This window comes from Mesorhizobium sp. B4-1-4 (assembly GCF_006439395.2).
Lineage (GTDB): Bacteria > Pseudomonadota > Alphaproteobacteria > Rhizobiales > Rhizobiaceae > Mesorhizobium.
In genome coordinates this window covers 5,499,112-5,729,797 of the sequence record NZ_CP083950.1, presented here as the reverse complement: position 1 = coordinate 5,729,797, position 230,686 = coordinate 5,499,112, and the positions used below count along the sequence as shown (strand labels likewise).

Annotated in this window: 201 protein-coding genes, 1 tRNA gene and 3 pseudogenes (2 of these 205 running past the window's edge); 119 read left to right on the top strand and 86 right to left on the bottom strand. The window is 63.6% G+C overall.

Annotated elements, in window-relative coordinates:
• From FJW03_RS27510 to FJW03_RS27470, 9 genes and pseudogenes are all read left to right on the top strand, one after another.
• Positions 1-437, top strand: the 3' portion of a protein-coding gene (locus FJW03_RS27510; protein ID WP_140766478.1) for an ABC transporter permease. It extends 412 nt beyond the left edge of the window; the window shows 437 of its 849 coding nt (coding positions 413-849); its start codon lies off the left edge, out of view; the stop codon is at positions 435-437.
• Complete coding sequence (locus tag FJW03_RS27505; RefSeq protein ID WP_140766479.1) at positions 434-1,312, top strand: ABC transporter ATP-binding protein; 879 nt, start codon at positions 434-436, stop codon at positions 1,310-1,312. The genes FJW03_RS27510 and FJW03_RS27505 overlap by 4 nt, the downstream gene beginning before the upstream one ends.
• Positions 1,305-2,138 carry an ATP-binding cassette domain-containing protein gene (locus FJW03_RS27500; protein ID WP_140766480.1) on the top strand — a complete coding sequence of 278 codons (834 nt, stop codon included), beginning with the start codon at positions 1,305-1,307 and terminating at the stop codon, positions 2,136-2,138. Before FJW03_RS27505 ends, FJW03_RS27500 begins: the two co-directional genes overlap by 8 nt.
• Before the next feature lie 115 nt (positions 2,139-2,253).
• On the top strand, positions 2,254-4,548 hold the full coding sequence (locus tag FJW03_RS27495; RefSeq protein WP_140691186.1) for a bifunctional salicylyl-CoA 5-hydroxylase/oxidoreductase: 2,295 nt from the start codon (positions 2,254-2,256) through the stop codon (positions 4,546-4,548).
• 169 nt (positions 4,549-4,717) lie between these two features.
• A complete protein-coding gene (locus FJW03_RS27490) occupies positions 4,718-5,476 on the top strand; it encodes an SDR family NAD(P)-dependent oxidoreductase (protein WP_140691183.1) in 759 nt (252 codons plus the stop codon).
• Positions 5,470-5,940, top strand: a complete 471-nt coding sequence (locus tag FJW03_RS27485) for a MarR family winged helix-turn-helix transcriptional regulator (RefSeq protein ID WP_140766481.1) — start codon at positions 5,470-5,472, stop codon at positions 5,938-5,940. The genes FJW03_RS27490 and FJW03_RS27485 overlap by 7 nt, the downstream gene beginning before the upstream one ends.
• Positions 5,937-6,749, top strand: coding sequence for an enoyl-CoA hydratase family protein (locus tag FJW03_RS27480; protein ID WP_140766482.1), 813 nt, complete (start codon positions 5,937-5,939; stop codon positions 6,747-6,749). The genes FJW03_RS27485 and FJW03_RS27480 overlap by 4 nt, the downstream gene beginning before the upstream one ends.
• A 231-nt stretch (positions 6,750-6,980) precedes the next feature.
• Positions 6,981-8,128: pseudogene (locus FJW03_RS27475) on the top strand (acyl-CoA dehydrogenase family protein).
• Between the two features lie 77 nt (positions 8,129-8,205).
• Positions 8,206-8,601 carry a RidA family protein gene (locus tag FJW03_RS27470; RefSeq protein ID WP_140691172.1) on the top strand — a complete coding sequence of 132 codons (396 nt, stop codon included), beginning with the start codon at positions 8,206-8,208 and terminating at the stop codon, positions 8,599-8,601.
• A 215-nt stretch (positions 8,602-8,816) separates the two neighbouring features.
• Here FJW03_RS27470 and FJW03_RS27465 read toward each other — a convergent pair whose 3' ends face one another.
• The gene (locus FJW03_RS27465; RefSeq protein WP_140766484.1) at positions 8,817-9,908 is read right to left on the bottom strand and encodes an LLM class flavin-dependent oxidoreductase; all 1,092 of its coding nucleotides are present in this window, start codon (positions 9,906-9,908) and stop codon (positions 8,817-8,819) included.
• A gap of 122 nt (positions 9,909-10,030) precedes the next feature.
• On the opposite strand from FJW03_RS27465, the gene FJW03_RS27460 reads away from it, so the two are divergent.
• From FJW03_RS27460 to FJW03_RS27440, 5 genes are all read left to right on the top strand, one after another.
• The gene (locus FJW03_RS27460) at positions 10,031-10,807 is read left to right on the top strand and encodes an HpcH/HpaI aldolase family protein (RefSeq protein WP_140691166.1); all 777 of its coding nucleotides are present in this window, start codon (positions 10,031-10,033) and stop codon (positions 10,805-10,807) included.
• A gap of 170 nt (positions 10,808-10,977) precedes the next feature.
• The gene (locus FJW03_RS27455; protein WP_140691163.1) at positions 10,978-12,177 is read left to right on the top strand and encodes a pyridoxal phosphate-dependent aminotransferase; all 1,200 of its coding nucleotides are present in this window, start codon (positions 10,978-10,980) and stop codon (positions 12,175-12,177) included.
• A gap of 90 nt (positions 12,178-12,267) precedes the next feature.
• The gene (locus tag FJW03_RS27450) at positions 12,268-13,065 is read left to right on the top strand and encodes an ABC transporter substrate-binding protein (protein ID WP_140691160.1); all 798 of its coding nucleotides are present in this window, start codon (positions 12,268-12,270) and stop codon (positions 13,063-13,065) included.
• A gap of 206 nt (positions 13,066-13,271) precedes the next feature.
• Positions 13,272-13,946: an amino acid ABC transporter permease gene (locus FJW03_RS27445; RefSeq protein WP_140766485.1), complete on the top strand. Its 675-nt coding sequence runs from the start codon at positions 13,272-13,274 to the stop codon at positions 13,944-13,946.
• Between the two features lie 44 nt (positions 13,947-13,990).
• The gene (locus FJW03_RS27440) at positions 13,991-15,256 is read left to right on the top strand and encodes a cysteine desulfurase-like protein (protein ID WP_140766486.1); all 1,266 of its coding nucleotides are present in this window, start codon (positions 13,991-13,993) and stop codon (positions 15,254-15,256) included.
• A 215-nt stretch (positions 15,257-15,471) separates the two neighbouring features.
• Here FJW03_RS27440 and FJW03_RS27435 read toward each other — a convergent pair whose 3' ends face one another.
• The 5 genes from FJW03_RS27435 to FJW03_RS27415 form a co-directional block, all read right to left on the bottom strand.
• Positions 15,472-16,299, bottom strand: coding sequence for a dipeptide ABC transporter ATP-binding protein (locus FJW03_RS27435; RefSeq protein ID WP_140612750.1), 828 nt, complete (start codon positions 16,297-16,299; stop codon positions 15,472-15,474).
• On the bottom strand, positions 16,296-17,147 hold the full coding sequence (locus FJW03_RS27430) for an ABC transporter ATP-binding protein (RefSeq protein WP_140612760.1): 852 nt from the start codon (positions 17,145-17,147) through the stop codon (positions 16,296-16,298). The genes FJW03_RS27435 and FJW03_RS27430 overlap by 4 nt, the downstream gene beginning before the upstream one ends.
• A 2-nt stretch (positions 17,148-17,149) precedes the next feature.
• Positions 17,150-18,004 carry an ABC transporter permease subunit gene (locus FJW03_RS27425; RefSeq protein ID WP_210240615.1) on the bottom strand — a complete coding sequence of 285 codons (855 nt, stop codon included), beginning with the start codon at positions 18,002-18,004 and terminating at the stop codon, positions 17,150-17,152.
• 70 nt (positions 18,005-18,074) lie between these two features.
• On the bottom strand, positions 18,075-19,082 hold the full coding sequence (locus FJW03_RS27420) for an ABC transporter permease subunit (RefSeq protein ID WP_140612748.1): 1,008 nt from the start codon (positions 19,080-19,082) through the stop codon (positions 18,075-18,077).
• 50 nt (positions 19,083-19,132) lie between these two features.
• Positions 19,133-20,725, bottom strand: coding sequence for an ABC transporter substrate-binding protein (locus tag FJW03_RS27415; RefSeq protein ID WP_140744574.1), 1,593 nt, complete (start codon positions 20,723-20,725; stop codon positions 19,133-19,135).
• Positions 20,726-21,196: 471 nt separating this feature from the next.
• Here FJW03_RS27415 and FJW03_RS27410 point away from each other — a divergent pair, with 471 nt between their 5' ends.
• From FJW03_RS27410 to FJW03_RS27400, 3 genes are all read left to right on the top strand, one after another.
• Entirely contained in the window at positions 21,197-23,215 is a 2,019-nt protein-coding gene (locus FJW03_RS27410; RefSeq protein ID WP_140766487.1) for a long-chain fatty acid--CoA ligase, read from the top strand.
• Positions 23,215-23,922, top strand: coding sequence for a class I SAM-dependent methyltransferase (locus FJW03_RS27405; protein ID WP_140766488.1), 708 nt, complete (start codon positions 23,215-23,217; stop codon positions 23,920-23,922). Before FJW03_RS27410 ends, FJW03_RS27405 begins: the two co-directional genes overlap by 1 nt.
• Positions 23,923-24,129: 207 nt before the next feature.
• Positions 24,130-25,137 carry a hypothetical protein gene (locus tag FJW03_RS27400; RefSeq protein WP_140766489.1) on the top strand — a complete coding sequence of 336 codons (1,008 nt, stop codon included), beginning with the start codon at positions 24,130-24,132 and terminating at the stop codon, positions 25,135-25,137.
• Between the two features lie 79 nt (positions 25,138-25,216).
• Here the strand turns inward: FJW03_RS27400 and FJW03_RS27395 are convergent, their stop codons facing one another.
• Together FJW03_RS27395 and pgi are read right to left on the bottom strand one after the other, a co-directional pair.
• Complete coding sequence (locus tag FJW03_RS27395; RefSeq protein WP_140766490.1) at positions 25,217-25,939, bottom strand: HAD family hydrolase; 723 nt, start codon at positions 25,937-25,939, stop codon at positions 25,217-25,219.
• A gap of 5 nt (positions 25,940-25,944) precedes the next feature.
• Positions 25,945-27,588 carry a glucose-6-phosphate isomerase gene (pgi, locus tag FJW03_RS27390; RefSeq protein WP_140766491.1) on the bottom strand — a complete coding sequence of 548 codons (1,644 nt, stop codon included), beginning with the start codon at positions 27,586-27,588 and terminating at the stop codon, positions 25,945-25,947.
• Between the two features lie 300 nt (positions 27,589-27,888).
• On the opposite strand from pgi, the gene FJW03_RS27385 reads away from it, so the two are divergent.
• Both FJW03_RS27385 and FJW03_RS27380 read left to right on the top strand, forming a co-directional pair.
• The gene (locus FJW03_RS27385) at positions 27,889-29,382 is read left to right on the top strand and encodes a PLP-dependent aminotransferase family protein (RefSeq protein WP_140612743.1); all 1,494 of its coding nucleotides are present in this window, start codon (positions 27,889-27,891) and stop codon (positions 29,380-29,382) included.
• A gap of 179 nt (positions 29,383-29,561) precedes the next feature.
• Positions 29,562-31,148 (top strand): trimethylamine methyltransferase family protein, encoded by a 1,587-nt coding sequence (locus FJW03_RS27380; RefSeq protein ID WP_140612742.1) that lies wholly within the window; start codon positions 29,562-29,564, stop codon positions 31,146-31,148.
• A 26-nt stretch (positions 31,149-31,174) separates the two neighbouring features.
• Here the strand turns inward: FJW03_RS27380 and FJW03_RS27375 are convergent, their stop codons facing one another.
• The 4 genes from FJW03_RS27375 to FJW03_RS27360 form a co-directional block, all read right to left on the bottom strand.
• Positions 31,175-31,573: a hypothetical protein gene (locus FJW03_RS27375; protein ID WP_140691137.1), complete on the bottom strand. Its 399-nt coding sequence runs from the start codon at positions 31,571-31,573 to the stop codon at positions 31,175-31,177.
• Between the two features lie 102 nt (positions 31,574-31,675).
• On the bottom strand, positions 31,676-33,091 hold the full coding sequence (chrA, locus tag FJW03_RS27370; protein WP_140766492.1) for a chromate efflux transporter: 1,416 nt from the start codon (positions 33,089-33,091) through the stop codon (positions 31,676-31,678).
• Positions 33,088-33,924: a chromate resistance protein ChrB domain-containing protein gene (locus tag FJW03_RS27365; protein WP_140766493.1), complete on the bottom strand. Its 837-nt coding sequence runs from the start codon at positions 33,922-33,924 to the stop codon at positions 33,088-33,090. Before FJW03_RS27365 ends, chrA begins: the two co-directional genes overlap by 4 nt.
• Positions 33,925-34,094: 170 nt before the next feature.
• Positions 34,095-35,900 (bottom strand): IlvD/Edd family dehydratase, encoded by a 1,806-nt coding sequence (locus FJW03_RS27360; protein WP_140766494.1) that lies wholly within the window; start codon positions 35,898-35,900, stop codon positions 34,095-34,097.
• A gap of 151 nt (positions 35,901-36,051) precedes the next feature.
• Here FJW03_RS27360 and FJW03_RS27355 point away from each other — a divergent pair, with 151 nt between their 5' ends.
• Entirely contained in the window at positions 36,052-36,504 is a 453-nt protein-coding gene (locus tag FJW03_RS27355) for an SRPBCC family protein (protein ID WP_140612737.1), read from the top strand.
• Between the two features lie 232 nt (positions 36,505-36,736).
• Here the strand turns inward: FJW03_RS27355 and FJW03_RS27350 are convergent, their stop codons facing one another.
• Positions 36,737-37,906: an Mrp/NBP35 family ATP-binding protein gene (locus tag FJW03_RS27350; protein WP_140766495.1), complete on the bottom strand. Its 1,170-nt coding sequence runs from the start codon at positions 37,904-37,906 to the stop codon at positions 36,737-36,739.
• A 220-nt stretch (positions 37,907-38,126) separates the two neighbouring features.
• Between FJW03_RS27350 and FJW03_RS27345 the strand changes: the two genes are divergently transcribed.
• The 12 genes from FJW03_RS27345 to FJW03_RS27290 all read left to right on the top strand — a co-directional run bounded on the left by FJW03_RS27345 (position 38,127) and on the right by FJW03_RS27290 (position 50,585).
• Positions 38,127-38,504, top strand: a complete 378-nt coding sequence (locus FJW03_RS27345) for a VOC family protein (RefSeq protein WP_140766496.1) — start codon at positions 38,127-38,129, stop codon at positions 38,502-38,504.
• A 105-nt stretch (positions 38,505-38,609) separates the two neighbouring features.
• Positions 38,610-39,509 (top strand): LysR family transcriptional regulator, encoded by a 900-nt coding sequence (locus FJW03_RS27340; protein WP_140766497.1) that lies wholly within the window; start codon positions 38,610-38,612, stop codon positions 39,507-39,509.
• 135 nt (positions 39,510-39,644) lie between these two features.
• On the top strand, positions 39,645-40,124 hold the full coding sequence (locus tag FJW03_RS27335; protein WP_140766498.1) for a formate dehydrogenase subunit gamma: 480 nt from the start codon (positions 39,645-39,647) through the stop codon (positions 40,122-40,124).
• Positions 40,121-41,677 carry a formate dehydrogenase beta subunit gene (locus FJW03_RS27330; protein WP_140766499.1) on the top strand — a complete coding sequence of 519 codons (1,557 nt, stop codon included), beginning with the start codon at positions 40,121-40,123 and terminating at the stop codon, positions 41,675-41,677. The genes FJW03_RS27335 and FJW03_RS27330 overlap by 4 nt, the downstream gene beginning before the upstream one ends.
• Positions 41,678-41,687: 10 nt before the next feature.
• A complete protein-coding gene (gene fdhF, locus FJW03_RS27325; protein ID WP_140766500.1) occupies positions 41,688-44,600 on the top strand; it encodes a formate dehydrogenase subunit alpha in 2,913 nt (970 codons plus the stop codon).
• Between the two features lie 2 nt (positions 44,601-44,602).
• Positions 44,603-45,433, top strand: a complete 831-nt coding sequence (fdhD, locus tag FJW03_RS27320) for a formate dehydrogenase accessory sulfurtransferase FdhD (protein ID WP_140612730.1) — start codon at positions 44,603-44,605, stop codon at positions 45,431-45,433.
• Entirely contained in the window at positions 45,423-45,734 is a 312-nt protein-coding gene (locus FJW03_RS27315) for a formate dehydrogenase subunit delta (protein ID WP_140766501.1), read from the top strand. The genes fdhD and FJW03_RS27315 overlap by 11 nt, the downstream gene beginning before the upstream one ends.
• A gap of 110 nt (positions 45,735-45,844) precedes the next feature.
• Positions 45,845-47,398, top strand: a complete 1,554-nt coding sequence (locus FJW03_RS27310) for an alpha/beta fold hydrolase (protein WP_140766502.1) — start codon at positions 45,845-45,847, stop codon at positions 47,396-47,398.
• A gap of 108 nt (positions 47,399-47,506) precedes the next feature.
• Entirely contained in the window at positions 47,507-47,986 is a 480-nt protein-coding gene (locus FJW03_RS27305; RefSeq protein ID WP_140691116.1) for a carboxymuconolactone decarboxylase family protein, read from the top strand.
• 80 nt (positions 47,987-48,066) lie between these two features.
• Positions 48,067-48,429, top strand: a complete 363-nt coding sequence (locus tag FJW03_RS27300) for a nuclear transport factor 2 family protein (protein WP_140691113.1) — start codon at positions 48,067-48,069, stop codon at positions 48,427-48,429.
• A gap of 124 nt (positions 48,430-48,553) precedes the next feature.
• Positions 48,554-48,868, top strand: a complete 315-nt coding sequence (locus FJW03_RS27295) for a hypothetical protein (RefSeq protein ID WP_140612725.1) — start codon at positions 48,554-48,556, stop codon at positions 48,866-48,868.
• Positions 48,869-49,175: 307 nt separating this feature from the next.
• On the top strand, positions 49,176-50,585 hold the full coding sequence (locus FJW03_RS27290) for an FAD-binding oxidoreductase (RefSeq protein ID WP_140612724.1): 1,410 nt from the start codon (positions 49,176-49,178) through the stop codon (positions 50,583-50,585).
• A gap of 82 nt (positions 50,586-50,667) precedes the next feature.
• Here the strand turns inward: FJW03_RS27290 and FJW03_RS27285 are convergent, their stop codons facing one another.
• From FJW03_RS27285 to FJW03_RS27240, 9 genes are all read right to left on the bottom strand, one after another.
• Complete coding sequence (locus FJW03_RS27285; protein WP_140612723.1) at positions 50,668-51,153, bottom strand: ester cyclase; 486 nt, start codon at positions 51,151-51,153, stop codon at positions 50,668-50,670.
• A 44-nt stretch (positions 51,154-51,197) separates the two neighbouring features.
• Entirely contained in the window at positions 51,198-52,625 is a 1,428-nt protein-coding gene (locus FJW03_RS27280; RefSeq protein WP_140766503.1) for a gamma-aminobutyraldehyde dehydrogenase, read from the bottom strand.
• Positions 52,626-52,650: 25 nt separating this feature from the next.
• Complete coding sequence (locus tag FJW03_RS27275; RefSeq protein WP_140612721.1) at positions 52,651-53,466, bottom strand: ABC transporter permease; 816 nt, start codon at positions 53,464-53,466, stop codon at positions 52,651-52,653.
• Complete coding sequence (locus FJW03_RS27270) at positions 53,456-54,361, bottom strand: ABC transporter permease (protein WP_210240616.1); 906 nt, start codon at positions 54,359-54,361, stop codon at positions 53,456-53,458. Before FJW03_RS27270 ends, FJW03_RS27275 begins: the two co-directional genes overlap by 11 nt.
• A gap of 283 nt (positions 54,362-54,644) precedes the next feature.
• Positions 54,645-55,643 (bottom strand): ABC transporter ATP-binding protein, encoded by a 999-nt coding sequence (locus FJW03_RS27265; RefSeq protein WP_140766505.1) that lies wholly within the window; start codon positions 55,641-55,643, stop codon positions 54,645-54,647.
• A 222-nt stretch (positions 55,644-55,865) separates the two neighbouring features.
• Positions 55,866-57,089 (bottom strand): IS481 family transposase, encoded by a 1,224-nt coding sequence (locus FJW03_RS27260; protein ID WP_226890446.1) that lies wholly within the window; start codon positions 57,087-57,089, stop codon positions 55,866-55,868.
• 95 nt (positions 57,090-57,184) lie between these two features.
• Entirely contained in the window at positions 57,185-58,339 is a 1,155-nt protein-coding gene (locus FJW03_RS27255; RefSeq protein ID WP_140691572.1) for an ABC transporter substrate-binding protein, read from the bottom strand.
• A gap of 217 nt (positions 58,340-58,556) precedes the next feature.
• The gene (locus FJW03_RS27250; RefSeq protein ID WP_140766763.1) at positions 58,557-59,468 is read right to left on the bottom strand and encodes a LysR substrate-binding domain-containing protein; all 912 of its coding nucleotides are present in this window, start codon (positions 59,466-59,468) and stop codon (positions 58,557-58,559) included.
• Positions 59,469-59,699: 231 nt separating this feature from the next.
• On the bottom strand, positions 59,700-60,476 hold the full coding sequence (locus FJW03_RS27240) for a DeoR/GlpR family DNA-binding transcription regulator (RefSeq protein ID WP_140613422.1): 777 nt from the start codon (positions 60,474-60,476) through the stop codon (positions 59,700-59,702).
• 382 nt (positions 60,477-60,858) lie between these two features.
• Between FJW03_RS27240 and FJW03_RS27235 the strand changes: the two genes are divergently transcribed.
• A complete protein-coding gene (locus FJW03_RS27235; RefSeq protein WP_140766762.1) occupies positions 60,859-61,746 on the top strand; it encodes a phosphotransferase family protein in 888 nt (295 codons plus the stop codon).
• Complete coding sequence (locus FJW03_RS27230; RefSeq protein ID WP_140766761.1) at positions 61,743-64,196, top strand: GcvT family protein; 2,454 nt, start codon at positions 61,743-61,745, stop codon at positions 64,194-64,196. Before FJW03_RS27235 ends, FJW03_RS27230 begins: the two co-directional genes overlap by 4 nt.
• Here the strand turns inward: FJW03_RS27230 and FJW03_RS27225 are convergent.
• Positions 64,193-64,825 carry a class I SAM-dependent DNA methyltransferase gene (locus FJW03_RS27225; RefSeq protein WP_140691086.1) on the bottom strand — a complete coding sequence of 211 codons (633 nt, stop codon included), beginning with the start codon at positions 64,823-64,825 and terminating at the stop codon, positions 64,193-64,195. The genes FJW03_RS27230 and FJW03_RS27225 overlap by 4 nt on opposite strands.
• 88 nt (positions 64,826-64,913) lie before the next feature.
• Between FJW03_RS27225 and FJW03_RS27220 the strand changes: the two genes are divergently transcribed.
• Positions 64,914-65,816: a phosphotransferase family protein gene (locus FJW03_RS27220; protein ID WP_140766760.1), complete on the top strand. Its 903-nt coding sequence runs from the start codon at positions 64,914-64,916 to the stop codon at positions 65,814-65,816.
• A gap of 17 nt (positions 65,817-65,833) precedes the next feature.
• On the opposite strand, the gene FJW03_RS27215 is transcribed toward FJW03_RS27220, so the two are convergent.
• Both FJW03_RS27215 and FJW03_RS27210 read right to left on the bottom strand, forming a co-directional pair.
• Positions 65,834-66,757 carry a DMT family transporter gene (locus FJW03_RS27215; protein ID WP_140766759.1) on the bottom strand — a complete coding sequence of 308 codons (924 nt, stop codon included), beginning with the start codon at positions 66,755-66,757 and terminating at the stop codon, positions 65,834-65,836.
• Between the two features lie 106 nt (positions 66,758-66,863).
• Positions 66,864-68,144, bottom strand: coding sequence for an amidohydrolase family protein (locus FJW03_RS27210; RefSeq protein WP_140766758.1), 1,281 nt, complete (start codon positions 68,142-68,144; stop codon positions 66,864-66,866).
• Between the two features lie 152 nt (positions 68,145-68,296).
• Here FJW03_RS27210 and FJW03_RS27205 point away from each other — a divergent pair, with 152 nt between their 5' ends.
• Positions 68,297-70,051: an ABC transporter ATP-binding protein gene (locus FJW03_RS27205; protein WP_140766757.1), complete on the top strand. Its 1,755-nt coding sequence runs from the start codon at positions 68,297-68,299 to the stop codon at positions 70,049-70,051.
• Positions 70,052-70,353: 302 nt separating this feature from the next.
• Here the strand turns inward: FJW03_RS27205 and ilvD are convergent, their stop codons facing one another.
• Positions 70,354-72,198 carry a dihydroxy-acid dehydratase gene (gene ilvD / locus FJW03_RS27200; protein WP_140766756.1) on the bottom strand — a complete coding sequence of 615 codons (1,845 nt, stop codon included), beginning with the start codon at positions 72,196-72,198 and terminating at the stop codon, positions 70,354-70,356.
• A 267-nt stretch (positions 72,199-72,465) separates the two neighbouring features.
• Here ilvD and FJW03_RS27195 point away from each other — a divergent pair, with 267 nt between their 5' ends.
• A complete protein-coding gene (locus tag FJW03_RS27195) occupies positions 72,466-72,936 on the top strand; it encodes a VOC family protein (protein WP_140766755.1) in 471 nt (156 codons plus the stop codon).
• A gap of 123 nt (positions 72,937-73,059) precedes the next feature.
• On the opposite strand, the gene FJW03_RS27190 is transcribed toward FJW03_RS27195, so the two are convergent.
• Positions 73,060-74,652 carry a peptide chain release factor 3 gene (locus tag FJW03_RS27190; protein WP_140766754.1) on the bottom strand — a complete coding sequence of 531 codons (1,593 nt, stop codon included), beginning with the start codon at positions 74,650-74,652 and terminating at the stop codon, positions 73,060-73,062.
• 235 nt (positions 74,653-74,887) lie between these two features.
• Here FJW03_RS27190 and FJW03_RS27185 point away from each other — a divergent pair, with 235 nt between their 5' ends.
• Complete coding sequence (locus FJW03_RS27185; RefSeq protein ID WP_140766753.1) at positions 74,888-75,961, top strand: NAD(P)/FAD-dependent oxidoreductase; 1,074 nt, start codon at positions 74,888-74,890, stop codon at positions 75,959-75,961.
• Here FJW03_RS27185 and FJW03_RS27180 read toward each other — a convergent pair.
• From FJW03_RS27180 to FJW03_RS27170, 3 genes are all read right to left on the bottom strand, one after another.
• Positions 75,955-77,328, bottom strand: coding sequence for an amidase (locus tag FJW03_RS27180; RefSeq protein ID WP_140766752.1), 1,374 nt, complete (start codon positions 77,326-77,328; stop codon positions 75,955-75,957). The two genes, FJW03_RS27185 and FJW03_RS27180, sit on opposite strands and share 7 nt — an antisense overlap.
• Before the next feature lie 172 nt (positions 77,329-77,500).
• Positions 77,501-78,301: a class II glutamine amidotransferase gene (locus tag FJW03_RS27175; protein ID WP_140766751.1), complete on the bottom strand. Its 801-nt coding sequence runs from the start codon at positions 78,299-78,301 to the stop codon at positions 77,501-77,503.
• Between the two features lie 15 nt (positions 78,302-78,316).
• Positions 78,317-78,565: a DUF6356 family protein gene (locus FJW03_RS27170; protein ID WP_140766750.1), complete on the bottom strand. Its 249-nt coding sequence runs from the start codon at positions 78,563-78,565 to the stop codon at positions 78,317-78,319.
• Between the two features lie 113 nt (positions 78,566-78,678).
• Between FJW03_RS27170 and FJW03_RS27165 the strand changes: the two genes are divergently transcribed.
• The 5 genes from FJW03_RS27165 (at position 78,679) to FJW03_RS27145 (ending at position 82,506) form a co-directional block, all read left to right on the top strand.
• Entirely contained in the window at positions 78,679-79,149 is a 471-nt protein-coding gene (locus FJW03_RS27165; RefSeq protein WP_140766749.1) for an Lrp/AsnC family transcriptional regulator, read from the top strand.
• A gap of 96 nt (positions 79,150-79,245) precedes the next feature.
• Entirely contained in the window at positions 79,246-79,731 is a 486-nt protein-coding gene (gene dut / locus FJW03_RS27160; protein WP_140766748.1) for a dUTP diphosphatase, read from the top strand.
• Positions 79,731-80,390, top strand: coding sequence for an HAD family hydrolase (locus FJW03_RS27155; protein ID WP_140766747.1), 660 nt, complete (start codon positions 79,731-79,733; stop codon positions 80,388-80,390). The genes dut and FJW03_RS27155 overlap by 1 nt, the downstream gene beginning before the upstream one ends.
• Before the next feature lie 300 nt (positions 80,391-80,690).
• On the top strand, positions 80,691-81,494 hold the full coding sequence (locus FJW03_RS27150) for an isocitrate lyase/PEP mutase family protein (protein WP_140766746.1): 804 nt from the start codon (positions 80,691-80,693) through the stop codon (positions 81,492-81,494).
• A 13-nt stretch (positions 81,495-81,507) separates the two neighbouring features.
• Positions 81,508-82,506: a proline racemase family protein gene (locus FJW03_RS27145; RefSeq protein WP_140766745.1), complete on the top strand. Its 999-nt coding sequence runs from the start codon at positions 81,508-81,510 to the stop codon at positions 82,504-82,506.
• Positions 82,507-82,515: 9 nt separating this feature from the next.
• On the opposite strand, the gene FJW03_RS27140 is transcribed toward FJW03_RS27145, so the two are convergent.
• Together FJW03_RS27140 and FJW03_RS27135 are read right to left on the bottom strand one after the other, a co-directional pair.
• The gene (locus FJW03_RS27140) at positions 82,516-83,223 is read right to left on the bottom strand and encodes a sulfate transporter family protein (protein ID WP_140766744.1); all 708 of its coding nucleotides are present in this window, start codon (positions 83,221-83,223) and stop codon (positions 82,516-82,518) included.
• A 146-nt stretch (positions 83,224-83,369) separates the two neighbouring features.
• Positions 83,370-84,272: a DMT family transporter gene (locus FJW03_RS27135; RefSeq protein WP_140766743.1), complete on the bottom strand. Its 903-nt coding sequence runs from the start codon at positions 84,270-84,272 to the stop codon at positions 83,370-83,372.
• 273 nt (positions 84,273-84,545) lie between these two features.
• Between FJW03_RS27135 and FJW03_RS27130 the strand changes: the two genes are divergently transcribed.
• Together FJW03_RS27130 and FJW03_RS27125 are read left to right on the top strand one after the other, a co-directional pair.
• The gene (locus tag FJW03_RS27130) at positions 84,546-85,538 is read left to right on the top strand and encodes an adenosine kinase (protein WP_140766742.1); all 993 of its coding nucleotides are present in this window, start codon (positions 84,546-84,548) and stop codon (positions 85,536-85,538) included.
• Between the two features lie 257 nt (positions 85,539-85,795).
• A complete protein-coding gene (locus FJW03_RS27125) occupies positions 85,796-86,491 on the top strand; it encodes an antitoxin Xre/MbcA/ParS toxin-binding domain-containing protein (RefSeq protein ID WP_140766741.1) in 696 nt (231 codons plus the stop codon).
• A gap of 7 nt (positions 86,492-86,498) precedes the next feature.
• On the opposite strand, the gene FJW03_RS27120 is transcribed toward FJW03_RS27125, so the two are convergent.
• The gene (locus FJW03_RS27120; RefSeq protein ID WP_140766740.1) at positions 86,499-88,778 is read right to left on the bottom strand and encodes an NADP-dependent malic enzyme; all 2,280 of its coding nucleotides are present in this window, start codon (positions 88,776-88,778) and stop codon (positions 86,499-86,501) included.
• A 359-nt stretch (positions 88,779-89,137) separates the two neighbouring features.
• Here FJW03_RS27120 and mutS point away from each other — a divergent pair, with 359 nt between their 5' ends.
• Positions 89,138-91,903 carry a DNA mismatch repair protein MutS gene (gene mutS, locus FJW03_RS27115; RefSeq protein WP_140766739.1) on the top strand — a complete coding sequence of 922 codons (2,766 nt, stop codon included), beginning with the start codon at positions 89,138-89,140 and terminating at the stop codon, positions 91,901-91,903.
• Here the strand turns inward: mutS and FJW03_RS27110 are convergent, their stop codons facing one another.
• From FJW03_RS27110 to FJW03_RS27100, 3 genes are all read right to left on the bottom strand, one after another.
• Positions 91,904-92,749, bottom strand: coding sequence for an aldo/keto reductase (locus tag FJW03_RS27110; RefSeq protein ID WP_140766738.1), 846 nt, complete (start codon positions 92,747-92,749; stop codon positions 91,904-91,906).
• Between the two features lie 89 nt (positions 92,750-92,838).
• A complete protein-coding gene (locus FJW03_RS27105) occupies positions 92,839-93,231 on the bottom strand; it encodes a DUF305 domain-containing protein (protein ID WP_140766737.1) in 393 nt (130 codons plus the stop codon).
• 43 nt (positions 93,232-93,274) lie between these two features.
• Positions 93,275-95,800, bottom strand: coding sequence for a heavy metal translocating P-type ATPase (locus tag FJW03_RS27100; RefSeq protein ID WP_140766736.1), 2,526 nt, complete (start codon positions 95,798-95,800; stop codon positions 93,275-93,277).
• Between the two features lie 188 nt (positions 95,801-95,988).
• Here FJW03_RS27100 and FJW03_RS27095 point away from each other — a divergent pair.
• From FJW03_RS27095 to murJ, 3 genes and pseudogenes are all read left to right on the top strand, one after another.
• Positions 95,989-96,126, top strand: a pseudogene (locus FJW03_RS27095) (glycosyltransferase family 25 protein); the annotation flags it as partial.
• Between the two features lie 165 nt (positions 96,127-96,291).
• The gene (locus FJW03_RS27090) at positions 96,292-99,093 is read left to right on the top strand and encodes a [protein-PII] uridylyltransferase (RefSeq protein ID WP_140766735.1); all 2,802 of its coding nucleotides are present in this window, start codon (positions 96,292-96,294) and stop codon (positions 99,091-99,093) included.
• A 46-nt stretch (positions 99,094-99,139) separates the two neighbouring features.
• Entirely contained in the window at positions 99,140-100,738 is a 1,599-nt protein-coding gene (gene murJ / locus FJW03_RS27085; RefSeq protein WP_140766734.1) for a murein biosynthesis integral membrane protein MurJ, read from the top strand.
• 29 nt (positions 100,739-100,767) lie between these two features.
• On the opposite strand, the gene FJW03_RS27080 is transcribed toward murJ, so the two are convergent.
• Positions 100,768-100,935 (bottom strand): hypothetical protein, encoded by a 168-nt coding sequence (locus tag FJW03_RS27080; protein WP_181173343.1) that lies wholly within the window; start codon positions 100,933-100,935, stop codon positions 100,768-100,770.
• A gap of 256 nt (positions 100,936-101,191) precedes the next feature.
• On the opposite strand from FJW03_RS27080, the gene trpS reads away from it, so the two are divergent.
• From trpS to FJW03_RS27065, 3 genes are all read left to right on the top strand, one after another.
• The gene (gene trpS, locus FJW03_RS27075) at positions 101,192-102,259 is read left to right on the top strand and encodes a tryptophan--tRNA ligase (RefSeq protein WP_140766733.1); all 1,068 of its coding nucleotides are present in this window, start codon (positions 101,192-101,194) and stop codon (positions 102,257-102,259) included.
• 169 nt (positions 102,260-102,428) lie between these two features.
• Entirely contained in the window at positions 102,429-102,920 is a 492-nt protein-coding gene (locus tag FJW03_RS27070; RefSeq protein WP_140766732.1) for a universal stress protein, read from the top strand.
• 153 nt (positions 102,921-103,073) lie between these two features.
• Complete coding sequence (locus FJW03_RS27065; protein WP_140612980.1) at positions 103,074-103,643, top strand: NifU family protein; 570 nt, start codon at positions 103,074-103,076, stop codon at positions 103,641-103,643.
• A 169-nt stretch (positions 103,644-103,812) separates the two neighbouring features.
• Here FJW03_RS27065 and FJW03_RS27060 read toward each other — a convergent pair whose 3' ends face one another.
• Positions 103,813-104,430 carry a L,D-transpeptidase gene (locus tag FJW03_RS27060; RefSeq protein WP_140612981.1) on the bottom strand — a complete coding sequence of 206 codons (618 nt, stop codon included), beginning with the start codon at positions 104,428-104,430 and terminating at the stop codon, positions 103,813-103,815.
• A 226-nt stretch (positions 104,431-104,656) separates the two neighbouring features.
• Here FJW03_RS27060 and cueR point away from each other — a divergent pair, with 226 nt between their 5' ends.
• Entirely contained in the window at positions 104,657-105,076 is a 420-nt protein-coding gene (gene cueR / locus FJW03_RS27055) for a Cu(I)-responsive transcriptional regulator (RefSeq protein WP_140766731.1), read from the top strand.
• A gap of 30 nt (positions 105,077-105,106) precedes the next feature.
• Here cueR and FJW03_RS27050 read toward each other — a convergent pair whose 3' ends face one another.
• Complete coding sequence (locus tag FJW03_RS27050; protein WP_140766730.1) at positions 105,107-105,403, bottom strand: immunity 53 family protein; 297 nt, start codon at positions 105,401-105,403, stop codon at positions 105,107-105,109.
• A 513-nt stretch (positions 105,404-105,916) separates the two neighbouring features.
• Between FJW03_RS27050 and FJW03_RS27045 the strand changes: the two genes are divergently transcribed.
• Both FJW03_RS27045 and FJW03_RS27040 read left to right on the top strand, forming a co-directional pair.
• A complete protein-coding gene (locus FJW03_RS27045; protein ID WP_181173342.1) occupies positions 105,917-106,417 on the top strand; it encodes an MmcB family DNA repair protein in 501 nt (166 codons plus the stop codon).
• 554 nt (positions 106,418-106,971) lie between these two features.
• Positions 106,972-108,120, top strand: a pseudogene (locus FJW03_RS27040) (IS4 family transposase); the annotation flags it as partial.
• A gap of 103 nt (positions 108,121-108,223) precedes the next feature.
• Here the strand turns inward: FJW03_RS27040 and nhaA are convergent.
• The 5 genes from nhaA to FJW03_RS27015 all read right to left on the bottom strand — a co-directional run bounded on the left by nhaA (position 108,224) and on the right by FJW03_RS27015 (position 115,196).
• Positions 108,224-109,414 carry a Na+/H+ antiporter NhaA gene (gene nhaA / locus FJW03_RS27035; protein WP_140764747.1) on the bottom strand — a complete coding sequence of 397 codons (1,191 nt, stop codon included), beginning with the start codon at positions 109,412-109,414 and terminating at the stop codon, positions 108,224-108,226.
• Positions 109,415-109,565: 151 nt separating this feature from the next.
• Positions 109,566-110,129 (bottom strand): ActR/PrrA/RegA family redox response regulator transcription factor, encoded by a 564-nt coding sequence (locus FJW03_RS27030; protein WP_027032803.1) that lies wholly within the window; start codon positions 110,127-110,129, stop codon positions 109,566-109,568.
• A 64-nt stretch (positions 110,130-110,193) separates the two neighbouring features.
• Positions 110,194-111,525: an ActS/PrrB/RegB family redox-sensitive histidine kinase gene (locus tag FJW03_RS27025; protein WP_140764750.1), complete on the bottom strand. Its 1,332-nt coding sequence runs from the start codon at positions 111,523-111,525 to the stop codon at positions 110,194-110,196.
• Between the two features lie 117 nt (positions 111,526-111,642).
• Positions 111,643-114,258, bottom strand: coding sequence for an ATP-dependent helicase HrpB (gene hrpB / locus FJW03_RS27020; protein WP_140764752.1), 2,616 nt, complete (start codon positions 114,256-114,258; stop codon positions 111,643-111,645).
• Positions 114,259-114,305: 47 nt separating this feature from the next.
• Complete coding sequence (locus FJW03_RS27015) at positions 114,306-115,196, bottom strand: DMT family transporter (RefSeq protein ID WP_140764755.1); 891 nt, start codon at positions 115,194-115,196, stop codon at positions 114,306-114,308.
• A gap of 25 nt (positions 115,197-115,221) precedes the next feature.
• Between FJW03_RS27015 and FJW03_RS27010 the strand changes: the two genes are divergently transcribed.
• From FJW03_RS27010 to FJW03_RS26940, 15 genes are all read left to right on the top strand, one after another.
• Positions 115,222-115,920 (top strand): PIG-L deacetylase family protein, encoded by a 699-nt coding sequence (locus FJW03_RS27010; RefSeq protein WP_140764757.1) that lies wholly within the window; start codon positions 115,222-115,224, stop codon positions 115,918-115,920.
• A 230-nt stretch (positions 115,921-116,150) separates the two neighbouring features.
• The gene (locus FJW03_RS27005; protein ID WP_140764760.1) at positions 116,151-117,482 is read left to right on the top strand and encodes an ABC transporter substrate-binding protein; all 1,332 of its coding nucleotides are present in this window, start codon (positions 116,151-116,153) and stop codon (positions 117,480-117,482) included.
• A 214-nt stretch (positions 117,483-117,696) separates the two neighbouring features.
• Positions 117,697-118,644, top strand: coding sequence for a carbohydrate ABC transporter permease (locus FJW03_RS27000; protein ID WP_140764972.1), 948 nt, complete (start codon positions 117,697-117,699; stop codon positions 118,642-118,644).
• A complete protein-coding gene (locus FJW03_RS26995; protein WP_140764763.1) occupies positions 118,641-119,591 on the top strand; it encodes a carbohydrate ABC transporter permease in 951 nt (316 codons plus the stop codon). Before FJW03_RS27000 ends, FJW03_RS26995 begins: the two co-directional genes overlap by 4 nt.
• Entirely contained in the window at positions 119,588-119,794 is a 207-nt protein-coding gene (locus FJW03_RS26990) for a hypothetical protein (protein WP_140606840.1), read from the top strand. The genes FJW03_RS26995 and FJW03_RS26990 overlap by 4 nt, the downstream gene beginning before the upstream one ends.
• A gap of 2 nt (positions 119,795-119,796) precedes the next feature.
• Positions 119,797-120,909: an ABC transporter ATP-binding protein gene (locus tag FJW03_RS26985; protein ID WP_140764766.1), complete on the top strand. Its 1,113-nt coding sequence runs from the start codon at positions 119,797-119,799 to the stop codon at positions 120,907-120,909.
• Entirely contained in the window at positions 120,902-121,915 is a 1,014-nt protein-coding gene (locus FJW03_RS26980; protein ID WP_140764769.1) for an ABC transporter ATP-binding protein, read from the top strand. The genes FJW03_RS26985 and FJW03_RS26980 overlap by 8 nt, the downstream gene beginning before the upstream one ends.
• A 72-nt stretch (positions 121,916-121,987) precedes the next feature.
• A complete protein-coding gene (locus FJW03_RS26975) occupies positions 121,988-123,631 on the top strand; it encodes a dihydroxyacetone kinase subunit DhaK (RefSeq protein WP_140764772.1) in 1,644 nt (547 codons plus the stop codon).
• Positions 123,632-123,703: 72 nt separating this feature from the next.
• Positions 123,704-124,306 carry a dihydroxyacetone kinase subunit DhaL gene (dhaL, locus tag FJW03_RS26970; RefSeq protein ID WP_140764775.1) on the top strand — a complete coding sequence of 201 codons (603 nt, stop codon included), beginning with the start codon at positions 123,704-123,706 and terminating at the stop codon, positions 124,304-124,306.
• On the top strand, positions 124,306-124,695 hold the full coding sequence (gene dhaM / locus FJW03_RS26965) for a dihydroxyacetone kinase phosphoryl donor subunit DhaM (protein ID WP_140606835.1): 390 nt from the start codon (positions 124,306-124,308) through the stop codon (positions 124,693-124,695). The genes dhaL and dhaM overlap by 1 nt, the downstream gene beginning before the upstream one ends.
• A 21-nt stretch (positions 124,696-124,716) precedes the next feature.
• Positions 124,717-125,019, top strand: a complete 303-nt coding sequence (locus tag FJW03_RS26960; RefSeq protein ID WP_140764778.1) for an HPr family phosphocarrier protein — start codon at positions 124,717-124,719, stop codon at positions 125,017-125,019.
• Positions 125,003-126,589 carry a phosphoenolpyruvate--protein phosphotransferase gene (ptsP, locus tag FJW03_RS26955; protein WP_140764781.1) on the top strand — a complete coding sequence of 529 codons (1,587 nt, stop codon included), beginning with the start codon at positions 125,003-125,005 and terminating at the stop codon, positions 126,587-126,589. The genes FJW03_RS26960 and ptsP overlap by 17 nt, the downstream gene beginning before the upstream one ends.
• An 11-nt stretch (positions 126,590-126,600) precedes the next feature.
• The gene (locus FJW03_RS26950) at positions 126,601-127,026 is read left to right on the top strand and encodes a hypothetical protein (protein ID WP_140764784.1); all 426 of its coding nucleotides are present in this window, start codon (positions 126,601-126,603) and stop codon (positions 127,024-127,026) included.
• Between the two features lie 32 nt (positions 127,027-127,058).
• Positions 127,059-128,045, top strand: coding sequence for a dihydroxyacetone kinase subunit DhaK (dhaK, locus tag FJW03_RS26945; RefSeq protein ID WP_140764787.1), 987 nt, complete (start codon positions 127,059-127,061; stop codon positions 128,043-128,045).
• Positions 128,046-128,115: 70 nt separating this feature from the next.
• Positions 128,116-129,144: a nucleotidyltransferase family protein gene (locus FJW03_RS26940; RefSeq protein ID WP_181173266.1), complete on the top strand. Its 1,029-nt coding sequence runs from the start codon at positions 128,116-128,118 to the stop codon at positions 129,142-129,144.
• A 50-nt stretch (positions 129,145-129,194) separates the two neighbouring features.
• Here the strand turns inward: FJW03_RS26940 and FJW03_RS26935 are convergent, their stop codons facing one another.
• Genes FJW03_RS26935 through FJW03_RS26925 form a run of 3 tightly spaced genes read right to left on the bottom strand, consistent with a single transcriptional unit; the run spans position 129,195 to position 130,913 of the window.
• Positions 129,195-130,181: a serine kinase gene (locus tag FJW03_RS26935; RefSeq protein ID WP_140764793.1), complete on the bottom strand. Its 987-nt coding sequence runs from the start codon at positions 130,179-130,181 to the stop codon at positions 129,195-129,197.
• Positions 130,178-130,612, bottom strand: a complete 435-nt coding sequence (locus FJW03_RS26930) for a lasso peptide biosynthesis B2 protein (RefSeq protein ID WP_140764796.1) — start codon at positions 130,610-130,612, stop codon at positions 130,178-130,180. Before FJW03_RS26930 ends, FJW03_RS26935 begins: the two co-directional genes overlap by 4 nt.
• Positions 130,613-130,628: 16 nt before the next feature.
• Complete coding sequence (locus FJW03_RS26925; protein ID WP_140606827.1) at positions 130,629-130,913, bottom strand: PqqD family protein; 285 nt, start codon at positions 130,911-130,913, stop codon at positions 130,629-130,631.
• Positions 130,914-131,181: 268 nt separating this feature from the next.
• Between FJW03_RS26925 and FJW03_RS26920 the strand changes: the two genes are divergently transcribed.
• Entirely contained in the window at positions 131,182-133,089 is a 1,908-nt protein-coding gene (locus tag FJW03_RS26920; RefSeq protein ID WP_140764799.1) for a propionyl-CoA synthetase, read from the top strand.
• Positions 133,090-133,411: 322 nt separating this feature from the next.
• Here the strand turns inward: FJW03_RS26920 and FJW03_RS30255 are convergent, their stop codons facing one another.
• The 3 genes from FJW03_RS30255 to FJW03_RS26905 all read right to left on the bottom strand — a co-directional run bounded on the left by FJW03_RS30255 (position 133,412) and on the right by FJW03_RS26905 (position 136,212).
• Positions 133,412-133,969, bottom strand: a complete 558-nt coding sequence (locus tag FJW03_RS30255) for an acyltransferase (protein WP_140764802.1) — start codon at positions 133,967-133,969, stop codon at positions 133,412-133,414.
• Between the two features lie 227 nt (positions 133,970-134,196).
• Positions 134,197-135,450: a polysaccharide biosynthesis/export family protein gene (locus FJW03_RS26910; RefSeq protein ID WP_181173268.1), complete on the bottom strand. Its 1,254-nt coding sequence runs from the start codon at positions 135,448-135,450 to the stop codon at positions 134,197-134,199.
• Positions 135,451-135,534: 84 nt separating this feature from the next.
• Complete coding sequence (locus tag FJW03_RS26905; RefSeq protein WP_140695201.1) at positions 135,535-136,212, bottom strand: sugar transferase; 678 nt, start codon at positions 136,210-136,212, stop codon at positions 135,535-135,537.
• Between the two features lie 599 nt (positions 136,213-136,811).
• Between FJW03_RS26905 and FJW03_RS26900 the strand changes: the two genes are divergently transcribed.
• The gene (locus FJW03_RS26900) at positions 136,812-137,087 is read left to right on the top strand and encodes an exopolysaccharide production repressor exox (protein WP_140606822.1); all 276 of its coding nucleotides are present in this window, start codon (positions 136,812-136,814) and stop codon (positions 137,085-137,087) included.
• A 38-nt stretch (positions 137,088-137,125) separates the two neighbouring features.
• Here the strand turns inward: FJW03_RS26900 and FJW03_RS26895 are convergent, their stop codons facing one another.
• From FJW03_RS26895 to FJW03_RS26870, 6 genes are all read right to left on the bottom strand, one after another.
• Positions 137,126-138,970, bottom strand: coding sequence for an ABC transporter ATP-binding protein (locus FJW03_RS26895; protein ID WP_140764808.1), 1,845 nt, complete (start codon positions 138,968-138,970; stop codon positions 137,126-137,128).
• An 8-nt stretch (positions 138,971-138,978) separates the two neighbouring features.
• Positions 138,979-139,980 (bottom strand): serine kinase, encoded by a 1,002-nt coding sequence (locus tag FJW03_RS26890; protein WP_140764811.1) that lies wholly within the window; start codon positions 139,978-139,980, stop codon positions 138,979-138,981.
• Positions 139,977-141,899, bottom strand: a complete 1,923-nt coding sequence (locus tag FJW03_RS26885) for a lasso peptide isopeptide bond-forming cyclase (RefSeq protein WP_140764814.1) — start codon at positions 141,897-141,899, stop codon at positions 139,977-139,979. Before FJW03_RS26885 ends, FJW03_RS26890 begins: the two co-directional genes overlap by 4 nt.
• Positions 141,896-142,288, bottom strand: a complete 393-nt coding sequence (locus tag FJW03_RS26880) for a lasso peptide biosynthesis B2 protein (protein WP_226890474.1) — start codon at positions 142,286-142,288, stop codon at positions 141,896-141,898. The genes FJW03_RS26885 and FJW03_RS26880 overlap by 4 nt, the downstream gene beginning before the upstream one ends.
• Before the next feature lie 109 nt (positions 142,289-142,397).
• Entirely contained in the window at positions 142,398-142,697 is a 300-nt protein-coding gene (locus tag FJW03_RS26875; protein ID WP_140764817.1) for a PqqD family protein, read from the bottom strand.
• A gap of 141 nt (positions 142,698-142,838) precedes the next feature.
• Positions 142,839-142,991: a lasso peptide gene (locus tag FJW03_RS26870; RefSeq protein ID WP_140606816.1), complete on the bottom strand. Its 153-nt coding sequence runs from the start codon at positions 142,989-142,991 to the stop codon at positions 142,839-142,841.
• A gap of 516 nt (positions 142,992-143,507) precedes the next feature.
• Here FJW03_RS26870 and FJW03_RS26865 point away from each other — a divergent pair.
• The 6 genes from FJW03_RS26865 (at position 143,508) to FJW03_RS26840 (ending at position 150,116) form a co-directional block, all read left to right on the top strand.
• Positions 143,508-144,656: a nucleotidyltransferase family protein gene (locus tag FJW03_RS26865; protein ID WP_140764820.1), complete on the top strand. Its 1,149-nt coding sequence runs from the start codon at positions 143,508-143,510 to the stop codon at positions 144,654-144,656.
• A gap of 46 nt (positions 144,657-144,702) precedes the next feature.
• Complete coding sequence (locus FJW03_RS26860) at positions 144,703-145,725, top strand: glycosyltransferase family 2 protein (RefSeq protein ID WP_140764823.1); 1,023 nt, start codon at positions 144,703-144,705, stop codon at positions 145,723-145,725.
• 286 nt (positions 145,726-146,011) lie between these two features.
• Positions 146,012-146,413 (top strand): hypothetical protein, encoded by a 402-nt coding sequence (locus FJW03_RS26855; RefSeq protein ID WP_140764826.1) that lies wholly within the window; start codon positions 146,012-146,014, stop codon positions 146,411-146,413.
• Between the two features lie 146 nt (positions 146,414-146,559).
• Positions 146,560-147,441 (top strand): family 16 glycosylhydrolase, encoded by an 882-nt coding sequence (locus tag FJW03_RS26850; RefSeq protein WP_140764829.1) that lies wholly within the window; start codon positions 146,560-146,562, stop codon positions 147,439-147,441.
• Between the two features lie 49 nt (positions 147,442-147,490).
• Complete coding sequence (locus FJW03_RS26845; RefSeq protein WP_140695219.1) at positions 147,491-148,822, top strand: UDP-glucose dehydrogenase family protein; 1,332 nt, start codon at positions 147,491-147,493, stop codon at positions 148,820-148,822.
• Positions 148,823-149,036: 214 nt separating this feature from the next.
• A complete protein-coding gene (locus tag FJW03_RS26840) occupies positions 149,037-150,116 on the top strand; it encodes a glycosyltransferase (protein ID WP_140764834.1) in 1,080 nt (359 codons plus the stop codon).
• A 6-nt stretch (positions 150,117-150,122) separates the two neighbouring features.
• On the opposite strand, the gene FJW03_RS26835 is transcribed toward FJW03_RS26840, so the two are convergent.
• From FJW03_RS26835 to FJW03_RS26820, 5 genes are all read right to left on the bottom strand, one after another.
• Complete coding sequence (locus tag FJW03_RS26835) at positions 150,123-151,145, bottom strand: phosphoribosyltransferase family protein (RefSeq protein ID WP_140764838.1); 1,023 nt, start codon at positions 151,143-151,145, stop codon at positions 150,123-150,125.
• Positions 151,146-151,196: 51 nt separating this feature from the next.
• Positions 151,197-152,693: a lipopolysaccharide biosynthesis protein gene (locus tag FJW03_RS26830; protein ID WP_140764840.1), complete on the bottom strand. Its 1,497-nt coding sequence runs from the start codon at positions 152,691-152,693 to the stop codon at positions 151,197-151,199.
• 192 nt (positions 152,694-152,885) lie between these two features.
• Positions 152,886-153,680, bottom strand: coding sequence for a family 16 glycosylhydrolase (locus tag FJW03_RS26825; RefSeq protein ID WP_140764843.1), 795 nt, complete (start codon positions 153,678-153,680; stop codon positions 152,886-152,888).
• Positions 153,681-153,759: 79 nt separating this feature from the next.
• The gene (locus FJW03_RS30135) at positions 153,760-153,894 is read right to left on the bottom strand and encodes a hypothetical protein (RefSeq protein ID WP_264296499.1); all 135 of its coding nucleotides are present in this window, start codon (positions 153,892-153,894) and stop codon (positions 153,760-153,762) included.
• Between the two features lie 21 nt (positions 153,895-153,915).
• The gene (locus FJW03_RS26820) at positions 153,916-155,232 is read right to left on the bottom strand and encodes a glycosyltransferase family 4 protein (protein WP_140695234.1); all 1,317 of its coding nucleotides are present in this window, start codon (positions 155,230-155,232) and stop codon (positions 153,916-153,918) included.
• Positions 155,233-155,671: 439 nt separating this feature from the next.
• Between FJW03_RS26820 and FJW03_RS26815 the strand changes: the two genes are divergently transcribed.
• From FJW03_RS26815 to FJW03_RS26790, 6 genes are all read left to right on the top strand, one after another.
• Positions 155,672-156,844, top strand: a complete 1,173-nt coding sequence (locus FJW03_RS26815) for a glycosyltransferase family 4 protein (protein WP_140764846.1) — start codon at positions 155,672-155,674, stop codon at positions 156,842-156,844.
• Between the two features lie 15 nt (positions 156,845-156,859).
• Complete coding sequence (locus FJW03_RS26810; RefSeq protein WP_140606803.1) at positions 156,860-157,849, top strand: glycosyltransferase family 2 protein; 990 nt, start codon at positions 156,860-156,862, stop codon at positions 157,847-157,849.
• On the top strand, positions 157,849-158,799 hold the full coding sequence (locus tag FJW03_RS26805) for a glycosyltransferase (protein ID WP_140764849.1): 951 nt from the start codon (positions 157,849-157,851) through the stop codon (positions 158,797-158,799). The genes FJW03_RS26810 and FJW03_RS26805 overlap by 1 nt, the downstream gene beginning before the upstream one ends.
• On the top strand, positions 158,789-159,757 hold the full coding sequence (locus FJW03_RS26800; protein ID WP_140764852.1) for a glycosyltransferase family 2 protein: 969 nt from the start codon (positions 158,789-158,791) through the stop codon (positions 159,755-159,757). The genes FJW03_RS26805 and FJW03_RS26800 overlap by 11 nt, the downstream gene beginning before the upstream one ends.
• 73 nt (positions 159,758-159,830) lie before the next feature.
• A complete protein-coding gene (locus tag FJW03_RS26795; RefSeq protein ID WP_140606800.1) occupies positions 159,831-160,727 on the top strand; it encodes a UTP--glucose-1-phosphate uridylyltransferase in 897 nt (298 codons plus the stop codon).
• Positions 160,728-160,875: 148 nt separating this feature from the next.
• Positions 160,876-163,263, top strand: a complete 2,388-nt coding sequence (locus tag FJW03_RS26790; protein ID WP_140764855.1) for a polysaccharide biosynthesis tyrosine autokinase — start codon at positions 160,876-160,878, stop codon at positions 163,261-163,263.
• Positions 163,264-163,341: 78 nt separating this feature from the next.
• On the opposite strand, the gene FJW03_RS26785 is transcribed toward FJW03_RS26790, so the two are convergent.
• Both FJW03_RS26785 and FJW03_RS26780 read right to left on the bottom strand, forming a co-directional pair.
• Complete coding sequence (locus FJW03_RS26785; protein ID WP_181173262.1) at positions 163,342-163,965, bottom strand: transposase; 624 nt, start codon at positions 163,963-163,965, stop codon at positions 163,342-163,344.
• Between the two features lie 256 nt (positions 163,966-164,221).
• Positions 164,222-165,487 (bottom strand): O-antigen ligase family protein, encoded by a 1,266-nt coding sequence (locus FJW03_RS26780; protein WP_140764861.1) that lies wholly within the window; start codon positions 165,485-165,487, stop codon positions 164,222-164,224.
• A 346-nt stretch (positions 165,488-165,833) separates the two neighbouring features.
• Here FJW03_RS26780 and FJW03_RS26775 point away from each other — a divergent pair, with 346 nt between their 5' ends.
• The 7 genes from FJW03_RS26775 to FJW03_RS26745 all read left to right on the top strand — a co-directional run bounded on the left by FJW03_RS26775 (position 165,834) and on the right by FJW03_RS26745 (position 174,811).
• The gene (locus tag FJW03_RS26775; RefSeq protein ID WP_140764864.1) at positions 165,834-166,586 is read left to right on the top strand and encodes an SDR family NAD(P)-dependent oxidoreductase; all 753 of its coding nucleotides are present in this window, start codon (positions 165,834-165,836) and stop codon (positions 166,584-166,586) included.
• A 101-nt stretch (positions 166,587-166,687) separates the two neighbouring features.
• Positions 166,688-168,133 (top strand): GH39 family glycosyl hydrolase, encoded by a 1,446-nt coding sequence (locus FJW03_RS26770; protein ID WP_140764975.1) that lies wholly within the window; start codon positions 166,688-166,690, stop codon positions 168,131-168,133.
• Complete coding sequence (locus FJW03_RS26765) at positions 168,126-169,475, top strand: glucoamylase family protein (RefSeq protein ID WP_140764867.1); 1,350 nt, start codon at positions 168,126-168,128, stop codon at positions 169,473-169,475. The genes FJW03_RS26770 and FJW03_RS26765 overlap by 8 nt, the downstream gene beginning before the upstream one ends.
• Positions 169,465-170,994 carry a mercuric reductase gene (locus tag FJW03_RS26760; RefSeq protein WP_140764870.1) on the top strand — a complete coding sequence of 510 codons (1,530 nt, stop codon included), beginning with the start codon at positions 169,465-169,467 and terminating at the stop codon, positions 170,992-170,994. Before FJW03_RS26765 ends, FJW03_RS26760 begins: the two co-directional genes overlap by 11 nt.
• A 458-nt stretch (positions 170,995-171,452) precedes the next feature.
• Positions 171,453-171,614 carry a hypothetical protein gene (locus FJW03_RS26755; protein ID WP_181168764.1) on the top strand — a complete coding sequence of 54 codons (162 nt, stop codon included), beginning with the start codon at positions 171,453-171,455 and terminating at the stop codon, positions 171,612-171,614.
• Positions 171,615-171,980: 366 nt separating this feature from the next.
• On the top strand, positions 171,981-173,198 hold the full coding sequence (locus FJW03_RS26750) for a glycosyltransferase family 4 protein (protein WP_140764873.1): 1,218 nt from the start codon (positions 171,981-171,983) through the stop codon (positions 173,196-173,198).
• A 38-nt stretch (positions 173,199-173,236) separates the two neighbouring features.
• On the top strand, positions 173,237-174,811 hold the full coding sequence (locus tag FJW03_RS26745) for a glycosyltransferase (RefSeq protein WP_140764876.1): 1,575 nt from the start codon (positions 173,237-173,239) through the stop codon (positions 174,809-174,811).
• A gap of 42 nt (positions 174,812-174,853) precedes the next feature.
• Here the strand turns inward: FJW03_RS26745 and FJW03_RS26740 are convergent, their stop codons facing one another.
• The gene (locus FJW03_RS26740) at positions 174,854-175,429 is read right to left on the bottom strand and encodes a DUF1349 domain-containing protein (RefSeq protein ID WP_140764879.1); all 576 of its coding nucleotides are present in this window, start codon (positions 175,427-175,429) and stop codon (positions 174,854-174,856) included.
• A 53-nt stretch (positions 175,430-175,482) separates the two neighbouring features.
• Positions 175,483-176,922: an aldehyde dehydrogenase family protein gene (locus tag FJW03_RS26735; protein WP_140764881.1), complete on the bottom strand. Its 1,440-nt coding sequence runs from the start codon at positions 176,920-176,922 to the stop codon at positions 175,483-175,485.
• 275 nt (positions 176,923-177,197) lie between these two features.
• Here FJW03_RS26735 and FJW03_RS26730 point away from each other — a divergent pair, with 275 nt between their 5' ends.
• The 6 genes from FJW03_RS26730 (at position 177,198) to FJW03_RS26705 (ending at position 183,364) form a co-directional block, all read left to right on the top strand.
• Positions 177,198-177,857, top strand: coding sequence for a TetR/AcrR family transcriptional regulator (locus tag FJW03_RS26730; RefSeq protein ID WP_181173263.1), 660 nt, complete (start codon positions 177,198-177,200; stop codon positions 177,855-177,857).
• A gap of 156 nt (positions 177,858-178,013) precedes the next feature.
• The gene (locus FJW03_RS26725; protein ID WP_226890473.1) at positions 178,014-178,355 is read left to right on the top strand and encodes a glycine cleavage T C-terminal barrel domain-containing protein; all 342 of its coding nucleotides are present in this window, start codon (positions 178,014-178,016) and stop codon (positions 178,353-178,355) included.
• Positions 178,356-178,395: 40 nt separating this feature from the next.
• Positions 178,396-179,649, top strand: a complete 1,254-nt coding sequence (locus FJW03_RS26720) for a sarcosine oxidase subunit beta (protein WP_140764886.1) — start codon at positions 178,396-178,398, stop codon at positions 179,647-179,649.
• Positions 179,650-179,668: 19 nt separating this feature from the next.
• Entirely contained in the window at positions 179,669-179,935 is a 267-nt protein-coding gene (locus FJW03_RS26715; protein ID WP_140764889.1) for a sarcosine oxidase subunit delta, read from the top strand.
• Positions 179,932-182,811 (top strand): sarcosine oxidase subunit alpha family protein, encoded by a 2,880-nt coding sequence (locus FJW03_RS26710; RefSeq protein WP_140764892.1) that lies wholly within the window; start codon positions 179,932-179,934, stop codon positions 182,809-182,811. Before FJW03_RS26715 ends, FJW03_RS26710 begins: the two co-directional genes overlap by 4 nt.
• On the top strand, positions 182,804-183,364 hold the full coding sequence (locus FJW03_RS26705; RefSeq protein ID WP_140764895.1) for a hypothetical protein: 561 nt from the start codon (positions 182,804-182,806) through the stop codon (positions 183,362-183,364). Before FJW03_RS26710 ends, FJW03_RS26705 begins: the two co-directional genes overlap by 8 nt.
• Here the strand turns inward: FJW03_RS26705 and FJW03_RS26700 are convergent.
• Positions 183,354-183,839: a hypothetical protein gene (locus FJW03_RS26700; protein ID WP_140764897.1), complete on the bottom strand. Its 486-nt coding sequence runs from the start codon at positions 183,837-183,839 to the stop codon at positions 183,354-183,356. The two genes, FJW03_RS26705 and FJW03_RS26700, sit on opposite strands and share 11 nt — an antisense overlap.
• Positions 183,840-184,068: 229 nt before the next feature.
• Here FJW03_RS26700 and FJW03_RS26695 point away from each other — a divergent pair, with 229 nt between their 5' ends.
• The 3 genes from FJW03_RS26695 (at position 184,069) to FJW03_RS26685 (ending at position 186,252) form a co-directional block, all read left to right on the top strand.
• Complete coding sequence (locus tag FJW03_RS26695; protein ID WP_140606783.1) at positions 184,069-184,743, top strand: GntR family transcriptional regulator; 675 nt, start codon at positions 184,069-184,071, stop codon at positions 184,741-184,743.
• Positions 184,744-185,221: 478 nt separating this feature from the next.
• Positions 185,222-185,959: a Crp/Fnr family transcriptional regulator gene (locus tag FJW03_RS26690; protein ID WP_140764900.1), complete on the top strand. Its 738-nt coding sequence runs from the start codon at positions 185,222-185,224 to the stop codon at positions 185,957-185,959.
• 47 nt (positions 185,960-186,006) lie between these two features.
• A complete protein-coding gene (locus tag FJW03_RS26685; protein WP_140606781.1) occupies positions 186,007-186,252 on the top strand; it encodes a hypothetical protein in 246 nt (81 codons plus the stop codon).
• A 438-nt stretch (positions 186,253-186,690) separates the two neighbouring features.
• Here the strand turns inward: FJW03_RS26685 and FJW03_RS26680 are convergent.
• A tRNA-Ala gene (locus tag FJW03_RS26680) sits at positions 186,691-186,766 on the bottom strand.
• Between the two features lie 173 nt (positions 186,767-186,939).
• On the bottom strand, positions 186,940-187,326 hold the full coding sequence (locus FJW03_RS26675) for a TIGR02300 family protein (protein WP_140745134.1): 387 nt from the start codon (positions 187,324-187,326) through the stop codon (positions 186,940-186,942).
• Between the two features lie 206 nt (positions 187,327-187,532).
• On the opposite strand from FJW03_RS26675, the gene aroA reads away from it, so the two are divergent.
• The 3 genes from aroA (at position 187,533) to rpsA (ending at position 191,716) form a co-directional block, all read left to right on the top strand.
• Entirely contained in the window at positions 187,533-188,891 is a 1,359-nt protein-coding gene (aroA, locus tag FJW03_RS26670; RefSeq protein WP_140764905.1) for a 3-phosphoshikimate 1-carboxyvinyltransferase, read from the top strand.
• 271 nt (positions 188,892-189,162) lie between these two features.
• Complete coding sequence (cmk, locus tag FJW03_RS26665; protein ID WP_140764978.1) at positions 189,163-189,813, top strand: (d)CMP kinase; 651 nt, start codon at positions 189,163-189,165, stop codon at positions 189,811-189,813.
• Positions 189,814-190,018: 205 nt separating this feature from the next.
• Positions 190,019-191,716, top strand: coding sequence for a 30S ribosomal protein S1 (rpsA, locus tag FJW03_RS26660; RefSeq protein ID WP_140606777.1), 1,698 nt, complete (start codon positions 190,019-190,021; stop codon positions 191,714-191,716).
• Between the two features lie 106 nt (positions 191,717-191,822).
• Here the strand turns inward: rpsA and FJW03_RS26655 are convergent, their stop codons facing one another.
• From FJW03_RS26655 to FJW03_RS26635, 5 genes are all read right to left on the bottom strand, one after another.
• Positions 191,823-192,530 (bottom strand): SDR family NAD(P)-dependent oxidoreductase, encoded by a 708-nt coding sequence (locus FJW03_RS26655; protein WP_140606776.1) that lies wholly within the window; start codon positions 192,528-192,530, stop codon positions 191,823-191,825.
• Positions 192,531-192,659: 129 nt separating this feature from the next.
• Positions 192,660-193,457 carry a capsular polysaccharide synthesis protein gene (locus FJW03_RS26650; RefSeq protein WP_181173264.1) on the bottom strand — a complete coding sequence of 266 codons (798 nt, stop codon included), beginning with the start codon at positions 193,455-193,457 and terminating at the stop codon, positions 192,660-192,662.
• A 229-nt stretch (positions 193,458-193,686) separates the two neighbouring features.
• The gene (locus FJW03_RS26645) at positions 193,687-195,267 is read right to left on the bottom strand and encodes a 5-guanidino-2-oxopentanoate decarboxylase (protein WP_140764911.1); all 1,581 of its coding nucleotides are present in this window, start codon (positions 195,265-195,267) and stop codon (positions 193,687-193,689) included.
• On the bottom strand, positions 195,264-195,911 hold the full coding sequence (locus FJW03_RS26640; RefSeq protein WP_181169120.1) for a TetR family transcriptional regulator C-terminal domain-containing protein: 648 nt from the start codon (positions 195,909-195,911) through the stop codon (positions 195,264-195,266). The genes FJW03_RS26645 and FJW03_RS26640 overlap by 4 nt, the downstream gene beginning before the upstream one ends.
• Positions 195,908-196,780: a dimethylarginine dimethylaminohydrolase family protein gene (locus FJW03_RS26635; RefSeq protein ID WP_140764917.1), complete on the bottom strand. Its 873-nt coding sequence runs from the start codon at positions 196,778-196,780 to the stop codon at positions 195,908-195,910. Before FJW03_RS26635 ends, FJW03_RS26640 begins: the two co-directional genes overlap by 4 nt.
• A gap of 210 nt (positions 196,781-196,990) precedes the next feature.
• On the opposite strand from FJW03_RS26635, the gene FJW03_RS26630 reads away from it, so the two are divergent.
• The 6 genes from FJW03_RS26630 to FJW03_RS26605 all read left to right on the top strand — a co-directional run bounded on the left by FJW03_RS26630 (position 196,991) and on the right by FJW03_RS26605 (position 202,758).
• Complete coding sequence (locus FJW03_RS26630; RefSeq protein ID WP_140764920.1) at positions 196,991-197,806, top strand: ABC transporter ATP-binding protein; 816 nt, start codon at positions 196,991-196,993, stop codon at positions 197,804-197,806.
• Positions 197,807-197,861: 55 nt separating this feature from the next.
• The gene (locus tag FJW03_RS26625) at positions 197,862-198,659 is read left to right on the top strand and encodes a transporter substrate-binding domain-containing protein (protein WP_140764923.1); all 798 of its coding nucleotides are present in this window, start codon (positions 197,862-197,864) and stop codon (positions 198,657-198,659) included.
• A 201-nt stretch (positions 198,660-198,860) separates the two neighbouring features.
• On the top strand, positions 198,861-199,526 hold the full coding sequence (locus tag FJW03_RS26620; protein ID WP_140764981.1) for an ABC transporter permease: 666 nt from the start codon (positions 198,861-198,863) through the stop codon (positions 199,524-199,526).
• Positions 199,526-200,335, top strand: a complete 810-nt coding sequence (locus FJW03_RS26615) for an ABC transporter permease (RefSeq protein ID WP_140764925.1) — start codon at positions 199,526-199,528, stop codon at positions 200,333-200,335. Before FJW03_RS26620 ends, FJW03_RS26615 begins: the two co-directional genes overlap by 1 nt.
• 92 nt (positions 200,336-200,427) lie before the next feature.
• Positions 200,428-201,429, top strand: a complete 1,002-nt coding sequence (locus FJW03_RS26610; protein WP_140764927.1) for an Ldh family oxidoreductase — start codon at positions 200,428-200,430, stop codon at positions 201,427-201,429.
• Between the two features lie 351 nt (positions 201,430-201,780).
• Positions 201,781-202,758, top strand: a complete 978-nt coding sequence (locus tag FJW03_RS26605) for a complex I NDUFA9 subunit family protein (RefSeq protein ID WP_140764930.1) — start codon at positions 201,781-201,783, stop codon at positions 202,756-202,758.
• Between the two features lie 34 nt (positions 202,759-202,792).
• Here FJW03_RS26605 and FJW03_RS26600 read toward each other — a convergent pair whose 3' ends face one another.
• Entirely contained in the window at positions 202,793-204,166 is a 1,374-nt protein-coding gene (locus FJW03_RS26600; protein ID WP_140764932.1) for a cytochrome P450, read from the bottom strand.
• 213 nt (positions 204,167-204,379) lie between these two features.
• Here FJW03_RS26600 and FJW03_RS26595 point away from each other — a divergent pair, with 213 nt between their 5' ends.
• The 3 genes from FJW03_RS26595 (at position 204,380) to FJW03_RS26585 (ending at position 208,808) form a co-directional block, all read left to right on the top strand.
• A complete protein-coding gene (locus tag FJW03_RS26595; protein WP_140764947.1) occupies positions 204,380-204,949 on the top strand; it encodes an NADPH-dependent FMN reductase in 570 nt (189 codons plus the stop codon).
• A gap of 253 nt (positions 204,950-205,202) precedes the next feature.
• The gene (gene gyrB, locus FJW03_RS26590; protein ID WP_140695308.1) at positions 205,203-207,674 is read left to right on the top strand and encodes a DNA topoisomerase (ATP-hydrolyzing) subunit B; all 2,472 of its coding nucleotides are present in this window, start codon (positions 205,203-205,205) and stop codon (positions 207,672-207,674) included.
• A 225-nt stretch (positions 207,675-207,899) separates the two neighbouring features.
• A complete protein-coding gene (locus FJW03_RS26585; protein WP_140764949.1) occupies positions 207,900-208,808 on the top strand; it encodes a hypothetical protein in 909 nt (302 codons plus the stop codon).
• A gap of 91 nt (positions 208,809-208,899) precedes the next feature.
• Here FJW03_RS26585 and FJW03_RS26580 read toward each other — a convergent pair whose 3' ends face one another.
• From FJW03_RS26580 to FJW03_RS26565, 4 genes are all read right to left on the bottom strand, one after another.
• Positions 208,900-210,297, bottom strand: a complete 1,398-nt coding sequence (locus FJW03_RS26580; RefSeq protein ID WP_140695314.1) for an NAD(P)(+) transhydrogenase (Re/Si-specific) subunit beta — start codon at positions 210,295-210,297, stop codon at positions 208,900-208,902.
• Between the two features lies 1 nt (position 210,298).
• A complete protein-coding gene (locus FJW03_RS26575; protein ID WP_140764952.1) occupies positions 210,299-210,724 on the bottom strand; it encodes a proton-translocating transhydrogenase family protein in 426 nt (141 codons plus the stop codon).
• Entirely contained in the window at positions 210,724-212,007 is a 1,284-nt protein-coding gene (locus FJW03_RS26570) for a Re/Si-specific NAD(P)(+) transhydrogenase subunit alpha (protein WP_140695317.1), read from the bottom strand. The genes FJW03_RS26575 and FJW03_RS26570 overlap by 1 nt, the downstream gene beginning before the upstream one ends.
• Before the next feature lie 86 nt (positions 212,008-212,093).
• On the bottom strand, positions 212,094-212,318 hold the full coding sequence (locus FJW03_RS26565) for an aa3-type cytochrome c oxidase subunit IV (RefSeq protein ID WP_140606760.1): 225 nt from the start codon (positions 212,316-212,318) through the stop codon (positions 212,094-212,096).
• A 263-nt stretch (positions 212,319-212,581) separates the two neighbouring features.
• Between FJW03_RS26565 and FJW03_RS26560 the strand changes: the two genes are divergently transcribed.
• Positions 212,582-213,397: an alpha/beta fold hydrolase gene (locus FJW03_RS26560; RefSeq protein WP_140764955.1), complete on the top strand. Its 816-nt coding sequence runs from the start codon at positions 212,582-212,584 to the stop codon at positions 213,395-213,397.
• A gap of 9 nt (positions 213,398-213,406) precedes the next feature.
• Here the strand turns inward: FJW03_RS26560 and FJW03_RS26555 are convergent, their stop codons facing one another.
• The 6 genes from FJW03_RS26555 to FJW03_RS26530 form a co-directional block, all read right to left on the bottom strand.
• Complete coding sequence (locus FJW03_RS26555; RefSeq protein WP_140606758.1) at positions 213,407-213,556, bottom strand: DUF3096 domain-containing protein; 150 nt, start codon at positions 213,554-213,556, stop codon at positions 213,407-213,409.
• A 157-nt stretch (positions 213,557-213,713) separates the two neighbouring features.
• Positions 213,714-214,484 carry an N-acyl amino acid synthase FeeM domain-containing protein gene (locus FJW03_RS26550; protein WP_140695319.1) on the bottom strand — a complete coding sequence of 257 codons (771 nt, stop codon included), beginning with the start codon at positions 214,482-214,484 and terminating at the stop codon, positions 213,714-213,716.
• A gap of 146 nt (positions 214,485-214,630) precedes the next feature.
• Entirely contained in the window at positions 214,631-216,946 is a 2,316-nt protein-coding gene (locus FJW03_RS26545) for a putative bifunctional diguanylate cyclase/phosphodiesterase (RefSeq protein WP_140606756.1), read from the bottom strand.
• A 91-nt stretch (positions 216,947-217,037) separates the two neighbouring features.
• Positions 217,038-220,517, bottom strand: coding sequence for an indolepyruvate ferredoxin oxidoreductase family protein (locus FJW03_RS26540; RefSeq protein WP_140764958.1), 3,480 nt, complete (start codon positions 220,515-220,517; stop codon positions 217,038-217,040).
• 217 nt (positions 220,518-220,734) lie between these two features.
• Positions 220,735-221,268, bottom strand: coding sequence for a hypothetical protein (locus FJW03_RS26535; protein ID WP_140764961.1), 534 nt, complete (start codon positions 221,266-221,268; stop codon positions 220,735-220,737).
• Positions 221,261-221,872 (bottom strand): CGNR zinc finger domain-containing protein, encoded by a 612-nt coding sequence (locus tag FJW03_RS26530; protein ID WP_140764963.1) that lies wholly within the window; start codon positions 221,870-221,872, stop codon positions 221,261-221,263. Before FJW03_RS26530 ends, FJW03_RS26535 begins: the two co-directional genes overlap by 8 nt.
• A 207-nt stretch (positions 221,873-222,079) precedes the next feature.
• Here FJW03_RS26530 and FJW03_RS26525 point away from each other — a divergent pair, with 207 nt between their 5' ends.
• The 5 genes from FJW03_RS26525 to FJW03_RS26505 all read left to right on the top strand — a co-directional run bounded on the left by FJW03_RS26525 (position 222,080) and on the right by FJW03_RS26505 (position 228,188).
• Positions 222,080-222,985, top strand: coding sequence for a branched-chain amino acid ABC transporter permease (locus tag FJW03_RS26525; protein WP_140764966.1), 906 nt, complete (start codon positions 222,080-222,082; stop codon positions 222,983-222,985).
• A gap of 179 nt (positions 222,986-223,164) precedes the next feature.
• The gene (locus FJW03_RS26520) at positions 223,165-223,767 is read left to right on the top strand and encodes a TRAP transporter small permease subunit (protein WP_140606751.1); all 603 of its coding nucleotides are present in this window, start codon (positions 223,165-223,167) and stop codon (positions 223,765-223,767) included.
• The gene (locus FJW03_RS26515) at positions 223,764-225,557 is read left to right on the top strand and encodes a TRAP transporter large permease (protein ID WP_181165461.1); all 1,794 of its coding nucleotides are present in this window, start codon (positions 223,764-223,766) and stop codon (positions 225,555-225,557) included. The genes FJW03_RS26520 and FJW03_RS26515 overlap by 4 nt, the downstream gene beginning before the upstream one ends.
• 13 nt (positions 225,558-225,570) lie before the next feature.
• A complete protein-coding gene (locus tag FJW03_RS26510; RefSeq protein ID WP_140764969.1) occupies positions 225,571-226,599 on the top strand; it encodes a zinc-dependent alcohol dehydrogenase family protein in 1,029 nt (342 codons plus the stop codon).
• Positions 226,600-226,904: 305 nt separating this feature from the next.
• A complete protein-coding gene (locus FJW03_RS26505; RefSeq protein ID WP_181168954.1) occupies positions 226,905-228,188 on the top strand; it encodes an IS4 family transposase in 1,284 nt (427 codons plus the stop codon).
• A gap of 69 nt (positions 228,189-228,257) precedes the next feature.
• Here FJW03_RS26505 and FJW03_RS26500 read toward each other — a convergent pair whose 3' ends face one another.
• Positions 228,258-229,367: a TRAP transporter substrate-binding protein gene (locus FJW03_RS26500; protein WP_140767150.1), complete on the bottom strand. Its 1,110-nt coding sequence runs from the start codon at positions 229,365-229,367 to the stop codon at positions 228,258-228,260.
• A 263-nt stretch (positions 229,368-229,630) separates the two neighbouring features.
• On the opposite strand from FJW03_RS26500, the gene FJW03_RS26495 reads away from it, so the two are divergent.
• Positions 229,631-230,404: a gamma-glutamyl-gamma-aminobutyrate hydrolase family protein gene (locus tag FJW03_RS26495; RefSeq protein ID WP_140767151.1), complete on the top strand. Its 774-nt coding sequence runs from the start codon at positions 229,631-229,633 to the stop codon at positions 230,402-230,404.
• A 147-nt stretch (positions 230,405-230,551) separates the two neighbouring features.
• Here FJW03_RS26495 and FJW03_RS26490 read toward each other — a convergent pair whose 3' ends face one another.
• Positions 230,552-230,686 carry the end of a 2-hydroxyacid dehydrogenase gene (locus tag FJW03_RS26490; protein ID WP_140767152.1) on the bottom strand. Its footprint extends 849 nt past the window's final position, so 135 of the gene's 984 nt are visible here — the last part of the coding sequence; its start codon lies off the right edge, out of view — the gene reads right to left on this strand; the stop codon is at positions 230,552-230,554.

Below are 230,686 nucleotides of genomic sequence, written 5' to 3'. Positions count from 1 at the left end.
CGGTGCTGGGCACAGGCCTCGGTTCCGTCATCCTCGCCATCGCCATCATCGACTGGACGCGCTTCTGCCGGGTGATCCGCGCCGAGGCGATGGGCCAGTCGCGCATGGATTATGTCGAGAACGCCCGCATCGCCGGCTATGGCCGCATCGGCATCATGCTGCGCGAGGTGCTGCCCAATGTGGTGCCATCGATCGTCGCGCTGCTGTCGCTGGAAATGGGCATTGCCGTGATCGTCGAAGCGATCCTGTCCTTTGTCAATTTGTCGATCTCGACCGACGATCCGACCTGGGGCGGCATCATCGCCGAGGGGCGGCTGTCGATCCATCAGGCCTGGTGGGTGCTGGTGTTCCCGCTGATCACGCTGATCCTCACCGTCTTGTCGTTCAGCCAGTTCGGCGAAGCGCTGAAGACGCGCTTCGATCCGGTGCTGCGATGAGCGCCTGCCTCGACATCGCCGATCTCAGCGCGGTGCTGCCGAACGGCCAGCGCGTGCTGCGCTCGGTGTCGCTTGCCGTGCAGCCCGGCGAGGTGCGTGCATTGGTCGGCGAGAGCGGCGCCGGCAAGACCATGATCGGCAAGGCGGTGCTCGGCGTCTTGCCGTCGAGCGTGCGCATTGTCGAAGGCGATATGAGGCTCGAGGGCGAAGACCTCGGCAAACTCCGGCCCAAGGCACGGCGCACGCTGATCGGCGCGCGCACGGCGCTGATCCCGCAGGACCCGCTGACCGCGCTCAATCCATCGCGCCGCATCGGCCCACAGATGACCGACCGGCTGGTGCGCATTCTGGGCTGGAGCGGCGAGAGGGCCGACAGCCGCACCCGCCAATTGCTTGACCAGGTGCAGATCCGCGACCCGGAGCGCGTGCTGAGAAGCTATCCGCACGAGCTTTCCGGCGGCATGCGCCAGCGCGTTTTGATCGCCGCCGCCTTCGCCGCCGAGCCACGGCTGATCGTCGCCGACGAGCCGACCACGGCGCTCGACGTCACCGTGCAGAAGCAGATCCTGCGGCTGATCGCTGAGTTGCAGCGCGAGCATGGCACGGCGATCCTGTTCGTCACCCACGATCTCGGGGTCGTCGCCAAGATCAGCCAGAAGGTCTCGGTTCTTTACGCCGGCAAAGTGGTCGAGGAAGCCGAGACGGCTGCGCTCTTCGCGGCACCGCGGCACCCCTATACGCGCGCGCTGATGGCGGCGACGCCGCGCTACACCGACCCGCTCGCTTCGTTGAAGCCGGTGGACGAGACGGTGCTGGCAGGACTTGCCACCGAGATCGCGGCGGCGGACCAGACCTGGAGCTGTCCGCATGGCTGAGCCGCTGTTTTCCGTGCGCGGGCTGAAGGTGGCGCTGCCCGACATGACCCGCAAGCCGCTGATCGGCCGCGCGCCTTTGGCCGAGATCCTGAAAGGCCTGGACTTCGACCTGCCCAGGGGATCGGTGACCGGCATCGTCGGCGAGTCCGGTTCCGGCAAGTCGACGCTCGGCCGAGCGCTGGTCAGGCTGCTGGAACCCAGCGCCGGCAGCATCAGCTTCGATGGCCGCGATATCACTCATCTCTCTGAGGCTGAGCTAAGACCGTTGCGGCGCAACCTGCAGATGATCTTCCAGGATCCGATGTCGTCGCTCAACCCACGCCGCACCATTGCCAGCATTATCGCCGCGCCGCTCAAGCAGAATGGGCTTGGCGATAATCTGAAGAGCCGCGTCGCCCAGGCGCTCCAGCGGGTCGGCCTGCCGCAGAGTTTCGCCAGCCGCTACCGCCACGAATTGTCGGGCGGCCAGCGCCAGCGCGTCGGCATTGCGCGCGCGCTGGCGCTGTCGCCGAAATTCGTGCTGGCAGACGAGATCGTCTCCGGTCTCGACGTATCGACGCAGGCGCAGATCCTCACTTTGCTGGAGAAATTGGCAGTGGAGATGGGCCTGACGATCGCCTTCATCAGCCACGATCTTTCCGTCATCCGGCGGCTGTGCCGGCAAGTGATCGTCATGCGCGAAGGCAGGATCGTCGAAGCCAGCGCCACCGATGCCTTGTTCGACAATCCCCAGCAGGCCTACACGCGCGACCTCATCGCAGCCATTCCGCTGCCGGAAATCGATCTGGATTGGCTGAACATCCCGTCGGTCACGGCTCCGACATGAAAGGCATCGAGGCGCACAAAGGTCCGGTCGTTTCGATATGAAATTTTAAGCTTGAAATATCTAGCTTCAAGCGCGATATTCAGGCTAGCAAAAAAGCGAAGAGGAGATCGCACGGATGAAGGTTGCGGTTCTCGGCGGCGGACCAGCCGGCCTCTACTTTGCCATTTCGATGAAGCTCAGGGACGCCGGGCACGATGTGACCGTGTTCGAGCGCAACCGGCCGGACGATACGTTCGGCTGGGGCGTGGTGCTATCGGCCGAAACGCTCGACAACCTGGCCAAGAACGATCCGGTCAGCGCCGTGTGGATCAAGAAGCATTTTGCCTATTGGGACGACATTGCCGTCATCCATGACGGCGTGCGCACGGTCTCGTCAGGCCACGGTTTCTGCGGCATCGGCCGCAAGCGGCTGCTCATCCTGCTGCAACGCCGCGCGCGGGAACTCGGCGTCAAGCTGATGTTCGAGACCGATATCGGCGATCCCCGTCCCTATATGGAGACGCATGATCTGGTCGTCGCCGCCGACGGGCTGAATTCCAAGGCACGCAACACTTTCGTCGATGTCTTCAAGCCCGACATCGACACCCGCAAATGCAAGTTCGTCTGGCTGGGCACCAACCAGAAATTCGACGACGCCTTCACCTTCATCTTCGAGAAGACCGAGCATGGCTGGGTGTGGGCGCATGCCTACCAGTTCGACAGCGACACGGCGACTTTCATCGTCGAGTGCAGCGAACAGACCTGGGCTGCCTTCGGCTTCGGCGCGATGACGCAGCAGGAGTCCATCGCCGTCTGCGAGCGCATCTTCGAAAAGCATCTCGGCGGCCATGCGCTGATGACCAACGCCAACCACATCAGGGGTTCGGCCTGGATCAATTTCCCGCGTGTGTTGTGCGAGCGCTGGTCCTACAAGAACCTGGCGCTGATGGGCGACGCGGCCGCCTCGGCCCATTTCTCGATAGGCTCCGGCACCAAGCTGGCGCTGGAAAGCGCGGTGGCGCTGGCCGAGTATGTCGAAACCGAGCCGGACCTCGATGCCGCGTTCCGCAAATATGAGGATGCCCGCCGCACCGAGGTGCTGAAGCTGCAATCGGCGGCGCGCAATTCGCTCGAATGGTTCGAGGAGGTCGAGCGCTATCTCGGCCTCGATCCGGTGCAGTTCAACTATTCGCTGCTGACCCGTTCGCAACGCATCAGCCACGAGAATTTGCGGCTGCGCGATGCCGAATGGCTGGGCGGCGCCGAAGAATGGTTCCAGCGCCAGGCAGGCGCCGGCGGCAACAGGCTGCGCCGCGCGCCGATGTTCGCGCCATTCAAGCTGCGCGACATGCGGCTTAACAACCGCGTCGTCGTCTCGCCGATGGCGCAGTACAGGGCCGTCGACGGCTGCCCGACAGACTGGCACTTCACCCACTATGCCGAGCGGGCCAAGGGCGGCGCTGGCCTCGTCTATATTGAGATGACCTGCGTCAGTCCGGAAGGGCGCATCACGCCCGGCTGTCCCGGCTTCTACACGCCCGAGCACGAGGTAGCCTGGAAGCGGCTGGTCGATTTCGTCCATACCGAGACGGAGGCGAAGATCTGCGCGCAGATCGGCCATTCCGGCGCCAAGGGTTCGACCCGTGTCGGCTGGGAAGGCACTGACGTGCCGCTGACCTCCGGCAACTGGCCTGTGATGGCGGCCTCGGCAGTGGCGTGGTCGCCTGGGAATCAGGTGCCGAAGGCGATGGACCGTTCCGACATGGACAGGGTGCGCGAGCAGTTCGTGGGCTCCGCCGAGATGGCGCATCGTTGCGGCTTCGACATGCTGGAGATCCATGCCGCGCATGGCTATCTCCTATCATCCTTCATCACTCCGGTCACCAACCGGCGCACGGATGAATATGGCGGTTCGCTGGAGAATCGCATGCGCTATCCCCTCGAAATCTTCCACGCGGTGCGCGCCGCCTGGCCAGCGGAAAAGCCGATCTCGATGCGCATTTCGGCCAATGACTGGGTCGGCATCGAAGGCGTGACGCCCGCCGACGCGGTCGAGATCGCGCGGCTGCTGCATGAGGCCGGCGTCGACATCTGCGACGTCTCGGCCGGCCAGACCTCGGTGTTGGCGAAGCCGGTGTACGGCCGCATGTTCCAGACGCCGTTTTCCGACCGCATCCGCAACGAGGTCGGCATGGCGACGATGGCGGTCGGTAACATCTATGAACCGGATCATGTCAACTCGATCCTGATGGCCGGCCGCGCCGACCTGGTGGCGCTGGCCCGGCCGCATCTTGCCGATCCCTATTGGACGCTGCATGCGGCGGTGACGCTCGGCGACCGTGGCGTGAAATGGCCGGATCCCTATCTGCCCGGGCGCGACCAGCTCTACCGGCTGGCCGAGCGCGATGCCGCCGCGGGGCTCAAAGTATGAGTGCTTCACGTTTTCCAAGTTGGCGCCGCCCCTCATCCGCCTGCCGGCACCTTCTCCCCGTGGAAAACGGGGAGAAGGGTCAAGTTCCGGCGCTGGCGACCCCCTCTCCCCGTTCTTCACGGGGAGAGGGTAAGGGTGAGTGGCAGCGCGATGTTTCGAGGACGGGCGCATGATCGCCGGCAAGCATGCGCTGGTCACCGGTGGCGGCTCCGGCGTTGGCCGGGCCATCGCGCTGGCGCTTGCGGGTGCGGGCATCGACGTGACCATCTGCGGCCGGCGCGAAGCCGAACTTGCCAGGGTGGCCAGCGAAAGCGATCGCATTTTCGGCATCGCCGCCGACGTCACCGATGCGGCGGCGATGGCATCGCTTTACCAGACAGCGGAAGCCGCGCGCGGGCCCTTCGACATCGTCGTTGCCAATGCCGGCATGGCCGGCAGCACGCCGGCGCACAAGACCACGCTTGCCGACTGGCAGCGGACGCTCGACGTCAACCTGACCGGCGCCTTCCTGACGGTGAAACCGGCGCTGGCCGGCATGGCCGCGCGCAAGGCGGGCCGGATCGTCTTCATCGCTTCGACGGCAGGGCTGAAAGGCTACGCCTATGTCGCGCCTTATGTCGCCGCCAAGCATGGCGTCGTCGGTTTGATGCGGGCGCTCGCCGCCGAGGCGGCGAAGTCCGGCGTCACCGTGAACGCGGTTTGCCCAGGCTTTGTCGAAACGGAGATGTTGGAGGAGTCCATCCAGCGCATTGTCGAAAAGACCGGCCGCTCGGCCGGCGAGGCACGATCGAGCCTCGTCTCGACCAACCCGCAAGGCCGCTTCATCCAGCCGCAGGAGATTGCCGCCTCGGTGTTGTGGTTGTGCGACGATGCGGCGGCATCGATCACCGGACAGACCATTTCCATCTCAGGAGGCGAAACATGGTAGCCGGCCCCCTGCCCGCGCCATCGGGACCCGGCAAGGACCGGCTGCGGCTGTGGATCAGGCTGCTGCGCGCCTCGCGCACGATCGAGGCCGAACTGCGCGAGCGGCTGAAGAAGGAGTTCGATACGACGCTGCCCCGCTTCGACGTGATGGCGGCACTCTATCGCGCGCCCGAAGGCATGCTGATGAGCGATCTTTCGCGTTTCCTGCTGGTGTCCAACGGCAATGTCACCGGCATCGTCGATCGGCTCGTGTCGGAGGGACTTGTTACCCGCGCCCGCCGCAATGGCGACCGGCGAACCTCGATGGTGCGGCTGACCGAGGAGGGCTCCAAGGCCTTCGCCACCATCGCCGCGGCGCATGAGGGTTGGATCGGTGAATTGCTGGGCAAGGTCAGTGAAGAGGATGCACGCCGGCTGACAGGCATTCTGACCTCGTTCCGCAGCAACTGGGAGGGACGCGAATGACCAAAATGGCAGGCCTCAAGCCGCAGCATTTCCTATGGCAGGTCGAAGGCAGGATCGCGAAGGTCAGGCTTGACCGTCCCGAGCGCAAGAATCCGCTGACCTTCGACAGCTATGCCGAACTTCGCGACACGTTCCGCGACCTCGTCTACGCCGACGACGTCGACGCCGTGGTGTTCCTGCCCAATGGCGGCAATTTCTGCTCGGGCGGCGACGTCCACGACATTATCGGCCCGCTGGTCAGGATGGACATGAAGGAACTGCTCGCCTTCACCCGCATGACCGGCGATTTCGTCAAGGCGATGCTGAATTGCGGCAAGCCGATCATCGCGGCGGTCGATGGCGTGGCGGTCGGCGCCGGCGCCATCATCGCCATGAGCTCCGACATCCGCATCGCCACGCCGGAAGCCAAGACCGCGTTCCTGTTCACCCGTGTCGGCCTTGCCGGTTGCGATATGGGCGCCTGCGCGATCCTGCCGCGCATCATCGGCCAAGGCCGTGCCGCCGAACTGCTCTACACCGGCCGCACCATGACGGCCGCCGAAGGCGAGCGCTGGGGGTTCTACAACAGGCTCGTCGATGCCGCGGCGCTGGAAACCGACGCGCTCGACATGGCGGCACGCATCGTCTCCGGCCCGACCTTCGCCCACGGCATCACCAAAACGCAATTGAACCAGGAATGGTCGATGGGTCTCGACCAGGCGATCGAGGCGGAAGCGCAGGCGCAGGCGATCTGCATGCAGACGCACGATTTCGAGCGGGCGTATCGGGCTTTCGTCGACAAGCGAAAGCCAGTGTTCGAGGGGAATTGAGGATGCTCGTTTCAAAGGAGACGTTGGCGGGACAGCGCCCCCCTCTGTCCTGCCGGACATCTCCCCCACTTGGGGGGAGATTGGCAGCTTCGGCTGCGGCGCCTTCTTTGCAACGCTGGAGATTGGCGAAAGCAGAGATGACGTCCAATCTCCCCCCTAGTGGGGGAGATGTCCGGCAGGACAGAGGGGGGCACCGTAGGGCGCAAGGCCCGCAACATCGCGGAGGCCGAAATGCCTGACCGTTCCTTCCTCAACTGGCCCTTCTTCGAAGACCGCCATCGCGAACTCGCCGAACGCCTCGAACTCTGGTGCGCAAAAACCTCCCCGTCGATCATCACGATGTCGATGCGGCCTGTCGCGAGTTGGTGGCCAGGCTCGGCAAGGACGGCTGGCTGCAGCCGACGGCGCTCGACACCGACAATCCCGGCCCTCTCGACGTGCGTGCGCTGTGCATCACCCGCGATACGCTGGCGCGCCATGACGGACTCGCCGATTTCGCCTTCGCCATGCAGGGGCTCGGCACTGGGGCGCTCAGCCTGTTCGGCACCCCGGAACAGCAGCGATGGCTGGCAAAGACACGCGCCGGCAAGGCGATATCCGCCTTCGCCCTGTCGGAGCCGCGCTCGGGATCCGATGTCGCCAATACCGAGATGACGGCGACCCGCGATGACGATGATTATGTTCTCACCGGCGAGAAGACCTGGATCTCCAATGGCGGCATAGCCGATCTCTACGTCGTCTTCGCCCGCACCGGCGAGGCGCCGGGCGCCAAGGGGCTTTCCGCCTTCCTCGTGCCGGGCGACGCCAAGGGGCTTGGCATTGCCGAGCGGCTGGAAGTGATCGCGCCGCATCCGCTGGCGCGGCTTTCCTTCGACCAGGTACGGTTGCCTGCTTCGTCGCTGATCGGCAAGCCTGGCGATGGGTTCCGCATCGCCATGTCGGTGCTGGACGTGTTCCGCTCGACGGTCGGCGCGGCAGCACTCGGCTTCGCCCGCCGCGCGCTGGACGAGAGCATCAAACGGGTAGCCGAGCGCAAGCTGTTCGGTGCGCCGATGGCCGAGCTGCAGATGGTGCAAGGTCATGTCGCCGACATGGCGCTCGACGTCGATGCCGCGGCGCTTCTGGTCTACCGCGCTGCCTGGACCAAGGACATGGGCGCCGCGCGGGTAACGCGCGAGGCGGCGATGGCCAAGCTGTTCGCCACCGACAAGGCGCAGGAGGTGATCGACAAGGCGGTGCAGTTGCATGGCGGCGACGGCGTGCGCAAGGGCCATATCGTCGAGAGCCTGTATCGCGAGATCCGCGCGCTGCGCATCTACGAGGGTGCATCCGACGTACAGAAAGTAGTGATCGCGCGGCAAGTGATGGGCGCGGCCTGAGACAGGTCGCGTCGACGGACTGGATTGTTTGCGAACGCTGATATTGCGGACCGATATTGGATAGACGGAGAGTTGAAATGCACGAGATCCTGCAGCCGGAAGGCTGGGCAAAACCGGTCGGCTACGCCAATGGCGTGGCCGCGCGCGGGCGTCTCGTCTTCGTCGGTGGACAGGTCGGTTGGAACAGGCAATGCCAGTTCGAGACGGACGACTTCGTCGGCCAGGTGCGGCAGACGCTGGAAAACGTCGTGGCGGTACTGGCCGAGGCTGGCGCTGGCCCACAACACATCACCTCGATGACTTGGTATTTCACCGACAAGGCCGAGTATCTGGCCAACCTCAAAGGGCTAGGCGAAGCCTATCGCGCGGTGATCGGCCGGCATTTTCCGGCAATGGCCGCCATGCAGGTGATGGCTCTGGTCGAGGATCGCGCCAAGATAGAAATCCAGGCAACCGCCGTTATCCCGGAGTAACCGCCTATCGCTTCGTCATCCTGGGGCGAAGCAAGGAGCGCAGCGACGCAGCACAGACCCCGGGATCCATTCCGTGAAATCAAAGCGTTGCAGCGGCCCAGAATTCTCCTCCGCTGCACTCCATGGCCAAGATCGCGGCATGGATCCCAGGGTCTCCGCGACGGAGCTTCGCTCCTGCTCCGCGCAGGGATGACGAAGTTGGGGAAGCATCGCTGCTATTCGCGAAGTCCGGCCCGCCTCAGCAGCGGCAGCACGTGATCGCAGAAATAGGGCAGCTCCTGCGTGTAGTTGACGAAGGACAGCGCGATGCCCTGGTACCCATGCCCGGCAATGGCGGCCATCTCGGAAGCGATTGAATCCGGGGTTCCGACCAGCGGATAGGTGCCGGCGCCGCCGGCGAAGCGCTGTCGGTAGCGGTCATAGGCATGCGCGTCATGTGACCGCGAGAATTCCTTCTTGCCAGCCATGTGAGCATCGACCGCGTCATGGTCGGCCATCGTCACCGCATATCTGTTATAGTAGGCCTGCGCCTCCTCCATGGTCGGGCGGCAGACGACATGCGCCACGGTGTAGACGCCGACATCACGGCCGACCTTGCCGGCCCGTTCACGAATGTCGGCGACATGCTTGCCGGCATCGCCCATCTCGGAAAAGGTCGTGAACAAATAGTCGCAATGGGCGGCGGCGAAATCGCGGCCCGGGCCGCCGAAAGCGGCATTCATGGTCACCGGGCGCGGAACCTGCAGGCTGGCCGGTCGGCTGACCGCTTCCTTCAGGCGATAGTAGACGCCTTCATAGTCGAGCGGCTCGCTCGATGCATAAAGCCGCTTCAGGATCTCAATCCATTCCGCTGCCTGCTCGTAACCCTTTTCCACGAGCGGCGTGCCGAACATGCCGAATTCCTTCGGGTTCCAGCCGCAGACGATATTGAGGCCGGCTCGGCCCCCACTGATATGGTCGACCGTCGCCAGCGCCTTGGCGGCATAAAGCGGATGCACCAGCGGCACGTGCACGGTCATGAACAGGCCGATCTGCTCGGTGGCCGCGGCAAGAGCCGCCGCCCAGGTGAAGGTTTCGAATGACCATTCGCGCACCTTGTTGCGGCCGCCAAAACCGCGCCAGCGCGCGATCGGCAGCAGGAACTCGAGCCCGGCGCGGTCGGCGATCTGGGCCGCGGTCAGATTGTCCTGCCAGCTTGCCGTCCAACGCTCCGGCACATCGGTGATGGCAAGGCCGCCATCGGCGTTGGTCGAGAAGACGCCGAGCTTCAGTTTGTTTTGGCCGTGCAAGGGATGGGCTTTGGTCATCTCGGGAAACTCGCGGCGGGAGACCACACGCTAGGCCCGCGCGAAAATATTTCAAGCCTGAAATAGCTTCGCCTTGCCATCGTTTGCGGATATGGATTGGGCAGCACAAAAAAGGGATCGGCATGAGCGAATTCCGCCAGAAATGCATCGGCAAGACGAGGCTGGTCGGCTCCTTCGCCGCCATTCCGCATCCCGTCGTGGTCGAGGTGATGGCGCTCGCCGGCCTCGACTTCGTCTGCATCGACTGGGAGCACGCCCAGATTTCGCGCGACATGATCGAGACCATGGTTCGCGCGGCCGACGTGCATCGCGTGCCGGCGATGGTGCGCGTTCCCGGCCATGCGCCGGAAGCCATCCAGGCAGCGCTCGACAGCGGCGCACAGGGCGTGCTGATCCCGCGTGTCTCGACATCAGCCCAGGCCGCGATGGCGGTGAAAGCCTCGCGTTATCCGCCGCTGGGCGAACGCGGCGTCGGACCCGGCCGGGCCGCCGGCTATGGCTATCGCATTCCCGAATATCTTGCCGGCGCCAATGAACGGATCGTCGTCGCGGTCCAGGTCGAGACATCGGAGGGGCTCACCAACATCGAAGCGATCGCGGCCGTCGACGGCGTCGACATGATCTTCGTCGGTCCCGGCGATCTTTCGGTGTCGATCGATGCGATGGGATCGAAAGGCACGGACAAGCTCAACGAGGCGATCGGCACAATCATCGGCGCGACGATCGCACACGGCAGGACCGCAGGCATATTTTGCGCCAGCCCACAGAATATCAGCCGATGGGCAGCCATCGGCGCGAGTTTCTTCGTGCTGGCCAGCGACACGATGTTTCTTGGTGCTGGCGCCGCGGCCAACTGTGCTGCCGCGCGCGCCGAACTGGCGCAAAACGGGCGCAGCTAGGCAAACAGGGGTCTCGGCGAGGCAACAGGCCGGTCAAACTTTTTAAGCTTAAAACTTTCGCCTTGAAAAGCGCCCCACTTTGGATAAGCATTCGAAGTCGATGGTGGCTGCCGTGCCGAGGAGGTTGCCGGCCGGTCCATCATGGCGTTTAGGGTGGAGGGGTTCAGTCCTTGTCGTTCGTGCTGCCCCAGTCATCGTCCAGCGCGCGCTATGCTTTCGATGGCGTGCGCGCCCAGATCCGCGACCTTCATACTGAAAACATCGCCAACCTCGCCGTGCGCGCGCGGGAACTGGGTGATGTGATCGCGCTCTGGTACGGCGAAGGCGACATGGTGACGCCGTCCTTCATCCGCGACGCCGCCAAGGCGGCTTTCGACGAAGGCCTGACCTTCTACGTTCCCAACATGCGCGGCCATGGCCCGTTGAATGAAGCGCTGTCCGAGTACCAGACGCGCATCCATGGCCGGCCGATCCCGATCCCACGCACCACGGTCACACCGGGCGGCATGCAGGCGCTGTATCTTGCGCTGGAACTGCTGGTCGATACCGGCACCAACGTCATCTATGTCGCGCCGCAATGGCCCAACATCCATAACGCCATCCACCTGATCGGCGGCGAGCCGCGTCCATTTTCGCTCGATTTCAAGGGCGACTGGCACCTCGATCTCGACCGGCTGTTCGCCACCTGCGATGCGCGCACCCGCGCGATTTTCCTGTCGACGCCCTCCAACCCGACCGGCTGGACCGCATCGCGCGCGGAAATGCAGGCGCTGCTCGACTTCAGCCGGCGCACCGGCATCTGGATCATATCAGACGAGGTCTATGGCCGGCTCTATTTCGACGGCGACGTCGCGCCCTCCATCCTGCAGATCGCCGAGGACGGCGACCGCGTGCTGTCGGTCAACAGCTTTTCGAAAGCCTGGGCAATGACCGGCTGGCGCATTGGCTGGCTGACCCATCCATCGGGTGTCGCCGACCAGCTTGGCGCCATGACCCAGTACATCAACAGCGGCACCGCCGCGCCGATCCAGGCCGGCGCGGTTGCCGCCATCCGCCAGGGCGAGCCGCTGGTCGAGGAGATCCGGCAGCGGATCAGGACCGGCCTCGATCTTGCTTATGACCGGCTGGCACGGATTCCGGGCATCATCCTGCCCGCGAAACCGCGCGGCGGCATGTATGCCTTCTTTGCCCTTGTGGGCGAAAACGATGCCCGGCAGGCCTGCGCCAGGATCCTCGAAACAGCGCGGGTCGGGCTGGCGCCCGGCCAGTTGTTCGGAAGCTCCTCGGCGGCATTCCTGCGCATGTGCGTCTGTCGCGATCGCGATCAGATAGAAACCGCGCTCGACCGCATGGTCGTCGCCATGAATTGACGCCCCGCTGGGAGGTGGGACGGCAAGAAACCGTGCGGGGCCAGCCCCGCCCGATCAACAACCAGAGGGGACACCCCGGAGGGAACACCAATGAAGCTCACCCGTCGCAATTTCATCCTGCTCGCCGCCGCCATCGGCATCGCCGCCGGACCGGCCACCGCCTATGCCGCAGATGTGCTCAATGTCGGCGCCTACCCCACCAACCCGCCTTTCGAGTACAAGAACGAGAGCGGCACCTTCGAGGGCTTTGAAGTCGACATCGTCAACGAAGCAGCCAAGCGCGTCGGCATGACCACCGACATCGCCGACCTCGGCTTCCAGGCGCTGTTCGCCGCCACCACCTCGAAGCGCATCGACGTCGCCATTTCGTCGATCACCATCACGCCGGAGCGGTTGAAGTCGCAGTCCTTCACGCAGCCCTATTATGATTCAGACATGGGCATCGCGACCAAGACCGACAGCGCGATCAATGCCGAGGCCGACCTCAAGGGCAAGATCGTCGGCGTGCTGTCCGGCTCGACCGGCGAGACCTGGGTCAAGGCACATCAGGAGGCCGACGGCTTCAGCGACGTGAAGGGCTATGACACGCAGCAGAACCTTCTGCTCGACCTCAGCGCCGGCCGCGTCGATGCGGCCGTCAGCGACATTCCGGGCATGCAGTACTCCTTCACCAAGATGAAGGATCTGACGGTCAAGCAGCGCATCAAGACCGGCGAGCAGTACGGCCTGATGATGACCAAGGACCACCCGCTGCTCGGCAAGCTGAACGATGCGCTGAGCGCGATGAAGAAGGACGGCACGCTGGCGGCGATCCACAAGAAGTGGTTCGGCAGCGACGCGCCGGCGGACTCTTCGACGGTCAAGGAAATGCCGCTGCCGAAGGCCTGATTGGCGATTGACAAAAAGGGACCGTGCCGGCCGCAGGCGGCACGGCTCCTGCATTCGATCCTCCCCCGGGATCGCGTTCGGTGCAGTAACCGATTTGATGTTCCGGGCCATCTCCCTTTGATGCAATTCCAGGCGGAAAACCGTCTCATCCCTTTCCTGGAATTGCGCTGGCGTCACGGGACGCAAAACAGTTCGGAAACGCTCCCATGTCGCTGATCGACACCTTCTTCAACGCCGATGTCATTGCGTCCAGCCTGCCGGCGCTGCTGCGCGGCTTCCTGAACACGCTGCTGCTCGGCCTGCTCAGCATCGGCATCGGCATCCCGATCGGCCTGGTGATCAGCCTGCTGCGGCTCTATGCGCCAAAGCCGCTGCAGTGGCTGGCGGTCGGCTATACCGATATCTTCCGCGCCTTGCCGGTGCTGGTCGTGCTGATCCTGATCTACTACGCGCTGCCTTTCCTCGGCATCCGGCTTTCGTCCTGGGCATCCGCCGTGACGGCGTTCGCCATCATCATGTCGGCCTATTCGGCGGAAGTGTTCCGGTCCGGCATAGAGAGCATTCCGCGCGGCCAGTTCGAGGCGTCGCAGGCGCTCGGCCTGCCGTTCCTTTTGACCTTGCGCAAGGTGGTGCTGCCGCAGGCGGTGCGCGTAGTCATCCCGCCGATGACCAGCAACTGCGTCTCGATGTTCAAGGACACTTCGCTCGCCTCGACCGTGGCACTGCCGGAGCTCTTGAAGGAAGCGACCAACGCGCAATCGCTCTACGCCAACCCCTCGCCGCTGATCGGCGCGGCGCTCGTCTATCTTATTTTCCTCTGGCCGATGGTGCGCCTCGTCAGCCTGCTCGAGCGCCGCTTCAAGACCGAAAAGTCGCGCTAATCGCCCCAATCCCATCTGCAAAAAACATTTCGCAGGAGACAACCTTGAGCAATTCCCAATCCGCCAGCGGCGGCTTTCCCGTCGACACCATCCGCGCGATGTTCCCGGCATTGCAAAGAGCTGGCGACTTCATCTTCCTGGACAACGCCGCCGGCGCGCAGATCCCGCAAAGCGTGCTCGACGCGGTGACCAACCACCTGGTTTCGCACAATGTACAGCGCGGCGGCCGCTATGGCCGCAGCGTCACGGTCGACCAGTCGGTCGCCGATGCACGGACAAGCGTTGCGCTGCTGATCAACGCCTACAGCCCGGCGGAAATCTGCTTCGGCATGAACGCCACCTCGTTCATCCGCCTCGTCAGCCTCGGCATCGGCCAGATGCTGCAGGAGCGCGACGAGATCGTCGTCACCGATATGGACCATGACGCCAACATCGCCACCTGGCTGGCGCTGGAATCCGCCGGCGCAAAGTTCAAGTGGTGGCGCATGCGCGAGGATGGCAATCTGCATGTCGACGACCTCAAGCCGCTGGTTTCCGATCGCACCCGCCTTGTCGCCTGCACGGTGACGGCGCATTCGATCGGTTCGATTGTCGATGTCGCCTCGGTGGCCAAGATCGCCCACGCTGCCGGCGCCGAGGTGTTCCTCGACAGCGTGCATTACGGGCCGCATGGGCTGATCGACGTTCAGGCCTGGGACTGCGATTATCTCGTCTGCTCGGGCTACAAGAATTTCTCGCCGCATATGGGCTTCCTGTGGGGTCGCTTCGAGACGCTGAAGCGGTTGCCGACCTTCCGGGAGGACTTCATTCCGGACGAACCGCCCTACAAGGTCGAGGCCGGCACCTTCATATACGAGAACGTCTCCGGCATGGACGCGGCCGTGCAGTATCTGGAACTGATCGGACGCAACCTTGAGCCCTCGAACAACCGCTCGCGGCGCGAAAACATCGTTGCTGGCATGGGCGCCATCCGCGACTACGAATTGGTGTTGGCGCGCGAAATGCTCGCCGTGCTCAAGGGCTGCGGCGCAACCATCTATGGCGTTGCCGACGAGGCCCGCATCAACGAACGCGTGCCGACCTTCTGCTTCAATATCGGCAGGCTGTCACCGCAGAAAATCGTCGAGGAAATGGCCGACATGCAGATCGGCATCCGCGACGGCCACATGTACGCGCCACGGCTGATGAAGCGCCTCAACCTGTCGATGGACAGCGGCGCGATCCGCGCCTCGCTGGTCCATTACAACACGGTCGAGGAAATCCACCGTTTCGGCGAGGCGCTGCGCGCCATTATCGCCAAGCTGTCGTAATCCCGGGAAATCGGGCTCTCCTTGAGGTCGTCATCCACGGGCGAAGCAAGGAGCGAAGCGACGCGGCGCAGACCCGAGGATCCATGCCGTAACATGCGAGCGCCGCTCAAGGTGCAGAACTCTTCTCCGCTGCACGTTTCGGCTGAGGTAACGGAATGGATCCCAGGGTCTGCGCGGCGCTTCGCGTCGCTCCGCCCTGGGATGACGAAGAGACGTTAAGCCGCCTTCTTCTTCGCCAACCTCGCCTTGATACTGGCCACGTCGGCGCGCGGGGTCGCGGCGAACAGGGTCTTGGTGTAGCTGTGCTTGGGGTCGGCGAAGACTTCGTCGCGCGAGCCGTATTCGACCGCCTCGCCCAGATACATCACCATGACATCGTCGGCGATGTAGCGCACGACGGACAGGTCGTGGCTGATGAAGACATAGGTCAGCTGGAATTCGTCCTGCAGGTCGGCGAGCAGATTGAGCACCTGCGCCTGCACTGAAAGATCGAGCGCCGAAACCGGCTCATCCAGCACCAGCAGGCTCGGATTGAGCATCAGCGCGCGGGCAATGGCGATGCGCTGGCGCTGGCCACCCGAGAACATGTGCGGATAGCGGTTGTAGTGCTCGTGACCGAGACCGACCTTCTTCAGCATCTTCATGGCGAGGTCGCGCCGGTCCGCCGCCGACTTGTCGGTGTTGATCAGCAGCGGTTCGCCCAGCACGTCGCCGATCTTCTGGCGCGGATTGAGAGAGCCGTAAGGATTCTGGAAGACGATCTGCACCTTGCGGCGCATCTCCCTGGTCAGACCGCCCCTGGCGATGTCGACCTTCTTGCCGTCGATGAACAACTCGCCCGCTGTTGCCGGATCGATCAAGGTGATGATACGGGCAAGCGTCGACTTGCCGCTGCCGCTTTCGCCGACGATGGCCAGCGTCTTGCCCTTGTCCACGTTGAAGGAGACGCCCTTGACCGCATGCACGGTGCGTGGTCCGGTGAACAGGCCGCCGCCGACATGGTAGTCGCGCACGATGTTGTTGCCTTCGACGACCCTGGTCATGCTCTGGCTCCCGACGGGGCCGGCTCGAACATCACCTCGGAGACGGTCGGCAGCCGGTCGCCGACGGCGTTCTCCGGCAGCGCCGACAGCAGCGCGCGCGTGTAATTGCTCTTCGGCGATTCAAACAGCGACAGCACGTCGGCCTCTTCCATCTTGCGGCCCTTGTACTGGACGATGACGCGGTCGGCTGTCTCGGCCACCACGCCCATATTGTGGGTGATCATGATCAGGCCCATGCCGTATTTGGCCTGCAGCGAGACCAGCAGGTCCAGTATCTGCTTCTGGATGGTGACATCGAGCGCGGTGGTCGGCTCGTCCGCAATCAAAAGCTTCGGATTGCAGGCAATGGCGATCGCGATCATGATGCGCTGGCATTGGCCGCCCGACATCTGATGCGGGAAGGAACTCAACCGCAATTCCGGATCGGCGATGCCGACCAGCTTCATCAGTTCGATGGCGCGTGCGCGGCGCTGGGCGCGGTCCATGCCCATATGGAAGCGCAGCACCTCCTCGATCTGGAAACCGGCGGTGAAGCACGGGTTGAGGCTGGCGATCGGCTCCTGGAAGATCATCGAGATGTCCTTGCCGATGATTTTGCGCCGTTCGGACGGGCTGAGCTTCAAGAGGTCGACACCGTCGAAGGCCATGCGGTCTGCCTTGACCGTTGCCGTGTTGGGAAGAAGCCCCATCACGGCCAGCATCGACACCGACTTGCCCGAACCGGATTCGCCGACGATAGCCAGCACCTCGCGCGGCTCGATCGAAAGGTCGATGCCTTGCACGGCCATGAACGGGCCGGCAGCGGTGTCGAAGGAAACGGTGAGGTTCTTGATCTCGAGCAAAGGCATGCTCACGACCTCTTCAGCTTGGGGTCGAGCGCGTCGCGCAGGCCGTCGCCGATCAGGTTGATGGCGAAGACGGTGATGAGGATGGCGAGGCCCGGGAAGGTCACCACCCACCAGGCGCGCAGGATGAACTCGCGCGCTTCGGCAAGCATGGTGCCCCATTCCGGAGTCGGCGGCTGCGCGCCCATGCCGAGGAAGCCAAGCGCGGCCGCCTCGAGGATGGCATTTGAGAAGGACAAAGTCGCCTGCACGATCAGCGGCGCGATGCAGTTGGGCAGGATGGTGACCAGCATCAGCCTGAGATGGCTGGCGCCGGCGACCTTGGCCGAGATCACATACTCACGGTTCTTCTCCGCCATCACGGCGGCGCGGGTGAGTCGGGCGAAATGCGGCTGCAGCACGAAGGCGATGGCGATCATGGCATTGACGAGGCCGGGGCCAAGCACCGCGACCAGCACCAGTGCCAGAAGCAGTGACGGGAAGGCCAGGATGATGTCCATGACGCGCATGATCAACGTATCGACCCAGCCGCGGCAATAGCCGGCAAGCAGACCGAGGATGACGCCGGAGATCAGCGCCGTGGTGACGACGACGAAGCCGATGGCAAGCGAGAAGCGCGAACCGTAGACCAGGCGCGAGAGGATGTCGCGGCCGACGGCATCGGTGCCAAGCAGGAACTGGGCGTTGCCGCCCGCCTGCCAGGCCGGCGGCGTCAGGAAGAAATCGCGGAACTGGTCGTCCGGTGAATGCGGCGCGAGCAGCGGCGCGAAGATGGCGATCAGGATCAGCAGCGCGAAGACGACGAGACCTATCACCGCGCCCTTGTTGATGGAGAAGTAATGCCAGAACTCGGCGAACATCTGCAGTCGCGCGTCCTGCGGTTTGACGACGGTCGCGGCTTCGATGGTGGCTGGGCCTTCATTGGTCATGTCAATTCGCCCGTATGCGCGGGTTGATGACGGCGTAGAGCACGTCGACGATGAGATTCACCGACATGACGATCAGCGCGATCAAAAGCAACCCGCCCTGCACGGTGAAATAGTCGCGCTTGGAAATGGCGTCGATCATCCATTTGCCGATGCCGGGCCAGGAGAAGATGCTCTCGGTCAGGATGGCACCGGTGAGCAGCGTGCCGACCTGGAGGCCGATGGTGGTGACGACCGGGATCAGCGCGTTGCGGAAGGCATGCAGGCCGATGACGCGGCGTGGCGCCAGGCCCTTGGCGCGCGCGGTGCGCACATAGTCTTCACCCAGCACTTCGAGCATCGCCGAGCGCGTCTGCCGGGCGATGACGGCGAGCGGTATGGTGCCGAGCACGATGGTCGGCAGGACGAGGTGCGACAGCGCCGAGCGGAAGGCGCCCTTCTGTCCGGAAATCAGGGAATCGATGGTCATGAAGCCGGTCACCGGCTTGAAGAAGTAGAGCAGGTCGATGCGGCCGGAGACCGGCGTCCAGTGCAGCATGCCGGAGAAGACGATGATCAGCAGCAGCCCCCACCAGAAGATCGGCATGGAATAGCCCGCAAGGGCAGTGCCCATGGTCAGCTGATCGAACCAGGAGCCACGGCGGATCGCGGCGAAGATGCCGAAGGCGACACCGAAGACGACGGCAAAGATCATGGCGAAGATAGCGAGTTCGACCGTTGCCGGAAACCGCACCAGGAAATCCTTGAGCACCGGCGTCTTGGTGGAGAACGAAGTACCGAAATCACCGCCGAGGATGTTGGTCAGATAGGTCAGATATTGTTGCCAGATCGGCTGGTCGAAACCGAACTGGTGCATCAGCGCCGTGTGACGTTCGGGCGACAGGCCACGTTCGCCCGCAAGCACCAGCACCGGATCACCGGGCAGGATGCGCACGAAGCCGAAGGCGAGGATGGTTATCCCGATGAAGGTCGGGATGATGAGGGCGAGCTTGCCGAGGATATAACGCAGCATGGCGGGCGAGGTGGGGCGGCACCCTGTGGCGCCGCCCCGTTTCGCGAACCTTATTCGGCGATATCGACGCCGTCAAAGCGATGGATGCCGAGCGGATCCATCGCAAAGCCGGTGACGGTCTTCTGCATCGGCATGAACACCTTCGAGTGGGCGAGCGTCGCCCACGGTGCCTGCTCCTTGAAGATAACCTGTGCCTTTTCGTAGAGCTTGGTGCGCTCGGCCTGATCGGAAACCGTCTTGGCTTTGTTGATGAGCGCGTCGAAGTCCTTGTTGCACCATTCCGCGCGGTTGTTCGAACCAACGGAAGCGCAGCTCAGCAGCACGCCGAGGAAGTTGTCCGGATCGCCATTGTCGCCGGTCCAGCCAACGATGACGGCGCCGTCGTGATCGACGGCGGAAGCGCGCTTGAGGTATTCGCCCCAGTCATAGCTGACGATGTTGACGGTGACGCCGACCTTGGCGAAGTCGGCCTGGATCAGCTCGGCGGTGCGGCGCGCGTTCGGCATATATGGGCGCGACACGGGCATCGCCCAGACGTTCATCTTGAGGTCCTTGACGCCGGCTTCCGCGAGCAGCTTCTTGGCCGCATCCGGATCGTACGGATCGTCCTTCACTTCCTTGTTGTAGGACCACATGGTCGGCGGAATCGGGTTGATCGCCACCTGGCCCGCGCCCTGGAACACGGCGTCGATAATGGCCTTCTTGTTGATGGCCATGTTGAGCGCCTTGCGGACGCGCACATCATCGAACGGCTTCTGCTGGGTGTTGTACATCAACGCGCCAACGTTGAGGCCTTCCTGCTCCGCGACGGTCAGGTTCGGATCAGCCTGCAGACCTTTGATATCGGCCGGTGCCGGGTAGGACATGATGTTGCATTCGCCGGCTTTGAGCTTCTGCGCGCGCACCGCCGGATCGGTGGTGATGGCGAAGACCAGATCGTCGATCTTCTGCTTGCCGCCCCAGTAATCCGGATTGGCCTTGTAGCGGATGGCCGCATCGGTCTGATAGTCGACGAAGATGAACGGACCGGTGCCGACGGGCTTCTGGTTGAACAATTCAGGCGTCTTGTCCGCCTGCAGCTTGTCGGCATATTCCTTCGAGACGATGGAGGCGAAATCCATGCCCAGCGTTGGGATGAAGGTGATCGCCGGCTCCTTCAGGCTGAACTTCACCGTCAGGTCGTCGACCTTCTCCACCTTGGTGATGTTATCGCCGAACTGGTCGTTGTAGTACTGGTAGGCGATGCCCGGAATGTACTGGAACCAGGGACCGTTCTTGTCGACCTGACGCTGGAAGGAGAACACCACATCGTCGGCGTTCAGGTCGCGCGTCGGCGTGAAATAGTCGGTGGGGGCGAACTTGACGCCCTTGCGCAGCTTGAAAGTGTATTCCTTGCCGTCGTCGGAGATCGTCCAGCTCTCGGCCAGGCCGGGCGAGATCGTGGTCTTGCCATGATCGAATTCGACGAGACGGTTGAAAACGGTACGCGAGGACGCATCGAACGTCTGTCCAGCGGTGTACGGCGCCGGGTCAAAACCTTCCGGCGAAGCTTCAGCGCAATAGACCAAGGTTTTCGCGTTGGCCACGCCCCCCAGGACGCTTGCAGCCAGCAACGCGGCTGCAAAAGTCAATTTCTTCTTCATTGAGCACTCCCTAGATGTTCTTCCAAGCCCCTCTATCAGGCTCGCGAAGCGCGCATATAAGCACCGTTTTTCCGGCTTTGGAACACCCCGCTTGCTTACCCGGCGGGAAGCAGGAAAAAAATCCGCGATTTCGCTAAACGGCAGAAAAAATTAGCAGTTCTTTCCATTCACGATATTATTAACGACCGCATTTTTTTATTGATCGGCGGTCTCCCGTGATATCGGCGCCGTGTGCGCCTTCGCCCGACCCGGATGTGGAAAGATAGCGGGTCCGAGTGTCGCCCGCGGGAAAGATTTTCGGCGGCAAATCTTTCGGGCGCCCTGCCGCAAGGGCAAGACTTGCACCGCCGCCGATAGAGGCAATACATAGATGGATATGCTGGCGGCAGCGGAGGATGTCTCTGTCAATTCGGAGGCGAGCGCGGCCAGCTGGCAAGAGACGGGCGAACAAGAACTGTCGAGGAGGAACGGGTGGCAAAAGCATCGAAGGCGCCGGTGAAAGCGTCGGCCAAGGCAGCCGCGAAACCAACCGGCGCCGAGGGGCAAGGTAAAGCCGCCGCCAAAGCCGCGCCCGCCGAGACGGTAGCAAAGCCTGCCAAGAAGGCACCAGCGGCGAAAACGGCGGCGACGGCCAAGCGCGCCACCAAACCGGCGGTGAAACCCGCTCCGGCGAAGACCTCTTCGGCAAAGGCTTCTCTCGCAAAGACCGCGGCGAACAAATCCGGAGCGTCGAAGGCTGCACCGCCGGCAGACGCATCGATCCCGGCGCCGGCAGCCGGCCAGCGGCTGCCAAAGGCACTCACCGAGCTCGCCGCCGGCCTGCCCGACAAACCGTGGCTGAAAAGCTATCCGAAGAACATGCCGGCCGAGATCGGCCCCCTTCCCTACAGCTCCATCGGCGACTTCCTTGTCGCCGCCTGCAAGCAGTTTGCCGGCCAGCCGGCTTTCACCTGCATGGGCAAGTCCATCACCTATGCGGAACTCGAGCGGCTTTCGGCGGCTTTCGGCGCCTATCTGCAGTCGACGGGACTGCAGAAGGGCGCGCGCGTCGCGCTGATGATGCCGAACGTGCTGCAGTATCCGGTGGCGATGATGGCCGTGGCCCGCGCCGGTTACACGGTGGTGAACATCAATCCGCTCTACACGCCGCGTGAACTGGAACATCAGCTCAAGGATTCCGGGGCGCAGGCCATGGTCATCCTCGAAAACTTCGCCGGCACCTTGCAGGCCGTGGTCGCGCGGACGGCGGTCAAGCACGTCGTCGTCGCCGCCATGGGCGACATGCTCGGCGGGCTGAAAGGCACGATCGTCAATCTGGTCGTACGCCGCGTCAAGAAAATGGTGCCGGCCTGGTCGCTGCCTGGCCATGTCAAGTTCAACGCCGCCCTCAAGGCTGGCAGCGGCATGAATTTCAAACCGGCCACGGTGGCCGCCAATGATATTGCCTTCCTGCAATATACCGGCGGCACCACGGGAATCTCGAAAGGCGCGATCCTGCTGCACAGCAATGTGCTGGCTAATGTCGCGCAGAATTCGCTGTGGGTGGAGGACGCCTACACGATCAAGCCGAAGCCCGCGCATCTCAACTTCGTCTGCGCCCTGCCGCTCTACCATATCTTCGCGCTGACGGTGAACGCGCTGATGGGCATGCAGCAAGGCGCCCAGAACATCCTCATTCCCAACCCGCGCGACATACCGGGTTTCGTCAAGGAACTCCGGAAATATCCGGTGCATATCTTTCCCGGCCTCAACACGCTGTTCAACGCGCTGCTCAACAATGAGGATTTCCGCAAGCTCGACTTCAAGCCGCTGATCCTGACGCTGGGCGGCGGCATGGCGGTCCAGAAGGGCGTCGCCGAACGCTGGAAGGCGCTGACCGGCTGTCCGGTCAGCGAAGGCTATGGTCTCTCGGAGACCTCCCCCGTGGCCACGGCCAACAAGTTCAGTTCCGGCGACTTCACCGGCACCATCGGCCTGCCGCTGCCCTCGACCGAGATCGCCATCCGCGACGATGACGGCAACAACGTGCCGCTGGGCGAGGTCGGCGAAATCTGCATACGGGGACCGCAAGTGATGGCCGGCTACTGGATCCGGCCGGACGAGACCGCCAGAGTGATGACCAAGGACGGTTTCTTCAAGTCGGGCGACATGGGCTTCATGGATGAGCGCGGCTATACCAAGATCGTCGACCGCAAGAAGGATATGATCCTCGTCTCCGGCTTCAACGTCTATCCGACGGAACTCGAGGAGGTCGTTGCGCTGCATCCAGGCGTGCTCGAGGTGGCGGCGATCGGCGTGCCGGACGAGCATTCCGGCGAAGTGCCGAAGCTGTTCATCGTCAAGAAGGATCCTGCCCTGACCGTCGAAGCCATCACCGCTTATTGCCGCGAGAACCTGACCGGCTACAAGCGGCCCAAATATATCGAGTTCAGGACCGAATTGCCGAAGACGCCGGTCGGCAAGATCCTGCGGCGGGCGCTGCGCGGCTAGTGGGGGACGAACCCTCCGAAGAGACAACGCCGGCCTCAACCCTCGATCCGGCAGAGTTCATCAAGGCCAATTTGCGCCTCGCCCCTGTCCGCGCTCTTCCCGAAATCCGGCTTTACACGCCCCATCCAGGCAGCGGGCTTAGGCGGCTCGTAGGGCCGCACGACGATCTGGATGAGGACGCGCCGGAATCACAGGCGCCCTATTGGGCCTATGCCTGGGCCGGCGGCACGGTGCTGGCGCGCCATATACTCAATCATCCGCAGAGCGTGGCCGGACACCGTGTGCTCGACCTCGGTGCCGGCTCGGGCCTTGTCGGCATCGCCGCCGCGAAGGCCGGTGCCAGCGCGGTGATCGCCACCGAGATCGACCGCAACGGCGTTGCCGCGATCGGCCTCAATGCCGCGGCGAACGGTGTCGAGATCACCATCGTCGACAACGATATCACCAGGGGTCCGCCACCGACCGTCGACCTCGTGCTCGCAGGCGACGTGTTTTACGGCCGTGAGGTCGCCCTGCGGGTGACGCCTTTTCTCGACCGCTGTCTGGAAGCCGGCATCAATGTGCTGGTCGGCGACCCCCGCCGCATCGACCTGCCGCGGCACCGGCTGCGATTGCTCGCCGAATATCAAGTGCCGGATTTCGGTGACACGAGGGCCACTGCCGCCAAGCCGAGTGGGGTGTTTTCCTTCGAGGCGGAATGTCGCTGAAACCCCAACTCGAATACAATCGCCCGAGTGAATAAGTTCCACCCCCTTGCAGACGATTCTATACAAGCTATAGTCCAATCATGGGGTATCGGCTCGATGTTGAAGCCTTGCTAGCCCCGTTTGAGCTTGATAAAAACACCCCCGATCGACCGCAATCTGTTTTCGAAGTTTCGCTCGCCCAGTCGAGGTTCCGGCAATCCGGAGCTTATGACCAACCCTGTCTGGGTACGGGCCGTTGAGCACCGTCTAACCGGTTACGGTCTGAACAAAGCGTTCCTCGGCCCACGCTCAGAAGATGTAGGGCCATGCTGGAGCTTCAGCCGGTACGGACGCACTGAAACACGGCTGCCAGACGGCCGCCTTGTCAGGATCGGCGGCGAATATGAAGATTCTTACGACCCAGATTTCTACATTTACAATGATGTGATCGTGAGTGATGCCGACGGACGCATCGAGATTTTCGGCTATTCGGATAAGATCTTTCCGCCCACCGATTTTCACACGGCAAATCTCATCGACGCCCGAATAATTGTAATCGGCAACCTGTCCTATCCGTATATTCGGGCTGACAAGGCGCAAGTGCTCGTGTTGGACACAACAAGCTATGGCATCAGCCGCCTCGAAACCACGGGCGAGGCTCCGCCATGGATACACAAGCACTTTTCACAGCTTGTTGAAAATGGTGGTGCGATCCTGGTTCGCGGCGGCCTCCTCATCGGGCCAAGGTGGCCTGCTGTGATCGAGAACATCGACGACTGGCGCCTGGATATCACTGCGGGCCGCTGGGAACGCCTCACCAAGCGGCGCTGGCCGCGATTTTCATTCGTTCGGGCTGATGGCTTGCCTAACCATCTCCATTGGCTTCGCCGCCTTCTTTCGGATCAAAAATGGGGGAAAAGCGAAAACAGAAGCAGCTTTCTAGCCGAGCGCCTTAGCGAACTTGGCCCTAACCCTCGGATAGACCTGGTTGAAACATTGTACGCGCCCGAGCTTCCACACTTGAATATCCCTGAAATCGCGGACCAGCATGGCGTCCATCGTCTGTGTGTCGAGGGCGTCGCAGTGCGCTATGTCGAGGGCTGGCACGATATCCGGTTGACGGTCGAAGGTGTTCTTCCAGACCAGACCGTCGAAATAATCCGCCTCGATCTATTGACCAAACTGGCCGCGATCGAGAATGCGACCATCGATTGCGTCCGCCTGATAGTCGACTAGTGCCTAGGAGAAACTACTTATACCCGTTCGGCCATTGGTGACAAATCCCAGATTGATTGCGCTTTGCCCCGCCTACCGATCAAACAGTCTCCCTGACCCGCGCCGAAAGGAAGTCCGGCAGATCGGCAACCGAATCCAGGATGATGTCGGCAATCTCGGCGAGCGACTCGCGTGTGCCGGTGCCGGAGAGCACGCCGACCGCCAGACCACAGGCACCGGCGCGTGCCATTTCGAGATCGTGCCTGTTGTCGCCGACCATGGCGATTTCCGCCGGCTTCAGGCCGGTGAGGTCGCAAAAAGCCTGGATGGTGTCGGGCGCGGGCTTGGGACTGGCCACAGCGTCATAGCCATAGGCGGCGTCGAAAAGCTGGGCGACACCGAGCGTGACCAGAGTCTTTTCCGCGCCGCTGGTCGAATCATTGGTGGCGACCCCAAGCTTGTAGGACCTCCCGTGCAGAACGCCGAGCGTCTCGACGATGCCCGGCAGCGCCACTGCCATCGCCGAACCCTGTACCGATGTGATCTCGTTGAAGCGGGCAACGGCCAGCATCTGGTCCTCGTTGGACAGGCGCGGGAACCAGAGTTCGACGACGTCGAGATTGGTGCCGGAGGCAAAGATCGAGTCGGGCTTGAAGCGCCGGTTGGCGAAATCGAAGCCGGCCGCCGCGAGCAACCTGTCGGCCTTCCAGCGATCGCCGTCTGATGCATCCATGGCCATGAAATCGGCGACGCCGAGCCACGTCGCATTGAAGTCGACAAGTGTCCCGTCCTTGTCGAACAATATCCCCTTGATGTCTGCCAAATCAGTCACTCCGAACCACGCAATTGGTGGATGCGTTCCACAAGGCCCCTGGTAGAGCCGTCCCGGTTTGCGGCGCTTTCCTTGCCTTCCACGACAGGCAGCAGGCCGGTGGCCAGTTCCTTGCCGAGTTCGACGCCCCACTGGTCGAAGGAGTTGATGTTGAAGAGCGTGCCCTCGACGAAGACCCGGTGCTCGTAGAGCGCGATCAGCCGGCCGAAAGTGCGCGGGTCGAGCTTGCGATAGAGAATGGTCACCGAAGGCCGGTTGCCGGAGAAGACGCGATGCGGCGCTATTCTGTCGACATCGGCCGGTTTCATGCCCTTGGCCAGCATCTGCGCGCGCGCCTCCTCCAGGGTGCGGCCCTTCATCAGAGCCTCCGACTGCGCCAAGCAATTGGCGAGCAGCAGGTCATGCTGATGCTTGAGGTCAGGCTCGTGACCGACGGCCGCGGCGAGGAACTCGACCGGGATGAAGTCGGTGCCCTGATGCAGGAGTTGGAAGAAAGCGTGCTGGCCATTGGTGCCGGGCTCGCCCCAGACCAGCGGCCCGGTCGGCGTCGGCACTGGAGTGCCGTCAAGGGTGACGCCCTTGCCGTTCGATTCCATATCGAGTTGCTGCAGATAGGCTGGCAGCCTGGACAGGCGCTGGTCGTAGGGGATGACCGCGCGGGCCGGATAGCCGCAGATCACGCGATGCCACCAGCCGACCAGCCCCAGAAGCGCCGGCAGGTTGCTGGCCAGCGGCGCGGTGCGGAAGTGCTCGTCCATCTCGTGCGCGCCGTCGAGGAAGGCGCGAAAATTTGTCGGACCGATGGCGATCATGACCGGCAGGCCGATGGCGCCCCAGACCGAATAGCGGCCGCCGACCCAATCCCAGAAGCCGAAGACGCGATCCGATTCGATACCGAACTTGGCCACCAGGTCGAGCGCCGTCGAAACGGCGGCGAAATGCTTGCCGACCGCTTCCTTGCCAAGTGCCTTCTGCACCCAGTCGCGCGCCGTCTGCGCATTGGTCATCGTCTCGACGGTGGTGAAGGTCTTGGAGGCGATGATGAACAGCGTGGTTTCGGCTGACAGACCCTTCAGCGTGTCATGAATGTGGGCGCCGTCGATGTTGGAGACATAATGCGCGCGCGGACCGTCATGATAGGGGGCGAGCGCCAGCGTCGCCATGGCCGGGCCGAGGTCGGAGCCGCCGATGCCGATGTTGACGATGTCGGTGATCTTCTTGCCGGTGGCGCCGGTCGCCTTGCCGGAGCGGACGGCATCGGCGAAGGCTCCCATCGCATCGAGCAAGGAAATAACATCCGCCTTGACGTCCTGGCCATCCACCGTAACGCCCTTGCCGCTGAGGTTGCGTAGCGCCGTATGCAGCACGGCGCGGTCCTCGGTGATGTTGATCTTCTTGCCGGCGAACATGGCTGCGCGGCGGCCTTCGAGATCGGCGGCGCCGGCGAGTTTTTCCAGCAGATCCATGGTGGTGGCGTCGACGGCGCATTTCGACCAGTCGAGCAGCAGGTCGCCGTCGGTGGCGGAAAATGTCGCGAATCGCTGGGGATCGGAGGCGAAGGCCTGGCGCATCGAGGAAGGCGCCGCGGCGCGATGATCGCGCAAGGCGGCGAGCTGTTTCTGGAAGGCTGACTGATCCACTGGCGGAGGCTCCTGGCGTTTTTTCGACGCACCATATCAGACCGGATGTTTCCGGCGCGTGTCGTCGCGGCAAAACTATTGAGCCGAATTCAATCCGGTCAATACGCGGCGACGACACTTTCTGTCACGCGGTGAGGACATAATGTGTCACCAGCCACGTGACAGCACCTCCTTCGGCCGAAGGATCACTGGCATAAATCCCAAAGATCAGAAAAATTGATTGGCGCAACCCCTTGTGCCACCGTTACATTCGACTGGTCCAGCCAAGTGAAAAAAGCTGGCCATCGAGGAACATCTCCCATGCCACAGAGAAACGACACGGCGATATGGTCCGGCTTGTTCCGGATTTCGGCTGAATCCGGCCAGACCCTGCAGGCGCAGATCCGCCAAGCCATCGTGGCCGCCATTCTCGACCGTCAGATCGCCGCTTCGATGCCGCTTCCTTCCTGCCGGATCCTGGCCGAGAAACTCGGCGTGGCGCGCGGAACCGTGGTGCTGGCCTTCCAGCAGCTCGTCGACCAGGGTTTCCTGGTGGCGCGCGAGCGGCGCGGCCATTTCGTCAATCCCGACGTGCTGGCGACCCCCGCCAAGCCGCACCAGAAGGTGCCCGACCAGGCCAACGAGATCGACTGGAAGGCACGCCGGCAAATCGCGGCCAGCGACATGCCGCCGCCGGCCAAGCACGAGAACTGGATCAAGTCGTCCTACCCCTTCGTCTACGGCCAGTTCGACCCGGCGCTGTTCCCGACCGCCGAATGGCGCGAATGCAACCGCATGGCGCTGGCCGTGCTCGAGATCCGCAACTGGGCGTCCGACATGGTCGATCGCGACGATCCGCTGCTGATCGAGCAGATCCAGGCGCGGCTGCTGCCCAGGCGCGGCATCTTCGCCAATCCCGACGAGATCATCGTCACGCTCGGCGCCCAGAACGCGCTCTACATGCTGGCGTCGCTTTTGATGACCAAGGGATCGAAAGTGGCGATGGAAGATCCTGGCTACCCCGACGCGCGCTCGATCTTCAGGCTTGCCGGGGCCGATATCCAGCCGGTGCCGGTCGACCAGTCCGGTATCGTAACCTCTTCTATTCCCAATGATTCCGGGTTCGTGTTCGTCACGCCCAGCCATCACTGCCCGACCATGGTGCCGTTGTCGGCGGAGCGCCGGCAGGACCTTCTGGCGCGCGCCAACCGGCACAACCAGATCATCATCGAGGACGGCTATGACAGCCAGCTTCTCGATGAGGCGCCGCAGCAGGCGCTGAAGAGCCTCGATCGTTCCGGCCGCGTCGTCTATGTCGGCTCGATGTCGAAGACACTGGCTCCGGGCCTGCGGCTTGGCTACATCGTGGCCTCGGCTGGACTGATCGCGGAACTCAGGGCGTTGCGCCGCTTCATGCTGCGCCATCCGCCGGCCAACAACCAGCGCGCCGTGGCACTGTTCCTGTCGCTCGGCCATCACGAAGCGCTGGTGCGGCGGCTGTCCTCCGCCTTCGACGAACGGCGCAAGCGTCTGGTCCATGCGATTTCCGCTTTCCTGCCGGAATGGCGTTCGACCGACTCGGCCGGCGGCACGTCGCTTTGGCTGGAGGGGCCGCGGGGTACCGATTCCCGCGGCCTGGCCGAGGCCGCCGCCTCGCGCAGCGTCATCATCGAGCCGGGCGACCGCTTCTTCGACCGCACCGAAAAGCCTTCGCGCTTCATGCGGTTGGGCATCTCCTCAATCGCACTGCAGCACATCGAGCCCGGCATCCGTGAACTCGCCACGGCCGCCGGACGCAGGCCCGCCGCCGCCTGATCCCCTCCTACGGGAACCGCTAGCGGCGGCTTCGGCTCCCTTTAGCCCTGGCATACTCAACCGGATTGGCTGGCTCATAGGCTGTGCCAATACCGGCGGCATAGTCGTGGCACAAAGGGGAAGAAGCAGCCGATGGTGGACCAACCGCTGCCCTGCTTCCAGGAAAGGTGGAGTGCTCCATGTCAGTGGTTCTTGAAAAGCAGGACGCGGCGGATCAACGGTCGCGCCGTTCCGGCGGACGCGAAGCGCGCCGCGCCATGCGGGCGGCGCCCTTGGCCGACGACATCAGGCCGGTGCGCGCCGGCCTCGAGGGCGGCAGCTACGGCCCCCTGCGCGGCAATGACCGCGAGCGCATCCACGAGGCTGTGCTGACGCTGCTGGAGACGGTCGGCTTCGCCAATGCCATTCCCTCCTGCATCGAGGCGCTGACCACGGCAGGCGCCACCTATGGCGACGATGGCCGCATCCGTTTCCCCCGCGCGCTGGTGCTCGATACGATCAAGAAGGCGGCACGGAATTTCACCTTGCACGGCCAGGACCCAAAACACGACATGGTGATCCAGGGCAAGCGCGTGCACTACGGCACGGCGGGTGCCGCCGTCCATCTGGTCGATGTCGAGAAGCGCGAATATCGCGAGTCGCTGCTGCAGGACATCTATGACGCAGCCCGCATCGTCGAGGGGCTCGACAACATCCATTTCTTCCAGCGGCCGATGGTGCCGCGCGACATTCCCGATCCGCTCGAGATGGATTTCAACACGCTCTATGCCTGCGTGATGGGCACATCCAAGCATGTCGGCACCTCGTTCACCGTGCGCGAGAACGTCCAGCCGGCACTGGAAATGCTTTATGCCATCGCCGGCGGCGAGGAGAATTTCCGCGCCAGGCCGTTCGTGTCGAACTCCAACTGCTTCGTCGTGCCGCCGATGAAGTTCGCCGAGGACGCCTGCGGCGTGCTCGAAGCCTGTGTCGAGGGCGGCATCCCGATCCTGCTGCTGTCGGCCGGACAGGCAGGCGCCACCGCGCCGGCGGCGATCGCGGGCGCCGTGGTGCAGGCGGTGGCCGAAGTGCTGGCAGGCCTTGTCTATGTCAACGCCATCAAGCCGGGGCATCCGGCGATCTTCGGCACCTGGCCGTTCGTATCGGATCTGAGGACAGGCGCCATGTCGGGCGGCTCTGCCGAACAGGCGGTCTTGACCGCTGCTTGCGCGCAGATGGCGCAGTTCTATGACCTGCCGGGCGGTTCGGCGGCCGGCATGACGGATTCGAAACTGCCCGATATCCAGTCCGGCTATGAAAAGGGCATCACCGATGTGATGGCCGGCCTTGCCGGGCTCAACCTCGTCTATGAATCGGCCGGCATGCACGCCTCGCTGCTCGGCTTCTGCCTGGAAAGCCTGATCATCGACAATGACATGCTCGGCCATTGCCTGCGCTGCGTGCGCGGCATCGAGGTGACCGACGAGGCGCTGTCGATCGACACCATCGCTGATGTCTGCCTCAGGGGTCCAGGCCACTATCTCGGCAACGAACAGACGCTGCGGCTGATGCAGACCGAATATTTCTATCCGGCCGTCGGCGACCGGTTTTCGCCGAAGGAATGGAACGAGAAGGGCCGGCCCGATATCCTGCAGCGGGCGATCATCGAGAAGAAGCGCGTCCTTGCCGAGCGTTTCCCGCGCCATGTGCCGAAGATGCTCGACGACAGACTACGCGCCCGCTTCGGCGACATGATCAAGCTGCCGCGCGCCAATATGGGCGGGTAGCGCCTCCGCTCGCCCAATAGTCCAAATCAATCCGCACCCAGCCCATAGCGCTCGATTACCTCGGCGTTGATCAGCTTGGCGTGCAGCGTCATCAGCACGATCTGGGCATCGAAACTGTCGCCGGCCTCGACCGCCGCCTCGATCCGGCGCTCTACCTCGTCCCGCAGTTGAGGGCCATGGGAGCGCTCGAATGCTTCCGGCCCGGCAATGCAATAGCTGAACAGCCGCGCCACTTCTGGGTAGGCCTGTGGCGGCGGTTCGTCGGACCAGCGATCCTTCATCAGATTGACGAGGGTGAGTTTCACACCCTCCGGCACGAGGGCGGGGTGGAGGTCGGCGCCGCGCAAGGCCGCATCGAGCTGCCTCAGGTCTCCCGAGCGTCCGAACATTCCGAGGAAGCCGAGGGAAGAGCGTCGTTGCGCCATGATTGTCCAATCCGCTCCCAACCATTTAGGTGGTTGGCCAAAGGAATACAAAGTCAGCGCACGGCACGGACCAAGCCTGCGGCGCGGCTGAGATCGCTCCGCCTATATCGCGCCGCTGGCGAAGCCGTAGAGCACTCCAAGCACCGAGCAGACAGCCAATGCCGGCAGCATGCCAACCTTGAAGCGGAAGACGGCCAGCAATGCCCCCAGCGTCAGGACCAGCGAGGGGATGTTGATTGAACTCAGCACCGGCACGTCGACGTTCATGCCGAAACCTTGCCTTTCATGCAGCTCGCGAAACAGCACGTGGAGCCCAAACCACACCGCCAGGTTCAGGATCACGCCGACGACGGCGGCGGTGATCGTCGCGAGCGAGGCGGACAACGCCTTGTTGCTTCGCAATTTCTCGATGTAGGGGGCACCGAGAAAGATCCAGAGAAAGCACGGCGTAAAGGTGACCCACGTCGTCAAAAGGCCACCCAGGGTTCCGGCAACGAGCGGATGAAGCGTGCCGGGCGCGCGAAACGCACCCATGAAACCGACGAACTGCGTAACCATGATCAAAGGCCCAGGCGTAGTCTCGGCCATGCCGAGGCCATCGAGCATCTCGCCAGGCTTGAGCCAGCCATAGGTCGTGACGGCCTGCTGCGCGACATAGGCGAGCACCGCATAGGCGCCGCCGAAGGTCACCACGGCCATCTTGGAGAAGAAGATGGCGATGTCGGTAAAGACATTCCCGGGCCCGAACAACGCCAACAGGCCGAGGACGGGCGTGAACCATAGCACCAGAAACACGGCGGCGATTTTGAGCGACCAGCCAAGGGTCGGCCTCGCATGGACTGGTGTGTCTTCGCCCAGCGCCGTGTCGGCATCGGCAACCTGCTGGCTGCCGACCTTGCCATGCCCGTTGCCGGCCATGAACGGCGCCAGTTCCGACCGCCCGCCGATGAAGCCAATCACCGCGGCCGTCAGTATGATCAGCGGAAACGGCATGCGGAAGAAGAAGATCGCGATAAAGGCGGCGGCGGCGAGCGCCACCATGACGTTGTTCCTGAGCGCCCGCTTGCCGACCCGGACCACAGCTTGAAGTACGATGGCCAGCACAGCGGCCTTCAATCCAAAGAACAGAGCCTGGACCATGCCGACATTGCCGAAGATTGCGTAAATCCAGCTCAGCGCCATGATGGCAAGGACGCCAGGCAACACGAACAGGATACCAGCGACGAGCCCGCCCTTGGTCTTGTGCAGCAGCCAGCCGATATAGATCGCGAGTTGCTGAGCCTCGGGACCTGGCAGCAGCATGCAGTAGTTCAGCGCATGCAGGAACCGCGTCTCGCCGATCCAGCGTTTCTCCTCGACGAGGATACGGTGCATCACTGCGATCTGCCCCGCCGGGCCGCCAAAACTCAGTGCCGCGACCCGCGCCCAAACGCGGACGGCTTCGCTGAACGGAATGCCATGAGCCGGCGTGCCGGAAAGTCTCGCCGGCGTCGCCTTGATGCTCTCGGCCTTGTTCATCGGCTCGTCCCCGTTTGTTTGTCCGCGCCTGCACCGGGCCAGTTGTGCGTTTCCTCGGTGGCGTCGCGACACCAACGAAAGAACGCGTCGTAGAGCAGCATGCCTGCTTCCAGCTGTTCCAGGTCGTCGCGAAACATGCGCGACAGGCCAAGCGAGGCGGCCAGAAAGCCGGCAGCCTGGGGCACCAGATCGAGTCTCGCGGTGTCGGCGGCGCGCACGATCAAGGCAAGGCGATCGAGCGCCTCGGATCCCAGCCCGAATTCCTCGATCATCGTGTCGAAAGTGCAGCACTCGCCGCGATGGCTCCAGAACACATTGTCGATGTCGAACGGCACGGCCTGAAAACGGTCGGCCACATCGGGCACTTCGGCGGCTTCGACAAACAGGAAGACCGCGTTAGGATCGACGAAACGCCGGATCAGCCAGGGGCAGGCGACACGGTCGATCTTCGGGCGTGCCCGCGTCACCCAGATGGTTCGGCCGCTGGGGTCGCGGGACGGTATCTTGCCTGAATGCACCAGAAGCCCCTTGGCATCGCGCCAGGCTTCGAAGCCGCCTTCGAGGGTTTCGGCGGAAATCCCGTCATGCCGCAGCCATGCGGCCACACCTTGCGACAGTTTCCGGCCTTTCTGGCAGACCACCACCACCGGCTTGCCGGCGAAGTCGGATGTCCAGGTCGAAACGTTTTTGAAATCGCGCCGGCTCGAAGCCGGCAGCAGGCGCGGATCGGCGTCGAAATCTTCATCGGTGCGAACGTCGACGATTGCGGGCGCGCCCGGCAGACCGACGAGACGGGACAGTTGCGGAACGGTGATAGCGGTTGTTGACGGCATGGCGTCCACCTCCTGATAGAGAAGCCTGGACGCGAACGTTGGGCTGACGCCTCACGGGGTCGTCGCGATACACCCCTTACCCCGATGGTGGATTTGTTGGGCGCGCTTGTCAAGGATGGCAAGCGGCGGCGTGATCAGGATCAAGCCGCCGCTGTCGCGGATGCAAACAATCAGTGATTGTCGCGGGGAATGCCCATGGTGTGCGCGACATCCTGGTATTTCACGGCGGGCTTCAACACCATGCCACCTGAGAACTGGTCGACCATGCCGCGCTGGATCTCCTGCCATGGCGTCTGGTGCTTCGGATAGTGGTAGCCGCCATTGTTCTGCAGTTCGGCGCGGCGCCGCGCGATCTCGTCATCGGTGACGAGAATGTCGGCGGTGCCCTTCCTGAGATCGATGCGGACCCGGTCGCCGGTCTTGAGCAGGGCCAGCCCACCGCCGACCGCGGCCTCGGGCGAGGCGTTCAGGATCGATGGCGAGCCCGACGTGCCGGACTGGCGGCCGTCGCCGATGCAGGCCAGCGAATGGATGCCCTTCTTGATCAGATAGGCCGGCGGCTGCATGTTGACGACTTCGGCGCCGCCGGGATAGCCGACCGGACCGGCGCCGCGCATGAACAGGATCGTGTGCTCATCGATGCCTTGCGCCGGATCGTCGATGCGGGCGTGATAGTCCTCCGGCCCGTCGAAAACCATGGCGTTGCCCTCGAAGGCTTCCGGATCGTTCGGATTGGACAGGTAGCGCTCGCGGAACTCCGGCGAGATGCCGCTCATCTTCATGATCGCCGAATCGAACAGATTGCCCTTGAAGTTGATGAAGCCGGCATTGGCCTTGAGCGGCTTGTCGACGCTGCGGATGACATCAGGATTCTCGTTGACGGCGCCCTGGCAATTGTCGCCGATGGTCTTGCCGTTGGCGGTCATGGCGTCGGGATGCGGCAGACGCCCAGCTTTCATGAGTTCGGCCACCACCGCCGGCACGCCGCCGGCATGATGATAGTCCTCGCCAAGATATTCCCCCGACGGCTGCAGGTTGACGATGAGCGGCACGTTGAGGCCGATTTTCTGCCAGTCATCATTGTCGAGCGGCACGCCGAGATGGCGGGCAATGGCGTTGAGATGGATCGGCGCGTTGGTGGAGCCGCCGATCGCCGAATTGACGACGATGGCGTTCTCGAAGGCCTTGCGCGTCATGATGTCGGAGGGCTTCAGATCCTCGTGCACCATGTCGACGATGCGTTTGCCCGTCTCGTAGGCGATCTGGCCACGCTCACGGTAGGGCGCCGGGATGGCGGCCGAGCCCGGCAGTTGCATGCCGAGCGCCTCGGCCAGCGAATTCATCGTGGTCGCCGTGCCCATGGTGTTGCAGTAGCCGGTGGAGGGCGCCGAGGAGGCGACGATGTCCATGAACTCGTCGTAGTCGATCTCGCCGGCCGACAGGCGCTGGCGCGACTCCCAGACGATGGTGCCGGAACCGGTGCGCTTGCCCTTGTGCCAGCCATTGAGCATCGGGCCAACCGACAGCGCGATGGCCGGGATGTTGACGGTGGCCGCCGCCATAAGGAGCGCTGGAGTCGTCTTGTCACAGCCGATGGTCAGCACGACGCCGTCGAGCGGATAGCCGTAGAGCACCTCGACGAGGCTGAGATAGGCGAGGTTGCGGTCAAGCGCCGCGGTCGGGCGCTTGCCGGTCTCCTGGATCGGATGGCAGGGGAATTCGAAGGGAATGCCGCCCATCGAGACGATACCTTCGCGCACGCGCTTGGCAAGCTCGATATGGTGGCGGTTGCAAGGTGAAAGATCCGAGCCGGTCTGGGCGATGCCGATCAGCGGCTTGCCCGACATCAGTTCGGCGCGCGTCAGTCCGTAATTCAGGTAACGCTCCAGATAGAGCGCCGTCATTCCCGGGTTATCGGGGTTGTCGAACCACTCCTGCGAGCGAAATTTTTTCTTGTGTGTGGGGGCGCCAGCCATCATGGTCTCCGTATTTGTATGACAAATCGATATGACAACGCGCGGATGCAGGCAAGGGGCACGCGTGATCTGAATCCGGACTTTGGTGCGATAGACATGTATCTGGCCGCGCGCTAGGACCAATCCGACATCGGTGGTCCGGGAGGTTTTGATGGCTTTGGTGATCGAAGGCGAGGAACGCATCGCCGCACCCGTCCAGAAAGTTTGGGAGGCTCTGAACGATCCGGCGGTGCTGAAGGAGAGCATTCCCGGCTGCCAGAGCCTGGAGAAGAAATCGGACACCGAGTTGACGGCGACGGTCGTGTTGAAGATCGGGCCGATCAAGGCGACCTTCAACGGCGAAGTGACGCTGAAAAACCTGAAGCCGCCACATGCCTACACCATTCAGGGCGAAGGCAAGGGCGGCGTTGCCGGCTTCGCCAAGGGCGGCGCCGACGTGACGCTGACCGAGGATGGGCCGGACGCCACCGTCCTGAAATACGCGGCCAAGGCCGATGTCGGCGGCAAGATCGCCCAGCTCGGCAGCCGGCTGATCGCGTCGACATCGAAGAAACTGGCTGGGCAATTCTTTTCCAACTTTGGGGAGAAAGTGGGCGCGCCTTAGTTGCGGCTCGCTTGAAGGCCCTAGCAATTTAGGGCCGGCGCCGCCCATCATTGCCCTGCCGGGCATTTCTGCCCGTATAGTGACGGGGGGAAAGAAGCCCGCGCCGACGGTTCCGCCAATCACCGGCATGGCAGGTTAGGCGCCGAGGTTGAGGCCAGTCTCTTCTCCCCGTCACTATACGGGGAGAAGGTGCCGGCAGGCGGATGAGGGGCGGCGCCAACCAAGCAGAAAACTACTCAAACACGATGCTTGGCACCGCCGCTTCCGCAGCACCCCGTTCCTCGTTGACCCGGTCCCAGACCTTGGCGGCGATATCGCGGTAGATTTTCGCCTCGGCGCCATCGGACTTCGAGACAACCACCGGCGCACCGGCATCCGAGCTTTCGCGGATGCCCATTTCCAGCGGCACCTCGCCGAGGAAGGTGACGCCGAGCCGCTCGGCCTCGCGGCGCGCGCCGCCATGGCCGAAGATATCGTAGCGTTTGCCGGTATCCGGGGCGATGAAGTAGCTCATATTCTCGACGATGCCGAGCAGCGGCACGTCGACTTTCCTGAACATGTTCAGTCCTTTGCGGGCATCGATCAGCGCCAGGTCCTGCGGCGTGGAAACGATGACGGCGCCGGCCAGTGGCACCTGCTGCGCCATGGTCAATTGGGCGTCGCCGGTGCCGGGCGGCATGTCGACGACGAGCACGTCGAGTCGTCCCCATTCGACCTCGCGCAGCATCTGCGTCAGCGCCGACATCACCATCGGGCCGCGCCAGATCATCGGCGTCTCCTCGTCGACGAGGAAGCCCATCGACATCACCTTGAGGCCGTAATTCTCCATCGGTTTCAGGACCTTGCCGTCAACCGTCTGCGGCCGGCCGTGGATGTTGAGGAGCCTCGGCATGGACGGGCCATAAATGTCGGCATCGAGCACGCCGACCCGCAGGCCGTTGGCGGCGAGGCCAAGCGCCAGGTTGACGGCGGTGGTCGACTTGCCGACGCCGCCCTTGCCCGAGGCAACCGCGATGATCGCCTCGATGCCGGGCACGCCGCGCTTGCCCTGGCTGTGCGAGGCGGGGGCCTGCGGAACAGGACGTTGAGGCGCTGCCGGTGGCGTTGGCCTTGGCGCCTGGCGCTGCGGGACCGGCGCTTCCATGCCGCCGCCCTTCTTCTCGGCGGTCAGCGCTACGACCGCGCCGGCGACCCCCGGAATGGCTTTCACGACCCGCTCGGCAGCGGCGCGCAACGGCTCCATTTCCTGCGCACGGGCGGCCGGAACCGTGATCGAGAAGAACACTTTCGAATCGGCGATGAATATCTCGGACACCATGCCGAGGTCGACGATGTTGCCGGTGAAATCCGGCCCGTTGACCGTCTTCAGGCGCTCGACGACGATTTCCTTGGTTACGGCCATGATCTTTCCCTTGGCGTTTGCCGGTTCAGATAATGCAGTTTCCGGACAGAACCAAGCTGCATCGGCCTGCCCTGAAAAAGATAGAGGCACATCGCCGCATCTATCCGGCCGCGTTCTCCGCCGGGCGGCCGGACAAATCGGCATGTGACCGTCGTCAACAGGCCATGCAGCGCTATTTCGATGATCGGCATGAGAACGACAATCAGGAAAGGAGACGGTCATGCTCGAAAACAGCAACGCGACGGCCAATCTCGCGGTGAAGGATTTGGCAAAAGCGAAGGCCTTTTATGAGGGAACGCTTGGCCTCAAACAGGTCGACGACATGGAAGGCGAACTGGTCGTGTACAAGAGCGGCGGCACCCTCATCAACGTCTATCATTCGCAATTCGCCGGCACCAACAAGGCGACGGCGGTCACCTGGACTGTCGGCGACCAGATCGAGCCGATCGTCAAGTCGCTGAAATCGAAGGGCGTCGCCTTCGAACACTACGAGATGCCCGGCCTGTCGCTCGAAGGCGACATCCATGTCGGCCAAGGCATGAAGGTTGCCTGGTTCAAGGATCCTGACGGCAACATCCTGAACCTCGTGGACAAATAGCGATGGCCACGCAGCAACGGCCACCCCCTGCCTGACGGCGGGATTGTGTCGTTGTGACGCCGGCACCATCTGGCGCAGCCGTCCTGCGCCCGATAGCTTGCGTCGATGATCGACAAGCTGGAATTCTTCATCGCGTTGGCCAAGGAGGAGCATTTCGGCCGGGCGGCTGAAGTGTGCGGCGTCACCCAGCCGACCTTGTCGGCCGGCATCAAGCAGTTGGAAGGCCAGCTTGGCGTGATGCTGGTGCTGCGCGGCTCGCGCTTCCAGGGCCTGACGCCGGAAGGCAAGCAGGTGCTGGTGTGGGCCCGCCGCATCGTCGGCGACTCAAGAACCATGCGCGAGGAGATGCGGGCGGCGCGCCACGGCCTTTCCGGACGCATCCGCATCGCCGCCATCCCCACGGCCCTTGCCATGGTGGCACGGCTGACGACACCGTTTCGGGCCAAGCACCCCGGCGTCACCTTTTCGGTGCTGTCGCGCACATCGATAGAGGTGCTGTCGCTACTCGGCAATTTTGACATCGACGCCGGTATCACCTATCTCGACAACGAGCCGCTTGGGCGGGTGACCAGCGTGCCGCTCTACGACGAGCGCTATCAGCTGATCACGGCGGTCGGGAACCCCTATTTCGACCGCGACAAAGTGACATGGGCGGAGCTCAGCAGCCTGCCGCTCTGCCTCTTGACGCCGGATATGCAGAACCGCCGCATCATCGACCAGCATCTGGCCGAGGCCGGGGTGCAGGTGCGGCCGACGCTCGAATCCAACTCGATGATCGTGCTGTTCTCGCATATCCGCACCGGCAAATGGTCGTCAATCATGCCGCTCAACTTGGCGGAAACATTCGGCTTCTCCGAGCCGATCCGGGCCATTCCGATCGTCGAGCCCGATGCCAGCCACACGGTCGGCCTGGTGGCGGCGCCGCGTGAGCCGCACACGCCGCTGGTGCAGGCGCTGCTGGACGAGGCGATGGCGCTGGCGGACGATTTCCGCGCACATCGCTAGGGTAGAGAATGGCGGCTGGATGTGGTTGATAGAAAATTTCTATCGAGCAACGGATCAGCTTTATTGATTTCGCGGGTTTTTCCTGTTTTTGAAAAGACTTAGCGTTAGAGCACTATCGACCAGGGAGGGCGCTGCATGACGATGCAGCCTGCAAGTACCGAGATCGCATCGCGCACGGCGGCGATCGTTCAGGAGTTGAAGGGCCTCGAAGGTCCGCTGCTGCCTATCCTCCATGAGATACAGGAAGAGTTCGGCCATGTGCCGCAAGACGCCCTGCCCGTCATTGCCGACGGGCTGAATCTCTCCAGGGCGGAGGTGCACGGCGTCGTGACCTTCTATCATGATTTCCGTGCCCGGCCGGCCGGCCGCCACGTACTCAAGCTCTGCCAGGCGGAAGCCTGCCAGTCGATGGGTTCCGATGCGGTCGCCGCCAAGGTCAAACAGTTGCTCGGCATCGATTTCCACGAGACCACCCGCGACGGATCAGTTACACTCGAACCGGTCTATTGTCTCGGGCTTTGCGCCTGTTCGCCATCGGCGATGCTCGACGGCGAGGTGATCGGGCGGCTCGATGACGACAAGATCGACGAGATCGTTGCCGAGGTGCGCTCATGATCCCCCGCATCTACATTCCCGGCGATTCCGGCGCGCTGGCTCTCGGCGCCGAAAAGGTCGCCAAGGCTGTTCGCGCGGAACTCGCCGAGCGTGGCATCGAGGCCAAGATCGTACGCAACGGCTCGCGCGGCGCCTATTTCCTCGAACCGATGGTCGAGGTGGCAACCGCCAATGGCCGCGTCGCCTACGGGCCGGTGAAACCCTCCGAGGTCAAGAGCCTGTTCGACAGCGGTTTCCTCACCGGTGGCCATCACAAGCGCTGGCTTGGCTCGCCCGACAAGATCCCTTTCCTGGCCAAGCAGACACGTCTGACCTTTGCCCGCTGCGGCATCAACGACCCGCTGTCGCTCGACGCCTACAAATCGCTCGGCGGGCTGAAAGGCCTGCAAAACGCGGTCGCAATGGCGCCAGCCGATATCGTCAAGCAGGTGACGGAGTCCGGCCTGCGCGGACGCGGCGGGGCCGGTTTCCCGACCGGCATCAAATGGAAGACGGTGCTCGATACGGCGGGCGATCGCAAATACATCGTCTGCAACGCCGACGAGGGCGACAGCGCCACCTTCGCCGACCGCATGATCATGGAAGGCGATCCCTTCGTGCTGATCGAGGGCGTGACGATCGCCGGCATCGCCACCGGGGCCACCAAGGGTTTCGTCTATATCCGCTCGGAATATCCGCATGCGGTGACCATCATGAACAAGGCCGTCGAAATCGCCCGCGAGGCGGGCGTGCTCGGCGTCAACGTGCTGGGTTCCCCTAACGCGTTCGATATGGAAATCCGCGTCGGCGCCGGCGCCTATGTCTGCGGCGAGGAGACCTCGCTCTTGAACAGCCTGGAAGGCAAGCGCGGCGTGGTGCGCGCCAAGCCACCGCTGCCGGCGATCCAGGGCTTGTTCGGCAAACCGACGGTGATCAACAATGTCATCTCGCTGGCCTCCGTGCCGATCATCATGGACAGGGGCGCCGCCTTCTACAAGGATTTCGGCATGGGCCGCTCGCGCGGCACGATCCCGATCCAGATCGCCGGCAATATCAAACATGGCGGCCTGTTCGAAACGGCCTTCGGCCTGACGCTCGGCGAGATCGTCGATGATATCGGCGGCGGCACGGCGACCGGGCGTCCGGTGAAGGCGGTGCAGGTCGGCGGGCCGCTCGGCGCCTATTTCCCGCGCGCGCTGTTCGACACGCCGTTCGACTACGAGGCTTTCGCCGCGAAGGACGGTCTGATCGGCCATGCCGGCATCACCGTCTTCGACGACACCGCCGACATGCTGAAGCAGGCGCGCTTCGCCATGGAGTTCTGCGCCATCGAAAGCTGCGGCAAGTGCACGCCCTGCCGCATCGGTTCGACACGTGGGGTGGAGACCATCGACAGGCTCGCCGCCGGCATCGAACCGGAAAAGAACCTGGCTCTGGTTACCGACCTCTGCAACACCATGAAGTTCGGATCGCTGTGCGCGCTGGGCGGCTTCACGCCCTACCCGGTGATGAGCTCGATCACGCATTTCCCCGAGGATTTCAAGCCCGCGCCGGCGCGCGTGGCTGCTGAATAGGAGCTGGCAGATGAACATCAAGGCCGACTTCCCGACGCTCATCGAAGAGCTCGACTACGGAACCCCGGAATCGAAAGCGACGAAGCAAATCACGCTGACCGTCGACGGCCGCAGCATCAGCGTGCCGGAAGGCACCTCGATCATGCGCGCGGCGATGGAGGGCGGGGTCGAAATCCCGAAACTCTGCGCCACCGACATGCTGGACTCCTTCGGCTCCTGCCGCGTCTGCCTGGTCGAGATCGAAGGGCGCGGCGGCACGCCGGCCTCCTGCACGACGCCGGTCGGCGAAGGTATGATTGTACACACGCAGTCGGATCGCCTTGACGCCATCCGCCGTGGCGTCATGGAGCTCTATGTTTCCGACCATCCGACCGGCTGGAACGAAAAGGCCGGCACCGGCGCCAGCGAGTTCGACGCGGTGGCGAAATCGGTCGGCCTGACCGAGAACCGCTACGGCATCGACGGGCGCAACCACGTCAAGCAGGAAGACGGCGTCGCGCCCGGCCATGGCTCGCTGGCGGTGGACTACATCGCCCGCGACGAATCCAACCCCTATTTCACCTATGATCCGGCCCAATGCATCGTCTGCTCGCGCTGCGTGCGCGCCTGCGAAGAGGTGCAGGGCACGTTCGCGCTGACCATCGAGGGCCGCGGCTTCGAATCGCGCATGGTGGCCGGCATGCACGAGGATTTCATCGCCTCGGAATGCGTCTCCTGCGGCGCCTGCGTGCAGGCCTGTCCGACCGATGCTCTGCGCGAGAAGACCGTGCTCGAGAAGGGGCTGCCGGAGCGTTCTGCTGTTACCACCTGCGCCTATTGCGGCGTCGGCTGCTCGTTCAAGGCCGAGGTAAAGGGCGACGAGGTCATCCGCATGATGCCCTACAAGGAGGGCAAGGCAAACCACGGCCACTCCTGTGTGAAGGGCCGTTTCGCCTACGGCTACGCCACCCACAAGGACCGTATCCTGTCGCCGATGATCCGCGAGAAGGTGAGCGATCCCTGGCGTGAAGTGAGCTGGGAAGAGGCGATCGCCCATACGGCGAAGGAATTCCGCCGCATCCAGTATCAGTATGGACGCGCTTCCATCGGCGGCATCACCTCCTCGCGCTGCACGAACGAAGAGACCTACCTCGTCCAGAAGCTGGTTCGGCAGGGCTTCCGCAACAACAATGTCGACACCTGCGCGCGCGTCTGCCATTCGCCGACCGGCTACGGCCTCGGCCAGACCTACGGCACCTCGGCCGGCACGCAGGATTTCGATTCCGTCGAATTCACCGACGTCGCCGTCGTCATCGGCGCCAATCCGGCTACCGCCCATCCGGTGTTCGCCTCGCGATTGAAGAAGCGGTTGCGCGAGGGCGCCAAGCTGATCGTGCTCGATCCGCGGCGCACCGAGATGGTCAAGTCGGCGCATGTCGAGGCGGAGTACCACCTGCCATTGAAGCCCGGCACCAATGTGGCGGTGCTGACGGCGCTGGCGCATGTCATCGTCACCGAAGGCCTTTTCGACGAGGCCTTCATCCGCGAACGCTGCGACTGGGCGGAGTTCCAGGATTGGGCTTCTTTTGTCGCCCTGCCGGAAAACAGCCCCGAAACCGTCGGCAAGCTGTCCGGCGTCGATCCTGAACTGATCCGCGGTGCAGCGCGTCTCTACGCCACCGGCGGCAACGGCGCGATCTACTACGGCCTGGGCGTGACGGAACACAGCCAGGGCTCGACCACCGTGATGGCGATCGCCAACCTTGCCATGGCCACCGGCAATATCGGCCGGCCGGGCGTCGGCGTGAACCCGCTGCGCGGCCAGAACAATGTGCAGGGTTCCTGCGACATGGGCTCCTTCCCGCACGAATTGCCCGGCTATCGCCATATCTCCGGTGAAGCCGTGCGCGACATCTATGAGAGCCTGTGGGGCGTGAAGCTCGACGACGAGCCGGGCCTACGCATCCCCAACATGCTGGATGCCGCCGTCGACGGCAGCTTCAAGGGCATCTACATCCAGGGCGAGGACATCCTGCAGTCGGACCCCGACACCAAGCATGTCGCCGCCGGCCTCGCCGCGATGGAATGCGTGGTTGTGCACGATCTCTTCCTCAACGAGACAGCGAACTACGCGCACGTCTTCCTGCCGGGCTCGACCTTCCTCGAAAAGGACGGCACCTTTACCAACGCCGAGCGCCGCATCAACATGGTGCGCAAGGTTCTGGAGCCCAAGGCGCGCTACGCCGACTGGGAGGCGACGCAGGTGCTTGCCCGCGCCATGGGGCTGGACTGGAACTATCAGCATCCCTCCGAGATCATGGACGAGATCGCCAAGACGACACCGAGCTTCGCCAACGTCTCCTTCGAACTGCTCGACCGTGTCGGATCCGTGCAATGGCCCTGCAACGACAAGGCGCCGCTCGGCACCCCGATCATGCATGTCGACGGGTTCGTGCGCGGCAAGGGCAAGTTCATCCGCACCGAATATGTCGCGACGGATGAGAGGACCGGGCCGCGTTTCCCGCTGCTGCTCACCACCGGGCGCATCCTCAGCCAGTACAATGTCGGCGCGCAGACGCGGCGTACCGACAATGTCCTGTGGCACTCGGAGGACAGGCTGGAAATCCATCCCCACGATGCCGAAAACCGCGGCCTGCGCGATGGTGACTGGGTGCGGCTGACCAGCCGTTCGGGCGAGACGACGCTGCGGGCGCTGATCACCGACCGGGTGTCGCCCGGCGTGGTCTATACGACCTTCCACCATCCCGACACGCAGGCCAACGTCATCACCACCGACTTCTCCGACTGGGCGACCAACTGTCCGGAGTACAAGGTGACGGCGGTCCAGGTCGGTGCCTCCAACGGGCCGTCGGACTGGCAGCGTGACTATGAGGAGCAGGCGCGCAACAGCCGGCGCATCGCTCCGCTGCAGGCGGCGGAGTAGTCTTGAGCGCGCGCCGCAAAGCCACGACACAGATCTCGCGGCTGGCGCACCGCGCCAGCGGCACCGCTGCCGCCAACCGCATGGTGCCGGAGGAGACGCCGGTGGCATTCTCCTTTGCCGGCACCACGCACGCGGTGATGATGGCAAGCCCGGCCGACTTCGAGGATTTCGCGCTCGGCTTCTCGCTCACTGAAGGCATCATCGCCGCTCCGGACGAGATCGAGGCGATCGAGGTCGAGGATCTCGGCGCTGGCATCGACATCCAGATCCGGCTGAAGGACCAGGCCAACACGCGCTTCGAAGCGCGGCGGCGGCGGCTTGCCGGGCCGGTCGGCTGCGGGCTCTGCGGCATCGAGTCCATCGAGGAAGCGATGCGTTCGGTCGACGCCGTCGGTGCGTCGAGGCTTACGCTTGAGGCGAATGATATTACCCGCTCGGTCAGGCTCTTGTCCAAGATGCAGCCGCTGCACAGCGAGACCGGTGCGGTACATGCCGCCGGCTTCTACATACCGGGCAAGGGCGTCGTCATGGCGCGCGAGGATGTCGGCCGCCACAATGCGCTGGACAAGCTGGCCGGCGCATTGGCGAAAGCCGGCATCGATGGCGCTTCGGGTGCCGTGATCGTCACGTCACGCGTCTCGGTAGAGATGGTGCAGAAGACGGCGGCGATCGGCTCTGCCTTCATCATCGCCGTCTCGGCCCCGACCGCGCTGGCCATCCGCACCGCGCAAGAGGCCGGCATGACGTTGGTGGCGTTGGTGCGCGGCGACGATTTCGATGTTTTCACCCAGCCCGACCGCGTGGTTTTCGGAGTTACCCAGCATGTCGCATGACGAAGATCACATCATGAGCACCAGCGAAAAGCTGATACGCATGGCCAACCAGATCGCTGCCTTTTTCCATTCCAGGCCGCGCGAGGAAGGCATTGTCGGCGTTGCCGAGCACATCAACAAGTTCTGGGAGCCGAGGATGCGACGGCAGTTCTTCGAGATGCTGGACAACGGCGCCGCAGGCTTCGACGAACTCGTCGTGGTAGCCGCCGCCAGGATCAAGCGCCCAATCACGCCGGCCGAGGCGGATTTGAAACTCGGGCTCAAAGTTCCTCCGGGCGACGCTGTCGCGTCGCAGAACTAGCCGGGGGCCCGGCAGCTTATATTCCTTTTCGCCAAAGTTTAAGCTGCCGCAATCGACGCGGCTCTGCTATGATCGGCGATCAGAAATCGTCAGGCCAGGCGGAACAACTCGTGAGGCCGATCGAGACTCGATATGCCGTCAGTGGCGAGGTGCGGATCGCTTATCAGGTGGTCGGTCAGGGGTCGCTTGATCTCGTCTTCATCCCTGGTTTCATTTCCAATCTCGACCTGCATTGGGAAGACGAGGGCTATACCAGGCTCCTGAAACGGCTTTCGGCATTCTCGCGGCTGATCCTGTTCGACAAGCGCGGCACGGGTCTTTCCGACCGTGTCGATGTCCATCACCTGCCCAGCCTCGAAACCCGCATGGACGATGTGCGCGCGGTGATGGACGCGACCGGCAGCGGCCGGGCCGCGTTGCTCGGGGCCTCCGAGGGCGCGCCGATGGCAATGCTGTTTGCCGCCACCTATCCGGAGCGGACGCGAGCACTGGCGCTCTATGGCGGCTATGCGCATTTCCACAAATGGGTGATGCCGCCCGAACGGCTCGAAGCCTTCATCGAAACGGCCGAAACGGGCTGGGGTACCGGCGCCACCTTGCCCAATTTCGCACCCGGTCGGGTGGATGACCCGCATTTCTCGACCTGGTGGGCGCGCTTCGAGCGGCAGTCGGCGAGCCCGACGGCGGCAGCGGCACTGGCACGGATGAACGCGGAAATCGATGTGCGCGGCGTGCTGGCGGCGATCAGCGCGCCAACGCTGCTGATCCATCGCCGTAACGATGCGCGGGTCGATCCCGATGCCAGCCGCTTCCTGGCCAGGAATATCCCGAATGCGCGGCTGGCCGAGATCCCCGGACGCGACCATCCAATCTGGACCGGCGATGTTGACCGGGTGGCCGACCTGATCGAGGAATTCCTCACCGGCGAATGCGCCGTGACAGAAGCCGAACGCGTCCTGGCAGCGCTGCTGGTGACACGCATCTACGACACGGCAAGGCTTGGCGACCGGATGTGGAGCGAACGCAGCCAGCGCTTCCAGGAAACATGGCGAACGCTTGTCGGGCGCCATGGCGGGCGCTGCGTGGATATGCATGGCGAAATGATGATTTCTCGTTTCGACGGGCCAGGGCGTGCCTTGCGTTGCGCGGCGGCGTTGCGCGAAGCAGCGCAGCAAATCGGCGTGGCGAGTGCCCAGGGCGCGCATGTCGGCGAGATCGAGGCGCGCGGGCCACCGGCCGGATTGACAGGCCGCGTTACAATGCACCTCGGCACCCATGCCGGGCGCGGCGACATACTGGCGTCGCGGCTGGTCGCTGACCTGGCGGCCGGCTCCGGGCTACATTTCGCCGACGCCGGCCGCATCAGCATCGACGAGTTGGACGAGCCCATGGCACTTGTCCGGGCGATGTCCGAACAGCATCTGGAACCGGCCTGCCGCCCAAAGGCCAAGGCGACCGAGCCGGCTTGCCTGACGGCGCGCGAGAGCGAGGTCGTGAATCTGATCGCCGACGGCAAGAGCAATGCAGCGATCGCCGCCGAACTCAGGCTGAGCGAACATACGGTCAAGCGCCATGTCGCCAACATACTGCTCAAACTCGACCTGCCATCGCGGGCGGCGGCGGCGGCATTTTCCGTCAGGCACACTGGCCTGGATGGGCCATGAGAGCCATGGCGCTTTCGGGCGAAGCGGCCATACCGATGCAGGCGCTATCAATTCCCCCATGCAGGCCAGGCGGATGTAGCCAGCAAAGCACTGCGAACGGAGGATGAAATGCTCAAGTCGAAACTGAATGTCAGATCACTTTTGATCGCGGCAGGCATTGGCGCACTGTCGGCGATCTCTCCCGCAAAAGCCGAGGACGCATCGGCGACAGCCGCCTACAAGGACATCCAGGCGACGCTCGGCTCGGTGCCGGACATGTTCAAGACACTGCCTGACGTCGCCATCGCCGGTGCCTGGGCCGAGATCAAGGGCGTGCAGCTCAATCCCAAAACCGCACTTGACGGCAAGACCAAGGAGTTGATGGGCCTCGCGGTCGCCTCGCAGATCCCATGCCAGTATTGCATCTATTTCCACACCGAGGCGGCCAAGCTAAACGGCGCAAGCGACGAGGAGATCAAGGAGACGATCGCGATGGCGGCAATCGTGCGCCATTGGTCGACGATACTCAACGGCAGCCAGGTCGATCTGGCGACCTTCAAGAAGCAGACCGACGACGTGTTCGCGGCGGTCAAGGCAAAGTCGCAATGAACGACACTGCCCGTCGATGAACGTCGGGCACTTCCCGACATCAACCGCCCGACCGCGAAGATGGGGCCATGGAGGATAAAATGTTGACCAAGACTCCCGCAGTGGACGGCACAGCGATCAAGAAGGCGATCGAAGGCCGTGACGGCAAGATGCTGTCGGGCTTCTATGCCGACGATGCGACGGTGCGGGTGATCGACCGCAACAATCCGCCGAGCAAGCCGCGCGAGATCCGCGGCCGCGCGGCGATCAGCATCTTCTGGGACGACATCTGCAGCCGGGCCATGACCCACAAGGTCGATGCCACCGTCGCGCAGGGCGACAGCCTCGCCTTCACCCAGGCCTGTGCCTATCCTGACGGCACGAAAGTGTTCTGCGCGTCGATGCTCGAGCTGAAGGACGGGCGCATCGCCCGGCAGACTGTCGTGCAAGCCTGGGACGAGTAGTCAACCGCGGAGCCTGTCCACCCCGATCGAATGGGATGGAGCTGTCTCAGTGCCGGAGCATGCCCTCAAAATAGGATGCCACTTTTCGGGATCATGCTCGGGCCGTAACCGGAGGAGAAGAAAAATGTTCAGCGCCAGATGGCAGATCGATGCCAAGTTCGGACACAAGCAGACCGTGCTCGAATTGATGAAGAAATGGGAGCGCGAAATCGGCTCACAAGTCGGTCTCGCCGACCTCGAGTTTCGGATCATGACCGGCTCGATCGGCGCCCGGGAGGCGACGGTCGAATCCCATCACCAGGTCGAGAGCCTGGCCCAGTTGGAGGCGTTCTTCGCCAAGATCGGCAAGATCGACGCGCACGCCAAATGGGGCAAGGAGATGGAGCCCTATGTCGTGTCGGGCACCAGCCTGTGGCAGATTTTCCGCATCGTCGAGTAGAAGCGGTCGAGCGCCGGAAGAGGCCGACTGGCACGATGGACAAGAGCGGCCGACGAGCTGCCGCGTTCGTGGTGCAAGCAACCCAAGGACGAGGCTCGGCATCCCGCAGCTTGCGGAAGCCAGCCTATGGCTCTCATGGGCCATCATACCATTGGCCCTTTCGGGCGAAGCAGCGGAGAACCAGATCGGTGCAATGTGCCGCTCCTGCGCTATCCCTATGCACCCGCCGGATGGCGGCACAAACAAGTAACAAGATCAGTCCTCGCGGCGAAGCCGCATGGCGCGGGCGCAACCAGGGAGAAAACCGATGACCGACGGAACCCATGCAAAACTGCGTGAAGGCCTGCGCGGGGAGCTGATCCTGCGCGAGGATGGTGGATATGACGAAGCGCGCAGGGTCTATAACGGCATGATCGACAAGCGCCCGCTGCTGATTGCGCGCTGTGCCGATGTCGCCGACGTGATCACCGCCGTGGCGTATGCGCGCGACAACGACCTGCTGGTCGCCGTGCGCAGCGGAGGACATAACGGTGCCGGATTGGGAATTTGCGACAATGGCCTTGTCATCGACCTGTCGATGATGAAGGGGGTCCATGTCGATCCGAAAACCCGGACTGTGAGGGTCGCGCCCGGTTGCACCTCGGGTGACGTGGACCACGCCACCCATCCATTCGGGCTCGCCGTTCCGTTCGGCATCGTCTCGACCACGGGCGTCGCCGGCCTTACGCTCGGCGGTGGAACGGGCTATCTCACGCGCAAATACGGCCTCACGATCGACAATCTGATCGAGGCGGATCTGGTGCTCGCCGATGGCAGCCTGGTGACGGCCAGCAAAAGCGACAATCCCGACCTGTTCTGGGCGCTGCGGGGCGGCGGCGGCAATTTCGGCGTGGTGACCAGCTTCCTGTTCCAGGCACATCCTGTGGACATGATCTTCGGCGGCCCGGTATTCTGGGAGGCCAAGGACGCGCCAGCGGTCATGCGTACCTATCGCGATTATCTGCCGGAGGCACCAGAAGAGCTCGGCGCCTTTGTCGGGTTGAAGTCGGTCCCCTCGACCGACCCCTTCCCGCGCGAGTATTGGGGCAAGCGCGTTTGCGCCATTATCTCGTGCTACGACGGTACGGAGGAGGAGGGCCGCAAGGCCATGGCGCCGCTGCTGGATACCTTGCCGCCGCCGATCTTCAACTGGATGGGCGTAATGCCGTTCCCGGCGCTGCAGTCGCTGTTCGACCCGCTCCTTCCGAAAGGTCTGCAATGGTACTGGAAGGGCGATTTCGTCAAATCGCTTCCGGACGAAGCCATCGCGACCCATATCGCACAGGCCGCCCAGGCGCCCAGCGAATTGTCGCTCATGCATCTTTACCCGATCGACGGCGCGGTCCGCCGCGTCGGCAAGGACGAGACCGCCTGGAACGCGCGCGATGCAAACTGGTCGATGGTCATAGCGGCGATCGATCCCGATCCGGGTAAGGCCGCCGAACTGATCGAATGGGCCCGAAACTACTGGGCGAGCATCCATCCCCATAACGGCGAAGGCGGCTACGTGAATTTCATGATGGATGACGAAGGGGAACAGCGCCTGCGGGCGAGCTATGGCGCGAATTACGAGCGGCTGAGCCAGGTGAAGCGGACCTATGACCCATCCAACGTCTTCCGGGTCAACCAGAACATCAAACCCGCGACATCGGCCGAGCAGGGTAGGACGGCCGCATAGCTGCCGGGCCGCTGGTGCTTGTCGGTCCTTTGGTTCACATTCTCCCCGTGAACGGCGTTTACGGGGAGAATGGAAGCCGCGACTACATCAGGCCAAGCTGCTTGTAGAAGCCGAGCGCGTCGTAGTAGTCGCTCTGGGTCGCGATCTTGCCGTCCTTGATGGAAAACATCGAGGCGCCGGTGAAGGAGAACTTCTTGCCGGTCGCGGCCGTGCCATCGCCCCAGGCCCCGGTGTTGGTGCCGGAAAATTCCCATTCGAACGCAACGCGATCACCGTCGATGACGGGCTTGCCCTTCATCGTCCACACCGCGTCTGGGACGGCTTTGAGGAAATTGTCGATGACGCCGGTCTTGGCGGCTTCCTTGCCCGTGACCGGCTTGCCTACAGAAGCGTCGTAATAGGTGACCTCGTCGGCGAAATATCCGGCAGCCTTGGCCGAGTCATGTGCATTCCAGGCGGCGACATAGGCTTCGACCACCGCTTGCGCGGTATCGGCAGCAAGGGCTGGCGTTACGGCCAATAGTGTGGCGGCTACGGCCGCGGATGTCAGAAACTGGCGGCGATGCATGGTTCGTTCCTCCCTGGTTGAATGCTTGCGTTTTCTCGAAAATGTTACGTGTGCGCCACCATGACATGGCGCACGGCGGTATAGTCCTCGAGCGCGTAGAGCGACATGTCCTTGCCGTAGCCGGACTGCTTCAGTCCGCCATGCGGCATCTCGTTGGTCAGCATGAAATGGGTATTGATCCAGGTGCAGCCATATTGCAGGCGGGCGGCCGTCGCCATGGCGCGCGAGACGTCCTTGGTCCACACCGATGACGCCAGGCCATAGTCGCTGTCATTGGCCCATTTCACCGCCTCGTCGACTTCCGAGAAGCGGGTGACCGAGACGACCGGGCCGAACACTTCACGGCGCACGATCTCGTCCTCCTGCAGCGCGCCGGCAACGACGGTCGGCTGGTAGTAGAAGCCGGTGCCCTCGCCCGGCTTGCCGCCGGTGGTGATCTCGATGTGCTTCAATTCGGACGCGCGCTCGACGAAGCTCGACACGCGGTCGCGCTGGCGACGCGAGATCAGCGGGCCGATCTCGTTCTCGGTATCGTCAGCGCGATCATACTTTATGGTCGAGACGGCGGAGGAGAGATCGGCGACGAGCTTGTCGTAGATCTTCTTGCCGGCATAGATGCGGCAGGCGGCGGTGCAGTCCTGGCCGGCATTGTAGTAGCCGAAGGCGCGCAGGCCGTTGACCACCGCACCGAGATCGGCGTCGTCGAAGACGATGACCGGCGCCTTACCGCCAAGTTCCAGATGCGTGCGCTTGACCGACTTGGCGGCGGCCTGCAGCACCTTCTTGCCGGTGGCGACGTCACCGGTGATCGAGATCATGTTGATTTTGGAATGGTTGATCAGTGTGTTGCCGACGCTGTCGCCACGGCCGAGCACGACATTGACGAGGCCTTCCGGCAGCACCTCGGCCAGAATCCTCGCCAGGTTCAGCGCCGTCAGCGGGGTCTGCTCCGACGGCTTGAAGACCACGGTGTTGCCGCCGGCGATGGCTGGCGCCAGCTTCCAGGCCATCATCATCAGCGGATAGTTCCACGGCGCTATCGAGGCGACGATGCCGATCGGATCGCGCCGCACCATCGAGGTGTGGCCCGGCAGATATTCGTCGGCGACGACCCCCGGCATCGAGCGGACCGCGCCGGCAAAAAAGCGATAGCAGTCGACGATCGCCGGGATCTCGTCATTGAGCACGGCATTGATCGGCTTGCCGCAATTCAGCGCCTCGAGCGTCGCGAACTCCTGCGCGGCGGCCTCGATACGGTCGGCGATCTTCAGCAGATAGCCGGAGCGCTGCGCCGGCGTGGTGCGCGACCAACTGACGAACGCTTGTTCGGCGGCACTGACGGCCGCCTCGATCTGCGCTGGGTTGGCTTCGGGCAGGTTGAGAATGTTGGCCCCGGTCTTCGGATTGAGGATCGGCTCCTCGGTTTCGGTGCCCTTCTCGAATTTCGAGCCGATCAGCATCTGGGTGTCCATGGACGTTTCTCCCTATGAACTGGCGTTATTTGCCCGAACCGGCGATCTGGTCGCCGTCGCGGGTCAGGTAATAGGCGAACAGGATCGGAAGCAGCGTCACCAGCACGACGACCATGGCCACGACGTTGGTGACCGGGCGCTGGCGCGGGCGGATCAGTTCCTCAAGCATCCAGATCGGCACGGTCTGCTGCTGGCCGGCGGTGAAGGTGGTGACGATGACCTCATCGAACGACAAAGCGAAGGCCAGCATGCCGCCGGCAAGAAGCGCAGTTGCGATGTTGGGCAGTACGACGTGCCGGAAGGTCTGGAAGCCGTCGGCGCCGAGATCCATCGAGGCCTCGATCATCGAGCCCGAGGTGCGGCGGAAGCGGGCGACCGCGTTGTTGTAGACGACGACCACGCAGAAAGTGGCGTGGCCGAGCACGATCGTCCAGAACGAGAAGGGGATGTCGGCCAGCGCAAAGGCCGAGCGCAGCGCGATGCCGGTGATGATGCCGGGCAGAGCGATCGGCAGGATGACCAGCAGCGAGATCGTCTCGCGGCCGAAGAATTTCGTCCGCGAGACCGCGGCGGCGCAAAGCGTGCCCAGCACCAGCGCAATCGTGGTCGAGATGGCGGCGACGCGCACCGACAGCGACAGCGCCTGCCAGACGTCGGGCCGGTTCCAGGTGACGGCGAACCATTGGGTGGTGAGCCCCGGCGGCGGCCAGACGAAACTCTTCTCCTCCGTGGTGAAGGCATAGACGAAGATCAGCAGGATCGGCAGGTGCAGGAAGAGCAGGCCGCAGGCGGCTGATATCTTCAGGCCGAGGGGGGCGGATTGGCCACGGTCAGAGCGCATCGAAGGCCCCCATGCGTTTGGCGCCCCAGAGGTAGAACCCCATGATGACGATGGGCACCACGGTGAAGGCGGCGGCGAGCGGAATGTTGCCGGCCGTGCCCTGCTGGGAATAGACCGCCTGGCCGATGAACAGGCGCGAGGTACCGATGATCTGGGGTATGATGTAGTCGCCCAATGTCAGCGAGAAGGTGAAGATCGAGCCGGCGACGATGCCAGGCAGCGCCAGCGGGAACAGCACGTTGCGAAAGGTCTGGCCGGGCGAAGCGCCGAGATCGGACGAGGCTTCCACCAGGTTGCCGGGCACGCGTTCGAGTGCCGCCTGCACCGGCAGGATCATGAACGGCAGCCAGACATAGACGAAGACGATGAAGGTGCCGGTGAACGACACCGACAGCGAGTTGCCGCCGACGACCGGCAACGACAGCCATGCATCGAGCAGCCACAACAGATTGAGCTTGGCGAGCAGCCAGGTCAGGATGCCTTCCTTGGCGAGGATCAGCTTCCAGGCATAGATCTTGACCAGGTAGCTCGACCACAGCGGCAGCATGACGCCGAGATAGAACAGCGCCTTCCAGCGGCCGCGCGCATAACGCGCGGCATAGTAGGCAATCGGGAAGGCGACGACGGCCGAGGCCAGCGTGACCAGCGCCGCCATCGTCACCGTGCGCAGGATGATGTCGAGATTGGCGGCCTGGAACAGGTCGCCATAGGTCTTCAGCGTGAACTGGCGGTTGATGAGGCCGGAGTACTCGTCGATGGAAAAGAAGCTCTGTGCCAGCAGAGCGAACAGCGAGCCGATATAGACGATGCCGAGCCACAGCACCGGCGGCAGCAGCATCAGCAGGAGCAGGAATTGCGGCCTGCGCCACAACAGGTCCGACAGCGCGCCACGCATGCCGCCGCTGCCGGGCAGGATGGCGGGGGCGGGATTGGAGTTGAGCGCCGCGACTGTCATGACGACACACCGCCTCGGGCGGAGGAATGGGAGAAGCCGCGATCCTTCGCGCCCCCCTCTGTCCTGCCGGACATCTCCCCCTCTAGGGGGGAGATCGGCTGTCCCTCCGGGCTCCGCCAATCTCCCACGCAGCAGAATTGGCGAGGCCGAGAAACTGCTAATCTCCCCCCTTGGGGGGGAGATGTCCGGCAGGACAGAGGGGGGTGCCTCTCGCAAACCGTCATCATGCCGGCTCGTCCATCAGATGCAGGCTCTCGCGGTTGAAGGTGAGCACCAACGCCTCGCCCTCAGCCGGCAAAGCGGTGCCGGCCGGCACCATGGCGTGAAGCCTCAGCCCGTCTGCGTCGAGCGCCAGCCTTGTAGTGGCGCCGAGATAGTTGGTTCCGACCAGACGCGCAGAAACGCCCTCGCCGCTCGCGGCGCTGGAGACGCGAATGGATTCGGGACGCAGGCTTCCCCAGCGATGCTGGCCGGAATAGCGCTGGACGAAGTCCGGCGGCAGCACGTTGGATGAGCCGACGAAGTCGGCGACGAAGCGGGTGCTCGGCCTCTGGTAGATATCCTCCGGCGTGCCGATCTGCATGATCCTGCCGTCATTGAAGACGGCGACGCGGTCGGCCATCGACAGCGCCTCGCCCTGGTCGTGGGTGACGAAGACGAAGGTGATGCCGAGCGCCTTCTGCAGCGATTTCAGCTCCTCCTGCATGTTTTCGCGCAGCTTCAGGTCGAGCGCACCGAGCGGCTCGTCGAGCAGCAGCACCTTGGGCTGGTTGACCAGCGCACGGGCGAGCGCAACACGCTGGCGTTGGCCGCCGGAAAGCTGGCCGGGCCGGCGGGCGCCATAGCCGGGCAGCCGCACCAGCGACAATGCCTCTTCCGCCGCCTTGTGCCGCCCGGCCTTGCCGACGCCCTTGACCATCAGCCCGTAGGCGACGTTGTCGAGCACATTGAGATGCGGGAACAGCGCGTAATCCTGGAACACGGTGTTGACGTTGCGGCGGTAGGGCGGCACGCCCTCGGCACGTTCACCGAAGATCGAGATCGACCCCGCCGTCGGCTGCTCGAAGCCGGCGATCAGCCGCAGGCACGTCGTCTTGCCGGATCCGGACGGCCCGAGCATGGCAAAGAACTCGCCCGGTGCGATGTCGAGGTCGACCGCATCGACGGCGCGAACGCTGCCGAAATGGCGCGAGACTTTCTGGAAGGAGACGGCTGAGGTCATGGGCCTGTCAGTTCGGTTGCCGGTTAAACGGGTTCGCACGACGCCTTACCTCCCTCTCGATGGGGGAGGTCGCGGCGAAGCCGCGGGTGGGGGTGGTTAGCGCCGAACGTCCGCGCTGCCCCCCACCCCGACGCTTTGCGTCGACCCTCCCCACAAGGGGGAGTGTTTGTGCCGGAGACAAGGTGGACAGGTGTTCGGGGACATCGTGGACACATTTTTTCATCATGATGAGACGGGTTGTTTTTGTTGTTGTTTGGGGTGTGGACCCTGTGGGCAAGGCTTAGCGTTGTCCACAAGTCCACAGGCCTCCCTGTCGGTGGAGCGCAGGTCAAGGGTGGCAATCCGATGCGAGCAGTAGTGCACGCTGAAGAGGCCATCCTGGTCAGTGGAGCGAAGTGCCACCAGCTCGCCGCGGAAGGCCTTGCCGATCCGCCAAGGTCGGTTCCTGAAGCTGATGAAGCCATCGCTGTCGACCTTGCGGACCTTGTCACCTGGTCCGTATTCGATCGCGGGCAACACCTCAGGGAAGCAGCGTGGGCTCGGCCGGTACCGCTCGGCCGGCGTCGCCATGTCGAGTGCCTCGTGCGGCCGTTCGTGGTTATAACGCGGACGCCATTGGTCGAAGGCCCGCTGACAATCGGCGAGATCGCCGAAGCTTCGCCCGCTGATCACTTCGGCTTTCAGCGTGCGATGGAAGCGCTCTTCCTTGCCTTGCGTCTGGGGGTGGCGCGGTCGACCGTGCAGGACGCGGATGCCAAGCCGCAACAACCAAACGCTGAACACGGTGTAGGGCTCGCCGCCGGGATCGCTCCACGGCGGGCCGCCATCCATCAGCATCGCCAGCGGCAAACCATAGTGGCGAAAGGCAATCTCCAGCTCCCCGCGCACCGTTCGGCCCTGCTCATTGCCGCAGGCAGAAAGCACCAGGTTGAAGCGCGAATGGTCGTCGAGCGTGGTGAGCGGATGGCAGCGGCCGCTATGGATGGCAAAGTGACCCTTGAAGTCCATTTGCCACAGCTCGTTGGGGGTCTCCCGCTCGAAGCGCTGCCATGGTCCCGGATGTTGCGCCGCTCCAGCCTCCGTCAGCCGCTCGTGACGGCGCAGGATCGCGGTGATCGTGCTTGCCGCCGGGATTTCGAGCTCACTATCCTTCTCCAGCGCCCCCTTGATCTTGCGGCCGCCCCAGACGTTGTTGCTCTTGTCGCGTACCTCCAACACCTTCGCCTCAACCTGCCAAGCGGTGCGCTGCGGACTCGAGTGCGGGCGGCGCGATCGCTCGGTCAGCCCGGCCAGCCCTTCCGCCTGATACCGCTCGATCCATTTGTAGCCGGTCGTCGGACTGATCCCGAACCGTCGACAAAGCTCTCGAACGTTCGCCCCCTCATTCAAGGCAAACATCACGAACTCTCGCTTCTGAGCCATCGCGGACACCTCGCAAAACGGCATTCCGTCCCTCCCGATTCGATGCTCGGGAAGTGTCCACGATGTCTCCGAACGCCTGTCCACCATCTCCCCGGTCTCTACAGGGGAGGGTAAGGGGATCACCGACCGCCGATGACGCCGATATAGTCCGACACCCAGCGGTAGTAGGGCACGCACTGGTCGTTCTGGCTGGCGCATTTCGAGACCGGCGTCTTCCAGAACCTGATCTTGTCGAAGTTCTCGTAGCCGTTGGTCTTGCAGCCTTCCTCGCCGAGAAGCTCGTTGCCCTTGCAGGCGGCGGGCACGACAGGGAGCGAACCGAACCAGGCGGAAACGTCACCCTGCACTTTCGGCGCCAGCGAATGTTCAAGCCACTTATAGGCGCAGTTCGGATTGGCCGCATCGGCTTCCATCATGGTGGTGTCGGCCCAGCCAGTGACGCCTTCCTCGGGAACGGTCGAGGCAATCGGCTTCTTGGCGGCGACCAGCGTGTTGACCTGGAACGGCCACGAACCCGAAGCGACAACGCCTTCGTTCTGGAAGTCGTCGACCTGGATCGCCGCGTCATGCCAATAGCGGCCGACCAGCGTGCGCTGGACGCGCAGCAGCGCCAGTGCTGCCTTGTACTGGTCTTCGTTCAGTTCGTAGGGGTCCTTGATACCCAGCTCCGGCTTGTGGAACATCAGGTAGTTGGCGGCGTCGGCAATGTGGATCGGCCCATCATAGGCCTGGACACGGCCCTTGTTGGACTTGCCGTCCGGCAGGTTCATCTCCTCGAACACGACATTCCAGCTCTTCGGCGCTTCCTTGAACACGTCGGTGTTGTACATCAGGATGTTCGGGCCCCACTGATAGGGCACGCCGTAGTGGACGCCACCGACGGTGAACCATGGCGCATCCTTCAGGCGGTCGTCGACCGTCTTCCAGCTGGGGATGAGATCGGTGTTGATGGGCTGCACGCGCTTGCCAGCGACGAGGCGCAGCGAGGCATCGCCCGAAGCCGTGACGAGGTCGAAACCGCCTTCGTTCATCAGCGAGACCATCTCGTCGGAGGTGTTGGCCGTCTTGACGTTGACCTTGCAGCCCGTCTCCTTCTCGAAGGACGTGACCCAGTCATAACCCTTGTCGGTTTCGCCGCGCTCGATATAGCCCGGCCAGGCAACGATGTTGACCTGGCCTTCGCCCTTGCCAAGCTCCTTAACCTGGGCAATGGCCTGACCTGAGAAGGTCAACGCGACCGTCAGCGCAGTGCATGACTTCAGGAATGAATTCATCATCAATCTCCCATTTTGGCGCCTGGCCCGAAAACCGGTTCCGGTTTTCGCCAAAGGTCATGCGCGGACCGAAAAATGTCAGTTCGTCGACGGACTTGATGCCGCTCTGGTGGCGGCTTTGGTTCCTGAAGCGCAAGGTGCTTGGAAAATTCCGGTTTCGCAAATTCATTTATCAGAAATGCGGTATCGGTTTTTCCGATAGATTGACGCTGATGGATCAAGGGCGCTGCCGGACCGTCCGCTGCGATTGGGCAAGCCCGACGAAGTCGCGCGCCGCCTGCGGCAGGCCGGAGCCGCGCCGCCAAACCATGCCAACCTGAACCACCGGCAAAGCGCCGGAAACATCGCGCGATTCGATGCGGTCGCCTTCCAGCGACCATGGCCGGTAGACAAGGTCGGGCAGCAGCGCCACGCCGGCCCCGGTGGCGACAAGGCTGCGAACGGCTTCCACGGAGCGGGTGCGGAAGGCGACATGCGGCTTGGCGCCGATCGCCGTCAGCAGCTTGCCGGTGTTCTCCTCGATTTCGTCGACGGTGAGCATGATCAGCGGCTCGGAGGCGATGTCGCCGATGCCGATGATGTCGGCACCGGCGAGCGGATGGCCGAGCGGCAGCCAGAGGCGATAGGCCGAAACTTCGAGGATTTCCGACTGCAATGCCATGCGATCGCGCAGATTCGACGTGACCATGACGGCAATGTCGAGCTTGCCGCCGATCAACAGATGTTCGAGATAGTCGCCATTGTCCTCGATGGCCGAGACCTCGACGCCGGGATAGGCGCGGCGGTAGCGGGCAAGCAGGTCCGACAGCACATAGCCGGCCACCAGTGAAGTGACGCCGAGTTGCAGCCGGCCGCCGAAAGCAGCCTTCTCGCCGGAAAAAGAGCGGCGGGCGTCGGACACGTCGGCGAGTATCTTCGTGGCGTGGCGCAGGAACTGGTGGCCCTTGTGGGTGATGTTGAGGCCGCGCGGATGGCGGTCGAACAGTTCGACGCCGAGATCGCTTTCGAGCTCCTTGATCGCCTCGGTGACCGACGATTGCGAGATGGAGAGATTTTGTGCCGCGCGCGACACCGTGCCTTGCTCGGCGACGGCGACGAAGAATTGCAACTGGCGGATGGTGAAGGCCATGGCCGGACTAAACACCGCCGCAGCCACGAAGAAAAGCCAGTGGCAGTGCTTATCCCGTGGCTGGAGAGCCGGCGCTCAGCCGAGCGTCAGCCTGATGCGCCGCCGCCATGCGGGACCGTAGCGCAATGCCTATGCCGCCGGAGACGCGGCACGCGCGATGCACAACATCGCCTTTGCCGTGTCGGGCGGGACGTTCGCGGGCGTATGCGCCCACCAGTCGCTGGTGTTCGGTTAGAACCCGGCTGCGTCGCGCGCGATGCTGAGCCGCGCTCCGGCTTGCGCCAGCGCCGCGGCTATGTCGCGCGGCGGTGCCAAGTCGGTGGCAAGCTCGGAAAAGCCGTCGAAGCCGCAGACCTGAACAAGACCCTGACGGCCGAATTTGCTGTGGTCGGTGATGACGAGCGAACGCTGGCCGCGCGACAGCACCATGCGTGCGAATTCGGCCTCTTCCAGATCGTAGTCCATGACACCTGTCACCGCATCGACGGCACCGATGGAGATGATGGCATGGCTGACGGAAAAACGGCTGACGAACTCGATGGCCGGAGTCCCGAACGCAGCGCCTGAATCGCTGCGCAGTTCGCCGCCGGCCATGTAGACCTTGTTGCCGTTGACGGTGGCCAGCGTGCGGGCGATGTCCGACGAGTTGGTGACGACCGTCAGGCGCCGGTGGCCGAGCAGCTCCCGCGCCAGGAACGAGGTCGTTGTGCCGGTGTCGAGCATGATCGACTCGCCGTCGCGAATGGTGGCGGCGACCATGCGTGCAATGACGCGCTTGGCATCGGCATTCTCGCGCATGCGGCGTTCGAACGGCGCTTCGCCGATCATCGACGGCAGGCCGATGGCGCCATGCATCTTCAGCACCGAGCCGTCACTGGTGAGCGGCTTGACGTCGCGGCGCACGGTCTCGAGCGAGACGCCCAGCCGGTCGGCCAGGCTGTTGATGGTGATGGTTCCCTCTTCCTGCAGCAGCCGCAGGATTTCGCCATGCCGTTTCGAGTGGATCATCTGAGCGTCCCAAAATTGACCGATTCTAGGGCATTCCTAACGCTTTTAAAGGAATGCCTTCTGCTTTCGGGCAAAACACCCAAAAAAAGTCACAGCTTTTTATTGACAGCGACGCGACGCTGGCGTGAGATTGACTTCGTGACAGGCTCGGAACTGCCACGGGAGGGTGATGGCAGAGCCGCAACCGACTGGCCAGTTCGTCTGGAACATGCCTGGCGCCAGATTTTTCAGATCCGCGGGGGGCGGATGCCGGGGTCAAAAACCGGCCAAGGGGCTCGTCGATGCGGTGCGGGATACAGTTCCCGGTATCCCGCACCGACGAGGTTTTGCGTTCCTTCTCACCATCGCTATGCCGAAGACTGGCTGAACCCGGGGCAAGCTCGTGACCGCCGAAGATCGCATCCGCGCCCTGCCCTGCTGGACTGGCAGCATCGAGATCGCTCCGCTGCCGGGTGGCCTGAGCAACGCCAACTTTGTCGTCACGGACACGACCGGCAAACATGTCGTGCGCTTCGGCCAGGACTATCCATTCCACCACGTCTTCCGCGAGCGCGAGGTGATGACCGCGCGGGCAGCGCATGCCGCCGGTTTCGCGCCGGCGGTCCGCTATGCGGAACCGGGGATCATGGTGACGGCGTTTCTCGGCGCCAAGACCTATCTGGCCGAGGACGTGCGTGCCAATCTTGGCCGGGTCGCGGCCCTGATGCGCGGCTTCCACCGTGAGATGCCAAACCATATCTCCGGCGCCGGCTTCATGTTCTGGGTGTTCCACGTCATCCGCGACTACGCCCGCACGCTTGAGGAAGGCGGCAGCCGCAAGCGTGGCGACCTGCCGCGGTTCCTGGCGCTGGCCGACGAGCTGGAGCGGGCACAGAAGTTGTTGCCGATCGTCTTTGGCCATAATGATCTTTTGCCGGCTAATATTCTTGACGACGGCAGCCGGCTGTGGCTGATCGATTTCGAATATGCCGGCTTCAACACGGCGATGTTCGACCTTGCCGGCGTCGCCTCGAACGCGGGCATGAGCGACGAGGAATCTTTTGCTTTCCTGACCGCCTATTTCATGAAGGAACCGGACGAGGCGATCCGCCGCTCGCACGCTGCCATGCAATGCGCCTCGCTGCTGCGCGAGGCGATGTGGAGCATGGTGTCGGAACTCTATCTCGACGCACCGGGTATCGACTACGTCGCCTACACCGAGGAAAACCTGGTGCGGCTCGACGCGGCGCTGGAAAACTACCGGACAAAATACGGGATTCTGAAATCATGACCTTGCCTAGCCAGGCCGCGATCGTCGTCATCGGCGGCGGCATCATCGGCTGTTCGACGGCCTATCATCTGGCGCGCGACCACAAGGCCGACGTGGTGCTGCTCGAACAGGGCAAGCTGACCTCGGGCTCGACCTGGCATGCCGCCGGTCTGGTCGGGCAATTGCGCTCGTCGGCATCGATCACCCGAGTGCTCAAATACTCGGTCGACCTCTACAAGGGGCTGGAGGCCGAAACCGGGCTTGCCACCGGCTGGAAGATGACCGGCTGCCTGCGGCTCGCCACCAATGCCGACCGCTGGACCGAGTACAAAAGGCTGGCGACGACGGCGAAAAGTTTCGGCATGGATATGCAGTTGCTGTCGCCGGCGGAGGTCAAGGCGATGTGGCCGCTGATGGAGACCGGCGACCTTGTCGGCGCCTCCTGGCTGCCGACCGACGGCCAGGCGAGCCCCTCCGACATCACGCAGTCGCTGGCCAAGGGCGCGCGCATGCATGGCGCCAAACTCTACGAGGATGTGCGCGTCACCGGCTTCGAGATGAAGGACGGCCGCATCACGGCGGTGAAGACCAATCAGGGCGACATCGCCTGCGACAAGGTGGTGAACTGCGCCGGGCAATGGGCTCGGCAGGTCGGCGCCATGGCGGGCATCAACGTGCCGCTGCAGCCGGTGAAGCACCAGTACATCATCACCGAGAAGATCGAGGGGCTGGCGACCGACGCGCCGACGCTGCGCGACCCAGACCGGCGCACCTATTTCAAGGAAGAGGTCGGCGGGCTGGTGATGGGCGGCTATGAGCCGAACCCGCAGGCATGGACGACCGATTTCGCCGGGGGCGACGTGCCCAATGACTGGCAATTCCGGCTGTTCGACGATGATTACGATCATTTCGAGCAGCACATGACGCAGGCGATCGCGCGCGTGCCGGCGCTGGAAACCGTCGGCGTCAAGCAGATGATCAACGGGCCGGAAAGCTTCACGCCGGACGGCAATTTCATCCTCGGCGTGGCGCCCGAATGCGCCAACATGTTCGTCGGCGCCGGCTTCAATGCCTTCGGCATCGCTTCGGGCGGTGGCGCCGGCTGGGTGCTGGCGCAGTGGGTGGTCGACGGCGAGGCGCCGCTCGACCTGTGGGTGGTCGACATCAGGCGTTTTTCCAGCCTGCACCGGGACCGGCAGTGGGTGTGCGAGCGCACGCTGGAAGCCTATGGCAAGCACTACACGATCGGCTTTCCACACGAGGAGTATGCCAGCGGCCGGCCGCGCATCGTCTCGCCGCTTTACGACAGGCTGAAGGAGCAGCGCGCCGTGTTCGGCTCGAAGCTCGGCTGGGAACGGCCGAACTGGTTCGCGCCGAATGGCGTCGAGCCCAAGGACATCTATTCGATGGGGCGCCAGAACTGGTTCGCGGCGGTTGGCGACGAACACCGGCATGTGCGCGAGCAAGTCGGCATTTTCGACCAGTCCTCCTTCGCCAAATACGAGTTGAGCGGGCCCGATGCGGCCAAGGCGCTGGACTGGATCTGCGCCAACGATGTCAGCAAGCCCACCGGAAGGCTGATCTATACGCAACTTCTCAACACGCGCGGCGGCATCGAGGCTGACCTGACGGTGGCGCGGTTGGCCGAGGAAAAATTCTACATCGTCACGGGCACCGGTTTTCGCACCCATGATGCCTCATGGATCAGCGACCATATCGGCGAGGGCCTCAATGCCAGGCTGACCGATGTCACCGAGGATTTCGGCACGCTGTCGCTGATGGGGCCGCGCGCACGCGACGTGCTTGCGGCCGTCACCGTGGCCGATGTATCGAATGCCGGCTTCCCGTTCGGCCATGTGCGCGAGATCGCAATCGCCGGCCAAATCGTGCGGGCGCTGCGCGTCACCTATGTCGGCGAGCTCGGCTGGGAACTGCACGTGCCGATCGCGGCGACAGGCGAAGTCTTCGACGCGCTGATGGCGGCGGGCAAGAAACACGGCATCCGCCCAGTCGGCTATCGGGCGCTGGAATCGCTGCGGCTGGAAAAGGGCTACCGCGCCTGGGGCTCCGACATCACCCCCAACGACACGCCGCAGGAAGCCGGCCTCGGCTGGGCGGTCAAGCTGCGCAAGAACACCGATTTCGTCGGACGGCGCGCGCTCGAGAAAGTTGGCGGCGCACCCTTGAAGAAGCGTTTTGCCGGCTTCACGGTTGATGATCCGGAGATCGTGCTGCTCGGGCGCGAGACCATCCTGCGCAATGGCGAGCCGGTCGGCTATCTCACCAGCGGCGGCTATGGCTACACGATCGGCAGGAATATCGGCTACGGCTATGTGCGCAACGCCGATGGCGTCAGCGACGACTTCCTCATCTCGGGCGGCTATGAGCTGGTGGTCGCGATGGAGCGGACGCCGGCCAAAATCCATCTCGAGCCGATGTACGATCCGACAGCGGAGAGGGTGAAAGCTTAGTTCACCCGCAGGGCGAGACCACGGCTCGGCACGGTATCCGCCTCGCCAGGCATCGAGACGTAGGGGCGCGTTTCTTCAACGCGGGTGACGAGGCCTTGCGCCTCGAGTTCGGCGATGCGTGCGGCAAAACCCTGGTCCCAAAGCGTGTTCTTGACCGTCAGCACGATCACCCCGTCGGGCCGGCAGATGCGGATCAGTTCGTCCAGCCCCTCGGCGCCGACATGGCCCGAGGTGAACACGCCGGCCGAGATGATCCCCGCATAGGCATGATCGGCGAAAGGCAGCCGACCGCCGAGCGCCAGGCAATGCAGGGCCGAATAGACGCCCTTGCGCGCGGCCTGGTCCAGCATGCCTTGCGAGATGTCGAGCGCCTCGACCTGGGGATAGCCTGTTATGTCAAGCCATTCGCCGATCAGCCCGGTGCCTGCCCCGGCATCGAGCAGCGGGGCTGAGCCGCGTGGCAGATGACGGGCGAGCAACGCAAGGCAGATGGTCGGATGGCGGTAGCCGGCAGCCGACATGTCGGCGTCGTAGGTTTGTGACCAGCGATCATAGAGTGCCGCCACCTCTTCCGGGCGCTTGGCCGCGTAGACCGCGCCGAGCGCGCCCTGATGTTTGCTGTCCGCCACGTACTCACCAATCCCTTGAGGGATGATAGCCAAACGGCGAAAATTGTGGAACCGTTGCCGCGAAGAAATAACGGCGTGGGGCGCAGCCATGGCGACAGACGAGGCGCGGGCAACACTTGACGCCATTCCGGTGCTGGCCGGCTATACCGGGTCGCTGGACCGGCTTGGCGGCCTCACCAACCTCGTCTTCAGGGCCGGTGACTACTGCCTGCGCATCCCCGGCAAAGGCACCCAGGAATACATCAACCGCGCCAATGAAGCGGTAGCGGCGCGCGCCGCGGCAAAGGCCGGCGTCAGCCCGGAAGTGCTCTATGTCGACGCCGACACCGGCGTGATGGTGACGCGCTTCATCGCCGGGGCCGAGACGATGTCGCCGGAGAAATTCAGGGAACGGCCGGGCAGTCCGGCCCGCGCCGGCGAAGCCTTCCGCAAGCTGCACACATCGGGCGCCGTGTTCCCCTTCCGCTTCGAACTGTTCGCGATGATCGACGACTATCTCAAGGTGCTTTCGACCAAGGACGTCGCCCTGCCCGCGGGCTATCACGACGTGGTGCGGGAGGCGGAGAGCGTGCGCTCCGCCCTCGCCGCCCATCCGTTGCCGCTCGTCGCCTGCCATTGCGATCCGCTGTGCGAGAATTTTCTCGATACGGGCGACAGGATGTGGATCGTCGACTGGGAATATTCGGGAATGAATGATCCGCTGTGGGATCTCGGCGATCTCAGCGTGGAAGGCAAATTCGATGCCTTCCAGGATGAAGAGATGATGCGCGCCTATTTCGGTGGCGAGGCGAGACCTGCGGAACACGGCCGTATCATCATCTACAAGGCGATGTGCGACTTGCTGTGGACACTGTGGGGGCTGATCCAGCTTGCCAACAACAACCCGGTCGACGATTTCCGCGCCTATGCCGACAGCCGCTTCGCGCGCTGCAGGGCGCTGATGGAGACGCCGGAGTTTTCACGGCACCTGGCCGTGATACGCTTGGGTTAGGCACCAGAATCCGGGCTTTAATTGACGCCCTTCGGCACATTTTCGGGTGGCACCGTGGTGTCGACCACCTTCTGGCGGTGGAAGATGAACAGGCCGGCCAGCACGATGATGCCGGAGCCGATCAGGATGCGCGGGCCGGGAATATCGCCGAAGAACACCAGTCCAAACACCACTGCCCAAAGGAGCAGCGTGTAGTGCAGCGGCGCCAGCGTCGAGGCCGGCGCCAGTTTCAGCGCCCGCGTGATCATCAGATGCGCGCCGCAGGAAACGATGCCGAGCAGCAGCATGGCGCCGACGTCGAGCGCCGAAGGTGTGCGCCAAGCGCCGATGGTCAGGACGCTGCCGACCAGCAGCGTACCGATCGTCTGCCATGTCACCAGATTGGTGTCGCTGGTGCCGCGCAGCCGCCGGTTGAGGATGATGGCGAAGGCGAAGGCGATGCTGCCGGCAAGCGCGAAGCCCGACGACAAGGAGAACGCGGCAGAGGATGGCTTCAGCATGATCACCACGCCGCAGAAGCCAAGCAGGATCGCCAGCCAGCGGCGCCAGCCGACCTTTTCGCCAAGCAGCAGGTGCGAGAGTGCCGCGACATAGATCGGCCCGGCCATATAGAAACTCATGACATCAGCCAGCGGCAGATAGACGACAGCGGCATAGAAGAGCGCGGTGTCGAGCGTGGTCATGACGACACGCAATATCTGCAGTTCGGGCCGCTCCATGCGAAACAGCTTGGCGGTGCCCTGATGGGCGATCATCGGACCCAGCACGAAGAAGGCGCCGATCGAACGGATCAGCACCACCTGGCCAACGGAGAAGCTGGCGACCAGCCACTTGCCCATCGCATCGTTCAGCGCGAACAGGAAGTCGCCGGCCAGCATCAACAAAATGCCGGCCAGAAGCACGTTCCTGATTGTGGAATTCTGCGCCACGGGCTGCGTCATGCCGATCCCGATTCCTCTCATGCGAAGCTGCGTCGTAGACGGAAGCAGGGGCTTTGACGAGGAGAATCCGGGAAATCGCGGGACCAGAACCGGGAATCGGCTGGGCCTAGGTGGCTTTGTGCCTGCGGTTGACCGCCGCTGGCCTCCCCTCGATCGAAAGCCTGGTATCCTGCCTCGTGCGCTCCGCCACCACCTTGCCCCTGGCGATGACGCAAATGCGCTCGGCACGCAGACGCAGGGCCTCGATCGGATTGCCGGCGTCAAGGATGACGAGGCTGGCGCGCTTGCCGACCGCGAGGCCGAGATGGTCGAGCCCCATGATGGCGGCGTTGACGTTGGTGACCATGTCGAAGCAGCGCGCCATGTCGGCCGGGCTCGACATCTGGGCGACATGCAGGCCCATGAAGGCGACGTCGAGCATGTCGGCGGTGCCCAGCGAATACCAGGGGTCGAGCACGCAATCCTGGCCCCAGCCGACGCGGATGCCGAGCGCCTGCATCTCCTTGACCCGGGTCAGGCCACGGCGTTTCGGGAAGGTGTCGTGGCGGCCCTGCAGCATGATGTTGATCAGCGGATTGGGGATGGCAGAGACGCCGGCTTCCGCGATCAGCGGCAAAAGCTTCGAAACGTAATAATTGTCCATCGAATGCATCGAGGTGAGGTGCGAGCCGGCCACCCTGCCCTGCAGCCTCAACCGCTGCGTCTCATAGGCCAATTGCTCGATTTGGCGCGAGAGCGGGTCGTCGGTCTCGTCGCAATGCAGGTCGACCATCAGGCCGCGCTTGGCCGCGATCTCGCAGAGCTCCGTCACCGAGCGCGTGCCGTCGGCCATGGTGCGCTCGAAATGCGGAATGCCGCCAACGACGTCGACGCCCATGTCGAGCGCACGGATGGTGTTCTGGCGTGCCGTCGGCGAGCGATAGAAGCCATCCTGAGGAAACGCCACCAATTGCAGGTCGATGTAAGGAGCGACCGTTTTCTTGACGTCGAGCAGAGCCTCGACCGCCAGCAGCCGGTCGTCGCAGACATCGACATGGGTGCGGATGGCGAGCAGCCCCATCGACACCGCCCAGTCGCAATAGGCGAGCGCGCGGTCGCGCACCGCCTCATGCGTCAAAAGCGGCTTCAGTTCGCCCCACAGCGAAATGCCTTCGAGCAGCGTGCCCGACGCGTTGATGCGCGGAATGCCATAGGAGAGCGTCGCGTCCATATGGAAGTGCGGATCGACGAAGGGCGGCGACACCAGATTGCCACGGGCGTCGATTTCGGCCCGGGCGGAACCCTCCAGCCTGGGCTCGATCGCCGCGATCGTCTCGCCGCTGATGCCGAGATCGGCAATCCTGCCATCCGGCAGCGTGCCGCCACGAACGATAAGGTCGAAGTCCATCTGTCGTCATCCCGCTTCAAGAATCACTTTTCCATCGTGTCCCAAAAGACAACATGCCGCAGCGGTTTCTTTCCAGAAGCCGCCAATGGTTCCATCCGGCCGCAACTCCCTCTATAAGCCGCCTTCGACATCCCGGCATCAAGGATCAGCCGTTGTTTCGTTTCTTCCGTTCGACGGAGAACCAGCGCCTCGTGGCGAGGCTGCTCAGGGAATCGTTCCGGCAGCACAGGGCCGGCTACGGCGCAGCTATTCTTTCGATGCTGCTGGTGGCCGGCATGACGGCTGCCAGCGCTTGGATCCTGCGCGAAATCACCAATGAATTCGTGATCGACAAAAGAATCGAGCGCGTCAACATGATCGCCATGGCGGTCGCCGCGATCTTCATCGTCAAGGGCATCGCCAATTTCGTCCAGGCCTATTTCATGAGCCGGGTCGGCAACGCCATCATCGCCGAGCGGCAGCGCAATATTTACGACCGCATCCTGGCGCAAGGCATCGAATTCTACCATTCGACCTCGTCGTCGGACCTGATCACCCGCATGACCAACAATGCCCAGGCGGCGCGCAACGTGCTCGACCTCATCGTCACCTCCTATGTGCGCGATCTGGTGACTCTGGCTGCCTTGATCGGGGTCATGGTCTGGCAGCAGCCGGCGCTGTCGCTGATCTGCTTCGTCGTCGGTCCGCTGGCCATCTACGGCGTCAACGGCATCCTGAAACGCGTGCGCAAGTTCGCGGCCATGGAATTCCGCTCGGTCGGCCAGATCGTGCAGGTGATGCAGGAAACCGCGATCGGCGTGCGCGTGGTGAAATCGTTCAATCTCGAAGGCCTGATGCGCAAGCGCATGTACAGGGCGGTCTCGGACGTCGAGGACCGTGCCAACAACGTCGCCACGCTGGAGGCGATCACCAGTCCCGTGATGGAAACACTGGCCGGCCTGGCCATCGCCGGCGCCGTGCTGGTCAGCGGCTTGCTGGTGCTGCAGGGCGGCCAGACGCCGGGCGGCATCATGGCCTTCATCGCGGCACTGCTGCTGGCCTATGAGCCGGCAAAGCGCCTGGCGCGCGTGCGCATCGCATTGGAAAGCGGCATTGTCGGCGTGCGCATGATGTTCCAGCTGGCCGACGAGCCGCTGACGCTGGCCGAAAAGCCGGATGCAACGCCGCTTAGGGCCGGACCGGGCGAAATCCGGTTCGACGCCGTCAGCTTCGCCTATCAGAGTGGCCCGCCGGTGCTCGACCGGTTCGACCTGACCTTCGCGCCCGGCAAGATGACGGCGTTGGTCGGGCCTTCCGGCGGCGGCAAGTCGACGATCCTGAACCTGATCATGCGCATGTACGACCCGAAGAGCGGCAAGGTGCTGTTCGACGGGCAGGATATTTCCCATGCAACGCTCGCATCGCTCAGGGAAAAGATCGCCTATGTCAGCCAGGACACGTTCCTGTTTGCCGGAACGATCATGCACAACATTCGGCTCGGGCGGCAGGGCGCGACCGACGACGAGGTGATTGCCGCGGCCAAGGCGGCCAATGCCCACGACTTCATCATCACGCAGGCGAAGGGTTACGAGACCGATGTCGGCGAGAATGGCGGTCTGCTGTCGGGCGGCCAGCGCCAGCGCATCTCGATCGCACGCGCCATGCTGCGCAACGCCGAAATCCTGCTGCTGGACGAGGCGACCAGCGCGCTCGACGCCGAATCGGAAGCCCTGTTCCGCGACGCGCTGCAGCAATTGACGGAAGGGCGCACGACCATCGTCATCGCGCACCGCCTGTCGACCGTGCACCAGGCCGACACGATCGTGGTGCTGGAAGCCGGCAAGGTGGTGGAGAACGGCCCACACAAGACACTGCTCAGCCAGGGCGGGCTCTACCAAAAGCTTTATGAGTATCAGTTGATGCCGTGAATGTGGAGCAGCGCAAGCCGAGGACAGTCCTGCAGAGTTTGTGCTGCCCCTCATTGTCCTGCCGGACATTTCTCCCCGTATAGGGACGGGGAGAAAGAGGTCGGCACCAACGGCTTCGCCCAATTTGTCGTTGTTGCAAGAATGCTAAGAGGTTGCCGCCAGCCCCTTCTCCCCGTCGCTATACGGGGAGAAGATGCCGGCAGGCAGATGAGGGGCAGCGCCGACGTGACCGGCAACGAGCATAGTTGAAGCCGCTCACGGAGCGCAGCTGTCGCCGCGTCGTCAAACTCCCCTCCCGGATCTTACTCCGGGACGACCCGCACCGCGCCCTTGTCGGCGCTGGTGGCGAAGGCGGCGTAGGCGCGTAGCGCGGTGGTCACCTTGCGCTTGCGCTTTTCCTCGGGCTTCCAGGCGTCCGCGCCCTTGGCCGCCATCGCCGCGCGGCGCGTTTCCAGTTCGGCGTCGCTGATGGCGAGGCGGATGGTGCGGTTGGGAATGTCGATCTCGATCGTGTCGCCCTCCCTCACCAGCCCGATCGTGCCGCCCTCGGCGGCTTCCGGCGAGACATGGCCGATCGACAGGCCCGACGTGCCGCCGGAGAAGCGGCCGTCGGTGACCAGCGCGCAGGCCTTGCCGAGGCCCTTCGACTTCAGATAGCTGGTCGGGTAGAGCATTTCCTGCATGCCGGGGCCGCCACGCGGTCCCTCGTAGCGGATGACGACAACGTCGCCAGCCTTGATCTCGTTGGAGAGGATGGCCTTGACCGAGGCGTCCTGGCTCTCGAACACCCGCGCCGGACCGGTGAACTTCAGGATCGACTCGTCGACGCCGGCCGTCTTCACGATACAGCCGTCGAGCGCCAGATTGCCCTTCAGCACGGCAAGGCCGCCGTCCTTGGAGAACGGTGTCTCGGCCGAGCGGATGACACCCTTCTCGCGATCAAGATCGAGATCGTCCCAGCGGCGGTCCTGGCTGAAAGCGACCTGTGTCGGCACGCCGCCGGGAGCGGCGAGGAAGAAATCGCGTACGTTCTGGCTGGTGGTGCGGGAAATGTCCCAGCGGTCGAGCGCCTCGCCGAGGCTAGCCGTGTGCACGGTCGGCAGGTCGCGATTGATCAGCCCGGCATTGTCGAGCTGGCCGAGGATCGCCATGATGCCGCCGGCGCGATGAACGTCTTCCATGTGGACGTCCGACTTGGCCGGCGCGACCTTGCACAGCACCGGAACCCGACGCGACAGCCGGTCGATGTCCTCCATGGTGAAGTCGACCTCGCCCTCGTGGGCGGCGGCCAGGATGTGCAGCACGGTGTTGGTCGAGCCGCCCATGGCGATGTCGAGGGTCATGGCGTTCTCGAAGGCACCCTTCGAGGCAATGCTGCGCGGCAGCGCTGTCTCGTCATCCTGCTCGTAATAGCGCTGGGCGAGATCGACGACGAGGTGACCCGCCTCCACGAACAACCGCTTGCGATCGGCGTGCGTCGCCAAGGTCGAGCCGTTGCCGGGCAGCGACAGGCCAAGCGCCTCGGTCAGGCAGTTCATCGAATTGGCGGTGAACATGCCCGAGCAGGAGCCGCAGGTCGGGCAGGCCGAGCGCTCGATGACCTTGACGTCCTCGTCGGAGATCTTGTCGTCGGCGGCCGCAACCATAGCGTCGACCAGATCGAGCGCCTGCGCCTTGCCGGCCAGCACCACCTTGCCGGCTTCCATCGGGCCGCCGGAGACGAAGACAGTCGGGATGTTCAGGCGCAGCGAGGCCATCAGCATGCCGGGCGTGATCTTGTCGCAATTGGAGATGCAGACCATGGCGTCGGCGCAGTGCGCGTTGACCATGTATTCGACCGAATCGGCGATCAATTCGCGCGACGGCAGCGAATAGAGCATGCCGTCATGGCCCATGGCGATGCCGTCATCGACGGCGATGGTGTTGAATTCCTTGGCGACGCCGCCGGCCTTCTCGATCTCGCGCGCGACCAGCTGGCCGAGGTCCTTCAGATGGACATGGCCCGGCACGAACTGGGTGAAGGAGTTGACCACCGCGATAATCGGCTTGCCGAAATCAGAGTCCTTCATGCCGGTGGCGCGCCAGAGGCCGCGGGCGCCGGCCATATTGCGGCCATGGGTGGTGGTGCGGGAGCGATAGGCAGGCATGACTCTTCCTTGGCTGGCCGGCTGCGCTCGATGCGGAGCGTGGCGGCGCTGAATTCGGACCGCAGGCGTTATAGACTCGCAAATATGGTCTGGCCACATTTTTGCAATGCGCCAGATTTTCCTGGAAAATTCGAGGGCTCCCGAAAAAAATGCATGCGGTTGTCGGATCAGGTGCCGCAAAGGCGTCCTTGGGACGGACGGCAGGAATGGCACCATTCTCGGAGTCAGCCGTTTCACTACAACAGCAGAGCAACCGAGGAGTGCACCATGCAAAAGATTACCACCTTCCTGTGGTTCGACGGTGAGGCCGAAGAGGCCATGAACCACTATGTGTCCATTTTCAAGAATTCGAAGGTGCTGAGCGTCACGCGCTGGCCCCAGGGCCACGCCTCGGAAGGCAAGGTGCTGGTGGCCTCGTTCGAGCTCGACGGCGTGCAATTCCAGGCGCTCAACGGCGGCCCGCAATACAAGTTCACCGAGGCCATGTCGCTGTCGATCGACTGCAAGACGCAGGAAGAGGTAGATCATTTCTGGACCAGGCTCACCGAAGGCGGCGGCGAACCTGGACGCTGCAGCTGGCTGAAGGACAGATTCGGCGTTTCCTGGCAGGTCGTGCCCGAGCAGCTGCCGAAGTTGCTCCAGGACCCCGACAGGGCCAAGGCAGGCCGGGTGATGTCGGCGATGATGCAGATGGGCAAGATCGACATCGCCAAGATCGAAGAGGCGGCGAAGGGCTGAGCGAACGCCCTGAGCTTGCGAAGGGCGGGCACATTGCCGATCGGTCCTTGAGGTCGGCGCCGCCCCTCATCCGCCCTTCGGGCACCTTCTCCCCGTGGACGGGGAGAAGGAAAAGGCGGCAGCTCAGGCTGCTTTGTCGCGGACCTGATAGTCCTTGATCGTTTCGAAACGGATCGCCTTCCAGCGCTCGGCTTCGTAGTTCAGCGAGAAGGCGTGCTGGGCGAGGAACACCGGGTCGTTGTCGAGGTCGCGGGCGATGTCGCCGCGATGTGCTTCGATGAAGCGCTGAACCTCGGCCTTGTCGTCGGCCGATATCCAGCGGCAGACGGAAAAGCGCGACATCTCGAATTCGACGGGCAGCGTGTATTCGAAGTTCAGCCGTTCCTTCAGCACATCGAGCTGCAGTGCGCCGACGACGCCGACGATGGCCGGTGAGCCATCCTCGGGCGAAAACAGCTGCACGACGCCTTCCTCGGCCATCTGGTGCAGCGCTTCCTTGAGTTTCTTCGCCTTCATGGCGTCGCCGAGGCGGACGCGGCGCAGGATTTCCGGGGCGAAGTTCGGCACGCCCCTGAACAGTATTTCCTCGCCTTCTGTCAGCGTGTCGCCGATGCGCAGCGTGCCGTGGTTGGGAATGCCGACGACGTCGCCGGCAAAGGCTTCGTCAGCGGTAACGCGGGTGCGGGCGAAGAAGAACTGCGGTGCCGACAGGCTCATCGGCTTTCCCGTGCGCACCAGCTTGGCCTTCATGCCGCGCTCGAGCTTGCCCGAGCAGACCCGCACGAAAGCGATGCGGTCGCGATGGTTGGGGTCCATGTTGGCCTGGATCTTGAAGACGAAGGAGGTCATCTTATCCTCGGTCGCCTCGACCTTGCGGGTGTCGGCCTCCTGCGCGCGCGGCGGCGGTCCATAGGCGCCAAGCGCCTCGATCAGGTCGCGCACGCCATAATTGCGCAGCGCCGAGCCGAAATAGACCGGTGTCAGATGACCCTCGCGGAAAGCGTCGATGTCGAGCGGGCGGCAGGCTTCGCGCGCCAGTTCCAGTTCCTCGATGAAGGCTTCGCGCTCGTTGTCGGGCAACAGCCCGGCGACGCGGTTGGAATCGGGGCCGTTGACCGGCGTGCGCTCCTTCTCGTCGTCGCCCTTGCGCACCGCGTTCAGCGCCAGGTGATAGGTGCCGGAGAAGGTCTTGCCGCGACCGATCGGCCAGGTGACGGGCGCGGTGTCGAGCGCCAGCTTCTGCTCTATCTCGTCAAGGATCTCGAACGGGTCGCGGCTCTCGCGGTCCATCTTGTTGACGAAGGTGATGATCGGGATGTCGCGCAGCCGGCAGACCTCGAACAGTTTCAGCGTGCGCGGCTCGATGCCCTTGGCGGCGTCGATGACCATGACGGCAGCGTCGACCGCCGACAGCGTGCGGTAGGTGTCGTCGGCGAAATCCTCGTGGCCGGGCGTGTCGAGCAGGTTGAAGACGTTGTCTTCGTACTCGAAGGTCATCACCGAAGTGACGACCGAGATGCCGCGCTCGCGCTCTATCTTCATCCAGTCGGACCGGGTCTGGATGCGATCCTTCTTGGCCTTGACCTCGCCGGCAAGCTGGATGGCGCCGCCGAACAGCAGCAGCTTTTCGGTGAGCGTGGTCTTGCCGGCGTCCGGGTGGGCGATGATCGCGAAGGTGCGGCGGCGCGACACTTCCTCTGGTATTGTTTCGGGCATTCTTTTGGGATTTCCGTGTGACAGGCCGGGCTTCTAGCAGCGCAGTGCCGGGCTGTCGACCGTTCCGGCGGCGCGGACGCCGCCGGGCCGCAGCCCGCTCAAGCCTACTCGGTCCGAGGGGCAGCCGGCATTTGCTGTCACGACGCATATTTCTCGCGGCTCGATGTTGGCAAGCACCCGCCAGCGTGGCACTTGGGTAAGCGTTGCCTGAGGACTACGATGCAGAGGTGAAAGCATGGCTGCGGCGAAACAAGTCATCGTTATCGGCGCCGGCATCATCGGCGCATCGATCGCCTGGCATCTCACCAAAGCAGGCGCCCGGGTGACGGTCATTGCCGACAGCGCCGCCGGCGGAGTGGCGACTCCGAATTCGTTTGCCTGGATCAACGCCAGTTGGGGCAATCCGGAACCGTATTTCCGGCTGCGCACCCGCGCCATGGCCGAATGGACAAGGCTGGCGAAGGACCTGCCCGGCGTGCCGCTCAGCTGGTGCGGCGGCCTGTGCTGGGATTTGTCGGCGGCCGACCTGGAAACCTATGCCGAAGAACATTCATCCTGGGGCTACGGCATCGAGCGCGTCGACCGCGCCGCAGCCGCGCGCATCGAGCCCAATCTGACCGAGCTTCCAGATTTCGCCCTGCATGTCGCCCAAGAGGGTGTCGCCGAACCCGTCGCAACCACGAAAGCGCTGCTGGCCGACGCGGAGCGGCATGGCGCGCGCATCCTCACCAGCACGGTCACGGCACTTGTCCAGAGCAATGGCCGCATTACCGGCGTCGACACATCGCATGGGCTGATTGCCGCCGACGAAGTGGTGATCGCGGCCGGCGTCGGCTCGCCGGACATTGCCGCGACGGCCGGCGTCAGCCTGCCGATCGAGACGCCGCCCGGCCTGATCGTCCATTCGCGGCCATACAGAAAACTGCTCAACGGGCTGGTGCTGGCCGAGCGGCTGCACATGCGCCAGACCGCGGAGGGCCGCATCATCGCCGGCTCTGATTTCGGCGGCGGCGACCCGGGCGTGGACGCTGAAGTCACAGCTCGTGAGTTGTTTGCAGTAATGAAGGCCATGCTGCGCGACAGCGACGGACTGGAACTGGATTTCCATACGGTCGGCTACCGGCCGACGCCGGTCGACGGCTTCCCGGTTATCGGCCGCGCCGGGGGCATGGACGGTCTCTATGTCGCCGTCACGCATTCGGGCATCACGCTGGCGCCGGCGGTCGGCCTGTTCGCCACGCGGGAAATTCTTGGCGGCGAGCGCGACCCGCTGCTGGCGCCTTACGGATTGGGTCGCTTCGCTCAGTAGCCAGGCGGCCGGTTGAAGCCGCCGGCCAACGCTGTCATTGCCCTGGCCACGCCCAGCAACCGCGATTCCGACCAGCGTTTGCCGACCAGTTGCAGGCCGATCGGCAGGCCGACGCCATCCTGTCCGCACGGCATCGAAAGGGCAGGATGGCCGCTATAGTTGAAGACGGCGCCATAGGCCGGTATCATCCAGTAATTTTGGCCCTGGCCGTCGACCTTGATCGGCGCACCGGGTTCGCAATGCGGGAAGGCCGTGGTCATGGCGACCGGACAAAGCAGCGCGTCATGGCTCTCGAAAAGAGCATCCCAGGCGAGGATGGACCGGTCGCGGCGGGCGAGTGCCCCGAACCAGCGCGAGACGGGTGTCGGCTCTTCCGGCGGCTCCGGCTGTGCGGCTTCCATCATCATGCCGATCAGCGCTCCACCCTGGGCAAGATCGTCGTGCAGATCGAGCCTGGGCAGCTTTGTTTCCTCGACGGTGGCGCCGTCCGATTGCAGCTGCCTTGCGAGATTTTCGACCGCTGCGCTAATGTCGCCGGCCACCGGGAAGCCGGGAAAGGTCGATGCAAAGGCGATGCGCACTGTCTGGAGGTCAAGCTTCGGCATGGCCTCAACCGGCACCGGCGCAAGATCGGTGTCACGCCCATCCGGCCCGGCGATGATTCGGTAGATCAACGACAGATCGTCCACGCTGCGCGCCAGCGGCCCGAGGCAGGACATCAGCCGCACGCTGCGCGCGGCGCCGGTCGGGTCCGGGAAAGCGCCCGCCAGCGAGACGCGGCGCTCCGTCGGCTTGAGCCCATAGACACCGCAGAAGGCGGCGGGCAGCCGGATCGAATCCTGCATGTCGGTGCCGACATCGAACGGCGTCATGCCAGCCGCCACCGCCGCTGCCGCGCCGCCGCTGGAGCCACCTGCGGTCCGCTCAAGGTTCCAGGGATTGCTGGTGCGGCCGAACAGCGGATTGTTCGACTGCCAGTCGGAAAGCATGGTCGCGACATTGGTCTTGGCGAAGAGATTGCCGCCGGCCGCCTTTAGCCTCGCAACGACCGGGCTGTCGTGGCTGGCGACGTAGTCGGCGAAAGGCGGGTATCCGACCGTGGTCTTCATGCCCGCCGTCTCGTGCGTGTCTTTCAGCGTGAAGGGAACGCCATGCAAAGGCCCGAGCGCCTCACCGCGCGCGACCGCCGCGTCGGCATTTCTTGCCCGCTCGCGCGCGCCTTCCCTGTCGAGCGAAATGACGGCGTTGACCGCTCCGTTGTGGCTATCGATCTGCGCGAGATGGGCGTCGAGTGCTTCGACGGCCGAAATCTTGCGCTTGGCGATGGCGGCGGCGAGATCGGCAATCGAGGAAAAGATGGCGTCCATGGCAAATGCTCCGGCTTGACCGCGCTCGCCCGGGTGAAGATGGCGGACAGCGGCATGACTTCAAGCGGAGTCGAGCATTCGAGGATCGGCAACGCTTGATCGAAATTGCGTTGCCGAGTCGATGAAGTCAGCGCTGTCCCGCGACGTTTCTCATTTGCAATCCGGAGAATCGCTACCCGACCAACGCCAGTTTCGCCGCTGCCGGCGCAAAGGGACGAATGGCGATCTCCCCTCGGGTCATGGTGACAAAGCTCGACGGCGGAACAGCCTGCCAATCGCCGCCGTCGCGGTCGAAAGGTTCGGAGACGATGCAGCGGCCGCCGCCCTTGCGGAACATGGACGTGTAGAGCGTCGGCGCGTGCGCGTCGGTGGCATAACGCACCGCATGCAGCGCCTGCCCGTCAGAGAAGGCGGCGGTGAGTTTCAGCGCCGGTTCAAGGCCGGCGCGGCGCGAGGCTTCGAGCACGCGGCTGGTCGCGCGCGACACCGCGCCTTGCGGGTCGCCGGCCAGTCCCTCATCAATCATCAGCAGGAAGAACAATTCGGAATCGGTGGTACCTTCGCGCTGGTCGAAGACGGCGTCGGATAAGGAATTCTCCAGCGCGCGGCGGATCTTTTCGAAGCCGCCGATCTGGCCGTTGTGCATGAACGACCAGGGACCCGAGATGAAGGGATGGCAGTTCATGCGGCTGGTGGCGCCGCCGGTCGAGGCCCGCACATGGGCGAGGAACAGGCCGGACTTGATCTGCCGGCACAGGCTCTTCAGATTGGGGTCCGACCAGGCCGGCAGGATGTCGCGATAGAGACCCGGTTCCGGCCGGTCGCCATACCAGGCAAGGCCGAAGCCGTCGCCATTGGTCGGCGACTTCGCTTCCTGGGCGCAGTGGCTCTGGGCGATCAGCGAGTGGCAGGGCGCCGTGAGGATGTCTTCGAGAAAGACCGCTTCACCGAGATAGGCCGCCCATCGGCACATCGCTTCCGTCGTCCTCTAGGCGCGATCGGGAAGAGCCGCGGGCTCCTTGGTCGCGTGTGTGCCCCTGTTGTGCGTCCGCTCGTAAAGCTGGCGGACGATTCGGCTGGCGGTAGTCTCGAACAGAAATGGCAAGAAAGCGTGAACGAGCGCGGCGCCCGCCGCCATCAGCAGACGCGAGGAGAACCAGGCGGCGAAGGCCATATGGCTGAAATAGGTTTCGCCGACCTTGGCCGGATGAGAGGTGAAAATGCTTGCTACCGGCATGCTGGTCCCCTTCAGCGCTTGAGTTCTTATGTTGAGTATCCTGGCACGCTTTGCTGGTTCATCGGTCCCAAAATGTCCTTGTATTTTGACATCTCATGGGACAAACATCCCACATGGCGCTCGAAATCGACGAAATCGACCGAAAATTGCTTGCCGAATTGCAACGCGACGGCACGTTGTCGGTCGACCAGCTGTCGGAACGGGTGGCCTTGTCGCGCAATGCCTGCTGGCGGCGCGTCAGGCGCCTGGAGGAGGATGGCGTCATCACCGGCCGCGTGGCGCTTGTCGATGCCGACAAGCTCGGGCTTGGCCTGTCGGTGTTCATCCTGATCCGCACATCGAACCATGATCCCGGCTGGTTGCAGAAATTCCGCGCGGCGATGACGGGCTTACCCGAGATCATCGGCGTCTACCGCATGTCCGGCGACCTCGACTATGTCTTGCGCGCCCGTGTCGCCGACGTGAAGGCTTATGACCGGCTATACCAGCGGCTGATCGCCAAGGTGGCGCTGTCCGACGTGTCCGCCTCCTTCGTCATGGAGGAGATCAAGGAGACGACGGTGGTTCCGATGGAAGTGCGCTGAGCTGCGCTCCGGCCATAGTGATGCCCGAAAGAAAGACGTTGATACTCTTGCACGCGAATTGACCGAATCGGCATTCGCGCCGATAGGATCGATTTTATGCGCGCAGCTCTCCAAACTCCCTCCGTCATCGGTCCGACTGTCGGCTTCGTCAGGTTGCCGCATGGTGAAGGACTACCGCTTCCCGCCTATGAAAGCACCGGCGCCGCCGGCATGGATCTGCGTGCGGCCGTGCCGGATGACCGGCCGCTGCTGATCCTGCCGGGAAAACGCGCCTTGGTGCCGACCGGGCTGATCCTGGAAATTCCCGAAGGCATGGAAGGCCAGGTCCGGCCTCGCTCCGGCCTTGCCTTCAAACACGGCCTCACCGTCCTCAATTCGCCTGGCACGGTCGACAGCGACTATCGCGGCGAGGTGAAGGTGCTCTTGATTAATCTCGGCGACGAGGATTTCGCCGTGACGCGCGGCATGCGCATCGCGCAGATCGTTTTCGCGCCAGTGACTCAAGTGGCCGTTGAAGAGCGTTCCCTGGCGGGCGGCACGGCGCGTGGCGCGGGCGGGTTCGGATCAACCGGCACCGCCTAATGTCCTTTCCTAAACTTGTTATTTTCGACTGCGACGGCATCCTCGTCGACACCGAGAACCTTGCCAACCGACGCCTCGCCGAATGGCTCGTTGCCGCCGGCTATCCGACAAGCTTCGAATATTGCCGCAAGAATTTTTCCGGCCGCAGCATGGTCTCGGTGCAGAAGGAGATCGAAGAGCAGACAGAGGTCAGGCTTGGCGCCGATTTCGTCGAGCGCTGGAATGCCGGCCTGCCTGATCTGTTCGCCCATGGCGTCGAGGCGATCCCCTATGTCCGGGAGTTTGTCGAGGCGGTGCGCGCGGCCGGCATCGCCTATTGCGTGGCCACATCGGCCAGGATCTCGAAGATGCATGTCACGCTTGGCCAGACCGGGCTCTTGCCACTGTTCGAACATGCGATGTTCAGCGCCACCATGGTCGGGCGCGGCAAACCGTTCCCGGACCTGTTCCTGCATGCGGCCAACACCCTGGGCTTTGCGCCTGCCGATTGCATCGTCATCGAAGACAGCGTCGCCGGCACGCAGGCAGGCATTGCCGCGGGCATGCGGGTGTTTTCCTATCACGGCGACCCCTATTCCGACCGCGACGGCCTGATCCAGGCCGGCGGCATCCTGTTCGACGACATGCGCGAACTTGCCGGATTGGTGCCGATCCACTGATTTATCCGATCTGACGGGCGGACCGGACGTGTTGGGGCGCTATGCTACGTTCCATGCGCCCGACACCCCGAGCCGTGATGTCAACGATCTCCGAGGCAGCGCGCGAGGCGTCGCCACACGACATTTCGGTCATCCGCCACTGGGACAGAAGACAGCACATTACGTCAAGGATTCCGACGCGTTCGAACATTTGTCAGCAGAGAACGCCAAACGCTTCTGAACCAACCGCATTCGTTTGCCCGGGCAAAGAGGGCAAGATAAAATCCGCTTCACCAAACAGCACGCGATGAGGGAACCACCATGGACAAGGGCAAGATTTTTCGCGACCTGCATGCCACGACCTTCGTCATGCCCAATCCTTGGGATGTCGGCACGACGAAGCTGCTTGGCTCCTTCGGTTTCAAGGCTTTGGCGACGACCAGCGCCGGCTTTGCGTTTTCGCGCGGCCTGCCGGATGGCGCCGTGACCTTCGATCAGATGATCCATCATTGCCGCGAGGTGACGGCGGCAACCAGCCTGCCGGTCTCGGCCGATCTCGAGAGAGGCAAGGGCGACAGCGCCGAGCAGGCCGCTGAAACCATCTTCGCGGCCGAAGCGGCCGGCCTTGCTGGCTGTTCGATCGAGGATCACACAGGCGATCCCGACAAGCCGATCTATGATTTTGCCCACGCGGTCGAGCGCGTCGCGGCGGCGGTGGAGGCGGCACGCGCGCTGAAGCGCGATTTCGTGTTCACGGCGCGCGCCGAGAACTTTTTGTGGGGCAAGTCCGACCTCGACGACACCATCAAGCGGCTGCAGGCCTTCGAGAAGGCCGGCGCCGATGTGCTCTACGCGCCAGGCATCGGCGACGTCGAGATGGTGCGGACCTTGTGCTCGGCGGTCAGCAAGCCGGTCAACGTCATGGCGAGGCCCGGCTTCACCACCGCCGATCTCGCCATGGCAGGGGCAAAACGCATTTCGCTCGGCCCGTGGCTGACCAATTTCGCTTATGGCATGCTGGAGACGGCGGCCCGCGAGATCCTGCAGGACGGCACGTTCGGCTTCACCCGCGCCGCCATGCCGTTCGGCAAGTTGCAGGCGCTGTTCGGCAAATCCTCGGACTGAAAAGAGCCGTCACATGACCCTTACCGTCGTCGACATGCATACGGGCGGCGAGCCGCTCAGGATCGTCACCGGCGGCTATCCGGAGATCCCGAAGGGCACCATCCTGGAAAAGCGCGCCTATGTGCGCGACCATCTCGATCATCTGCGCAAGCTGCTGATCTTCGAGCCGCGCGGCCACTACGACATGTATGGCGCCTTGCTGGTCGAACCCGACTTGCCCGGCGCCGACCTTGCCGTGCTGTTCATGCATAATGAAGGCTATTCGACCATGTGCGGCCACGCCATCGTCGCGCTCGGCCGCTATGCGATCGACGAAGGCCTGGTGGTGAAACAGGAGCCAATCACGACGGTCAACATCGAGGCGCCGTGCGGTTTGGTGGTAGCCTCGGTCGAAGTCCAGGACGGCAGGGCCGGCGCGGTGTCGTTCGAAAGCGTGCCGGCCTTCCTGTTTGCCCGTGACCAACGGATCGAATTGGCGGGCTATGGCGCGATCGGTTTCGACGTCGCCTATGGCGGCGCTTTCTACGCGCTGGCGGACTGCCACCAGTTCGGCCTTGAGTTCGGCCGCAACCGGGTGCGCGATTTCGTCGACGCGGCGACGGCTTTGACGGACAGGCTGGAAGCGGATTTCCGGCTGTCGCATCCCGACCACGCCGATCTTGCCTTTCTCTACGGCACCATTTTGACGGATGGAAAGGACGCCTTTTCCGGCGAGGTGACGAAAAACATCTGCGTCTTCGCCGAAGCCGAGGTCGACCGTTCGCCGACCGGCTCCGGCGTCACCGCCCGGCTGGCGGCCATGCACGTCAAGGGCCAGATTGCCATCGGGCAGACGCGCACTTTCGAGAGCATCGCCGGCTCGCGCTTTTCCGGAGCTGTGGCGAGGACGGCGCAGGCCGGTCCGCACGAGGCGATCATCGCGCGCGTCGGCGGCCGCGCCTATTATTCCGGGCGAACCGAATACATCGTGGAACCCGACGACGAGTTGGGACGCGGCTTCCTGTTGCGGTGAAGGAACCGCTCAGCCGCGGGACCGGGCCGTTTCCCTTGCCGAGATTGCCTTGTGCAGATGCACCATCATCGCGGCGGCGAAGAGCGGCGTCACAAGGTTGAGCAGCGGCACGGCAAGACAGGCCGATATGATCAGGCCGGCGACGAACACCGTGCCGGCATAGCGCCCGCGCAAGGCCCTGGCCTCTTCCTCGGGGCGGAAGCGCATGGCGGCGAATTCGAAGAACTCGCGGCCGAGCAGATAGCCGTTGACGACGAAGAACGCGGCGATGTTGATGCCTGGCACCAATAGAAGCAGCAAGGCGACGATGTTGCCCAGAATGACGACACCTAGGAATTTTATCGCCAGCACCAGCGAACGCAGCGCCGGCATGGCGCGCCCAACCGGATCGCGGGGATAGTCGGTGCGCTCGACCACCTCGGCGACATCGTCGAGGAACAGGCCGGCGACCGCGGCCGTCACCGGCGCAACGAGCAGCGCCATGCCGAAAGCAAGCGCTATTGCCGCAATGATGCCGCCGAGCCAGCCGGCCCAGGACGGCACGCCGGGCAACAGCGTGTGAAGCCATGGCAGGGCCAGCCACTCGACAAGGCTGGTCAGGCCGAACCACAGGGCAACCAGCGCCAGCAGGGTCAGGCCAAGCGTCTTGATGAACACGGCACGGAAGGGAGGCGAAAACAGTTCCAAGGCCGCAGTGCGGGCAGCGTCGAAAATCACCGTGCTTCACCCCAGGTAAGGCGGACACCGCCGGAAGGCGGACGCCTTCCGAGATAGGCAAGGCGGGTCGCGAGCACAAGCGCGTATGATTTTCTGGTTGATGCGATCGCGGATCGAAAACCGCTTCACACTTCCTGGAATTATTTCTACCGCGCGAAAGCCGGCTTGCGGACCGGTATGGTCATGGCCGCGACGCCGGCGACGACGAAGGCCATTCCAGCCCAGGCGGTTGGCCCCAGGCTTTCGCCGAGGAAGACGGCGCCGATGCCGACCCCGATCGGCACGCGCAGATAGGCCTGTGACGTCGTGCCGACCGAGCCCAGCGTATGGATGAGGCGGAAATAGATGACGAAAGCCAGCGCCGTCGAGAACACCGACAGACCCAGCAGGGCCAGGATCGACGCTGTCGAGGGGGTCAGCGTCCATGGCTGGTCGACCACCAGGCTGAGCGGCACCAGCATGACCGCGCCGCAGAGCATCGAGCCCGCAGCCGGCAGCATCGGATCAAGGCCCTTGAAGCCACGGCCGAAGATCGCGGCACCGGCGTAGCAGATTGTTGCCACGACGATGGCGACCTGCGCCCACAGCTCGTGACCGAGGCCGCCCAGCGCCTCGGTGCCGACGATGAGGCAGATGCCGGCAATGCCGGCGCCGACACCGATCAGCTTGCGCACCGTAACCGGCTCATGGCGGGTGATCAGCGCGGTCAGCAGGAAGGTGAAGATCGGCGAAGTCGCATTGAGGATGGTGGCGAGGCCGGCGTCGACCGAGCGCTCGGCGGCCGCGATGAGCGTGAAAGGGATCACGCTGTTGAGGCAGGCCTGGAAGGCAAAGCGACGCCACGTGGCCGCATCGCTCGGCATGGCGAGCCCGCGCCAGCGGATGATGGCGAACAGGATGCCGCCGGCAATCAAGGTGCGGGCGGCAATGAAGGTGACCGGCGGGATCGTTTGGACGCCGATCTTGATGAAGGTGTAGGAGGCGCCCCACAGCACCGCCAACAGGCCGAGCAACGCCAGGTCGGTTGTCGTATCGTTTTTTGCGGACATGGACTTGTCGCCTTCGGGGTGCAATCGGACTTGTTCTAGCCAACGCCGCGAAGAAGTGCTTCGGCCACGGTCGAATTGTCGTAGCGCCTGGCTGTTGACGCGCACCACGTGGACCCCAATTTGCAAGGACCACAGCTTTACGCCTTGTCGACAGGGAACGGTCATCGCCGCCACGCCGGCAACGACGGAAAATCGGTTGCCAATTTTCGGGGTCATGCTGTAGACCCGCGCGGGCGTGGCAAGAAGCCGGCTCGGTTTTTGGCGGAGACATTGATGCCGGATTATGACGTGCTTTGCATCGGCAATGCCATTGTCGACATCATCGCCCAATGCGAGGAGGAATTCCTCGAGACCAACGGCATCATCAAGGGCGCGATGAACCTCATCGACACCCACCGCGCCGAGCTGCTCTACAGCCGCATGGGCCCGGCGATCGAGGCCTCCGGCGGCAGCGCCGGCAACACGGCGGCCGGCGTTGCCAGCTTCGGCGGCCGAGCCGCCTTCTTCGGCAAGGTTTCCAATGACGCGCTGGGCGAAATCTATGCGCACGACATCCATGCGCAGGGCGTCGCCTTCGACACCAAGCCGCTCGAGGGCGAGCCGCCGACGGCGCGCTCGATGATCTTCGTCACCCCCGACGGCGAACGCTCGATGAACACCTATCTCGGAGCCTGCGTCGAGCTCGGGCCCGAAGATGTCGAGGCCGACAAGGCTTCGGGCGCCAAGGTCACCTATTTCGAGGGCTATCTGTGGGATCCGCCGCGCGCCAAGGAAGCGATCCGGCAGACGGCGAGACTGGCGCACGCGGCGGGCCGTGAAGTGTCGATGACGCTGTCCGATTCGTTCTGCGTCGACCGCTACCGCGACGAGTTCCTCGAATTGATGCGCTCGGGCACCGTCGACATCGTCTTTGCCAATAGTCACGAAATCAAGTCGCTCTACCAGACAACGTCCTTCGACGCGGCGCTGGCGCAAATCCGCAAGGACTGCAGGATCGCGGCCGTGACGCGGTCTGAAAAAGGCTCGGTCATCGTGCGCGGCGACGAGACCGTGGTGATCCGGGCGACCGCCATCAGGGAGTTGGTCGACACAACTGGCGCCGGCGATCTCTATGCCGCCGGTTTCCTGCATGGCTACACGCAAGGCCGCGACCTCAAGACTTGCGGTGATCTCGGCTCGCTCGCGGCCGGATTGGTGATCCAGCAGATCGGCCCAAGGCCAAGGCAGAATCTGCGCCGCGAGGCGGAACAGGCTGGGTTGCTGTAGGAATGGCTCTTCCTTCCGGGAGGAGGAAAAGCAACCGCTCTCACCGTCGCGCGGTTGTCACATATCGCACCTACACGAACTTGCGAGCGTCCCGTGCCTGACATTTCGGGACGTCCGCAGCCAGTTGGGGTCTCAAAGATGCAAGACATCAGGCTGTCGGGCGCGATTCGTTGCCGCCGCGATCTCCGTTTTCCACACTAGAAATTCAGCAACCGGCCGTGGCTTTGGGGAGGAGCACGCGGCCAGAAGACAGATGCATGAACAAATCTCAGACAAACGGTCTCGGACAGGACGACTTCGCGGAGATGGTCGCGGAGGACGTCGAACGGGCGCTGGCCCATTATGACGAGGCGATAAACCGATCCACAGTGGTCTCGGTCGGCAAGATCGCCGGCAGCATAGCGTCGGCCGTCACCTTGCTGTCGCCGAAACTTCAGCGCGCCATCGACACCATCCATGCCGACCTTCCCGGCCTTGCCCAGAAGTTCGTGCGCGCGCTGGCGGCGGAAGCCGCGCGCCGCAGCGAAGCCGGCACCGCCGGAACCACAAACCTGCCGAGGGGCTTGTTGGCCGATGAAGCACCTCCTCCCCAGTCCGACGACCTCGAATCGATGCTGATCGAGGACTGGGCCGGGCGTGTCGCCGGTTCGACCTATCTGGAGGAAAACCTGCGCATCGCCCGCTCGACCCTGCACCGCTGGCAGCGGCGGGGCGACGTCATCGCCCTGCGCAAGGGCGGCCGCAAACACGTCTTCCCGCTGGCGCAGTTCGTCGACGGCAGGCCGGTGGCGGGCATAAGCGACGTGCTGTCCCTTATCGGCAATCCCAGGCTGGCCTGGCTGTGGCTGACGCGCCCGGCGACGCAGCTCGACGGCCGCATTCCGATCGACCTGCTGCGGCAGGATCAAGTCGAGGAGGTTGTCGAGGCAGCGCGGGTGTTTACGGCGGGGTGAGCGTTTCTCAAGTCCCCGCCGTATAAGCCGCGATCGCCGCCATGTTGACGATGTCTGAGTCCTTGGCGTTCAGGGACACGATCTGGACCGGTTTGTTCAGGCCGACCAGCAGCGGACCGATCACCGTCGAGCCGCCGAGTTCCTGCAGCATCTTGGTCGAGATCGAGGCGGAGTGGAAGGCAGGCATGATCAGCACATTGGCCGGGCCGGTCAGCCTCATGAACGGGTATTGCGCCATGGCGCGGGCGTTCAGCGCGACATCGGCGGCCATCTCGCCGTCATACTCGAAATCGACGCGGCGCCTGTCGAGGATGCGCACCGCTTCCTGGATACGCTCGGAACGCTCTCCCTGCGGATGGCCGAAGGTGGAATAGGCAAGCATGGCCAGCCGCGGCTCATAGCCCATGCGGCGGGCAAAGCCAGCCGCTTCCTCGGCGATATCGGCGATCTGCTCGGCGTTGGGCATGTCATGCACGGCTGTATCGGCGACGATCACCGTCCTGCCGCGCGCCAGCACGATCGACACGCCGATGACACGATGGCCGGGCTTGGCATCGATGACGCGGCGCACGTCGTCGAGCGCGGTGGAATAGTTGCGGGTCACGCCGGTGACGATGCCGTCGGCATCGCCCAGCGCCACCATGCAGGCGGCGAAGTGGTTGCGGTCGTTGTTGATCAGCCGCTGGCAGTCGCGGAACAGGAAACCTTTGCGCTGCATGCGCTCGTAGAGATAGTCGGTGTAGATCGAATTGCGGCGCGACAGCCGGGCATTGATGATCTCGAGGCCCTGCTTGTTGAGGTCGATGCCGGCGTTCCTGGCGTTCTCCTTGATAACATCGTCGCGGCCAAGCAGGATGGCGGTGCCGAGCCTCTGGTTCACATAGGAGACGGCGGCGCGCATCACCTGCTCCTCCTCGCCCTCGGCGAAGACGATGCGCTTGGGCTGGCGGCGCACGCGGTCGTAGATGCGCTGCAGGGTCGAAGCGATCGGATCGCGGCGGGCGGACAACTCCTGCGCGTAACGGTCGAGGTCGAGGATCGGCTTGCGGGCGACTCCGGACTCCATCGCCGCCTTGGCCACGGCAATCGGAATGGCCGAGATCAGGCGCGGATCGAACGGCACCGGAATGATGTAGTTGGGGCCGAATTTCGGCCGGTTGCCCTGATAGGCAGCGGCGACGTCGTCCGGCACGTCCTGGCGCGCCAGTTCGGCGAGCGCGCGGGCCGCGGCGATCTTCATGTCGTCATTGATGGTGGTGGCCCGCACATCCAGTGCGCCGCGGAAGATATAGGGGAAGCCGAGCACGTTGTTGACCTGGTTCGGATAGTCCGAACGCCCGGTGGCCATGATGGCGTCGGTGCGGATCTCGGCCACTTCTTCCGGCGTGATCTCGGGGTCCGGATTGGCCATGGCGAAGATGACCGGGTTCTTGGCCATCGACTGCACCATGGCTGTGGTCAGCGCGCCCTTGGCCGACAGACCGAGGAAGACGTCGGCACCGTCGAGCGCTTCGGCCAGGCTGCGGGCCTCGGTTTTGACCGCATGCGCCGACTTCCACTGGTTCATGCCTTCGGTGCGGCCCTGGAAGACGACGCCCTTGGTGTCGCAAAGGATGATGTTATCCGGCGCGAAGCCCATCGCCTTCATCAGCTCGATGCAGGCGATGCCGGCCGCACCCGCGCCATTGCACACCAGCCTGGTGGTCTTCATGTCGCGGCCGGTGATTTCCAGCGCGTTGATGAGGCCGGCGGCCGAGATGATGGCGGTGCCGTGCTGGTCGTCGTGGAAGACCGGGATGTCCATCAGTTCGCGCAGGCGCTGCTCGATGATGAAGCATTCCGGCGCCTTGATGTCTTCCAGGTTGATGCCACCGAAGGAGGGGCCGAGGAGGCGCACGCAGTTGACGAACTCGTCGGCATCCTCGGTGTCGACCTCGAGATCGATGGAATCGACGTCGGCGAAGCGCTTGAACAGCACCGCCTTGCCTTCCATCACCGGCTTCGACGCCAGCGCGCCGAGATTGCCGAGGCCGAGGATGGCGGTGCCGTTGGAGATGACGGCGACCATATTGCCGCGTGTCGTGTAGTCGAAGGCGCGGCTGGGGTCCTCGGCGATGGCGCGCACCGGCACGGCGACACCCGGCGAATAGGCGAGGCTGAGATCGCGCTGCGTCGTCATCGGCTTGGTGGCGACGATCTCGAGCTTGCCGGGCCGGCCCATGGCATGGAATTCGAGCGCTTCCTGCGCGCTGACGGACGGACCGTTGTTCTCGGTTTTCCTGGCCATGATGCTTTTGATTTCCTCGCCGGTGCAGCACCTCCTTGAAGCGGGTGCTTGTGTGGTTCCGAATTAAGACCACGCGCCGGCTCGTGTAAACCGCCAAGCTCGGCAAAGCTGCTTCAAGGCGTGCAAGGCTGGTCACGACCGTTCTTGTGTCGTCCTGAACGCCGCGATCTCAGGGCATGCTGGCGCAGGGTTGCCCAGTGCGTAGGGTTCCGGCCCCGGGGAACAGCCATTGGGAATATGGCGGATTCGCTGCTGCCCGGCCGTTGCCTCAGAGCCGACCGATAGGCAACGCAGTCTTCCCCTGCTTTTCGAAGCCCCGGCATTAAACCCGGCCATCACATCTGCTAGCGTGCCGCGCCATGAACATGCATAGCCCGAACGAGCCCGACGCCCCCGAGGTGATGACGCCGCCGCAGCCCGGCGCCGCTGTCACGCCGATGATGGAGCAGTTCATCGAGATCAAGGCGGCGAACCCGGATTCACTGCTGTTCTATCGCATGGGCGATTTCTACGAGCTGTTCTTCGACGATGCCGAGAAAGCGAGCCGGGCGCTGGGCATCGTGTTGACCAAGCGCGGCAAGCACCAGGGCCACGACATACCGATGTGCGGCGTGCCGGTGCATGCCGCCGACGATTATCTGCAGAAGCTGATCGGCCAGGGTTTTCGCGTCGCCGTCTGCGAACAGATCGAGGATCCGGCCGAAGCCAAGAAGCGCGGCTCCAAATCGGTGGTGCGCCGCGACGTGGTGCGGCTGGTGACGCCGGGCACGATCACCGAGGACAAATTGCTGGCGCCTTCGGAATCAAGCTTCCTGATGGCGCTCGGACGGGTGAAGGGCGGCGCGGATCCAAGAGGCGGAGAGCGCGGTAGCACGACAGCGAACCAAGGAAGCTTCGCCTTGGCCTGGATCGACATCTCGACCGGCGCCTTCCGCGTCGCCGAGACCACCGCCGACCGTCTGCTCGCCGACATCTTCCGTGTCGATCCGCGCGAGCTGATCGTCGCCGAGCCGGTGTTCCACGATCCCGAGCTGAAGCCCGTGTTCGACCTGCTCGGCCGGGTCGCCAACCCGCAGCCGCCGTCGCTGTTCGATTCGGCCTCCGCCACCGGCCGCATCGCACGCTTCTTCGACGTGGCGACACCGGACAGTTTCGGCACGTTTTCGCGGGCCGAATTGTCGGCGATCTCGGGCACCATCGCCTATGTCGAGAAGACGCAGAAAGCTGAGCGCCCGCCATTGTCGCGGCCCGAGCGCGAGGAACAGGGCTCGACCCTGTTCATCGATCCTGCGACGCGCGGCAATCTGGAGCTTTTACGCACGCTGTCGGGGAGCCGCGAAGGTTCCCTGTTCAAGGCGATCGACCGCACGGTGACTGGTGGTGGCGCGAGGCTGCTCGCAGACCGGCTGATGGCGCCGCTGACCGACCCGGCGGCGATCGTCGCACGGCTGGATTCGGTGTCGTTCTTCCGGTCCGAAACGCGGCTTTGCCAAGCGGTTAGGGCGAGCCTGAAGAGCGTCGCCGACATGCCGCGCGCCCTGTCAAGGCTGGCGCTCAATCGTGGCGGGCCGCGCGACCTCGGCGCATTGCGCGCCGGCTTCCAGGCGGCCGGCGCGATCGCCGAAATCTTTGCCGCCACCGTCCTGCCCCAGGAATTGGCGGCGGTGCTGGCTGCCATCAAGGCACTCCCCGAAGCGCTTGCCCGGCATCTGACGCAGGCGCTCGGCGAGGAGCTGCCGCTCCTGAAACGCGACGGAGGTTTCGTTCGCGGCGGCTACCATGCCGAACTCGACGAGATGCGGGCGCTGCGCGACGAGTCCCGCAAGGTGATCGCCGGGCTGGAGCGCTCGCTGATTGACGAGACCGGCATCCGCTCGCTGAAAATCCGGCACAACAATGTGCTGGGCTACTACATCGAGGTGACGGCCAACCATCATGCCGTCATGACCGGCAGCGATGGCGCCAAAGCGCGCTTCATTCACCGGCAGACGATGGCCAACGCCATGCGCTTCACCACGACGGAACTCGCCGAACTCGAGACCAAGATCGCCAATGCCGCCGACCGGGCGCTGAGCATCGAACTTGCGACCTTCGACGCGCTGACGGCGGAAGCCGTCGCCGAAGCCGAGGCGATCCGCGCCGGCGCCGACGCGCTCGCCGTGCTCGACGTGTCGGCGGCACTGGCGCTGCTTTCGGAAAGCGAGGCCTGGTCCCGGCCCGTGGTGGACTCCAGCCTTGCCTTCGAGATTTCAGGCGGCCGGCATCCGGTGGTCGAACAGGCGTTGCGCCGTTCGGGCGAAGGCCCGTTCGTCGCCAATGATTGCGACCTCTCGCCCGAGGGGAGTGCCAAGAACGGCGCGATCTGGCTGCTGACCGGCCCGAACATGGGTGGTAAGTCGACGTTCCTGCGGCAGAACGCGCTGATCGCGATCCTGGCCCAGACCGGTTCCTTCGTGCCGGCGGCATCGGCCCATATCGGTGTCGTCGACCGGCTGTTCTCGCGCGTCGGCGCTTCGGACGATCTGGCGCGCGGCCGTTCGACCTTCATGGTCGAGATGGTCGAGACGGCGGCGATCCTCAACCAGGCCGGCGAGCGGGCATTGGTGATCCTCGACGAGATCGGTCGCGGCACCGCCACTTTCGACGGCCTGTCGATCGCCTGGGCGGCGGTGGAATACCTTCACGAGAAGAACCGCTGCCGGGCAATCTTCGCCACCCATTTCCATGAGATGACGTCGCTCGCCGGCAAGCTGGCGCGGCTTCAAAACGTCACCATGCGGGTCAAGGAGTGGGAAGGCGACGTCGTCTTCCTGCACGAGGTCGGCAAGGGTGCGGCCGATCGCTCCTACGGCGTGCAGGTAGCGCGGCTCGCCGGCCTGCCGGAAGCGGTGGTCGACCGGGCCAAGCAAGTGCTGCACCAGTTGGAGGAAGGCGAGGTCTCCGGCAAGACCAACCGGCTGGTCGACGACCTGCCGCTGTTTTCGGTGGCGGTGAAACGCGAAGCATCGAAGCCGGTGAAGAGCGACGCGCTGGGCGAGGCCCTTGGAACCATCAACCCGGACGAGATGACGCCCCGCGAGGCGCTGGAGGCGCTTTACCGGCTGAAGGGGCTGGCGGGAAAATAGTCAGATCATCTCCAGCCCGCGCTTGCGGGTCGGCGGCGGAAAGGCGCGGTCGAGATCGGCGATATCCTCGCTCGTGAGCTCGATGTCGAGCGCCGCGAAATTCTGGCGGACATGCTCCTGGCTGCTTGCCTTGGGGATGGCGATGACGCCCTCCTGGTGCATCACCCAGGCCAAGGCGATCTGTGCGGCGGTCGCGTTGTGGCGGGCGGCGACCGTGTCGAGCCTGGCATTGCGCGCCAGTGCGCCCTGCTCCACCGGCGAATAGGCCATCAGGGGAATGCCGCGCTCGCGGCTCCACGGTGCCAGATCGAACTCGAGGCCGCGCCGCGAGAGGTTGTAGAGAACCTGGTTGGTCTGGACCCCATCGCCTGTCGGCAGACCGACCAATTCCTCCATCTCGTCGGTATCGAAATTGCTGACGCCCCAATGGCGGATCTTGCCGGCCTTCTTCAAAGCCTCGAAGGCTTCGACCGTCTCCGCCAACGGTACGCTGCCCGGCCAATGCAGCAAATAGAGATCGATATGGTCGGTGCGCAGGCGCCTCAGGCTGTTCTCGCAGGCGCGCTGCACGCCCGCGCGCGACGCGTTCGACGGCAGCACTTTCGAGACCAGGAAAACTTCGGCGCGGTGCCCGGCAATGGCCTCGGCCACCACCGCCTCGGCGCCGCCGCTGGCATACATTTCGGCGGTGTCGATCAGCGTGACGCCGAGATCGAAGCCCAGCTTGAGGGCATTCACCTCCTCAGCGCGACGGCGCGAATCCTCGCCCATCTTCCAAGTGCCCTGGCCGAGAACGGGTATGGCTTCGCCGGAAGGCAGCGTGGTGGTTCTGACGCTCGATGGCATGACGACCTCCAGTTGAGGGCCAGGATCGCATCACAGGCCGGGCGAGAAATCCAGAGCGTTCTCGCCATAGCCCCACGATGCCCGAAGGCCTACTTCACCGGACGGGCGGCGAGCCAGTGCTGCATCTGCTTGATCTCGGCTTCCTGCGCGGCAATGACCGCTTCGGCGAGTTTGCGGATCTCCGGGTCCTTGCCGTTGGCAAGCTCGACCTTGGCCATGTCGATCGCACCCTGGTGATGCGGGATCATGCCACGGACGAAATCGACATCGGCATTGCCGGTGTATTGCGACGCCATCATGCCGGCATGCATCTTGTCCATCGCGGCCTTGTAGCCCTCGGTCGAAGGGCTGGCGGCATCGGTCGCCATGCCGGCCATGTCGTGTTTCATCTCTTCACTGCTCGCCGGAACGCTTTCGAGGAAGACGGCAAGCAGCATTCCGGCCGCCATCAGCAAAAGCACCAGTTTCTTGGCCAACGTCATTCATGGTCTCCTGTTGAGTGAGTTTCGTATTTGGGGCTTTGGGTCAGAGTTTCAACGTTCTCAGCCGCAATGCGTTGGCGATGACCGAGACGGAGGACAGGCTCATCGCCGCCGCCGCCAGCATCGGCGACAAAAGCGTGCCGGTGAGCGGATAGAGCACGCCGGCCGCGACTGGGACGCCAAGCAAATTGTAGAGGAAGGCGAAGAACAGGTTCTGCCGGATGTTGCCGATGGTCTCCCGCGCCAGCGTGCGGGCGCGGACGATGCCGTTGAGGTCGCCCTTGACCAGGGTGATGCCAGCGCTTTCGACCGCGACATCGGCGCCGGTGCCCATGGCGATGCCGACATCGGCGGCGGCAAGGGCTGGAGCGTCGTTGACGCCGTCGCCTGCCATGGCCACGCCGGCGCCCCTGCCGCGCAGTTCGTCGACGAGGGCCGCTTTCTGTTCCGGCAACAGGCCGGCGCGAACCTCGTCGATGCCGAGGCTCCTGGCGATCGCCCTGGCCGTGCGTTCATTGTCGCCGGTGGCCATGATAATCCTCAGCCCGCTGTCATGCAGGGCCTTGATCGCTTCGGCGCTGGTCGCCTTGACCGGATCGGCGACGGCGACGATGCCGGCGAGATTGCCGCCAACGGCGACGAACATCACCGTCTTGCCATCGCCCTGCAGCGCTTCCGCGCTGGCCGAGACGGCGGAAACGGCGACGCTGAGGTCGCGCATCATCGCGGCGTTGCCGAGCGCGACAGCCTTGCCCGACACGGTACCGGAAACGCCCTTGCCCGTGACCGCCTCGAAGCCTGTGGCGCTGGTGACGGCAACACCGCGCGCCGCCGCGCCTTCCACGATAGCCTCGGCCAACGGATGTTCGGACCCCTTCTCCAGGCTCGCGGCGAGACCCAAAAGGTCATCCTCGGAAAAGCCATTGGCGGCCACGACGTCGGTCAGTTTCGGCCGGCCCTCGGTCAGCGTGCCGGTCTTGTCGACGATCAGCGTGTCGACGGAGGCAAAGCGTTCGAGCGCTGCGGCTTCCTTGATCAGCACGCCGGCCTGCGCTCCGCGCCCGGTAGCGGTCATGATCGACATCGGCGTGGCGAGGCCGAGCGCACAAGGACAGGCGATGATCAGCACCGAGACCGCCGAGACAATGGCGAAGATCAGGCTGGGCTCGGGGCCGAAGAGCGCCCAGGCGATGAACGCGGCGATCGCGACGAGGACAACGGCCGGGACGAAGTAGAAGGAAACGCGGTCGGCTAATCCTTGTATCGGCGCGCGCGAGCGCTGTGCCTTGACGACGAGCTCGACGATGCGCGCGAGCGTGGTCTCGGCGCCGATCCGTTCGGCGCGCATGATCAGCGAGCCTTGTCTGTTGAGCGTGCCGCCGGTGAGGGCATCGCCCTCGGCCTTTTCGACCGGCAACGGCTCGCCCGTGATCATGGATTCGTCGATGGAAGAGCGGCCTTCCAGCACGGTGCCATCGACCGGCACGGCATCGCCGGGACGGATGCGCAGGCGATCGCCGGCCTTGACGCTGTCCAGTGGCACATCGGTCTCGGAACCGTCCCCGGCGATATGCCGCGCGGTCTTCGGCGCGAGATCAAGCAGGGCGCGGATCGCCGATCCGGTCTTCTCGCGGGCGCGCAGTTCCAGCACCTGGCCGAGGAAGACCAGCGCGACAATCACGGCGGCGGCCTCGAAATAGACCGGCACCGCACCGCCATGGCCGCGGAACTGATGCGGAAAGATGTCGGGGAAAAGCGTGGCGACGACGCTGTAGAGATAGGCAGCGCCTACGCCGAGCGAAATCAGCGTCCACATGTTCGGGCTGCGGTTGAGGATCGACTCCCAGCCACGATGGAAGAAGGGAAAGGCGGCCCAAAGCACCACCGGGCTTGCCAGGACCAGTTCGATCCAGACCTTTGTGCGATCCGCGACCAGGCGTTCGAGCGACAGGCCGGCCATTGGCGCCATGGCGATGATCAGAAGCGGGACCGACAGGGCCGCGCTCGCCCAGAACCGCCTGGTGAAATCGATCAGCTCGGGATTTGGCCCCTCATCGCCTGATGGTACCCCCATTGGCTCCAGCGCCATGCCGCAGATCGGGCAGGAGCCGGGCTTGTCGCGGATGATCTCGGGATGCATCGGGCACGTGTATTGCGTGCCCTTGGGCGCAAGCGGCGGCTCCGGTCTCTCGCCGAGATAGGTCTGCGGTACGGCTTCGAACTTCGCCTTGCAGCCGGCGGAACAGAAATAGAAACCCTGGCCTTCATGGCGGACAAAGTGCCTGGCGCTGGCGCGGTCGACGCTCATGCCGCAGACGGGGTCGATGGCCGTCAGGTATTGTTCCGCTCCGGTCTGGAATTTCGTACGGCAGCGCTCGCTGCAGAAATGATAGAGATGGCCACCATGTTCTGATGTCGGCTTGCCGGCGGCCGGATCCACGGTCATGCCACAGACCGGATCGCGCAGGACGGCACCCGCATCCACGGCCGCGCCTTTCGGCGCGCAACAGCTGCCATGCGCGCCATGTGTGTGGTGATCGCCGTGATGATCATGGTCTGAATGCGTCATCGAAAATGCCTCTATGCCTCTGCCTCGGAGCCGAGGTAGTGCTTCCAGTAACTGGAAGGTCAAGGGCTTTTTGATTTTTCGTATTTCGGGTCCGACCGGCGGTTCACCCAGAAAAAGCCGACATTTCTTGGCGCAGCGTGTGCTAATACAGGCGGGTCCTTCCAACCATGACCCCGATCCCGTCGACAATGAAATGCCTGGTCATCAATCTTGATCGGTCTCCTGACCGGCTTGCCCACATCACGGCCGAGTTTGCCCGCATCGGCATCACCTTCGAGCGAATAGCCGGAACCGATGCCCGCGAGCACCCGGACCTGGTGCTTCAGCGATGGATCGCCGACTTCTGCAGATTCCGGCGACCTATTGTCGTGCCCCTCGATCCGATCGACGCAACGGACTAAGCCGCTTTCCGGGCTCTCGGCCGGCCCCATACCCAGCGCCGCGAAAACGCGCTATAGACGCCGCCCAAAAGGCAAGGCCGACCGGTACCTATGGCGAAAATCTCCCTGAAGCTCGATGAACTGATCGACGGCGACGCCTTGCGCCGCGAGATGACCGCCCTGACGACGGCCACGGCCGGCGACGGCTCCGGACCGGCCGTCCGCGCCGGCGTTCTCCAGCTTCTCAAGGGTCGGCTCGCCGAAGGCCGCAGAACAGCCGAGGCCATGCTGAGGCAGGATGGCGGCGGCAATGCCTGCGCCGAGCGCTTGTCGCACCTGATGGATGAGCTGATCCGGGCGCTCTACGATTTCGCGGCGACCCATGTCTACCGTGTGAAGAACCGGTCGGCGGCCGAACGCATGGCCGTCGTCGCCGTCGGCGGCTATGGCCGCGGCACGCTGGCGCCGGGATCCGACATCGACCTGTTGTTCCTGCTGCCCTACAAGCAGACGCCCTGGGGCGAACAGACCGTCGAATACATGCTCTACATGCTGTGGGATCTCGGGCTGAAGGTCGGCCATGCCACCCGCAACATCGACGAGTGCCTGAGGCTTTCGCGCACCGACATCACCATCCGCACCTCGATCCTGGAAGCGCGCTTCCTGTGGGGCGAACGCAAGCTCTACGACGAACTGATGCTGCGCTTCGACCACGAGTTGGTGCGCACGACCGGCCCGGAATATGTGCAGGCCAAACTCGCCGAGCGGGACGAGCGCCATGCCAAGGCCGGCGAAAGCCGCTATCTGGTCGAGCCCAACGTCAAGGACGGCAAGGGCGGCCTGCGCGACCTGCAGACGCTGTTCTGGATCGGCAAGTATTTCTACCGCGTGCGCACCGGCGAGGAACTGGTCGAGAAAGGCGTCTTCACCGAAGCTGAGTACCGTGAGTTCCACAAGGCCGAGGATTTCCTGTGGGCGGTGCGCTGCCACATGCATTTCCTCACCGGCAAGGCCGAGGAACGGCTGCATTTCGACGTCCAGCGCGAGATCGCCGAGCGGCTCGGCTACACCACCCATCCCGGCCTGTCGGCGGTCGAGCGCTTCATGAAGCACTACTTCCTCGTCGCCAAGGATGTCGGTGACCTGACCCGCATCTTCTGCGCCGCGCTCGAGGAAGAGCAGGCCAAGCATGTGCCTGGCTTCAACCGCATCTTCCTCACCTTCCAGCGCCGCAAGCGCAAGCTCGCCGGCACCTCGGACTTCATCGTCGACAACCACCGCATCAACATCGCCGACGACACCGTGTTCGAGCGCGATCCGGTCAATCTGCTCAGGCTGTTCTGGTTCGCCGACAAGCACGGGCTGGAATTCCACCCCGATGCGCTGAAACTGCTGACCCGCTCGCTCGGCCTGGTCAACAAGTCGCTCAGGCGCGATGAGGAAGCCAACCGGCTGTTCCTCGACATATTGACGTCGGACCGCAATGCCGAACTCAACCTGCGGCGCATGAACGAGGCGGGGCTGCTGGGCAGGCTGATCCCCGACTTCGGCAAGATCGTCGCCATGATGCAGTTCTCGATGTACCACCACTACACGGTCGACGAGCACCTGATCCGCTGCATCGGCGTGCTTGCCGAGATCGAACGCGGCGACGGCGAGAAGGTGCATCCGCTATCGCATTCGCTGATGCCGGGGCTGAAGAAGAGCCGCGAAGCGCTCTATGTCGCCGTGCTGCTGCATGACATCGCCAAAGGCAGGCCGGAAGATCACTCCGAGGCCGGCGCCAGGATCGCGCGGCGCATCTGCCCGCATATGGGGCTGTCGCCGGCCGACACCGAAACGGTCGCCTGGCTGGTCGAGAATCATCTCGCCATGTCGATGACGGCGCAGACTCGCGATCTCAACGACCGCAAGACCATCGAGGATTTCGCCTCGATCGTGCAATCGGTCGAGCGGTTGAAGCTGCTTTTGATCCTCACCGTCTGCGACATCAGGGGCGTCGGACCAGGCGTCTGGAACGGCTGGAAGGGACAGTTGCTGCGCACGCTCTATTTTGAGACCGAACTGCTCCTGACCGGCGGCTTTTCGGAAGTGTCGCGCGCCGAGCGCACGACGGCGGCGCGCGAGCGGCTGGCCGAGGCGTTGGCCGGCTGGCCGGCGAAGGAGCGCAAGCGCTATGTCGCCCAGCATTACGAAAACTACCTTTTGACCGTCGACCTGCCGGACCAGCTTCGCCACGCGGAATTCGTTCGCGAGGCGGACGCCGCTGGCAAGAAGCTCGCCACCATGGTCAAGACACATGAATTCGAGGCGGTGACCGAGATCACGGTGCTGGCGCAGGACCATCCGCGCCTGCTTTCGGTGATCGCAGGCGCTTGTGCCGCCGCCGGCGGCAATATCGTCGACGCGCAGATATTCACCACTTCCGACGGGCGCGCGCTGGACTCGATCCTGATCTCGAGGGAGTTCGACCTTGACGAGGACGAGCGCCGGCGCGCCGAGCGCGTCGGCCGGCTGATCGAGGACGTGCTGTCAGGCAAGAGCTGGCTGCCGGAGATGATCGAGAAGCGGACGAAGCCGAAGCGCGGCGCCAAGGTGTTCAAGATCCCGCCGCGCGCCGAAATCCGCAACGCGCTGTCGAACCGTTTTTCGGTCGTCGAGGTCGAAGGACTCGACCGCCCGGGCCTGCTGTCGGAGATCACCGGGACGCTGTCCAACCTGTCGCTCGACATCGCATCGGCGCATATCACCACTTTCGGCGAGAAGGTCATTGACACTTTCTATGTCACCGACCTCACCGGCCAGAAGATCGACAGCCCGGCCCGCATCGCCACCATCCGCAACCGGCTGATGGCGACGCTCGAAGGCACTGCGCCCGAACGCGGCGGCAAGGCCAAGGCGGCCGCCGAGTGACTGCCATCATCATCTTGTCCCAATCCCACAAGCAGTCTTGGAACGCATGAGCCTCGTCAAGAAATTCGCCACGGTCGCTTCCGGCACGCTGATGAGCCGCGCACTCGGCTTCGGCCGCGAGATGCTGATGGCGGCCGCACTCGGCACCGGGCCGGTCGCTGATGCCTTCAACGCCGCCTTCCAGTTTCCCAACACCTTCCGCCGGCTGTTCGCCGAGGGTGCCTTCAACGCAGCCTTCGTGCCGCTGTTCGCCAAGGAGATCGAGACCCACGGCACCGATGGCGCCAAGCGCTTCTCCGAGGAAGTGTTCGGCGTGCTGTTCACGGCGCTGCTGGCGCTGACGATCGCCATGGAACTGGCGATGCCGCTGATCGTGCGCTATCTGGTGGCGCCGGGCTTTGCCGAGACGCCGGGCAAGTTCGAGACGACCGTCACGCTGGCGACGATCATGTTCCCCTACCTGATCTGCATGTCGCTCGCCGCCATGATGGCCGGCATGCTGAATTCGCTGCGCCGCTATTTCGCGGCTGCCATCGCGCCCGCTTTCCTGAACATCATCCTGATCAGCGTGCTTGGCTATGCGTGGTACCGCGGCCTGGATGCGCGCGCCGTCGGCTTCGGCCTGTCCTGGGGCGTGCTGGCGGCCGGCATCGTGCAACTCGCCATCGTCTGGGTCGCGGTACGCAATGCTGGCATCGCGATCGGTTTCCGCCGGCCGAAGATGACGCCCAATGTCAAGCGGCTGCTGATCCTGGCGCTGCCGGCGGCGATCACCGGCGGCATCACCCAGATCAACCAGTTGATCGGAACGGCGATCGCCTCGGCGCAGAACAGCGCGGTGTCCTCGCTTGCCTACGCCGACCGCATCTACCAGCTGCCGCTTGGCGTCGTCGGCGTGGCGGTGGCGATCGTGCTGTTGCCCGAACTGTCGCGGGCGCTGAAATCAGGCAATCTGATCGAGGCGGCCAACTTGCAGAACCGTTCCGTCGAGTTCACCCTGTTCATGACCCTGCCGGCGGCGGCAGCATTGTGGGTGATGTCGGAACCGATCGTGCGGCTGGTGTACGAACGTGGCGCCTTCGCAGCCAATCACTCGACGCCGACGGTGGCGGCGATCCTGGCGATCTTCGGGCTCGGCCTGCCGGCCTTCGTGCTGATCAAGGCCTTCACCCCAGGCTATTTCGCGCGTGAGGACACGCGCACGCCGATGATCTTCGCCGCCATTTCGGTGGCGGTGAACGTTGCCACCGCGCTCACGCTGTCTCCCACGATGGGCGCGCCCGGCATTGCCGTGGCTTCGGCCGTGGCCGGCTGGGTCAACGCCCTGATGCTGCTTGGCATGCTGATCCGGCGCGGTCATTGGGGCCGCGACGTGCCGCTTCTGAAGCGCATTCCCCGGCTAGTGCTGTCGGCGGTGGTGATGGGCGCAGCGCTCTATCTCGCCGAACATTGGCTGGCCGCCAGGATTGGCCCGGGTTCGCCGCTGGTGGTCAAGGCGACGACCATCCTGGCGCTGGTGGGCGGCGGTGCGGCTCTCTACTTCGTCACGGCGTTTGCCACCGGCGGTGCCGATTTCGGCATGATCCGGCGCAACGTGAAGCGCAAGGGATCGCCAGCGCCTAAGGAACAGTCACCAGATCGGTAAGCTCAGCGCGGCGATCCCGTCGGCAACCATCAATCTTCGCCGGACAATTCGTCGTAGACCGAGCGCGGGAGCGGCACGTGTGCCTGTTTGCTAAGTTCCATCCCGAATTCGGCCCGAAGCCGCGCGGCTATCTCCAGCGGCGTCTCACGGTCGCGCCGGCCCTTCAAACCTTCCTCGTTGTTGACGGTGGCCGGCATCTATTTTCTCATCAAGATCATATGCAGGGCAGATCCTCTGATATCATACATCGTGGTATCATACATGAGCATGTCGGCGCCGCCTGACTGCCGCTATCCCCGAACAGCCTCTTGATCCTCCGCGCGCTCTCGTCCATAAGCGCGCCGTCGCAAGACTTTCGCCGCGCGCGGTTTCCAGCCGCGTGATTGGCTCCGAAAGGTCTGCAACTTTTCGGAATCACGCTGATACGGCCCTCCACAAGCCCCGAGGAAAAACATGTCCGCTTTCAAGCCACTCGTCTTCTCCGGTGTCCAGCCGACCGGCAATCTGCACCTCGGCAATTATCTGGGCGCCATCAAGAAATTCGTCGCCCTGCAGGACACGTCCGATTGCATCTACTGCGTCGTCGACCTGCATTCGCTGACCGCGCAGCTCGTCCATGATGATCTTGCCGATCAGACGCGATCGATCACCGCCGCCTTTCTTGCCTCCGGTATCGATTCGAAGAAACACATCGTCTTCAACCAGTCGCGGGTGATGCAGCACGCCGAGCTCGCCTGGATCTTCAATTGCGTCGCGCGCATCGGCTGGATGAACAAGATGACGCAGTTCAAGGACAAGGCCGGAAAGGACCGCGAGAACGCTTCGCTAGGTCTGCTCGCCTATCCCTCGCTGATGGCTGCCGACATCCTGCTCTACCGCGCCACCCATGTGCCGGTCGGCGAAGACCAGAAGCAGCACCTGGAGCTGACCCGCGACATCGCGCAGAAATTCAACAACGACTTTTCGGACCGCATCGCCAGGCTTGGCGTCGGCGTCGAGATGCAGGTGGGCGAGGAGACGGTGAACGGCTTCTTTCCGATCACGGAACCGGTCATCGGTGGGCCGGCGGCGCGCATCATGAGCCTGCGTGACGGATCGAAGAAGATGTCGAAGTCGGACCCGTCGGACCTGTCGCGCATCAACCTGACGGACGATGCCGACACCATCTCGAAGAAGATCCGCAAGGCCAAGACCGATCCGGAAGCCTTGCCTGGTGAAGTCGACGGGCTGGAGAACCGTCCCGAGGCGGAAAACCTTGTCGGCATCTATGCGGGTCTCGCCGAGATATCGAAGGCCCACGTGCTGAAGGAATTCGGCGGCCAGCAGTTTTCCGTGTTCAAGCCGGCGCTCGCCGACCTCGCTGTGGAGAAGTTGGCCCCGATCGCGAGCGAGATGCGCCGCATCCAAGGTGACCGCGCCTATATCGACGCGGTGCTGAGGGACGGCGGCGAGCGCGCCGGCACGCTCGCCGAAACGACGATGAAGACGGTGCGCGATATCATTGGGCTGCTGCAGGGCTGATCCCTATCTTCACCATGATGGCGCAAGACATATTGGCCTAAGACATCCTGGTCTAAGACATCCTGGCCTAAGGCATCCTGGCCTAAGGCATCCTGGCCTAAGACTGGCGGCTTGCCGCCGGTCTGCTGCGGTGGCAGATTGCGGTGGAAAAGACACCGAGTAGATAGACATGGTCTCCAAACGCCTCAGCCGCGAAGCCGGTCATCGCCGGAAATTCCTGACGATCATCGACGACACGCCGGAATGCGAGCGCGCCGTCGCCTACGCCTCGAAGCGGGCGCAGAACACCGGCGGCACGCTGGTGCTGCTCTATGTCATTGTACCGGACGATTTCCAGCACTGGCTGGGCGTCGAGAAGATCATGCGCGAAGAGGCGATCGCCACGGCGCGCGCGGCCCTCGACGGCTATGCCAACAAGGTGCGCCAGAAGCTCGGCATCGAACCGGAGATGGTGGTTCGCGAAGGCAAGCCGACGGAAGAGATCCACAAGCTGATCGAGGAAGACCAAGACATCGCCATCCTGGTGCTGGCGGCCGGCGCTGGCAAGGAAGGACCGGGGCCGCTGGTCGGCGCGGTGGCCGGCAAAGGCGCCGCCTTCCCCATTCCGGTCACCGTCGTGCCGCAGAGCCTGTCCGACGAGGAGATCGACAGCCTCGCCTGAGATCCGCCCGGGATTCAATTCCCCAGCCAGATCCTTGGCAAAACATTCCGCCAGCCAGCCGTTCGGGCGATGCGTTTGGCTTGAATGTCCAGCCGATAGAGCCTATTTAGAATTATTCCAAACTGTCTGCCCTGACTGGGCACGGAGACGGCCATGTTCATCCAGACCGAATCGACGCCAAACCCGGCGACGCTGAAATTCCTGCCTGGCAAGGAAGTTCTGCTCGAAGGCACCGCCGATTTCCGCGATGCCGACAGCGCGGCGACCGCCTCGCCGCTGGCCGGCCGGCTGTTCGAAATCCCCGGCGTCACCGGCGTCTTCTTCGGCTACGACTTCATCACCGTGACCAAGGACGGCCCCGACTGGCAGCACCTGAAGCCAGCGATCCTGGGCGCCATCATGGAGCATTTCATGTCCGGCGCGCCGGTCATGACCAAGACCGGCCCGGCCGCCGAGACCAGCCAGACCGGCGAATTCTACGACAAGGCGGACGAGGAACTCGTCATCACCATCAAGGAACTGCTCGACACAAGAGTGCGCCCGGCGGTGGCGCAGGATGGCGGCGACATCACCTTCCGCGGCTTCGAGAACGGCACGGTGTTCCTGCACATGAAGGGCGCCTGCGCCGGTTGCCCGTCATCGACGGCGACGCTGAAGCACGGCATCCAGAACCTGCTTCGCCATTTCGTGCCCGAAGTGCAGCAGGTCGAACAGGTCGCCTGATTCTTCCGCTCGCCGCCTGTCGGTCTACGGGCGGGCCTGAACATCCCGTTCGCGAATAACAAAAAACCGGGCCGAATTGCCCGGTTTTCTGTTTGGTACGTCCGTTGTTGCCTAGACGGTCCGCGTACGAAACTTGTTTGCCGTTTGGCCAAGCCCTGACGGGCATGGCCTATATCACGATGACCTTGGCGCCGACCGAGGCGCGGTCATAGAGATCGATGATGTCCTGGTTCATCAGCCGGATGCAGCCAGACGACATGGCCTTGCCGATCGAGTTCCATTCCGGGCTGCCGTGCAGGCGGTAACCCATGTCACCGCCCTTGTTGAACAGATACATGGCGCGCGCGCCGAGCGGGTTCTTCAGGCCCGGCTCCATGCCGCCGGCGAATTTGGCGAGCTCCGGCTGACGCTTGATCATCTGTGACGGCGGCGTCCAGGTCGGCCATTCGCGCTTGATGGCGATATGGGCCGTGCCATGCCACTCGAAGCCCTCGCGGCCAACGCCGATGCCGTAGCGGATCGCGCGGCCGTCGCCCTCGACGAAATAGAGGAACTTGTTCTGCGTATCGACGATGATCGTGCCGGGCTTTTCCTTGGTGTCGTAGTTCACTTCCTGCCGGTGGAACTGCCTCGGCACCCTTTCGATCGGGATGCGCGGCAGTTGATAACCAGCATCGGTCACCGCGCCATAGTCGTTGGAGAAGATCTGTCCGCCGATGGTGCTGCAACCGGCGATAGCGGTAGACAGCGCCAATGCGGCAAATATTGCAAGCGACTTCATGCGCATGAGGTGATCCGGTGCCCCGCCCAAACGTCAGCAGCACGAGTCGGCCGCTTTCTCGCCATCATTCATGCTGGCATTTGCTTTGCTTGCCAAGCACGCGATGCCTATATGCGGGGACCTACGCGCTGGTAAGCATATCACTATGGCATTTCGGCAACAGCCTTCACCGGATTGTGAAGGAAATTCAAAGAGCCCAAATCGAGAAGCCCGCAAAAACGAGGAACCCGCCATGAATGTCGGCGACGCCGCCCACCGTTCAGGCCTGCCGGCCAAGACCATCCGTTACTATGAGGAGATCGGCCTGATCGCGCCCGCGCGCGCCGCCAATGGCTATCGCGACTATTCCGGCGACGACATCCACCGGCTGGCCTTCCTGCGTCGCGCGCGCAATCTCGGCTTTTCCATCGACGATTGCCGCCAGTTGATGGCGCTCTACCAGGATCGCGGCCGCGCCAGCCACGACGTGCGCGAGATCGCCGCCGCCCATGTCACGGCGATCGAGGAGAAGGTACGCGAATTGCAGTCGATGCGCTCGACCCTGCAGAAACTGATCCACGCCTGCCATGGCGACGAGCGGCCGGACTGCCCGATCCTGGATGATATGGCGGGGGCGGTGGAACGCGAACCGACCGCCGTCGGACGTCAATAGGTCCAAGGAAGGCGATTGGGCTCGGAGAGTTCAGCGGACATTCGTCGCCCAATCTCGGAAAGCCTCCAGAAGCGAACGCAGATGGAGCGGGCCGCCAGCCCCCTCAAACACGTTGTCCTTCGTCCAGCATGTCCACCAGTCGGTTGGATGCCCGCGATTGTGCGTGATCGGATCAAGAGTACGCCCGTCGCAGTCCGTCCCCACAAGGTCGATTTTCAAGGACCAGCCGGGATTATCGATGGTGCTGATCGAAGGACCAAACCGATGCTCCCAAACACCATCGCATTGGGCTTCATACCAGCGGGCCAACCAATCCAGAACGTCCATCCGGTCAAACTAGCGAAACGGCAGCGGCATGGGAAGAAGGCGTACGCTTTTGAAGACGGTGAAGGATATTACCGGCAAGGATGCCGAATTCATCGCGTAGTTTGGGGCTGGGTCGAAGTAGCTTGCGGCCGATTAATCTTCCCGCCGACAGCCTCCGCTAACCGAATATCCAATAAACCCATCATAGCCATGACTAGAGCGAATATGCGCATGAGCGTAACCGGTCTGATCCGGAATCTCTGTCGCAGGAATAAGCAAACGACAAATCCCATGCCTGCGGGTATTACGGCGATTAATAGTATCGCGTCGACAAGTGGCATTTAGTCCCCCTTCCCCAAGTAGGAACCGAAGTGATAACGCAAACGGCCCGCCTTGTGGAAGGGCGGGCCGTTCGGTTCTCTGTCTTCTGTTATGCTGTAACATAAAAGGCTGGGGAGGCTGGGTTTGTCAAGTATACAATCGCCCTCGATAACCCGGTTCAAACCGTGAACAAAATCTGGCATGGTGCCGGCCATGCCGATCATTTCGCCGATTCCCCTCAACCCTCTCATCGACGGTCGCCAGTCCGAGCGCGCCATGCTGGTGCGGCGCGGCGTGCAGCGGCTGTTGATGCAGATGGGCGCGCATGTGCTGCCGGAACTGTCGCTGGCCACGGGCCGGCGCGCCGATCTCGTGGCGCTGACGCGCCAGGGCGATGTCTGGATCATCGAGATCAAATCCTCGATCGAGGATTTCCGGGTCGACCGCAAATGGCCCGACTATCGGCTGCATTCCGACCGCTTCTTCTTCGCCACCCATCCCGGCGTGCCGGCGGACATCTTTCCGGAAGAGTGCGGCTTCATCCTCTCCGATGGCTACGGCGCCGAAATCCTGCGCGATGCGCCGGAGCACCGCATGGCGGCGGCAACGCGCAAGGCGCTGATGCTGCGCATTGCGCGCGCCGGTGCCTCGCGGCTGCTGGCGGCCGAACTGGCCGGTGTGTCCGTGCCGGTGCTGGAGGGGGAGAGCGAGTAGCTGCCATCGAAAGCTGGCGACGTGTGGTCGCCTTTGCCGGCGTTCGTCGTTCGAAAAGCCAAGCAATTGGCTTTTCGTCCGCTGCGCGGACCACTTCTCAACTCCCCGTATAGTGACGGGGAGAAGGATGCTTTCATCGCGGATTTCGCCAGTTTTCAGCATTTGCAAAAGAAGCGCCAAGCGGCGGCAGTGTCCCTTCTCCCCGTTCCACGGGGCTAGCGTGCGCACACATCTGCTTCGGAGGGGTGTCAAGGGACGTATTGGCCGGGCGGCAGATGGGGCTTGAAGGGTTGGAATCGTGTGTGATTCTGTAGCTGCCATTGTTGATTCGGGAGATTTCGACGATGGCACCGCTGCTTGGATACTTCGGCGACCTGCGCTTGCAAAAAAGGGGAGCATGGTGCTGGAGCGCATGTGCATGCGCATCAGCGCGGGCATGCGTCGGCTGGCCGATACACGCGCGGAACAGGTTGCGTTCACGCGGCTGTTTGGCAATCCCAACGTGACGGTGCAGGAGATCGTGCGCACGGCGGCGGCGCAAACGGGCCAAGGCGGCGGCCGGCCGTCATGTGCTGATCATCGAGGACAGCAGCGAGATCAACTATCAGGCCAAGGCCTCGCGCAAGCGCGGCCTCGGATGTGTCGGCAACGGCAAGGATATCGGGCTGTTCGTACACCCGGCTCTGGCCGTGGATGCCGGCGACGGGTCGGTGCTGGGCCTTGCGGCGGCCACGATCTGGCGGCGCCGGGGGCAGAAGGCGGACGACTACCAGGCCCTGCCGATCGAAGCCAAGGAAAGCTACAAATGGATCGCCACCGCCACGGCGGCCCGCCAGGCGCTGACCGACACGCCGCTCCTCACCGTGATCGGCGACCGCGAGGCCGACATCTACGAGGTGCTGGCAAGGCTGCCTGACGAGCGCACGCATGTGCTCATGCGCGCTGTGCGCGATCGGGCGCTGGGGGAAGAGGGCGGCCGCTTGTTCGGCGAGATAGCCAAGACGCCGGAAGCCGGCCGCATCGCCTTCGATCTGCAGGCGCGTCCCGGCCGGCCGGGACGCAAGGTGCACCTGGCCGTTCGCTTCGCCGAGGTCACCTTGCGCCAGCCGCGCCTTGGGGCCGACCGCCGCGATCCGCGCGCGGTCAGGCTCAATATCGTGGAAGTGCGCGAGATCGATCCGCCTTCGCCCAAGGACGCGGTGATCTGGCGGCTGTTGACAACCCACACCGTCAAGACACTCGCCGATGCCATCGCCATCGTCGATCTCTACCGGTCGCGCTGGACCATCGAGCAGTTGTTCCGGACCTTGAAGTCGCAGGCCATCGATCTGGAGGAAAGCCTCATCGCCGATGGCGATGCACTCGAACGTCTGGCTGCAACCGCGCTGATCGTGGCCACCAGGGTTATGCAACTCGTGCACGGGCGCGACGCGGCCGGCCAGACCCTCAGGGCCACACGCCTCTTCAATCCCGCCGAGATCGCCGTTCTGGACGCGCTGGTCGCCAGGCTGGAAGGCAAGACCCAAACGCAGAAGAACCCGCATCCGCCACACACGCTCGCTTGGGCGGCCTGGTGCATTGCCCGGCTCGGCGGCTGGAACGGCTATCCAAAGGAGCGCCCGCCGGGCCCGGTCACCTTCAGCAACGGCCTCAAACGCTTCCACGCCATTGTTGAGGGCTTCGTCCTTGCAAACCCATACTGACCACCGCCAAATCAAATGTGTGCGCACGCTAGCCCCGTTCCACGGGGAGAAGATGCCGGCAGGCAGATGAGGGGCGGCGCGGCGTCTGCCAGAAGCGCGGACGCTATTCCTCGTCCTCTTCCACCCCTCCCGCCGCCGGCGCCAGCAAAAGCACCGCCGCGCCGAGGATGGCGGCGATGAAGGAGCCGGCGAGAATGCCGACCTTGACGGAGTCCTGCAGGGTTACATCGCCGGCGAAGGCGAGCAGGCCGATGAACAGGCTCATGGTGAAGCCGATGCCGCAGAGCAGCGACACGCCGAGCATATGCGACCAGCCGGCATGGCCGGGCAGGTCGGCCAGGCCGAGACGGATGGCAAGTGCGGAGGAGCCGAAGACGCCGACCAGTTTGCCGACGACGAGACCGGCGGCGACGCCCAGCGTCAACGGCTCGATCAGCGCGCCAAGGCTCAGGCCGGCGAGCGAAACACCGGCATTGGCAAAGCCGAAGATCGGTACGACTATGAATGCCACGAGCTTGTGCAGGCCGTGCTCGAGCCGGTGCAGGGGCGAATGCTCGAGGTCGTGCCCGGCGGCGCGTTCAAGCGGAATGGTGAGCGCCAGGGCCACGCCGGCGAGCGTGGCGTGGACGCCCGACTTCAGCACCAGCACCCACAGGATGGCGCCAAGCACGAGATAGGGCGCCAGCGTCATCACCCGCATGCGGTTGAGCATGATGAGCGCGGCGATGACGGCGAAGGCGGCGCCGAGGTAGGCCAGCGACAGGCCGCTGGTGTAGAATATGGCGATGATGATGACGGCGCCGAGATCGTCGATGATGGCGAGCGCGGTGAGGAAGACCTTCAGCGAGGCCGGCACCCGGCTGCCGAGAAGCGACAGCACGCCGAGCGCGAAGGCGATGTCGGTGGCGGTCGGGATAGCCCAGCCGGACAAGGCCGGCCCGTTGTTGCGGTTGACGGCGACATAGACAAGGGCAGGAACCACCATGCCGCCGGCGGCCGCGATGCCGGGCAGCACGCGCCTGGGCCAGGTCGAAAGCTGGCCGTCCAGCATCTCGCGTTTGATCTCCAGCCCGACGAGCAGGAAGAACACCGCCATCAGCCCGTCATTGACCCAGTGCGAGACGCTGAGCGGGCCGAGATAGGCGTGGAGAACGGAGAAGTAGGTCTCGGCAAGCGGCGAATTGGCGACAATCAGCGCCAGGGCGGCCGCCACCATCAGAGTGATGCCGCCGGCCGCCTCGCTGTCGAGAAATTCGCGGAAGACGGAAACCGGCCGTTGCTTCAAATCCTGCATGTCGCCTCCGTCATCGTTTTCCAAGCGTTGGCGCCGCCCCTCACCTGCCTGCCGGCATCCTCTCCCCGTATAGTGACGGGGAGAGGGGCGCTGTCATCGATGGTTTCGCCAATTACCAATATCGCAAGCGATTGCCTGCGTGCTTCGGCGATCAGCGCGGCGCGCGCTTGGCGAGGATCCGCTGCAGCGTGCGGCGGTGCATGTTTAGCCGGCGCGCGGTCTCGGAGACGTTGCGCTCGCACATTTCGTAGACGCGCTGGATGTGCTCCCAGCGGACACGGTCGGCCGACATGGGGTTTTCGGGGGGCGCGGCGCGCTCACCGGTGGTGCGGGTCAGCGCGGCAAAGACATCGTCGGCATCGGCCGGCTTCGACAGATAGTCGACGGCGCCGAGTTTCACCGCTGTCACCGCGGTGGCGATGTTGCCGTAGCCGGTCAGGATGATGGTACGGGAATCCTCGCGCTTCTCGCGGATGGCGGCGACGACATCGAGGCCGTTGCCGTCGCCAAGCCGCATGTCGACCACGGCGTAGGCGGGCGGGTTGGCGCGCGCCTTGCCCACCGCCTCCTCGACGCTCTCGGCGGTCTCGACCACGAAGCCCCTGGTTTCCATGGCGCGGGCCAGGCGGGTCAGGAACGGCTTGTCGTCGTCGACGATTAGAAGCGAAGTGTCCTCGCCCTCAACCATTGCGCCAATATTTTCATCGCCTGTCATCGTCTTGGAAATTCCTGCTGCCTTATTTTTACGCAGATATCGTTTTGCGCCGCTATTGTCCAATTCACGCGGTATCAAACATGGTGGCCGGGGCCGATTCCGGGTTCAGGAAGACGGTTCTCGGCCATGAAATCCGCACCACCGCGCCCTCGCCCAGGCCGCTCGAATTGCGGAAATCGAGCGCGGCGCCCGAGCGTTCGAGCAGCGTCTTGGCAATGAACAGGCCAAGCCCCAGGCCACCGCCGGCCTCCGTGCCCTGGCGCGTCGACATGTAAGGCTCGCCGATGCGGTCGATGATCTCGGGCGGAAAGCCGGGCCCGTCGTCGATGATCGAAAAGGTGACGGTCGCCTCGTCCCAGCTCCAGCGCACGGTGACGCTCTTGCGGGCAAAATCGACGGCGTTCTCGACCAGATTGCCGAGGCCGTAGATGACGCCCGGATTGCGGCGCCCGACCGGCTCCGGCCCGGTGCATTCGCCGGGACGAAGCTTGATCGAGATGCCGAAGTCGCGATGCGGCGCGGTGACCTCCTCGACCAGCGAAGTCAGCGGCAGACGGGACAGATGCGCCTCACCCTCGGACGACAGGCTGGTCAGGCGCTTGAGGATTTCGCGGCAACGCTCGCTCTGCGAGCGCAGCAGCTTCACGTCATCGCCATATTTCGGATCCTTGCCGAGCGCCTTTTCCATTTCCTTGGCGACGAGCGTGATGGTGGCGAGCGGTGTCCCGAGCTCGTGCGCCGCCGCGGCGGCCAGGCCGTCGAGCGCCGAGAGATGCTGCTCGCGCTGCAGCACCAGTTCGGTGGCGGCAAGCGCATTGGCCAGAAGCCGCGCTTCGGCGGCCACCCGGAAGGCATAGATGGCCGTGAAAGCGATCGAGGACAGCACCGCCATCCACATGCCGGCGACATAGATGAAGGGCATCACCAACGGCGCGCCTTCATACCAGGGCAACGGCAGATGGATGAACACAAGCAAGGTCGCCGCCATCATCACCAGCCCGCCGAGAATGGCGGTCAGGCGCAGGGGCAGCGACGTCGCCGAAATGACGACGGGCACGGTCATCAGCAGCGAGAACGGATTGGTCAGGCCGCCGGTCATGTAGAGCAGGCCGGCAAGCTGCAGGCTGTCGAAGATCAGGATGCCGAAAGCGGCCAACGGGGTGAGCCGGTGCGCGGCCGGAAACCGGAAGGCCAGGAACAGGTTCATCCAGGCCGAGCAGGCGATCAGCGCGAAGCACAGGCTGACCGGCAATGGGAACTTCAAACCATAAGCGACAACGAGCACCGTCACGCTCTGGCCGACGATAGCCAGCCAGCGCAGTCGGATCAGCGTGTTGAGCCGCAGCCGCTGGCTCTGCTGGAAGTCGGGTGCGCGCAAAACGTTGATCATCGCCATGAATTACAACCGCGGAGCCGGGAACGCTAGGTCCGCTCCAGTCCGATGGGGTCGGATTGAAGCTCTACTCCTTGTTGACCATGATCTTGTCTCAAAAACCGGTTTCACTTTTTGGGATCATGCTCGTGGCTTGGCGCGGGCGGTGGCGGTGGCGAGCAGCGGATTTTCCGGCCAGACATGCTTGGGGTAGCGGCCGCGCATGTCGGCGCGCACATCGGCCCAGGAGCCGCGCCAGAAGCCGGGCAGGTCGCGGGTCGTCTGGATCGGCCGATGCGCCGGCGACAGAAGTTCGAGCGTCAGCGGCACGGTGCCGTTGGCGATGGAGGGATGGCGGTCGAGGCCGAACAGTTCCTGCACGCGAACCGCCAGCACCGGCCATTCGCCGTCATAACGGATCGGCACGTGACTGCCCGACGGGGCGTCGAAATGGGTCGGCGCCAGCGCATCGACCTTGCGCTGCAGGTCATGCGGCACGAGCGAGGTCAGGCCCGCCGGGACAACGCCGGGGTCGACGGCGGCCAGGGATGCGGCCCCCGACAGGAAGGGCAGCAGCCAGTCGTCGAGGCGTTCGAGAAGTGCTGCGTCCGACATGTCCGGCCAGGGCGAGCCGAGGCCGCGATGCAACCAGGAGAGGCGCTGGCGCAGCGTCTCGGCCTCCTTGCTCCAGCTCAGCAGCGACAGCCCGTGCTCACGCACCGCGTCAACGATGGCGTGGTCGGCCTCGGCACCGGCCGGCGCCGGCAGCATGCGCTCGGCGAGCGTGATGGCGCCGAGGCGCACCGTTTCGCGCACGCGCACGGCGCGGCGCTCGCGGTCGAAGCTCGTTTGCTTGCGCGTCTCGATCCGGTCGGCCAGCGTGGCGCGGATATCCTCCTCATTTATTGCCGCCGCCGCCGCGACGCGCGCATTCTGCGCCTTGCCCTGCAGATCGGCGACGACCAGAAACGGCTCGCCGGCCAGGGGGTCGGCGGCATCGAGCATGGCGCCGGAGCCATTGGCCAACACGAAGCGGCCGCGCTCGCCGCGCGCCTTGGCGACGCGGTCCGGCCAGGCGTGGATGAGGATGGGACCGGCGGCCACATCCCCCTCCTTGAGGGGGTCCAAGGGACGGGCGAGACCTGTGGCTCGCCCCGGTGTGTCGACCCCCGAAGCACCGTGGGGTGGAGGGATGGGTCGCGTGCCCGAACCGACCCCACCCCGTCTCTCCCGCTTCGCTGCGCTCAGCTCGGTCGCCGACCCTCCCCTCGAGGGGGAGGGTAAGGCCTGCTTCGCCAGCCTCTCGGCCAGTTGCCGCGCGGCGGTGGCGCGCGGCGATCTTTCCCGGCGAAAGCGCATCAGCCGCCGTTCTAGATCGGCGCCGTCCCCGCCAAGGCCGCGTTCGGTGAGCAACACCGCGAGCATGGCCGCCTCATCGGCGTGTCCGTTCCTGGCTGCTTCGGCGACCATATGGGCCAGCCGCACGGGCAGAGCGAGCTTGCGCATGGAAGCGCCCGCTTCGGTCAGGCGCCCGGTCTCGTCGATGGCGTGGAGCGCGCGCAGCAGCGTCCTTGCCTCGTTGAGCGCCGGTGCCGGCGGCGGATCGAGAAAGGCGAGCCCGGCCGGATCGGCGACACCGAAGGCGGCGCAATCGAGCAGCAGGCCGGATAGGTCCGCTTCGAGGATTTCCGGCGGCGTGAAGGCGGGAAGCGCCGCCGTCTGCTCGGCGCGCCACAGCCGGATGGCGACGCCGGCCTGCGTGCGTCCGGCGCGGCCGGCGCGCTGGTCGGCGGAAGCCTTGCTGACGCGCACGGTCTCCAGCCGGGTCAGGCCGCTGGCCGGTTCATAGCGCGGCAGCCGCGACAGGCCGGAATCGATGACGACGCGCACGCCGTCGATGGTGATGGAGGTCTCGGCGATCGAGGTCGCCAGCACCACCTTGCGGCGGCCTGCCGGCGCCGGCTTGATCGCTGCATCCTGCGCCTTGCCGTCGAGCTGGCCGTAGAGCGGAACGATATCGGTGTCGGCCCCGACCCTGCCGGCCAGCCGTTCGGCGGTGCGCTCGATCTCGCGCTGGCCCGGCAGGAAAGCGAGCACGCTGCCGCTTTCTTCGGCAAGGGCCGCACGGATCGGCTTGGCCATGGCGTCCTCGACCGGGACGCCGGCCGGCCGCTCGTCGTAGCGGACATCGACAGGAAAAGCGCGACCTTCGCTCTCGATCACCGGCGCGCCCGACAGGAGTTTCGCGACGCGGGCGCCATCGAGCGTTGCCGACATGACGACCAAGCGCAGGTCGGGCCGCAGCGCACCTTGCACGTCGAGCGCCAGCGCCAGACCGAAATCGCCGTCGAGAGAGCGCTCGTGGAATTCGTCGAAAATGACAGCCGAGACGCCGGGCAGTTCGGGGTCGTCGAGGATCATGCGCGCGAGCACACCCTCGGTGACGACCAGTATCCTGGTCTTGGCCGAAGTGCGGTTCTCCATGCGCATGGCGTAGCCCACGGTGCCGCCGGGCTCCTCGCTCAGCAGCTCGGCCATGCGGCGGGCGGCGGCGCGAGCGGCGAGCCGGCGCGGCTCAAGCAGCACGATTTTGCCCGTGCCAAGCCAAGAGGCATCCAGCAGTGCCAAGGGCACCAGCGTCGTCTTGCCGGCACCGGGCGGCGCCACAAGAACCGCGCTGTTGCCCTTGCCGAGCGCTTCACTGAGCGCCGGCAGCACGGCTGTGACCGGAAGTTCCGGCAGGGGTCTTGTCGTCATCGCGTCCGCATATCAGCGGTCGCGGTCGCCATGCAATACGTACGGCCTCATAGCCTGGTCCGTGAAAACGGATTCCAACGCACGGTGCCGAGCCGCACCTCCTCGCGCACCATGGTCAGCAGACCGGAACCGCCGACCACCGCCAGACCAACCAGCGACAGCCAGTCGGGATATTCCTGGAAGAACAGCGCGCCGAGGATGACCGCCCAGACGATCTGCGAATAATGCGTCGGGGCGATCCGGTTGGCGGGCGCGTATTTGGCGGCCAGAAGCTGCATGAATTGCCCGCAGGCCGTGAAAGCGCCTGCCATCACCAGCCACACCAGCTGCCTTCCGTCGGGAAGAGTGAAGGAGGTGGTGGCGGCGCCGATACCGTTGAACAGCAGCCCATAGCCGACCAGCACGCCGAGCATGGTCGTGCGCTTCTCCTGCTGCGCCAGCGAACGCATCAGGATGACGCTGGCGGCTGCGAGAAAGGCGATGGTGAACGCCGCGAGGTGACCGAGATGCAATTCGCGGAAACCCGGCCGCACCACCAGCATGACGCCGGCAAAGCCGGCGACCACCGCCAGCCAGCGCCACGGGCCAACCTTTTCCTTGAGGATCACGGTCGAGAGAATGGTGACGAACAGCGGCGCGAGGAAAATCAGCGCATAGGTCTCGGCCAGCGGAATGGTGGTGAAGGCGTAGACGCTGAGCACACCCGATGCGATGCCGGCCCAGGCACGCGCCTGCACCGCCCATGGACGCTTTGTGCGCCAGAAGTCACGCCAGCGTTCGTCAGCAGGACGGCTGAAGAATAGGAAACAGCCGGCAAACAGCGTCGAGAAGAAGCCGATCTCGAACACCGTGAACTGACCACCCAGGCTCTTGATAACGGCATCGCTGCCCGAATAGCTTGCATAGGCGATGAGGGCGAGCAGGATTCCGTTCGGCACGTTTTCATTTCCGGGAGAGAGTAGCGTGAAAATACTGGCGCTCGGTGCGCATCCCGACGACATCGAGATCTTCATGTTCGGTACGATGGCCGCCTATGCGACGCAAGGCGCAGAACTGACTTTTGCCGTGGCCACGGATGGTGCCAGGGGCGGCAAGAGCGATGCCGGGGTTCTGGCTCGTGTCCGTCGCGAGGAGGCGACGACCGCGGCCGCGCTGCTTGGCGCGACGCCGCGCTTCCTCGACTTCCCCGATGGCGAGCTGGTGGCCGACGGCGCGCTCATCGGCGCGTTGAAGACGCTTCTACGCGAGACCGGGCCGGATCTCGTGGTCACGCATGCGCCCAACGACTATCACGCAGACCACCGCGCGCTGTCGGACGGCGTGCGCATCGCGGCCTCGTTCGCCGTCCCCGTGCTGCATGCCGACACGATGGGCGGCACCGGATTCGCGCCCACGCACTATGTCGACATTTCCGCCTATCGGGATATCAAGACGCAGGCGATCCGCGCGCACCGGTCGCAGGGGCCGGAGCAATATGTCGACAGAGCGCGCATTCAGAACGAATTTCGCGCCGGCCAATGCAACGGCGTCCCCGGCTCATTGGCCGAGGCCTTCCGCTTCGAGCCCAGATTTCCCTTCGCCGACATACGCGCCTTGTTGCCGCCAGCGCCGCCCCTGCGGCCGGTGACGCCAATCCCGGACGCCGCCAACGAGACCGGCTAAGCGGCGGCCGGGGCAACCCAGCGTTCATTTTTCAACGATTTCAAGCGCCGGTTTCGTCATGTTGCGGCGCAGCGACGAATTCGCTTGCGTTGTTTAGTAAAAATTGCATCACTAAACAAATTACTAAACATCGACAGTGCTGCCGCGCCGCCGTGTTTTGGGCCCCTGAGGAGAGGGTTGAGGATTTTTGAAACCGTCATCCGGGCGCGTTTCGCAAATGGGAGGAAGGCATGAAATCGAGCTTGAAACTGGCGTTGGGACTGGCTTCGGCGGTGGTTGGGTCGACAGTTGTCTCGAATGCCGCGCACGCTGAAGACCTGACGCTGTGCTGGGCCGCCTGGGACCCGGCAAACGCGCTGGTCGAACTTTCCAAGGACTTTACCAAGGAAACCGGCATCGGCATGAAATTCGAATTCGTGCCATGGACGAACTATGCCGACCGCTTCCTCAACGAACTGAACTCGCACGGCAAATTGTGCGACCTGATCATCGGCGATAGCCAGTGGATCGGCGGCGCGGCCGAGAACGGCCACTATGTCAAGCTGAACGACTTCTTCGACAAGGAGAAGATCAGCATGGACGACTTCGTGCCGGCGACCGTCGTCGGCTATTCGGAATGGCCGAAGAACACGCCCAATTACTGGGCGCTGCCGGCCATGGGCGACGTCGTCGGCTGGACCTATCGCAAGGACTGGTTCTCGAAGCCCGAATTGCAGAAGGAATTCAAGGAGAAATATGGCTGGGACCTCGGCCCGCCGGCCACCTTCGACCAGCTGAAACAGATCGCTGAATTCTTCCAGAAGCGGCAGATCGACGGCAAGACGGTCTATGGCGCCTCGATCTACACGGAGCGCGGCTCGGAAGGCATCACCATGGGCGCCATGGACGTGCTCTACAGCTACGGCTTCCAGTACGAGAACCCGAAGAAGCCCTATGACATGGAAGGCTTCGTCAATTCGCCCGACGCGATCAAGGGCCTGGAATTCTACAAGGCGCTTTACGACTGCTGCACCCCTCCGGGCGCCTCGAACAGCTACATGGGCGAAGGCGTCGATGCCTTCAAATCCGGCCAGGTGGCGATGCACATGAACTTCGCCTTCACCTGGCCGGGCCTGCAGAAGGACGAAAATGTCGGCGGCGACAAAATAGGCTATTTCGTCAATCCCAAGGGTCCTGGCGGCGCACAGTTTGCCCAGCTCGGCGGCCAGGGCATTTCCGTGGTGTCCTATTCCGACAAGCAGGAATCGGCGCTGAAATACATCAAGTGGTTCGCCAACAAGGACGTGCAGGCCAAGTGGTGGTCGCTCGGCGGCTATTCCTGCCTCAACGCGGTCGTCAAGGACCCGAAATTCCCGTCTAGCCAGCCCTATGCGCAGACCTTCCTCGACTCGATGGCCATCGTGAAGGACTTCTGGGCCGAGCCGAGCTACGCGCCGCTGCTGCAGGCCTCGCAGAAGCGCTTCCACGACTACGTCGTCGCCGGCCAGGGTTCGGCCAAGGACGCACTCGACGGGCTGGTCAAGGACTGGACGCAGATCTTCCAGGACGACGGCAAGATGTAAGCTCCTCCCGAGCTACGCCCAGGGCCGGATGATTTCAGGTCGAATAGACCAGAAATCATCCGCCTCCAGGCCTAAAGAGAGAGCATGATGTCGTTCCAAGACCGCTTCACACTTTTCGCCATTATGCTCGTGGTCCCGTGCCGCTCTTGGCACGAGACGCGGTTCAGATAAATTCCATCACAGAGACGCCCAAGTGACCGAAGCAGGACTGACCATGCTCAATCGGACCGCGGAGACCGTTGCCCGGGCGACCCCGGAACCGTTGGCGCGCAAGGTCCGGGGCATCAGCGACAAGGGCCTCGCCTGGCTGTTCATCTCGCCGACGATCCTGTTGCTGCTCGCCATCAACATCTTCCCGCTGTTCTGGGCGATCTATCTCTCGTTCACCAATTACCGCGCCAACCGGCCGAACGAGGTGGTGAAGAATCTCGGTTTTGCCAACTACCAGCGCATCCTCGGCGACCGGGACGTCTGGATCGCGATGCAGACGACAGCGCATTTCGTGTTCTGGACCATCCTGCTGCAGACGCTGATCGGCTTCACGCTGGCCTGGCTGATCGACCGCAAGTTCCGCGGCCACGCCTTCTGGACGACGCTGATCCTGGTGCCGATGATGCTGTCTCCGGCGGTGGTGGGCAATTTCTGGCGCTTCCTCTATGAGCCGCAGATCGGCCTGTTCTCCTATGTCATCGCGTTCGTCAGCGGCATTCCACCGACAAGCATCCAGATGCTCTCCAATGTGTCGCTGGCGCCATGGTCGATCATCATCGTCGACACCTGGATGTGGACGCCCTACGTGATGCTGATCTGTCTCGCGGGCCTGCGTTCGATCCCCGAATACATTTATGAGGCGGCCGAGGTCGACCGCGCCTCCAACTGGCGCCAGTTCTGGTCGATCACGCTGCCTATCGCGCTGCCCTTCATCATGCTGGCGGTGCTGTTTCGCGGCATCGAGAACTTCAAGATGTTCGACATGGTCAACCTGCTCACCGGCGGCGGCCCGGGCTCGACCACCGAGGTCGCCTCGATCACGCTAAAGCGGCAGGCCTTCGAGAGCTGGCGAACGGGTTATTCCTCGGCCTTCGCCATCATCCTGTTCGTCGCGGTGTTCGGCCTCGCCAACATCTACGTCAAGGCGCTCAACAAGGTGAAGCAGAGATGAGCCTGACCACAGCCCACTCGGTCGTCGCGCCCTCGGCAGGTTCGAAGCGCATCGCAGGCGCGATCATCATCGCCTACGCGCTGATCTCGATCGTGCCGCTGCTGTGGATCTTCGCCACCAGCTTCAAGACGCCGCCGGATTCGATCGCCTATCCGCCCAAGATCGTGTTCCAGCCGAGCATCGAAGGCTACTGCAACCTGTTCACCACGCGGACAAGGCAGACGCCCGAATACATCAACTCGCTGGGACCGGCGACCGGCTTCTGCGACGAGACGGTGCGCAAGCGCAATATGGTGATCGCCGGCCCGTCGAATTTCCTGCCGCGCTTCGTCAATTCGCTGGTCATCGCCTTCGGGTCGACCTTCTGTGCTGTCTTTCTCGGCACGCTGTCGGCCTATGGTTTCTCACGCTTCAAGGTGCCGCTTGCCGACGACCTCCTGTTCTTCATCCTGTCGACGCGCTTCATGCCGCCGATCGCCGTCGCCATCCCGATCTACCTGATGTATCGCGAGCTCGGCCTGTCGGACACCGCGCTCGGCATGATCCTGCTCTACACGGCGGTCAACGTCTCGCTGGCGGTGTGGCTGCTGAAAGGCTTCATCGACGAGATCCCGCGCGAATATGAAGAAGCGGCGATGATCGACGGCTATACGCGGCTGCAGGCCTTCTGGCGCACCGTGCTGCCGCAGGCGACCACCGGCATTGCGGCCACCGCGATCTTCTGCCTGATCTTCGCCTGGAACGAGTATGCGTTCGCGGCGCTGCTCACCTCCGGCACGGCACAGACCGCGCCGCCCTTCATCCCGACCATCATCGGCGAAGGCGGCCAGGACTGGCCGGCGGTTGCGGCGGGCACGACGATCTTCCTGGTGCCGATCCTGGTTTTCACCATCCTGCTTCGCAAGCAATTGCTGCGCGGCATCACCTTCGGCGCGGTGCGCAAATGAGCATGACCCAATCCGCAAAACGCAAATCGCGCTGGCCGCGCTGGGCCAGGCGCGGCGTGATGGAAAACGTCGCCACGGCGCTCATCGCTATCGGCTTCCTGATGCTGTTCCAGCCCTTCGCGCTGTCGCTCTACACCTATTCCTTCATCACCATGCTTGCTGGCACCGTGATGTTCATCGTCGTCTCGAAATTCCCGGAATAATCATGGCCGAGATCCGCGTCCAACACCTGAGGAAGGCTTTCGGCGACTTCGTCGCCGTGCAGGATTCCAACTTCGTCGTCGAGGATGGCGAGTTCTTCGTCATGCTCGGGCCGTCCGGCTGCGGCAAGACGACGACGCTGCGCATGATAGCAGGGCTGGAACTGCCGACCGGCGGCCAGATCCTGCTCGACGGCGAGGACGTCACCATGCTCAGGGCACGCGAGCGCGACATCGCCTTCGTCTTCCAGCTGTTCGCGCTCTATCCGCACATGAATGTGCGCAATAACATCGGCTTCCCGCTCTTGGCGCAAGGCATGCCCTCGGCCGAAATCCGCACAAGGGTCGAGGAGACGGCGAAGCTGCTGCGCATCGACCATCTGCTCAACAAATCCGTCTCGGGTCTTGCCGGCGGCGACCGCCAGCGCGTGGCGCTCGGCCGCGCCATCGTGCGGCGGCCAAAGTGCTTCCTGATGGACGAGCCGCTGGGCACGCTCGACACCGAATTCCGCGACCTGATGGTGCATGAACTGCGCGAACTGCACAACCGCATCCACGCCACGACGGTCTATGTCACGCACGACCAGATGGAAGCGATGTCGATGGCCGACAAGATCGCTGTGATGAACCATGGCGTCATCGAACAGTTCGGGAGCCCACGCGAAATCTACGACCGGCCGGCGACCATGTTCGTCGCCGACTTCATCGGCTCCCCGCCGATGAACTTCTTGGGCTTCGGCGGCGGGCTTGCCAAGGGCGCGAAGGAAATTGTCGTGCAAGGCGCAAAGGTCGCGGTACCGGAGGTGCGCGAGGATATCGCCCCGGCCGACATGGCGCTTGGCATCCGGCCGGAGCACATCCGCTTCGACGACGCCTCGAAGCTGCGCGGCGCCATCTACGGCACCGAATATCTCGGCACCACGCAGATCGTCGCCGTGGAGACGGCGGACGGCATCATCAAGGCGCGGGTGCCGGCCGAAATCCGGCTGAATGCGGGCGATCATGTCGGCCTGGCCCTGAACAGCGCGCGGCTGTCGCTGTTCGACAAGGGCTCCGGCCGCGCCGTGAAGACGGCGATCCACGACACCGCCTCTCAAGGGAGAGCGCAGCATGGCTGATGTGCGCGTCAAGAACGTGACCAAGAGTTTCGGCGAGCATGTCGCCGTCAACGGTCTCGGCCTGGATATATCAGACGGCGAATTCGTCGTGCTGCTCGGGCCGACCGGAGCCGGCAAGACGACGACGCTGCGGCTTATCGCGGGGCTGGAACGGCCGGATGCCGGCACGATCGAGATCGGCGGCCACGAGGCCACGACGCTGTCGCCGGCCGAGCGCGACACGGCTTTCGTCTTCCAGCAATATTCGCTCTATCCGCATCTGTCGGTGTTCGACAATCTTGCCTTCCCGCTGCGCTCGCCGGCGCGGAAAATGCCGGAAGACCAGATACGCCGGCGGGTCGAGGAGGTGGCGAAGATGGTGCGCATCCATCACAAGCTCGCCAACCGCTCGACCAAATTGTCGGGCGGTGAAATGCAGCGCGTCGCCATCGGCCGCGCGCTGGTGCGCAAGCCGGCCATCTACCTCATGGACGAGCCGCTTTCGTCGCTCGACGCCAAGCTGCGGGCGGACCTGCGGCTCGAATTGAAGCGCATCCAGTCCGAACTCGGCGCCACCATGCTCTACGTCACCCACGACCAGATCGAGGCGATGACGATGGCCGACCGCATCGGCATCCTCGCCGACGGCGTGCTGGTGCAGATCGGTTCGCCAAGGACGATCTATTCGGAGCCGGCTAACCTGCATGTCGCGGCACGACTCGGCCAGCCGGCGATCAACCTTTTGCCCATGGGGCTGTTGCCCGACGGCGGCGCGCCGGCGGGCGCCAAGACGATCGGCGCACGCACCGAGCATCTGGCGATTGAAAAGGCCGTGAATGGCCATGCCGACGGCGTCGTCGACTGGGTCGAGCATCTCGGCGACCAGAACCATCTGCATGTGACGGTGGGGCCGAAGAAGCTGGTGACGCTGACAGATCCAGACACCGATCTGGCCCAAGGCGACAGGGTGGTGATCCGCTACCGCTCGCCGCTCTATTTCGGCGCGGATGGACAAAGGTTGATGTGAACGGTTTCGAGCGTCCCCGCCAAGGGTCGACGCCGGCTTCCGATGGACGATTGCGAATACGGGACGAATTCGATGAAGCACTTTTTCAACCGCAGGGAAACGATCGTCACCGAGGCGCTGGACGGCCTGTTGCGTACCATCGGCTCGGGCGACCTCGCACGCCTCGACGGCTACCCCGAGATCAAAGTCGTCCTGCGCGCCGGCTGGGACAAGACGAAGGTCAGCGTCATCTCCGGCGGCGGTGCCGGACACGAGCCATCGCACGCCGGCTTTGTCGGCAAGGGCATGCTGACGGCCGCGGTCTCGGGCGAGATCTTTGCCTCGCCGAGCGTTGAAGCGGTGCTGGCGGCCATCCGCGCAGTCACCGGCCCGGCCGGCTGCCTGCTGATCGTCAAGAACTATACCGGCGACCGTCTCAATTTCGGCCTGGCCGCCGAGAAGGCGCGCGCCGAAGGTTTTGCCGTCGAGATGGTGATCGTCGCCGACGATATCGCGCTGCCCGACATCGCCCAGCCGCGCGGCGTCGCCGGCACGCTGTTCGTGCACAAGATTTCGGGCCATCTGTCGGAGGCCGGCCATGATCTGGCTGCGATCGCGGCAGCGGCACGCGCGGCCGCGAAGGACATCGTCTCGCTCGGCATGTCGCTGTCGTCCTGCTCCATCCCCGGTCAACCGCATGAAGACAGGTTCGGCGAAAACGACGGCGAGCTCGGTCTCGGCATCCATGGCGAGCCGGGTGTCGAACGCATCGCGGTGCAGAGCGCCGACAGGCTGGTGGCAATCATGGCGGAGCCCCTCGCGGCGCGGCTCGACCCCAGTGCTCCCCATGCCTTGCTGATCAACAATCTCGGCTCGGTGCCGCCGCTTGAAATGTCGCTGATCGCCAATGCGGTGCTTGCCTCGCCGCTCGGTAAGTCCATCAAGCTGGCAATCGGCCCCGGCCCGCTGATGACGGCCCTCAACATGAACGGCTTCTCGCTGTCGCTGATACGGCTTGACGCGGCCCGCGAGGCCGCCCTGCTGGCGTCGGTAGGCCCGCACGCCTGGATGCCGGCAAAGCCGGTCGCCGCACCTGCTGTCGTGCCGATGGCGAAAGCATCCGGACAGAGTGCGACGCACCTGCCCAGCCAGGACGCCGGCACAAAGCGCCTGATCGTTGCGGTCTGCGAAAGGCTGATCTCGCTCGAAGCGACATTGAACGGGCTGGATGCCAAGGCGGGCGACGGCGACACCGGCTCGACCGTGGCGACCGGCGCGCGCAGTGTGCTTGAGCGGCTTGATAGGCTGCCGCTCGCCAACCCCGCGGCGACGCTCGGCGCGGTGGGCGACATTTTGAGCGCATCGATGGGCGGCTCCAGCGGCGTGCTGCTGTCGATCTTCTTCACGGCGGTGGCGCAGGCCCTCGAAGGCGGCGCTGACATAGCCAAGGCGCTGCTTGCCGGGCTCGAGCGGATGAGCTTCTATGGCGGCGCCAAACCGGGCGACCGCACCATGGTCGATGCCCTGGAGCCGGCGCTCAAGGCGCTCGACGGCAGCGGGCTTGGAAGCGCGGCGGCAGCGGCCCGGCGCGGTGCCGAGGCCACGGCGGCCATGGAAAAGGCGAAGGCCGGACGGTCCGCCTATATCGGGACCAAGTTGCAAGGCGTGGTCGACCCCGGCGCTCAGGCCGTGGCCGAGGCGTTCGCGGCCGCCGCCACGCTGCTTGTCACGGCCTGATGCATGCTCCAGTTGTCGAATGACCGTTCTTTCGCTACTGCGGGCAAGGCGCAAACCGGGAATTTGGCCGATATGACGGCATTGAACCTTGCCAGGCTGGTCGCGGCCGCCGCGGATGCGATTGCCGCCCACGCCGAGGAATTGACGGCGCTCGACCAGGCGATCGGCGACGGCGACCACGGGCTGAATATGAAACGCGGCTTCGAGGCCGTGCGGGCCGAGGCCGATGTGTTCGCGGCCAAGCCGCTGCCCGACGCGCTGAAGGCGATCGGCACCAAGCTGGTGATGACAGTGGGCGGGGCCTCCGGCCCGCTCTTCGGCACATTGTTCATGGCGCTCGGCAAGGAGATTTCGGCCGACTCCGATCGCGCCAATTTGACGGTGGCCTTCGGCAAGGCGATCGAGGCGGTGGCCGCGCGCGGCAAATCTCAAGTTGGCCAGAAAACCATGCTCGATGTGCTGCAGCCGGTGCATCAGGCCTTGGCCGAGGGAAAGACGGCGGCGGAAATAGCCGACATCGCCGACATCGCCGCCAAGGCGACCGTACCTATGAAAGCGTTGCGCGGCCGCGCCTCGTTCCTCGGCGACCGCTCGATCGGCCATATGGATGCCGGCGCGCGCTCGACCGCGCTGCTGGTGCGTACGGTGGCGGAAACCATCGGGGAGGTTGCCTGATGAGCAATGTCGGGATCGTGATCGTGTCGCATTCGCCGCTGGTCGCGGAGGGCACGGCCGACATGGTACGCCAGATGGTGGGCGACGAAGTGCCGCTTGCATGGTGCGGCGGAAACGGCCATGGCGGGCTCGGCACCAATGTCGAGGCGATCATGGGCGCCATCGACAAAGCCTGGTCGGAAGCCGGCGTCGCCATTCTCGTCGATCTCGGCGGCGCCGAGACCAACAGTGAAATGGCGGTCGAGATGATCGGCGAGCCGCGTGCGCACAAGATCGTCGTCTGCAACGCACCGATCGTCGAGGGGGCGGTGATGGCCGCGACCGAGGCATCCGGCGGCGCCTCGCTGAAAGAGGTGGTGGCGACGGCGCATGAATTGTCGCCGTCGTGAGTGAACAGGAACGTTGAACATATGTCCGCAGCCGCCGAAGCGACCGTCCTGATCACCCATGCGGTGGGTCTGCATGCGCGCCCTTCGGTGAAGTTCACCAAGCTGGCCAAGACCTTTGCCGCCGATGTCGAGATCGCGCTTGCCGCCAACGGGCCGTGGTTCGACGCCAAGAGCATCGTCAAGGTGATGGCGGCCAAGGCGCCGAAGGGCACGTTGCTGCACATCAGGGCCAGGGGTGATGGCGCCATCGATGCCGTCGATGCGCTGGTCGATCTGGTGCGGCGCGACTTCGACGAAGGCGCGGACCATGCCCGCACCGCTTAGGCTCCAAGGCATTTCCGCCTCGGCCGGCTATGCCGAGGGGCCGCTGTTCGACCTCGACCGGCCATCGGCCGTCTACGCAAGCAAAGCCACTGCGGCGGAAGAGAAGGCGTCGCTGACAGCCGCGATCGATAAGGCGGTGAAACGGCTTGCCGCCATGATCGAAGCCGCAGACAGCGATGCCGCCGGCATACTCGAATTCCACATCGCCATGCTGGAGGACGACGCGCTGAGCGAACCGGCCTTCGCGTCGATCGTTTCCGGACGGACCGCCGACACGGCCTGGCGGCAGGCACTCGATAGCGAGATCGCCAGCTACGAAGCCTCCGACCAGGGCTATTTCCGCGCCCGCGCCGCGGACCTGCGCGATATCAGGGACCAGGTGCTGCGTGCCCTGACCGAGGACGGAGGCCGCGCCGCGCCTTCGGGCGCCATCCTGTTCGGCGACGACATCGCCCCGACGCGTTTTCTCGAAACCGACTGGACGCACGGCGGCGGCATCGCGCTGAAGGCGGGCAGCACCGCCAGCCATGTCGCCATGCTGGCGCGATCGCGCGGCGTGCCGATGGTGGTTGGGCTGCGCCAATTGGAGGCCAATCTGGCAGGCCTCGCTCTGCTCGACGCCGAGCACGGCAGCATCGTGCTGGCGCCCTCGCCGGCGGAGGTCGCCTCCTTCCGGCAATTGTCCTCTTCCTTCACGATTCGCGAAGGCAAGGCACGGACCTTCCTGGCACGGCCGGCGGTAACCAAGGACGGGACGGCGGTGCGCGTGCAGGTCAACATCGCCGGCCCATCCGATGTCGACGCCATCGACATCGCGACCTGTGACGGTGTCGGACTGATGCGCACCGAATTCCTGTTCGGCAAGACCTTGCCGGATGAGGCGACGCAATACCGCGCCTACCGCAAGGTGCTGGAATGGGCCGGGGAAAAACCTGTGACGATCCGCACCGTCGATGCCGGCGGCGACAAGCCGGTGCCGGGCTTCACCGTCGAGGAAGGCAATCCGTTCCTTGGCCTGCGCGGGATCAGGCTGTCGCTGGCGCGGCTCGACATATTCCGTGTTCAAATCAGGGCATTGCTGCGCGCCGCGCCGCACGGCAATCTCAGGGTCATGTTTCCGATGATCGCCATGGCCGAGGAGTATGAACGCGCGGCTGCCTTGTTCGCCGAAGAACAGGCGGCGCTTGCCGCGCGCGGCGTCACGCAGCAGATACCGCCGCTCGGCATCATGGTCGAAGTGCCGTCGGTGGCGATTGCGCCGGAGGCCTTTGCCGGCGTCGCCTTCTTCTCGATCGGCTCCAACGACCTGACCCAATATGTTATGGCGGCGGCGCGCGACAATGCAGCGGTCGCGCATCTCAATTCCGTTCGTCATCCTGCCGTCCTGCGGCTGATCGGCTCTGTCACGGCCTTCGGACGGGAAAACGGCATTCCCGTCAGCCTGTGCGGCGATGCCGGTGGCGATCCGGCGTCGATCCCATCGCTGCTGGAAGCCGGCCTGCGCGACCTTTCCGTCGCGCCGGCGCAACTCGCCATGGCCAAGGCGGCCATATCGGACATTTCGGTCTAGGCGCGGCTGGCATGGTCGACAACACACCCGAACCCGGTTCCGAAGAGGCGATCCGCGCCTACAAGACAATCCTGTCGCAGGTCATCGACCAGCGCCCGTCCGGCATGCGCCAGCGCCTTGCCGACGCGCTTGGCAAGCACCGCAGCTTCGTCACGCAGATTTCGAGCCCGGCCTATTCGGTCCCCATCCCCTCAAAGCATCTGCCTTCGATCTTTTCCGTCTGCCATTTCAGCCCAGCCGAGCGCGATCAGTTCCTTGCCGCCTACCATCAGGCACATCCGGGAAAGATGTCGATCGCGGCGGGCATGCGCAAGACACGGCATGTGTCGCTCGTCGTGCCCGATTTCGGCGACGACAAGCAGAACGCGGCGCTCGACCGGGCGATCAACGAATTCATCCAGAAGATCACCAGCATCGCCGGCAAGGGCGGCGGCTGACCGTTTCTTGCCGGGCTGTTTGGGAGGACGCCATGAAGAAATTTATGAACGCGGTGGACACGGTGCTGACCGAGAGCCTCGACGGTTTCGCGGCCGCCCATGCCGATATACTGGTGCTTGGCGAGGAGCACAAATTCATCCGCCGTCGGAGCTTGCGGCCAGGCAAGGTGGCGCTGATCTCCGGAGGTGGCTCGGGCCACGAGCCGCTGCATGGCGGCTTTGTCGGCCATGGCATGCTGGATGCCGCCTGCCCCGGCCAGGTGTTCACCTCGCCGACGCCGGACCAGATGCTGGCGGCGGCGCAGGCCGTCGACACCAGCGCCGGCTGCCTATTCATCGTCAAGAATTATGAGGGCGACGTGATGAACTTCGACATGGCGGCCGAAATGTCGGAAGGCGTCCTGCAGGTGGTGACCAATGACGACGTGGCCGTCGAGAATTCATCCTACACGACCGGCCGGCGCGGCGTCGCCGGCACGCTGGTGGTGGAAAAGATCGTCGGCGCGGCCGCCGAGCATGGCCTGGCCCTCCCGGTGCTGAAGACGCTGGGCGAGCGCGTCAATGCCGCGACCCGCTCGATGGGCGTGGCGCTCACCAGTGGCACGGTGCCGGCCGCGGGCAAGCCGACCTTCGACATCGGCGATGGCGAGATGGAGTTCGGCGTCGGCATCCATGGCGAGCCCGGCCGGCGACGCGACAAGTTGAAAAGCGCCGATGCGATCGCCGAGGAAATCTGCGCCGCTATTCTGGGCGATCTCGGCGACAGGGGCAAAGGTCCGGCGCTGCTGTTTATCAACGGCTTCGGCGGCACGCCGCTGATGGAACTCTATCTGATGTACAACAGCGCGCGCCGGATATTCGAGAGCCACGGCGTCACGATAACCCGCTCGTTGGTCGGCAGCTATGTCACCTCGCTCGACATGGCCGGCTGCTCGATCACGCTGACCATGCTCGATGATGAGATGACAGGCTGGTGGGACGCGCCCGTCCATACGGCGGCGCTGCGCTGGGGCATGTAAGACTGGCCTCAGACATGCATTTCTGCGACCATCGTGCACAACCCAATTATCTGCAATATTGTCCGGCTTGATGCTGCCACCCCTGACACCCGCCGACGAAAAACTGTTGCTGCGCTTCGCCGATCCGGAGTCCACGGCGGTCGACGATAATCTGTCGGCAAAAGCTCTGTCGGCACTGCTCGACAATGCTGAATTCCACGGCGTTCTGCCGATCATGCTGCGCAAGCTGAGGGAACGTGGCGACGTCCATTTGCCTGATGACCCTGCCTTGCAGCTGAAGCTGTCGGGGCTGCGTGATCAGGCAACGATTGCCACCGGCCAGTCGATGCTGCTGCAGTACCATGGCGACCGCATCATGAAGGGGTTGGCGGCGGAAGGCATTCCGGCGCGGATCGTCAAGGGGCCGGTCTTCGCGCGAAAACTCTACCGCAACATATCCGACCGGCCGTTCACCGACATCGACATTCTCGTCGAGCCCGGCAACCTTGCGCGGGCAAACCAGGTGATCGCGGCCAGCGGCTTCGAGCTTGGCAGCGACGAAGCCGAATCCTACCAGTTGCAGGAGTTCAAATGGCTGGAAAAGGGGAATTCCAGCCTGCTGATCGAACTGCATGGCGACCTTGTGCACGACACCGGCATGCGGCGGCGCCTGTCGCTGGGCTTCCGCGAATTGGGCACCATCGACGGCGGGGCGAAGGACACGCCGGCAGCCCTTTTGACGATCGCCATCGTGCATGCCGCCGGCGGCCACAAATTCCACCGGCTGCAGCTTTGTGTCGACGTGCTGCAAGGTGTGCGGGCGCTGGGCTCGCCCGAATCGGAAACCCGCCTGCTGGAAGCGGCGCGCACGACCGGCATCGAACTCGAACTGGCGATCGTGCTCGACGTCACCGGCCGATTGTTCGGCGAAGCCCGCGCGCTTGAACTCGCCGGGCGGATCAAGCCCGACCTCTCGATACGGCTGGCCGGGCGGCTGATCACGACCAACACGCTGCTCAGGGTGAATTCCCGGGAAAAGATCGGCTCACGCCTGCGCCGCGACGCCTTTCGCTGGATCCAGCGGCTGGCTAAGGCCAGGGCGGTTCCAGGAAAAGCGTGAAGCGTCTTCCGTTGCATCAAGACAAGAAGTCTTCCGCCGCTGAATGGCCGTCAATCGGTTGAGGTCAGCGTCGCGTTGATCAGCGCCGCCGCGTCGGCAGGGCGTGCGCCGACTTCCAGGGTGAAGGTCGGCACCGAGGAGACCAGCTTGCCGATCGTCGCCAGCCGGCGCTTCTGCAACGGCAACAGGCCGGTCATGCCGGTGCGGACATTGTCCATCGCCAGTACCACCATCGCGTCGGTCCGGGCCATGGGCACGAGCCGCGTTTCACTGTCGATGGACCGCGCCAGGTGGAAAAGGGCCGCCACCGGCCTGGCGGCCGGACTTTCGATTCGTATGATCCCGCTCAACCGCTCCAGCGAGACGGCCTTTTCGCCGTTGCGGTCCCATGACGGACCAAGGCATGGCGACACAAGCGGGATCATTTCGGCGGTCTTCTGGTGGATCTTGACGGGGCGCGGCAAACCCCAGGCCACAGGCCTGACCGAAGCGACGTTCAGGATCATGGCGTCGTCGGAGCAGAGGCCGAAGCCCTGCGTGGCCAGCGCCAGTGACGTGGTGGTCTTGCCCGTGCCGCTCGGCGCGTGGATCAGCACGACAGCGTCACGATCGGGCAGCGTCAGGCCGGCGGTGTGCAGCATATGCTGGCCGCCAGCGTCGAGCGCGGCGTCCAGCACCAGCATCGACGGTGTCCAGGCCGCTTTCGTGCCGGGGCGCACCCGGAGTTTCGCCCAGCCCTCCTCATCATTCATCGCCACAGTCTGGCGTCCTGGAAAGACGAGATGGACCGTCGAGCCATCGGCCACCATCCGGCAATAGCCGTCTTCCGGTATCTCGCCTTCAAAGACGAGCGACCCGACCGGCTCTTCCTCCAGAACGTCCGTCTCGGCAATATCGAGGCGAAAATCCGGCTCGACGGAATCTGCTACGCGCAGGCTGGCGAGCATTCTGTCGAAGTCCCGCCCCAATTCGGGCCGGTCGGCCGATATGCCGAGAACCTGGCCGTTGAGGCCGTAGCATGCAAAAAGTCTGGTCAAGCGGGACGCACCCTTGTGCCATCGGCATGGTGGCGATAGATCTCGACCATGCCGGGAAGGCTGTCACTGACAACCGGTTTGCCATCGAGGCAGACCCAGCAATGCGCCGACAAGTGCTGCGCCTTCAGCGACTTCGGATCGACGCCGAAACGCAGCTCCGGATCGAAGCCGGCAAGGCGCAGGAAACGATGGCCAAGCAGGCCCTCGCGCAGGCATCTGCGGTCGCGCATCAGCCAGGGATGGCGCACGGTGCGGTTGACGCGGGCGACGATGTAGGCGGCCGGCAGGCCGCGATAGGGTGTCGGCGAGGCGAGCGGCGCCCATTTTAGCACCTCCTCGAAACTGCGGTTGGCGATGAGGACCGGCATCAGCCGCGCGCTTGCCCAGAGATGGCAGCGAAACAAAGCACGCAGGAGCGGACCGTCGGCCATCAGGTGTGTCTCTTCATCAGGCGCCCGGGGCGGCGAGGATACCTTCCGAGACCAGATCGGTGGCCAGTGCGGCCATGTCCTCGTCGAGCGTATCCTTGCCGACCTCGAACTCCTCGCAAAGCAGGCCGACGATCTGGTCAAGGCTGCGCGCGCCATCGACCTTGTCGAGAAAGGCTTCGGTCGTACCGTTGCAGGTGTAGAGTTGGCCGCTGCGCGCCAGAAGCACGACGGCCCCATCGCCGACATGCTGGACCGAGGCGTCGTCCGCCAGCCGCAAAACCGTCCCAGAAACAATTTCCATCACCAACCCCAAAAAGCCATGCAAACCCCGAAATGAGATAGCGCGGTGATGGGGCGCTGTCTATCAGCCGGGGGAGATAGTCCATGCCGGTTTGCCTTTTGCAGGCGACCACCGGTGGCGCATGCGCTCCCCTCAATGCCGTACTTCACGACGGTGGGCGTCTCCGCTCAGGACGAGACCATCTCGGACGAAAATCGGGGAAGACATCGCCGGAAAAAACAGCATAGGCTATCACAAAGACGGCAAATCGATCCTTGGGAGGATGTGGATGGTTTCACGCTATCACGAGGTCTATGACGGCTGGAAACGCGACCCGGAAAAATTCTGGGCGGACGCGGCCGTCGCCATCGATTGGTACTCGCCCTGGGACAAGGTGTTCGATGCCACGGCCGGCGTCTACGGGCGCTGGTTCACCGGCGCGACCTGCAACACCTGCTACAACGCCATCGACCGCCATGTCGCCGGCGGACGCGCCGATCAGATCGCGCTGATCCATGACAGCGCCATCACTGGAACGGTGAAGAAATTCACCTATGCCGAGCTCAAGCGCGAAGTGGTGGCACTGACCTCGGTGCTGAAGAATCGCGGCATCGGCAAGGGCGACCGTGTCATCATCTACATGCCCATGGTGGCGGAGGCGGCCATCGCCATGCTCGCCTGCGCCCGGATCGGCGCGGTGCATTCGGTCGTCTTCGGCGGCTTTGCCTCGCATGAGCTTGCCACCCGCATCGATGACGCCAGGCCCAAGCTGATCATCTCCGCCTCCTGCGGCCTTGAGCCGGGCCGGGTCGTGGCCTACAAGCCGCTGCTCGACAGAGCGATCGAGATGTCCCGCCACAAGCCGGACGCCTGCCTGATCCTGCAGCGCGACCAGTTGCGCTGCGATCTGAAGGACCATTTCGACATCGACTACGCCGACGCCGTTGCCCGCGAGCGGGCAGCCGGCGCCAATGTCGACTGCGTGCCGGTGCTCGCCACCGATCCGCTCTACATCATCTACACGTCAGGCACGACCGGCCAGCCCAAGGGCATCGTGCGCGACAATGGCGGCCACATGGTCGCGCTGAAATGGACGATGGAGAACGAATTCGGCGTCAAGCCGGGCGAGGTGTTCTGGGCGGCGTCCGATGTCGGCTGGGTGGTCGGCCATTCCTACATCGTCTACGGACCGCTGCTGCATGGCTGCACCAGCATCCTGTTCGAAGGCAAGCCGATCGGCACGCCCGACGCTGGCACCTACTGGCGGGTCATTGCCGAACACGGCGCCGTCGCGCTGTTCACCGCGCCGACGGCCTTCCGGGCGATCAAGGGCCAGGACCCCAAGGGCGAGTTCGTTCCCAAATACGATCTGTCGAAATTCCGCACACTGTTCCTCGCCGGCGAGCGCGCCGACCCCGAAACCATCAAATGGGCGGAGCAGAAATTGAACGTGCCCGTCGTCGATCATTGGTGGCAGACGGAGACCGGATCGCCGATGACGATCAACCCGGCGGGGCTCGGCCTGCTGCCGGTGAAATACGGCTCGCCCGGCGTGCCGATGCCCGGCTACGACATCCGGGTGCTCGACGACGCCGGCCACGAAGTGCCGCGCGGCACGCTGGGCAATGTCGTGGTCAAGCTGCCATTGCCGGCCGGCTGCCTGCCGACCTTGTGGAACGCCGATGCCCGCTTCCGCCAAGCCTATCTCGACGAGTTCCCCGGCTTCTACAAGACGGCCGATGCCGGCATGATCGACGACGATGGCTACCTCTATGTGATGGCCCGCACCGACGACATCATCAATGTCGCCGGCCACCGGCTGTCGACCGGCGCCATGGAAGAGGTGCTGGCCGCCCATCCCGATGTCGCCGAATGCGCTGTCGTCGGCATTGCCGATGCCATGAAAGGCCAGGTGCCGCTCGGCTTCGTGGTGTTGAACGCCGGTGTCGCGCGCGACGGGGAAGCCATCGAGCAGGAGGTGGTCGCGCTGGTGCGCGAACGCATCGGCCCGGTCGCCGCTTTCAAGACCGTAGTGATGATCAAGCGCCTGCCCAAGACACGGTCGGGAAAGATCCTGCGCGGCACCATGCAGAAGATCGCCGACAAAGAGGAGTGGACGATGCCGGCGACCATCGACGACCCTGTCATCCTGGACGAGATCACCGCCGCGATGAAGGTGCGCGGGATCGGGATTTGAGGCTCCGCGTTGATGGCCGATGAGAGCCTACCTTGTTCGGCAGGCAGTACCTTTTTGTGTGTCGTGCACCGGCCTCTTGGCACTATCCCGCTTCATACGCGATGGCAGGCAGCCATTTTGCGTGCACGACTGCCGGCTTGATATCGAGAGCCGCCGCATGGACCCGTTTCAGGATCGCCGACAAGGAGGACCGGCTGATCTTCGATGAACTCGATTGCGCCTAGAGCGGTTCAGCGTTTGATAGAATCGTTGATCCGCTCTAACTCTTTGTTTTTACGCAATTCCGGACGGAAAACCGCTACGCACTTTTCCTGCAATTGCTCTAAAAGCGCACGTATCCCGGGGACGCCGCTATCTCGCGAATTATTCGGGCGGGATTTCCGGCAACCAGGCTGTGCGGGGGGACACTTTTGGTGACCACGGACCCGGCTCCGATCACGCTATGGTCGCCGATTTCAACTCCAGGCAGAATTATCGAATTGCGGCCGATCCACACATTGTCGCCGATCACGACGGCTTTCGTTTTGACGCCGGCGCCTTCATCGATCTCGTGATAGTTCGAATCTTGAATGACGACGCAATCGCCGACAAGGCAGTTCTTCCCGATGCTCACCGCTGTCGAAACGTCGATCATCACGCCGCTGTTTATGAATGATCTGGAGCCGATGGACAGTCTTGCATTGCCGAGAACATGGAACCAGGAACGGGATCCGAAACCCCGGAATGAAACCAAGGAACCGAGCTCGATAGCGCCCTTTCCCGCTATATGCGGCGAGACGCCGAGGACCGAAACGCGATCGGCTATTTTTATGCCCTTGGTCCGCCAAAGGAAGGTAAAGATCCTACCTTTGATAAACCTTCGGACACGATAGATATTCACGACGACACCCCCTTCCGAGCCGCATTGATCGTCATGCGGACAGAGACATCCGGCTGCCCTCCGCAGCCAGGTGAATGCAATGGAACGAACAGCCTTTGCAGGACGGCCCGCTAGAGCGGCCCGGCGTTTGATGGAATCGTTGATCCGCCCTAAGTCTTTGTTATTACGCAACTCGAGACGGAAAACCGTTACGCACTTTTCCTGGAATTGCTCGGTGCGACCAACGCCTACTGGCTGGCCAGAGGCGCCAGCTTGACCTTGATGACGTCGCCGGGCAGCACGGGCGTGTCTTCCTTCGCCGCGATCTCGCTGGTCTTGCCGTCGACGACCCGCACCAGCGCATAGAGCAGGCTGGGCTCTTCGTTGGTATCAGTGGCCGCCCTGGTGGCTGGATCGGTTGCCTGGGCGATCAGGCCCTTCTGCATGTTCACCTTCAGCGCGGCCTCATTGAGGTCGGCTTCGGTCTGCTGCCGGTTGGCGGCGAGACTCGAACTCAAGGTGTTCTGGGCATCGATGGCGTCCTGCGTCGCCTTGCTGATCGCCTGCTTGGCGGTGAGAATGGCCGTTTCGTAGTCCAGGATCTTGCCCTGCAGGTCGGTGACGGACTGCTGCGAATCCAGAAGTCGCGCGTTGGCGACCAGACCCTTCTGCGCCAGTGGACCGATGCTGGCGAGTTGCTGCTGCGCCAGGTCGACCTGCTTCTGTTGGTTGACGATCTTCTTCTGCAGGGATTCGATCTCGGCCTGCAGAACCCCTTTGAGATCGTCGAGCGCCTCGAGCTTCAGCTTAAGCGCCTTCTGGTCCGAGGTCAGGATCGTCATCTCGTCGGCGACGATGGCCGGCAGCCGCGGATCGCCCTCGACCTCTTTTGGCACGTCGAAACTCGTCTTGCCGGCCATATCGGCGTCGATGCGGGCGCGCTTGACGATCAGCCTGATGCGCTGGTCGTCAGAGATGTCGAAGCCGCCCTTGGCGGTGACCAGGTCCTTGCCGAGTTGAGGCCCGTAGTCTGTGTTGCGCCTGATGCCGCCGGCGACGCTGATCGCCTTCAGCACCGTAAGGTCGGGCACATAGGGAAACTGACCGGGGTTCTGCACCTCGCCCGAAATGTAGAATGGCCGGAACTGTGCCATTTCAACCGAGGCTTCAGGCCTGTCCGACAAAGCGAGCTTGTGCTGCAGCGCCTCGCCGATCGCTGCCGCGACTTGCGCCGTGGTCTTGCCGGCCGCCGGCAATTCGCCGACGAAAGGCACGGACAGGGTACCGGCCGGGCCGACCGTGTATTGGCCGTTGACCGACGACCAGTCGCGGAACGTACTTTCGACGGTCTGCCATTCGGCGATGCGGATGGTGAGCTTGTCTTGCGAGCCGAGGTGGTATTCGTCGGCGGCGGCCATCGGCGGAAAAGCGAGCGATGCCGCAAGGCAGGCCATAAGCAGCGAGCGGCCGCAAAACGGGCCGCTGCCAAAGGCTTCCGATATGTCTTTTTTCAACTGTGCGTTCCGATCCGTTTTAGCCCCATCGCCCGATGAGCTTGCCGCCGGATGCCTGGCACCGGTGGCCGGTCAGTAAGAGCCGCGCGACATCCAGACGGCCGGCACGGTCTTGATGATGATGCGCACGTCCCCGAACAGCGACCAGTTCTCGACATAGTGACGGTCGAACGCGACGCGGCTGTCATAGGAGACGTCGTTGCGGCCGCTGACCTGCCACAGGCCAGTCAGGCCGGGCCGGGACTTCAGATAGTACACGGCGGCGCTGCCGTAGATCTCCAGCTCGTCGCGCACCACCGGACGAGGCCCGACAAGGCTCATGTCGCCCTGAAGGATGTTGATGATCTGGGGGAGTTCATCGAGGCTGAGCTTCCTCAAGACCGCTCCGACACGGGTGACGCGCGGATCGTTCTTCAGCTTGCGGGTGGCCATCCACTCCGCGTTGGCTTCCGGATTGGTGGCGAGATAGGCGGCCAGCACCTTGTCGCCGTCCGGAACCATGGTGCGGAATTTCAGGCACGGAAAGATCCGGCCGCCGCGCCCGATTCGCCTGTGGCCGTAGAAAATCGATCCACCGTCGGAAAACTTGACCAGCAACGCTATCATGATGAACAGCGGGCTGAGCGCGATCAGGCCAGCCAGCGAACCCACAATATCAAAACTGCGTTTGATAAGGCCGCCGATCGGCGGCGGAAAATCGGTGCCAGCCTGCGAAAAGTCCGCCGTGGCCGACTTGGCAATGTCCCTCATGCCGATACTCCATGCGTTGAACGAATGGTTTATCGCACGATATCAAAAAAATGCTGCAGCGCAACACACAATTTCCCAGCCCGTTGAAATAGTCTCGTCATGAATTGACTAAATAATAAGCTTGTGCAGAAAATTTTTCAGGATGTTGAGCAAATTTGTGGCAACAAAATGGCAACTAGAAAAAATTCCGACCTTTATGGGGCGATTTTGAGGCAGGGCGTTCCCCGTGGCCTCCAACGGGGCATATTAGTGCTTTATAAAGATGCGAAGTTCCGGAGTATTAACATAAAATACTGCTTAATATTGTAGATTGTACTGAAATAGGCCTGTGGGCCTAGATCGTTTGAAATGCCTGTGTGTGCGTTGCAACACGAGCGAGTCAATCGTATCGGCTCAATCAAAAATATGTGCGGTTGCCCTTGCCGCCTCCTGCCCGCCTTAATAGAATTGCAAATTATACCTGTCAGAGTGGCGACAGGTTGAAAGGCCGGAAGCAACCGGTCGGGAGCGGGCGACTTAACAAGCCCGCATAACAAGGGACGGCGCTCGGGTAGGGCAATCGTTGGATATAACCCGAGCCGGTTTATGGGCTGTTGGGTATGTCGCTTCCAAAATTCATCATTGGGATGATTTTCGCGCTGGCAATCATCGTTGGCTGGTCCTGGATCGATAGCGCTTCGCTGGGTACGACCCTGCTGCGCGTCATCATCTGCGCCGTGATCATCCAGGCCGGCTACTTCGTCCTTGTCTATGCCATGATCGCCAGGAGCGCGCCGACGCCGGCGGACAGGCTGCGCGAGGCCGAAAGAAAGCTCAGTGCGCCGGACGTGGCTGAAAGCGAAAAGCTGGGCAGCGCACGGCGAAGCCTGCACTGATCCAGCAATATCGCCAAATCCCAGGGATATATCCGCCCTCAGGCCACATTGGCGGATTCGGGTTCCGATTGTTCTCCAGACAGCATCCTGGACAGCCGGCTCCCCGGCTTTGCCTTCAGCCGCTGATATTGCCCGACTTCCACGACACGGCCGTCCTCCATCGCCACCACCCAGTCGGCGAAGGCGATCATCGACGGCCGGTGGGCGATGGTCAGGATGGTCATCGCGCCGCGCAATCCGTCGATCGACCTGGCGATCAGCGACTGGTTCTGCCAGTCGAGCGCGCTGGTCGCCTCGTCGAGGATGAGCAGCGACGGCTTGCGCAGCAGTGCACGCGCCAGCGCGATGCGCTGGCGCTCGCCGCCGGAGAGGCGCACGCCACGGTCGCCGACCACCGTATCGAGCCTGTGGTCGAGCCGTTCGACGAATTCACCGGCGTGCGCGGCGCGCAGCGCTCTCCATAAATCGTCGTCGCTCGCCTGCGGCGCAGCGAGACGCAGGTTCTGCGCGATCGTATCGTGCAGCAGGAACACGTCCTGCGGCACATAGGCCACCTGATCGCGCCAGCGGCGGCGATTGGCGGCATCGATCTCGATGCCGTCGACGAGGATCTTGCCGGCGCTCGGCTCGAGCAGGCCGAGCAGCATGTCGGCGATCGTGCTCTTGCCGGATCCCGACGGACCGATCAGGGCGGTGACCTTGCCGGCGGGAAGGCCAAACGTGATGTCGCTCACCACCGCCTTGCCGGCGCTGTCGTCATAGAAGAAGGAGACACCGCGAATGTTCAGTCCGGTATCCAGCGACAGCTTGCCACCATCCTTGGATCCGACATGGCCCGGTTCACGCTCTGCATCGAAACGTGCCTGCAGGCTGCGCATCGCCGTATAGGCGGGCAGGTTGATCAGCACCTGCTGGGCCTGTGTCTGCATGTCCATGAAGCGCGGCGCGATGCGCATGAAGACAAGCAACAGCACGACAATCTCGGCCAGTGACAGGTTGAAGCGGACCAGCGCCACATAGATGAACAGGCTCAAGCCCACCACGCTCGCCACCTGGAACACGGCGGTACCGATCGAGCTGTTGCGCACGTAGTCGATGTTGTCGGCCTTCATCTTTTCGAGCGTTGCCTGCAACTGGGCGAAATAGCTCGCTTCGACATTCAGGCTCTTGGCCACCTTGATGCCGCCGAGGAATTCCGAGACCGTCCGGTACTGATCCTGGCGATTGGCTGTCAGAACCCTGCCGAAAGCGGTGGCGCGCGAGCGGAACGGCTGCAGCGCGACGAACATCAGGATACCGATGACCACGGCAAACAGCGTCATCACCGGCGAGATGAACACGGAGACCACGAGATAGCCGGTCAGAAGCACGGCGATCTGAACCAGCATCAGCAGCGAGAAGGCCGCCCCCTGGACGCGGTCTATGTCGCCGGTCAGGGCATGGTCGAGGTCGGAGCCGCGCATGCGCGTGAATACGCCCCAGCGCGCCTTGCCGATGCTCTCGAACAGGTTCATGCGCAAACGGTTGATGAAATCGAAGAGAAGCCTGGCCATGTAGACCGACTTGAAGCGGTTGAATGCTGCCTGCACGGCAACGAGCCCAACCAGCGCGCACAGCACCGTCGTCAGTTGCAATGTTCCGCCAGGCACCAGCCAGCGCACGACATCAATGTTCGGCAACCGCACCGCGAAATCCTGGTCGGCGCGACCGACAAGGTGGAGCAGCGGCACAAGCAGCAGGATCGAAATGCCTTCCGTCAGGCTGCCAAGGATCAGGAACAGCAGCGCCGTCCAGGTGCGCCGCCCGCCGATCTGGGCGATAACAGCTCCGAACGCGGCGATATCGCGAAACAGCGACAGGCGAAGAATTGAGGACTTCGACATGTTTGCGCTCATGGCTGCCGGCGGCCAGCCTTCGGACTCCTTGCCGCCAGGTCTGTTTCGATCAACTCCACGGCCTCGCCGATCCTGTCGAGCCCGGTCGGGACTTCCAGCCGGCAGACGCCGACATGGTTAGCAATTCCTGAACAGTGGCGAAAATGCACCGCCGCCAAGTCGCCTGACAGCGCGGCACGACCAAATCGCGTCACGTAGGAGAATTTGATGATGGCCGGCAAGGCGGCAATGCCTGGCAAAGGCGTGATCTCGGCCGTTTGGCCGCGCTCCAGAACATAGATCCTGGCCACCGGCACCGTGTCACCGGAAAAGGCGCCGTGCAGGCGATGCTGCATCTTCTCGATAGCGGGATGCACTTGCGGCCGCACCTCCGCTTGCCCGAGCGAAATCGCGGCCGCGGCGTCGGCGGCAAGCTTGATCTGCGGAAATCCCGGCACGATCATCGGCTCGTCCGGGTTGGCGAGATCGAGCGCCACGATGTCGTCGGTGAGCAGTTGGTGACCAGCCCTGATCAGCGCGCTTGCCGTCGTCGACTTGCCGGCGCCCTTGTCGCCCATGAAGACGACGCCGTTGCCGACCATGGCGATGGCGCTCGCGTGCAGCACGAGCAGGCCGCGCCGGTGCAGCAACAGCGCCATCACCGGTCCGAGCAGGGGAAACGCGAGCAGCGCGTCGTCGGCGCCGGGCGCCGGCTCGACATCGATGCGGCAGCCGTCGCTGATCAGGAAGGCGCCGACCGCATGCCAGGCCAGATATTGCCGCTCCGGCTCGAAGCGGAAGATCGTCGCGGCCTCGGGTGAAGGCTTCGGCATATCGATCGTGCCGATGGCGATCAGGACATCCGCCACCGCTGGCCCCGCCGGCTCCAGTTCGGGCAAAGCAACGTCGGACGCAACGGTCAGGCCATAGGCCCGGTAGTAACGCCGCTCTCTGACCATCCCAGCATGCGCCGGCGGATGATCAGGATATGCGGCAAGCGGCTGGTTGCGGGGCATCATGCTGGGCTCCCGCCGGGCTGGACCTGCCGCAGCCACAGCGACAGCGAAGCCGAACGCCAGACATACTGGACATCGAGCGGCGCCGCCCGATCGGGCTGGCTGAGCAGCCGCGCACAGGCGGCCTTCACCTGCGGCAGGTTGACGTAGGGCGCGATGCGGCCGGCATCCGAGACCAGCAGTTGCTCCAGGAGGTCGCGGTGGTTGCGCACCATGCCATTGACCAGATTGGCGGTGAAATCGATCTTGTCGCGCCGCCACTGGACTGCCGCCGGCAAGACGCCTTCCATGGCCCGGCGCAGCACATAGCGGCCAAAGCCGTGGCTGAGCTTCTCCTCGCCCGGCAGCGCCAGGCAGAATTCGACCAGCGGCTTGTCCCAGAACGGGTAGCGCGGCTCAATGCCGAAATTGGCCGCGGCCTTGTCGAGAACCTCGAAAGAATGCGGGACATAGCCATTTAACAGGATCCAGCGATGGCTGAGCGCGTCGCTGGCCTGGACACCGGGCGGCATATAGCCGGCCCGGTGAAACCGGTCGACAAGCTCGGTTCGTCTGGCCAGGTCCGGATTGATCAAGTCGCGCCAGCTTCGGCCGCGCGGCGTTGCGGCGGCCCCGCGTATCTTGTTCAGGGCGCGGTTCGCCAGATGTCTCAACCTGGCAATGCGCCAGGCCGGCCCGTAAATGGTCAGAAACTGGAAATAGAGAGCAAGCGTGCTGTTGCCATAGGTGTTCGAGGCGCTGCGGACCTCGCGCCAAAGGTCCAGCCATCGGCCGGTATTGGCAAGCTCGTGCAGATGGCCATGTCCCTGTGAAACGACCTCGTCGCCGCCGTGCCCGTCGAGCAGCACCTTGATGCCCTTGGCGCCCGCCGTCCGGTAGATGCCACGGGTCAGCGTCAGGCCCGGCGCCAGGAAGGTGCCTTCCTGCTCTTCCAGCACCCGTTCGAATTCAGCGAAGGGTGCGTAATTGCCGACGGGGATCAGCGTCGGGTCGGCCTTCTGCTGGTCCAGCACGGCATCGATGAAAGGACGCTCGTCCATCGACGAGCCCTTCTCGAAAATCAGCGAGAAGGTCGGCAGCTTCGGTTTCCGCTCGGCGGCGTTCTGCAGGCCTGCCACGCAGGTGATCGAGGAGGAATCGAGACCACCGCTCAGCATCGCGCCGACCGACTGGCTTCCGCGCATGCGGTTGCGCACCGATTGCGAGAACAGATGGGCGAACTCCTCCGCGGCGTCGGACCGGAGCGCGCGCGGCGATGGCTCGATCTGCCAGTACTGGCGCAGCACCACTTGCTGCGCGGTAACGGTGAGGCTGTGACGCGCCGGCAGGCTGAAGATGTCGCTGTAGGGCGTTGATTGCGGGTCGTCGGGAAGCCCGGCCAGGAAACCCGAAATCCGATGCTCGCTGAGGCGCGCACCGACCCCGTCCAGGGCAAGTATCGGCCCAATCTCGGAAGCGAAGGCAAAGCGGCGTTCGGTTGCGTGATAGTAGAATGGCTTGACCCCGAAATGGTCGCGCGCGCAAAACAACAGCCGCCGCTCGGCATCCCACACCGCGAAAGCGAAATCGCCTTGCAGATGCACCGGGCAGGCTTCGCCCCAGCGCAGATAGGCCTGCATCAGCAACACGGCGTCGGCGACCGACCTGTCCCTGACGCCGAGTCTCGCCATCAGCTCGTCGCGATTGTCCAGCCGGCAATCCGCGGTGATGGCGAGCTTGCCGCCGGCCAGGGTCAGCGGGCCTGGGCCGGATTCACCGGTGGTGTTTAACCAGGCGTGGCCAAGCGCGATGCCGGTGTCCAGCCACCACGAATTTCCGTCGGGGCCACGATGGCGCATGCGTGTCAGCATCTGCTGGATGTCGGTCGCCGCGTCCGTCGGCGCGGGTTCCTGTCGCAGCAGGATTCCGGCCACGCCGCTCATCGGCTGCCGTGATCGACCAGATGGGCGAAACCATCGACGGAGCCGCCGAGCACGACATGGTTGTCGCTGACCAGCCAGGCATGCGCCCTCAGTTGCTCGCCCGTGCCGCGTTCGATGCCTATGCGGATATGGGAAGCATTACCCTGGCGCGCGAGAATGTATTGGCCCGCAAGCGCCTGGGTAAGGCACGTTGCGCGCGGCACGAACCGCGCGGCGGCCACAACGCCCCAGGCGACGAGCCGCAACTCGCCCATGCTGGCACACTGGCGCGCGTTGAGCCGGGTCACCATGCCGCGAACACGGTTGTACGAGAACAATGTCAGCCCCAGCCGGACGGCCGCGACCACCATCAGGCAGCGGCAGAGGAAAAACGCTTCCGAACCGCTCAAGGTGAGAACCCTGGCCACCCTTCGCCCGCCGGGGCGACGGTTCGCCGGCGTGGCGCTTTTTTCCGTTGCAAGTCTTTGCCGCGAAGCCATGGCGTTTTGCGGAACCTGCCTAGACGAATGCCTCATCCTGCAGCCTCGCAAGCCCGTTTTCGGCCAGGCCCTTCAGCAATGCGTCGACGTCGGCGTTGCAGCGTTCGGCATCGACATTGTAGCGCGCAAGCACGGCGCCACGGATATCGGCGATCGACTTCGGGTCCTGGATCAGCTCCCAGATGAAAGCGCCGACGCCGTTGAGACTGTAATAGATGTTGGATTTCAGATCGAGCAGCGCGAGGCCATCGCCGAATTCGCAAGCCACGGCATCCCCAGTGGCCCTCACGCAATCGTGGTCAGATGGGTTCCAGTTCATCCTAAAACCTCGTTTGAAACACACGCTCTACGATACGCGTCGGCAGTTCAGTGCGGGAAAGTCGGGGATTTTCATCCCCGACTCCATTCATGTTCTTGGATCCTGGGAGCCCAACGTCATTCCTCCAGAACCAGACTGATCTCAGGAGAACGTCAGGTCGCCGATCGGGGTGTGCGCGGGAAACGAAACGTCAGTCGCCGTGTTGCCGCCGCCGCCCTGGGTGATCGTCTCGATCGAACCGTGCACCGTCAGGCTTGGCGTTTCGTACTCATGCCTTTCAACATTCTGTTCCATTTTGCTCTCCAATGAGGACTGGAAACGGCTTGTCGAGTGCCGTCAGCACTTGCATGCTGCAACGCAATAGCTGCATAGCAACATTTATGAGTCAAGTCTGATTTACCTGACGTTAATCAATTATGGGTTGCGGGCGTCACCATGCGTGCGGGAGATGCTCAAAATTTGACCTCTTTTGGGTTTAAGTCGAAAGCAATCGGGCACTGTGGCGTTCGGTTCATTAAGCACTTGATTTCTCTGACAGAAAACTTTGACGTTCGATGCCTTTTTAGATGTCACTAAAAAGACGGATTTTTGTTGGCCCATTCGTGGTTGATGGCGGGCTGAGGTTGCTTCGATAGGATCGGAATTTCAGCCTGTACTTCGCCACGTTCGGGTAAGCGGGTAAACGCTCTGGTTGCAAAATTCCGCGCTGCAAAGGAAGGACTTTACGGCGCCGAGGTTTTTGAGGATGCTTTGCTTCGCACTTGCAGCATACGCGTGGCGCAAATCGCTTTTTTGGAGACTGTGCGCTCAATGGCCTTGCCGGAAAGTTCCTATGAACGACTGCGCGCCGCGGATTGCGCCGACGAGATTGCCTATGTGCGGGCCTGCCTGCGCTTGTATTTCGCGGGCCCGGCCGCCTCGGCCGGCGAGGTGTCGACGCCGGGCCTTTCCGATGCCATGCTCGCCGACATTGCCAGGCTGAACAAGGTCGCGACCTTCGTCCTGAAGGTCCTGTCGCGTGCGCCGGCGGGCGAAAAGCCGGCCGAGCTCTTCGAATGGCTCGATACCTATCGCAGGCGGACGGTTTCCATGAATGCCGCCTGCCTGATGGATTCGCTGGCAATCCATGAGGCGCTTCGCGACAGGCAGATCGACTTCGTCTTTCTGAAGGGCCCATTCCAGCAGCACCTTCTTTACGGCGACCATTTCATGAAGCCTTCGGGCGATGTCGACATCCTGGTCTCCCCTGCCGGCTTCTCGAAGGCGCGCGATGCGCTGCGCTCGATCGGCTATGAAGTGTCCGGCAAATCGCGCTCCGTCTGGTGGGTTCGCTTCCTCGGCGAACAGCATATGAATCGCGGCAATGGGCCGAAATCGTCGACCGTCGACCTTCACTATCGCCTCCAGCAGCCCGGTTCGCCCAGTCCGCGTGACTCTGACGGGTTCTTGCGGCGCAAACAACTGGTCGAGATCGCCGGCACCGAAGTGCCATTCACGTCGGCCGCCGACACCCTGGTGCTGTCTTGCATCAGCGTTGCCAAGGCGCTGTTCAACCGCGAACCCTGCGCCGGCCATGTCTGCGATATCAGGGCCAGCGCCAGCCGTCTCGACGAGGCCGATCAGCGCCGTGTGCTCGATGCCGCGGCGAGCCAGGGGCTGGACGATACGCTGCTGCTCGGCCTGCGCGCCGCCGACGTGCTGCTCGGCGGTGCCGGCACGCTTTTGTCGGAGCGGGCCACGCGGGTCCTGTCGCGCATCGGCAATGAGGATCTGCTCAACATGGTCATCGCGCCGTGGCTGTCATCGCTGCGCTGGCCGCAGCGGCGAACGGTGTTGTGGGAATTGTGCGGCAGGGCTCCCGTCCGCTACCTGGCCGAGGCCGGCTGGGCAGCGTCGGCGGACATAAGCCGCCGCATCTTCGAGCGGCCGACCCGCGATGGCGGTGGCGTCGAACGTTGACACGTACAGGGCGAGGGCATCGGAACCTGTGCAAGAGGCAGAACCAATGTCGATGACGAAATCCCAAGTCTGCGTGATCATCGCGGCCAAAAACGCGGCACGCACGATCGCGGTCGCCATCGCATCCGCGTTGCGCGAGCCGGAAGTGGCGGAGGTCGTCGTCGTCGACGACGGCTCCACCGACAATACGGCTGAAGTCGCCCGCTCCGCCGACGATGGCAGCGGCCGGCTTGCGGTGATGCGCCTCGACATCAATCGCGGTCCTTCCTTCGCCCGCAACGCCGCGATCGCTGGCTCGCAAGCGCCGTTCATCAGCATTCTGGACGCCGACGACTTCTTTCTCGAGGGACGGTTCCGCAACCTGTTTGCCGTCGCCGATTGGGATTTCGCGGCGGACAACATCATGCTCATCAGGGATGACGCGACGAGCGACGCGACGAAGATCGTCGCCCCGGATTTTGCCGCCGATCCGGAATTCCTCGACTTCGAGCGCTTCGTCGAAAGCAACATCTCCAGGCGCCGCGTACAAAGAGGCGAGCTTGGTTTCTTGAAACCAGTGATCAGCCGCGCCTTCCTCGACCGGCACGGGTTGCGCTACGACGAAAGCCTGCGCCTGGGCGAGGATTATGAGCTTTACGCGCGCGCGGTCGCCCACGGAGCCCGGTTCAAGGTCATCCGTTCCTGCGGTTACGGCGCCATCGTGCGCGCCGATTCGCTCAGCGGCCGTCACAAGACGCAGGACTTGAAGCGGCTGGCCGATGCCGATCTGGCGCTGCTGGCGATCGACAGCCTGCCGGAAGGGTCCAGGGCGGTGCTGCGGCGGCACGAGCGGCACGTGCGCGACAAATACCGGTTGCGCAATTTCCTCGACGTGAAAGCCGAGCGCGGCCTGGCTTCGGCCGTGGCCTATGCTTTCGCGAGTCAATCCAACCTCGTTCCCATCGTCCAGGGCGTGGCCTGCGACAAGCTCGAGGCGCTGTTTCGTCGCGTCGGCCTTACGTCCAGGCATAAGCATGTGCCGCGGCTTCGTTTCCTGATGGCGGGAACCAGCACGGGCAAGGAGCGGTAAGACGCGGGAAACGCTTGTTCTGCCCCACCGCCGACAGACTCATCGCGCAAAGCATTTCCATCGGATTTATGAGTTTACGAATTGGGTGGTTGCCTCACGGCTTAGGGGATGGCAGTCTATGTTGCGGTGCAGCAAATAAAACGACCAGCCGAACTGGCCCCCGATCGGATTGGTCTGAAGTCCCTCTCCCCGTCGCAGGAGAAGGACGATGCGACGTTTAAACCCCGGTTGCGGGGGCCGGCCAGTAATCCGGCACGCGCGCCGGTGATGACAGGAATTTAAGCTCATGGCCTCGATATTCGGCTTCAGATCAAGAGAGCCTGCCCGGGACCGGCAGGCCGACATCGCGCGCCTCGACCGACTGGCGAAGCTGTTCGAGCAGATCGCCGCCGAGATCGAGGCCGAGAAAACCGGCCTGGAGAGCCGCTACCGCAAGACGGCGACCAACGCGGCTTTCCTCGTCGAAGCCATGGAAAATGGCTCCGCCTCTGATCGCCGGTCGTCCGAAGTCAGCGCACTGACAAAGTCGATCCTGAATTGCGAGCGCCGCATCGCGGCGCTGTCGCGCCAGAACGGCATGATGCAGGAACTCCGTCATTCGCTGGATATGGTCTTCGACAAGGATGAGGGGTCCGATTCAGCCGTCGAGGTCGATTTTGCCAGGCCTGCGGGCGCCGGCCGAAAGTGAAATGTGCGGGACTGCCACGACGAATTTGATGCGAGGTGGAAGGAAGTTCGAGGAGGGTCAAAGAGGAAGGCCGAGGTTGGCCCGTTTGGAGGCACTTCAAACGTCGACTTTGGGTTGGGGACGCACAGCACAAAGGTGAGTTTGGTATGAATTCTGATCCGAAAACCACGTCCGCGACAGCAATTCACGCAAGGCCCTTCGCGCGCCGGACCAGGCAAGACAGCCCGGATCGATTGGGTTTGCTCTGTGCGCTGCTGCTGGTTGCCCTGGGCAGCCTGCTGGCAGTTCCTGCCCATGCGCAGAATATCGAGACGTCCCCGTCCTTCGTCGACGATTTCACCAGTTTCAACCGTCAGCGCTGGTATGTTTCCGACGGCTGGACAAATGGCAGCCACCAGAATTGCACCTGGTCGAAAGGGCAGGTCAGCCTGTCGGACGGTGTGTTGTCGCTGGGCTTCGAGAAGCAGAAGACGAAGGATCGTGAGTTCGTCTGCGGCGAGGTCCAGACCAAGCAGCGCTACGGCTATGGCACCTACGAGGCGCGGCTGAAGACCGACATGGGTCCCGGTCTCAACGCCGCTTTCTTTTCCTATATCGGCCCGTCCGACAAGCAGCCCTGGGATGAGATCGACTTCGAGATCCTGACCAAGGACACCTCCAAGGTACAGGTCAACGCCTACATCGCCGGCAAGGGCAAGAACGAGAAGCTGGTCGACGTGCCGGGCGGCACCGACGGCGGGTTCAACGATTACGCCTTCGTCTGGCAGAAGGACAGTTTGCGCTGGTATGTCAACGGCAAGCTGGTGAACACCATCACCGATCCGGCGAAGCTGCCCGCCCACGCCCAGAAGATCTTCTTCAGCCTTTGGGGCAGCGATACCATGAAGGGCTGGATGGGGGCGTTCGCGGATCCGGGCCGCAAGATTTCGCTGCAGGTGGATCGCGTTGCCTTCACAGCGCTCGGCGAGCCATGCCAGTTTCCGGAATCGCTGGTATGTAGAGTAAAGGAAGTGGGAAAGACGAATTGAACCGGCCGGACCGTAAACGGTTCGCGGCCTTGGGAAGGAACGAAACCGAATGAACTTGACGGTGTTTGGAATTGGCTATGTCGGCCTCGTGCAGGCAGCGGTGCTTGCCGAAGTCGGCCACCAGGTGGTTTGCGTCGATGTCGACGCAAACAAGGTCGAGCGACTGAACCAGGGCTTGGTCCCGATCTTCGAGCCAGGCCTCGAAAGCATCGTCAGGGAAAATCACGCCGCCGGCCGCATCAAATTCACCACCGATGCCGCCGCCGCCGTCAAGCATGGTGAAATCCAGATGATCGCCGTCGGCACGCCGCCCGGCGAGGATGGTTCGGCCGATCTCAAATATGTGCTGGCGGTCGCCGAGACTATCGGCCGCGAGATGGATACCGCCAAGATCGTTGTCGGCAAGTCGACCGTGCCGGTCGGCACCTGCGAAAAGGTAAAGGCGAGGATCGCCGAGACGCTGAAGAAGCGAGGGCGTGAGGACCTGACCTTCGACGTCGCCTCCAACCCCGAATTCCTCAAAGAAGGCTCGGCCGTCGCCGACTGCATGAAGCCGGACCGCATCATCGTCGGCACATCCAGCGAGGACACCGAGGCGGTGATGCGCGAGCTCTACGCGCCCTTTAACCGCAACCACGAGAAGATGATCGTGATGGACGTGCGCAGCGCCGAATTCACGAAATACGCCGCCAATTGCATGCTGGCGACCAAGATCAGCTTCATGAACGAGATGGCCAATCTGGCCGAGCAGCTGGGCGCCGATATCGAGGAGGTGCGCAAGGGCATCGGCAGCGATCCGCGCATCGGCTACCACTTCATCTACCCGGGGCTGGGCTATGGCGGCTCGTGTTTCCCCAAGGACGTGCGCGCCCTGATCAAGACCGCCGAGGGCGTCAAGTTCGACGCCAAGCTGTTGCGCGCCGTCGAGGAGCGCAACAACGACCAGAAATCCGTGCTGTTCGACAAGGTGAACCGCTATTTCAAGGGCAACCTCAAGGGCAAGACCTTTGCGCTGTGGGGCCTGGCCTTCAAGCCCAACACCGACGACATGCGCGAGGCGCCGGCGCGCGTCCTGATGGAGGCGCTCTGGAAGGCCGGCGCGACCGTGCAGGCCTACGATCCCGAGGCGATGCAGGAATGCCAGGCCATCTACGGGCTGCGCGACGACCTGATGCTGTGCGGCACCAAGGAAGCCGCCCTGCGCGGCGCCGATGCGCTTCTCATCGCCACCGAATGGAAAAGCTTCCGCGCGCCGTCCTTCGACGCGCTGAAGGATGCGCTGACGACGCCGGTCATCTTCGACGGCCGCAACCTCTATGACCCCAAGGTCGTGGCGCGCCACGGCATCGAATACCACTCGATCGGCAGAATGGCGGCGTGAGGCCCGTTACGGACAGCCCCGGAACGGAAGCCGCGACGAGCGCGCGCAACGTGACCGGCGCAGTTCGCCCGATGATCCGATCCGGTTCACCGGATGGCACTCATGCACCGATCCGTTCGCGACGCTTGATCCGCCACGGTACGCCTGAGGCGGCTTCGACGCGGCTCTTCGTTGGCCGCATGCATGAAACGCGAAAAGACGAGGAGCCGGCATCATGAAAGTTCTTTTTGCAGGTGGTAACGGGTATCCGCCCGAATTCAGCGGCGGTGTCCAGTCGAGCACCCATCACCTGGTCGAACAGTTGATCGAACACGGACACGAGGCGGCGGTGCTCGCTGCCCTGTTCGGAGAGGGTGTCTTCGGTTTCAAGGCACGCGCCAAGATGAAGCTGTTGCGTCAGCCGGCGGTCGTCGACAGCTTCCCCGGCTATCCGGTGATAAGGGCGTGGTTTCCCTGGGAGGCCGCGGGCTTTGCCGTCAACCGGGTGAAGCCGGATGTAGCGGTGGTCCAGTGCCACAAATCGGTTCCGCTCGGCAAGGCGCTGCAGGCCGAGGGCGTGCCGCTGGTCGTCTATCTCAGAAATGTCGAGTTTCACGAGCTGGGTGGCGATCTGCGCGAGTTGCACTCGGCGCTCTATATCGCCAATTCCGATTTCACCGCGCGTACCTACAAGCGTGAGTTCGGCATCAAGGCGACGGTGATCCCGCCGACCATCAACCCGACGCATTACAGCACGCCGACGACGGGCCAGTTCGTGACCCTGATCAATCCGTATGAGGAAAAGGGCTTCGAGCTTGCGGTGCGTATCGCTGGCGCGTGCCCCGAAATCCCGTTCCTGTTCGTCGAGAGCTGGAAGCTGGATGACGACCATCGCGCGCGCATCGAGGAAACGATCGCGCCCCTTGGTAACGTCACGCTGGAGAACCGCACCAGCGACATGAAGACGGTCTATGGCCGCACCAGGATCCTGCTTGCGCCCAGCAAATGGGAGGAGGCCTGGGGGCGCGTGGCGTCCGAGGCCCATTGCAGCGGCATTCCGGTCGTCGGTTCGCGGCGCGGCGGCCTGCCCGAAGCGATCGGTCCCGGCGGCGCGGTGCTGGACCACGATGCTCCGCTCGCCGACTGGGTGGCTGCCGTCAGGCTGCTGTGGAACGATAACAAGGAGTATGATCGGGTCTCGGGCCTCGCGCGCGGCTTCGCGGCGCGCCCGGAGCTTGATCCGGATCGTCAGTTCGTCACCTTTTTCTCGATACTGGACAGGGCGGTGCAGCAGCGCGCCCGTCAGGCCGCGTAGGGCAATTCAGGCCGGGCGCTTGCCCCGGCTTCTGAGCGTTTCGTAGCCACGGGCGCCAAGCAGGGCGCGAGCCAGGGACTTGACGACGCTCTTGCGGCCTTCCTGCGAGTTGATCTGCCGCAGCCTGGCCGGCAGGTTTCGCGCCGCCTGGCCAAGCGCCGGCAAGGATAGCGCCTCGGGAAAGCTTACCATGTGGGTCTCGACGCACAGCACCGGCTTGCCCGACAGCTCGGTGATCCTCAGCGCCTGCGCGTGCTCGCTTTCGATGAACAGGATGGCATCGGATTTGCGATAGAAATCAGCCTTGAAACTGCCGTGCGCGCCAAGCCGCTGCCGCTCCGCCTTGCTCGGCAGGTCAAGCATGACCAGATGGTCATACTGGATCCCGTGCTTGGCCAGCCACGCCTCGGTCAGCGTGCGGTATTTCTCGAGCCGGCTGGTGACCAGCCAGCCGATCCTGTGGGTCGGCGCATGAAGCGGCCGCGCTTCGCTGAGGAATTTCTCGTAGGCCGGGCCGTCGTCGTTCTCCGCCTCGGTCGGATCGAGGCACAGCACGCCGTCTATGTCGACGCAGCATTGCGCCAGGAACTTGTGGTGCATGAAATTCCACTGGAACATGCGTGGATGCGGCACGATTTCGAAGACGATATCGGTTTCGGGATGCTGCGGCCGCAGGCCGAACACGGCGGCGAAGGTGAAGTCGGCCTCAATGCCGGCAGCCTTTATTCGGGCGCGGGCGTCGCGCATGGCGTTGCCGCCGGAAACGCTGTCATCGATCACCAGCACCTTGCGCATGTCCGAAACCTTGCGGTCGAGCGCGGCGCGGCGCTTGGTGATGCCTGACGTGTAGACCCGGCCTTCCAAGAAGCTGTCGAGGTCGGTCATCGGAATGTTGGCCGCGAGGCTGACCAGCGTCGCCGCCAGCACGCCGCTTCTGGGAACGCCGACCACCAGGTCGACGTCGCGCGGCAGCCGGTGAAGGTTGCCGACGATGGCGTCGTTCATGTCGGAGATCGATCGGTAGTGCATGGATCGGACCTGCTGCTCGGATGGATGGGATAATGGTCGAAAGCGCCGAAATTATTGCGCTTCACGCGGTGTCGCCGCCGGCGGCCTTGCCGGCAACATTTTCAGAGCCTCGCGCAAGGCCTCACGGCCGGGTGCGAACACCAGCGCGACGACGATGGTGATGGCGTAGGCGAGCACGGCACCGCTGGCCAGGGCGACGACATGCTGCTGCGGCAAGACCGGCTTGATCAGCCAGACCGCCGCCAGCGCCAGATGCGCGCCGAGCACGAATGGCGTTGCTCCGCGCAGCACATGGCTGGCCCGCAGCGGTCCGCTCTTGCCGACATAGAGCCACAGGAAGGGCGTGCGCAGATACTCGCTGACCGCATAGGCCACCGCCACCCCCAGCGCGCCATAGGGCAGGCCAATTGCGAAGGCGATCACCGAGGTCACGGCCGTGATGATGCCCCAGCGCATGAAGTCGCCGGAGCGGCCCTGGCTGACGAAAAGCCAGCCCGCCGGGTTGTTGAGTGGCTGCAGCAGGCCGGCAAAGCCGAGCGCCAGGAAGATCGGGGCGCTTTCACGCCACTGCTCGCCGAGCACGAAGGGAATCAGCACGTCCGACATCGCGGTGGCGAAGGCGACGCCGGGCAGCGCCACCAGCAGGATCAGCGGCATGACGCGCAGATAGGCGCTGCGGTAGCGGTCTGGCTCGTCCTTGAGCCTGGAGAGCGCCGGCACCATGACCTTCGACAAGGGATTGGTGATTTGGCTGAGCGGGAACAGAAGCAGCTTGTAGGCGCGGTCGTACAGGCCTAGCTGGGCCTCGCCCCAGTATTTGCCGATCAGCACGTTATCGAGGTTGCGGGCAAAGAAATTGGCGAAATTGAAGCCGGTGATGCCGGCGCCGAAATTGATCAGCTCGCTGATGCCCGCCACCTTGCGCGGCAGGCCGGGCCGCCAGCGCGAACTGGCCCAGTAGCAGAGCGTCGGCAGCACGGCGCCGGTCAGTGTGCCGGCAAAAAGCGACCAATAGGAGCGGTCGATGAAGGTCCAGGCGATCGAAACCGCCAGCCCCGCGACCGCGCTGGCGACATCGATGATCGCCAGGCGCCCGAACTGCATGCGGCGCGTCAAAAGCGCCAGATGCTGGGCGCCGAGCCCATAGGCCATGATCTGCAGTCCGAACGCGGCCACCAGGCCGGTCACGCGCGGCTCGCCATAGAAGGTGGCGACCAGCGGCGCCGCACCCGCCAGCACGCAGGCCAGCACGGCGCTGACGGCGACGTTGATCCAGAAGAGGTAGTTCACCTCCTCATGCCGGATGCCGGATTTCTGGATCGTCGCCTGGGTCAGGCCGAAATCCTGGAATAGCGCGATGAAGGCCAGCACCGGCGCGCACATCGCCACGACGCCGAAATCCTGCGGCGAAAGCAGCCGCGACAGCACGATGACGGATACGATCTGTGTTGCGACCCGCACCGACTGCGACAGCGCGGTAACCACCGCGCCACGCCCGACCGATTTGCGCAGAGAGCCTTCTGGCGGATCGAATGGATTGGCTTCCAAATTCAGGATTCCTGATCTTTGCGCGGATTCCAAAATCCGAAATCCACCACCGCCGCCGCCCACAAACTACGGCAATAATTTTGCAGCGCAACAGAAAACGTGGAATGCCGCACCAAGAATATTGCAATGCAGCATATCCGGCGCATATGCCTTGATGCTCGACAAAGCAGCCTTGGTGCCGTGAAGTTTAGCTCATTGGCCGACGTCGCTGCGCCTGTATCCGTGAAGTGTCATGACCAGTCTTTCCGAGGGGGCCACTGGCTCCCATTTGCCGGCCCAACGCGGATCCATGACCGCGCCTGCCGCCACCCACAGGTCGAAATACGGCTGCATGGGCTTGTTCGGAAAGGCTCCGCCGGGGGTATCGGCCGGCGTTACGACGGCCACTTCCTTGCCGTCGATGAAGAAGGCAACTCTTTTCCCGGCCTCGTATTGCATGGCCAGGCGATATCGTTTGCCCGAGAGGTCGCCAGACTGGATCAATTTCATCCAAACGGTCTTGTGCTGATTGTCGACGTTGGCCCAGACCGTAAGCTGCATCCCCTTGGTGCCGACGATCTCAAAGTCGACTTCCTCATGGGCCTTGTCGTTGAAAATCCAAAGCGGCGCCGCGATTAGCCCTGGCTTCATCGAGGGAAGCGTTACGTCCACTTCCCATTTTGCCGATGAGGAAGCGGAGTTGGCGCCGGACACTACCTGCGCGGATGCCTTCTCGCTGACGGTAAGCTGAAGGGAGCCGTCGACGATTTTGACGTTCGCGGCTTTCCAGTCGTAGCCTCCAAGCTTGGGTTCGCTCCACTGCGATGGCACGAAGGGATTGCTGTATTTCCAAAGTTGTAGCCTGACACCCGACCAGTCGGGAAGCTTGTCGAGGGTAACGTTCCCGCTTCCCGCCGTGCCGCTTTCAGCCAGTGCATGGCCGGCAACCCACTGCATGGCCGTGGAGGCCGCCAGAAGCGTCAGGAATTGTCTGCGTGTGGAATTCATCGCTAGCCTCCATTGGGTCGCCTTGACCTTGTCAGCGGCGACGATGCCAAGCCGGGCGTTCGATGCGGCCTAGATCGTTCTAGTGCATGGACACCACTTTGATGATCGAGCCGTACACCAAAGATAAGGCGATTGTTTGCTGCATTGCATCAAAAATGTTGCACTGCGGAAAAGGCCTTTCGTGCCAGGAGATTTCCGGCTGGCGCGGCAGCAACTGCAACTCCTGGAGAGACGCTCAAGCCGCGGAGGCTGTTGGGGGGTGGGTTTGTCCACTGCATTCTTGCCTGCCAGGTTCAAACTGCGATGAACCGAGTCGAACGGTTTCAAGCTGCAAGGACTGGGGAGATGCAACATCGAGGGCAGGATCGAGTTGAACAGACTCGCGCACGCTTTCCAATGCGACACGATCGTAAAGCGCATCGAGAAACGCGTCCGCGGATTCTAACCCGAACATGGTCTCTGCGGTCCTGCGGGCATCGCGCCGGAGCGGCTCCATCAAGGCGGGTTGCCCTATATACGGCTTCAATCGTTCGATGGCCAAACTGGCGAGCCGCTCGACCTCGTCACGGAAATATTCGGCATATTTCGCCTCCCCCCGCGAGTCGTATCCCGGACTCCACCAATCGCCGATGTCGTTGAGCCTGACAGGCAGGGCAATCCCGTTGACGCCGTCCTCAAGGAATTCCGGCAAGGCGCAGACCTTTGTTCCAAGAACCGGAGTGTGCTCGGACATGGATTCCAGCGCTGAATAGCCGAAGGTATCGCCAAACGTGGCGAGGATGCCGAAGTGCGAGTTGCGCAGCAAGTGTCGCACCGATCGGTTGGGCAACACCCCGTGATGCTGGACGTTTCTCAGTTCGAGCAGCTTGATATAGGGGTCGAAGAATCCCGGGCTTGTCGGATCCGTCCATATATGGCCGCCAACCTGGAGACTTGAGACAATGTTTACCCGGATGGGCAATTTCTGCTGGATGGCTTTTTCGGCGATCTTGACTGCAACGCATCCGCCCTTGCGGCCAAAGTTTGCGCCGACAAATGTCAGCACCAGTTCCTCGGCGCTGTTTTCGGACATCGCATCTTCCGTCGCGGGCACCACGATGCTCGGGTGGCGGACCAATAGCTTTTCCGTCAGGAGGCCGATTTCCGGATTGTCGCTGTGCTGGGCCAGAAAACTTCTGCGGGCAAAATGCGACAGTGCGATAATGCGACGGCAATTTGGGCTGGCAATCCGCGACCTCAGGTAGCTGGCCATCAGCCCGCGTTTGCGAAGGGCAAACTGTCGCGGCAAATGAGATTCAAACGACATGATGTACTTGGAGGAATTGATCGGTATCCGGTTGAATGCATGCACCATGTCGACAGACAAGGCAGGTTCGATCAGCGTCACGCCTTCCAGCTTGGATGAGACCAGATTCAATGGCAGAAATCGCTGGCGCAGGATCGTATGCCTTGATGCTCGCGGCGTGACGAAGCTGGTCGGATACTTATCGTCAAAGATGGCGATGCGAAGAGACTTGCCCATACTGAACCATTCGTCTTCAAGTAGCGGCATCGGGGATTTCGCAAGCTATTCCAATGATGCAGAAAGCTTGCTGCCGCGCTGCAACAAAATGCAAGAGCGGATCCCTAGCCAAACTCAAGGCCCAACTTTCCTGACGAGAGTTCAACACCGTTTTGTGTTGCAGTGCAATACTAATTTAGCAATTGCTTAAACTTCAGCTCGGCTGCCGGATGGGGAGCGATTTGGGCTGATGTGATCGTCATGTTGCGGGGATTGCAGGCAAAATGCCTCGTTTCCGGGCGCGCCAGGCCATGCCGCCTCCCCGATGGTTCGATTGTGTGGCCGCGCCCGCGCTGCCAAAATTGGGTCATATGTTTTTGTGCAGTGCGGTACAGATGGGTAATTTTGCTACGCCGCACCAAAAATGTTGCGATGCAGCAAGAGCTGTACTAGCATCCCCTTGGGTGGGTCAAACAGCGGTCGAGTTTTCATGCTGCATGTCTTGTACCTGGTGCACGATGTTTCCGATCCGGCGGTTCGCCGGCGGATCACAATGCTCAGGACAGGCGGCGCACGGGTCACCCTGGCGGGCTTCCGCCGCACCGCGGCCCCCATCGCCGACATCGAAGGGTTGCGGCCGATCGACCTTGGCGCGACACGCGACGGCCGATTCGCCCAACGCCTGACAGCGGTGGCGAAAGCGGCGGTTTCGATAGGTTCGAAGCTCGGCGGCATGCCGAAGCCCGATCTCATCATCGCGCGCAATCTGGAAATGCTGGCGCTTGCCCGCCGCGCCAGGTCGGTTTTCGGCGCTGCGGTGCCGATCGTCTATGAATGCCTCGATATCCATCGCCTGGTGCTCCGCGATGATGTCCTCGGCAAGGCGTTGCGCGCCACCGAGCGGCATCTGGCGCGCGACGTGAAGCTGCTGGTGACCAGTTCGCCCGCCTTCATCGCCAATTACTTCAAGCCCTTCCGCCAGGTCGCCGCACCCGTCGAGTTGGTCGAGAACAAATATTTCGAGGCAACAGTGATCTTGCCCGGTGAGCGCGAGCCGGTCGAGGCGCCTGTCGCCCCGCCGTGGCGGATCGGCTGGTTCGGAGCGCTGCGCTGCCGCCGCTCGCTGGAGTTGCTGGCCGATTTCACGCGCCGCATGGAGGGAGGCTTCGAGGTCGTGCTGCGCGGCCGCCCGGCTCTGTCCGAATTCCCCGATTTCCACGGCTTCGTCGAAGCCGAGCCGTGGTTGTCGTTTGGTGGCCCATACCGCAATCCGGAAGACATGGCGGCGATCTATCGGGACATCCATTTCTCCTGGGCGATCGATTTTTTCGAAGCGGGCCAGAACTCGGAATGGCTGCTGCCCAACCGCCTCTATGAAGGCTGCCGCTTCGGGGCGGTGCCGATCTCGATGGCCCATACCGAAACGGGACGGTTCCTCAGCCAACAGGATATCGGCGTTCTTCTGCCGAACGCCACGCCACACGCGCTCGAAACAGCACTCGGCACGATGGAGGGGCACCGCTTCGGCCGACTGAAGGCGCGCGTGCTTGCCCATAATCCGAGAATGTGGAGCTACGACCGCGGCGACTGCAGCGCACTGGTCGAAAAACTGCGCCGCCTGACCACCGTGCACGAGCCCTTCGCGACCGAAGCCCTGGCATAGGAGGGACTTTGCCTGATGACGCAAGCGCTTCCTTCCAGCCTGATCGTGATCCCCTGCCTGAACGAAGCAGCCCATATCGGTGCGCTGCTCGATCAACTTTGCCCGGCGGCGGCAAGGCTTGGCGCCCGCATCGTCGTTGCCGATGGCGGCAGCACCGACGGCACGCTGGCCATTGTCGGCGAGCGCCTGAAGAAAGACCCGCGCATCATCCTGCTCCACAATGAAAAACGCATCCAGAGCGCGGCGATCAACCTTGCGGTGGTCAGGTTCGGCGAGGGCGCCGAGTATCTGATCCGCATCGACGCCCATGGCGGCTATCCCGACGACTATTGCGACCGGCTGGTTGAGGAGGCGCTTGCCACCGGTGCCGATTCGGTCGTGGTTTCGATGCTGACCAGCGGCAGCGGCGCGGTCCAGAAGGCGACCGCCGCGGCGCAGAATTCCAAGCTCGGCACCGGGGGCTCCAAGCACCGTCATCTCTCCGCCGGAGAGTGGGTCGACCACGGCCATCACGCGCTGATGCGGATCTCCGCCTTGCAGGCCGTCGGCGGCTATGACGAGACGTTCAGCCACAATGAGGATGCCGAGCTCGACTATCGGCTGCGGCAGGCCGGCTACAGGATCTGGATGAGCGGCAGGACGCAGATGGTCTACTATCCGCGCGCTTCGCTCAAAGGTCTCTATTTCCAGTACCTTGGCTATGGCCGCGGCCGTGCCAAGAACGTGCTGAAGCACCGCGTCATCCCGAAGGTCCGGCAGATGGTGCCGCTGCTGGTTTTTCCGGTGGTTCTTCTGGCCGCCTTCTCCTTCGTGCACTGGATCGCGGCGGTGCCGCTGCTGATCTGGGCGTCGGTATGCCTGGGCTATGGTTTGGTGACGGCGGTCGGCGAGCGCAATGCCGATATCGCGCTGGCCGGCGTTTCGGCCATGGTCATGCATTTCGGCTGGTCCGTCGGATTCTGGCTGCAACTTCTCGGCCTCGGCGCGCGACGCGGGGTGGCGTGATGGCGCCTCAGGCCAAGAACCGCAGCATCGACATCGGCGTGTGCACGTTCCGGCGTCCGGAATTGGCCGACACGCTGCGCTCGCTCGCCGCCATGGACATGCCAGAAGGTTTCGATGTCGGCGTTATCGTCGCCGACAATGACGACACGCCGAGCGCCAGGGATCTGGTCACGGCGTTGTCGCGGGAACTGGCCTTGCCGATCCGTTACAAGCATTGCCCGGCGCGCAACATCTCGATCGCCCGCAACGCCTGTCTCGACACCAGCGAGGCGGATTTCCTCGCCTTCATCGACGACGACGAGACCGCCACGGCTTCCTGGCTTGCCGAACTGGTCGCGACGGCTGAGAAAAGTGGCGCTGCCGCCGTGCTCGGCCCGGTGCGGGCACTTTACCGCCCGGATGCGCCGGACTGGATGCGCCGCGGCGATTTCCATTCGACCTTGCCCGTCTGGGTGCGGGGCGAAATCCGCACCGGCTACACCTGCAACGTTCTGCTCCGCATGGGATATGACAGCCTGCGTGGCCGCCGCTTCAGCCTGGCGCGCGGCCAGACCGGCGGCGAGGACACCGAGTTCTTCGACCAGATGGTCAAGGCAGGCGGGCGGATCGCCTTTTCAAAGGAAGCGTGGGTGGACGAGGTAGTGCCACGCGCCAGGGCCGCGTTCGACTGGCTTGGCCGGCGTCGCTTCCGGGTCGGGCAGACACATGGTCATCTCCTGGGCAACAACGCCGGCGGCATCAGCCTGGTCAAACAGGTCGGCCTTGCCGCGGCAAAGGCGGCCTATTGCTTCGCCGCCGCGCTTCCAGTTGTCGCCAGTCCGGTGCGCAGGAACCGCAGCGTACTGCGCGGCATCATGCATGTCGGCGTCGTCAGCGGACTTGTCGGCATCCGCGAAATCCGGCTCTACGGTCAGCCCACTCCACGGGAAGGAGGCAAGCGTGCAGCCTGACGCCTCCTTCGTCCCGGACGTTTCCTTCGTCATCGCCGCCTACAATGCCGAGGCCACCCTTGACCGGGCGATCGCCAGCGCCATCGCGCAGAAGGGTGTCAGCGTCGAGATCATCGTCGTCGACGACCAGTCGAGCGACACCACGCTCGATGTGGCGCGGGCCTATCCCGAGGAAATCGTGCGCGTCGTCGCGCTCACCACAAATCGTGGTCCCGGCGGGGCCAGGAATGCCGGGCTCGACGTCGCCCGCGGCAGGTGGATCGCGGTTCTCGATGCCGATGACGCCGTCTTTCCGGGCCGCATAGCCGCCATGATCGGCCGCGCCGAAAAGGCGGGCGCCCAGATCGCCGTTGACAACCTCCAGGTCGTCCGCGAGGACGGCGTCGTCGAGGACGCGATGTTCCCGCGGCAGTATCTTGAAGGCCTGCGCGAGATTTCGCTGGCCACCTACATCGCCGGCAACGTCGTCTTCGAATCGAAGTTCAATCTCGGCTACCTCAAGCCGATCTTCCAGCGCCGGTTCCTCGATGAAAACCGGCTTCGCTATGATGAGAAACTGAGGATCGGCGAGGACTACATCCTGTTTGCCGACGCCCTGGCCAAGGGCGGCAGATGCGTGGTCGAGCCCGCCATCGGCTATGCCTATCACATTCGCAGCGGCTCCATCTCCCGTGTGCTCGAGCTTCACCATGTCGAAGCGATGCGCGAGGCGGACGCCGTATTCTCTCGGACCCATCGTATGGATGAGGCAGCCCAGGCCGCCTTCGCCCGGCGCGGCCGCAGCCTGCGCAAGGCGGCCTCCTTCCTGTCGATGGTCCAGCACATCAAGGCGCGGTCCCCGCTCAAGGCGATCCGGACCGCGCTCGGCGACCCGGCGGCGGTCAGGCATATGGGCATGCCGATCGCCGTGCGGTTGCGAAGAGTAGCGGCACAGTTTGCCGTGGGGGCGGGGAGGTGAAGATGCAGGCACATGGAGGGATTTTTCGTGGCCTGCGAATGGATGCAGTCGATCTCCTCAGAAGGAATTTGCGATGAAGAAAATCAGGAAGGCCGTGATACCGGTGGCGGGGCTTGGGACGCGGTTCCTGCCGGCGACCAAGTCGATGCCGAAGGAAATGCTTCCCGTCGTCGACAGGCCTGTCGTGCAATATGCGGTGGACGAGGCCTTCGAGGCCGGCATCGAGCACATCGTGTTCGTGACCGGCCGCAACAAGGCGGTCATCGAGGACTATTTCGACCTGCATCCGGAATTGATCGGAACCCTGGAGCAGACCGGCAAGAAGGCGCAATTGCAGTCGCTGGAAAGCCTTTTGCCCGTGGCCGGCGCCACCAGCTTCATCCGTCAGCAATCGCCGCAGGGCCTCGGCCACGCCGTCTGGTGCGCGCGCGACGTTATCGGCAACGAACCCTTCGCCCTGCTCTTGCCTGACATGGTCTCCTTCGGCGGGCGCGGATGTTTGGCCGAGATCACCGATCTCTACGAGGAAACCGGTGGCAACGTCATCGCCGTCGAGCGCTGCGATCCGAGCGAAACCAACAAATACGGCATTGTCGGCCGGGGCGCCGACATTGGCGGTGGCTTCGAGGTGACGGCCATGATCGAAAAGCCGGCGCCGGCCAACGCGCCGTCGAACTTCTACATCAACGGCCGCTACATCCTGCAGCCCGAGATCTTCGCGCTGCTCGGCAACCAGCAGCGCGGCGCCGGTAACGAGATCCAGCTGACGGACGCCATGGTGCGTCTGGCGAAGGACCAGCCGTTCTTCGCCCAGCCCTTCAACGGCCGTATGTTCGACTGCGGGTCGAAAGAAGGGTTCATCCAGGCCAATGTCGCTTTCGCGCTGGCGCGAGATGACATGAAAGGCCCGGTTTTCGAGATGCTCCGGGCGTTCGTCCGGTCGCATGAACGCCAGGAAGAAGCCGCATAATGCCCATCTTTCGGGAGCATTGTCGGGCGGCTGACGGCGGAGGGGCCAGCCGGCCCACCGCTGTCCGGCATGAAGCTTATGCCGCGCTCGCCACTGCTACCGATCGTCCCGGGGCCTGTGCGCTAGACAAGCCAGAATTGGACCGAAGATGAATTATGCCAACTTTCCTCTCGACAAGAGGATGCCATTGCCGAATTCGGATTCAGGAGACGGCGAAGACTTCATCGATATCGAGCGGCTGCTTGGCATGGCCGCACGACAGGCCAAGGTGGTCGGCGTGTGCGCCATCATCGGTCTTTTCCTTGGCATGCTCTATATCCAGACCACGCCGCCCAAATATCAGTCTTACGCCTCGGTGCTCATCGACGAGGGCCTGAACAAGATCGTCGACGACATTTCGGCTGCGTCGACAACGATGCAGACCGACTCCGCCATTCTGAGCCAGATCGAGATTCTGACCTCGACGCGGCTTGCCGCCGTGGTCGTCGACAAGCTCAAGCTGGACCAGAACGATACGTTCATGAACCCGCCCCAGTCGGCGCTTGCCCAGGGCGTCGACCTGGTCCGCGGCATGATCCAGTATTTTCGCCCCAGCCCTCCCATGCCGGGCGTCGGTGACATCAGCAAGCTCGACCCGGCCGCGCGCGACGCGCTGATCGCCACGTCGCGCCGCGACTACGCGATCCTCAAGCTGCAGAACGAGATCCGGGCTGATCGCGTCGGACGAAGCTACGTCATCGCGCTTGGCTACCAGGCGACGGATCCGGCGCTGGCGACAGCGATCACCAAGGCCTATGCCGACGCCTATCTCGCCGATCAGCTCGATGCCAGCTTCGACGCCACCGAGCGTGCGGCGGTCTGGCTGCAGGGCAGGTTAACGGAACTGCGCGAGAGCTCGCAGGCGGCATCGCTCGCGGTCGAGAAATTCAGGGCCGAACACGGACTGTCCGCCAACAGCGACGGCCAGTTGATGAGCGACAAGCAGCTCGCCGACCTGAACGCCCAGCTCATCGTGGCGCAGGCCGATACCGCACGCGCCAGCGCCCGCTACCAGCAATACAAGACGATCGTCGACAGTGGCTCCGACAATGCTTTCAAGGACGCCGCTATATCGAGCGACCAGCCGAGCAGCTCGGTCATATCGGCGCTCAAGACGCGCTACCTCACGGTCGCCAAGCGGCAGCAGGACGTCGAAGCGAATTTCGGACCGCAGCATCCCCAGGCGGTGGCGCTCGCCAAGGAAAAGGCCGACATATCGGCGCAGATATTCGGCGAGCTGAAGCAGCTCACCGAAAGCTATCGCAACGAATATGAGGTGGCGCTGGCGCGCGAGACCGCGCTCAGGGCCAATGTCGCCGCCGCACAAGGCAAGAGTTCCATCGACAACCAGTCGCAGGTCAAATTGCGCGACCTGGATCAGAAGGCGACGGCACTCACCACGCTTTATCAGACGTTCCTCGGCCGCTACGAGGAGGCCGCGCAGCAGCAATCCTTCCCGGTCGGCAAGATCCGCATCATCTCGGATGCCTCGACGCCGCTCTCCGCCTCGAGCCCGCGCACCATCATCGTGCTCGGACTTTCGCTCGTGCTCGGCGTTCTGATGGGCGCCGGCTTCGGCGGCCTCAACGAGTTCAACGAGCGCTTCTTCAGGACCGGCGAGGAAGTGCGCGACCGCGTCGGCCTCAAGTTCCTCGGCTATCTGCCGACCATCGGCAGCAAACCCGCCAAGGAGGACAAGCCAGCCGACGGTCAGCCTGACGTCAAGGCGGCCAGATCGCCGGCGGCCATCGAAAGGCGCGCGCGCATGAGGGTGAGCGTCGACGCTCCGGCATCGATGTTCGCCGAAACGTTGCGCAGCGCCAAGATCGCCTTCGATGTCGTGCTGGAAGGGCAAGGTAGCCGCGTCATCGGCGTCATCTCGGTCCTTCCCGGCGAAGGCAAGTCGACGGTGGCGGCCAATCTCGCCGGGCTGCTTGCCGCCAACGGCGCCAGGACGCTGCTCATCGACGGTGACCTGCGCAATCCGGGCCTCAGCCGCGGCCTTGGCATGGAGGCCGACCAGGGGCTGATGGAAGCGGTGGTGAGTGGCCAGACCTGGCAGTCGGTCGGCAAGATCGACCGGCAGACCAAGCTGGCCATCATCCCAGCCGCGTCGCGCGGGCACTTCTCGCACACCAGCGAGCTGCTTTCCTCGGCCGGGATGCGGCGCTTCATCGAGAACGCCAAGGAGACGTTCGAATACATTGTCGTCGACCTGCCGCCGCTCGGGCCGGTTGTCGACGCTAAGGCCTTCGCGCCACTCGTCGATGGCTTCGTGCTGGTCACCGAGTGGGGGCGCACGCCGCGCGCCATGGTGCGGTCGATGCTGGAATCCGAACCCTATGTCGCCAACAAGATCGTCGGGATGGTGTTGAACAAAGTCGACCTGAAGAAGCTGGCCAAATACGGATCGTTCGGGGCCTCGGAGAAATTCTTCGACAAATACTCGACCTACTATCTCGACAAGTCGGAAGTGCGCAGCAAGGCAACCGTCTAGAGAGCAATTACAGGAAAAGTGCGTAGCGGTTTTCCATCGGGGATTGCGTCTCATCGTTCCATGTTCACAGTACACGACTCATGGGATTTTGAAGCGTTTTGGGAATTGGTTTTGCCAGGCGCGGACGGCGTTTTGGGGTGCGAAGGTGATCCATGCCCTGAGCGCGTCGAGGCCGGTTCGGAACCACGACTTCTCGCGTCGGCCATGGACCTTTCGCTTGATTGCCTTCAGGCCCATGGTTCGAGTTGCGCATCGATGGGCCCAGGTTACGGCAATGGCGAGGATGGCGGTCAGGGTGTCGATCTTGTCTGGCGCGGTCATTCTGGTGTCTTCCATGTTGAAGCCGCGTGTCTTGGCATCGGCGAACAGGCATTCGACGGCCCAACGGTTCTTATAGGCGCTTATTGCCGCCTTGGCGTTGGGGCTGTTGGTCATGACGATCAGCCATTCGCCTTGCTGGCCTTTTCTGCCGTCGATCCATTTGGCAGCTAGGGACAGAGCGGTGGATGCATCGGGCAAGCTGGCTTCGAAGGTGGTGAGGCTGCGGCTCTTGCGGCGGCGACGCAGCAGCGACTTGATCGTCCAGAGCCGTCCATCGGCCAGGGCAACGCACTGGCCCTGCTTGACGCGAATGGCGAATAACCGCCTGATCCAGCCGGATCGACTGGAAGAAACGCTGCAGGCGGCGATAGTTCGAACCATGCTGCGCGGCTCCCGGGAAGCGACTCGCGACATGGCTCAGATTGACCGTGCGGCCCTGAACCAGCGCCACGATCAGAACCGCCAGCGTTTCCAGGCGCGAATTGCGCAGCACGAAATGACGTTTTAGGGTCTCAATGAGGGCGGCGTGAATCGTGCTTGGCATGGGAGGCCTTTTGGCGAAGAATCCCCTATTCAAAGCACTTCAAACCGTCCTCACCCTTGCGTCGTGCACCGTGGCCGCTCTACGCCAATTTGGTCAACCTTGTGCGGGTTTTGCTTCGGCAGGTCCAACTGGAACCCGTCGACGCTGCATGACCGGCACCGGCGCGAGCTTGAAGAAGCTGTAGTACAGCAGAAACGACCCCATGATGTAGGGGCTGAGAATGTCGACCTCGACGAAGGAACGGATCAGGAGCAGCACCATCACGCCGGCCAGCACCACAGGCTCGGGCTGCCATGTCCTGAGAACCACGGCCGCGAGGTGACCAAGGAGCGTGCGCAGGATGATCAGCGAGATCATCACCGCGCCGACAAAGCCGAGCTCGACCAGGGCTTCGATATAGGTGTTGTGGAAATGGAACCCGCTGCGGGCGGTGATGTAGAACTCATTCCACAGCCGCTCGGCCTCGGCGAAACCCTGCACCCAATAGGCGGCATAACCAACGCCGAGGATCGGAGATTTCTGCACGGCGCTCCAGCCCTGCTCCCACAGATATGTCCGCCCGGTGAGCGTCGAATCCTTGCCGAAGATGCCAAGCACGAAGTCCATGAGTCCGAGGTTCAAGGCGACAATGGCAACCACCCCGATCAGCCCGGCGCCGACCAGGACAATCACCCGGCGATAGCGCCGTGACAGAAGCTTGCTCATGGCAAGAAGCGCGATCAACGCCAGGACCGCCGGTATCGAGGCTACCGAGGTGGCCGAATGCGAGATGGCCAGAAGGTAGCCCGACAGCAGCACCACGGGCATCGCCAGGATGAAGCTCAGCCGTCCGCGCCGCAGAAAGGCGAGGAACACCACGGAAAAATAGATGCCGAGCGAGGAGACGAACCCGATCTGGTTCTTGGACGCAAAGGCGCCAACGAAATTGTAGGTGCCGTCGAGGACGTCCTCGGAATAGCCCCCGACCTTCAGCGAATAAAGCAGGACGACGAAGATCCCGATCAACGCACCGATCGTCAGGGTGCGCACGCTGACGGTGCGCGCGGCCACGTAGGCACAGGCGATATGGGAAAAATACTGGACGGCGGTCCTCGCGGTGATGCCGGGCGCCTGCGACCAGAAGACGGAGGAGCAGATATAGGCCGCGAACAGCAGCGGCAGCCAGGCGCTGGACAGTTGCCGCAGAAACCGCCGGTAGTCAACGAGGATGAGCGGCAGCCAGACGGCGTAGTAGGCCAGGATCATCATCTGGCCGAAAATCACGGAGTAGGAAAACGCCCAGATAGAGACCGCCACGGCAAAGCTGCCATAGACCGAGTTCTTCTGGGGATCGACCAGCAGGGATTTTGGGATCTTCATCTCAGAGTCCCGTCGACGCGACGCGGGGCGGGCAATCCACAAGCCAGCCGGCATATCCGCAAACAGGGGCGTACAAAAAACGGCGTCTCCATTGTGCAGTGCAATATAATCTATCGCACCCTATGCTCAATGGCAAATCCGGTCACCTTGTCTTACAGCGGGACGATCGACGAGATCAGCCGGTTGCCCTGCGACATCCATCCGGGGGCGATCACTTCGGGGTTGCTCCCAGGCATTGGCCCAGACGATCGGCCTGCATGCCGGCTTGAACTTGCCTGGCAGCAACCTCACAGTCACCTGGAGGTCAGACGGCCGATCGCGGCCGATCACGACAGGGGAAGATCGGATGCCTATGAGTTTCGCGGGACGGTTCGCTGGCCGGTCGGCTGTCATCACCGGCGGGGCCTCGGGCATCGGCCTGGCCGTTGCGCAAAGGATCGTCGATGAGGGCGGACGCGTGAGCGTCTGGGATCGTGATCCGGCCCAGATCGATCAGGCGAAAACCGTTGTTGCCGGCCTGCACGGGATGATGTTGGACGTTGCCGATGCGGCCGGCGTGGAGGCCGCCGCACGGTCGACGATCGAGGCGCTTGGCGGCATCGATATCCTGGTCACCAGCGCGGCCATCACCGGGCCGAACATGACGACCTGGGCCTATTCTGTCGACGATTGGCAGAGGGTCATCGACATCAACATCAACGGTGTCTTCTACTGCAACAAGGCGCTCGTGCCGCACATGCTCGAGCGCAATTATGGCCGCATCGTCAACATCGCCTCGATCGCCGGCAAGGAAGGCAATCCCAATGCTTCCGCCTACAGCACGTCGAAGGCGGCGGTGATCGGCCTGACCAAGTCGCTCGGCAAGGAACTGGCCAAGACCAAGGTGACGGTCAATTGCGTGACGCCGGCGGCCGTGCGCACCGCGATCTTCAAGCAGATGAGCCAGGAGCACATCGACTTCATGCTGTCCAAGATACCGATGGCGCGCTTCGGCGAGGTCGAGGAGGTGGCGGCCCTGATCTGCTGGATCGCCTCGGAGGAGTGCTCGTTCACCACGGCTGCCGTCTTCGACGTTTCCGGCGGCCGCGCCACATACTGACGGCAACAACAAATCCGCGTGACAAGGCAACGAATGGAGCCTGGCCGGCATATATAGTCGGCAATGCAGGCGTGCGATCGGCAAATAATCGTGACTGTTCCATGGGCGTGACCTTTCGCTGCGATCTCGGCGTTCAAGGCGAGGACTTCCCGCACTTCTGGGAACATACGGTCGGCAGCGGCCATGCGACGCTGGCGTTGCGCGTGGACTGGCAGGCCCAGATGCGCCGGGCGCATGACGAACTCGGCTTTCGTCATGTCCGTTTTCACGGGCTGCTCGATGACGACATGGGCACACTCATCGATCAGGATGACCAGCCGCTCTATTCGTTCTTCAATGCCGACCAGATCTTCGATTTCCTGCTGTCGATCGGCATGCGGCCCTTTGTCGAGCTGAGTTTCATGCCGACAATGCTGTCATCCTCCGGGCAGATCATCTTCCGCTACCGCGCCAATGTCAGCGCGCCGAAGGACTACGACCAATGGTCGACGCTGATTTCGAAACTCGTCGCCCATTGGATCGATCGCTACGGCCTGGACGAAGTGCGGCAATGGTTCTTCGAAGTCTGGAACGAACCCAATCTCGACGCGTTCGGCAGCGGCAGGCAGGAAGATTATTTCAAGCTGTATGCCTATACGGCAAAGGTGATCAAATCCGTGGACACCAAGTTGAATGTCGGCGGACCGGCTACTGCGGACAACGCCTGGATCGATGAGTTCATCGCATATTGTGAGCAGAACAGCCTTCCGGCCAATTTCATCAGCACGCACCATTATCCCACCGATGCCTTCGGCATACCTGGCGACGACACCGAGACCCAGCTTTCGGAAAGCATCAGGAGCGCGTTGCGCGATGAGGCTCGCACCGCTCGCCTGCAGGCGGGCGACCGGCCCCTCTACTACACTGAATGGTGCACCTCCTCGAATCCACGCGATTCGATGCATGACGAGCCCTATGCCGCCGCTTTCATCGTCAAGACGGTGATGGAGGCGAGAGGATTGGTTCAAGGGTACAGCTACTGGACCTTTTCCGATATTTTCGAGGAAAACTATTTTCCATCCGTGCCCTTTCATGGTGGCTTCGGGTTGATGAACCTTCACGGAATTGCCAAACCGGCCTACCGTGCCTTTGAAACGCTGCATCAACTTGGAACGGAAATTCTGTTCATGGAGGGAACCCATTCAACCCTTGATGGCTGGTGCGTCCGTGACGGGAATTCGCTGACCGTGCTGATCTCCAACTTTGCCTTGCCACGGCATCCGATCGCCAACGAGACCGTCCATGTCGAACTCAGGAATGCGCCGCAGCCCACAGCGGCAACCGTTCGGCGGATCGATGCGGAAAATGCCAACGCCAAGGCGCTGTGGGTAACAATGGGGCGACCCGATTATCTGGGCGCGGCAGCGGTCGAGCAGTTGCGTGCGACCTCGGTAATGCAGAAACGGCGCCAACCAGTTGCCTGGCACGACCGCACCCTTGGATTCGACGTGGCCGTTCCTCCCCTGGGAGTCGCGGCCATCAGGCTGGAGTTCGCGTCTCTTGCTTAAAGCCGATCCCGCCGCGCTGTCCGATGACGAGCTTCTGCAGCGCTACCAGCGCGCCGCCTTCGGCTATTTCCTGGAGAATGTGAACCCCGACAACGGGCTGGTCGCCGATACGTCGCGGCCGAACTGGCCGGCCAGCATCGCCGTCGTCGGCTTCGCGCTCTCCTGCTATCCGATCGGCGTCGAGCGCGGCTGGATGAAGCGCGAGGCGGCGGTGGAATTGACGCTGGCCGCGTTGCGTTTCTTCTCGGCCAGTCCGCAAGGCGGCGGCGAGGACGTCACTGGCCACAAGGGTTTTTACTACCATTTCCTCGACATGCGAACCGGGCTGCGTGTCTGGCGCTGCGAACTGTCGATGGTGGACACCGCCTTGCTGATGGCCGGCATACTGGTGGCGGGCGCCTATTTCCGCGGCGACAATGAACGGGAAGCCGAAATCCGGCACCTGGCCGAAGTGCTCTATCGGCGCGTCGACTGGCGGTGGGCGCAAGGCAGCAGCCCGACCCTGCGGCAAGGCTGGAAGCCGAAGAGCGGCTTTCTCCACTATGGCTGGGAAGGCTACAACGAGGCGATCGTCCTCTATGTGCTGTCGATGGCCTCACCCGACAGCCCGGCCTCCGACGACAGTTACGAGGCCTGGACGGCGACCTACCAGTGGGAAAACATCTATGGCCATGACGTGCTTTATGGCGGGCCGCTGTTCATGCACCAGTTCTCGCATGCCTGGATCGATTTCGCCGGCATCCGCGACGCCTTCATGCGCGAGAAGGACTCGGACTATTTCGAAAACAGCCGCCGCTCGACCTACCTTCACCGCGACTATGCCCGCCACAACCCCTATGGCTTCGATGGCTATGGCGAGAACCTTTGGGGCCTCTCGGCGGGGGACGGGCCTGGCGGCTTCCGCGCCAGCGTGGAGCGGCGTACGCACCGGTTTTCCGGCTATGCCGCGCGCGGCGCGCCTTTCGGTCCGGATGACGGGACGATCGCGCCATGGTCCTATCCGGCGTCACTGCCTTTCGCGCCTGATATCTGCCTGGCTGCGTTGCGCCATCTCGCCGATCGCTACCCGCAGGTGATCGACAATTACCGGCTGCCGAGCGGCTTCAATCCGACATTGGCCAACCGGCGAAAATTCGGCGGCGATGGCTGGGTGTCGGAAGGCCATTACGGGCTCGACCAGGGCATCGTGGTGACGATGATCGAGAACCACCGCTCACGTCTGATCTGGGACTTGATGCGGTGCAATCCGCACATCCGTCGCGGCCTGGGCAGAGCCGGCTTCACGGGCGGCTGGCTGTCGCAGCCGACAGCGCCCGCGGCAGGGGGTGGCGATGTCGCGTGAACGGACATGGGCCGCCGCCTTTCCTGTCGACCGCAATGACGTCGAACTGATCCGGGGCGCGCATCCGCCGCGCTGGAAGAACCCGGAGCCGGACGGTCCCTACAATCTCGTCGTCATCGGCGCCGGGCCGGCAGGACTCACCGCTGCGCGTGACGCCGCGAGTCTTGGCGCGAAGGTTGCCCTGATCGAGCGCGGGCTGATCGGCGGTGCATGCATCAATGTCGGCTGCATCCCGTCGAAGTCGATCATCCGCACCGCCAGGCTCTATGCCGATATGCGCGATGCCGAGAGCTTCGGCGGTGACGCGCCACGACATCTTCATGTCGACTTCGAGCGGGCCATGATGCGGATGCGGCAGATCCGGCAGCGGATCAGCCGCGCCGATTCGGCCGAGACCATCGCGGCCGAAGGGATCGACCTCTATTTCGGCGAAGCGCGGTTTGGCGGGCCGGATACGGTGATGGTCGCCGGCAAGACGCTGCATTTCAGGAAGGCATTGGTCGCGACGGGCGCGCATCCGAGCGGGCCGGCGATTCCGGGGCTTGCCGAGGCCGGTTATCTCGACAACGAGAGCATGTTCAACCTCACGGAATGCCCCCAGCGGCTCCTGGTCATCGGCGGCGGTCCGCTCGGCTGCGAGACCGCGCAGGCCTTCCGCCTGCTCGGCGCCAAGGTCATCCTGGCGCAAAGCGATCCGATGTTCCTGCCCGGCGAGGAACGCGACGCCGCGCAGATCCTATCAGACGCCTTGGCGCGCGAGGGGATCGAGGTCCGCCTCAACACCGAAGTGGTGGCGGTGCGCGGGGAAGGCGGCAGGAAGCTCTCCGACCTGGTGCGGGACGGCGACACGACCACGATCTCCGTCGACGAGATCATCACCGGCGTCGGCCGTTCGCCCAATGTCGATGGTCTCGGACTGGAAGAGGCCGATGTGGCGTATGACGCCAGCGGCATCAGAGTGGACGACTATCTGAGAACCACGAATCCGCACATCTACGCGGCGGGCGACGTCTGCCTCGAATACAAATTCACCCATACCGCCGAGGCGACGGCGCGCATCGTCGTGCGCAATGCGCTCTTTCGCGGGCGCGAAAGGCTGAGTGAGCTTGTTGTTCCCTGGTGCACCTATACCGATCCGGAGATCGCCCATGTCGGTCTCTATCCCGCGGAGGCGCGCCTGAACGGCATTCCGGTCAAGACCTATACGGTGCTGATGCATGATGTCGCCCGTGCCGTGATGGACGGCGAGGAGGAAGGGTTCGTCAAGATCCATGTCAGGGAAGGCTCCGACCGTATCCTGGGGGCGACCGTCGTCGCCAGCCATGCCGGCGAGATGATCAATGGGGTGACGCTCGCCATCAGGTCGGGTATGGGATTGCATACCCTGGCCGATGTCATCCATCCCTTCCCGACACAAGCGCAAGGCATCAAGATGGCGGGCGACGCCTACAGGCGAACCCGGCTCACCTCCTTGCGCAGGCGCCTTGCGGCGCGCTGGCTGGCATGGTCCAGACGATGACCGCAAGCGGCGCACCGGCCTTTGTTCACTCAAATGTCCGCAAATACCAGACCCAAGTATTCCATCCGGCGCTTGACGGCACCCGGTACTGCCAGGGACGATTGAGCTCGCCTTGCGGCCGCGGAACACTCGTGGATGCAGCCTGTAACTGAAACGGAATATGCAATCCAGCTCTTGAGCAGGAGTTACATCTGCGTGCCGTTGTGTGCCGGAGGCAAGCATCTCGATCTCGACGCAATGGACTATCATCCCCTCATTTGCAGGCCCGTCGAAAGGACCTGAAAGAGTTGGCATTCCGATCGATTGCCTTTCATCTGTCGCAGAAACCGCCAACCAGCGACGACATCCGCCGCTGGTTTCCGAAGTCTGCTGGAAATGTCGGAATCCTTGGGGATTCTCTAACCTTCTTATTCTGGATTTCGATGATGCCGCAGGCTACCTGAGCTGGTCGGGCAGGCATGGACAAGCTCAAGGTTCCACATGGATATACAAGCGATCGCACCCTGAACGCCTGGCGCTACCTTTTCAACGAGACATGGCCGATCGCCGTGGGCAGCGCATTGGTCGCGGCCTGGGCGACGGCCGTCATCCGCTTTCCTGAAAACCATCAGCCTCGATGAGGATACATGCTATTGGGCAGCCTTGCTTGCCCGAGCCGATGTGGTGACGACCCCTACCCCGGTGCTCCTCTACCACCATGACGAAGAGAGAATGGCGCGACGGTTTGTGCAGGCTCCGCGGGCGACGTTTCTGGCGATAGCGCTAGAACTGGACAAACTCGCCGGTTCGGGCATTGCTAGGGACGTCCTGCAGTGGAGGAAAGCCTGGATCGCGCAGCGGCTTTCAAGGCAGCTTCTCAAGCACAAGCGATACAGGGATGCGATAAGCATGATGCGTGCGGTCCGCGCCCACAAGACCCTGAACCGGAGTTGGAAGACATTGCAATATCATAGCAATATCATACCCGAATTCATGCCGGAGCCATAATGGAACGGCCCGGCCTTTCGTCGGCCGCCGGCGGGGTCAAGGAAAAACGTACCCTGGTCGTCTCTTACGACCCTGCCTTTCCGGCGGTTTCGGGCGCGGATCTGAGGAATTTCCGCAATGCCAGTCTGGCCTCGGAATACGGTCCGGTCCAGCTTGCCTCGGTTCGGCCGCTGGGTAGTCCGTCAAAGCCGTCCAACGGACGCCTCCAAGCCGTTGGGCTGACGATTGCGGAGGAGCCGCGCTCGTCCTCGCTGGGCTGGTGGAGGATAGCGGCGGAGAACCGCATTCCCCGCACGGCACTCGCGCGCCTGCTGACCCTGGTGCAAACCTTCAAACCCGACACGATCATCGTCGAGGGAATCGGCCTGTTCAAACTGCTGCGGCCGTTGCGGCCGCTGACGAAGCAACTCGTCCTCGATATGCATAACGTCGAGTCCGACCTGGCGGCACAGCTGCAGCATCTCCGTCTGGAGCGATTCCGGGCCGGATTTGGCATTCGGCGACTGGAGAGAAAAGCGCTTTCCCTCGTCGACAGGGTCTGGGTCTGCTCGAACCTGGACCGCGAGAAGCTGACGGGCCTGTCCCGGCACAAGGTGCCGATCGATGTCGTTGCGAACGGAATTCCCAAGGCCGAAGACATTCCCGAAGCGCTGTCCGCCGAGGCCGCGACCGATAGGGGGTTTCCGGTGATCCTGTTCATCGGCCATCTCGGCTATCCACCGAACGTCGATGCCGCCGAGCGGTTGGCCCATGCCATACTGCCCCGCATCCGGCAGGCCTTGCCCGGCGCGAAGCTTGTCCTTGCCGGACGTACCCCAAGGGCGGCGGTGCGGGCGCTGACCGGGTTGCCCGACGTGGAACTCATCGAAAATCCCGAAAGCGTGGCACCGCTTTTGTCCGCCGCGCATCTCACCATCATTCCGCTCAAGGCGGGTGGGGGCACGCGCATCAAGATCCTGGAGGCGATGGCCTGGGGCGTGCCGGTGATCGCGACACCGGTGGCGGCCGAGGGTCTGGACCTGGTCGATGGCGACGAGGTGCTGCTGTCGGCCACCTACGAAGGACTTGCCGATATGGCGATCGGACTTTGCCTGGACCCCGAACGCCGGTCGCGGCAGCGCGTGCGCGCGCATCAAGCCGCATGGGCACGGTTTAGCCCGCAAGCGATCCGCGAGGCGATCCGTACCGGTCTTGACCTGGACAATGACGGCAAATGACGCCCGGCCGTTCCCCTCATCCGCCCCATGAGCTGCCGATGATCCCGCCGATCCTGCACCAGACATGGAAGACCGACAGCGTTCCCGCACGCTTCCATGCCTATGCCGACAGCTGGAAACGGCATAATCCAAACTGGACGGTGATGTTCTGGAGCGACCGGATGCTGCTCGAATTCGTGGCCGAGCATTATCCGGATTTCCTGCCTATGTTCTGCAGTTACACGAACGGCGTGCAGCGGTCGGATGCGGCCCGCTGCATGCTGCTGCATCATTTTGGCGGGATCTACGCGGACATCGATTGCGAATGCCTCGCCCCCTTCGATCCGATCATGGACGAGACCCGCGTCGTGCTGTGCAAGGAGCCGGCCTCGCATGCAGCCATCCAGGCGGATCTCCGGGGTCTGCCCTATCTCCTGTTCAACGGGACGATGGCCAGCCCAGCCGGTCATCCCTTCTGGATACAAGTGCTTTCCCTGATGCGCAGGCTCGCCAGCGCCAAGAACGTGCTCGACGCGACCGGACCCTGTCTGTTGACCTCCGCACAACTCGCCTACAGCGATCAGGCTGCCTTTGCCATTCATCCTTCCGGCCTGTTCACGCCGGTGACGCCGGCCGGGAGCGCGAAGCGCGAAGCCGGCGACGACACGGCAGCGCTTTCGATCCATCACTGGGCCGGCACATGGTGGATCCCCGAGCCGCCACCGACCTGGAGGACCAGGCTGCGCAACCGAGCCTATCGGCTGCGGTATCAGCTGACGCGCGGCGCGTATCTGGATGAGGCCGAGGCGAAAGCCAGCGTCGACAAGGCGGTTCTGTCGGCGCCGCCGCCCTCAGGCCGCAACATTGCCGTCCTGGTGCCGCTTCGCGACGCCGCCGATCTCATCCAGCCCTTTCTCGACGCACTGGACGGGCTCGACTATCCCAAGGACAGGATCAAGCTGGTCTTTTGCGAAGGCGACAGCCTGGATGGGAGCTGGGAACGCCTGCAAGCCGCGACAGCAGGATTAGCCGGCAAATATCGTGACATCGTCCTGCTGCGGAGACAGGTCGGCACCAGGCTCGACAGGGCAAAACGGGCAAAGCCCAGCATGCAGCGGGTGAGGCGGGGCGCAATTGCCAAGGTGCGAAATCACCTGATCGATCATGGACTGAAGGAAGACGACGACTGGGCGCTGTGGATCGACATCGACGTCTGGCGCTTCCCCGGCGATGTGCTGAACCGGCTGATCGCCACTGGCCATCGCATCGCGGTGCCCAATTGCGTGAAGATCGCCGGCGGCGGCAGCTTCGATCTCAACAGCTTCGTCATAAGACGCCAGACCAAGGACTATCGTTACTATCGCGAGATACGCGGCGGACTGCACCAACCGCCCGCGCAAACACCCAACCGCTATCATCTCGGCGATGTCAGGCATCTCGACATCATCGGCCTCGATGCGGTTGGCGGAACCATGCTCCTGGTCGACGCCGCCTTGCATCGCGGCGGCCTTCGCTTCCCCGAAACTCCCTACCGCGACCTGATCGAGACCGAAGCCTTCGGCGTGCTCGCCAATGATCTTGGCGTCAGGCCGGTCGGCCTGCCGAAACTGGAGATCCTACACGTCCCGTGGTGATGCATCGGCCTGCCGTGGCTTCTGCCTGAGATGCTCCATGCATCAGTCATGTAATTCCCGAGAAATCGGCGGGCCGACCGAAAATCCGGAGAATGTCACCTCGAAACCCTCGCGCTGCGGTGAACAGCACATCATGCCGACATCGACCGTCTTCGAGATCGGGAAATAGGCGAGCCGCACCGGCTTCCAGTTGCCGTCCGAAACGTCGAGATACTGGACGCGGATCGCTTCGCCATGGCGGGTCAGGCGGATCCTGACGCCATTCGGGCCGGCGGGAATGGCCACCAGCGACCAGTCCGATGCGTCGTTGGTGACGACAACCGAGAAATAGGCGAGACCGTCGGTGTATTCGATGCCGGCCTTGATCCAGTGCGTCTCGCTCAGCCGGATCATCAGTCCGGCCTGGTCGTAAAGCACCTTGTAATCGCCTTTGACGGTGACCTCGGCGGTGAAATCGCCCTCGACCGGCCGATACAGGAAGTGGCCGTTGTGGCGCCAGAACCCATAAAAGGTCTCACGCCAGAAGTCGGTCTCCTTGCCGGAGCGCACGCTGACGGCATCGCCGTCGATGACGTGGTGCGGCGGCGGGTTGAGCCAATTCAGGTCCTGCAATGTCATTGCCTCGTGCCGATTCCCTAGTGAACGCCGCCGGCCCGATGGCCGGCGTCCAGTCAACCTGCAAAGGTATAGGCGGTCTTCACCATGGTGTAGAATTCCATCGCGTAGCGGCCCTGTTCGCGCGGACCATAGCTCGAGCCCTTGCGGCCGCCGAAGGGAACGTGGAAGTCTACCCCCGCCGTCGGCAGGTTGACCATCACCATGCCGGCTTCCGAATTACGCTTGAAGTGGGTGGCGTGCTTGAGGCTCGAGGTGCAGATGCCGGAGGTCAGCCCGAAGGGCGTGTCGTTGGCGACTGCCAACGCCTCGTCATAGTCCTTGACCCTGATGACGCTGGCGACAGGCCCGAAAATCTCCTCGCGCGAGCTGCGCATGGCGTTGGTGGCGTCGGTTAGCAGTGCCGGCCGCAGATAGAAACCCGGCGTCTTGCGGTCGAGCCGTTCGCCGCCGAAGGCGAGCGTGGCGCCTTCCCTGACGCCGATGGCGATATAATCCTCGTCCTGCTTCAGCTGCGTGGCGTCGACGACCGGACCGATCTGGGTCTGCGCGTCGAGCGCATCGCCGACAACCAGTCCATCCATCCGCTCCTTCAGCGCATCGACGAAACGGTCATGGATGGAATCGGTCACGATCAGCCTGGACGAGGCCGTGCAGCGCTGGCCGGTCGAGAAGAAGGCGCCGTTGAGCGCGCAGTCGACGGCAACCGCAAGATCGGCATCGTCCAGCACCACCAGCGGGTTCTTGCCGCCCATTTCGAGCTGGAACTTGCGCATGTGCTCGACGCTTGCCGCGGCGACGCGCTTGCCGGTGCCGACCGAACCGGTGAAGGTGATGGCGTTGACATCGGGGCTGTCGAGCATCGCCTGGCCGACCACCGAGCCCTTGCCCATGACGAGGTTGAGCACGCCCCTGGGCAGGCCGGCGCGATGCAGGATGTCGACGATGGACCAGGCGCTCTCGGGCACGAGTTCGGCCGGCTTGAAGACGATGGTGTTGCCATGGGCCAGCGCCGGAGCGATCTTCCAGGCCGGAATGGCGATGGGGAAATTCCACGGCGTGATGATGCCGACCACGCCGACCGCCTCGCGCGTGATCTCGACGCCGACACCCGGCCGCACGCTCGGCACCATCTCTCCGGAGAGGCGCAATGTTTCGCCGGCAAAGAAATCGAATATCTGGGCGGCGCGGATGGTCTCGCCAATGCCTTCTGCCAGCGTCTTGCCTTCCTCGCGCGCCAGGTTGCGGCCTATCTCGTCCTTGCGCGCCATGATCTCGTCGGACGCCTTCTTCAGCACTGCATGGCGCGCCAGCGGGCCGGAGCGGGACCATGCGGGAAAAGCTGCCTTGGCCGCCGCGATCGCCTGGGACGTCTGTTCCACGTCCGCCGAGGCGTATTCGCCGACGACATCGCCGGTATCCGAGGGGTTGATGTTGCGGGACCCGGCGTCGCCGACCCATTCGCCATCGATGAGGTTCTTTCGAAACTGAGCCATGTCCTCGTCTTTCCTGCTGGTTGGCCGCGTGGCGGCATCTTTCTGACTTGATATTTGCCAGACAATTGCCCTGCGGGAAAGCACGTACTGGCCGGGCCACCGCGACAAAAACCCCGGGCCTGCCATAGCGTCAATAGCATGGCGGCGGCAGCGCCCCATGGACAGGCAGCCCGGTTAAGATCCCCGCAGCCGTCACGTCAGCTCAATCGAAACGCCCTATACAGCGATGTACATAGCCTTGATTTGCCTGATCCGGCATGTCATGCGTCATCCCGATGGCAGCCATCGAAACGACGATTCAGCGCGCCGGCGTCACCGGTAACATCAAGGCCACTCGTGACGACTGGCTGAAGCTGGCGCTTGAAACGTTGATCTCGGATGGCGTCGAACGCGTCCGCGTGCAGACACTCGGGCAGCAGCTTGATGTCTCGCGCTCCAGCTTCTACTGGTATTTCAAGAGCCGGCAGGACCTGCTCGACCAATTGCTGGACTATTGGCGGCAGACCAACACCCGATTCATCGTCGAACGCGCCGGGCGGCCATCCGCCACCGTCATCCGCGGGGTGATGAGCATTTTCGAATGCTGGGTGGACGAAAAGCTGTTCGATCCCCGGCTCGATTTCGCGATCAGGGCCTGGGCGCGCCGCTCCCCCGCCACAAGGCGCGCGCTCGACGAGGCCGATGAAGAACGCGTCAATGCCATACGCGATATGTTCATGCGCCATGGCTATGAAGAAGAAGACGCGTTCGTGCGCGCCCGCGTGCTCTATTTCATGCAGATCGGCTATTACTCGCTCGAACTCGACGAGCCGATGAGCAGCCGCCTGACGCATGTCGCGTCCTATCTGCGCAGCTTCACCGGCCAGGAACCGACCGCCGAGGATGTCGAGGACTTTTCGCGTTATGTCGAGAAGACACTTTCCGGCAAACGGTAGACGGGGCACCGGCTGCCTGACTCGGCAGCTTTCTCGGCAACAGGCTTGCTCCATATCCACACACCAGCCTCCTCCGGCCCGGTTCTCGCGATGCACTGGACACATGTGTACAACAAAGATAGGGTGCATCGCCACAACCGGGTGGAGCGCGACAGGATGAAATCGGAGGCTGCCCTGAAAAAGAACCAGGCCGGCGCGAGGCGAACGCTGGTGACGCTCGAAATCGACGCCGAGGATGCGGATGCCAGCGGCTACGAGCCGGTCTGGAACAAGGGCAAGCTTGCCGGCTTCGTCACCTCCGGCGGCTACGGCCACACCGTCGGCAAGAGCCTCGCCATGGCGCTTGTCGACCGCGACGCGGCCGATGCCGATACGCAGTTGACAACCCACATCGTCGGCATCGAAAGAGATGCGCTTCGTCGCCTTACGATCCTCTCGCAAGGCGATGCGGGCGTGACCGATCGACCGGTGACGTCCATAGAGAAGACCATACAATGATCCACGCCCCCTTCCCCAAATCAGGCCTGGCCGGCACGCCATGACCAGACGCTATTCCGCTCTGTCGCTGTTCAAGGAAGGCCTGGCCGGCCAGACCGGCTGGAAGCAGGCGTGGCGCTCGCCCGAGCCGAAGCCGTCCTACGACGCGATCGTCATCGGCGGCGGCGGCCATGGGCTGGCGACAGCCTACTATTTGGCCAAGAACCACGGCATCGCCAGGGTGGCGGTCCTTGAAAAAGGCTGGATCGGCGGCGGCAACACCGGCCGCAACACCACAGTGGTGCGCTCCAACTATTATTACCCGGAGAGCGTCGAACTCTACGGGCTGGCGCACAGGCTCTACGAAGGCCTGTCGAAGGATTTGAACTACAACGTCATGCTGTCGCGGCGCGGCATGGTCAATCTCTGCCACTCGACAGTCGAAATGGAGATGGGCGCGCGCACCGTCAATGCCATGCAGATCAACGGCATCGATGCGGAGCTGTTTTCGCCCGAGGATGTACGGCGCGTGGCGCCGATCTACAATTTCTCACCGGACGCGCGCTTTCCGGTGTTCGGCGGCATCTGGCAGCGCCGCGCCGGAACGGCGCGCCACGACGCGGTCGCCTGGGGTTATGCGCGGGCGGCGAGCCGGCTCGGCGTCGACATCATCCAGAATTGCGAAATCAGCGATTTCATCATCGAGGGTGGGCGCTGCCGTGGCGTCCGGACGACGCGTGGCACGATCCGCGCCGAGCGCATCGGCATGGCGGTGGCCGGCCATTCCTCGGTGCTGGCGGCCAAGGCCGGCTTCCGGCTGCCGATCAATTCCTACGCGCTGCAGGCCTGCGTTTCCGAGCCGGTGAAACCGATCCTCGACACGGTTGTGCTGTCGCCCGGCACCGGCGTCTATGTCAGCCAGTCGGACAAGGGCGAGATCGTCATTGGCGGCGGACTTGACCGCATCCCCTCCTATGCGCAGCGCGGCAATCTGCCGACGCTGGAAACCGTCGTTGCCGGCCTGTTGGAAATGTTCCCGATCTTCGGCCAGTTGAAGCTGATGCGGCAATGGGCGGGCATTGTCGACGTGGTGCCGGACTCCTCGCCGATCATCGGTGAATCGCCGCTGCCCAATCTATTCCTCAATTGCGGCTGGGGCACAGGCGGGTTCAAGGCCATTCCCGCCGGCGGCACGCTGCTGGCGAACCTGCTGGCAACGGGCAGGCACAACGACATCAGCCGTCCGTTCGACCTCGATCGCTTTGCCAGCGGGCGGCTGATCGATGAAGCGGCCGGCTCCGGCATCGCGCACTAAGACAGGACCAGAGGCAATCATGCAGCTCTTCCCTTGCCCGTTCTGCGGTCCGCGCGACGAGACGGAATTCCACTTTGGCGGCGATGCCGGCAATGTCCGGCCTGACGGGGCCGATCTGCCGATCGAGCGCTGGGCAAACTATCTCTATCTCAGGAGCAACCCGAAGGGTGCGGCGCGCGAAATCTGGGTGCACGTGACTTGCGGCGAGTTCTTCGTCATGGAACGTGACACGGTCACGCACGAGGTGCTGTCCTCGACCGCTCTTGGCGGGGAGCACGCGGCGTGACCGCCTCGCGTCTCACCACCGGCGGCAGCGCCATCGACCGGTCGCGCCCGATCCGATTCAGCTTCGACGGCAGAACCGTCGACGGTTTTGCCGGCGACACCATCGCCTCGGCGCTACTGGCCAACGACGTCGCGGTTGTCGGCCGCTCCTTCAAATACCACCGGCCGCGCGGCATCTGGGGCGCCGGGGTCGAGGAGCCGAACGCGCTGGTCGATGTCGGCGGCCCACGTGCGACGCCGAACACGCGTGCCACGACCGAGCCGGCGCGCGACGGGCTGGTGGCAAAAAGCGTCAACGCGACGCCCAGTGCGCTCGCCGACCGCAACGCCTTCCTCGACCGCTGCTCGCGCTTCATTCCAGCGGCGTTCTACTACAAGACCTTCATGTGGCCGGACTGGCACATGTTCGAGCCGCGCATCCGCGCCATGGCTGGGCTGGGCGAAGTGGACAAGGGCTGGACCTCGCCGGGCTCGGCCGACCAGATCAACCATCATTGCGACGTTCTGGTGGTGGGCGCGGGACCGGCTGGACTGGCGGCGGCGAAGCTGGCGGCTGGCGCCGGCCTCTCCGTCACACTGGTCGACGACCAGCAGAAGCCGGGCGGATCGCTCGGCCACCGCGCCGGCGAGATTGACGGCAAGCCGGCTGCCATCTGGATCGACGGGACGATTGCCGAGCTTGCCGCCGGCGGCCACCTGATCCTGCCTGCAACCACCGCCTTCGGCATCTACGACCACAATCTGGTCGGGCTGAACCAGCGTCATTTCGACGGCCGGCGCGACACGCTGTGGCGGGTCCGGCCGCGCCGGATCGTGCTGGCGACCGGCGCCATCGAGCGGCCGCTGCCCTTCGCCAACAACGACCTGCCAGGCATCCTGTCGGCGGATGCGGCGCTCGCCTATCTCAGGCGCCATGCCGTGCTGGCCGGCAGGCGCATCGTCGTCGCCACCAACAATGACAGCGCCTATGAAGTGGCGGAGGCGTCCTCCGAGGCCGGCGCCGAAGTCACGCTGGTCGACATCAGGCGTGACGGCATGCCAGCCACCAAGGTGCGGCTGGTCAAGGGGCGATCGCTTGCCGCCGCCGACGGCAAGCTGCGCATCGAGGGCGTGACGCTGGACGACGGCACCAGGCTCGACGCCGACTGCGTGCTGGTGTCGGGCGGCTGGACGCCGACGATTCATCTGTTCGGCCAGGCCAAGGGCAAGCTTGCCTGGAGCGAGGCGCGTGCCGCCTTCCTGCCGGACGATCCGGTCGATGGCATTTCCGTCGCCGGCGCCGCGGCCGGCGCGGTTTCGCTGTCGGAGGTGTTCGCAGGCTCGCAGAACGCCGTTGCATCGCTCGGCCAGACGAAGGCCGAGATGCCGCGCAGCACCGGACCGGAGGCGACAGGCGGGATCGTCGCCGCCTGGCCGGTGCCCGGCTCGAAGGGGCGCATCTGGATCGACTACCAGAACGATGTGACAGTGAAGGACGTCGAGCTGGCGGCGCGCGAAAACTTTGTCTCGGTCGAACATCTGAAGCGCTACACAACGCTCGGCATGGCGACCGACCAGGGCAAGACCTCCAACTTGCCCGGCCTGGCGCTGATGGCAGGCATCACCGGTCGCACGGTGCCGGAGGTCGGCACCACCACCTACCGTCCGCCCTTCACGCCGGTGCCGCTGGCGAGCTTCGCCGGTGCGCGCGGGGGCGAGTTGATGGCGCCGGTGCGTCGGCTGCCGCTGGAAAACATCCATCGCGCCGATGGCGCCGTGTTCCAGGAATATGGCGGCTGGCTGCGACCTGCCCACTATGGCGGTCGCGATGCCGATGCGGATCGCGCCATCCAGGACGAGGCGCTGCGCGCCCGCCAGTCGGTCGCGCTGTTCGACGGTTCGACGCTCGGCAAGATCGAGGTGATCGGCCCGAAGGCGGCCGAATTCGTCGATTTCCTCTACTACAACACGATGTCGACGCTGAAACCGGGCCGCTGCCGCTATGGCTTCATGCTGTCGGAGAACGGCGTGGTGTTCGATGACGGCGTGCTGGTGCGGCTGGACGAGCATCGCTTCGTCGTGTCGTGCTCGTCCTCGCATGTCACCGCGGTGCATGCGCGGCTGGAGGAATGGCGCCAGGACCGCTTTGGCCGCGGCGCCGTCTATATCCACAATGCCACCGCCGAAATGGCAACGCTGACCGTCTCCGGGCCGAACGCCCGGAAGCTGCTCGAAACGTTGGGCCTTGGCCTCTCGCTCGACGATGCAGACCTGCCGCATATGGCGATAGGCCATGGCAGCTATGGCGGCGACGAGGTCCGCATCGCGCGCGTCAGCTTTACCGGCGACAGGAGCTATGAAATCTCGATCCGCGCGGACCGCGCCGAGACCCTATGGACCCGTCTGCGCGAAGCTGGCCAGCCGTTCGATGCCGCCATCATCGGCCTCGAAGCGCTGATGATCCTGCGTGCGGAGAAAGGCTTCATCGTCATCGGCAAGGACACTGACGGGACCACACTGCCGCATGATCTCGGCAGCGAAGGGCCGCGCGCCAAACGGCAGACCGAATTTGTCGGCCGCTGCTCGCTGTTCACCGACGAGGCTTCACGCGACAACCGGCTGCAGCTTGTCGGCCTGACGGTGCCGCAAGGCGATGCGCCGCTGCCAACCGGCGCGCACGGCGTCAAGCGCAGCGGCGGCAGGCTGCGCAGCCAGGGTTTTGTCACCTCCAGCTACCAGAGCCCGACGCTTGGCCGGCCGGTCGCGCTTGGCCTGATCGAGCGCGGCGCGGCGCGGCACGGGGAGACGATCGAAATCCAGCATCTCGGCAAGGTCAGCACGGCGACCATTGCCGCCCCTTGCGCTTTCGACCAGGCAGGAGACCGGCTGCATGCGTGATCTCGCGGAAAAATGGTCCGTCGCGCCGGACTGGCAGAGCGCCACGATCGGAGTGCCGGGGCTCAAGATAAGCCCGATCACCGGACTGCACCAACGCCTGGTCAGCGGCGGCCTTGCCGCATGGGCCGAGGTCTCAGGGTTCGATGGAACGGCCGCCGGTGCATTCGGCCTGACAGAGGGCATACGCTATTCGGTCCGACTGGCGCGCGACCGGCTGCTCGTCGTATCAAGCAACCCGCTCGCCATCCCCGCAGGTTGGCATGGCGAAGGTTTCGCGGTGACGACGATCAGCGCCGGCTTGCAGGTGTTCGAGGTCGAGGGCCCGGCTCTCGACGCTTTCATCGCACGCGGGACGACGCTCGATCCGCGCCAGCCAAGCGCCAGTGCGGCGCTTTCCCTCGCCGGTGTCAGCGCCATCGTGTATCGCCATGAGAATAGGCTGCGCATCCATGTCGACCGTGGCCTTGCAGCCTATCTCTGGACGTGGATGGAGCAGGCGGCCGGCCACATCGCGGCCGGAAATCAGCCAGTGGTGATCGCGCTCAGAGCGTGAAGGACCAGAACAGGCAGGCGAGGGTCGCGACGGCGAAGACGACGAAGAATAGGCTGCGCAACAGCACGTTGCGGCGCAGTTCATTCATGACGAAGTGGCAGCCGACAATCGCCACGGCGAACAGGAACCGCCAGTTCAGCAATGCCAGCAGGGCGCTGCCCTGGCCGAAGGCCCATCGGGCGAGAAGGCCGCCGACGATGGTGGCGAGCAGCACGATCACGGTCCAGAAGATCGCGTCGGCGGCGTGGGTGAGAACGATGCTCGCCGCCCTGATCGGCAGGATCATCATCAGCAGCGCGCTGAAGAAATAGACCGCGGCAAGCGGGATGAACGTTCCCGCATCGGCAATGCCGTCGAGCCGTTTCACGCCGGTCACGCCGTAGGGATAGCCATGTCGGGCCACGGCCAGGCTCAGCGCCATGAGCAAGGCGGTCAGCACGGCGACGAGTGCGAAGGTCGTGAGGGCTTTGCTCATGGGGTTCCTGTCGCGGACGAATCAGACAGGAACTGATGTAGCCGACGGTCGTAAATTGCGCGTAAGCGAAGTCGTGCTGAGCGGACCAACCCTGGCGCAAAGGGCGTCGCGGCCAGGCTGCACTGCAGCGATCCTGCCCGCGGAGCGGTTGGAGCGCGCATTGAATGCATTCCTATCTCCATTCTAATATAATCCGATCATTTCCGGTGAACGAAGCTACGGATTTGCCATGGACCTGGACCCTTCGACGCTCAATCGGGCTCTGCCGCTCCGCGATCAGATCTATCAGAAGATCCGCAACCTGATCGTCGTCGGACAGATGAAGCCCGGGGAGGTGATCAATGAGGTGGCGATCGCCGAGGCCCTCGGAGTCTCACGCACGCCGGTGCGGGAAGCCGTCAAGCGCATCAGCGACGAGGGCCTCGTCAAGATCCTGGCACAGACGGGCACCTATGTCGCGCCGATCAGCCGCGCCGACCTGGAAGAGGCCTATGTCATCCGCCGGGCGCTGGAGATGGAAAGCGCCAGGCGCGCGGCGGTGAAGCTCACGCCGGCAGCCGCCGAACTGCTGGAGGACAATATGGCGGCGCACAAGCTCGCAATATCGCGCGGCCGCTACGCCACCGCGATCCAGCTCGACGACGTCTTTCACCGCACCATCGCCGAGATCTGCGGCCTGCCGATGATCTGGCGGGCCGTCGACATCTCCAAGGCGCAGATGGACCGCGGCCGCTATCTCGCCATTCCCAAACCCGGCTATGGCGAACAGACGATCGAGCAGCACGAAGCCATTCTCGACGCGCTGAAACGACATGATGCCGAGGGCGCGGCGCAGGCAATGGAACACCATCTGGAGACGTCGTTTCGCAACACGCTCGAAGTCGCCGCCGAGCTTCTCGGCTGACGCTCGTCCTCGATCGCAAGCGGACATGACCAGCATATGCGAAGAATGGTATCGGCCTGAAGGCCGAGGCGATCGCGCAAATACAAGCGTCCATGCCGAAGTCTGGCCGAAGTGCTCGCCGTCGTCAGCCGCGCCAACATCCGCTGCTGTCAATCGTCCTGCGCGAGCCGGAAAGCCTTCTCTTCGCCTGTTGGGAGTATCACGGCGATGATTTCACCCGGGATACCGCGGGGATGGGCCAATCGGCGGCCATGCGCTCAAGCCGCCGCAAGGGCGTGCGTTTCCGGCGGCATGGCGAAGGAACCGAAGCTTGGGATCCAATCGCCTTCTGCGGAGAGACACCGTTGTGCGCCGGCGCACCGCCACAAGTGTTTGCCAATGGGGCCTCCAAGGCCTATGCTGCCGCATCGGCCGCCAGTCATTCGGATGCCGCCGACAGTGAGAGGGTATTTGCTCTTGCCCGGAACGGGGAAAGAGCATGTCCCAGTCCCAGATTCGCAATCATGTTTTGAGAACCCTCGCGGCTGAGGATTTCGCAGCGATCCTGCCGTCGATACGTCAGGTCGAACTGGGCATCAAAAGCCCGCTGGAAACCGCTTATCAGCCGATCCAGCATGTGTATTTCCCCGAGACAGGTATCGCGTCGGTCGTAGCCACCATGTTCGGAGGGCGCCAGGGCGAGGTTGGCATTGTCGGCCACGATGGCATGACCGGGGTTACGGTCGTTCTCGGCCAGGACCGGTCTCCCAATGACACCTATATCCAGGTCGCCGGCAATGGCTGGTGCCTGCCGGTTGAAAGTCTTCGCGCGCTTCTTGCGAGCAGCCGGAGCTTTCGCGAGTCCCTGCTTCGCTATGCCAACGCATTCCTTGTCCAGGCAACCCGAACAGCGGTGGTCAACGGCCACTCGAAGATAGAGGAGCGATTGGCCCGCTGGTTGCTCATGGTTCATGACCGCTGTGAAGGAAACAAGATCTACCTGACGCACGAGTTTCTGGCGACCATGCTCGGCGCGCGGAGGCCGGGCGTTACCACGGCCCTGCAAATGCTTGAATATCGGGGACTGGTTCACGCCAAGCGCGGCGAGATTACGATTGTCGACCGCGTCGGCCTGATAAAACTCACACACGGAGCCTATGGCGAGGAGGAACAGCGCCAGTTCGCCGGTCGCCTGCCTGATTTGTCCGCAATCGGACATACACTTGCAGATAGCTGAATGTTGTCCGTAAATCGCGTTGGCTCCGGCTCAGGGAGGAACTCTGGATGACCAATACGTTCCACACCATCACGGTTGAAAAGGCGGCCGAGGCCTACGTGCTTTCCAGAGGCAGGGCGCGGTTCCTGTCCATTGCCCAGGCGATCCGAGCCATCCGAACACTGATGCCGGCGTGCAAGGCCACCGACAGAGAGTTGGAAGACCTGCTCGCGGCTGCATGCATCGTTCACGACGTGCCCGTCGCCTTCGACGCGACACCAGCCGATAGCGCAGTATCGCGGCTCCACTCATAGGCCGCAGATGCCCGCACTTGCGCAGACGACGGCTCCAGTGGACATTCGCCAAGAGATTGTCCGCTACCTAATCGACAATGTCGACAAACCGAGCGTCTCGGTATTCGAGGTTATTCATGCCGTGAGGAAGAGGTTTCCGCTGTGCGAACTCACGGATTGGGAACTTGGCGACCACATAGCGCGAAGCGCGATCGACGCGGGGTTTGCTGTCGAGTTCGGCGCTGACGCTGCCTGATGGCGCAAGCTTAGCCGCCGCAATTTGCTGAATGGGAGCCCCATCGGGAGCGCGCAACCGAAACCGACAGACGTTGCCGCGAAGCCGGAGACATCACGCCGGACGAGGGATGAAATTCTCCTCAACGTGCGCCACCACCGTGGACCACATTTCCGTGTAAGAGCTTGAGATCAGAGGGTTTTCCTGAAGACCCTGGAAGGGACTGGTGGAGCCAATCGGAATCGAACCGACGACCTCTTGAATGCCATTCAAGCGCTCTCCCAACTGAGCTATGGCCCCACATCCGGCAGTCAACCGGCACCGTTTCCGGTGAAGAGATCCGGCGCGGGTTGGAACACCGCGCCGTTAGTGCAGGCGGCTTCTAACCCCGCCTTTCGTCAATATCAAGCCTTTATAGACGGCTTTTTGTTCACAGGCTGAGAAAGCGTGCAAACACCTGCATCGCTGGCAGATCAGACTTCGTCGTCATCGTCGCCGACGCCGATCATGTCGGCAACGTCGTCGTCCTCTTCCTCTTCGTCGGCAAGGAATGTGTCATCCTCGTCGTCGCCAAGGTCAACATCCTCGTCATCGCCCAGATCCGGCAGATCGTCGCCCTTGGCGTCATCGTCGGCCTCTTCGAGAGAGACGACTTCGACGCCTTCCTCGTCCTCGGCGTCCACTTCCTTCTCGGCCACTTCCTCTTCCTCCTCGAGGGCGGCGACCTTGCCTTCCTCGAAATAGGAACGCGGATAGGTCTTGCCTGTATAGGGCGAGACGATCGGGTCCTTGTTCAGGTCGTAGAATTTTCGGCCCGTTTCAGGGTCGATACGTTTTGTGCCAAGTTCGGTTTTTGCCACGGCAAGCCTCGTGAATAAAAGAGTGGTCCCCTTAACCACAGTTTGCGGCGCTGTCAAAGCCAAAAGCCGGCGTCACAAAACCATGCATTGAAAGGCCTCGAGCCAAGTGACGCCCATGGGGATGACCATTCCGCCCCGCCGTGATACGAGACCGCCGCAACAAATGAAAAGCGCCGGCACGCCGGCATTCCGTCCAGGGAAATTCCATGTCTCACGCCGTCGCTGCCAAGCCGGCCACCGCCCGCAAATCATCCGCCCTTTCCGGCACCGCACGCGTGCCGGGCGACAAGTCGATCTCGCATCGCTCCTTCATGTTCGGAGGCCTCGCCTCCGGCGAAACCCGCATCACCGGCCTGCTGGAAGGCGAGGACGTGATGCGCACCGGCGCGGCCATGAGGGCGATGGGCGCGCATATAGAAAAGCGCGGCACCGAATGGGTGATCCGGGGCACTGGCAACGGCGCGCTGCTGCAGCCGGAAGGGCCGCTCGATTTCGGCAATGCCGGCACCGGCTCGCGACTGACCATGGGCCTCGTCGGCACTTACGACATGGAAACGACCTTCATCGGCGACGCCTCGCTGTCGGGCCGGCCGATGGGCCGCGTGCTCGAGCCGTTGCGCCAGATGGGCGTGCAGGTGCTGAAGGCGACACCGGGCGACCGCATGCCGATCACGCTGCACGGGCCGAAACATGCAGCCCCCATCACCTACCGCGTGCCGATGGCCTCGGCGCAGGTGAAGTCGGCGGTGCTGCTCGCCGGCCTCAACACGCCGGGTATCACCACCGTCATCGAACCGGTGATGACGCGCGACCATACTGAAAAGATGCTGAAGGGATTTGGCGCCAACCTGTCGGTCGAGACCGACGAACGCGGCGTGCGCCACATCTTCATCGAAGGCCAGGGCAAGCTGACCGGCCAGACGATCGCCGTGCCGGGCGACCCGTCCTCGGCCGGCTTTCCGCTGGTGGCGGCGCTCATCGTACCGGGTTCCGATATCGTGATCGAAAACGTGCTGATGAACCCGACCCGCACCGGGCTGCTTCTGACGCTGCAGGAGATGGGGGGCAAAATCGACATTTTGAACCCGCGCAATGCCGGCGGCGAGGATGTCGCGGATCTGCGCGTGCGTTACTCGGAGTTGAAGGGCATTACCGTGCCGCCCGAGCGGGCGCCGTCGATGATCGACGAGTATCCGGTGCTTGCGGTTGCCGCGAGCTTCGCCGAGGGCGAGACGCTGATGCAGGGGCTGGAAGAATTAAGGGTAAAGGAATCCGACCGGCTGTCGGCCGTCGCCAACGGTCTGAAACTCAACGGCGTCGAATGCACCGAGGGCGAAGCTTCGCTCGCCGTGCGCGGCAGACCGGGCGGCAGGGGGTTGGGTGGCCATCCCAACGGCAGGGATACGACCGTGCAGACCCATCTCGATCACCGCATCGCCATGAGCTTTCTGGTGATGGGACTGGCGACGGACAAGCCTGTCACCATCGACGATGCCAATATGATTGCAACGAGCTTTCCGGAGTTCATGGGGCTGATGAAGGGGCTAGGCGCGGAGATCGGGTGACAGTGGCAATCGCAAACCTTGGAGATTGGCCGGCGACATCCCGTGCTTCGTCATCCTGGGGCGAAGCAAGGAGCGCAGCGACGCGGCGCAGACCCCAGGATCCATGCCATGACCTCAGGGCGCCGCAACGGTGCAAAGTTCTGATCCGCAGCGTTCTTGGGCTGAAGTCACGGCATGGATCCCAGGGTCTTCGCTCCGCTTCGCGTTCGCTACGCCCTAGGATGACGAAGTCGCGGGGACCTGTTTCCATGCGTAAGGCGTCTGCATGCCAATGACACAAATCTTCACCATCGCCATCGACGGCCCAGCCGGCGCCGGCAAGGGCACCCTCGCCCGGCGGCTGGCCGACCACTACCGGCTGAACCTGCTCGACACCGGCCTCACCTATCGCGCGGTCGCCCATGCGCTGCTGCGGGTCGGGCTGCCGCTCGACAATGTCTCGGCGGCGGAAACCGCGGCGCGCCAGGTCGACCTGGCAAAGCTCGACCGCGCGGTGCTGTCGGCGAATGCGGTCGGCGAGGCGGCCTCGAAGGTCGCGGTTTTCCCGACCGTGCGGCGCATTCTGGTCGAAAAGCAGCGCGATTTCGCCAGGACGCCGCCGGGCGCGGTGCTTGACGGCCGCGACATCGGCACCGTGGTGTGCCCCGACGCCGACATCAAACTCTATGTGACGGCGAGTGCCGAGGTGCGGGCACAGCGCCGGCTGGCCGAGATCGAAAGCATCGGCGGCACCGCCAATTTCGCCGAGATCCTCGCCGACATCCAACGCCGTGACGAGCGCGACATGGGCCGCGCCGACTCGCCATTGAAGCCGGCAGCCGACGCGCACTTGCTTGATACCAGCGAAATGGCTATAGAAGCCGCGTTTCTCGCGGCCATGGCTGTTATAGACGACGTGCTGGCCAAGAGAGACAAGGCCTGATCCGGGTTTTCTCCCCTGCGTCCGTTGCCGGAAGCAGAGAAAATACCCATATCGGGCACGAACCAGCCTGCCAGCATTCTTCATGCGCCGGAATTGCCGCTTGAAAGCGGCCCAGGGCTTTTGAGCCCGGAACGCCGGCAGGCCAACGCAACGCTAACCCACGGCGCCCGTCCCGCTCGAGATACGGGACACTCCAGGAGAAACAATGTCAGCTGCAAACCCCACTCGCGACGATTTCGCGAGCCTGCTCGAAGAATCATTCACCACCGGCCACTCCGGCGAAGGTCAGGTCGTCAAGGGCACGATCACCGCGATCGAAAAGGACATGGCCATCATCGACGTTGGCCTCAAGGTCGAAGGCCGCGTGCCGCTGAAGGAATTCGGCGTCAAGGGCAAGGACACCACCCTCAAGGTCGGTGACACTGTCGAAGTCTATGTCGAGCGCATCGAGAACGCGCTTGGCGAAGCGATGCTGTCGCGTGAGAAGGCCCGCCGCGAAGAGAGCTGGGTCCGTCTCGAAGAGAAGTTCACCAAGGGCGAGCGCGTCGAAGGCGTCATCTTCAACCAGGTCAAGGGCGGCTTCACCGTCGACCTCGACGGCGCCGTGGCCTTCCTGCCGCGCAGCCAGGTCGATATCCGCCCGATCCGCGACGTCTCCCCGCTGATGCACAACCCGCAGCCCTTCGAGATCCTGAAGATGGATCGCCGTCGCGGCAACATCGTGGTGTCGCGCCGTACCGTGCTCGAGGAAAGCCGCGCCGAACAGCGTTCGGAAATCGTGCAGAACCTCGAAGAAGGCCAGGTTGTCGAAGGCGTCGTCAAGAACATCACCGATTACGGTGCGTTCGTCGACCTCGGCGGCATCGACGGCCTGTTGCATGTCACCGACATGGCATGGCGCCGCGTCAACCATCCGACCGAAATCCTCAACATCGGTCAGACGGTCAAGGTGCAGATCATCCGCATCAACCAGGAAACCCACCGCATCTCGCTCGGCATGAAGCAGCTCGAGAGCGATCCGTGGTCCGAGATCGGCACCAAGTTCCCGATCGGCAAGAAGATCAAGGGCACCGTCACCAACATCACCGACTACGGCGCGTTCGTCGAGCTGGAGCCGGGCATCGAGGGCCTTATCCACGTTTCGGAAATGTCGTGGACCAAGAAGAACGTGCATCCCGGCAAGATCCTGTCGACGACCCAGGAAGTCGACGTGGTGGTGCTCGAGGTCGATCCGGCCAAGCGCCGCATCTCGCTCGGCCTCAAGCAGACGCTCGAGAACCCGTGGGAAGCCTTCGCACGCAACCATCCGGTTGGCAGCCAGGTCGAGGGCGAGGTCAAGAACAAGACCGAGTTCGGGCTGTTCATCGGCCTGGAAGGTGACGTGGACGGCATGGTGCATCTCTCCGATCTCGACTGGACCCGTCCGGGCGAGCAGGTCATCGAAGAGTACAATCGCGGCGACATGGTCAAGGCGCAGGTGCTCGACGTCGATATCGACAAGGAGCGCATCTCGCTCGGCATCAAGCAGCTGGCCCGCGACACGGTCGGCGAAGCGGCGACTTCGGGCGAACTGCGCAAGAACGCCGTCGTCACCTGCGAAGTCATCGGCGTCAAGGATGGCGGCCTGGAAGTGCGGCTGGTCGACAGCGGCATCGAGACCTTCATCAAGCGCTCGGATCTCAGCCGCGACCGCGACGAGCAGCGCCCCGAGCGCTTCACCGTCGGCCAGAAGGTCGATGCCCGCGTCATCGCCTTCGACAAGAAGACCCGCAAGCTGCAGGTCTCGATCAAGGCGCTGGAAATCGCCGAGGAGAAGGAAGCGGTCGCCCAGTACGGCTCGACCGACTCCGGCGCTTCGCTGGGTGATATCCTGGGTGCCGCGCTGAAGAAGCAGGGCAACTAAGGCCTTCGCGAAGCGAAGTCCTTCGCTTAGTCCAGAATGACAAAACCCCGCCGGAGCGATCCGGCGGGGTTTTTCTTTGGCAAAAACCGGTTCGGCCGACGCGGAGCTACGCCCGGCCGTAGAGCGGCACCAACGTTCCGCTCATCGCCTGGTTGGCCGGAGAGGCGAGGTAGGCGATAGCTTCAGCGGCCGCTTCGAGGCTGACCCATTTGGTGAAATCGGCATCCGGCATGTCGGCACGGTTTGCCGGTGTGTCGAGCGTCGAGGGCGCCACGGCATTGACCAGTATGCCCTTGTGCTTCAATTCCTCGGCCATCGCCACGGTCATCGCGGCAACCGCCGCCTTGCTGGCGGTGTAGGCGACCATGCCCGCGCCCCGGCGAGGCTCCAATGCCGCCCGCGCGGCGACATTGACAATGCGGCCGGCCATGCCTGACGCCAGCATCGAACGCACCGCCGCCCGGCTGCACAGGAAGGTGGTGCGAGCATTGGTGTCCATCATCTCGGCGAAGGAGGCGGATTCGATCTTTTCCACCGGCGCCATCGCGAAGCCGCCCGCCAGATGGACAGATGCCCACAGGGCCGGCACCTGGCTGTAGAACGCCTCGACCTTGGCGGAATCCGAGAGGTCGACATTGTGCGCCAGCTTGACGTTATGATGCGTGGTGAAGGGGAAGTGCGAAGGCGCCGCGGCATGCGCGTTCGGCACGTGGCAGATCGCGCCCTGCTCCAGCAGCCTGCCAACCACCGCGCCACCAAGCGCGCCGGTTCCACCGGTTACAACGATATGCCTGCCTTCAAGTGTTTCCGTCATCCTGGACCGCTCCTGTCATTTTCTTGTAATTATGTCGCTTGTTTTGCCGCGCCGACGCGAAGCGTCGCGCCTTTCGGGCGATCACTCAATTGATATCTCGACATGGCAGCCGTCGCGTCTTTGCATGCGTCAGGACGCCGGCCAGCCCGAAACGATCGCGTCCCACAGCAGATGCTCACCGATGGCTGGGCGCTGCTCGTGATGCGTGAGCTTGTGCAGCCAGAAACCATCGAAAAGCCTGCGATGGCTGGCCTCCTCGAACGGCTCGAAGAGCCGCCATTGCAATTCGTGCGGCCGGTCCGCGCCGATTTGCGGCATGCGCAGGAAGTCGCGCCGCAACGGGCGGTGCAGCAGGAGCGAGGCCTCGAAGTGGTACGGGAACATGAAGTAGTCGTGCAGGGCGTCGTACTTCCGCCAGTAGTCGGCGAGGCCGTGCAGCACCGTCTCGACCAGCGGGTGCCCCTTGCGGGCATGAATGAACCAGGTTTCCACAAGCCGCGGATAGCGATTGGTCTCGCGCAGAATGTAGAAATCCTCGCGCTCGATTTCGAGCGGCACCGGCTGCCGGAGCAGGATGGTGGCATCGAGCCATGTTCCTCCGTGCCGGGAGAGCAGGCTCAGGCGAATGAAATTGGAGAAATGCTGGCTGTTCATCAGCCCGCGCCGCCGCTTGTCCCAGACATGGCGGGGCAAATCGATATGGGCCTCCACGGTCTTGTCGTCGAGCACGACAAGGTCGCGCGAACCCTTATGGCGCGCGACCGAGCGCAGGCATGCCCTGACCAGGGGCGGGGCATGGTCGGCGCCTTGCGCCCAGTATTGCCAGATCGGACCGAGGCCGCCCGTCGGCGTGCTGGCGGAGGACCAATGCGAATGGTCGACCGCCACACGCCGGGCGCGCCGCTTCTTCTTTCGCGCGAGCGTCATGCAAAGCTTCGCCGCGGTCTTCCTCACGGGCCAAGGCAGCTCAGGCGAGGATGCCGCCCAACGCAATGGTGCGAGATGAGGAAATGTCAGCGGATCGCGAAAGGACGCCTGTTCCTTGAAAAATGACATGGCCGGCCGATGGTTGAGACACGCCTTTAGAGCGGTTCAGCGTTTGTTAGAATCGCTGACCCGCTCCAGCTCTCTGTTTCTACGCTGACGCAGCCAATACTCAGTCGACCGAGATTTCGATGACGCGCGGCAGTCCCGTTGCCCGGGCGTGCTTCAGCGCCTGCGGCAAGGCGTCGATATTTCCCAGCCGTTCGGCACCGATGCCATAGGCCTCGGCCAGCTTGCAGAAATCCGGCGGCGCCGGCGACACGCCGACGGGTTCCACGCCGACATCGAGCATCGAGGTCTCGATCTCGCGATAACCTCTGTTGTTCCAGACCACGAAGATGACCGGCGCCTGGGCGTCGAGCGCCGCACCAAGTTCCGGCAGCGTGAACTGGAACCCGCCGTCGCCAGTCAGGCAGATAATTGGTGCATCGGGCATGGCAAGGGCTGCGCCGATCGCGGCCGGTGGGCCATAACCAAGCGCGCCGAAGCCGGTGGCGGCGTTGAACCAGCCGCCCGGGCGATCGTGATCGTAGTAGAGGTTGGCGGCATAGATCGGCTGCGTCGAGTCGCCGACGACGATCGCGCCCGGCAAGGCGTCACGGATCATTTCCACGGCATGCACCTGCGCCACATAGGCGGGGCTCAGCTCGGCAAAAGCCGCCTTCCGTGCCTCGGCTGCGCGCCCCTCGCCGTCCGGCGCGGCAGTATGAGCGGCGCCGATCGCGGTGAGCAGGGCCTCGATCGCCTCGGCACAATCGGCCTGGATGGCGACCGTCACTGGACGGCGCGCAAGCTGGTCGGCGCCGATGTCGATGCGGATCAGATTGGAAGGCAGCACAAAGCCGCCATCGCCATAGCCGTCATAATCGGTCGGGCCGAACTCCGTGCCGGCGGCAATCACCAGATCAGCCTCGGCCATCAGTGCACGAACCGCCTTCAGGCTGGGACTTGCCGGCACGCAGAGCGGATGGCGGTGCAGCAGGCCACGCGCATTCGTGGTCTCCACCACCGGCGCGCCCAGTCTTTCGGCCAGGCGTTGCAGCGCCGCCTCGGCCCGCTTGGCGCCGCCGCCGGCCAGGATCAGCGGGCGGCGCGCGGCGGCGATGAGTTTGGCCGCGCTGGCAATTGCCTCGCCGTCCGGAGCAGGCGGCGCCGCATTGCTCAGCAGTGCCGCGATGTCGTCCGCCGGCTTGACCATGACATCGGTCGGAATCTCGATATGCACCGGACCTGGTCGCGACGATGAAAACATGGCGAAGGCCTGGGCCAACGCGCCCGGCAATTCGCTGGCCTCGGTGACGCGCTGCGACAAAAGCGCCACCTTCTCCATCATGCCGCGCTGATCTGGCAGTTCGTGCAGGAAGCCAAGCCCCTTGCCCAGCGTCGGCATGGCATTGACACCCGAGATGACCAGCATCGGCACCGAATCGGCGCGCGCCTGGCCCATGGCGGTAAGGGTGTTGGTCAAGCCCGGGCCGGTGATGACGAAGGCGACACCCGGCCTGCCGCTGGCGCGGGCATAGCCGTCGGCCATGAAGCCGGCGCCCTGTTCGTGGCGCGGCGTGACATGGCGGATTTTCGAGCGCGCCAGCCCACGGTAGAGCTCGACCGTGTGGACGCCTGGAATGCCGAAGACCGTGTCGACGCCATGGGCTTCAAGCAGCGTGATGAGGGCTTCGCCGAGTGTGGTCATTGGTTTTCTTCCCTTTCCGGCGCGAGGCCGAGCTCGGCCTCGATAGATTTGATGCCGATCGTCGCCAATTCGCCAGGCGAGAACATTTCGCCAGCCAGGCAGCCTTCCACCCAGAGCCCGTCGATGATCGCGTTAATCGCAATGGCGTGATGGCGCAGTTGGCTTGCGTCCGGCTCGCGCTGTTCGGCGGCGAGCACCTCGGCCACGACGGCTTCCACCTCGTTGCGAAAGCCAAGGTAACCTTCGCGGTGGGCGCGAGCCAGGCTCGGGTCCGAGCCGGCGCGGCCGATGAAGGTTGCCCAGAGCGAAAACACCCGCGCATCGATGATTGGCGCATTGAGGTTGGCTGTGACGAAAGCCGCAAGGCGTTTGCGCGGCGAGGCATCTTCCATGACCAACGCCGCTTTCGCCTGCTCGGTCATGCGGCCCATCAGCGCTGCATAGGCTTCCTGCAGCAATTCTTCCTTACCGGGGAAATAGTGCCGGATCAGCCCGGCGGTGACGCCGGCGCGCAATGCGATGGTGCGCAAGGTGGCGCCCTCCAAGCCGTGTTCCGCCACGCTATTCAGGGTCGCTTCGATCAAATCCTGCCGCCGTCGCTCCTCGCCCTCGCGACGGAACTTGCGGCGGGACGGCGCATTCATTGGCGCAGTATCGGCCGCGTCAGGCATGTCGGCCCGCCTTCGCAGGCGATGCAGAGTGCATCCGCCTCGAAGATTTCTACGGTGCAGCCGGCTGCCTCCATGGCGGCTTTGGTCTTGGGAAAGCCTGCAACGGCAATGACCTTGTGCGGGCTGGTCGGCAGCACGTTCAGGCTGAGGCCGTTGGAGGCGGCAAACTCTCCGGCATCACCCTCGACCAGCCGGATGCCGCGCGCCTTCAGCATTTGATAGAAGGCGGCCGGCAAAAGCGGTGAATAGACCAGTGCGAGATCGTCGGCCAGCGGGCTGATCACCGACATCAGATGCAGGCACGCCTCTTCCCCTTGCCACAGCGGCAGGTCAAAGCCGTAGACTGAAATGCCCAGCGGCGTCAGCAGGTTGGAAACCTGCTGGATGCCTTCCTGGTTGGAGCGAGCACCGCGCCCGATCGCCAGCGTGCGGGCATCCACCCATACACAATCACCGCCTTCGACCTGGCCGGGAGCCTCGACGCGGCCGAGGATCGGAATGCCCAGTCTTCCGTAGGTTTCCTCATGCAGCGAGGGCTCGCTGGCGCGCAAGGGCTTGCCCATGGACAGAATAAGCGCGCCGCGGTCGGTCATCAGCGATGGGTCGTGCGTGAACACCGAATCCGAAAGGCCATCGGCCTTGTCCTCGATCCATTCGATTTCAGCGCCGGAAGCCGCCACCAGTTCAGCAAGGACGGCGTGCTGCAATGCCGCTTTCGCCGGATTGAATCCCGGGCCATAGTGCCAGGCAGCCCCGTCGGCGTTGCGCATGGCGTTGGCTGCCGACCGCATCAGAACGCGTCGCAGCGGCGCCGCCATGGACTGTGATCCGAAAGCGTTCATCGAAGCCCTTTTAGCTGAAAAAAATCGAGAAAATTTCATGGAGCGCTATTTATACACTTGCACAACAAGCTCGCAAGTGCCGTAATGAGCGGGATTGACGGGCTCGCGCTGTTGGGTCCATGCTGAGGTCTAGAGCGGGGCAGTACAGCGTATGTTGATTAGCCGGATAGACGTTCGACAAATTGTCGTCGACCAGATGAAGGTCACCCGGTGAGCGCGGTGAGAGCTGCCGCAATCTCATCCGGCGAGGTGCTTGATGGCGCCGCTGAAGCTATCCATGTCGAGAACCTGCACAAGAAGTTCGGTGAACTGCATGTGCTGAAGGGCGTGTCGCTGTCGGCACGCGACGGCGAGGTGATCGCCATCATCGGCGGTTCCGGTTCCGGCAAATCGACGCTGCTGCGCTGCATCAACTGCCTGGAAAACCCGACCAGCGGCATCATTCGCGTCAATGGCGAGGAAATCAAGCTGAAGGGGGACAGCCACGGCCACACCGTTCCGGCCGACCGCAAGCAGATCGAGCGCATCCGCTCCAAGCTCGGCATGGTGTTCCAGAACTTCAATCTGTGGAGCCACATGACGCTGATCGAGAACGTCATCGAGGTTCCAGTGCATGTGCTGGGGGTCAAGCGAGACGAAGCGATCTCACAGGCCGAAAAACTGCTGGCGCGCGTCGGGCTCGCCGAAAAGCGCGACGTCTATCCGGCCTATCTGTCGGGCGGCCAGCAGCAGCGCGCCGCGATCGCCCGCGCTCTGGCCATCAATCCGCGCGTCATGCTGTTCGACGAGCCGACCTCGGCGCTCGACCCGGAACTGGTCGGCGAAGTGCTGAAGGTGATCGGCGACCTGGCGCGCGAAGGCCGCACCATGGTGCTGGTCACCCACGAGATGAAGTTCGCCCGCGAGGTCGCGACGCATGTCGTCTACCTCTACAACGGGCTGGTCGAGGAAGAAGGCCCGCCGGAGCAGATCTTCGGCGCGCCGAAATCCGAAAGGCTCAAGCAGTTCATCCGCAACATCGGCTAGGAAAAGCCGGGACGGAAGAAAACCGGGAACCAACATCAAACTGGGAGTTGTGAAAATGAAGACTGTTCTGAAGACATTCGCCGCGGCGCTGCTGCTCGGCGTCGCCGCCGTGGGCGTGGCCAAGGCCGATCCGGTCAAGATCGGCGTCGCCGCCGAACCCTATCCGCCCTTCACCTCGCCGGATGCCTCGGGCAAATGGGTGGGCTGGGAGATCGACTTCATCGACGCCGTATGCGCCGAGGAGAAGCTTGACTGTGTCATCACGCCGGTCGCCTGGGACGGCATCATCCCGGCGCTGACCACCAAGAAGATCGACCTCATCGTCTCCTCGATGTCGATCACCGACGAACGCAAGAAGACGATCGACTTCTCGGACAAGTATTACAACACGCCGACGGCGATCATCGGACCGAAGGACCAGAAATTCGGCGCCACGCCGGACGACCTCAAGGGCAAGGTGCTCGGCGTTCAGGTGTCGACCGTGCACGCCGTCTACGCCAAGAAACACTTCGGCGGCACGGCTTCCGAGATCAAGGAATACCAGACCCAGGACGAAGCCAACAATGACCTTGCCGCGGGCCGCCTCGACGCGGTGCAGGCCGATTCCATCGCGCTCGGCGAATTCCTCAAATCCGACCAGGGCAAGGCCTGCTGCGACCTGAAGGGCATGGTGGCTCCGGACGATGAAGTGCTCGGACCGGGCGTCGGCGCCGGCGTGCGCAAGGAAGACACCGACCTGAAGGAAAAGATCAACGCCGGCATCAAGGCGATCCGCAGCAACGGCAAGTATGACGAAATCTCGAAAAAATATTTCAATTTCGACATTTACGGCGGCTCGCCACAGTCGAACTAAAGACCCTCGCACGGGCCGGAGGGCATGACCGAAGAGTCATGCCCTCCGCCCTACTTTTCCCACGCATACCGTCGGCCGCTGGCGCCGACGGATAGAGCCAGCACTCCGGGGGCGAAGCTGATCGACGCGTTTCTTCCGGCCTCGGCGGCCGGTATCATCGAACTCCTCTCGCCCGCGCCCGTCGGCTGGGGCGGAACACTCATGCTCGGGCTGCTGCATTCGCTCGAGATCGCCGTCGGCGCCACTTGCGTTGGACTTTTGATCGGCATCTGTGGCGCGTATGGCAAGCTCTATGGCGGCTCGGTGGTGCGCGATCTGCTGGCCGTCTATACGACCATCGTGCGCGCCGTGCCCGAACTGGTGCTGATCCTGCTGCTCTACTACGCCGGCACCGACCTGATAAACCAGGTGCTGACGGCGATGGGCTATCAGCGGATAGACATCAGCGGACTGGTGGCCGGCATCGCCGTGCTCGGCTTCGTCCAGGGCGCCTATTCGACCGAGGTAATGCGCGGCGCCATCCTCGCCATTCCGCAGGGCCAGATCGAAGCCGCGCGCGCCTACGGCATGTCTCCCGGTCTTCTGCTGCGGCGCATCACATTGCCGGCGATGCTGCCTTTCGCCATACCCGGCCTTGCCAATCTGTGGCTGATCGCCACCAAGGATACCGCTCTGCTGGCCGTCGTCGGCTTCTTCGAGCTGACACTGGCGACGCGGCAGGCGGCGGGCGTGACCAAGGCCTATCTGATATTCTATCTCGCGGCAGGTGTGCTCTATCTGGCGGTATCGCTGTTCTCGAACCTGATGCTTGGCCGCCTTGAGGCCTGGTCGAGGCGTGGCATGCCTTCGGTCAAGGACGCGCGGTGATGGCCAGCGAAGCGACCGTCATCAACGTGGTGGCGCGCACATCGCTGTGGCTGCAGCCGCATCGCATCGTGCTGATCCTGATCGCGCTGGGGCTGGTGCTGTCGGCTGTCTTCTTCATGCGCTGGGACTGGTTGCCGCAATATTATGAGATGGGCTTGATCGGCATCTGGCGCTCGCTGTGGATCCTGGCCGTTACCTGCGCGCTCGGCTTCCTGATCGCCGTACCGGTCGGGTTGGCGCAGGCCGCCGGCTCGCTCTGGTTCTCGGCACCCGCCAAGGTCTTCTGCACCATCATTCGTGGCACGCCGCTGCTTCTGCAATTGTGGCTGCTCTACTACGGGTTGGGCTCGCTGTTTCCGCAATATCCGTGGATTCGCGAGTCCTGGATGTGGCCTTATCTCAGGCAGGCATGGCCCTATGGCGTGCTGGCGTTGACGCTGTCCTTTGCCGGTTACGAGGGCGAAGTGATGCGCGGTGCCTTTGCCGGGGTGCCCAAGGGCCAGTTGGAAGCCGCCCGCGCGTTCGGCATGAGCCGCTGGAAGATCTTCCGGCGCATCTGGCTGCCGCAGGCCTTCTACAGGGCGCTGCCGACTCTGACCGGCGAAACCGTGCTGCAGTTGAAGTCGACGCCGCTGGTTGCGACCATCAGCGTGATCGACATATTCGCCGTCTCGTCGAAGGTGCGGCAGGACACCTACCTCACCTATGAACCCTTGCTTCTCCTGGCGTTGATCTACATGACGATCACCGGCATCCTCGTCTTCACCTTCGGCAGGATCGAGGCGCGGATTCCGAACAAGATCGGCTAGGTTTTAGTGAGTATTCAGTAGTCAGGAGTGGCAGCTGGCCACTCCTATCCTTATCACCACTGACTACTCACCACTCACCAGAGGCAACGACGATGCAACTCAGTCTCGACCAGGCAACAGGATTGTGCCGGATGGCGGCGCTCGGCGCCGGCGCCAACGAAGAAGCCGCGCAATCGCTCGCGGCGTCCATCGTCGCTGCCGAGGCGGAAGGACTTGCAAGCGTCGGCCTGACGCATTTCATCGATTATCTCGAAGCGATCGAGGCCGGCCGCATCGACGGCAATGCCGATCCGGTCATCACCAGGCCGGCGCTGGCCGTTTATCTCTCCGACGCGCGTGGCGGATTGGCGCATACGGGCTTCGACCGCACGATCGACGATCTTGCCAAGGCGGCACGACTGTTCGGTGTCGCCATCTTTTCGCAGAAGAACGCCTATACATGCGGCGCGCTCGGCTACTTCACCGGCCGCCTGGCCGCACAGGGACTGGTATCGTTCGCGGCCACCAACGGCCCGGCCGTGCTTGCTGGTTCGGGTTCGGTCAAGCCGGTCTATTGCACCAATCCGATGTCGTTTGCCGCGCCCGCGGCCGATGGCGCGCCGCTGGTCATCGACCAATCGTCGAGCGCCACCGCGTTCGTCAACATCCGCAAGGCGGCCGAGGACGGCAAGAAGATTCCCGAAGGCTGGGCGCTGGACGCCAGCGGTAACCCGACCACCGATCCAGCCGCCGCCATGAAGGGCGCCATGCTGGCCTTCGGCGGCCAGCGCGGCGCCAATATCGCGCTGATGGTCGAAGTGCTGGCGGCAGGCCTGTCGGGCGCCAACTGGTCGCTCGACGCGCCATGGTTCAGCGGCGGCCCGGACAGTCCCGGAACCGGCCTGTTCGTGCTTGCCGTCGAGCCGAAGCTGCTCGATCCGGATTTTGAACAGCGGATGAAGGATCAGCTCGACCGTCTTCGCCGCCGCTACGGCGTGCACGTGCCGGGGCGGGCCCGGGCCGAGGCGGCCGAGAAGGCGCAGGCACGCGGTATCACCGCGCCCAAGGCGGTGATACAGCGCATTTCCGAATTCGCCGAGCGCTACTCGGCCTGAAATCGACGAATTTCCGCGCGTCGGTGAACCTTCCTATCCGTTGTGACGACAGATGTCTGTCCGGGTCGGGTTTGCCCGGCCGGTGCCTTCAGGTCGAATGTCTCCAGGGCTGGGGCCGGCGTGCTTGCTTCACGCCGTCTTGATGCCGTCTCAGGTCAGGCCGCCTCGTTGGACCCTGTTTTCGGCGCGAACGTCACCCGGAAAACCTCGCCTCGGCGGGGTTTTCTGCGTTCCTGGAATTGCTCGAAAGACAAGGGGGACAGCGACGACGCGTCGCCCTTTGCCTTTGGCGCAAAACGGACTATGAAACGGCTTCAGCCAAGCCATCTGGAAAGTGCGCCGGAGCCCGCCATGACAGAAATCCTGCAGACCCCAAAGCTCGTCGTCGTCTTCGGCGGGTCAGGTTTTGTCGGCCGCCATGTCGTGCGGGCGCTGGCCAAGCGCGGCTATCGTATCCGGGTCGCCTGCCGGCGGCCCGATCTTGCCGGCCACCTGCAGCCGCTCGGCAATGTCGGCCAGATCCAGCCGGTGCAGGCCAATGTGCGCGTGCGCTGGTCGGTCGACCGCGCCGTGCAAGGTGCCGACCATGTCGTCAACCTCGTCGCCATCCTGCATGAAAGCGGCCGCCAGAAATTCTCCGCCGTGCATGAGTTCGGCGCCCGCGCCATTGCCGAGGCCGCGCGCTCCGTCGGCGCCGGGTTCACCCATATTTCGGCGCTTGGCGCCGATGCGAACTCCGAATCGAACTACGCGCGCACCAAGGCACTTGGCGAGAAGGCCGTGCTGGAGACGATCAACGACGCCGTGATCTTCCGGCCGTCGATCAATTTCGGGCCGGAAGACAGTTTCTTCAACCGCTTTGCCGGCATGGCGCGCTATTCGCCGGTGCTGCCGCTGATCGGCGGCGGCCGGACCAAGTTCCAGCCGGTCTATGTCGGCGACGTCGCCGAAGCGGTGGCGCGCTCGGTCGACGGCAAGGTCGATGGTGGCCATATCTACGAGCTTGGCGGGCCCAATGTGCTCACCTTCAAGGAATGCATGCAGGAGCTGCTCACCGTGATCGAGCGCAGACGCCTGCTGATGCCCGTGCCGTGGTGGGTGGCCAACATCCAGGCTTCGATCCTCGGTCTCTTGCCCAATCCGCTGCTGACCAAGGACCAGGTGATGCAGTTGCGCGAGCACAACGTCGTTTCGGAAGCCGCGGTCAAGGCCAACCGGACGTTGGTGGGGCTTGGCATCCAGCCGCAATCGATCGCGACGATCCTGCCGAGTTATCTCTGGCGCTTCCGCGCCGCCGGCCAGTTCCAGCAACGCAGGCCCGCCGTATAATTCCGGAGAGGTCCTACCTCTCAATGACGGCCTCTCAATGACGGCGAGGCGTGACCTGCATCGGCAGCCCGCCTTGCGGTTGCGTCGTCAGCTTCTGCACCGGCCAGGGCTTGGTCTCGGCCGTGGTATCGAAGCGGAAGCGTGACAAGAGGATGGCGAGCGCGATGATCGCCTCCTGCATGGCGAAACTGGCGCCGATGCAGACGCGCGGCCCCGCGCCAAACGGCAGATACTGGAAGCGATCGATCTTTTCACGGTTTCCCGGGTGGAAGCGCTCGGGCAGGAAGGCATCGGGCCGGTCCCAAAGCTTCCTGTGACGATGGACGACCCAGGGCATGACCAGCACGGCCGCATGTCTGGGGATGTAAAGATCCTTCCACATCTCCGGAACGATCGGCTCGCGGTTGATGGAGGGCGCCGGCGGATAGAGCCTGAGCGCCTCGTCGAAGGCGGCGCGTGTCAACGGCATGGCATCGAGCCACTTCGTCGGATCGGATTCGCGCGCCAGCACCTGGTCGATCTCCTGCTCGACCCGGTCGCGTTCCCATGGCGATTCGGCGAGGCAATAAAGCGTCCAGCCAAGCGCGCGCGCGGTCGTCTCATGGCCGGCGCCGATGAAGGTGATGATGTTGTCCTCGACTTCCGAGCGCGTCAGCCCCTCCGGGCCCTCGGCCTTGAGCAGCAGAGTCAGGAAATCCTGCGGCGCGGCATCGGGATCGCGCCTGACCTTCTCTTCGCGCATCTTGACCGTATCGGTGACGATCTTGCGGAAATAGGCCATGGTCTTGCGGCCGCGGATGCGGGTCAGCCGAGGCAGCCAGTCGGGCGCGCGCAGCAGATCGAGGGGGTCGACGCGTCCCATGGTCTCGAACAGGCGATCGATCTCATTGGCAAAACTGCCCGGCTCGCCTGATATCTCGCCGGAGAACAGCGTCTCGGCCAGGATGTCATAGGTGAGCAGCGTCATGTCATGGGCGACATCGGACGTGCCGCCCGCTTCGTAGCGCGTGACGAACTCCAGCGTGCGCTTGAGCATCGGCTGAGCGAAGCCGAAGATGTGGCGTGGCGTGAACACGGGCGCCATCGCCTTGCGCGACCGCCTCCAGACCTCGCCCTCGGCGGTCAGCAGGCCATCACGCAGGATCGGCCGCAGGATCTTCTGGCGCACCGTGGCCATCCTGTAGTTCTTGGCATTGTCGACCAGCACGTGGCGGATGAGACCGGGATCGTTGGCAATGACCAGCGGTCCGCCGACGCCGTTCACCGAAATCCACGGTTCGTTGTAGGTCGGCTCGCCCCACAGTTCGAGCGGATTGCGGTAGACGATGCGGATCATCTCCAGCGTCGAAGGCGGCGACGTGCGCGGCTTCGGCGCGGGAGGAACGAAGGGGGCCGGCTGAGTGTCCATGAAAGGGCTCCGCTATCGCCGTTAATGTAGTGACTGGCAATCCGGGCGTCCATGTGACTGAACGGTGGACCGAACCACGACGGCAGGAGACGCGAAGCCAGACTGTCCATTCATCCGATCGTGACCATTCCGGCAACGGTCTGACCTTGTCCGCCTGAACGCTCTGCCGTAGGGACAGTCACCAACAGATACCACCAAGCTAAGGAGCCCGCCTTGAAGCACCAGTTGAACATCGTCATCGGCAGCACGCGACCCGGTCGCGCCGGCCCGGTTTTTGCCGAGTGGCTGGAGGCATTCGCGCGCGAGCACGGGAAATTCGCGCCGGTTCTGACCGACATTGCCGCGTTCAAATTGCCGGTGCTGGATGAGCCGCATCATCCGAGGCTTGGCAACTACCAGAACGACCACACCAAGGCCTGGTCGAAGGCGATCGACGCCGCCGACGCCTTTGTCTTCGTGGCGCCGGAATACAATTATTTCGCGGCACCCGCGATCGTCAACGCGATCGACTACCTGGCGCGTGAATGGAAATACAAGCCTGCCGCCATTTTCAGCTATGGCGGCGTCTCCGGCGGCCTGCGCGCGGCGCAGGCCCTGAAGCCGCTGCTGACGTCGGTGGGCATCATGCCCATCCCGGAAGGCGTCGCGCTGCCGATGTACCAGAAACTGCTTGATGAGAACGGCGCCTTCAAAGCCAGCGAACAGGTGGCCGACGGTACCAGGACGATGCTGGACGAGCTGCTGCGCTGGAGCGAGGCGTTGAAACCGATGCGCGCCGGCTGACCTGACGCTGGATCCCGACCGGGCCGGGCGGCGTGCGCCGCGCTACAAGTTCACCATCACGTTTCTCAGGGACCGTGTGGCCAGGCAAATAGAGCCCGGCGGGAGCCGGTCCCGCACGGCCGGCCCATCCCCGGGGAAATGCCCGCAAACCTTGGAAAAACCGCCTTTAGCGCCTATATCTAGGCTATATCAGACGCGCGATTCGGGGGCAGTTTTTCCCGTTGCATTAGCGGCCTCTAGACAACAGGTTTTCATGAGCGACCAGACTGAGAACGCCAACGGCGCTGCAGCCGAATATGGCGCCGATTCCATCAAGGTTTTGAAGGGCTTGGACGCCGTCCGCAAACGTCCCGGCATGTATATTGGCGACACCGACGACGGTTCGGGCCTGCACCACATGGTTTATGAGGTGGTGGACAACGCCATCGACGAGGCGCTGGCCGGCCATGCCGACCTGGTTTCGGTAACGCTCAATCCCGACGGTTCGGTCACCGTCATTGACAATGGCCGTGGCATTCCCACCGATATCCACCCCAGCGAGGGCATTTCGGCGGCCGAAGTGATCATGACACAGTTGCATGCCGGCGGTAAATTCGACCAGAATTCCTACAAGGTGTCGGGCGGCCTGCACGGCGTCGGCGTCTCGGTGGTCAACGCGCTGTCGGCCTGGCTGAAGCTCAGAATCCGCCGCAACGGCCAGATCTATGAGATGAGCTTCACACATGGCAATGCCGACGCGCCGCTGAAGGCGACCGGCAGCTACGAACAGGACAAGCGCCCTGGCACCAATGAGGGCCGCAGCGGCAGCGAGATCACGTTCTTTCCGTCGGCCGAGACCTTCACGATGGTCGAGTTCGACTTCGGCACGCTGGAGCATCGGCTGCGCGAGCTCGCCTTCCTCAATTCGGGCGTGCGCATCGTTCTGACCGATGCCCGCCATGCCGACATCGTGCGCCATGAACTGCATTATGATGGTGGCCTTGAGGAATTCGTCAAATATCTCGACCGGGTCAAGAAACCGCTGATCGAGAAGCCGATCGCCATCCGGGCCGAGCGCGACGGCATCACCGTCGAAGTGGCGATGTGGTGGAACGACAGCTACCACGAGAATGTGCTGGCCTTCACCAACAACATCCCGCAGCGCGACGGCGGCACCCATCTGGCCGGCTTTCGCGGCGCGCTGACCCGTCAGATCACCGGTTATGGCGAATCCTCGGGCCTGACCAAGAAGGAAAAGGTCTCGCTGATCGGCGACGATTGCCGCGAAGGCTTGACGGCCGTGCTGTCGGTCAAGGTTCCCGATCCGAAATTCTCCTCGCAGACCAAGGACAAGCTGGTTTCCTCGGAAGTCCGCCCAGTGGTCGAAGGACTGGTCAACGAGGCGCTGGGCACCTGGCTGGAGGAGCATCCGACCGAAGGCAAGGTGGTGGTCGAGAAGGTGATCCAGGCCGCGGCGGCGCGCGAAGCCGCGCGCAAGGCCCGCGACATCACCCGCAAAACCTCGCTGGGCGTCACCTCCCTGCCCGGCAAGCTGGCCGACTGCCAGGAGCGCGACCCGGCAAAATCGGAAATCTTCATCGTCGAGGGTGACTCGGCCGGCGGCTCGGCCAAGGGCGGCCGCTCGCGCCAGAACCAGGCCATCCTGCCCCTGCGCGGCAAGATCCTCAACGTCGAGCGCGCGCGCTTCGATCGGATGCTGAGCTCCGACATGATCGGCACGCTGATCACCGCGCTCGGTACCTCGATCGGCAAGGACGAGTTCAACGCCGACAAGCTGCGCTACCACAAGATCATCCTGATGACCGACGCCGACGTCGACGGCGCCCATATCAGAACCTTGCTGCTCACCTTCTTCTTCCGGCAGATGCCGGAGCTGATCGAGCGCGGCCATCTCTACATCGCCCAACCGCCGCTCTACAAAGTGACGCGCGGCAAGAGCTCGCAATACATCAAGAATGAGAGCGCCTTCGAGGAATTCCTGATCGATTCAGGCCTGGAGGAGGCCTCGCTTACGCTCGGCTCGGCCGAGGTGCGGACCGGGCAGGATCTGCACGGTGCCGTCGACGACGCGCTGGCAGTGCGCCAGCTCATCAACGGCCTGCACACGCGCTACAACCGCAACGTCGTCGAGCAGGCGGCGATCGCCGGCGGCCTCAACCCCGAAATCTTCAATGACCTTGCCCGCGCCAACGCCATGGCGGAGCGGATCGCACAACGTCTCGACATCATCGCCGAGGACACGGAGCGCGGCTGGACCGGCCGCATGTCGACCTCCAATGAGGGCAGCGGCGGCTATGTGTTCGAACGCACGGTGCGCAGCGTCAAGGAATACGCCCATCTCGACATGGCGCTGATCAATTCGGCCGACGCCCGCCAGCTCGACCGCTACGCGCAGCGTCTCAGCGAAGTCTATGGGACGCCGCCGGTGCTGCGCCGCAAGGATGTCGCCGAAACCGTTTCGGGGCCGCTGGCGCTGCTCAACGCGGTCTTTGCGACAGGCCGCAAGGGACTGACCATGCAGCGCTACAAGGGTCTCGGCGAGATGAATGCCGAGCAGCTCTGGGAGACCACGCTGGACCCGAATGTTCGCTCGCTGCTGCAGGTCAAGGTCAGCGATGCGACGGACGCCGACAGCCTGTTCTCGCGCCTGATGGGCGATGAAGTCGAGCCTAGACGTGAATTCATCCAGGACAACGCGCTGTCGGTGGCAAATCTGGATATCTAGAATCCATCCTTTTAAGATCGGCGCACCAGGTGCGCCGATCTTCTCTCGGACGCCAACCAAACATTTCATAAGCCACTGGAACGGAAGACCATCCGGGACATTGTGACACCATCGATCACGATTTCTCAGGAGGCATTCATGGGTCGCGGCATTCTGCTCTGGTTGCTTGGGGTCCCTATCCCGATCATCATCCTTATCATGCTGTTCGCGCGATAGGGGGCCGTCATGCAGTCCACCCTGTCGGCTGTCGATGTTCCCGTTTCAACCGAATCCTCCGCCTCGGCGATCAGCTGGGGTCCGATCATCGCCGGTGCTTTCGCGGCATCGACGTTGAGCTTCATGTTGATGCTGCTCGGCTCCGGGCTGGGGCTGACCATGGTTTCGCCCTGGTCTGGCTCAGGCGCCTCGATCACCACTTTCGCGGTCTCGAGCGCAATCTGGCTGGTCGTGGTGCAATGGCTGTCATCGGGTGTCGGCGGCTATCTCGCGGGACGGATGCGCACCAGATGGGTCGATATCCACACGGACGAGGTGTTCTTTCGTGACACCGCACACGGATTCCTGTCCTGGGCACTGGCAACGCTGCTCGTCGTCGGGGTGCTCGGCTCGGCGCTGACATCGATACTGGGCTCGGGCGTGCAGGCAGCGTCGACGGTGGTATCGGGTGCCGCGATGGGTGCATCGGCCGGCAATGCCGGCTCGGCATCCGCTGACAATGCGACCTCCTATTTCGTGGATTCGCTGTTCCGCCCGGCCGATCCGAGCAAGCTCGCCGCCGCCAATCCACAGAACGACGCGGCCGCCGCATCGCAGGCGTCGCGCATCCTGATCGCCAGCGCCGCGGCGGGCGAAATTTCGGCCGACGACAAGACCTACCTGTCGCAGCTGGTCGCGGCCCGCACCGGCCTGTCCGAGGCCGACGCCAAGGCAAGGGTCGATGCGATCCTGGCGAAGGCCCAGGACGCCAAGGTCAAGGCCAAGCAGGCGGCGGACACCGCCAGGAAGGCAAGTGCCACCTTCGCGCTTCTGGGAGCGTTGTCGCTGGTTGTCGGCGCCTTCATCGCCAGCGCTGCGGCGGCTTTGGGCGGCAGGCAGCGCGACGAAGAGGAAGCGGTTTTCCTGACCAGCCGCTGAGCATCCATTCTTAACCCAGACAAGAGAAAAGCCCGGCGTCGAGCCGGGCTTTTTCTTGGATATGGTTGTGGCTCTCGCCGTTCGCCTGAGATCAGTGATCCATGGCCTTGACGATCTCTTCTGTCATCTTCTTGGCGTCGCCGAGCAGCATCATGGTGCCGTCCTTGTAGAACAGCGTGTTGTCGATGCCGGCATAGCCGGAGCCGAGCGAGCGCTTGACGAACAGACAGGTGCGCGCCTTGTCGACATCAAGGATCGGCATGCCGTAGATGGGCGACGACTTGTCGTCGCGCGCGGACGGGTTGGTGACGTCGTTGGCGCCGATGACATAGGCGACGTCAGCCTGCGCGAATTCGGAGTTGATATCCTCCAATTCGAACACCTCGTCGTAAGGCACGTTGGCCTCGGCGAGCAGCACGTTCATGTGGCCGGGCATGCGGCCGGCGACCGGGTGGATGGCGTATTTGACGTCGACGCCATTGGCCTTGAGCTTGTCGGCCATTTCACGCAGCGCGTGCTGCGCCTGTGCGACCGCCATGCCGTAGCCGGGCACGATGATCACCTTCTGCGCGTTCATCATCAGGTAGGCGGCGTCGTCGGCCGAACCCTGCTTGACCGTGCGCTCGATGCCGTCGTCAGCTGCCGCCGCCGTCTCGCCGCCGAAGCCGCCGAGGATGACCGAGATAAAGGACCGGTTCATGCCCTTGCACATGATGTAGGACAGGATCGCGCCGGACGAACCGACCAGCGCACCGGTGATGATCAGCGCCAGATTGCCCAGCGTAAAGCCGAGCGCCGCAGCGGCCCAGCCCGAGTAAGAATTCAGCATCGACACGACGACGGGCATGTCGGCGCCGCCGATCGGGATGATCAGCAGCACGCCCAGTACCAGCGAGGCGGCGACGATCAGCCAGAAGACCAGCTTCGATTCCGTGGTGACCAGAAGCACGATCAGCACGATCAGCGCAACGCCGAGTGCGGCGTTGATGAAATGGCGGCCGCCGATCATGATCGGTTTGCCGGACATGCGGCCATCGAGCTTGAGGAAGGCGATGACCGAGCCCGTGAAGGTGATGGCGCCGATAGCCACACCCAGGCTCATCTCGACCAGCGCCTGGGCATGGATATCGCCCGCCGTGCCGATGCCGAAGCTTTCCGGTGCATAGATCGCCGCGGCCGCCACCATGACGGCGGCGAGGCCGACGAGCGAGTGGAAGGCGGCGACCAGCTGCGGCATCGAGGTCATGGCGATGCGGCGCGCGGTAACGGCGCCGACACCGCCGCCGATGGCAAGGCCGAGCACGATGAGGCCAAAGCGGCCGGCGGAAGGGGTTGCCAGCGCCAGCGTGGTGGCGATGGCGATGCCCATGCCGATCATGCCGTAGAGGTTGCCCTGGCGGCTGGTGGTCGGGTGCGACAAGCCGCGCAGCGCCAGAATGAACAGGATGCCTGAGACCAGATAGAGGAAGGAAGCGAGATTGACGGTCACGTCACTTGTCCTTCTTCTTGTACATGGCCAGCATGCGCTGGGTGACGAGGAAGCCGCCGAAGATGTTGACCGAGACCAGCATCAGCGCGACGAAGCCGAAACCGGCGGCAACGCCGGAAGCGGCGATGCCGACAGCAAGCAGCGCGCCGACGACGATGACCGACGAGATGGCGTTGGTGACAGCCATCAGCGGCGTGTGCAGCGCCGGCGTCACCGACCAGACGACGTAGTAGCCGACGAAGATCGCCAGCACGAAGATGGCGAAGCGGAAGACGAAGGGGTCGATGGCGCCGCCGGAGAGTGCGTGCGCGGCATTACCCGCCGCATCGGCGCCGCCTGGAGCGTTTGCCAGGTTCTGCATCGCCAGTCGGACGGCAGCACTTGCCTGGTCGAGCTGGTCGAGGGCTTTTTGCAGGGTCTGATCCATCACGCTGTGCCTTTCGACTTGGGCGACTTGGACGCGGGCGACTTGGACGCGGTGGTTTTCCCGGGTGCGGACTTTTTCGGCGATGCCGAAGCGTCGGCGACCATGGTCGTGGCGGGGATCGCGGCCGGCTCGACATAAGGCTGCTGGTCGGCCTTGGCGAAGGCCGGATGGACCACCTTGCCGCCGTCGGTCAGCATCGTTGCCTTGACCAGTTCATCGTCGCGTTTGATGGCGAGCGTCTTGCTCGTCTTGTCGACAAGCGTCTCGAGGAAGGCGAACAGGTTCCTGGCATAGAGCAGCGAGGCGGAGGCGGCGACGCGGCCGGGCACATTGAGGTGGCCGACGATCTTGACCCCGTTGGCCGTGGTCACCACCTTGCCGGCTTCGGCGCCCTCGACATTGCCGCCGCGCTCGACGGCGAGATCGACGAGCACCGAGCCCGGCTTCATCGAGGCTACCATCGCCGCCGACACCAGCTTGGGCGCCGGCCGGCCGGGGATAAGCGCGGTGGTGATGACGATGTCCTGCTTGGCGATGTGCTCGGCGGTGAGCGCGGCCTGCTTGGCCTGGTATTCCTTGGACATTTCCTTGGCATAGCCGCCGGCGGTTTCGGCGGCCTTGAACTCGTCGTCCTCGACGGCCAGGAATTTTGCGCCGAGCGATGCGACCTGTTCCTTGGCGGCGGGGCGCACGTCGGTGGCGGTGACGACCGCACCGAGGCGGCGCGCGGTGGCGATCGCCTGCAGGCCGGCGACGCCGACGCCCATGATGAAGACTTTCGCCGCCGGCACCGTGCCTGCCGCCGTCATCATCATCGGCAAGGCGCGATCATATTCCGAGGCGCCGTCGATCACCGCCTGGTAGCCGGCAAGATTGGCCTGCGAGGACAAAACGTCCATCGATTGCGCCCGGGTGATGCGCGGCATGAACTCCATCGAGAAGGCGGTGACGCCGGCCCTGGCCAGGGCGGCGACAGCGGCATCATTGCCGTAGGGATCCATGATGGCGATGACGGCGGAGCCGGATTTGTAGCTCTTCAGCTCGGCATCCGTCGGCCGGCGAACCTTCAGCACGACATCGGCCCTGGCGACATCCTCGGCCTTGCCGACGCCAGCCCCTGCCTTGGCAAACTCTTCGTCGGGGATGCGCGACCTGGTACCGGCGCCGGTTTCGACAATCACATCGAAGCCCAGCCCCGCCAGCCGTTTCACCGTATCGGGCGAGGCCGCGACACGCGGCTCGTTCGCATCGAGCTCACGAGGGATGAAAACCGTCTGTCCCACCGCATGATCCTTTCGGCTGGAACCTGTCTGCGCAAACTGTCGGCCGGAGCGTCCGGCGACGTCAAGGCAAGAGGGTTTTGGAAAGTCTACCGCAGAATGAAGGCGCCGACGGCCATGATCAGGATGAACAGGATGGTCGCCGAGAAGAAGCCGCCCGCGAAGAAGCCGAAAGCCATCGCGATGAGAAGGCCAAGGCAGAAAAGCGATCCGTATTTGGCCAGCATGAGAAAGCCCGCATAGGTGCGGTCATGCTCGGCATAGTCCATCTTCGCGCCCAGCTCTACAGGACCGGTCGGCGTATGATCAGCCATAGGAATACCCCTTCGAAGACATCTTTCAGGCACATAGCGAAAAGCCGGGCGGAGAGCAATGGCGCTATTGCCGCATTGGGGCCGATAACTGCCTCAAGGGAAAGTTGAAGATTGCCGGCCGGTCCCTTGCCTGGGCGCTCTGCCGTCACCGGCCATCGGCATCATGTGTGAATCCCGTTGAACCAGCTGTGAGAATTTGGCGGTTTTTGACAGCGTCGCGAGGGATTATCGTCGCCGGATGAACACTCCCTGGTTGAAGCGCCATGATCACCCCCAGACAGACATTTGACTGGAACGGCGCGACCATCGCGTGGGGGACTGCCGGCTGTGGTCCTCCGATCGTGCTCATGCATGGTACGCCGTTCTCCTCGCATGTCTGGCATCGCGTCGCACCGGAACTGGCGCGCGACCATACGCTGTATTTCTATGATCTTCCCGGATATGGGCGATCCGAGAAACGGGAAGGCCAGGATGTTTCGCTGGGCATCCAGAACAAGGCGCTGACGGCGATGCTGGCCTTCTGGAGGCTCGACCGGCCCAAAATCGTCGCCCATGATTTCGGCGGCGCCACGGCGTTGCGCGCACATCTGATCGACGGCTGCGACTATGACAGATTGCTGCTGATCGATCCGGTGGCGGTGCGGCCCTGGGGCTCGCCCTTTGTCCAGCATGTCCGGCAGCATGAGGCTGCCTTCGCCGGAGCGCCGGACTACATACAGGTGGCGATCCTGAAAGCGTATGTTTTGGGCGCCGCGGCCAGGCCTTTGTCGGACCTTGACCTGGAACCCTACATGGCACCGTGGAGAGGCCCGATTGGCCAGCCGGCCTTCTATCGTCAGATCGCGCAGATGGACCAGCGCTTCACCGACGAGGTCGAACCGCTTTACCAGAACGTCCGCTGCCCGGTGAGCTTGCTGTGGGGAGAGGAAGACCACTGGATATCACCGGACAGCGGCGCGAAACTCGCGGCCATGCTGCCGGATTGCACCTTGACGCTTGTTCCAGGTTCCGGCCATCTCATGCAGGAAGACGCACCAGAGGCGATCATCGGCGCAGCCCTGCGCTTCTTCGCCGGCTGACAGCTTGCTTCAGCTGGCAAGGTGCGGGAAGAGCCCGAGCAGTCCAACGACGATCAGGTAGAGCGCGACGATGTAGTTCAACAGCCGTGGCATGATGAGGATCAGCACGCCGGCGATCAGCGAGATAAGCGGCGTGAGCGCGAGCTGGGAAATATGCATGTCCTGGTCCTTTCCTGAGGCGATGGCCACCAACTTGCGGTGGTGCCGCCACCTACAACGCTATCAGGCCCGGAAAGCTCCATCGTGATCCACGCTGGCCAAAAAGCGGCCCGGCCGAGCCGCCGGCATGCGGGAGGCAAGCGGCCTGAAGACCGCGTCAGGCTGCTTCGAAATACTTGGCGGTGGGCAAGATGGTGAGCGGCGCCAATTCGCCTCTCTTGGGACGTTGGAACAGCATGCGTTGCTCGAATGCAGTGGAGTTGAAGAATGGAAAGCGGTCCAGCGTCGCCTGCATGTTCTCGGAGCATTTCGACTGGAACAGATGCACGGGCACGGTAAGTCCGGGATAATTTCGCGGAGGCACCGCCTGCTCCGATCGGAAGATGCGATGATAGAAGGCGGAATGCTCTTCCTTGATCGCCGTCAGGCAATAGGTCGGCTTGAAATGGCTGCAGGCAACCACCGCCAGCCTCAGGGTGACATACGGCAGCACGCGCAGACTGCTAGACCACTCAAGATCGGCGGCGAACCGGCTTGGGTCGACGAAAGTCTCGCCAGCCGCCAGGCGCCGCGCCAGCACATCGCCGAAGACATCGGTGCTGGGTGAGACAGGACATCTTGCGCTGGCGTAGTGGATTCTGATGGTGCTGACGAGTGCGCCATCGAAGAAAACGCCAAAGCGATAGGAATTGGGCAGGTCGTCGAAGTCGTCTTTCACCATGCGGGAGGCATCCGGCTTCACCATGCCGGCGTGAATATAGGAGTTGTAGCGAAGCCTGTAGATCGCCTCAAGATCCTCGGCGCCATCGCAAAGGCGATACTCCACATGCTCCAGCACATCCATGATGTGATCTGAGAAGACCGAGGGGCGATTCTTGTCCCTGCCCGTAGCCGCCGCAACGGGTTTATCCAACAACTTGTTTTCCATTTTGTCCTCGCACTGCCGCACAACGACAATAGCGAAGCACAGTGGAAACCAGAAGCAAAATTCCGAGCGTTTTCGTTTACCCTAAATTAACGTTAACAAATGGTAAATTGCACATACGGGGAGAAGCAGGGCTCGATGGCTGGATTTCAGGTGGCGGCGCGCTTTGCAGCCGGCTGCAATTCCGCAGCGAAGGGCCAGGTCGCATTGGACATGGCTTCGATGCCCGACGCGCTGAGCGCCGCGCCGAACAGGAAGCCTTGGACAAGATCCGGCTTCACCGAATGCAGCAGGATCTTGAGCTGCTCGAACGTCTCCACGCCTTCGATGGTGACGGTGAGACCCAGGATACGGGTCAGGTTGACGACGCCCTTCAACAGCTCGAGCGACCGTGGATTCTGGGTGACGTCCATCACGAACGACCGGTCGATCTTGATCTTGTCGAGCGGCAGCTTGTGGAGGTAGCTCAGGCTTGAATAGCCGGTGCCGAAATCGTCGAGGGCGATGCGCACGCCGAGGTGTTTCAGTTCCTCGATATATTGGCGCGTCAGGGACTTGTCGTCGAGCAGGGCGGTTTCGGTGACTTCGATCTCGAGCCGGCCGGCGGCGAGCCCGGAAGAGTCAAGCGCATCGCGCACCTTGCGGATGATGTCGCCGTTGCGGAAATCCCTGGCGGAAAGATTGACCGAGACGCTGGTCTGGTCGGGCCACTTGGCGCATTCGGCGCAGGCCGCCTGGAGTACGAAGGTGCTGATCTCGGAGATGATGCCCATCTCCTCGGCCAGCGGAATGAAGACGCTAGGCGAAATCGGCCCGAGATCGGGATGGTCCCAGCGGCACAGCGCCTCGCAGCTGGCGATGCGCATGGTGTTCATCGCCACGATCGGCTGGTAGACGACCCGCAGGCCCTTGCCTTCCACGGCGGTGCGCAAATCCGCCTTCATCAGCTGACGGTTGCGGAACGCGGCATCCATGGCGGCCTCGAACAGTCGCCAGCCGTTCTTGCCGAGCTCCTTGGCCTTGTAAAGCGCCAGGTCCGCCTTGACGATCATGGCGTCGACATCGGTTTCATCGACTTTGGACAGCACCGCGCCGGCACTGGCCTGGATCCGCAACCCATGACCCGCGACGTCGACCTCACCCTGCAGGTCGGCGAAAATCTGGTCGAGCAGGCTGGCCAGGTGGCTTTCGTCCTCGATGCGGTCGAAGAACATCATGAATTCGTCACCACCGAAACGGCTGACGGTAATGCCGCGCCCGGCGATGGCCGCGAGCCGCTCGGCGACGGCATAGATCAGGCCATCGCCGACGGGATGGCCGAGGGTGTCGTTGACGCTCTTGAAATCGTCAAGGTCGACCACGGCCAGGCCGCACAGGCGATCACGCTCGCCGGAAGCCATCGATTCGCCGACCAGCTCATGGAAATAGGCGCGGTTTGGCAGGCCGGTGAGGTTGTCGTAGCGCGCCATGAAACGGATCTTGTCCTCCGCCTCGACACGCGCCGTGACGTCTTCAAAAGTGATGACCCCCAATTCCTGGTTGCCTTCGCGGGCAGAGAATTCAAAGTGCTGACCGTTGGAAAAGGAAACCAGCACCTTGCGGTCGCGGCCCTCGCGCAGCGCACGCGTCAGCTGCGCCTCGACGTAGCGGCAGTCCTTCGGCGCCAGCATGCCGCCGGCAACGCCGCGCAGCAGCAGTGAATGAATCGACCGTCCCAGCAGTTGGTCCGGCGATTTGAGCGACATCAGACGGGCAGCCTCGGCATTGCCGACGACCACCTTGCCGTCGGGCCCGAGCATGACCAGGCCATGCGACATGGTGTTGAGGGCGCGGTTGAAGCGCTGCGCGATCTGCCTCGCCTGCTTGTGCCCTACGACGGCCGAAAACAGCACGTTGCGGACATGGTCGGCGCTGCCCTTGATGATGAACATGAAGGGGATGATCAGCAGGCCAAGCACGACGTAGGGGATGTCGAACCTGAGAATGAGTGCAGCGGCGATCGGCCCGACGAAGGTGACCGCGAAGATCATGACCATGCGAGGCGAGCCGTAATTTCGGCCGACCACAGTCACCAGGGAGGCAAGCGTTACCGAAAGCGCCCCGATCTCGGCATAGGAGTCAGAGTAGACATAGATGGAAATGAAGCAAAAGAACCCCAGCAACAGCCCTTGAAGGCTGCCCTTCAGGATGTATTCGCGCTCCCACTTCGTTGCATCGGCGGCGTCGCGCATCTCGCCGCCCGAGCGATGGAACCGCCGCAGGCTGAAGTAGCGCCAGACGCCGATGCCGAGCAGCGCGCCGGCCAGAGCCAGGAAAATAGGCTGGCCGTTGCGCCAGTAGACCATGAGGCTGATTACAGCGTGGCAAAGCGCGCCGATGACCAGCATATGCGCGTTGTCGAACAACGAGCGCACAAACTGGATATAAACATCCACTGGGATGTTATCGGTTTTTGTTTTGCCCATTACTGGCGCCCAATGAGCCCCAGCCTTGGCATAGTCCCATTAAAAAACCTTTAGCCTGGGCTGAAACGCCTGATTTTAGGCGCTTTTTGGATCATTCGGCGGCCTGAAGCTCGGGCCTTGCCGGCGCCGCCGCCAAGCGTTCGAGCAGCCTTTGACGCTCGCCTGCGGCCCTTTCGGCACTGGCTTGCCGGACATGGCCGTAGCCACGGATGAGCGCGGGGACCGAAACGAGGGCGACCGCCGCCTCGGCCTTGCCCGGCGCCAGCGACCTGGCGACCAATTCCAGGTCGGCCTCATATTGAGCCAGCAATTGCCGTTCCATGCGCCGTTCGCCGGTGTACCCGAACGGGTCGAAAGCGGTGCCACGCAGCCCCTTCATCGCCGCAAGCAGGCGAAAACCCTTCATCATCCACGGGCCGAAGCTCGATTTCCTCGGTTTGCCGTCATTGCCGCGCCGTCCCATGATGGGTGGCGCGAGATGGAATTCGAGTTTCTCGTAGCTCTGGAACTGCTTTCCAAGCTCGGCGGCGAAGGAGCCGTCGGTATAGAGCCGCGCCACCTCGTATTCGTCCTTGATCGCCATCAGCTTGAACAGACTTTTGGCGGCCGCCGCGGTCACAACGGTCGAACCCGGTATGGCCTTCGTTTCGGCCGCCCGCAGTGCCGAAATCCTGTCGGCATAACGCTTGCCGTAGGCGGCGTTCTGATACCCGGTCAGGAAGGTGACACGGCGGGCAATGATCTCGTCCAGCGTCTCGGCAATCGCAGCTGCCTGCGTCACCTTGCCGGGCTTGGTGATGAGACCGCGCACAAAATCCGGCTGGTGTGCGGCGCGGCGGCCCCAGCGGAAGGCGGCGATGTTCATCGCCACCGCTTCGCCGTTCAATTCGATAGCCTTTTCAATGGCTTCCGCCGACAACGGCAGGCCGCCATGCTGAAAGGCAAAGCCAAGCATGAACATGTTGGCGCCGAGCGAATTGCCGAATAGGGTGGTGGCGGTGCGGGTGGCGTCGAAGAAATGCGCCTTCTCGTCGCCGGCGGCGGCACGGATCGCCTTCTTCAGCCGTTCGACAGGCAAGGAGAAATCGGCCGACCGGGCAAACTCGCCAGGCATGATCTCGGCGGTGTTGGCGAGGAAGATCGTATGTCCCTCGCGGACAGCGGTCAGCACTTTCTTGGCGCCCGACACGACGAGGTCGCAGCCAAGCACGAGATCGGCCTTGCCGGCGGAGACGCGGATGGCATGGATGTCGTCCGGCGTGCGGGCGATGCGGACATGGGTGAACACCGAGCCACCCTTCTGGGCGAGGCCGGCCATGTCGATCATGCCGCAGCCCTTGTCCTCGAGATGGGCGGCCATGCCGAGCACGGCACCCACGGTGACGACGCCGGTGCCGCCGACACCGTCGATGATCGCCGCCCAGCCCTCCGCGCCCAGCGGGAATTCGGCGGGCATGGGCACGCCGTCGAGCGGATCGGTCTTGCCGGCCAATCCTTCAGCCTTGCGGATCTTGGCGCCGTGCACGGTGACGAAGGACGGGCAGAAGCCGTTGACGCAAGAGAAATCCTTGTTGCAGCTCGACTGGTCGATCTTGCGCTTGCGGCCGAATTCGGTCTCGACCGGCTGGATGGAGACGCAGTTCGACTGCACGCCGCAATCGCCGCAGCCCTCGCAGACCAGCTCGTTGATGAAGACGCGCTTGTCAGGATCAGGAAAGGTGCCGCGCTTGCGGCGGCGGCGTTTTTCGGCGGCACAGGTCTGGTCGTAGAGCAGGATCGAAACGCCCTTGACGTCGCGCAGCTCGCGCTGGACGAGATCGAGGTCGTCGCGGTGGTGAATTGTGGCACCAGCCGGGAATTCGGCCTTGCCGCCATATTTGTCGGGCTCGTCGGTGACGATGGCGATGCGGTCGACGCCTTCGGCCCGTACCTGCCTGGCGATCATGTCCACCGTCAGGCCGCCCTCATGCGGCTGGCCGCCGGTCATGGCGACAGCGTCGTTATAGAGGATCTTGTAGGTGATGTTGGCTTCGCTCGACAGTGCAAAGCGGATCGCCAGCGTACCGGAATGGTTGTAGGTGCCGTCGCCGAGGTTCTGGAAGATGTGGTCACGCTTGGAGAACGGTGCCTGACCGACCCATTGCGCGCCCTCTCCGCCCATGGCCGTGAAGCCCAGGGTGTTGCGGTCCATCCACAGCGCCATGAAATGGCAGCCGATGCCGGCGGCGGCGATCGAGCCGTCCGGCACCTTGGTCGAGGAATTGTGCGGACAGCCGGAACAGAAGAAGGGCGTGCGCGAACCGATATCGCTGGCGTCCGCCAGCATCGCCTGGAACTGTCGCAGCTTCGCCACCCGCGCCGAGATCTCTTCAGACGCACCGATGGTTTTGACGATCCTCTCGCCAAGGGCAATCGCGATCTCGTTGGGGTCGAGCGCGCCCTTGGCCGGGAACAGCCAGTCGCCGCGCTCGTCTTTCTTGCCGACGATAACCGGCTGCGAGGCGGTGCCGTAGAGGCCTTCGCGAAGTTGCACCTCGATCAGCGAGCGCTTCTCCTCGACGACGATGATGGTGTCGAGGCCGCGTGCAAACTCCGCAATATGATGCAGGTCCAGCGGCCAGGGGCAGCCGACCTTGAACAGCCGCACGCCGATGCGGTTGGCGGCCGCCTCGTCGATTCCGATATCCTCCAGCGCCTGGCGGACATCGAGATAGCTCTTGCCCAGCGTGATGATGCCGAGCTTCGGGTTGCGGCCACCCGAATAGACGATGCGGTTCAACCCGTTGGCATGGATGAAGGCGGAGGCGGCTGCGCGCTTGTATTCGTGCAGCCGCTCCTCCTGGCCGAGCATGTCGATTTCGTGGCGGATGTTGAGGCCGCCCGGCGGCATGTCGAACTCCGGCACGACGATGTTCAACCGCTCGAGCGAAGCATCGACAGAGGCCGTCGATTCGATGTTGTCCTTGACGCATTTGATCGCCGCCCAGGTGCCGGCGAAACGCGACATGGCAAAGCCATAGAGGCCGTAATCGATGATCTCCTGGACCCCAGCCGGATTGAGGATCGGCACCATGGCGTCGACGAACAGGAATTCGGTGGCATGCGCATTGGTCGAGGATTCGGCCATATGGTCGTCGCCCATGAGCGCGAGCACGCCGCCATGCTTCGACGAACCAGCGAGATTGGCGTGGCGGAACACGTCGCCTGAACGATCGACGCCCGGCCCCTTGCCGTACCAGACCGAAAAGACACCATCATGGGTGCCCTCGCCCAGCAATTCCGTCTGCTGCGATCCCCAGCACGCGGTGGCGGCAAGCTCTTCGTTGAGGCCGGGCTGGAAGACGATATCGGCCCCGGCAAGTTGCTTCTTCGCCTTCCACAGCTGCATGTCGAGGCCGCCGAGCGGCGAACCGCGATAGCCGGAAACGAAACCGGCGGTGTTGAGACCAGCGCGGCGGTCGCGCTCACGCTGCATCAGGAGCAAGCGGATGACCGCCTGCGCGCCGGACAGGAAGATGCGCTCCTTCCCGAGGTCGAACTTGTCGTCGAGCGCGACATCATGCAGCGTCATCAGGCATTTCCTCTGCGAAGGCCGCGCGGGGCAGCAGCCAACGTCGGGATCGGATGACGCATCCTTTCTCCCCTTGCAAGGCAGGTCAAACAAAATCGAAGAGGCCAGGCAACGCGCAACAAACGGTCCGCCAGGCGCTGGGCCGCGCACGAAACCCCGCCCTGGCAAGGCCACGGCGCACGAAAATTTCAGATAAAATCGATGTCGTCAGAGGATATCAGCCGGCTTTCGAGCAATCCGGCTTCGGCTCACCCGGCAGTTTGCCGTCGGGATGGCCGGCAAGGTCGGGATTGGCCGTATAGAGCTGGTCGATGACCAGCGGCCGGTCGGGCAGGATCGACTGGTCTTCCGTCGACATCAGCGTGGTGTCGATCTTCTGCAGGACCGTCCCGTCGGCACTCCTGATGGTGATGGCGATGGCATAGGGCTTGTTCTTGACGATGCAGGTCAGCGCCGGGCTCTCCAGGCTGACCTTGTCGAGCTTCGGCCAGACCTTCTGCTCGACCACGAAAGGCGCGCCGCCGGCGGGATTCTGGAAGCTGGCAACCGCCACCTGCCCCTCGCCCATCGGCTGCAGGGGCCGCAGCGTCACCACATAGGTGGCCCTGGCGAGACGGTAGTTGAAGACGAATATCTTGCCGGAAACCTCGAACAGCTTACCCTCGCCGCCGGTGTCGCGACAGGCGCCGAGCGCAACGGCGGCAATCAGCATGGCGCCGGCACCGATCACACGTGAGAATCCTCTAGGCATCCTTGACCTCACTGGCCGCCATGCGGCGGCGGCGATAGTGACGACTTGCCTTCTGGCGGTTGCCGCACACCGCCATGTCGCACCAGAGGCGGCTGGAATTGCGGCTTCTGTCGACGAACAGCCAGGTGCAGTTGGGACAAATCCTGAGCCTCGCGACCGTGTCGTCACGCAGCAGCGAAAGCGCTGAAACCGCCAGCGCCGCCTCGAAGGCGATCGGCGTCGCGGGATTCCCGAAGGGCCTTCCCGGCACACCGATCTCGGTGTGGCTGCCGGCCAGCCCCTCGGCACAGGCCTGCAGGAATTCGGGCAGGTCGGCCGTAGCGACCGCGCCCTTCGACACCGCGCCGCGAAACAGCCGGTCGGTCGCCTCGCGGATCGACAGCACGACGGGCGCGACTGCGACCGGCGAGGACACCGCCAGCCGCCTGCCGCCAAGCTCGGCGGCGCGAAAGCCGCTGGCCGCGTCGGCAAAGCGCGTGATTTCGGCGGGATCTTCGAAGCGATCGAAGGTGCGCCGCGGATCGCCACGCAGCACGACGGTGTTCGCCGTGTCGAGCGCGAGCAGGCCGCCCGTGAAGCGGTGTGGAGTCCAGGCAACTGTCATAGTCCAAAAATCTAACCGATAAATCGCATTTGACAAGTTAGATTCAGCGATGCAAACCTCTCCGGCGCGCATGGTATCGTCGTTTTTGTCTTGAGCACGTCGTCCAAAACCGCTTCGCACTTTTGGGCGACATGCGCCTGTCGTTAAGCATGTCGTTGTCCCAAAAACCGCTTCGCACTTTTGGGCGACATGCTTTGAGGGTTTTGCATGCTCTATTTCTTCCAGCAGGTGCTGAACGGGCTGCATTCAGGCGCGCTCTATGCATTGCTGGCCTTCGGCTACGTGCTGACCAACGGCATCCTGCACCGCACCAACCTCGCCTATGGCGCGCTGTTCGCCTTCTGTGGCCAGGCCATGATCCTGACCGTCGCCTTCGGCTACCAGGTGCTATGGCTGACGGTGTTGGCGTCGGTGCTGCTCGGCATCCTCGCCGCGTTCCTCTATGCCGCGCTCATCAGCCATGTGCTGTCGCGGAGCGTCTTCGAACCGTTGGCCGACCGCTCGCCCAATGCCATCGTGGTGACCACGCTCGGTATCCTGCTCGTCCTGTCTGAAGCGAGCCGCATCGCAGCCGACACGCATGATCTGTGGCTGCCGCCATTGTTGGCCCAGCCCATCGTTTTCGCCGAAGGCTCCGGCTTCAAAGCGACGCTGACGCTGATCCAGACGCTCGACTGCGCGGCGGTCCTGGCGGCGGTCGCACTCGCCACCTGGGCGTTTGCCCGCTCCAGCTTCGGACGATCCTGGCGCGCTGTCTCCGACGATCCAAGGGCTGCCGCCATGTGCGGCATCGACGTGCGCGGCGTATTCCGGCGCGCCGTCCTGTTTGGCGGTTTCTGCGCCGCGCTGGCCGGTGTCATGGCCAGTCTCTACTATGGCAATGTCGGCTTTGGCTCCGGCCTCGTCTATGGCCTGAAAATCCTCTTTGTGACAGCGGTCGGCGGTTATCTGTCGCCGCCACGGGCCGCGCTCGGCGCAGCCGTCTTCGGCATGGCCGAATCGCTATGGGCTGGCTATTTCCCGGTCGAATGGCGCGATCCCTGGATGTACCTGTTCCTGGTGACCATGCTGATCCTGGTCGGCGCCGGCCGGGACGCCGGCAAGGCCGTCTGATCCCATCAGACTTTGGTTGCATGACGGTCCGTCAGGCTACGGTTTTCCACCATGCCGTATGGATCGACATGGCGCATCCTCGCTCCTCGTGTTGACCAACCGGACCACGCACTGCATACCGTTGGTCCAGGGGGCGCGACGAAGGGGAATCGCGCGTCACCACCATCAGGGAGGAAGGCATGGCAGGGCTTCTTGCTCTATCCAGGACGATCGACCGTATCAACGAGTTCATCGGCCGGTGGATTTCATGGCTGATCCTGCTGGCGATCCTGGTCAGCGCCGCCAATGCCGTCATCCGCAAGGTGTTCGACACCTCGTCCAACGCCTGGCTGGAGCTGCAATGGTACCTGTTCGGCGCCGCCTTCATGCTGGCCGCCGCCTATACGCTGAAGCAGAACGAGCATATCCGCATCGACATCGTCTACGGCCTGTTCCCGCGGCGCGTACAGCACTGGATCGACCTCTTTGGCCACGTCTTCTTCCTGATGCCGTTCGTGACGCTGATGGTGTTCTATTTCGTGCCTTACGTATCTCTGTCGTTCCACAGCGGCGAAATGTCGACCAATGCCGGCGGGCTGATCGTCTGGCCGGCGAAAGCGATCCTGCTTGCCGGCTTCTTCCTACTGGCGCTGCAGGGCGTTTCCGAGATCATCAAGAAGATCGCCATCATGCGCGGGGCCATGGAGGATCCCAATCCCTTCATATCGGCGCATGAACAGGCGGAACTCGAAGCCAAGGCGCTCGTGGAAGAGACCAAGGCGCTTGGCGAGGTGCGCTCGTGATGGAGTTCATCGCCCAGAACATGGCCCCGATCATGTTCGCCTCGCTGATCCTGTTCATGCTGGTCGGCTATCCCGTTGCCTTTTCGCTCGCCGCAAATGGCCTGCTGTTCTTCTTCATCGGCGTGCTTTTGACGCCCTATTCGGGCGGTGCGATCAACCTCGCCTGGCCGCTGCTCTATGCGCTTCCGGACAATTTCTACGGCAGCCGGGTGATGTCGAACGACACGCTGCTGGCCATCCCGTTCTTCACCTTCATGGGCATCGTGCTCGAACGATCCGGCATGGCCGAGGACCTGCTCGACACGATCGGCCAGCTGTTCGGACCGATCCGGGGCGGCCTCGCCTACGCCGTGATCTTCGTCGGTGCGTTGCTGGCCGCGACCACCGGCGTGGTGGCGGCATCCGTCATCGCCATGGGGCTGATCTCGCTGCCGATCATGCTGCGCTATGGGTACGACCGCCGGGTAGCATCCGGTGTCATCGCGGCATCGGGCACGCTTGCCCAGATCATCCCGCCATCGCTGGTGCTGATCGTGCTCGCCGACCAGCTCGGCCGCTCGGTCGGCGACATGTATGCCGGCGCGCTGATCCCAGGCCTCGTGCTGACGGGCCTCTACACCAGCTACATCCTGGTCATGTCGATCATCCGGCCAAAGTCGATGCCGGCCCTGCCGCTCGAGGCACGGACACTCGGCCATGGTGTGGTGTCGCTGGCGGTCGCGCTGATGGCAGCCGTGGCGATCGCCTACGCGGCCTACCGCTATCTGGTACCCGCGCATGGCGACAACGCGGACATCCTCGGCGCGGCCATCGGCGTCATCTTCATCTACGTCGTCGCGGTCCTCGATCGCAGCATGAAGATCGGCATGATGTCGCGGCTGGCGCAGCAGGTCGTCATTGTGCTCATTCCGCCGCTTGCCCTGATCTTCCTGGTGCTCGGCACCATCTTCCTCGGCATCGCCACGCCGACGGAGGGCGGCGCCATGGGCGCGGTCGGAGCGCTGGCAATGGCAGCGGCCAAGGGCCGGCTGTCGCTGGACGTGATCAAGCAAGCGCTTGCCTCGACGACCCGGCTGTCATCCTTCGTGCTGTTCATCCTGATCGGGGCGCGCGTGTTCTCGCTCACCTTCTACGGTGTTAACGGCCAGATCTGGGTCGAACATCTGCTGACCTCGCTGCCGGGCGGCGAAGTCGGCTTTCTGATCGGCGTCAACATCCTGGTCTTCTTCCTCGCCTTCTTCCTCGATTTCTTCGAACTGGCCTTCATCATCGTGCCGCTGCTGGCGCCGGCAGCCGACAAGCTCGGCATCGATCTGATCTGGTTCGGCGTGCTTCTGGGCGTCAACATGCAGACCAGTTTCATGCATCCGCCGTTCGGCTTCGCGCTGTTCTACCTGCGCTCGGTGGCAGCGCGCGTGCCCTATCTCGACCGTCTCACGGGCAAGCAGATCGCGCCGGTGACGACCGGACAGATCTATTGGGGAGCCGTGCCGTTCGTCTGCATCCAGGTGATCATGATCGGACTGACCATTGCCTTCCCGCAAATGGTGATGCGCTACAAGGGCTCGGCGGTCGATCCGGGCGTGATCGACTACAAGGTACCTGAAGCGCCCGGCCTGTCGCCACTCGGCTCGCCGCCGGCGGGCGGCACGGCGCCAGCCAATGGCGGTACGGCGCCGGCCACGCCCGCGGCACCCGACTTGTCACAACCGCCGAGTTTCGGTGACACGCCGCCAGCCAAGCCGGCCGCTCCGGCGCCGGACCTTTCGCAGCCACCGAGCTTCAACTGATGGGGGAGACGCCATGAAAGCGGTTCGGCTGGAGGCGGTTGGCAGCATCTCGCTGCGCGAGATCGCCAAGCCCGTTCCGGGACCGGACGAGCTTCTGGTGCGGATCGAGGCCTGCGGCGTCTGCGGCACCGACAGGCATCTGTTTCATGGCGAATTTCCCTGCCGACCGCCTGTAACGCCCGGGCATGAATTTTCGGGCATCATCGAGGCGATCGGCCCTGCCGTCTCCGGTTTCGCCGTCGGCGACCGCGTCACCGGCGATCCCAACATCGCCTGCGGTCGATGCCCGCATTGCCATGCCGGCCGGGTCAATCTCTGCCGCAATCTCAACGCCATCGGTATCCACCGCGACGGCGGTTTCGCCGACTATGTCGTGCTGCCGCAGAAACAGGCCTTTGTCCTGCCCGCCGGTTTGCCGCCGACACATGGCGCGTTCTGCGAGCCGCTTGGCTGCTGCCTGCATGGCGTCGACCTTGCCGAGATCAAGCCGGGCAGTTCGGTGGTCGTGCTCGGCGGCGGCGTGATCGGCCTGCTCACCGTGCAACTGGCGCGGCTGGCAGGCGCCACGACGATCATCCTGTCGACAAGGCAGGCCTCGCGGCGCGCGCTTGCCGAGAGGCTCGGCGCAACGGCGACGGTCGATCCCGCCGCCGCCGATGTCATCGATGCCATTGCCGGGCCGACGGGGCTGATGCCGGGCGGCGCCGACGTGGTGTTCGAATGCGCCGGGGTGCGCGACACCGTGGAGCAGTCGATGCGGGTCGCGAGAGCCGGCGGCACGGTGGTTATCGTCGGCGTGGTGCCGCAAGGCATGAAGGTGGCCTTCGAACCCTTCGACCTGCTGTTTCGCGAATTGAAGGTCCTGGGCTCCTTCCTCAATCCCTACACCCACGGCCGCGCCGCCGAGCTTATCGCGTCTGGCACGATCGAGATCGACCAGTTGATCTCCAGGCAGGTCACCCTTGAAGAGGCCCCGGCGGTGATTGCCAATCCGCCCGCGCCGGGCGAAGTGAAGGTGCTGGTGGTGCCTTATCGAGGGTGAGGCGCTGATCGTTCGACGACGAGGCGCTGCACGTAGGAATTCGCCCTTTGCCCTACGTTGCGCCGCCCCTCATTCCCGTGCCGGGACCTTCTCCCCGTATAGCTAGCGTGCGCACACATCTGCTTCGGAGGGGTGTCAAGGGACGTATTGGCCGGGCGGCAGATGGGGCTTGAAGGGTTGGAATCGTGTGTGATTCTGTAGCTGCCATTGTTGATTCGGGAGATTTCGACGATGGCACCGCTGCTTGGATACTTCGGCGACCTGCGCTTGCAAAAAAGGGGAGCATGGTGCTGGAGCGCATGTGCATGCGCATCAGCGCGGGCATGCGTCGGCTGGCCGATACACGCGCGGAACAGGTTGCGTTCACGCGGCTGTTTGGCAATCCCAACGTGACGGTGCAGGAGATCGTGCGCACGGCGGCGGCGCAAACGGCCAAGGCGGCGGCCGGCCGTCATGTGCTGATCATCGAGGACAGCAGCGAGATCAACTATCAGGCCAAGGCCTCGCGCAAGCGCGGCCTCGGATGTGTCGGCAACGGCAAGGATATCGGGCTGTTCGTACACCCGGCTCTGGCCGTGGATGCCGGCGACGGGTCGGTGCTGGGCCTTGCGGCGGCCACGATCTGGCGGCGCCGGGGGCAGAAGGCGGACGACTACCAGGCCCTGCCGATCGAAGCCAAGGAAAGCTACAAATGGATCGCCACCGCCACGGCGGCCCGCCAGGCGCTGACCGACACGCCGCTCCTCACCGTGATCGGCGACCGCGAGGCCGACATCTACGAGGTGCTGGCAAGGCTGCCTGACGAGCGCACGCATGTGCTCATGCGCGCTGTGCGCGATCGGGCGCTGGGGGAAGAGGGCGGCCGCTTGTTCGGCGAGATAGCCAAGACGCCGGAAGCCGGCCGCATCGCCTTCGATCTGCAGGCGCGTCCCGGCCGGCCGGGACGCAAGGTGCACCTGGCCGTTCGCTTCGCCGAGGTCACCTTGCGCCAGCCGCGCCTTGGGGCCGACCGCCGCGATCCGCGCGCGGTCAGGCTCAATATCGTGGAAGTGCGCGAGATCGATCCGCCTTCGCCCAAGGACGCGGTGATCTGGCGGCTGTTGACAACCCACACCGTCAAGACACTCGCCGATGCCATCGCCATCGTCGATCTCTACCGGTCGCGCTGGACCATCGAGCAGTTGTTCCGGACCTTGAAGTCGCAGGCCATCGATCTGGAGGAAAGCCTCATCGCCGATGGCGATGCACTCGAACGTCTGGCTGCAACCGCGCTGATCGTGGCCACCAGGGTTATGCAACTCGTGCACGGGCGCGACGCGGCCGGCCAGACCCTCAGGGCCACACGCCTCTTCAATCCCGCCGAGATCGCCGTTCTGGACGCGCTGGTCGCCAGGCTGGAAGGCAAGACCCAAACGCAGAAGAACCCGCATCCGCCACACACGCTCGCTTGGGCGGCCTGGTGCATTGCCCGGCTCGGCGGCTGGAACGGCTATCCAAAGGAGCGCCCGCCGGGCCCGGTCACCTTCAGCAACGGCCTCAAACGCTTCCACGCCATTGTTGAGGGCTTCGTCCTTGCAAACCCATACTGACCACCGCCAAATCAAATGTGTGCGCACGCTAGCCCCGTATAGTGACGGGGAGAAGGGGCTGGTCGCGACCTACAGCTTGCCGTTGCGTTGCTGCACCATCATGAACGTGTCGTAATTGTATTCCGCCACCTGGGCCCAGAGATAGTGCTCCTTGCGGAAGCCCTTGATCGATTCCCAGATCTTCTTGAACGGCGCGTTCGAGGCCTCCATTTCGGCATAGACCTCGTTCGCCTTCTCGAAACAGGCGGACATGATGTCCTGACTGAACGGACGCAGCTTCGCGCCGCCAGCGACCAGCCGCTTCACCGCCGGCGGATTCACATAATCGTATTTCTGCAGCATGTTGGCGTCGGCGGCCTGCGCGGCGGTGCGCAGCAGCGATTTGTAAGTCGGCGAAAGTTCTTCGTATTTCGCCTTGTTGAACAGCAGGTGGACAGTCGGGCCGCCTTCCCACCAGCCGGGGTAATAGTAGTAGGGCGCGACCTTGTAGAAACCGAGCTTCTCGTCGTCATAGGGACCAACCCATTCGGCGGCGTCGATGGTGCCTTTTTCCAGTGCCGGGTAGATATCGCCGCCGGCGATCTGCTGCGGCACGACGCCGAGTTTCTGCACCACCTTGCCGGCAAAGCCGCCGATGCGCATCTTAAGGCCGGACAGGTCGGCGACGGTGTTGATCTCCTTGCGGAACCAGCCGCCCATCTGCACGCCGGTGTTGCCGCCCGGCAGGCCGAACAGACCTTGCGTGGCGAGAAATTCGTTGAACAGGTCGATGCCGCCGCCATGGTAGTGCCAGGCATTCATGCCGCGCGCATTGAGCGAGAAGGGAACCGCCGCGCCCAGCGCCCAGGTCGGATCCTTGCCCCAGTAATAATATGCCACCGTGTGGCAGGCCTCGACCGTGCCGGCCGTGGTGGCGTCAGCGGCCTGCAAGCCGGGCACGAGTTCGCCGGCGGCGAAGACCTGGATCTGGAAATTGCCATCGGTGGCTTCCGACAGCATCTTGGAAAACACTTCGGCGCCGCCATAGATGGTGTCGAGCGACTTCGGGAACGACGACGCAAGCCGCCACGTCACCTTGGGATTGGACTGGGCTATAGCCGGTGCCGCCAGAGTTGCCGCCGCCGCGGCGGCGCCGACACCGGTCACGCCGGCCTTGCGAATGAACGAACGACGATCCATGAAGTCCTCCCTTTTGGATCAACAGACCGATGCCGAGGACAAGCTTCGTATCCGGATCGGTCGGGACGAGACAATACACGGGCAAGAAGTCGAGTCCAGCATGGCGGAGGGATTTGACAGCGCAGGCGCGCGACCTTGCCACTATAGTCTAACGGGCTGCCTGCTGGCCTATCCGACACGCTGAAACTTGGCATGGAAAAAAGCCAGGGGATCGCCTATTTTGAGGGCAGGACATCCCTTGCCAGATGGAAAACAGACCCAAAATGCATCAGCCGCTCGTCGCCATATCGACCGACGTCCGCCAGTTCGACAACTACACCTGGCATGCCGCCCCGCAGCAATACCTGGAGGCGGCGATCACGGGGGCGGGCGTCTTCCCGCTGCTGGTGCCATCATTCGGCGACAGGCTCGACTTCGACGAACTTCTGTCGTCGGTCGACGGCGTCATGCTGACCGGCTCGAAATCCAACGTCCACCCCTCGCTCTACGGCGGCGACCCCAGTGAAGCCAACGGCCCCTACGACCCGGCCCGCGACGCCACCACGCTGCCGCTGATCCGCAGGGCGATCGAGCGTGGCGTGCCGCTGCTTGCCATCTGCCGTGGCATCCAGGAGATGAATGTGGCGCTGGGCGGCACGCTGGCGACCGAGATCCAGGAGCGCGAGGGTTCGCTCGACCACCGCGCACCGGTGAGCGACAATCAGGACGAGCGCTTCGGCATCCGCCAGAGGGTGACGATCAAGTCCGGAAGCTGCCTGGCCGGCGTGTTCGGGGAGGGCGAGATCATGGTCAATTCGGTGCACCGCCAGGCCGTCGACCGGCTCGGCCCGAAACTGCAGCTCGAAGCCGTCGCCGCCGACGGCACGGTCGAGGCGGTTTCGGTCAGGGATGCCCGCGCCTTCGCGGTCGGTGTCCAGTGGCACCCGGAATATTGGGTCAAATCGGACAGCATCTCGGCCAAGATCTTCCGCGCTTTCGGCGATGCGGTGCGCCTGCACGCCACAGCAAAAGCCGGTGCACGGGCCGCTGCGGAATAATCAGTCTTCAGTCTTCCGATCGCCCGCCAGCGACAGCAAAGGATCAGTGCGGAAAGCACTTTCATTCTTTCTTCACCCTGCGAACTTCTGGATAAAAAATGATTTCAAAGGGTTAGGCTGGCGTTAATAATATGGTGGCTTGGCCGCTCAGCTGCGAGCCTTCACATGCGCGGTCTCGGGCACCGGTGTCAGCGGCCGGCGGTCGCTGAACCAGGACACCAGATTATCGACGCACAGATCCGCCATCGCGCGGCGCGTATGCTCCGAGGCGGAGCCGACATG

Bases quoted from the DNA above. Each gene is read 5' to 3' on its own strand.
- FJW03_RS27505 (WP_140766479.1), top strand. From the start codon at position 434: ATGAGCGCCTGCCTCGACATCGCCGATCTCAGCGCGGTGCTGCCGAAC.
- FJW03_RS27500 (WP_140766480.1), top strand. From the start codon at position 1,305: ATGGCTGAGCCGCTGTTTTCCGTGCGCGGGCTGAAGGTGGCGCTGCCC.
- FJW03_RS27495 (WP_140691186.1), top strand. From the start codon at position 2,254: ATGAAGGTTGCGGTTCTCGGCGGCGGACCAGCCGGCCTCTACTTTGCC.
- FJW03_RS27490 (WP_140691183.1), top strand. From the start codon at position 4,718: ATGATCGCCGGCAAGCATGCGCTGGTCACCGGTGGCGGCTCCGGCGTT.
- FJW03_RS27485 (WP_140766481.1), top strand. From the start codon at position 5,470: ATGGTAGCCGGCCCCCTGCCCGCGCCATCGGGACCCGGCAAGGACCGG.
- FJW03_RS27480 (WP_140766482.1), top strand. From the start codon at position 5,937: ATGACCAAAATGGCAGGCCTCAAGCCGCAGCATTTCCTATGGCAGGTC.
- FJW03_RS27470 (WP_140691172.1), top strand. From the start codon at position 8,206: ATGCACGAGATCCTGCAGCCGGAAGGCTGGGCAAAACCGGTCGGCTAC.
- FJW03_RS27465 (WP_140766484.1), bottom strand. From the start codon at position 9,908: ATGACCAAAGCCCATCCCTTGCACGGCCAAAACAAACTGAAGCTCGGC.
- FJW03_RS27460 (WP_140691166.1), top strand. From the start codon at position 10,031: ATGAGCGAATTCCGCCAGAAATGCATCGGCAAGACGAGGCTGGTCGGC.
- FJW03_RS27450 (WP_140691160.1), top strand. From the start codon at position 12,268: ATGAAGCTCACCCGTCGCAATTTCATCCTGCTCGCCGCCGCCATCGGC.
- FJW03_RS27445 (WP_140766485.1), top strand. From the start codon at position 13,272: ATGTCGCTGATCGACACCTTCTTCAACGCCGATGTCATTGCGTCCAGC.
- FJW03_RS27435 (WP_140612750.1), bottom strand. From the start codon at position 16,299: ATGACCAGGGTCGTCGAAGGCAACAACATCGTGCGCGACTACCATGTC.
- FJW03_RS27430 (WP_140612760.1), bottom strand. From the start codon at position 17,147: ATGCCTTTGCTCGAGATCAAGAACCTCACCGTTTCCTTCGACACCGCT.
- FJW03_RS27425 (WP_210240615.1), bottom strand. From the start codon at position 18,004: ATGTTCGCCGAGTTCTGGCATTACTTCTCCATCAACAAGGGCGCGGTG.
- FJW03_RS27420 (WP_140612748.1), bottom strand. From the start codon at position 19,082: ATGCTGCGTTATATCCTCGGCAAGCTCGCCCTCATCATCCCGACCTTC.
- FJW03_RS27415 (WP_140744574.1), bottom strand. From the start codon at position 20,725: ATGAAGAAGAAATTGACTTTTGCAGCCGCGTTGCTGGCTGCAAGCGTC.
- FJW03_RS27400 (WP_140766489.1), top strand. From the start codon at position 24,130: ATGACCAACCCTGTCTGGGTACGGGCCGTTGAGCACCGTCTAACCGGT.
- FJW03_RS27385 (WP_140612743.1), top strand. From the start codon at position 27,889: ATGCCACAGAGAAACGACACGGCGATATGGTCCGGCTTGTTCCGGATT.
- FJW03_RS27380 (WP_140612742.1), top strand. From the start codon at position 29,562: ATGTCAGTGGTTCTTGAAAAGCAGGACGCGGCGGATCAACGGTCGCGC.
- FJW03_RS27375 (WP_140691137.1), bottom strand. From the start codon at position 31,573: ATGGCGCAACGACGCTCTTCCCTCGGCTTCCTCGGAATGTTCGGACGC.
- chrA (WP_140766492.1), bottom strand. From the start codon at position 33,091: ATGAACAAGGCCGAGAGCATCAAGGCGACGCCGGCGAGACTTTCCGGC.
- FJW03_RS27365 (WP_140766493.1), bottom strand. From the start codon at position 33,924: ATGCCGTCAACAACCGCTATCACCGTTCCGCAACTGTCCCGTCTCGTC.
- FJW03_RS27360 (WP_140766494.1), bottom strand. From the start codon at position 35,900: ATGGCTGGCGCCCCCACACACAAGAAAAAATTTCGCTCGCAGGAGTGG.
- FJW03_RS27355 (WP_140612737.1), top strand. From the start codon at position 36,052: ATGGCTTTGGTGATCGAAGGCGAGGAACGCATCGCCGCACCCGTCCAG.
- FJW03_RS27350 (WP_140766495.1), bottom strand. From the start codon at position 37,906: ATGGCCGTAACCAAGGAAATCGTCGTCGAGCGCCTGAAGACGGTCAAC.
- FJW03_RS27345 (WP_140766496.1), top strand. From the start codon at position 38,127: ATGCTCGAAAACAGCAACGCGACGGCCAATCTCGCGGTGAAGGATTTG.
- FJW03_RS27340 (WP_140766497.1), top strand. From the start codon at position 38,610: ATGATCGACAAGCTGGAATTCTTCATCGCGTTGGCCAAGGAGGAGCAT.
- FJW03_RS27335 (WP_140766498.1), top strand. From the start codon at position 39,645: ATGACGATGCAGCCTGCAAGTACCGAGATCGCATCGCGCACGGCGGCG.
- FJW03_RS27330 (WP_140766499.1), top strand. From the start codon at position 40,121: ATGATCCCCCGCATCTACATTCCCGGCGATTCCGGCGCGCTGGCTCTC.
- fdhF (WP_140766500.1), top strand. From the start codon at position 41,688: ATGAACATCAAGGCCGACTTCCCGACGCTCATCGAAGAGCTCGACTAC.
- FJW03_RS27315 (WP_140766501.1), top strand. From the start codon at position 45,423: ATGTCGCATGACGAAGATCACATCATGAGCACCAGCGAAAAGCTGATA.
- FJW03_RS27305 (WP_140691116.1), top strand. From the start codon at position 47,507: ATGCTCAAGTCGAAACTGAATGTCAGATCACTTTTGATCGCGGCAGGC.
- FJW03_RS27300 (WP_140691113.1), top strand. From the start codon at position 48,067: ATGTTGACCAAGACTCCCGCAGTGGACGGCACAGCGATCAAGAAGGCG.
- FJW03_RS27295 (WP_140612725.1), top strand. From the start codon at position 48,554: ATGTTCAGCGCCAGATGGCAGATCGATGCCAAGTTCGGACACAAGCAG.
- FJW03_RS27290 (WP_140612724.1), top strand. From the start codon at position 49,176: ATGACCGACGGAACCCATGCAAAACTGCGTGAAGGCCTGCGCGGGGAG.
- FJW03_RS27285 (WP_140612723.1), bottom strand. From the start codon at position 51,153: ATGCATCGCCGCCAGTTTCTGACATCCGCGGCCGTAGCCGCCACACTA.
- FJW03_RS27280 (WP_140766503.1), bottom strand. From the start codon at position 52,625: ATGGACACCCAGATGCTGATCGGCTCGAAATTCGAGAAGGGCACCGAA.
- FJW03_RS27275 (WP_140612721.1), bottom strand. From the start codon at position 53,466: ATGCGCTCTGACCGTGGCCAATCCGCCCCCCTCGGCCTGAAGATATCA.
- FJW03_RS27270 (WP_210240616.1), bottom strand. From the start codon at position 54,361: ATGCGTGGCGCGCTGTCGGACCTGTTGTGGCGCAGGCCGCAATTCCTG.
- FJW03_RS27265 (WP_140766505.1), bottom strand. From the start codon at position 55,643: ATGACCTCAGCCGTCTCCTTCCAGAAAGTCTCGCGCCATTTCGGCAGC.
- FJW03_RS27260 (WP_226890446.1), bottom strand. From the start codon at position 57,089: ATGCCGTTTTGCGAGGTGTCCGCGATGGCTCAGAAGCGAGAGTTCGTG.
- FJW03_RS27255 (WP_140691572.1), bottom strand. From the start codon at position 58,339: ATGAATTCATTCCTGAAGTCATGCACTGCGCTGACGGTCGCGTTGACC.
- FJW03_RS27250 (WP_140766763.1), bottom strand. From the start codon at position 59,468: ATGGCCTTCACCATCCGCCAGTTGCAATTCTTCGTCGCCGTCGCCGAG.
- FJW03_RS27240 (WP_140613422.1), bottom strand. From the start codon at position 60,476: ATGATCCACTCGAAACGGCATGGCGAAATCCTGCGGCTGCTGCAGGAA.
- FJW03_RS27230 (WP_140766761.1), top strand. From the start codon at position 61,743: ATGACCTTGCCTAGCCAGGCCGCGATCGTCGTCATCGGCGGCGGCATC.
- FJW03_RS27220 (WP_140766760.1), top strand. From the start codon at position 64,914: ATGGCGACAGACGAGGCGCGGGCAACACTTGACGCCATTCCGGTGCTG.
- FJW03_RS27215 (WP_140766759.1), bottom strand. From the start codon at position 66,757: ATGACGCAGCCCGTGGCGCAGAATTCCACAATCAGGAACGTGCTTCTG.
- FJW03_RS27210 (WP_140766758.1), bottom strand. From the start codon at position 68,144: ATGGACTTCGACCTTATCGTTCGTGGCGGCACGCTGCCGGATGGCAGG.
- ilvD (WP_140766756.1), bottom strand. From the start codon at position 72,198: ATGCCTGCCTATCGCTCCCGCACCACCACCCATGGCCGCAATATGGCC.
- FJW03_RS27195 (WP_140766755.1), top strand. From the start codon at position 72,466: ATGCAAAAGATTACCACCTTCCTGTGGTTCGACGGTGAGGCCGAAGAG.
- FJW03_RS27190 (WP_140766754.1), bottom strand. From the start codon at position 74,652: ATGCCCGAAACAATACCAGAGGAAGTGTCGCGCCGCCGCACCTTCGCG.
- FJW03_RS27185 (WP_140766753.1), top strand. From the start codon at position 74,888: ATGGCTGCGGCGAAACAAGTCATCGTTATCGGCGCCGGCATCATCGGC.
- FJW03_RS27180 (WP_140766752.1), bottom strand. From the start codon at position 77,328: ATGGACGCCATCTTTTCCTCGATTGCCGATCTCGCCGCCGCCATCGCC.
- FJW03_RS27175 (WP_140766751.1), bottom strand. From the start codon at position 78,301: ATGTGCCGATGGGCGGCCTATCTCGGTGAAGCGGTCTTTCTCGAAGAC.
- FJW03_RS27170 (WP_140766750.1), bottom strand. From the start codon at position 78,565: ATGCCGGTAGCAAGCATTTTCACCTCTCATCCGGCCAAGGTCGGCGAA.
- FJW03_RS27165 (WP_140766749.1), top strand. From the start codon at position 78,679: ATGGCGCTCGAAATCGACGAAATCGACCGAAAATTGCTTGCCGAATTG.
- dut (WP_140766748.1), top strand. From the start codon at position 79,246: ATGCGCGCAGCTCTCCAAACTCCCTCCGTCATCGGTCCGACTGTCGGC.
- FJW03_RS27155 (WP_140766747.1), top strand. From the start codon at position 79,731: ATGTCCTTTCCTAAACTTGTTATTTTCGACTGCGACGGCATCCTCGTC.
- FJW03_RS27150 (WP_140766746.1), top strand. From the start codon at position 80,691: ATGGACAAGGGCAAGATTTTTCGCGACCTGCATGCCACGACCTTCGTC.
- FJW03_RS27145 (WP_140766745.1), top strand. From the start codon at position 81,508: ATGACCCTTACCGTCGTCGACATGCATACGGGCGGCGAGCCGCTCAGG.
- FJW03_RS27135 (WP_140766743.1), bottom strand. From the start codon at position 84,272: ATGTCCGCAAAAAACGATACGACAACCGACCTGGCGTTGCTCGGCCTG.
- FJW03_RS27130 (WP_140766742.1), top strand. From the start codon at position 84,546: ATGCCGGATTATGACGTGCTTTGCATCGGCAATGCCATTGTCGACATC.
- FJW03_RS27125 (WP_140766741.1), top strand. From the start codon at position 85,796: ATGAACAAATCTCAGACAAACGGTCTCGGACAGGACGACTTCGCGGAG.
- FJW03_RS27120 (WP_140766740.1), bottom strand. From the start codon at position 88,778: ATGGCCAGGAAAACCGAGAACAACGGTCCGTCCGTCAGCGCGCAGGAA.
- mutS (WP_140766739.1), top strand. From the start codon at position 89,138: ATGAACATGCATAGCCCGAACGAGCCCGACGCCCCCGAGGTGATGACG.
- FJW03_RS27110 (WP_140766738.1), bottom strand. From the start codon at position 92,749: ATGCCATCGAGCGTCAGAACCACCACGCTGCCTTCCGGCGAAGCCATA.
- FJW03_RS27105 (WP_140766737.1), bottom strand. From the start codon at position 93,231: ATGACGTTGGCCAAGAAACTGGTGCTTTTGCTGATGGCGGCCGGAATG.
- FJW03_RS27100 (WP_140766736.1), bottom strand. From the start codon at position 95,800: ATGACGCATTCAGACCATGATCATCACGGCGATCACCACACACATGGC.
- FJW03_RS27090 (WP_140766735.1), top strand. From the start codon at position 96,292: ATGGCGAAAATCTCCCTGAAGCTCGATGAACTGATCGACGGCGACGCC.
- murJ (WP_140766734.1), top strand. From the start codon at position 99,140: ATGAGCCTCGTCAAGAAATTCGCCACGGTCGCTTCCGGCACGCTGATG.
- FJW03_RS27080 (WP_181173343.1), bottom strand. From the start codon at position 100,935: ATGCCGGCCACCGTCAACAACGAGGAAGGTTTGAAGGGCCGGCGCGAC.
- trpS (WP_140766733.1), top strand. From the start codon at position 101,192: ATGTCCGCTTTCAAGCCACTCGTCTTCTCCGGTGTCCAGCCGACCGGC.
- FJW03_RS27070 (WP_140766732.1), top strand. From the start codon at position 102,429: ATGGTCTCCAAACGCCTCAGCCGCGAAGCCGGTCATCGCCGGAAATTC.
- FJW03_RS27065 (WP_140612980.1), top strand. From the start codon at position 103,074: ATGTTCATCCAGACCGAATCGACGCCAAACCCGGCGACGCTGAAATTC.
- FJW03_RS27060 (WP_140612981.1), bottom strand. From the start codon at position 104,430: ATGCGCATGAAGTCGCTTGCAATATTTGCCGCATTGGCGCTGTCTACC.
- cueR (WP_140766731.1), top strand. From the start codon at position 104,657: ATGAATGTCGGCGACGCCGCCCACCGTTCAGGCCTGCCGGCCAAGACC.
- FJW03_RS27050 (WP_140766730.1), bottom strand. From the start codon at position 105,403: ATGGACGTTCTGGATTGGTTGGCCCGCTGGTATGAAGCCCAATGCGAT.
- FJW03_RS27045 (WP_181173342.1), top strand. From the start codon at position 105,917: ATGCCGATCATTTCGCCGATTCCCCTCAACCCTCTCATCGACGGTCGC.
- nhaA (WP_140764747.1), bottom strand. From the start codon at position 109,414: ATGCAGGATTTGAAGCAACGGCCGGTTTCCGTCTTCCGCGAATTTCTC.
- FJW03_RS27030 (WP_027032803.1), bottom strand. From the start codon at position 110,129: ATGACAGGCGATGAAAATATTGGCGCAATGGTTGAGGGCGAGGACACT.
- FJW03_RS27025 (WP_140764750.1), bottom strand. From the start codon at position 111,525: ATGGCGATGATCAACGTTTTGCGCGCACCCGACTTCCAGCAGAGCCAG.
- hrpB (WP_140764752.1), bottom strand. From the start codon at position 114,258: ATGACGACAAGACCCCTGCCGGAACTTCCGGTCACAGCCGTGCTGCCG.
- FJW03_RS27005 (WP_140764760.1), top strand. From the start codon at position 116,151: ATGAAATCGAGCTTGAAACTGGCGTTGGGACTGGCTTCGGCGGTGGTT.
- FJW03_RS27000 (WP_140764972.1), top strand. From the start codon at position 117,697: ATGCTCAATCGGACCGCGGAGACCGTTGCCCGGGCGACCCCGGAACCG.
- FJW03_RS26995 (WP_140764763.1), top strand. From the start codon at position 118,641: ATGAGCCTGACCACAGCCCACTCGGTCGTCGCGCCCTCGGCAGGTTCG.
- FJW03_RS26990 (WP_140606840.1), top strand. From the start codon at position 119,588: ATGAGCATGACCCAATCCGCAAAACGCAAATCGCGCTGGCCGCGCTGG.
- FJW03_RS26985 (WP_140764766.1), top strand. From the start codon at position 119,797: ATGGCCGAGATCCGCGTCCAACACCTGAGGAAGGCTTTCGGCGACTTC.
- FJW03_RS26980 (WP_140764769.1), top strand. From the start codon at position 120,902: ATGGCTGATGTGCGCGTCAAGAACGTGACCAAGAGTTTCGGCGAGCAT.
- FJW03_RS26975 (WP_140764772.1), top strand. From the start codon at position 121,988: ATGAAGCACTTTTTCAACCGCAGGGAAACGATCGTCACCGAGGCGCTG.
- dhaL (WP_140764775.1), top strand. From the start codon at position 123,704: ATGACGGCATTGAACCTTGCCAGGCTGGTCGCGGCCGCCGCGGATGCG.
- dhaM (WP_140606835.1), top strand. From the start codon at position 124,306: ATGAGCAATGTCGGGATCGTGATCGTGTCGCATTCGCCGCTGGTCGCG.
- FJW03_RS26960 (WP_140764778.1), top strand. From the start codon at position 124,717: ATGTCCGCAGCCGCCGAAGCGACCGTCCTGATCACCCATGCGGTGGGT.
- ptsP (WP_140764781.1), top strand. From the start codon at position 125,003: ATGCCCGCACCGCTTAGGCTCCAAGGCATTTCCGCCTCGGCCGGCTAT.
- FJW03_RS26950 (WP_140764784.1), top strand. From the start codon at position 126,601: ATGGTCGACAACACACCCGAACCCGGTTCCGAAGAGGCGATCCGCGCC.
- dhaK (WP_140764787.1), top strand. From the start codon at position 127,059: ATGAAGAAATTTATGAACGCGGTGGACACGGTGCTGACCGAGAGCCTC.
- FJW03_RS26940 (WP_181173266.1), top strand. From the start codon at position 128,116: ATGCTGCCACCCCTGACACCCGCCGACGAAAAACTGTTGCTGCGCTTC.
- FJW03_RS26930 (WP_140764796.1), bottom strand. From the start codon at position 130,612: ATGGCCGACGGTCCGCTCCTGCGTGCTTTGTTTCGCTGCCATCTCTGG.
- FJW03_RS26925 (WP_140606827.1), bottom strand. From the start codon at position 130,913: ATGGAAATTGTTTCTGGGACGGTTTTGCGGCTGGCGGACGACGCCTCG.
- FJW03_RS26920 (WP_140764799.1), top strand. From the start codon at position 131,182: ATGGTTTCACGCTATCACGAGGTCTATGACGGCTGGAAACGCGACCCG.
- FJW03_RS26905 (WP_140695201.1), bottom strand. From the start codon at position 136,212: ATGAGGGACATTGCCAAGTCGGCCACGGCGGACTTTTCGCAGGCTGGC.
- FJW03_RS26900 (WP_140606822.1), top strand. From the start codon at position 136,812: ATGTCGCTTCCAAAATTCATCATTGGGATGATTTTCGCGCTGGCAATC.
- FJW03_RS26895 (WP_140764808.1), bottom strand. From the start codon at position 138,970: ATGTCGAAGTCCTCAATTCTTCGCCTGTCGCTGTTTCGCGATATCGCC.
- FJW03_RS26890 (WP_140764811.1), bottom strand. From the start codon at position 139,980: ATGATGCCCCGCAACCAGCCGCTTGCCGCATATCCTGATCATCCGCCG.
- FJW03_RS26885 (WP_140764814.1), bottom strand. From the start codon at position 141,899: ATGAGCGGCGTGGCCGGAATCCTGCTGCGACAGGAACCCGCGCCGACG.
- FJW03_RS26875 (WP_140764817.1), bottom strand. From the start codon at position 142,697: ATGAACTGGAACCCATCTGACCACGATTGCGTGAGGGCCACTGGGGAT.
- FJW03_RS26870 (WP_140606816.1), bottom strand. From the start codon at position 142,991: ATGGAACAGAATGTTGAAAGGCATGAGTACGAAACGCCAAGCCTGACG.
- FJW03_RS26865 (WP_140764820.1), top strand. From the start codon at position 143,508: ATGGCCTTGCCGGAAAGTTCCTATGAACGACTGCGCGCCGCGGATTGC.
- FJW03_RS26860 (WP_140764823.1), top strand. From the start codon at position 144,703: ATGTCGATGACGAAATCCCAAGTCTGCGTGATCATCGCGGCCAAAAAC.
- FJW03_RS26855 (WP_140764826.1), top strand. From the start codon at position 146,012: ATGGCCTCGATATTCGGCTTCAGATCAAGAGAGCCTGCCCGGGACCGG.
- FJW03_RS26850 (WP_140764829.1), top strand. From the start codon at position 146,560: ATGAATTCTGATCCGAAAACCACGTCCGCGACAGCAATTCACGCAAGG.
- FJW03_RS26845 (WP_140695219.1), top strand. From the start codon at position 147,491: ATGAACTTGACGGTGTTTGGAATTGGCTATGTCGGCCTCGTGCAGGCA.
- FJW03_RS26840 (WP_140764834.1), top strand. From the start codon at position 149,037: ATGAAAGTTCTTTTTGCAGGTGGTAACGGGTATCCGCCCGAATTCAGC.
- FJW03_RS26835 (WP_140764838.1), bottom strand. From the start codon at position 151,145: ATGCACTACCGATCGATCTCCGACATGAACGACGCCATCGTCGGCAAC.
- FJW03_RS26825 (WP_140764843.1), bottom strand. From the start codon at position 153,680: ATGAATTCCACACGCAGACAATTCCTGACGCTTCTGGCGGCCTCCACG.
- FJW03_RS26820 (WP_140695234.1), bottom strand. From the start codon at position 155,232: ATGCCGCTACTTGAAGACGAATGGTTCAGTATGGGCAAGTCTCTTCGC.
- FJW03_RS26815 (WP_140764846.1), top strand. From the start codon at position 155,672: ATGCTGCATGTCTTGTACCTGGTGCACGATGTTTCCGATCCGGCGGTT.
- FJW03_RS26810 (WP_140606803.1), top strand. From the start codon at position 156,860: ATGACGCAAGCGCTTCCTTCCAGCCTGATCGTGATCCCCTGCCTGAAC.
- FJW03_RS26805 (WP_140764849.1), top strand. From the start codon at position 157,849: ATGGCGCCTCAGGCCAAGAACCGCAGCATCGACATCGGCGTGTGCACG.
- FJW03_RS26795 (WP_140606800.1), top strand. From the start codon at position 159,831: ATGAAGAAAATCAGGAAGGCCGTGATACCGGTGGCGGGGCTTGGGACG.
- FJW03_RS26790 (WP_140764855.1), top strand. From the start codon at position 160,876: ATGAATTATGCCAACTTTCCTCTCGACAAGAGGATGCCATTGCCGAAT.
- FJW03_RS26785 (WP_181173262.1), bottom strand. From the start codon at position 163,965: ATGGTTCGAACTATCGCCGCCTGCAGCGTTTCTTCCAGTCGATCCGGC.
- FJW03_RS26780 (WP_140764861.1), bottom strand. From the start codon at position 165,487: ATGAAGATCCCAAAATCCCTGCTGGTCGATCCCCAGAAGAACTCGGTC.
- FJW03_RS26775 (WP_140764864.1), top strand. From the start codon at position 165,834: ATGCCTATGAGTTTCGCGGGACGGTTCGCTGGCCGGTCGGCTGTCATC.
- FJW03_RS26770 (WP_140764975.1), top strand. From the start codon at position 166,688: ATGGGCGTGACCTTTCGCTGCGATCTCGGCGTTCAAGGCGAGGACTTC.
- FJW03_RS26760 (WP_140764870.1), top strand. From the start codon at position 169,465: ATGTCGCGTGAACGGACATGGGCCGCCGCCTTTCCTGTCGACCGCAAT.
- FJW03_RS26755 (WP_181168764.1), top strand. From the start codon at position 171,453: ATGGACAAGCTCAAGGTTCCACATGGATATACAAGCGATCGCACCCTG.
- FJW03_RS26750 (WP_140764873.1), top strand. From the start codon at position 171,981: ATGGAACGGCCCGGCCTTTCGTCGGCCGCCGGCGGGGTCAAGGAAAAA.
- FJW03_RS26745 (WP_140764876.1), top strand. From the start codon at position 173,237: ATGATCCCGCCGATCCTGCACCAGACATGGAAGACCGACAGCGTTCCC.
- FJW03_RS26740 (WP_140764879.1), bottom strand. From the start codon at position 175,429: ATGACATTGCAGGACCTGAATTGGCTCAACCCGCCGCCGCACCACGTC.
- FJW03_RS26735 (WP_140764881.1), bottom strand. From the start codon at position 176,922: ATGGCTCAGTTTCGAAAGAACCTCATCGATGGCGAATGGGTCGGCGAC.
- FJW03_RS26730 (WP_181173263.1), top strand. From the start codon at position 177,198: ATGGCAGCCATCGAAACGACGATTCAGCGCGCCGGCGTCACCGGTAAC.
- FJW03_RS26725 (WP_226890473.1), top strand. From the start codon at position 178,014: ATGAAATCGGAGGCTGCCCTGAAAAAGAACCAGGCCGGCGCGAGGCGA.
- FJW03_RS26720 (WP_140764886.1), top strand. From the start codon at position 178,396: ATGACCAGACGCTATTCCGCTCTGTCGCTGTTCAAGGAAGGCCTGGCC.
- FJW03_RS26715 (WP_140764889.1), top strand. From the start codon at position 179,669: ATGCAGCTCTTCCCTTGCCCGTTCTGCGGTCCGCGCGACGAGACGGAA.
- FJW03_RS26705 (WP_140764895.1), top strand. From the start codon at position 182,804: ATGCGTGATCTCGCGGAAAAATGGTCCGTCGCGCCGGACTGGCAGAGC.
- FJW03_RS26700 (WP_140764897.1), bottom strand. From the start codon at position 183,839: ATGAGCAAAGCCCTCACGACCTTCGCACTCGTCGCCGTGCTGACCGCC.
- FJW03_RS26695 (WP_140606783.1), top strand. From the start codon at position 184,069: ATGGACCTGGACCCTTCGACGCTCAATCGGGCTCTGCCGCTCCGCGAT.
- FJW03_RS26690 (WP_140764900.1), top strand. From the start codon at position 185,222: ATGTCCCAGTCCCAGATTCGCAATCATGTTTTGAGAACCCTCGCGGCT.
- FJW03_RS26685 (WP_140606781.1), top strand. From the start codon at position 186,007: ATGACCAATACGTTCCACACCATCACGGTTGAAAAGGCGGCCGAGGCC.
- aroA (WP_140764905.1), top strand. From the start codon at position 187,533: ATGTCTCACGCCGTCGCTGCCAAGCCGGCCACCGCCCGCAAATCATCC.
- cmk (WP_140764978.1), top strand. From the start codon at position 189,163: ATGACACAAATCTTCACCATCGCCATCGACGGCCCAGCCGGCGCCGGC.
- rpsA (WP_140606777.1), top strand. From the start codon at position 190,019: ATGTCAGCTGCAAACCCCACTCGCGACGATTTCGCGAGCCTGCTCGAA.
- FJW03_RS26655 (WP_140606776.1), bottom strand. From the start codon at position 192,530: ATGACGGAAACACTTGAAGGCAGGCATATCGTTGTAACCGGTGGAACC.
- FJW03_RS26650 (WP_181173264.1), bottom strand. From the start codon at position 193,457: ATGACGCTCGCGCGAAAGAAGAAGCGGCGCGCCCGGCGTGTGGCGGTC.
- FJW03_RS26645 (WP_140764911.1), bottom strand. From the start codon at position 195,267: ATGACCACACTCGGCGAAGCCCTCATCACGCTGCTTGAAGCCCATGGC.
- FJW03_RS26640 (WP_181169120.1), bottom strand. From the start codon at position 195,911: ATGAATGCGCCGTCCCGCCGCAAGTTCCGTCGCGAGGGCGAGGAGCGA.
- FJW03_RS26635 (WP_140764917.1), bottom strand. From the start codon at position 196,780: ATGAACGCTTTCGGATCACAGTCCATGGCGGCGCCGCTGCGACGCGTT.
- FJW03_RS26625 (WP_140764923.1), top strand. From the start codon at position 197,862: ATGAAGACTGTTCTGAAGACATTCGCCGCGGCGCTGCTGCTCGGCGTC.
- FJW03_RS26620 (WP_140764981.1), top strand. From the start codon at position 198,861: ATGCTCGGGCTGCTGCATTCGCTCGAGATCGCCGTCGGCGCCACTTGC.
- FJW03_RS26615 (WP_140764925.1), top strand. From the start codon at position 199,526: ATGGCCAGCGAAGCGACCGTCATCAACGTGGTGGCGCGCACATCGCTG.
- FJW03_RS26610 (WP_140764927.1), top strand. From the start codon at position 200,428: ATGCAACTCAGTCTCGACCAGGCAACAGGATTGTGCCGGATGGCGGCG.
- FJW03_RS26605 (WP_140764930.1), top strand. From the start codon at position 201,781: ATGACAGAAATCCTGCAGACCCCAAAGCTCGTCGTCGTCTTCGGCGGG.
- FJW03_RS26600 (WP_140764932.1), bottom strand. From the start codon at position 204,166: ATGGACACTCAGCCGGCCCCCTTCGTTCCTCCCGCGCCGAAGCCGCGC.
- gyrB (WP_140695308.1), top strand. From the start codon at position 205,203: ATGAGCGACCAGACTGAGAACGCCAACGGCGCTGCAGCCGAATATGGC.
- FJW03_RS26585 (WP_140764949.1), top strand. From the start codon at position 207,900: ATGCAGTCCACCCTGTCGGCTGTCGATGTTCCCGTTTCAACCGAATCC.
- FJW03_RS26575 (WP_140764952.1), bottom strand. From the start codon at position 210,724: ATGGATCAGACCCTGCAAAAAGCCCTCGACCAGCTCGACCAGGCAAGT.
- FJW03_RS26565 (WP_140606760.1), bottom strand. From the start codon at position 212,318: ATGGCTGATCATACGCCGACCGGTCCTGTAGAGCTGGGCGCGAAGATG.
- FJW03_RS26560 (WP_140764955.1), top strand. From the start codon at position 212,582: ATGATCACCCCCAGACAGACATTTGACTGGAACGGCGCGACCATCGCG.
- FJW03_RS26555 (WP_140606758.1), bottom strand. From the start codon at position 213,556: ATGCATATTTCCCAGCTCGCGCTCACGCCGCTTATCTCGCTGATCGCC.
- FJW03_RS26550 (WP_140695319.1), bottom strand. From the start codon at position 214,484: ATGGAAAACAAGTTGTTGGATAAACCCGTTGCGGCGGCTACGGGCAGG.
- FJW03_RS26545 (WP_140606756.1), bottom strand. From the start codon at position 216,946: ATGGGCAAAACAAAAACCGATAACATCCCAGTGGATGTTTATATCCAG.
- FJW03_RS26540 (WP_140764958.1), bottom strand. From the start codon at position 220,517: ATGACGCTGCATGATGTCGCGCTCGACGACAAGTTCGACCTCGGGAAG.
- FJW03_RS26535 (WP_140764961.1), bottom strand. From the start codon at position 221,268: ATGCCTAGAGGATTCTCACGTGTGATCGGTGCCGGCGCCATGCTGATT.
- FJW03_RS26530 (WP_140764963.1), bottom strand. From the start codon at position 221,872: ATGACAGTTGCCTGGACTCCACACCGCTTCACGGGCGGCCTGCTCGCG.
- FJW03_RS26525 (WP_140764966.1), top strand. From the start codon at position 222,080: ATGCTCTATTTCTTCCAGCAGGTGCTGAACGGGCTGCATTCAGGCGCG.
- FJW03_RS26520 (WP_140606751.1), top strand. From the start codon at position 223,165: ATGGCAGGGCTTCTTGCTCTATCCAGGACGATCGACCGTATCAACGAG.
- FJW03_RS26510 (WP_140764969.1), top strand. From the start codon at position 225,571: ATGAAAGCGGTTCGGCTGGAGGCGGTTGGCAGCATCTCGCTGCGCGAG.
- FJW03_RS26505 (WP_181168954.1), top strand. From the start codon at position 226,905: ATGCGCATCAGCGCGGGCATGCGTCGGCTGGCCGATACACGCGCGGAA.
- FJW03_RS26500 (WP_140767150.1), bottom strand. From the start codon at position 229,367: ATGGATCGTCGTTCGTTCATTCGCAAGGCCGGCGTGACCGGTGTCGGC.
- FJW03_RS26495 (WP_140767151.1), top strand. From the start codon at position 229,631: ATGCATCAGCCGCTCGTCGCCATATCGACCGACGTCCGCCAGTTCGAC.